Origin of the sequence: Methylobacterium terrae (assembly GCF_003173755.1) — a bacterium.
Taxonomy (GTDB): domain Bacteria; phylum Pseudomonadota; class Alphaproteobacteria; order Rhizobiales; family Beijerinckiaceae; genus Methylobacterium; species Methylobacterium terrae.
Map to the genome: position 1 here is coordinate 422,934 of NZ_CP029553.1, position 227,178 is coordinate 650,111.

Genomic DNA, 227,178 nt, shown 5'->3' on the forward strand with positions numbered 1-227,178 from the left:
AGGTGGTCGACACCACTGGCGCCGGCGACCTGTTCGCGGCGGGCTTCCTCGCCGGCCTCGCCCGCGGCCTCGACCACGCCGATTGCGCCCGCCTCGGTGCCGTCGCGGCGGCCGAGGTGATCTCGCATCTCGGCGCCCGGCCGCAGGCGGATCTCAAGGCGCTCGCCGGAGAGGCCGGCCTGTAAGGCGTCGACCGGGCGGGCGGCGCTTCCGTCAGAACTTGACCGGTGCTAGGAGCGTCGCACGCCCGTCACGCCGGTGCGGCACCGAACGCAAGAAACCATCCGCCAGGGAGCGGCCCCGTTGGTCGAGAACCGCCGCTTCGGCAACCTGATCCCGCACCTCGTGCTCTGCCTCGGGGTCGGCATCGTCGTCTTCCCGGTCTACCTCGCGCTGATCGGCTCGACCCACGACGCCGCCACCATCGCCAACGGGCAGATGCCGCTCTGGCCGGGCACCCACGGGCTCGAGACCTACCGGCGGGCGCTGACCGAATCCGGCATGGCCGGCGCCCCCGTCGGGCTGATGCTCCTCAACAGCACGATCATGGCGCTCGCCATCGCGCTGGGCAAGATCTCGATCTCGCTGCTCTCGGCCTACGCGCTGATCTACTTCAAGTTCCCGTTCCGGCAGACCGCGTTCTGGGCGATCTTCGTCACCCTGATGCTGCCGGTCGAGGTCCGCATCTACCCGACCTACAAGGTCGCGGCCGACCTCCAGCTGCTCGATACCTATGCCGGCCTCGCCCTGCCGCTGATCGCCTCGGCGACCGCGACCCTGCTGTTTCGCCAGTTCTTCCTCACGGTGCCGAACGAGCTCGTCGAGGCCTCCCGCATCGACGGGGCCGGGCCGGTGCGGTTCTTCCTCGACACCCTGCTGCCGCTCTCGCGCACGACGATGGCGGCCCTGTTCGTGATCCAGTTCCTCTACGGCTGGAACCAGTATCTCTGGCCTCTCCTCGTCACCACCCGCGACGACATGCAGACGGTGGTGATCGGCCTGCGCAAGATGACCTCGATCACCGACCAGCTCACCGAGTGGCAGATCGTCATGGCGACCGCCGTGCTGGCGATGCTGCCGCCGGTCGTGGTGGTGTTCGCGATGCAGAAGCTGTTCGTGCGCGGCCTGGTGGAGACCGAGAAGTGACCTCTTTCCGTACGATCGGACGCGTCTGATGGCCGGCCTCGCCCTCGACTCCTTGCGCAAGACCTATTCCGGCGGCGTCGACGCGGTGCGCGGCGTCTCGCTCGACGTGCCCGACGGCGCCTTCTGCGTCCTCGTCGGCCCCTCGGGCTGCGGCAAGTCCACGGTTCTCCGGATGATCGCCGGCCTCGAGACCGTGACCTCGGGGGCGATCACCATCGGCGGGCGGACCGTCAACGACGTCGAGCCCGCCGACCGCGACATTGCGATGGTGTTCCAGAACTACGCGCTCTACCCGCACATGCGCGTCTACGACAACCTCGCCTACGGGTTGCGCAACCGCGGCACGCCGAAGCCCGAGATCGAGACCCGGGTGAAGGAGGCGGCGCGGCTCCTCGGCCTCGAGGGTATGCTGACGCGCTATCCGCGCCAGCTCTCCGGCGGCCAGCGCCAGCGCGTCGCCATGGGGCGGGCGATCGTGCGCAAGCCCCAGGTCTTCCTGTTCGACGAGCCGCTGTCGAACCTCGACGCCAAGCTGCGGGTGCAGATGCGGGTCGAGATCCGCCGCCTGCAGCGCCAGCTCGGCGTCACCACGGTCTACGTCACCCACGACCAGGTCGAGGCGATGACCATGGCCGACCGGCTGGTGGTGATGAACGGCGGAGAGATCGAGCAGGTCGGCACGCCGATCGAGATCTATCGCCGCCCGGCCACCCGCTACGTCGCGACCTTCATGGGCTCGCCGCCGATGAACATCCTGCCCGCGGAAAGCCTGGCGGGAGGCGTGCGGATCGACGGGACGGTGATCCCGGTCGCCGGGATCACGCCCGGCACGGCGATCGAGGCCGGCATCAGACCGGAAGACCTGCGGATCGCCGAGGACGGCCTGCCGTTCCGCATCGCCTTCGTGGAAGAACTCGGCGCCACCCGGCTGCTGCACGGGCCGCTCGCCGGTACCGACGTGGCGGTGCAGGTCCCGGCGGGCTCCGCGCCTCAGGAGGGCGACACGGTGCGGCTCGCCGTCGATCCGGGGGCGCTGCACCTGTTCGACCCCGCCTCCGGGCGGCGGCTGGCGCAGGGCTGACCGGAACCGGGCGGGCTTTTCCGCCGCCCGAGCCGCCCGTATGCGGGCGGGACGATGAGCGCCATCCCGTCGACGGGAGGCGCGTGACTGGAGCACCGTCCGATCTCGCGGCCATCGGACGATGCTCCAGGTCTTTGATTTTGGCGCATTTTCTGCGACGAACCGGCATCCACTTCGTCGGACAATGCTCTAGGGAGGCTCGGTCTTCGTGCACAAACCCCTCGCCGGCATCAAGGTGCTCGAACTCGCCCGCATCCTGGCCGGCCCCTGGATCGGCCAGCTCCTGGCGGATCTCGGCGCCGACGTGGTCAAGGTCGAGCGGCCGGGCGTCGGCGACGACACCCGCTCCTGGGGCCCGCCCTTCGTCGAGGGCGCGGACGGCGGCGCGCTCTCGGCCTCGTATTTCCACTCGACGAACCGCGGCAAGCGATCGGTCGCGGCCGATTTCGAGACCGCCGAGGGCCAGGCGGTGGTGCGCAAGCTCGCGGCCCACGCCGACGTGGTGATCGAGAACTTCAAGGTCGGCGGCTTGAGGAAGTACGGGCTCGACCACGAAGCCTTGAGCGCCCTCAATCCGCGGCTCATCACCTGCTCGGTCACCGGCTTCGGCCAGGACGGTCCCTACGCGCCGCGCGCCGGCTACGACTTCATGATCCAGGGCCTCGGCGGGATCATGTCGCTCACCGGCGAGCCCGAGGGCGAGCCGGTCAAGACCGCCGTCGCCTTCGCGGACGTGTTCACCGGGGTCTACGGCACGGTGGCGATCCTCGCCGCCCTCCAGGGCCGGCACGCGACGGGCAAGGGCTGCCACATCGACATGGCGCTCCTCGACACCCAGGTCTCGGTCCTCGGCAACCAGGCCCTGGTCTACCTCGTGTCGGGCCTGCTGCCGCCGCGGATGGGCAACGAGCATACCAGCATCGTGCCCTACCAGGTCTTCCCGACCGCCGACGGCCACATCATCGTCGCCTGCGGCAATGACGGCCAGTTCCAGAAGTTCTGTGGTGTTCTCGGCACCACGTGGCACCTCGATCCGGACTATTCCACCAATCCGGGCCGGGTCACCCGGCGCGACGTGCTGATCCCGCTCATCGTGGCCGAGACGAGCCGCCACACCAAGGCCGGCCTTCTCGAACGGCTCGGCGCCGTCAACGTGCCGGTCGGCCCGATCAACGACCTCGCCGAAGTCTTTTCCGATCCCCAGGTGGTCCATCGCGGGATGCGCCTCGACCTGGCCGACCCGCGGGCGAAGGGCGGCACGATCCCGAGCGTGCGCTCGCCGATCGTCATCGACGGCGTGCCGATGGCGGCCGAGACCGCCTCGCCGCAGGTCGGGGATCATACGCGGAGCGTGCTGGCGGATCCGGCCTGGGGTGGGTGACGGATGGTGATATCTGGCGTCGAGAATGCCCGAAGCGCTACCGCATCTTCCAGTACGGATCCGGCGTATACCGGGTCCTGGCAGCAAGATTGTCGCGAGATGGAAGCGCGCCTGACGCATCGAATCGACACGGCCAAGCGCGACATCATCCTGACGACCGCGGGTCTGGTCATCGCCCAATATCTCGCGAATGTCGCCGCGGTCACATTTTTCATATTGAGGTAGGCTGGCTGGAACAGGGACAAGATAGCGCAGGGTCCCCTCTCCCGAGTGGGAGAGGGGTAGGGGTGAGGGTGGAGACGGTTCAGAATTAAGCTCGACGGTTGAGCTGCCGGCACGACGGTCACAGCTTGACTGCGGAAGCGCGCCACCCTCACCCCCGGCCCCTCTCCCACCCGGGAGAGGGGGGATCCCGCGCCTTCCCTGCTGCCGCCAGCGGCTCTTGAGATGCAGATAGAGGACACGCCCATGACCGACGCCCCCCGCCCCCGCACCGGCGGGCAGATCCTGGTGGACCAGCTCGCCCGCCACGGCGTCGGCGACATCTTCTGCGTGCCCGGCGAGAGCTACCTCGCGGTGCTCGACGCGCTGCACGACGCCGAGATCCGCCTCACCGTCTGCCGCCAGGAGGGGGGCGCCGCCATGATGGCGGAGGCGCACGGCAAGCTGACGGGGAAACCCGGCATCTGCTTCGTCACCCGCGGCCCCGGCGCCACCAACGCCTCGCCCGGCCTGCACATCGCGAAACAGGACTCGACCCCGATGATCCTGTTCGTCGGCCAGATCGAGCGGGCGGCGCGCGAGCGCGAGGCGTTCCAGGAGCTCGACTACCGGGCGGTGTTCGGCACCATCGCCAAGTGGGTGACCGAGATCGACAGCGCCGAGCGCCTGCCGGAGCTGATCGCCCGCGCCTTCCACGTCGCCACCGCCGGCCGGCCCGGCCCGGTGGTGATCGCGCTGCCCGAGGACATGCTGGTCGAGACCGCCACGGTCGCGGATGCCCCGGCCTTCCAGCCGGTCGAGACCCATCCTGCCCTGTCCCAGATGGTCGCGCTGCAAACCATGCTGGCGCAGGCGGAGAAGCCGTTCGCGATCCTCGGCGGCAGCCGCTGGTCGGCGGAGGCCGTGCGGCGCTTCTCGCGCTTCGCCGACCTGTTCTCGCTCCCCGTCGCCTGCTCGTTCCGGCGCCAGGGCCATTTCCCGGCCGATCACCGCTGCTACGCCGGCGATCTCGGCCTCGGCGTCAACCCGAAGCTCCTCGCCCGGATCAAGGACGCCGACCTGCTGCTCGTCGTCGGCGGACGGCTGTCGGAAATCCCGTCGCAGGGCTACACGCTCATCGACATTCCAGGACCCCGCCAGCGACTCGTCCACATCCATCCGGACCCGGAAGAGCTCGGCCGCGTCTACAGCCCGGCGCTCGCCATCAATGCGAGCCCGACCGCGTTCGCAGCCGCCATCGAGACGGTGCAGCCGCCCCGCGCCCTGCCCTGGACCACCGGCACCGAGACCCTGCACGCCGATTACCTGAGCTGGAGCGACCCGACCCGGATTGCCACGCCGGGCCAGCTCCAGATGGGCGGCGTGATGGCCCACCTGCGCGAGGCCTTGCCGGCCGACGCGATCCTGTGCAACGGCGCCGGCAACTTCGCCACCTGGGTCCACCGGTTCTGGCCGTTCCGCGCCCATGACGGCCAGCTCGCCCCGACTTCGGGCTCGATGGGCTACGGCGTGCCCGCCGCCATCGGCGCGAAGCGGCTGCTGCCCGAGCGCACCGTCGTGGTGGTGTCGGGCGACGGCGATTTCCTGATGAACGGCCAGGAATTCGCCACCGCCGTGCAGTACGGCTTGGCCGTGATCGTGATCCTGGTCGATAACGGCATGTACGGCACGATCCGCATGCACCAGGAGCGCGAATACCCCGGCCGCGTCTCCGGCACGGCGCTCAAGAACCCCGACTTCGCTGCCTACGCCACGGCCTTCGGCGGCTACGGCGAGCGGGTCGAGCGGACGCAAGACTTCCCGGCGGCGCTGGCGCGGGCGATCGAGTCGGGCCTGCCGGCGATCCTGCACTGCCCGATCGACCCCGAGGCGATCACCCCGACGACGACGATCCAGGCGTTGCGGGACCGGAAGCGGTCCTGACGCTTCGGCTTCCGGAGCTTCCATCCCGCCCGCGACCTCATCCTGGGGTCGCGGACGGGATATCCTGCAAATCGCACAGGCAGGTTCCTAGACCTCACAACCTCCCTTGTCCGCCGATCGCGGCTGTGCTTAGCCAGCTTACAACAAGCGCCCCGCCGCCGTATGACGGCGCGGGCCGCGTGCCCCCGGCGTCCCTGTCGTCGGAGTGTCACGCCGGCCCCGCATGAGGGGCCGCACACGAGGAGACGACACCCCGATGGCCCCCACCACGACCCTCCGCATCGCGCTCGCCGGCCTCGGCCTGGCCGTGGCGGCAACCCCGGCGCTCGCCGTGACCGAGCTGCAATGGTGGCACGCGATGACGGGCGCCAACAACGACGCGGTCAACCGCCTCGCCGACGAGTTCAACGCCGCGCAGAGCGACTACAAGGTGGTGCCGACCTACAAGGGCAATTACGGCGAGACGCTGAATGCCGGCATCGCGGCCTTCCGCGCCGGCACCGCGCCGCACATCATGCAGGTGTTCGAGGTCGGCACCGCCACGATGATGTCGGCCAAGGGCGCGGTGAAGCCCGTCTACCAGCTGATGAAGGATGCCGGCGAGCCGTTCGACCCGAACGCCTACCTGCCGGCGATCACCGGCTACTACTCGACGACCAAGGGCGAGATGCTCTCGTTCCCGTTCAACTCGTCGTCGATGGTGATGTGGGCCAACCTCGACGCCCTGAAGGCGATCGGCCTCTCCGAGCCGCCGAAGACATGGCCGGACCTGTTCGCGGCGGCCAAGAAGCTGACGCAGAACGGCTTCCCGAATTGCGGCTTCTCGACCACCTGGGTCACCTGGCTCAACATCGAGCAGCTCTCGGCCTGGCACAACCTGCCGGTGGCCACCAAGGCCAACGGCATGGACGGCCTCGACACCACGCTCGAGATCAACGGCCCGCTGCAGGTCAGGCACATCGGCAACCTGGCCGAGGCGCAGAAGGACAAGTCCTTCGACTATTCCGGCCGCTACGACAGCGGCTTCGGCCGCTTCACCGCCGGCGAGTGCCCGATCATGTTCGGCTCGTCCGGCTCCTACGGCAACGTCAAGGGTGCGGCGAAGTTCGCCTGGGCCTCGGCGCCGATGCCCTACTATCCCGACGTGCCGGGCGCGCCGCAGAACAGCATCATCGGCGGCGCCTCCCTGTGGGTGATGGGCGGCAAGAAGCCCGACGAGTACAAGGGCGTGGCGAAGTTCTTCACCTTCCTGTCGGACACCGACCGGCAAGCGAAGCTCCACCAGACCACCGGCTACATGCCGATCACCAAGGCGGCCTACGAGAAGTCCAAGGCGGACGGCTTCTACGACAAGAACCCGGCCCTCGAGACGCCGATCAAGGAGCTGACCAACAAGCCGCCGACCGAGAATTCCCGGGGCTTGCGCCTCGGCAACCTGCCGCAGATGCGCGACCTGTGGGCCGAGGAGATCGAGGCGACGCTGGCCGGCAAGAAGACGGCGAAGCAGGCCCTCGACGAGGCGGCGACCCGCGGCAACGCGATGCTGCGCCAGTTCGAGAAGCAGGCCGGACGGTAACATCATGGGGCCCGAGCGCATCACCTTCGGAGGCCGGCTGCTGCCGGCGGCGCTGATCGCGCCGCAGCTCCTCATCGTCGGCCTGTTCTTCTACTGGCCGGCGGTGCAGGCGGTCTGGCAGTCGTTCCAGATGCAGGACGCGTTCGGGCTCTCGACCGAGTTCGTCTGGTTCGAGAATTACCGGGCCCTGTTCACGGACCCGGCCTACTACCAGGCCCTCGTCACCACGCTGGTCTTCGCGGCGGCGGTGGCGGGGCTTTCCTTGGGCTTCGCGCTGCTGCTCGCCGTGATGGCGGACCGGGAGATCCGGGGCTCCGGCATCTACCGGACCCTGCTGATCTGGCCCTACGCGGTGGCGCCGGCGGTGGCGGGCGTGCTGTTCGGCTTCCTGTTCCAGCCCGGCCTCGGCCTGATCGCCCGCGGGCTCAACCAGATCGGCATCCCGTGGAACCCGCTCCTCGACGGGAACCACGCCATGATCCTCGTGGTGATGGCGGCGGCCTGGAAGCAGGTCTCCTACAACTTCCTGTTCTTCCTCGCCGGCCTGCAGGCGATCCCGGGCAGCGTGATCGAGGCGGCGGCGATCGACGGCGCCGGCCCGGCGCGGCGGTTCTGGACCATCGTCTTCCCGCTGCTGTCGCCGACCACGTTCTTCCTGATGGTGGTCAACGTCGTCTACGCCTTCTGCGAGACGTTCGGCGTCATCGACGTGCTCACCCATGGCGGTCCGGGCCGGGCGACGCAGACCCTCGTCTACAAGGTCTACCAGGACGGCCGCATCGGCGCCGACCTCGGCGGCTCGGCGGCGCAGTCGGTGGTGCTGATGGCGATCGTGATCGGGCTGACGGCGATCCAGTTCCGCTACGTCGAGAAGCGGGTGGCGTATTGAGGCGGGAGCCCGACGAGGCAGCCGCCCTCATCGCCCTTCGGGCACGCATGGGGCCGAGGGCTCGGCGGTCCTTCGGGCACAACCGCGGGCAGGCCGCGGCCGGGCATTAGCGGTGCCCTAACCATTCTCGTTCACCAAGAAGCGGCATCTTTCCGGGCATGGCGGCATGGGCCGCCTCATGTCCCGCCGGGTACCGGGTTCATGGCCAGCCTGCTGACGAACGTCGCCGCTCTCGCGGCGCTGACGACGCTGAAGGGCGTGAACACACGGCTCGACGCGGTCAGCCATCGCGTTTCGACCGGTCGACGCGTGTCCTCGGCCGCCGACAACGCCGCCTACTGGGCGATCGCCACCGCCGTGCGCACCGACAATTCGTCGCTCTCGGCGCTGAAGGACACGCTGGGTCTCGGCGCCTCGGCGGTGGATGTCGCCTATAACGGTCTCAGCGCGGTGCTCGGCGATCTGCAGAGCCTGCGCGCCAAGCTGCAGACCGCCCTGGCTCCCGGCATCGACCGCGCCAAGATCCAGGTCGAGATCGCTGCCCTGCAGGAGCGGATGAAGGCCACCGCCAGCGCCTCGAACGCGTCGGGACAGAACTGGCTCTCGGTGGATTCGACCGATCCGCTCGGCTACCGCCCGGTGCGCGACTACGCCTCCGGCTTCTCGCGCAACGCCGCAGGCGGGATCGAGATGACCTACGCGTCGATTCCCGTCGCCGACATCGCGCTCTACAATGCCGGCGCCACCCGCACGACCGCGCCGGCGACTCCGGCGCGGGTCACCGCCGATTCCGCCTTGACCGGCGGCGTCGACTTCGGCGGCCCCCAGGACGTGCGCTTCACCGTGAGCCTCGACGGTTCGCCGGGGCGGGACCTCGTCCTGAACGGGACGACGCTGGCCGCGATCGCGGCGAACCTCGCGGGGGTCACCGCACAGGAACTGGTGCGCGCCCTCAACGTCCAGATCGCGGCCGATCCCGCGCTCGCCAGCGGCCTTCGGGCGGGTCTCGACGGTCAGGGCCTTCTGTACTTCGAGACCACGGCGACGGGTGCGGCCCGCAGTCTCGTGATCGACCGGACGAGCAGCGGGACGACCGTCGCCGGCGTGAACCTGCTCGCCAACAGCGGCTTCGAGAGCGGCCTGACGGACTGGTCGCTCACGGGCGACCTCAGCTACAGCGGCGTTCGAACGGACCGCGCCCATACCGGCAGCAACAGCATCGCCTTCGGCACGGTCAACGGAACGTCGCGCCTGGCGCAGGCCATCGCGACGGTGCCGGGACAGAGCTACCAGCTGGAGTTCTGGCTCCAGACCCCGGGCGGCGTTCCATCCAACTTCCTGGCGACGTGGGACGGAACGCCCGTGCTCGCGCTCGCCGATACGCCCTCGCAGCCTTTCACCCGCTACGCCTTCACGGTGACCGCGAGCGGATCCAGCACGACGCTCGCCTTCGAGGCGCGGCACGTCCCGAGCTACTGGTTCCTCGACGACGTCGCGGTCACTGCGACGCCGACCGGCCCCCCGCTCGGCTTCGGCAGCGCCGGGATCACTCGCGCCTCCGGTCACGGCTCGGCCGCCACGACCGCCAACGGCGGCATCCTCGACGCTGTCGACGCCCGGACCGGGACCGCGATCGCATCCCTGACCATCACCGGGCTCGGCGATCCTGCCATCGCGGCCCTGGTGGACCAGGTCGACGGCGCGATCGCCCGCGTCACGGATGCCGGCACCCGGCTCGGGGCCAGCAAGACCCTGATCGCCGGCCAGACCACCTTCCTCGACACCCTGATCAAGACCAATGCCCGGACCATCGGCATCCTGGTGGATGCCGACATCGAGCTGGAGACGACGCGGGTCAAGGCGCTCCAGACGCAGCAGCAGCTCGCGCTGCAGGCGCTCTCCATCGCCAACGCCTCGAACAGCACCGTGCTCAGCCTGTTCCGATAGCGGGCGCCGCCTCGTTTCGCGCCGCGCGTCCGGAGCGCCTCCGGGATCGCACCTCGAACGGGCTCACATCGCCCGCATCTGCCGGTCGACGAAGGCGTGCAGGCTCCCGACCTTCTCGGACATCCGCTCGTTGACGCACATCCGCACGGTGGTGCCATAATACAGCATCCCGTGGCTCTTCTGCTTGTGGCACTCGTAGACCGGCTTGGCGTAGACGCCGCCGGCGAGCAGCACCGGCACGACCAGCACCTTGGCGAGCGCGGCGAGGCCGCCGAGCCAGCGGCTGCCCGACCGCGCGGGGGCCGGCGTCCAGACGACCTCGACGATGCGCGGCTCGCGGGGTGCGACGTGGACGGGAAGCCGGGAACTCGGCGCGAGATGGTGAGGCGTCCGGTCGGGCACGGTGAGGGGCGGCAGCGTCCGTGCAACGCCACCGCGATGCCCGGCGATCATCCTGCGAAAATCGGCGTTGGTCAGGGCCATGGCTGCCATCGTCTCCACGAAGATCCCAGGGCGAGGCATCCTATGCCTCGGTCACCGGGATCTCTGCGTGCGGCGTGCCAACCGTAACAAGCCGGAAACCATGCCGAACCGGCACATTCCGCTGCGGCAAGCGGCTCTCGCCGTGAATGTCAGGTCCTGGACGCTGGAGGCGATGTCTCAGGATGGGGCAGGTCGGGCGCCCTCCCCTCCCGCGAGCGGCCTCTCGTAGCGCCAGGCGGTGGTACCGTCCTCGTAGTAGTCCGGCACGGTCTCGAAGCGGCGGTAGCCGCTGCGCTCGTAGAGGCGGATGCCGGCCCCGTTGTCCTCGCGGACCTCGAGCCGCAAGGCGTCGCAGCCATGGGCCAGGGCCTCCGCCTCGGCGGCCTCGAGCAGCACGCGGCCCAAGCCCGTGCCGGCCCGGCTCGGCGCTACCGCGATCGAGGACAGGCGGGCGCGGCGGCTGCCGCGGCGGCGCTCGATCGTGGCGGCGCCGATCAGCACCGCGCCGTCGAGGGCGACGAGGAGCGAGATCGAGGGCGAGGCGATGGCGTGGCGGATCGCCCGGCGCTCCGCCCGGTCGGTGGCGAAGGCCGCGACCTCGAGCGCCATCAGGGCGTCGAGGTCCTCTCGGAGTGCCGGCCGGATCGTGACGGCCGACGACGGGGACAGAGAACCGCTCACGCGGCCTTCCACGGATAGGTCCAGGTCTCGGTCAGGGTCTGGCCGCGGGCGCGCAGGAAGGCGCGCAGGTCCGTCGCCTGGCCGGCCTTGTCGAGCCGCACGTCGATCGCGGCGCGAAACCCCTTCACGTGGAGGTTCGGCACCAGCGAGATCGCGGTGATCTTGCCCGCCGTCGTCGAGGGCACGATCTCGACCGCCTTCGGGTCGGTGAGCCAGTAGGCGAGGTCGCCGCCCGAGAAGTCGACGAGGAAGCGGCGGGTGAGCGGATCGCTGCCGTCGGCCGTGCCGCCGCTCGCCGTGGTGCGGGCGACGTAGGTGTTCACCACCCGGCCGCCGGGATGGAGGTCGTCGGTCTCGGCGAGCGCCCGGACCTTGTAGGACAGCTCCACCGCCTCGCCCGGCTGATAGGGCTGCCTGGGCTGCCAGGAGGCCACGATGTTGTCGTGGGTCTCGTTCTGCGTCGGCAATTCGACGAGGCGCACCGTGCCCTCGCCCCACTCGCCCTGCGGCTCGACCCAGTAGCCCGGGCGGCGGTGATAGAACGCCTCAAGGTCCTGGTAGTCCTCGAACACCCGGTCGCGCTGCATCAGCCCGAACCCCTTCGGGTTGCGGTCCTCGAAGGCGGAGATCCAGCGCTCCTTCGGGTTGCGCAAGGGGCGCCAGATCCACTCGCCGCCGCCGGACTGCATCAGGAGCCCGTCGGAATCGTGCAGTTCGGGCCGGTAATCGTCCGAGTGGTGGCGGTCGTTCTCGCCGATGAAGAACATCGAGGTCAGCGGCGCGATGCCGACATTGGTCAGCTCCCGGCGCGGATGCAGCGAGCAGCGCACGTCGACCACGGTCTCGTCGCCCGGATAGACCAGGAACTGGAACGCGCCCGTGCAGGACGGCCCGTCGAGGAGCGCGTAGATCACCGCCCGGTCGGCGCCCTTCGGCGGCATCTCGATCCAGAACTCGCGGAAGACCGGGAACTCCTCCGGTCCGCCGACGCCCTCGACGTTGACGGCGAGGCCCCGTGCCGACAGCCCGTAGAGCTGGTCGCGGCCGAGGAAGCGGTAGTAGCTGGCGCCGAGGAACGAGATCAGCTCGTCGAGGAGGCCGGGCTTGTTGAGGGGGTAGTGCAACCTGAAGCCCGCGAAGCCGAGGGTGACCGGCAACGGCTTGTCGATGGTGGTGCGACCGTAATCGAACAGGCCGGGCTGGTAGGGGATCGGCGTCGGCACGCCGTCGCGCACCACGTTCACGGTCACCGGCCGGGTGTAGAGGAAGCCGAGGTGGAACAGCTGGAGCCGGAACGGCCCGTCCTGGTCCCCGAGCAGCGCCCGGTCGGGCCGGAAGCGGATGTCGCGCCACGCGTCGTAGTCGAGCGAGGCGAGCGGCGCCGGCAGCGGCGCCACGTTCGTCTCGAAGGGGGCGCCCGCGAGAGCCTTCGCCCGGCGCACCACCTCGTCGAAGCGGAAGCGCGGCGGACCGGACGGGGCCGGGCTCGGGGCCGGCGGCGGCAGGGCGCTCGGGCCGGGCTGGGTCGGCCCGACCTGGGCGGAGGCCGCCCGGGAGAGAGCGGCGGTGGAGAGCAGGCCGGCGAGGAGCGCGCGGCGCGAGGGTGCGAGGGTCATGGTGATCCAGAGAGTAAGGCGCGCGTCCTGAACGCGCGCCCCTGCGCGTCGCCGGGTTGAATGGCCCGTCCGGCGCCGGTTGAGAAGGCCCCGTCGCATGACGGTTTCTCCATGGGACGAAGCCCGGCCGTGTCTCCCGCGCCACGCCTGAAAAATCGGGCGGAAATCCGCCCGGCGGGGCTTGCGGCGAGGGGGCATGGTCCGTATCTACCGCCTTGCCCAATTTCGCACGTGCCTGTGGCCGCGTGCCGGTTGGTGGGCATCCGGACAAGAGGCCGGACAGCCGCCAGGGGTCTTAAAGGATCGATGGCCGGGAAGGGTGGATCCCTCCGGCCGGCATCCAGGTGGCGACACCGGACCCCGACAACAACCGGCAGCCGGAGGCAAAACCGGCGAACCCCGCTCTCCACGGGGGACGCAGCTTAAAGCAACGACGAACGGGCTTTTTTGGTCTCGTCGGCCCTCCAAAGGCCGACACCGAAGAGGCTTGTTTCTCCTTGCCCCGAGTGCGGATCGGGTTTCCCCGTTCCAAGCAAAGGCAGCTTCCGGGTGCTCTGCGCCCGCGTCGCACGGCGTGTCTCCACAGCACGTTCGCGCCGCGCCGCATCGCCCCCTGACGCCGGACGGCCGACGCGCGCCGTCTCGATCTCGACTTCGGGTTCCCGCGGGAGCCCTCTCGAACCTTTGGTGGGGCTGATCATGACCGATCGCATCCGCGATTTCCTGCGCGTGCGCCGCGAGCTCGGCCGGGACGAGGGTCCCGTGATGGTGCTCGACCTCGACGTCGTGCGCGACAACTACACCGCCTTCGCCCGCGCCCTGCTGGACACCCGGGTCTTCTACGCCGTCAAGGCGAACCCGGCCCCCGAGGTGCTGCGCGCGCTCGCCGAGATGGGCTCCTGCTTCGACACCGCCTCGGTGGTCGAGGTGCAGATGGCGCTGGCCGCCGGCGCCACCGCCGACCGCGTGTCGTTCGGCAACACCATCAAGAAGGAGCGCTGCATCGCCCGCGCGCTGCAGCTCGGCGTGCGGCTCTTCGCCGTCGACTGCCAGGCCGAGGTCGACAAGATCGCCCGCGCCGCCGACGCGGTCAAGGTTGCCCGCGAGGACGTGCAGGTGTTCTGCCGCATCCTGTGCGACGGCGCCGGCGCCGAGTGGCCGCTCTCGCGCAAGTTCGGCTGCGTGCCGGAGATGGCGGTGGACGTGCTCGAGCACGCCACCCGGGCGGGCCTCCACGCCTACGGCGTGTCGTTCCACGTCGGCTCGCAGCAGGGCAACACGGAAGCCTGGGACGGGGCGCTCGCCTCCGCCTCGATGATCTTCCGCGAATGCGCGACCCGCGGCATCCATCTGTCGATGGTGAACCTCGGCGGCGGCTTCCCGACCAAGTACCTCAAGGCGGTGCCGGGCGTGGAATCCTACGGCGACGCGATCTTCCGGGCGCTGACCAAGCATTTCGGCAACCAGCTCCCCGAGACGATCATCGAGCCGGGCCGCGGCATGGTCGGCAACGCCGGCGTGATCGAGGCCGAGGTGGTGCTGGTCTCGCAGAAGTCGGACGCCCCCGACGAGGTGCGGTGGGTCTACCTCGACATCGGCAAGTTCGGCGGGCTCGCCGAGACGATGGACGAGTCGATCCGCTACCGCATCGTCACCGAGCACGACGAGGACCGCACGGTCCCCTGCGTGCTCGCCGGCCCGACCTGCGACTCGGCCGACGTGCTCTACGAGAAGACCCCGTACCCGCTGCCGATCTCGCTGTCGATCGGCGACAAGGTGCTGATCGAGGGGGCTGGCGCCTACACCACCACCTATGCGGCGGTGGCGTTCAACGGCTTCCCGCCGCTCCAGTCCTACGTGATCTGATCGTTCTGCGCCTTCGGGGCGCAGAACGCCGGAACGATGCGCCGGGTCGGCCGTTCTGACGGGCCCCGGCGCGTCCGCGCCTGCATCCATCATCCCACGAGTCCCGGACGGCCTGCCGCGCGCGGCAGGTGCGAGGGCTGTCCTTTGCCCGTTTTGTCAGTCTCGGGAGGGTACGGCCGTGATCGAGATCCGCGACGAGCGCGCCGCCGATATCGCCGCCCGCGAGCACCTGCTCGATGCGTGCTTCGGCGAGGCCCGCTTCACCAAGACCTGCGAGCGCCTGCGCGAGGGCCGCCTGCCGGCGGACGGCCTCGCCCTGGTGGTCGAGATGCAGGATCGCCTGGTCGCCACATTGCGCCTGTGGCACGTCGAGGCCGGCGACCGCCCCGCCCTGATGCTCGGGCCGATCGCGGTCGATCCGGGCCTGCACGGGCTCGGGATCGGCAACCGGCTGATGCGCGAGGCGCTGGAGCGTGCGGCCTCGCTCGGCCACCGGGCGGTGATCCTGGTGGGCGATGCGCCCTACTACGCCCGCTTCGGCTTCACCCGCGAGCGGGTCGGGCGCTTGCGCCTGCCCGGCCCCTACGCGCCGGAGCGGTTCTTGGGCCTCGACCTCGTGCCCGGCGCGCTCGACGGCGCGACCGGCATGGTGCGGGCGACCGGGCGGGTGGTGCCGGGCACCCTGCCGGTGGAGGCGTTCCGCGTGGCGGCGTGAATTCCGGAAGGCGCGCGCTTCTCCTCTCCCCGCCTGGCGGGGAGAGGGGGTGTCTCAGTATGAGGCTCTTGCGGGAAATCCCCCCTCACCCTCGGCTGGCGCCTCACTCCGTCGACGACGGGGGCGCCGGGGCCCTCTCCCCGCCCGCGGGGAGAGGAGGACGCGCACGGAGGCGGCGAGAAAACTTCCGGTCTTCATCCCCCCACCGCCCGCACCTGCGCCGCCCTCTCCGCCCCGATCCCCCGCGCGCCCTCGGCGATCAGCCGCGTGACGAGGTCCGCGTAATCCGCCCGGGTCAGCCCGGCGCCGGGCTTGAACCAGAGGTAGTGCCAGTTGACCATGCCGAAGAACGACATGGTCACGGGCTTGAGGAGCGCCGTCCCGGCGAGGTGCGGCGCAACCCCGGCGATCGCCTCGGAGAACAGGCGCACCAATTCGCGCTCGCTCGCCTTCACCTCCGCCTGCCGCTCGGGCGAGAGCAGGCCCAGATGGTTGATCTGCACCTTGTGCTGGGCGTCGGCGTCCCGGTACGCCTCGAGCAGCGCCTCGCTGAGGCTGCGCAGCCGCGGCTCGGGCGGCAGCCCCGGGCGGTCGGCGGCCTCGACCGCTTCCAGCAGCTCCTCGAGGTGCCGCCGGATCACGTCGAACAGGATCTCGTCCTTGTCGCGGTAGTAATGGTAGAGGTTCGCCTTCGAGACGCCGCAGGCCTCGGCGATCCGGCTCATCGAGGCGCGGTCGTAGCCGTGGGCGGCGAACAGCTCGGCCGAGCGATCGAGGATCGCCCGGCGCTTGTCGTCGTAGTCGCTGGCGCGGGTGCGGGCCATGGGGTCTCGTCGCTGCTCGTCTGGTCGCTAGCCCCGGGGGCGCTGGTCGATGACGCGGCGGGCCTTGCCGAGGGAGCGCTCGATGCCGCCCGGCGGCAGGACTTCGACCGTCGCGGTGATCCCGATCGTGTCCTTGACCGCGTGGCAGAGCCGGTCGGCCGCGGCCTCGCGCAGGTCCGCGATGTCGGCCTCCGGCCGCGCCTCGACGCGGATCGTCATCGTGTCCATCCGGCCTTCGCGCGCCAGCACCACCTGGTAATGGGCCGAGAGGGCCGGGATCTGGAGGATCTTCTCCTCGATCTGGCTCGGGAAGACGTTGACCCCGCGCACGATCATCATGTCGTCGGAGCGGCCGGTGATCTTCTCCATCCGCCGCATCGCCCGGGCGGTGCCCGGCAGCAGCCGGGTCAGGTCGCGGGTGCGGTAGCGGATCACCGGCATCGCCTGCTTGGTGAGCGAGGTGAAGACGAGTTCCCCCTCCTCCCCGTCCGGCAGCACCTCGCCGGTGCGCGGATCGACGATCTCCGGGTAGAAGTGGTCCTCCCAGACGTGCAGCCCGTCCTTGGTCTCGACGCACTCGCTCGCCACCCCCGGCCCCATCACCTCGGACAGGCCGTAGATGTCGACGGCGTGGAGGTCGAACGCCTCCTCGATCTCGCTCCGCATCGCGTTGGTCCAGGGCTCGGCCCCGAAGATGCCGACCTTGAGCGAGGAGGCCCGCGGATCGAGCCCCTGGCGCCGGAACTCGTCGAGGATCGCCAGCATGTAGGACGGCGTCACCATGATGATGTCGGGCTTGAAGTCCTGGATCAGCTGGACCTGGCGCTCGGTCATCCCGCCCGACATCGGGATCACCGTGCAGCCGAGGCGCTCGGCGCCGTAATGGGCGCCCAAGCCTCCGGTGAACAGCCCGTAGCCGTAGGCGACGTGGATCAGCATCCCGGGCCGCCCGCCCGCAGCGCGGATCGAGCGCGCCACCACGTCGGCCCAGGTGTCGATGTCGGCCCGGGTGTAGCCGACCACCGTCGGCTTGCCGGTGGTGCCCGACGAGGCGTGGATGCGCGCCACCTCCTCGCGCGGCACCGCGAACATGCCGAAGGGGTAGTTCGCCCGGAGATCCGCCTTCGCCGTGAAGGGGAAGCGGGCGAGGTCGGGCAGGTCCCGGAAGTCGCCCGGGTGCACGCCGGCCGCGTCGAAGGCGGCGCGGTAATGGGGGACGTTGGAATAGGCGTGGTGCAGGGTCTCGCGCAGCTTCTCGCGCTGCCAGGCGGCGAGTTCGGCCCGCGAGGCGGTCTCGAACCGGTCGAGCTCGGAGGCGTCCGGCACCATGCGGGCGAGCTTGCGGGGGGCGATCTGGAGCATGGCGTCTCTCCCTGGCGTGTTTTCGACTTTCTATTCGCAGACTAACCCGATCATCCCACTTGCGAGCTCATCCTGAGGAGCGAGCCGAGCGAGCCTCGAAGGAAGGCTCCGGAAGTCTACGCTCGCCCTGGAGCCCTCCGTCGAGGTCGGTCGGTTTTCAATCGACCGACACCTCCTCAGGATGAGGTCGCAGGCGGGATCGGGGAAAGATGGCGTTCAGCCGGGCTCCACTCGGTCCGGCGACGCCGCCCCGCCCTCCCCCGCCAGCACCGTCCCCGGCACGGTGCGCGAGTGGCCGCGGAACTCCGCCACCGCCCGGCCCTCCGCATCCGTGACCGTCACGTCGTAGATCCCGGAGCGTCCCTCGCGCACCCGCTCGACGGCCCGCGCCGTCAGCACCTCGCCGCGCTTGCCCGGCCGCAGGAACGTCACCGCACAATGCTGCGCCACCGCCCGCTGGTCGTAGGCGTTGCACGCGAAGGCGAAGGCCGAGTCGGCGAGCGCGAAGAGGAAGCCGCCGTGGCAGGAGCCGTGGCCGTTCACCATGTCGTCGCGCACGCGCATCGACAAGACCGCCTCTCCCGGGCCGACATGGTCGAGGGACATCCCGAGCCCCTGGCTCGCCCGGTCCCCGGCCCACATCGCCTCGGCGCAGGCGCGGGCGAGCTCGTCGGGGCTCACCGCTTGCGCCCGGTGAAGCGGGCCGGGCGCTTCTCCAAGAAGGCCGCCACGCCCTCGCGGTAATCCGGCGAGCGCCCGGCCTCTCCTTGAAGGTCGCTCTCGACCTGGAGCTGCTGGTCGAGGTCGTTCGTCTCCGAGGCGTCCAGCGCGCGGCGGATGAGGGCGAGGCCGTAGGTCGGGGCCTGCGCGAGCTGGGCGGCCAGCCGATGGGCCTCGGCCATCAGCGCGGCGTCGTCGATCACCCGCCAGATCATGCCCCAGGCCTCCGCCTGCTCGGCGGTGATCGGCTCGGCCAAGAGCGCCATGCCGCGGGCGCGCGCCCGGCCGGCGAGGCGCGGCAAGAGCCAGGTGCCGCCGGCATCCGGGATCAGGCCGAGCTTGGCGAAGGCCTGGAGGAACTTCGCCGAGCGCGCGGCGAGGACGAGGTCGCCGTGGAAGGCGAGGCTGGCGCCGGCCCCGGCCGCGACGCCGTTGACGGCGCAGATCAGCGGCATCGGCAACTCGCGGATCTGACGCACCAGCGGGTTGTAGAATTCCTCGAGGGTGCGCGAGAGGTCCGGCTCGACGTCGGGCGCGAAGTTACGGGCCGAGAGGTCCTGGCCGGCGCAGAAGCCGCGGCCCGCCCCGGTGAGGATCAGCGCCCGGCACTCCGGATCGGCCGACGCATCGCTCAGGGCGGCCCGCAGGGCGAGGTGCAGCGGCTCGTTGAAGGCGTTGAGCCGATCGGGCCGGTTGAGCACCAGCACGCGGTAGCCCGCGTGGCTTTCCGTCAGGACCAGCGCTTCGCCCGTCCCGCTCGTTGCCTCACTCATCGGTGCGTCCTCCCCGTCGCACCGTGTCGGGTCTCCCCGCCGGCGCGATCTATTGACCAACCGGACGGTAAATTATAAATCTCGAGGTACGAAGTCAAACGCTCGACGCCGTTAGCCGAACGCCAGGGTGGACGGACGCCGCGCGGGATTGCAAAGCACGAACGGACGGGCTCAACGAGGCCCGCGATGGCGGCGACCGGACCGAACGACCGGCGCGGCCCGCATAAGGGGAGGACACCACCATGAGGCGCATCGTCTGGGCGCTCGCCCTCGCCGGCACCGTTCTGGCCGGACCCGTGCTGGCGCAGCCGATCAAGATCGGCGTCACCATCGCCAAGACCGGCCCGGCGGCCTCGCTGGGCATCCCGCAGGCCAACACCGTGACGCTGCTGCCGACCGAGATCGGCGGGCAGAAGGTCGAGTGGATCGTCCTCGACGACGCGACCGACACCACCAAGGGCGTCGCCAACGCGCGCAAGCTCGCGAGCGACGATCACGTCGACGCCATCGTCGGCTCGTCGGTGACCCCGGTCTCCCTCGCCATGGTGGAGGTCGCTGCCGAGGCCAAGGTGCCGCTGATCAGCCTCGCCGCCTCCTCCAAGATCGTCGCCCCGATGGACGACAAGCGCCGCTGGGTGTTCAAGGCGCCGCAGAACGACGCCCTGATGGCCGAGGCGATCGCCGCCCACATGGCGAAGGCCGGCGTGAAGTCGGTCGGCTTCATCGGCTTCAACGACGCCTACGGCGACGGCTGGCTCGCGGAGGTCACCCCCCGGCTCGAGGCCAAGGGCATCAAGCTCGCCGCCACCGAGCGCTACGCCCGCACCGATACCAGCGTCACCGGCCAGGTGCTGAAGGTGATGGCGGCGAAGCCCGACGCGGTACTGATCGCGGGCTCCGGCACCCCCGCCGCCCTGCCGCAGAAGACGCTCAAGGAGCGCGGCTACGCCGGCAAGTACTACCAGACCCACGGGGTCGCCAATGCCGACTTCCTGCGCGTCGGCGGCAAGGACCTGGAGGGCACGGTGCTGCCGGCCGGCCCCCTGCTGGTGGCCGAGCAGCTGCCCGAATCGAACCCGGTGCGCAAGGTCGCCCTCGACTACACCAAGGCCTACGAGGCGAAGTTCGGGGCGGGCTCGCTCGCGACCTTCGGCGGCCACGCCTACGACGCGCAGGTGCTGCTCGCGAACGCGATCCCCGTCGCGCTCAAGACCGCAAAGCCGGGTACCCCTGAGTTCCGCGCGGCCCTGCGCGACGCGATCGAGGGCCTGAAGGAGGTCGTGTACACCAACGGCGTCGTCACCATGACCCCGACCGACCATGTCGGCCAGGACGACCGCGCCCGCGTGATGGTGACGATCGAGAACGGCAAGTGGAAGCTGTTGTCGGCGACGAACTGATCGGTGGCTGCCGCGCGATCTGTTCAGAGATCTTTTGAAGCGCGGGATCCCCTCTCCAGGCGATGCCGGGCCTGCCCGGTATCGCTGCAAGGTGTGGGAGAGGGGTAGGGGTGAGGGTGACACGCTTCAGTGTAAAGCTCGAACTGTCGTGCTGGCAGCTCAACGATCTGAGCTTCGATCAGGACCGTAGCACCCTCACCCCTAACCCCTCTCCCACACGGGAGAGGGGGACGCGCTCGAATTTCCTCGGATCGATCGAGCGGAACCCACGCGAGATCGCCCGGCACCTCAGCATGAGGTCGCGCGTGGGATCGATCTAGGCAACGACACCCCTCAAAGACGCCCAGGACCCTCCTCCGTGGACGCCACGATCCTCCTTCTCCTCCTCCAGGACGGCGTCGTGAACGGCGCGATCTACGCGCTGATCGCCCTGTCGCTGGTCCTGGTCTTCACCGTCACGCGGGTGATCCTGATCCCGCAGGGCGAGTTCGTCGCCTACGGGGCGCTGACGCTGGCGAGCCTGGAGGCCGGCACCCTGCCGGGCACGGTGCCGCTGCTCTTAGGCCTCGGCGGTCTCGCGTTCCTCGCCGACTGCGCCGAGGCGCGCCACACCCTCGATCGCCGGACGCTCCTGCGCGTCGCCTCGCGCGACCTCGTCCTGCCGGCCCTCGTCGCCGTCGCGGCCTGGTTCCTGGCGCCGACGAAGCCGGGGCTCGTGGTGGAGATCCTGATCACGCTCGCCATCGTGACGCCGATGGGCGGCTTCCTGCACGCGGTGGCGTTCCGCCCGCTCGCCCACGCCTCGGTGCTGGTGCTGCTGATCGCCTCGGTCGGCGTGCACCTGGCGCTGACCGGCCTCGGCCTCGTGTTCTTCGGCGCGGAAGGCTCGCGCACCCCGCCGCTGTCGGAGGCCTCGTTCCCGGCCGGCCCCCTGCTGGTCAGCGGGCAGTCCCTGTGGATGATCGGCCTGACGCTCGCGATCATCGTGGGCCTCTGGTTGTTCTTCTCGCGCACGCTGCTCGGCAAGGCGCTGATCGCCACCGCGGTCAACCGGCTCGGCGCCCGGCTGATGGGCATCGCGCCCTCGCTCGCCGGCCGGCTCAGCTTCTCGGTCGCGGCCTTCATCGGGGCTTTGTCCGGCGTGCTGATCGCGCCGCTCACCACCGTCTACTACGACACCGGCTTCCTCATCGGCCTCAAGGGCTTCGTCGCGGCGATCATCGCGGGGCTCGCCAGCTACCCGGCGGCGGCCGCCGCCGCGATCCTCGTCGGCATCATCGAATCCGTCGCCTCGTTCGAGGCCAGCGCCTTCAAGGAGGTGATCGTGTTCATGGCGATCATCCCGGTCCTGCTCTGGCGCTCCCTGCGCTCGGCCCCGATCGAGGACGAGGAGTAAGATGCACACCCGCCTCGCTCCCACCAGTCTTCTTGCCGGCCTGACCGCCCTCGCCGTCGTCGCGCTGCCGTTCCTCCCCGGCGTGCCGCCGTTCTGGCTCACGCTCCTCACCTATGCCGGGCTTTCCGCCATCGTGGTCACGGGGCTCGTGGTGCTCACCGGCGTCGCGGGCATCACCTCCTTCGGGCAGGCGATGTTCGTCGGCATCAGCGCCTACGCCACGGCGCTCCTCACCACCCAAGGAGGGCTCTCGCCCTGGCTGTCGCTGCCGGTGGCCCTGCTGCTGTCGGCGGCGGCCGCCTGGGTCATCGGGGCGATCACGCTCCGGCTCTCGGGCCACTACCTGCCGCTCGGCACCATCGCCTGGAACATCTCGTTCTTCTACGTGCTCGGCAACACCGACGCGCTCGGCCGCTACGACGGCCTGACCGGCCTGCCGCCGATCGCGATCCTCGGTCATCCGATCCTCGGCGGCGGCGAAGCGCTGCTGCTGACCTGGGGGTTCCTGGGCGCCTGCCTGTGGCTGACCCACCGCCTGCTGCGCTCGCGCACCGGCCGGGCGATCCGGGCGCTCAAGGGCGGGGTGGTGGCGGCGGAATCCTTCGGGGTCGATACCGCCCGGGTGAAGATCGTCGCCTTCGTGTACGCGGCGATGCTGGCGGCCCTGTCGGGCTGGCTCTACGCCCACATCCAGCGCGCCATCAACCCGACGCCGTTCGGCATCAATGCGGGCATCGAGTACCTGCTGATGGCGGTGATCGGCGGCGCCGGCTCGATCGGCGGCGGCGTCCTCGGCGCCGTGCTGGTGACGGTGCTGAAGGACCAGCTCCAGAACGTGCTGCCGCTGGTCTTCGGCAGTCAGGGCAACTTCGAGGCGATCGTGTTCGGGGTGCTGCTGGTACTGATGCTCCAGCGCGCACCCGAAGGCCTGTGGCCGCTGATCGTCCGCCGCACGGTCTCGGCCCCGCCGGACCGCGGGCCGGCGACCGCCCCCCTCGCGCCGCGCCCGGCCGCCGCCCCCGGCACGGTGCTGCTCGAGGCCTCGAACCTCAGGAAGACCTTCGGCGGCCTCGTCGCGGTCAACGACATCGGCTTCCAGGTCGCGGCCGGCGAGGTGGTGGCGCTGATCGGGCCGAACGGCGCCGGCAAGAGCACCACCTTCAACCTCGTCACCGGGGTCGCGCGCCTGACCTCCGGGGCGGTGCGCCTCGGGGGCCGCGAGGTCGCCGGCCTGCCGGCCCGGCGCATCGCCCGGCTCGGCTGCGCCCGCACCTTCCAGCACGTCAAGCTCGTCGCCGGCATGTCGGTGATCGAGAACGTCGCGCTCGGCGCCCACCTGCGCGGCGCGGCCGGCCCGGTGCGCGGCGCGCTCGGGCTCGATTCCGCGGAAGAGGCGGCGCTGTTCGCCGAGGCCGACCGGCAGCTCGCCCGGGTCGGTCTGTCGGCCTGCCGCGACCTGCCGGCGGCGAGCCTGGCGCTCGGCCAGCAGCGCATCGTCGAGATCGCCCGGGCGCTGTGCCTCGGCCCGCAGCTCCTCCTCCTCGACGAGCCGGCCGCAGGGCTCCGCCACCAGGAGAAGCAGGGCTTGAGCGACCTCCTGCGCCGCCTGCGCCAGGAGGGCCTCGGCATCCTGCTCGTCGAGCACGACATGGATTTCGTGATGGGGCTCGCCGACCGGCTGGTGGTGATGAATTTCGGCGCCAAGCTGTGCGAGGGCGCCCCGGCGACCGTGCGCCGCGACCCGGCGGTGGTCGAGGCCTATCTGGGGAGCGCCGCATGACGCGTCCGATGCTCGAGGCGGAGACCGTCTCCGTCGCCTACGGCAAGGTCGAGGCGGTGCGCGGCGTCTCGCTCACGGTCGAGCCCGGCCGCCTCGTCACGGTGCTGGGCGCCAACGGCGCCGGCAAGACGACGCTCCTCAACGCCCTGATGGGCGTGCTGCCGGCAAAGGGCGCCATCCGCTTCGAAGGGGACGACCTGACGCGGCTGCCCGTCGAGGCCCGCGTCGCCAAGGGCCTGAGCCTGATCCCCGAGCGCCGCGAGCTGTTCTCGACCATGACCGTCGAGGACAACCTGAAGCTCGGCGCCTTCCGGTTCCGCGGCAAGGCGGGGGGCACGACAGGGGGCAAGGGCGGCGGCGATCTCGGCGAGATGTACCGCCTCTTCCCCCGCCTCGCCGAGCGCCGGCGCCAGCACGCCGGCACGCTCTCAGGGGGAGAGCGCCAGATGCTCGCCATGGCCCGGGCGCTCATGGGCCGTCCGCGCCTCCTGATGCTCGACGAGCCGAGCCTCGGCCTCGCGCCCCTCATCGTCGCCGAGGTGATGCGCACCGTGGCGCGCCTGCGCGACGAGGGGGTGGCGATCCTCCTCGTCGAGCAGAACGCCCGCGCGGCGCTCCGGATCGCCGATCACGGCTACGTCCTCGACGGCGGCAGCGTGGTGATCGAGGGCGACAGCCGCACCCTCCAGGGCGACGCCAGGGTGGTCGAGACCTATCTCGGCACCCTCGCGGTCGACGAGTCCCCGCCGAGCCGCGCCGCCTCCGGGCGGTGAGGCGGCGGCGCGGATCGGGGCGTCCGGGGGCTTGCCGGACGCGCCCAGCCCAGGTACCTACGGGCAGGGTTCCTGTCGCCGTTTCCGTCGTCGACGCTGCAGTCCGACTGCAGATGATGCACTGAAGACGAGAGCCCGAGGGCCTGTAGCTCAATGGTTAGAGCCGACCGCTCATAACGGTCTGGTTGCAGGTTCGAGTCCTGCCGGGCCCACCATCTGTCCCTGCCGCCAGCGGTTCCGGCAAGCTGTCAGTAGGGGTCGCGCTCCGGCATGGCGAAGATCGTCGCTCTCCATTACTTCGCGGTCGTGACCCGCTGCACGTCACTGCGCGACGCCGCCTATCAGCTCGACATCCATCCCAACGTGCTGGCGCGGCACATCTCGCAGCTCGAATACTACATGGACGCGCCGCTGCTGGAGCGCGGGCCGCTCGGCGTCCGGCTGACCGCGGCGGGGGAGCTGCTCGCCGCCAAGCTCGACCGCACGATCAACGAGCTCGACCACGTCGTCCGGCTGATCGACGACCTGAAGGGGTTGCGCGGCGGCCTCGTCGGGGTGCACGCCGCCGAGGGCGTCGCCTCGGCGATCCTGGTGCCGGTGCTGGCGGCGTTCTCGGCCCGCCACCCCCACGTCCGCGCTCGGCTGCGCACCGGGACCGCGAAGGACGCGGTGCGGGCGATCGAGGACGCCTCCTGCGACCTCGCCCTCACCTTCTTCGCCCCGGCCTCCGACGCGGTCGCGGTGGTCCGGCGGGTGCGGCTGCCGCAATTCATCATCGCGCCGCCCGGCCATCCGGTGACGCAGGCCGGCGGCGCGGCCTGCGCGGCGCTCGGGGGCTACCGCTGGGTGCTGCCGGGGCCGGAATTCGGCGTGCGCACCTTCATCGAGCGGGCAGCGACCGAGGCCGGGTGCCGCATCGTTCCGACCTTCGAGGCCGCCTCGCTCGCCCTGCAGCGGGCGCTCATCGTGCAGGCCGGCGCCCTCGCGGTCCTGCCGCGCGCCGCCTTCGCCGACGAGATCGCCGCCGGCACGATGGTGGCGGTGCCCTTCCCCGAGGCGATGCCGGTCGAGACCTCCCTCGACCTGTGCGTCCCGGCCGACCGCCAGCCGAGCTTCGCCGCCGACCGCCTGCGCCGGGAGCTGGAAGCGGTCCTGGCGCAGGTGCGGCCGTGAGCGCCCGCCACCCCTGACGCGGTGCCACGCAAAGCGGTTCACCCCTCGCACGTTTTCGTCGTAGTCAGCCCGCGCGGGCTCCCGCATCCTGCACCCGTCAGCAGCGGCAGGGATCTGCGAAGACCCGCGAGATCCCGCCTCTGCTTTCCTGACATTGGCCGGCGCCCTGGTCTTCGGCGAAACCGACTTGCACCGCGTGCGGCGGGCAGGATGGTCTGGCGATTGCATGGACGCTGCCGCGGGCGATCGCCCGCGACGCTCGGTTTTCCAAGGCCGCACGGGCGGCGACACTGCGAGGAGACAACTTGATGGCGTTTCGTCGGTCCGTTCTCGGCCTCCTCGCCGCATCGGCGGCCCTGCTCGCCCCCGGAACCGCGCCGGCGCAGACGCTCAAGGCGGTGATGCATTCGGACGTCAAGATCGTCGACCCGATCTGGACCACCGCCTACATCGTCCGCAACCACGGCTACATGATCTACGACACGCTGTTCGCGCTCGACGCCGACGGCCAGGTCAAGCCGCAGATGGTCGACACCTACACCGTCTCGCCCGACAACCTGACCTACACGTTCACCCTGCGCGACGGCCTCAAGTGGCACGACGGCAAGCCGGTGACGGCGGAGGATTGCGTCGCCTCGATCAAGCGGTGGAGCGCCCGCGACTCGCTCGGGCAGAAGCTGATGACCTTCGTCGACGGCATGAAGGCCGACGACGCGAGGAGCTTCACCGTCACGCTGAAGTCGCCGACCGGACTCCTCCTGTTCGGCCTCGGCAAGCCGTCCTCGAACGTGCCGTTCATGATGCCGAAGCGGGTGGCCGAGACCGACCCGAACCAGCAGATCTCGGACTTCACCGGCTCCGGCCCCTTCGTGATGAAGACCGACGAGTGGAAGCCCGGCGACAGAATCGTCTACACCAAGTTCAAGGACTACAAGCCGCGGCCCGAGCCGGCCTCGGGGCTCGCCGGCGGCAAGGTCGTCAAGCTCGACCGCGTCGAGTGGCTGGCGGTCTCGGACCAGCAGCAGGCGGTGAACGCGCTGCTCGCCGGAGAGATCGACCTGATCGAGCAGCCGGCCTACGACCTGATCCCGCTGCTGAAGGGCGATCCGAACGTCGCCCTCGTCGACTACAATCCGCTCGGCCTGCAATACGCGATGCGGCCGAACCACCTGATCAAGCCCTTCGACAACCCGAAGGTGCGCCAGGCCCTGACCTACGCCCTCAACCAGACCGACTTCCTCCAGGCGGTGGTGGGTGACCCCGACTACTACAAGACCTGCAAGGCCCTGTTCGTCTGCGGCTCGGCGCTCGCCACCGACAAGGGCATGGACGGCCTGCTCGAATCGAACTTCGCCAAGTCGAAGCAGCTGCTGAAGGAGGCGGGCTACGACGGCACGCCGATCGTCCTCCTGCACTCGACCGACCTGCCGACCCTGACCAATCTCGGCCCCGTCGCCAAGCAGCTGCTCGAGCGGGGCGGCTTCAAGGTCGACATGCAATCCTCGGACTGGCAGACCGTGGTGTCGCGCCGCGTGCGCAAGGATCCGGCCGACAAGGGCGGCTGGAACCTGATGAACACCTCCTGGGTCTCGGCCGACATCCTCAACCCGGTGATGTCGAGCTTCGTGAACATGAGCTGCGACAAGGCCCCGTTCGGCTGGCCCTGCGATCCCGAGATGGAGAAGCTTCGCGACGACTTCGCCCGCGAGGTCGACCCGGGCAAGCAAAAGGCGATCGCGGAAGCGGTGCAGACCCGCTGGCGCGAGGTCGTGCCGTACGTCCACCTCGGCCAGTTCTACATCCCGATCGCGGCACGAAAAAACGTCACCGGCATCCTGACCGCCGCGGCGCCGGTATTCTGGAACGTCGAGAAGAAGAAGTAGGCCGATGCTCGGCTACGTCCTGCGGCGGCTCCTCTCGGCGGTCCCGGTCCTGGCGATCGTCGCGGTCCTGGTCTTCCTGATGCTGCGGCTCACCCCCGGCGACCCGGCGGCGGTGATCGCCGGGGACAACGCCTCGAGCGAGCAGATCGCCCAGGTGCGCCACCAGCTCGGCCTCGACCAGCCGCTGCCGGCGCAGTTCGCGATCTGGATCGGCAACCTCCTCCGGGGTGATCTCGGCGAGTCGTTCTTCTTCAAGAAGAGCATCGGCGAGCTGATCCTCGGGCGGGTCGAGCCGACCCTGTCGCTCGCCGCCGCCACGATGCTGATCGCGGTCTGCGTGGCGATCCCGCTCGGCGTGGTGGCGGCCTACCGGCACGGCTCCTGGCTCGACCGGATCATGATGGGCGTGTCGGTGCTGGGCTTCTCGGTGCCGGTCTTCGTGATCGGCTACGGCATGATCTACGTCTTCTCGATCACGCTCGGCTGGTTCCCGGTCCAGGGCTACCAGCCGCTCTCCTCGGGCCTCGGCGGCTACCTGCACCGCTTGGTGCTGCCGGCGCTGACGCTCTCCGTCGTCTACATCGCGCTCATCGCCCGGATGACCCGGGCGAGCGTGCTGGAGGTCCTGAGCGAGGACTACATCCGCACCGCCCGGGCCAAGGGCCAGGTCGAGCGCAAGATCCTGTTTCGCCACGCGCTCAAGAACGCCGCGGTGCCGATCGTCACGATCGTCGGCATCGGCATCGCGCTCCTCATCGGCGGCGTGGTGGTGACCGAGAGCGTGTTCGCGATTCCCGGCCTCGGCCGGCTGACCGTCGATGCGGTGCTGGCCCGCGACTACCCGACGATCCAGGCGCTGATCCTGCTGTTCTCGGGCGTCTACGTCCTCATCAACCTCCTGATCGACCTCACCTACGGCCTGTTCGACCCGAGGATCCGCCAGTGAGTACCGAACCGGCCCTGCTCGCCCCCGCCCCGCCCTCGGCCCCCTCCGCCTCCCTGGCCTGGCGCCTGCTGCGCAACCCCGTCGCGGTCGCGAGCGCGGCCCTCCTCGTGGCGATGGCGCTCGTCGGCCTCCTCGCCCCCCTCCTCGGCACGATCGACCCGGCGGCGATCAACCCGGCCACCCGCAACCGCCCGCCGGGCTACGAGCGCACGATCCGGACTGACGACGGCTCGACCACCCCCTTCCGCCACCGGATGGGCACCGACAGCCTCGGGCGCGACGTCTACAGCCGGGTCCTCTACGGCGCCCGGGTGTCGCTCGTCATCGCCGTCGCGGTGGCGGCGCTCGCGCTGGCGATCGGGCTGCTGCTCGGGCTGACGGCCGGGTACATCCGCCCCCTCGACGGGCCGATCATGCGGCTGATGGACGGCTTGATGGCGATCCCCGGCATCCTGCTCGCCATCGCGGTGGTGTCGCTGTTCCGGGCCGGGCTCCCGGCCGTCATCGCGGCGATCGTGGTGCCGGAGATCCCCCGGGTGGTGCGGCTGGTGCGCTCGATCGTGCTCTCGGTGCGGGAAGAACCCTACGTCGAGGCCGCGATCATGGCCGGCACCCGCCTGCCGCTCCTGATGGCGCGCCACATCCTGCCGAACACGGTCGCGCCGCTGATCGTGCAGGGCACCTTCATCGCCGCCTCGGCGATCCTGGTCGAGGCGGTGCTCTCCTTCCTCGGCATCGGCATCCCGCCGGAGATCCCGAGCTGGGGCAACATCATGGCGGAGGGGCGCAACCTGTTCCGGGTCTATCCGCACACCATCCTGTATCCGGGGATCTTCCTCGGCCTGACCGTGCTCGCCGTGAACATGCTGGGCGACGGCCTGCGCGACACCCTCGATCCGAAGATGGCGGGCCGATGACCTCGGCGCCCTCCCCCGTCCTCGACGTCGAGAACCTCGCCATCGCGCTCCCCGGCGGCGGCGACCGGCTCCGCGCCGTCGACGGCGTGTCCTTCACGGTGTCTCCCGGGGAGATCGTCTGCGTCGTCGGCGAATCGGGATCGGGCAAGTCGGTCACCGCCTTCTCGGTGATGGGGCTGCTCGCCCGGGTGCTCAAGCCCGTCGCCGGGGCGGTCCGGCTCCTCGGCGAGGACGTGCTGAGCGCGAGCCCGCAGCGCCTGCGGGCGCTTCGCGGCGACCGCATGGCGATGATCTTCCAGGAGCCGATGACGGCGCTGAACCCGGTGCTGACCGTCGGCGACCAGATCGAGGAGGTCCTGCGCATCCACACCGACCTCGGCGCGAAGGAGCGCCGGGCCAAGGTGCTGGCGATGCTCGACGCCATGCACCTGCCCGAGCCCGAGCGGATGCACGCCTCCTACCCCCACCAGCTCTCCGGCGGGCAGCGCCAGCGGGTGATGATCGCCGCCGCCCTCATCCTCGATCCGGCGCTCCTCATCGCCGACGAGCCGACGACGGCGCTCGACGTCACCACCCAGGCCCAGATCCTGAAGCTGATCCGCGAGATGCAGGCGCGGCGCGGCACCGGCGTCCTGTTCATCACCCATGATTTCGGGGTGGTGGCCGAGATCGCCGACCGGGTGGTGGTGATGCAGAGCGGCCGCATCGTCGAGCAGGGACCGGCGGCGGGGGTGCTGGGCGATCCGCAGCACCCCTACACGAAGATGCTGATCGCGGCGGTGCCGACGATGACGCCCGCCCGGCGCCCGCCGGTGACCGGCGCGCTGGCGCTCGAGACCGCCGCCCTCGCCAAGACCTATCGCAGCGGCGGCCTGTTCAGGAAGGACCGCATCGTCCACGCCGCCGCCGACGTGGCTCTCCGGATCCATCGCGGCGAGACCGTCGGCATCGTCGGCGAATCCGGCTCCGGCAAGTCGACCGTCGCCCGCTGCATCGCCCGGCTGATCGCCCCGAGCGCGGGGCAGATCCTGGTCGGCGACCGGGACATCGCCCGCCTGCCCGAGCGCCGCCTGAGACCGCTGCGGCGCAAGATCCAGGTGGTGTTCCAGGATCCGTTCCGCTCCCTCAACCCGCGCCGCACCGTCGGCGCCTCGATCGTCGAGGGGCCGGTGAATTTCGGCACCGGCCCGGAGGCCGCGACCGCGCGGGCGCGCGAGCTGATGAACCTCGTCGGCCTCGACCCCGCGGCGCTCTCCCGCTACCCGCACCAGTTCTCCGGCGGCCAGCGCCAGCGCATCGCGCTCGCCCGCGCGCTCGCGATGGAGCCCGAGATCCTGATCGCCGACGAGGCGGTCTCAGCCCTCGACGTCTCGGTGCAGCGCCAGGTCCTCGCGCTCCTCGACGACGTGCAGCGCCGCTTCGACCTCGCGATCCTGTTCATCACCCACGACCTGCGGGTGGCCGCGCAGATCTGCGACCGGCTGATCGTGATGCAGCGCGGGCGCATCGTCGAGGAGGGTCCGACGGCGGAGGTCTTCGCCCGGCCGAGGGCGGCCTACACGCGCGCCCTGATCGAGGCGGCGCCGGGGCGGGAATTCGGGCGGGGGGAACACGTTCAGGAAGCGGCCTCCGCCTGATGCATCCGGATCAAGGCGAGTCGCAGGATCCCCTCTCCAGGCGATGCCGGGCTTGCCCGGTATCGCTGCAAGGTGTGGGAGAGGGGTAGGGGCGAGGGTGACACGCTTCAGTGTAAATCGCTCAGCGTTGTGCTGGCAGCGCAACGGTCGGAGTCTGACTCAGAACCGTAGCACCCTCACCCCTAACCCCTCTCCCACACGGGAGAGGGGGACGCGCTTCGTCTTGAAACGACAGTTCGACGCGTAACGAGAACAGGACGACACCGATGACCCTCGCCATGACTTGGGAGGAATGGGCGCAGCACGATGCCTGCGCGCTCGCCGCGCGGGTGCGCGCCGGGGAGGTGAGTGCGGCCGAGCTCGCCGCCCAGGCGGCGGCCGGCGTGGCGCGCGTCAACCCGCAGACCAGCGCCGTGATCGAGCTGTTCGAGGATGCGGTCGCGGATCCGGCCCGGAACGGCACCGATCCGGAGGGCGCCTTCGCGGGCGTGCCGTTCCTGATGAAGGATCTCGGGCCGACCCTGAAGGGGCGGCTGCAGGAGATGGGCTCGCTCCTGATGCGCGGCAACCGCGCCGACAGCGACAGCCACCTCACGGGCAAGATGCGCCGGGCCGGCCTCAACCTGATCGGGCGCACCACCACGCCGGAATTCGGCGTGTGCAGCTCGGCCGAGAACCCGGCGGTCTACGTCACCCGCAACCCGTGGAACCTCGACTACACCACCTGCGGCTCCTCGGCCGGCTCGGCCGCCGCGGTGGCGGCGGGCGTGGTGCCGATGGCGCATTCGACCGATGGCGGCGGCTCGATCCGCATCCCGGCCGGCGTCAACGGCAATCTCGGGCTCAAGCCCTCGCGCGGCGTGTTCTCGATCGCGCCCTACGGGTCGGACCTCACCAGCATCGTGTCGATCCAGGGCTGCCAGACCCGGACCGTGCGCGACACCGCGGCCTTCGTCGACCGGTGCCGCGGGGCTGCGCCCGGCGAGTTCATGCCGTACTGGACCGCGCCCGAGCCCTACGGGACGCTGATCGGGCGCGATCCGGGCCGGCTGCGGATCGCGCTGTCGCACGAATGGGGCGAGTACCGCGCCGTAGCGCACCACGTCGCCGAGCTGGAGCGGGTCGGGCGCTTCCTCGAGGGCCTCGGCCACCACGTCGACTGGGCGCTGCCGGCGGTCGACCTGCCGGCCGCCTTCCGGGCCCAGACCACCTGCTACATCACCAACTTCGCCCAGACCATCAACGGGCTCATCGCCGCCAAGGGCCTCGACCGGCCGCCCGAAGACCTCGTCGAGCCGATGAACGTCCGGATCTGGGAGGCCGGGCGCCACGCCTCCTACACCGAGCGGGCGGCGATGCAGGCGGCGTTCAACACCACGGCGCGGGGCTTCGGCGCCTTCTTCGAGGAATGGGACATCATCCTCACCCCGATCACAGCCCTGCCGACGCCGCGGGTCGGCACGACGGAGTACCTGACCATCAGCGACGAGCCGTCGGTGCACGCCTGGTTCGAGAACCTGTGGCGCAACTTCGCCTACACGCCGCTCGCCAACCTGTGCGGCCTGCCGGCGCTCTCGATGCCGCTCGCCTGGAACGAGCACGGCCTGCCGCTCGGCATCCAGGCCCAGGCGCGCCAGGGCCAGGACGGGCTGCTGCTGCAGCTCGCCGCGCAGGTCGAGCGGGCGATCGGGGGGAAGTGGAACGACGGGCGCCGGCCGGGGGTGCACGTGGCGGCGGGGGGATGAGCGACCGCGAACCAGCCTGATCGTCGAACGGCCGATACACCCTCCTGGCCATCCCGGGGCCGCGAAAGCGGAACCCGGGATCCATGGCCGCTGACGTTTTCGAAAAGGCGAATTGCGTTCCGGCTCGTTCGGCTCCCTCCGCGGTCACGGATCCCGGGTCCTCGCCTTCGGCGAGCCACAGGAGGACGTCCAGGGTGTGGAATACCTTGGATCGACCGTCGACTTCCCCTCCGAACGGCCCACAGAGGAGACCCCACCCGTGAAGCTCTTCATCGCCGCGCTCGGCACCGAGACCAACACCTTCTCGCCGATCCCGACCGGGCGCACCGCCTTCCTGGACGACCTCTACGTCGAGACCGAGGCCTCCCGCCGCTCGGCGCACTGGTTCGTCGGGCCGCTCAGGGTCTGGCGCGCGCTCGGCGAAGCGGCCGGCTACGCGGTGGTGGAGAGCCTGGCGGCCTTCGCCCCGCCCGGCGGGCCGACGCGCCAGGACGTCTGGGAGGACTTGCGCGACCGCGTCCTCGCCGATCTGCGCGCCGCCGGCCCGGTCGACATGGTGCTGTTCGACCTTCACGGCGCGATGATCGCCGAGGCGCAGGACGATTGCGAGGGCGAGCTCGTCGCCGCAGCCCGGGAGATCGTCGGCCCGTCGGTCACGATCGGGGTCGAGCTCGACCTGCATTGCCACCTGACCGACCGCATCGTCGGGGCCTGCGACGTCCTGCTCACCTACAAGGAATACCCCCACATCGACGTCGACGACCGGGCGCGCGACCTGTTTCGCCTCTGCGACGACGCCCGGGCCGGCCGCACCCGGCCGACCATCGCGGTCGCCGACTGCCGGATGCTGGCGGTGTGGCGCACGCCGAACCAGCCGACCCGCGGCTTCGTCGACCGCATGAGCGCCGCGGAGAAGCGGGACGGGATCCTGTCGCTGTCGCTCGCCCACGGCTTTCCCTGGGCCGACATCCCGGATGTCGGCGCCAAGGTGGTGGCGGTGACCGACGGCGATCCGGATCTCGCCCGGCGCACGGCCGAGGCGCTCGCCCGCGAATTGTGGGAGATGCGGGAGGCGACGACCGACCGCCTCCTGACCCTCGACGAGGCGGTGCGGGTGGCCCTGGCGCCCGAGGCCGGCGTGACCGTGCTCGCCGACGTCTCGGACAATGCCGGCGCCGGCTCGGCGAGCGATTCCACCTTCCTCTTGCGCGCCCTGGTGGAGGCCGGCGCGACCGCCTGCGCCATCGGCAGCTTCTGGGATCCGGTCGCGGTGCGGCTGTGCCGCGAGGCCGGTCCCGGCGCGCGGCTGAGCCTTCGCATCGGCGGCAAGACCGGCCCGATGTCGGGCGATCCCGTGGATCTCACCGTGCGGGTGCTGGGCCTGCGGTCGGATGCGGTCCAGACCTACGGCAACGGCAAGCAGCCGATGGGCGATTGCGCGCTCGTCGAGGCGGGCGGCCTGCACATCCTGCTCAACGCCCTGCGCACCCAGGTCTTCCACCCGGAAGCCTTCGAGCAGTTCGGCGTGCACCTGAACGATTACGCCACCGTCTTCGTCAAGTCGGCCCAGCACTTCAACGCCGCCTTCGCACCGCGGGCCGACCGCATCCACTACGTCGCCGTGCCGGGCAGCGCGAACCCGGATTTCGCGCGCCTGCACCTGCCCAGGGCCGCCCGCCCGCTCTGGCCGATCGTCGCCGACCCGTTCCGCGACCCCGCCTGATCGCGGGGCGCGGCCGCGCGGAGGAACGTCCCACGCCACCCGCACCCTCGTCCCGGGGGCGTCGGTGGCGTGCCTGTTGCCGAACGAAACCCCGACGAGCGTGCCCCGCGCCCTTCGGACGGCAGAACCGGGCCTGCGAGAAGAATCCTTCTGCCGCTTCGCCAAGTCCGCAACACCCGTCCCAACAAAGCCTAACATAAAAACAATCCCGTCTCGTTGACGATGAGTGTCAGCGAAGACAAGATCAAGGCCTCACGACCCGTCGAGCCTCGCGACACGTTCGCACTCAACGCATGAGGCCTGCATGACATCGCTCAACGAATACTTGGTCGAGAAGCGCGCGGCCGTGGCGGCGCGGGAGGCGCGGATCGAGGCCGGGAGCCTGGGGGCGGTGCCGCTCTCAGCCCGGGTCGCCGTCGAGGGCCGCAGCGGCGTGCGCCGGATCCGGATCCGCGACCACCAGGTCGTCACCGATTCGCCCCCCGACTTCGCCGGCTACGACCTCGGGCCCGGCTCGCCGGAATTGCAGCTCGGCATCCTCGGGAGCTGCCTTGCCCATTCCTACCTGATCCAGGCCGCCCGGCTCGGCGTCCCGGTCGAGGCGATCGACGTCGAGGTCTCGGGCCGGATCGAGGCGCGGGCCGGGCGCCCGGGCTTCGAGGCGGTGCCGGTGAGCCCGCACGACCTCGCCTACACGGTGCGGATCGTCTCGCCAGCCGCCCGGGAGGCGGTGGCACGGCTCGAGGCCGAGGTCGACCGCGCCTGCCCGATCCTCAACCTCCTGCGCGCGCCGCAGACGGTGCGCGGCACGCTCGAGCACCGCACGCCCGACGCGCCCGCGCGGGCCGCCTGACCGTCCTCCCGCCAAAGCCCCCCGCCAAAGCCCCCGACCCCGCGAAGCCCCAGGACGATGACGCTCCCCCCACTCCCCCATACCCGCCGCCGTTTCCTCGCCCGCGCCGGCACCCTCGGCCTCGCGGCGCCGCTCGGCCTCGTCGGCTCGCCCTCCTCGGCCGGGCTCCTGCCGGTGCCCGACCTCGCCGACGCGCCGATCTGCCGGGTCGCGGCCGAGGCGCCGGCCGCCGGCGGCGCGCCCCGCCCGATCAAGCTCGCCTGGAACGCCTCGGCGATCTGCACCGCCGCGGCTCCCGTCGCCAAGGAGAGCGGGGTGTTCGCCCGGCACGGGCTCGACGTCGAGTTCGTCAATTTCGGCGGCTCGACGGAGCAGCTGCTGGAGGCGATCGCGACCGGCAAGGCCGATGCCGGCATCGGCATGGCGCTGCGCTGGCTGAAGCCCCTGGAGCAGGGCTTCGACGTCAAGGTCACGGCGGGCATCCACGGCGGCTGCATGCGGCTGCTCGGCGCGAGATCCGCCGGCGCGACCAGCCTGGACTCCCTGAAGGGCAAGGTGATCGCGGTGAGCGACCAGGCCTCGCCGGCCAAGAACTTCTTCGGCCTGCTGCTCGCCAAGCGCGGCATCGATCCCGAGCGCGACGTCGAGTGGCGGGTCTATCCGATGGATCTCCTCAACCTCGCGGTCGAGAAGGGGGAGGCGCAGGCGCTCGCCGACGGCGATCCCCGCACCTTCCTGTGGGCCAAGGACGCCCGCCTGACCGAGATCGCCAACAATCTCTCGGCCGAGTACCACGACCGCACCTGCTGCATCCTGGCGCTTCGCGGCGCGCTGGTGCGCGACGAGCGGCCGGTGGCCGCGGCGCTGACCCGGGCGCTGCTCGAGGCCGGGACCAGGGTCGCGCACGATCCCGACTACGCCGCCAAGGTCTATGCCGGCTACGGCGGCAAGGGCTCGGTCGAGGACCTCGCCGCGATGCTGCGCAGCCACACCCATCACCACCACCCCCTCGGGGCCGAGCTCAAGCAGCAGATCGCGGCTTACGTCGACGAGCTGAAGGTCGTGAAGGTGATCCGCGCCCGCACCGACGCGCGGCAATTCGCCGAGCGCGTCACCGCCGACGTCCTGAGCTGAGGTGCCCGGTGAGCGACATCGCGCTTCCCCGTGCGGACGGCGCCGGCCGGCGCCCCGCCTTCCTGCCCGCCCCGGCCTCGGTCGCGGCGGCCGCCGCCTGGATCGGGCTCTCCGCCCTCGTCGCCCTGCCGCCCGACCTCGGGGATTTCGACCTCACCCGCGAGTTCGCCATCGGCCTGGCCGGGTTCGGGGCCCTCGTCCTGGCGGCGGGCTTCCTGCGCCCCGGCGAGGCCGGCCCCGTGCGGCGGGTCCAGGGCTGGTCGCCCTGGCTCGTCGTGCTCGCCGGCCTGATCGGCCTGTGGGAGTTCGCGACCGCGAAGCGCGCATGGCTGCCGATGCCGTTCTTCCCGCCGCCGCAGGCGATCCTGGAGGTCTTCGTCGAGGATTACGCGCGGCTCGCCGACAGCGTCTGGCACTCCCTGCGGCTGCTGGCCGGCGGCTACCTCCTCGGGGCGCTCGCGGGCTTCACCCTCGGGGTCGCGGTCGGCTGGTCGCGGAGCGTCGGTTACTGGGTGCACCCGGTCCTGCGCTTCGTCGGCCCGCTGCCGGCGACCGCTTGGCTGCCGCTCGCCTTCTTCGTCTTCCCGTCGAGCGGCGCGGCCTCGACCTTCCTCGTCGCGCTGGCCACCGGCTTTCCCGTCACGGTGCTGACCTGGTCGGGCATCGCCGGGGTCAACAAGGCCTATTACGACGTTGCCCGCACGCTCGGCGCCCGCGAGGGCTTCCTGATCCTCAAGGTGGCGATCCCGGCGGCCCTGCCGCACGTCTTCGTCGGCCTGTTCATGGGGCTCGGCAGCTCCTTCGCGGTGCTGGTGGTGGCCGAGATGCTCGGCGTGAAGGCCGGACTCGGCTGGTACCTGCAATGGGCGCAGGGCTGGGCGGCCTACGCCAACATGTACGCGGCGCTCGCCGTCATGGCGCTCGCCTGCTCGGGCCTGATCACCCTGCTGTTCCGGCTGCGCGACCGTCTCCTGTCCTGGCAGAAGGGCCTCGTCCAATGGTAGCCGGCCTGATCGCGCCGTCGCGGGCGCCTGACCCCGTCCCGACGGGGGTTCCCGCCCGCGGCGCCCACCTGTCGCTGCGCGACGTGCGCCACGCCTTCGCGCTCGGGAAGGCGCCGCTCCCGGTCCTCGACGGCGTCTCGTTCGACGTCGAGCCCGGCGCCTTCGTGGCCCTGCTCGGGCCGTCGGGCTGCGGGAAGTCGACGCTCCTGCGCTTCGTGGCCGGGCTCGAGCCGCCGAACGAGGGCCGGATCGACGTCGACGGCTCGGCCTTGCGCGGCCCGGACCCCTCCCGCGGCCTCGTGTTCCAGGACCCGACGCTCTATCCCTGGCGCAGCGTCCTCGGCAACGTCGCGGTCGGGCCGGAGGCCCGCGGGCGCCTGTCGCGGGAGCGCGGCCGGGTCGAGGAGGCGCTCGCCCTCGTCGGGCTCTCGGGCTTCGCCGACGCCTTCCCGCACCAGCTCTCGGGCGGCATGGCCCAGCGGGTGGCGCTCGCCCGGGCCCTCGTCAACGCGCCGCCGCTGCTGCTGCTCGACGAGCCGCTCGGCAAGCTCGACTCGCTCACCCGCCTGGCGATGCAGGCCGAGCTGGTGCGGCTGTGGCGGGACAAGGGCTTCACCGCCCTCCTGGTGACCCACGACGTCGAGGAGGCCCTGATGCTGGCCCAGCGCATCCTGGTCTTCTCCGACCGGCCGGCCCGGATCCGGGCCGACATCGCGTGCGACCGGCCCTATCCGCGCCACCGCGAGGATCCGGGCGTCGTCGCCGACCGCCGGGCCATCCTGGATCTCCTCGGCACCGCCTGAGGAGACCTATTCGGCGCCGGGGCGGACGATCGCCCCGCCGTTCCTCAGCGCCGCGACCAGCCTCTCCAGCCGCGCCCTGACATGCGACCGGATCTCCTCGGCTGTCGCATCCTGCGAGAGATCGACCATGCGCCGCGCCAGAACCGTCATCGCGTTGACCCTTCTCGATACGGAGGAAGCCTTGACGTCTACGCTACCGATACCGCACGCGGATGGGCCGATCTCATCACGACGATGCAACGCAAGTGCATCAAATAAGATCTAAATTCGAGATCACGCCGTCCCAATCTCATCCTGACAGAGATTTGTTGCGTCAGTATTACGTGCCCGATGGTCGGGGAAAGATGTCGGCGAACGGCCGCTCCACCGTCGGGACGATGGGCGAACGACGGTACCGGCGCGGGCCGCACCGCCCCGGAGGCGACGGGACGTCGGCGCACGGTCAGTCCCCTCCCCCGCTCCCCCTCCCCCGACCGGTCGTCCGGGTTTCCGGGCTGCGCGAAGGATCAGAGCCTGGCGTAGGTGAAGCGCCGCTCCGTCGGGGCTTGCCCGGCGAGCCAGTCGGCGCCGCGGGCCGCGTCCCGGGTGCCGGCCTGCCAGCGGTCGCGGATCGAGGAGGGCGAGAAGTCGAAGCTCTTCGCCGCGAGCTGGTCGGCCTCGGCCCGGTAGACGAGGTGCATGAGCGTGACCGCCGGCCCGTGCGGGTCGAGCCGCTGGCGCAGGGCGTATTCCCGCTCGAGCCCCGCGATGGCGCGCCGGCCGGCGCTGGCGAAGATCAGGTCGTTCGCCCGCTCCAGGACGGCGTCGAGCGAGGCGGGGCGCGGCGCCTGCAGGCCGAAGAGGTCGAGGGCGACGCACAGGAGATCCCGCGGCGGCTCGGTCGCGAAGACGGGGTCGAGGGGCAGGTTGCTGGTGTAGCCGGCATCGCAGAGCAGCCGACCGTCCACCTCCACCGGGGCGAAGGCCGGGATGATCGCGGTGCTGGCCAGCACGTGCTCGGGGCGGACCGTCTGGTGGGCGGTATCGATGTAGACCTCCTCGCCGGTGGTGACGTCGACGCAGCCGATCGTGACGCGGATGTCGCCCCGGTTCAGCCGCTCGAAATCGACGAGGCGCTCCAGGGTCCCGAGCAGGGGCGAGTGGTCGAACAGGGCGACGTCGTTCGGCACCCACGGCAGGGCCGACCACAGGCCGGGCAACCGGTGCCGGAAGATGTTGGGGCGGCCCCAGGCCAGGGTCAGGAGGGCGTGCAGCGCGTTGTAGTACTGGCGCGGCTTGAGGAGGTCGGTCGCGCTCGGGCCGGTGTGCTGGGTCGCCTCGCCCCAGAACTCGTGCAGTCGGGCGGTTCGTCGCTCCGGCGGGTTGCCGGCGATGATGGCGGCCGTGACCGCGCCGATCGAGGCGCCGACGATCCAGCCCGGCTCGATCCCGCGCGCCTGCAGCATCTCGTAGCCGCCCGCGTGGTAGGCCCCGAGGGCGTTGCCCCCGGCGAGCACCAGGACGGTGTCGCGGGCGGGTTCCGGGGATGGCGCGGAACGGTCGTGATCGGGCGTGTCGGTCATGGTGCTCCGGGACGGCGGCGGCCTTGCGTCGAGGCGGGACGGGCGACGCGGCGCCCGCACCCGTCACATTCCGCAAGCGCCGCCGCGGTTCCCGGCCCGCACGGCGTCGGCCGCGACGACCTGCCCGCCGGCTTGACACAGGTTAACGGCGACGCACCTTGGTACCCCCACCTTGTACTTTGCGACGCCGCCGCCTGTCTCCCCGGCGTGTGAAAGCGGGCGGCATGACCGATCTCATCACCCCGGGTCCCTGCCTCGATTCCCGCCCCAATCCTTGCCTCGACCTCTACCGGCGGGGCGAGATCTCGCCGCAGATCGCGCTCTCCCGCCCACGGCGATTATTGCGACGCGCTGCTCGCCCCCGGCACCGAGCCGGAGCGGCTGTGGCCCGCGATCCTGCGGGACGACGAGACCTTCGACGAGGCGCTGCTGCCCGACCTGCGGCCCGATTCGCCGCTCCTGAGCCCGCCGCCCGCCGGCTGGACCGTCGTCGACGAGGAGGCGGAAATCTGCCCGGTGCTGGCGCTGCCGCGACAGGGCTCGCCGCTCGCGGGCCTCACCCGCAGCCAGCGCCGCAAGGTCGTGCACGACCACCACCGCGCTGAGGCGCTCGGCGACGTCACCGAGGCCCTGGTCGACCCCGAGGCGCTCGACGGCGCGCTCGACGCGCTGTTCGCCCTCCACGGTGCCCGCTGGGCGCGGGACGGCCAGCCCGGCGTGCTCGCCGATCCCCGGATCCAGGCCTTCTACCGCGACGCGGCGCCGGTCCTGGCGCGGGCCGGGCTCCTGCGGATCTCGGTCGTGCGCCACGCGGACCGGATCGTGGCGGTACTGTACGGCCTCGCCGACCGGGCGCACTGGCACTCCTACATCGACGCCGTCGACATGGGCGTGCCGGGCCAGAGCTTCGGCACCCTCGCCTTCGCCTGCCTGATCGAGGCGGCCGCGGCCCGGGGGCACCGGGGAGTTTCACCTCCTGCGCGGCGAGGAGCCGTACAAGGACCGGTGGGGCGCCGTGCCCACCCGCACGGTCCGCCGCCGGATGCGGCGGGGGTGAGGAAGGACCTCTGTACCGCGAGCGCGATCCGTGAACGAAAAGTGTCGTCGAATTAGCGCGCTGTGGCGCTCTCGGTCTCCTGGCTCCGCTGCTTGGGGCGATCGTACTTTGCATGGAAACGCAGCTTCGCGATGGAGAGGCCACCGAGCGAGCCGACTGTCACAACGGCCAGCAACACCCAGAGGAAAGCTGTCGTGCTCATCGGCTCAGTCTTCCTTCTGCATGAACAGCGCGATTATCACGTGTCCTACCACGTGAAGCAGAACACCGATGCAAGCCCACTGGATCCGGTCGGCATCCATTTCCTGCGGAGCATCCTTACCAATATAGGCCGTCACCACGGCCGCCACAATGAGGGCGAGCGCCAACCCATTGGCGATACCCCAGAGCGCTTTGACGTGCTCGTTGAATCGCTTTGCCGCAAACTTTCGGTCGCTGCCCGTCGGCATATTTCCTGGCGGACCTGCGCCGCCCGTACCGGCATCGGTGTAGTAGCCACCGTTCGCTCGGTCGTCCGATCCAGGTAGGCCGTGTCGATCTGTACCAGCGACGATTTCGAAGGCACGCGGTGTTTGAACGGTACCCATCAGGTGTTTTGTTCATAGATAGTAAAGTTTAAAACAACAGCCTTCCCATTAGTCGATTCGACAAAATTGAACGCCAGATTCATGATATATTTTGAATTTTCAGATATAGCGATGACTACCTGGTCATTGAAGGCGAACGCATCCAGCATCTGCCAATCTACAAATATATTCATATTTATATTTCGGCCATCGATCCCGGGGGTCGCTTTTATACTGATAGAATTCCCGTTTTTGTAAACGAAATTGACAAAAACACTATAATTCTCGCCGTTTAAAATAGATTTTATTTCTATTTCGTCTGAAATATTACTTACGGACGTTCCGGAAAATATTATCGGACGATTTTTTATAAAAATAAGCTGTTCTTCTGCGCTGCATTCATCAAAAATTTTCGCCATAACGTCCTCATTTTTGAAATCTTGCGCAGAATAAATCCGAGGTGGCATGCAGAGTCATCTTGAATGTCATGCGACGCCCTTCACCCCTCCACCGCCACGAGCCGCCCCCCGTCGTCCATCCGGCAGCGAACCCACTCGCCGTTGGCGAGGTTGCGGCCGGTCACGGCCGAGATGAAGCCCCAGTGACAGACCACCAGGGTGTGGGCCCAGTCGGGATCGGCTTCCATCCCGGCCCGGAACGCCTGCGTCCGGGCCTCGAAGACGTCGTCCGCCTCGTGGTCCGCCTCGCCCTCCGCCCGCCACCAGACCTCGTCGAGATGCGCGAGGTCGAGATGCGGCCAGGCGAGGGCGAGGTCGGTCCGGCAGGTGCCGATGTCGCAGCTCGCGCCGCGCCGCTCCCGCACCGCCGGCGTGACCAGGATGGGCAGGTTCAGCCGGGCGGCGATCGGGGCGGCGGTCTCCAGGGCGCGGGTCAGGGGCGAGCAGAGGATGCGCCGCAGGCCCTCCCCCGCCAGCGCCCGGGCGGCGGCCTCCGCCTGCTCGTGGCCGAGCGGCGTGAGGGGCGCATCGACGATGCCGGGATCGACGCCCGTCGCGTGGAAGTGGAGGTTGAACTGGCTCTGGCCATGGCGAAGCAGGATCATGATCGCTCTAGGTAGGGCGGCGCGTCAGCACGGACCCGCGGCGCGGAGCCGCGAGGCGAGATGGGCGCGGTAGCGCGCGACCTCGGCCCCGAGCCGGGCCCGCTCCTCCTCGGCAGCGGAATGGCCCGCCATCGTCGCCGCGCCGAGCTGGAACGCGGCGTAGGCGATCTCCAGCCAGGCGACGAAGGCCGGATCGATCGCCTGGCCGGTCCGCCGGGCGACGACGGCGCGAAGGCGGTCCCCAGCCTCGCCCGTCAGGCCGAGCTCGACGGCGGCGCCGGCGACGTCCCAGGCGACGTCCTGGCAGCCGACGAGGTCGTGGGCGGCGTGGTGATCGACCGCGTCGGTCTTCAGGAGCGTGCCGTCGGCGCGGACGAGCCATTCCCAGGCGTGCAGGCGGTTGTCGGTCTCGACCGGCCGCATCCCGGCGGCGAAGCCCGGCAGGGCGGCGCGCCAGGGATCGAGCCCCCGCGCCGCCTCGTCGCCCAGCGCCTCCGCCGCGTTGTGCCGTGCCATCTCCCACAGCGCGTCGAGGGAGGCGCCGCGACCGGGCCCGCAGGCGAAGGCCGCGGCCCGATGCCCGAGGTAGCGGCCGACCCGCTCGGCGAGGTCGAGGGGATCGACGCGGGCGGGGTCGAGCGGCGTCGCCGCCTCGACCCAGCGCTCGACGAGGAAGCCGTGGCGGAACCCGGCCACCTCCGGGGTGAAGCCGGCCGCGTGCAGCGCCCGCGCGCGCCGGACCTTCCGCTCGCCCTCGGCGCCGAGGCCGGCGAACTTCGCGAGCCAGGTCCCGCCCGCGGTACGGGCGAGGAACTTGCGGCGCTCCTGCATCGGGTTGGCGGGCGGCCAGCCCTCCCGATCCCCGTATCGGCGGGCGCGCCAGCCCCCGCCCGAGACGTCCTCCAGCGGCGCCGCAAGGGGGCCGACGAGCGGGGCGAGCCAAGCCTCCAGGCGGTGCTCCGGCCGCGCGGCGTGCAGGATCAGGTCGTCGAAGGTCCGGACGTGGCGCCGGGGGCGCGCGAAGCGGCGGCGGGTCTCGTCCGCGGCCGCGTGCCCCGGCGCGCCCTCATGGCTGGGGAACAGGGCGACGCGCTGCGCCGGCACGCCGCTTTCCTCCAGCACGGCGAGCACCGCCCCGAAGGAGCTGCCCGAGAGGCCCGGCCCCTCGTCGGCGATCGCGACGCGGCTCGCCGGGCCGAGACCATCGCGCAGCGCCTCCGACAGGCGGAGCTCCCGCCGGAACGGGTGGCCGGTCGGCCGCAGGGTCACGAGGTCGCCGGTCCCGAGGCCCGCCGCCACCATCGCGCCGAGGCTCGTGCCGATGCTGCGAAGCCCGATCACCGTCGCGCCCGGCTCACGCCCCGAGGCGGCGGCCGCGGCGGCGTAGGCCTCGGGATAGACGGCGTAGAAGGCGAAGCCCTCGGGCAGGCGGATCTCGACCGGGACCGGCGCGAGGTCCGCGCAGGCGCGCGCGACCTCGGCCCGGGCCAAGAGCTCTCCCGCCGCGAAGCCGCTCCGCCACGACGCCCAGACTGCGCCTGCGAGCCGGACGAGGAGCGCGGTGAGCCCCGCCGCCGCGCCGTCCCGCGCGTCGCGGCCGGTCTCGCGGAACGCCGCGTCCGCGACGCCCTGGGTCAGCTCCCCCAGCGCGATCAGCGCCCCGACGAGGGCGGCGTGGCGCGGGAGGCCGGGGCCGAGACCCCGCGCGGCCTCGAGCGCGTCGAGGAGGCGGGCGGCCTCCTCGCGGGGATCGGCCCGGCGCCGGACGTCGCCGAAGACGAGCATCGGCGGAAACTCCCGATCAGGGTTGGAGGGGGATTCGAGGCGTAGTCATGATGCCGATCGAGCACGTCGCGACCGATCGGTTCGCGAGGCGATCCGGGCTCGCCGCCATCACGGCGCCACGGCGCGATCCGGCCCGTCCGGCGGCGCCCCCTCCCCGGCCCCGCCCGGGCTCATCAACCCGCGCAAGGTCGCCGCGAGATCCGCCATGCCGAGATGCCCCTTCTGCAGGATGCGGTCGGCCCGGCCGGCGAGGCGGCGGCGGTCCTCGGCCGTGATGTCCTTGGCGGTCAGCACCACGACCGGGATGTCGCGCCACTCCGGTCGGTCGCGCAGGGCTCTCAGGAAGCCGAAGCCGTCCAGCTCCGGCATCATCAGGTCGAGGAGGATCAGGCCCGGCTTGCGCACCCCGACGGCCTCGAGGCCGGCAAGCCCGTTCTCGGCGCTCGCCACGCGCCAGCCCTCGCGGGTCAGCATCGTGGCCATGCGCTCGCGCACGTCGGGATCGTCGTCGACGACCAGCACCGGTCCCTCGTGGATCGCGGGCCGGAAGCGCTCCATCGCCTCCTTCAGCGCCCCCCACTCGACCGGCTTGTGCAGGTAGTCGGTGGCGCCGAGCGAGAAGGCGAGGTTCTGCTCGTCGAGCACCGTCACCATGATCACCGGCGTGGCGCCGAATTCGGGGTCGGCGCGCAGCGCCCGCAGCACCGCCCAGCCGTCCATCCGGGGCATCGTCACGTCGAGGAGGACGACGCGGGGCCGCAGGAGCCGCGCCTGTTCGAGGCCGGCGCGGCCGTCGGCGGCGGTCGCGACCTCGAACCCGTCGCGGCGCAGGAAGCGGGCGATGAGGTCGCGGGTCGCCGGGTCGTCGTCGACGACGAGGACGAGGTTGGACCCCGCGGCCGCCGGGACGTCGGACGCGGTGCCGGGCACGACGTGGCCGTCGCCGGTCGCGGGCTCGGCCGGGTCGCGCTCCTCGTAGAGCGCCGGCAATTCGAGGGTGAAGGTCGTGCCCTCGCCGACCCGGCTCTCGACGGTGATCTCGCCGCCGAGCATGCGCGCGAAGGCGCGGGTGATGGCGAGCCCGAGCCCGGTGCCGCCGAAGCGCCGGGTGGTCGAGGCGTCGGCCTGGGTGAAGCGCTGGAACAGCCGCGACAGCTGCTCCTCGCTCATGCCGATGCCGGTATCCGCGACGGTGAAGCGGAGGCGGTCGCCGCCCTCGCGGTGCTCGCGCGCGGCCGACAGCGTGATGGTGCCGCCCTCGGTGAACTTCGCCGCGTTGCTGAGGAGATTGATCAGGCACTGCCGGAGCTTGGTCGCGTCGGTATGGGCGTGGCCGAGGTCCTTGCCGTCTCCCTCGCCGAGGCGCAGGTCGAGGGTGTTGCCCTTCTTGACCACCAGGGCGTCGACCGTGGTGGCGACCTCCCGCACGGTCTCGGCGACGTCGAGGTCCTCGGCATAGACCTCCATCCGCTCGGCCTCGATCTTCGAGAGGTCGAGGACATCGTTGATGAGGCCGAGGAGGTGGCGGGCATTCGCCTCGATCTTGCGCATGTCGCCGAGCAGGGCCTCCTCGCCGAGATCCTCCATCTCCTCCTGCAGCATCTCCGAGTAGCCGATCACCGCCGAGAGCGGCGTGCGCAGCTCGTGGCTCATGTTGGCGAGGAACTGGCTCTTTGCGCGGTTGGCCTCCTCGGCGGCCTCCTTGGCGGCGGCCAGCTCCAGCTCGGCCTCCTTGCGGGCGGTGACGTCGGCATGGGCCCCGACCCACTCGCGCACCCGCCCGTCCTCCTCCAGGATCGGGACGGAGCGCCCCTCCATGTGGCGCCAGGCGCCGTCGTGGCGGCGGAGCCGATGCTCGATCGTGTAGAGCGTGCGACCCGCGACCGCGTGCTCCCAGGCCACCCGCGTCGCCTCGCGGTCGTCGGGGTGGACGGCGTCGAGAAAGCCCGCCCCGGCGGCTTCCGCCGGCGACTGTCCGGTGAAGCGGGTCCATTCCGAGGTGACCTCTCGGAACGCCCCGTCCGGCGTGGTGGTCCAGACGATCGCCGAGGTCGCCTCGGTGAGGGAGCGGAACCGCTCCTCGCTGTCGGCCCGGCGGCGCTCGGCGAGCTTTCCGAGGGTCACGTCGTCCATGACGATGCCGACGCCGTCGGCCCGCTCGCTCTCGGGGCCGCGGCCGCGGCGGCGCAAGGGGAAGAAGCTCACCTCGAAGTAGCGGGTCCCGCCCGGCGCGCTCGGGGCCGGCACCCCGACCTCGATGTTGGCGGTGACGAGGCCGCGGTCGCGGGCGGCGGCGAGCTTGGGCGCGAGTTCGTCGCGCAACGACGGCAGGAAGGCCCAGATCGGCGCGCCGAGATCGGCGCCGAAGCCGCGCTCGCTCATGTTGCCGAGCGCCCGGTTCATGTGACGGAGGTTCAGGCCGCTGTCGAGGAAGCCGAGGCCCACGGGGGCGTTCTCGAGCACGCTCTCCAGGAGGTCGGCCATGCGCTGGCTCTCGCGGCGGCGCACCAGGGCGAGGCGCGCGAGCAGGCCCACCGCCGCGAGACCGGCGACCAGGGTGACGAGGGGCAGGAGCGGCGAGCGCAGGGCGTCGGCCTCGGCGAGGCGCTTCAGCTCGGTGGTCGCCCCGTCCTGGACCTGGGCGGTCAGCGTGCGCACCGCGTCCATGACGCGCTTGCCCTCGCCGGTCTGGATCAGGTCGGTCGCGGCCGGCATGCCTTCCGCCCGGCGCAGGGCGACGACGCGGGCGGCGTAGTCCCGCTCGGCCGCGACCGCCTGGCGGCGGCGCTCGCGGACGGTGCGGTCGAGAGTGACCGCGTCGAGGGCCGCGACCTCGCCGTCGAGCCGGGCGAGCGCCGCGTCGTAGGGCGCGAGGTAATCCTCGCGGCCGGTCAGGACGTAGCCGCGCTGGCCGGTCTCGAGATCCTTCATGCTCGACAAAACCCGCTCGCTGAGCGCCATCACCCGGCCGAGCCGGTCGGCCTCGGCCCGGCTGCGGGCGCCCTCGACGTAGTTCCAGCCGCCCGTCGCCACCGCGAGGGCGAGGAGGAGGAAGGCCAGCGGCGAACCCGGCGCGCGCCGGCCGGGGGCGAGGAAGCGCCAGCGTTGGGTGGCGGCGGTCTTGATGCTCATGTCACCTGTGCTCTGCACGCCGGCCGCTCGCGCGTCGTTCTCGACCGACAGGAGCCGGAGCTAGAGCATCTTGCGGCGAAGGGGATACCGGCGTCGGGAAAACGGCGGCGAGATCAAAAGCCTAGGGCGCGACCGGATTGCCGTGCCGGGATCCGCGGCGAGGCGATTCCGCTGCGGTCCCCTGCCGCTCCCGTCCGCGAGACGCACGCATGGTCGTGGATCGTGCGGCGGGGCGACGCCTCCGGCGCGGGGAAGGGGCAGCGCCGAACGAGCCGCCGCCGGGTGCGCGAAAGCCGCACAGGTTGCAACAACCGGCCGCTTCGCACGTCTCCCCGGCGCCACCGGTGGGCTAGAACTGGGAGGGAGTACGACGATGCGACACAAGCCGCTGCGCGAGCAGGTCATCGTGGTCACGGGCGCGTCGAGTGGGATCGGGCTCGCCACCGCCCGCATGGCCGCCGAGCGCGGCGCCCGGGTGGTGCTGGCCGCCCGCAGCGGCGACGTGCTCGACAGGCTCGCCGACGAATTCGGCGCCCGCGCGCTCGCCGTGACGGCGGATGTCGGGAACCCGGACGAGGTCCGGGCGATCGCCGACCGGGCGATCGCGACGTTCGGCGGCTTCGATACCTGGGTCAACGTCGCCGGCCTGACCGTCTACGGGCCCTTGCGCGAGATCGCCCGGGAGGACCACGAGCGCCTGATCCGCACCAACTTCTGGGGCACGGTGAACGGCTCGCTCGTCGCCGCCGAGCACCTGCGCGAGCGCGGCGGCGCGCTCGTCAACGTCGGCAGCATCGCCTCCGACCTCGCCTTCCCGTTCCAGGGCCTCTACGCCGCCTCGAAGCACGCGGTGAAGGGGTTCACCGACACGCTGCGCATGGAGCTGATCGCCGAGGGAGCGCCGGTCTCGGTGACGCTGGTGAAGCCGGCCTCCGTCGACACGCCGCTGCCGGACCGCGCCCGCAACTACATGGACCGCCAGCCGACGCTGCCGCCGCCGATCTACCCGCCGGAAGAGGTCGCCCGCGCGATCCTGCACGCCGCCGTGCACCCGCAGCGCGACATCTTCGTCGGCGGCGGCGGCAAGCTGTTCGTGATGGGCAAGGAGTTCGCGCCCGGCGCCTACGACGAGCTCGCCCCGGCGATCATCGCCCTGCAGAAGCGCTCCGAGCCGCCGCGCGATCCGGCGGGCGCCCTCCACGCCCCGGTGCGGGCCGGAGAGGAGCGGGGCGACCCGCCGGTCCCGGTGATGCGCCGGAGCGCCTACACCCGGGCGACCCTGCACCCGCTGGCGAGCGCCGGCATCGCCGCCGGGGTGGCGGCGACGGCGGCCGTGCTGCTCGGGGGCTTTGGGGGCAGGCGGCGGTTGTAGACGCCCCGTCGATCGACCCGGAGGGTCTCGGATCGGTCATACGAAATCCGCCTGATCGCTTCGCCATGCGGATTTCGGCTTCGCTCGAGCGTGTGGAGCCGCCGGCTCCACCGCGCGGGCTGATGATACGAAATCCGGAAGTGGTCTTCCGGATTTCGTGTCAGCGGATCGACCTGCTCCACCCGCCCTGTTCGACCGATCGCCGGCTCCCCTCCCCCGCGTCGGGGTCCCGCCCCCGCGTCTCCGGCAGCAGCCAGGCCGCCACCGTGCCGACGAGGCTGAAGGCGGCCAGGTACCAGGCCGGCGCCATCCGGTCGCCGGTCGCGGCGATGAGCCAGTTGACGACGTAGTTGGTGCTGCCGCCGAACACCGAGACCGAGAGCGCGTACACGATGGCGAGGCCGGAGCTGCGCACCGCGCGCGGCAGCGATTCCGGGATGCCGACGATGATCGCCGCCGCGTTGATCGACGACAGGGCCGAGAGCAGGAAGGTCACGGCGTAGACGGCGAGCGCACTGGGCTCCCGCAGCAGCCAGGCGAAGGCCGGGACGGCCAGCAGCAGGATCAGGGCGCGGGGCCAGATCATCACCGGGCGCCGGCCGTAGCGGTCGGCGAGGAGGCCGCCCAGCAGCGGGAAGGCCACCGAGGCGAGGCCGAGCGCGATCGGCACCGCGGTCGCGGCGGTCTCGCTCAGGCCCAGGGTCGCGCCGGCATAGACCGGCATGTTGGTGCCGACGGCGTTCGAGACCGTCGAGGCGGCGATGACCAGGAAGGTCAGCCCGAGCAGGCGACCGTGCTCGCCGAGCAACCGGCGGATCACCGCCCCGGCCGAGGACGCGGCGTCCGGATCCTCCCCGACGCCGCCGGTCTCCGGCAGGTGGCTGCGGATCACGAGCCCGACCGGCACCACCGCGAGGCCGACGAGGAACATCACGCGCCAGCCCCATTGCGCCATCGCGGCATCGCCCACCGCGAGGGCGAGCGCCGTCGCCAGGAGGCCGGCGAAGAGCGCGGCGCAGCCCTGGCTGGCGATCTGCCAGCTCGTGACGAAGCCGCGATGCTTCACCGGCGCCGCTTCCAGCAGGTAGGCGGTGGAGGGGCCGACCTCGCCGCCGAGGGCGAGCCCCTGGATCAGCCGGCCGGCGATGACGATGGCCTGCGCCCATCCCCCGATCTGGGCGTAGCCCGGGCAGGCGGCGAGCATCAGCATGCCGAGCGCCATCAGGGCGATCGTGACCAGCATGGCGGGCTTGCGCCCGGCCCGGTCGGCGAGCGCCCCGATCAGGGCGCCGCCGATCGGCCGCATGACGTAGCCGACGCCGAACAGGGCCAGGGAGGCGAGCAGGCTGTGGCTCGCGTCGGAGGCCGGGAAGAAGGCCTCGCCGATCGCCTTGGCGAAGAAGGCGTAGACGGTGAAGTCGTAGAATTCGAGCGCGTTGCCGAGGACCACGGCCCCGACCGCCTTGCGGTCAAGCCCGACATGGACCGCCTTGCGGTCGAGGCCGGCATGGACCGCCTCGCGGTCGAGGGCGGGATGGGTGGGGTTGCGCGCGTCCATGCCGGGGGGGTCAGCGCCCCGGTTCGCGCTTCAAGCCGCCGGTCACCGGCTCGGCCCCCGCCGCCACGGCCTCGTCGTAGCCGGACAGCCAGCGCTCCCGCGCCTCGGTCCCCTCGGCATAGGGGCAGGCCTCGCGGGCGAGGCCCTTCTCCGGGGCGGCGCGGCCCAGCGCGTGGGCGTCGAGGTTGTCGGGCGGGGATTGCATCGGGGGGCTCCGGTCGGACGTGTCGTGGCGATCTAGGGCTCCGGCGGGCGAAGGGGATGGCGCTCCGACGCGCGGCTTCGGGTCTCCGTCCGCCCCACGTGCGGACGAACGGGATAATCCTCGTCGAATGTCGCCGCCACGAGGCACGAAACTTCTCCGGCACCTCGAAAATTAAAAATATCACTTCAATTGACGCTTGGGAAATACTCTGGAAATCATCGACTATCTGAGCGCGCCAAGCATAGGGCCGCTTCGGGCGAGATCAGGAACGGCGGACCGGCCCGGCCGGACGACCTTTGGGGAACGACATGCGCAAGACGACACTCCTCCGCCCGGCCGTGGCCGGTGCCGCCCTTGCCGGCGTCGCCCTGGCGGCCCTGCTGCCCCCGGCGGCTCCCGCCCTGGCCAATGCCGGCGCGAACGCCACCCCGGTCCCGCAGCGCGACGCCGCGAAGAGCCCGCTGGTCTCGACCGAGTGGCTGGAGAAGAACATCGATTCACGTAAGCTGCGCATCGTCGAGGTCAGCGTCGATCCGGGGGTCTACGAGCGCGGCCACATTCCGGGCGCCCACAACGTCGCCTGGCACACCGACCTCGTCGAGACGGTGAGCCGCGACATCGCCGGGCCGGAGAAGTTCGCCGCGCTCGCCCGCCGCCTCGGGATCGACCGCGACACCACCGTGGTCCTCTACGGCGACAACAACAACTGGTTCGCCGCCTGGGGCGCCTGGGTCTTCGCGCAGTACGGCCTCGTCGACACCGTCAAGCTGCTCGACGGCGGGCGCAAGAAGTGGGAGGCCGAGAAGCGCCCGCTCGACACCCGCACGCCCGAGGTCGCGGCCTCGACCTTCGCCGCCGCTCCGGCCGCGACGGCGCTGCGGGCGCGCTTCACCGACGTGCTGGCGGTGGCGCGCAAGGAGCGGAACGAGACGATCCTCGACATCCGCTCGCCCGACGAGTTCTCCGGCAAGGTGATCGCGCCGGCCGGCGTGCCGGAGCTCGCCGTGCGGGCCGGCCACATCCCGGGCTCCGTCAACGTGCCGTGGGGCAAGGCGGTGAACGCGGACGGCACCCTCAAATCCGTCGAGGAGCTGCGGAGGCTCTACGCCGAGGCGGGCATCGACGGCTCGAAGCCGGTCATCACCTCCTGCCGCATCGGCGAGCGCTCGAGCCATTCCTGGTTCGTGCTGAGCCGGGTGCTCGGCTACCCGGCCCGCAACTACGACGGCTCGTGGACCGAGTACGGCAACGCCGTCGGCGTGCCGGTCGTCAACCTCGCCGGCACGGTCTGGGGCGGCAAATGACGTCGGGCGCGGCGGTCCCCGGGACCGCCCCGGCCGGCGCGGGTCTTCGCGCCGGCCTCGGCCTGACGCTCGCCGCCCTGCTGGCGGCGGGCGCCTGGCACCTCTCGGGCGAGGCCGGCGGGAGCCGCCTCGCCCTCTCGCTGGTCTTCGGGGCGCTGTTCGGCTTCGTGCTGCAGCGCTCGCGCTTCTGCTTCCTGTGCGTGTGGCGCGACCTCCTCGACCGCGGCGACCCGCGCGGGGTGCTCGGGATCCTCGCCGCCCTGGCGGCGGGGCTCGCCGGCTACACCGTGGTGTTCGGCGCCTGGCTGCCGGACCCGTCGGGCACGCGGCTGCCGCCGGGCGCCCATATCGGGCCGGTCGGGCCGGTCCTGGCGCTCGCCGGCCTCGCCTTCGGGGCCGGGATGGCGGTGTCGGGCTCGTGCCTGAGCGCCCATCTCTACCGCCTCGGCGAGGGCTCGCCGACGGCGCCCTTCGCGCTCGCCGGCGCCGCCCTCGGCTTCTGCCTCGGCTTCGCGACCTGGAACCCGCTCTACCTCTCGGGCATCGCCGAGGCGCCGGTGGCCTGGCTGCCGCGCCATCTCGGCTACGGCGGCAGCCTCGCGGCCGGGCTCGCGGTCCTCGGCGGCCTCGCCCTGTGGCTGCTGCGCCGGCCGCTGCCGGCGGACCCGCCGCGCCGGGCCGCCCCCGACCCGCTTCACGCGGTGTTCGTGGCGCGCTGGCCGACCTGGCTCGGCGGCCTCGCCGTCGGGGCGCTCGGGACGCTGGCCTACCTGCGGCTGGGCCCGCTCGGGGTGACGGCGGAACTCGGCGGGCGCAGCCGGCAGGCGGCGGCCGGCCTCGGGTGGCTGCCCGAGCGGCTGGAGGGCCTCGACGGGTTTCGCGGCTGCGCCACCGCGCTCCGCGACGGGCTCATCACCCCCAACGGACTCTTCGTCGGCGGGCTCGTGGTCGCGTCCTTCGCGGCGGCGCTCGCGGCCGGGCAGTTCCGGCCCGCCCGGCCCGGGCGCGGCCACGTCCTGCGCGGGCTCGCCGGCGGGATCCTGCTCGGGTGGGGGGCGATGACCGGGCTCGGCTGCAGCGTCGGCACGCTGCTCTCCGGCATCATGGCGGGCGCCGTCTCGGGCTGGGTGTTCGGGATCGCGATGCTGGTCGGCCTCACCGTCGGCCTGCGCCTCGGTCGCCGGTCCGGCCTGCTGGCGTGACGCCTCGCCTTGGCCTGCGGCGCGGGCCGGGCCTATAGGGCGTCACCCGCCCGAGAAGGAGCCGTTATCGTGCCGCCAGCCCCGCCCGCTTCCTCGCCCCCCTCCAAGGTGCGGCGGCGCGAGGCCTTCCTGGCCGGGTGCCGGCCTGCGACGCGCCGCATCCACGCGCCGATCCTCGACGTCGCGGCGGCGCGCGGCCACCTCAACCCGCGCGGCCTCGGGCGCGCCCGCGCGTTCTCGGATCTCGGCTCGCTCGGCCAGAGCAGCGTCGGCTTCGAGACGCTGGCCGACTACGAGGCCGCCGACGCGGCCGGGCGCGCGCCCTATGGCGGCGCCGAGTACGGCGTCGTCCAGTCGCCGGAGGCCGACGCGGTCTGCGCGAAGTTCGCCGCGCTGCACGGCGGCGCCGGCGCGATCGTCTGCGCCTCCGGCCTCGCGGCGATCGCGACGGTGCTCGACGCCTTCGCGCCGAAGCTCGTCCTGATCCCGGAAGGCCTCTACTTCCCGGCCTGGCGCTACATGGCGGAAGCGAACCTGTCCGAGACGGGGCGAGCCGCGCTCGTGACCTATCCCGCCGGCGCCTCCGGGGCGGAGGTCGGCGCGCTCCTCGACGAGGCCGGCCGGCTTTTCGCCCCCGCCGACACGATGGTCTACCTCGAGGCGCCGGTGAGCGGCACCTTCGAGATCCCGGACATCGCCGGCATCGCCGCCGCGGCCGCGCGGGCCGGCATCCGCACGGTGATGGACAACACCTGGGGGAGCCACGTGCGCTTCCGGCCCCTCGACCACGGCATCGGGATCGCGGTCCAGGCGACGACGAAGTACGAGGGCGGCTACGGCGACACGCCGAGCGGCGTCGCGGTCGCGCGCGCGGAGGCCGACATCGCCCGCCTGCGCCGGCGCCTGCGGATCGGCGGCCACGGCGCGGTCTCGCCCCAGACCTGCGCCCGCCTGTTCCACCGGGTCGACGGCGCGAAGGCCCGCCTCGACCGGCACGAGGCCACGGCGGCGGCGCTGATGGCGTGGTTCGAGGGCAAGGCCTTCACCGCCCGGATCCTGAGCCCGACCCGCGCGGACAGCCCGCATCACGCGCGCTACCAGCAGTATTTCGGCGCCGGCAACAGCCTGTTCACGGTCGCGTTCGACGAGGGGCTCCCGGGCGAGCGCGTCCACGCCTTCGTCGACGCGCTGCTCCTGTTTCGCGTCGCCGAGAGCTGGGGCGGCCACGTCTCGCTGGTGCTGCCGGTCCATCCGCGACGCGACCCCGCGACGCTGCCGAAGGGCGCGACGTTCCGCTTCAACGCCGGCCTGGAGGAGGCCGGCGACCTGATCGCCGACCTGGAGCAGGCGGCGCGGGCGGCTCCGCTGTAAGAACCCGTCGGATCGTCTCCGGCAATCACGACGCCCTTCGGGTCGTTCCGGGTCCGCGGAGCGGAGCCCGGAACGACGATGGCGGATGTCGGTTCTGCCGAACAGGCTCGACGAGCCTACGGATAGCCGAAGCGGGCCTTGGCGGCGGCCAGCAGGTGCATGGCCTCGCCGTCGCGGCCGGCCGCGCAGGCGCTCGACGCGTTGGCGAGGTCGGCCGAGAAGCGCTTGCCGACCGGCGCGTTGAGGTTGCCGGTGGCGACGTCGCTGTCGACGATGGCCTGGGTGCGGGCGATGGCCGGGCCGCAGCCGGTGCCGGCGGGCAGAGCCCCGGCGGGGAGCGCGGCGACCGGGCCGAGGCCGGCGGCGGGCGGCGGGGCGGCCGGCTTCGAATGGCAGGCGGTAAGCGCGAGGAGGGCCGCGAGGGCGAATCCGGGCTTCCAGGACGACACGGGGACAACTCCACCTTGCGATCGGGCACGTGCGGCCAAGCTTGTGGCAAGCACCGTCGGGCCGGTCAATCGCGGGCCGGCCGATCGCGGGGCGACGCAGCGTCTGCCGCGGCGTGTCATCGCGCCCTTGTCATCGATCCTTGCTCCCGTTACACAGGCGGCCCTCGCATCGGGTTCATCACCCTTCAGGAGACGCGAGCCGTGGCTCATGCCGGCTCCCCGCTGACGCTTCCGACGACCGCCCTCTCGGCGGCGCGGGCGCGCGCGCTCCTTCTCGGCGGCCTCCTTCTCCTTACCAGCCCCTGAGGGCCGTCCGGGCGCGCGCCTGGGCCCTTGGGGGATTGGACAAGTCGAGACACCAGCCAGACGCCCTCGCGCGACCCTACGTCCCGGGCGAACCAGGATTTCCAGACCATGACCGACCAGACCGCCCGCACCCCCTCCTCGTCCGAGCGCGTGCTGATCTTCGACACCACTTTGCGCGACGGCGAGCAGTGCCCCGGCGCCACGATGACGCTGGAGGAGAAGCTGGCGGTGGCCGAGATGCTCGACGCGATGGGCGTCGACGTCATCGAGGCCGGCTTCCCGATCGCCTCCAACGGCGACTTCGAGGCGGTGGCGGAGATCGCCCGCCGCTCCAAGTCGGCGGTGATCGCGGGTCTCGCCCGGGCGATCCCGGCCGACATCGCGCGGGCCGGCGAGGCGGTGCGGTTCGCGCGTCGCGGGCGCATCCACACCTTCGTGTCGACCTCGCCGATCCATCTGGCCCACCAGATGCGCAAGACCGAGGACGAGGTCTTGGAGATCGTCCTGAAGACCGTGGCCCAGGCCCGCGACCTCGTCGAGGACGTCGAGTGGTCGGCGATGGACGCGACCCGCACCCCGATCGACTACCTGTGCCGCTGCGTCGAGGCGGCGATCCGGGTCGGCGCCACCACCATCAACCTGCCCGACACGGTCGGCTACGCCACCCCCGAGGAGTACCGGGCGATGTTCCGCGCCGTGCGCGAGCGGGTGCCGAACTCGGACAAGGCGGTGTTCTCGGTCCATTGCCACAACGACCTCGGCCTGGCGGTGGCGAACTCGCTCGCCGGCATCGAGGGCGGCGCGCGCCAGATCGAGTGCACCATCAACGGCATCGGCGAGCGGGCCGGCAACGCGGCGCTGGAGGAGATCGTGATGGCGATCAAGACCCGCGGCGACGTGCTGCCCTACGAGACCGGCATCGACACGACCCAGCTCGTGCGCGCCTCGAAGCTGGTGGCCGGCGCCACCCACTTCCCGGTGCAGTACAACAAGGCGATCGTCGGCCGGAACGCCTTCGCCCACGAGAGCGGCATCCACCAGGACGGGATGCTGAAGAACCAGACCACCTACGAGATCATGACGCCGGAATCGGTCGGCGTGCACAAGACCTCGCTGGTGATGGGCAAGCATTCGGGCCGTGCCGCCTTCCGCTCGAAGCTCGACGACATGGGCTACCGGCTGTCCGACAACCAGTTCCAGGACGCCTTCGAGCGGTTCAAGGCGCTGGCCGACCGCAAGAAGCACGTCTACGACGAGGACATCGAGGCGCTGGTCGACGAGAACCTGGCCACCGCGCATGACCGCATCCGGCTGGTCTCGCTCACGGTGGTCGCCGGCACCCGCGGCCCGCAGCGCGCGACGATGAAGCTCGCCATCGAGGACCGCGTCGTCACCGAGGAGGTCGACGGCAACGGCCCGGTCGACGCGGTGTTCAACGCGATCCAGGCCCTGGTGCCGCACGAGGCGTCCCTCGAGCTCTACGACGTCCACGCCGTGACCGGCGGCAGCGACGCCCAGGCCGAGGTCTCGGTGCGCCTGCGCCAGGACGACCGCATCGTCACCGCCCGCGGCGCCGACCCGGACACCCTGGTCGCCTCGGCCAAGGCCTACCTCGCGGCGCTGAACAAGCTGATGGCCGGCGCCAGCCGCCTGCACGCCCAGCACGCCGCCGCCGAGTGAGGCGCGAGACGCGGCAGAAAATCGACGGGCAAAAAATCGACGGGCTTTCGGGATCGGGGCTGGACAGCCCCCCGCCGGCCCATTAAACGACCCTCACCGCCGGGGCGGTTTGGTGGCTTCCCCGGTGGCTCTCTTGTGAGAGCGGGCGCATAGCTCAGTTGGTAGAGCAGCTGACTCTTAATCAGCGGGTCCTAGGTTCGAGCCCTAGTGCGCCCACCAAACTCAAGTTACTCTCGTGGTAACTGTCACCGGATACCGACAGGTAGCCGGCACCGGCAGCCGACAGGCGGCCGGCACCCTAGGAACGGTTGGTGGCCGTTCCCCTTTCGCTCTCGCGAGCGACGGGCGCATAGCTCAGTTGGTAGAGCAGCTGACTCTTAATCAGCGGGTCCTAGGTTCGAGCCCTAGTGCGCCCACCACTCCCTTCCCGCGACGACGATGAGCCCTTCGGCCAAGCCTCCTGGGACGGAACCTGCCGCAGGGCCAGGCCTGGACGTGGTGCTGCTCCACGGGCTGGGGCGCACGCCGCGCAGCATGGCCGGGCTCGCGCGCCGCATCGCCGCGGCCGGCCACCGCGTCGAGAATCTCGGCTACCCCTCCCGCCGCCTCGGCATCGCCGCCTGCGCCGCGCACCTGCGGCCCGCCCTGTCGGCGATCCGGCACCGGGCCGGGAGCCCGCTCGTCCTCGTCGGTCATTCCATGGGCGGCCTCGTCGCCCGTCACCTCGCCGCGGCGGATCCCGGCCTGGCGGCCGGCCTCGTGATGCTCGGCACGCCGAACCGCGGCAGCGAGGCGGCCGACCGGGCCTCCGAGTTTCGGCTCGGGCGGGCCCTGTTCGGCCCGGCCTTGCGCGACCTGCGCACCGACGCGGCCGGCACGATCCCGGTGCCGTCCTGCCCGATGGCGGTGGTCGCCGGCACCCGGGCGCTCCTCCCGTTCTTCCGCGACCGGATCCCGACGCCGCATGACGGCCTCGTCAGCCTCGAGCGCGCGCGGCTCGGCGTCGGCGAGCGCTGGTGCGCGGTGCCGGGTCACCACACGCTCCTGATGGACCATCCCGGGACGACGGCGGCAGTGCTCGACGCCCTGTCGGCCTGGATCCCGGCCGCCGGCCGGGGCGGCTGATCCGCGGGCCGGCGGTCCCGGCCCCTGCCCCTACCGCACGGCCCGCACCGCCCGCGCCCGCAAGCCGACGATCACCGGGCGGAACGTCTCTCGGACGTGGCCGGCGACCGGATGGTCGAGGAGCAGCATGGCGACCAGCCAGGCGGCGGCGCCCCCGCAGCCGGCGAGCACGCCCTCCGGGATGGTGAGGGCGAAGCCCCGGCCCGCGAGCGCCACGACGGCGAGGGGCGGCAGTGCGGTCGCGACCGTGACGAGGGCGCTGATCCGGAGCGCGCCGACGAAGGCGGCGAGGCTGAACGGCACCCGGCGGCGGATGAACCAGAGGGCGATCCCGACCTGGAGCGGAACGGTGACGAGCTGGGTCGCCGCCACCGCGAGCGGCCCGCCGGAGGCGGCGGCGGCGGCGATGAGGGCGGCGCTCGGCGGCAGGCTGATCAAGCTCGCCGTCAGGGTGTCGCGCAGGCCCCCGCTCGCGAGCAGCACCGGGTAGGTCAGCATCGCCGGGAAGGTCAGCATCGAGGCGAGAGCCAGCACCTGGACGATCGGCACGCTGGCGAGCCACTGCGCGCCGAGCAGGACCAGCACCACCGGCTGGGCGATGAGCGCGAGCAGCAGGGCGACCGGCCAGAGCACCACCGTGATGTTGCCGATCGAGGCGATATAGGTCGGCGCCAGCGCCCGCCCGTCGCGCCGGTCGGCGGCGAACATCGGCAGGATCACCGCGCCGAGGCTGCCGAGGATCATCTTGTCGGGGAGCTGGCTCACCACCTGCGCCCGGCCGTAGAGGCCGACGAGGTCGGGGCCACTGACGCGGCCGAGGAGGAAGATCGGCAGGAGGTCGTAGGCGCGGTTGAGCAGCGTCGTCACGCTCGAGCAGCCGCCGATGGCGAGCGCCGTGCGCCAGCCCTGGAGGCTCGGGCGGAAGATCCCCGGCTCCGGCCGGACCGCGAGGCTCAAGCCGACGGCGGCGGCGGCGCTCGCCACCATCGCCCAGGCGAAGCTCATCGCCCCGAAGCCGAGGAGCGCGAGCCCGACCAGCGCCACCGCGTATGTCAGGCAGGTGCCGACATTAACCCACATCAGGGCGGCGAACTGGAAGTCCCGGCGCATCAGCGCCATCAGGGGGCCGGAGAACGGGACCAACAGGAAGCTCAGCGAGAGCACCCGCAGATAGGGGCCGAGCAGGGGCTGGCCGTAGGCTTGCGCCCACAGGCCGGCGGAGGCGTAGAGCGCGACCGCGAAGAACGCCGACAGGGCCAGCAGCACCGTGAAGGCCGTGCGGGCGGATTGCTGCGAGGTGGTCGGCTCGTGGATGATGTAGTTGGTGGTGCCGAAATCCCGCAGGCCGTCGACGACCTGCACCAGCGCGACCCCGATCATCGACAGGCCGACCTGCTCCGGGGTGAGCAGGCGCGAGACGAGGGCGGTCTGGCACAGGGTGATCGACAGGACGAGGTAGCGCTCGCCCGAGACGAGCAGGACGGCGCGCTTGACGAGGCTCATCGAGACACCTTTCGGGCGGGACGGCTTTCGGGGGGAGCGTCGGGTGGGCGTGTCACGGCGATCCGGCGAGCGCCCCCGGCGCCGGCCAGGCCCGGCCCGCGCGCCAGGTGCGGACGAGCGCCGCGAGGTAGCGCGCCGGATCGAGGCCCGGGATGCAGTCCCGCGCCAGCACCGCCCGCGCCTCGGCCGGGCGGCCGAGGCCGGCGAGCCTGCGGGCATGGTCGAGGAGCAGCCGGTTGCGGCAGCGCCGGGCGGACGCCGCGAGGTCGGCCGGCACCGCGCCCTCGTCGAGGAGCCGCGCCAGGCTGGCGGCGAGGAGCGGCGCCGCCGGTGCGCGCCGCGGCGGGGCCGCCGGCCCCAGCACGGCGGTCGGCCGGGCGACGTAGCGGAACGGACCCTGCAGGGCGAGGCGGCCCCACAGGTCGAGCTCCGGCCCGCCGCCGCGGCAGGAGAACAGCCCGGCATCGATCGCCGCCGCCCGCTCGATCAGCGCGGCGCTCGCCCGCACCGGGACCCGTCCGACCCGCAGCGCGAAGCCGAACGGGTCTGGGACGCGGCCCGAGGGCACGCTCATCGGCAGGAGCGGCCGGCCGGTCTCGGCGAGGATCGGATTGCCGAACGCCGCGACGGCGTCGCCGAAGCGGGTCGCGGCGACGAGCTCGGCGAGGTGGTCCTCCCGCCACGCATCGCCGGGATCGAGGAACGCCACCCACTCGGCCCGGGCCGCGCTCACGCCGCGATTGCGGGCGGCGGCGCGCCGGACGTCGTGGCCGTAGGAGCCTTGGTTGTAGGAGCTTTGGCCGCAGGATCCCGGATCGTGCCCGTCGCCCTCGCCGCGCAGGGCCCGGACCCGCGTGTCGGATGCCGCCGCGGCGGCCTCGGCCGCCCCCTCGCCGATCGCCAGGACCTCGTAGTCGCCGAAGGTCTGGGCGCGCAGGGAGGCGAGGGCAGGCCCGGCAGGCAGGCCTGCCGCCAGGGCGAGCACGACCGAGACGCGGGGGCCGCGCATCGCGCTCACGCCCCGGTCCGCAGGGTGCGGGCGGGGTTGCCGACCACGGTCGCCCCCGCCGGCACGTCGCGCAGGACCACCGCGCCGAGGCCGACGAGCGCCCGCTCGCCGATCGAGACGCGCTGGCGCACCGCGCTGCCGGCCCCGACGTAGCAGGACCGCCCGAGCCGCACGAAGCCGCTGACGACGCAAGCGGGCGCCAGCACCGCCCCGTCGCCGATCGCCGCGTCGTGCCCGACGACGACGCCGGGCCCGATGGTCACGTGGGCACCGACCACGACGTTGCCGGCGACGCTGGCGCCGTGATGGATGCAGGTGCCGGGACCGAGCACCGCCCGCGACGAGACCGCGGCAGCGGCATGGACCAGGGTGGCGAAGCGCTCGGGCTCGAGCCCGGTCCCGGCGACGATCGCCAGCCGCCCGCGGTGGCTGGCCTCGCTCCCGATGGCGTTGACGAAGGCGACGTCCGGGTCCTCGGCGAGCCGGCGCGCCTCGGCGAGGCGCCCGAGCACCGGCAGGCCGGCGACGCGGTCGCCCTCCGGCCGGGCGTCGTCGAGGAAGCCCGCCACCCGCCAGGGCGCCTCGGGCCGGCTCTCGACGAGGTCCAGGATATCGAGGGCGTTGCCGCCGGTGCCGAGGATGATCAGGGGGCGCTGCATGGCCGTGCCGGGTCTCGACCCAAAACCTGCCGCCGTGATGCGGCCTCGACATCCAGGCTAGCCGGCCGTGCCCGCAGGGTAAGCGTCGCAATCGTCGGCGCCGGGACCTTCGAAAGAGGTAGACCCGCCCGCAATTCTGGGCAGGGAAGCCGCCGAATTCCATCGCTCCCGCCCGCGAGGGCGGTCCCTAGGCTGGTTGCCGAACGATCGCGCGGCGCGGGACGCCCCGCGGCGCGCGGGACTGCATCCGGGAGCGTAACGGCTTATGAGACTCACCTTCACGAGATCCGCGTCCGCGAGAGCCGCGCCGGCGAAGGCCGCGCTCGATCGAGCCGGCCCGATGACGATCGCCTACCTGGTCAACACCGCCCCGGTGACGAGCTCGACCTTCATCCGGCGGGAGATGGCGGCCCTGGAGGCGCAGGGCGTCGTGGTGCGGCGCTTCGCGCTGCGGCGCTGGCACCAGCCCCTCGTCGACCCCCTCGACGTCGCCGACCAGGCGCGCACCCACTACATCCTCAGCGGCAACCTGCGCGGGCTCCTCGTCGCGGCCCTGCGCCAGGCGGCGACCGACCCGGCGGCGCTCGCCCGGGGCGCCTGGCTCGCCGCGCGGCTCGCCCGCTCCGGCGGCGGCGCGGTCCGGCACGCGGCCTACCTCCTGGAGGCGGTGTACTTCCTGCGCACCTTGCGCCGGGAGGGCATCGCCCACACCCACGTCCACTTCTCCTCGAACGCCGCCGCGGTCGCCCTGATCGCCCGCACGATGGGGGGACCCACCTACAGCTTCACCGCCCACGGCCCGGACGAGTTCCTGACCGCCGCCGAGGACGGCCTCGCCCTCAAGCTGTCGGGCGCCGCCTTCGCGGTGGCGATCTCGAACTTCTGCCGCTTGCAGCTCGTGCGCTTCGGCGGAGCCCATCACCACGACCGGATCGCGGTGGCGCGCTGCGGCCTCGACCTCGCGGAGTTCGTGCCCTCCGACCGGCCGGCGGGGGAGAGCCGGACGCTGGTCTGCGTCGGCCGGCTCTGCCCGCAGAAGGGGCAGGTCTACCTGCCGGCGGCGGTGGCGGCCTTGCGCGCGACCGAGGCGCCGTTCCGCCTGGTGCTGATCGGCGACGGCGAGAGCCGCCCGGCGATCGAGGCCGAGATCGCCCGCCACGGCGTCGGCGACCTCATCGAGCTTCGCGGCTGGCGGAGCGGCGCCGAGGTGCGCGCGGCGATCGCCGAGTCCCGCGCCCTGGTGCTGCCGAGCTTCGCCGAGGGCCTGCCGATCGTGCTGCTCGAGGCGCTGGCGCTGGAGCGGCCGGTGGTGACCACGACCGTCGCGGGCATCCCGGAGCTGGTCGACGGGGGGTGCGGCCGCATCGTGCCGCCTGGAGACGGCGCGGCCCTGGTCGGCGCCCTGCGCGACATCCTGCGGGCCGACGAGGCGACGCTCGCCCGCATGGGCCGCACGGGCCGCGCCCGCGTCGCGCGCCACCACGATCTCGGGACGCTGGCGACCACCCTGCGCGGCCTGTTCGCGGCGGCGATCGGCCGGGAGGGGCAGGCGGAGGTGCGGACGGGACGGGAGGTGCTCGGGCGGGAGGCGGCGGGGATGGAGACGTGAGGCGACGGATTTCGGCCGTCCGGCGGCGTGGCTCGACGGCCCCCGAGCCCTCCATCGCCATCCCGGGCTCCCGGCCCCGGCATGATGGGGGAATCGCCGGGGCGTGTTCGTCGGATCCGCAGCGACGGCACGCCCCTCACCGCACCCCCGTCGCCTCCTCCGACAGCACCGCCACCGGCCGCACCGCGAAGGTCCAGACCCGGTGGCCGAGGAAGTTCCAGAACACCACCGCCCCGGTCGCCAGCACCTGGGCCACGAGGTAGGGCAGGCCGAAGCCGCGGGTGAGGCCGGCCATGATCAGCCAGGTCAGCCCGAAGCCGATCGCCGCGACGATGCCGAAGCGCCAGGTCGCCTCGGCGTGGGGCCGCGCGCTGGCATAGGTCAGTCGGCGGTTGAGCCCGTAGGAGATCACCGCGCCGGCGAAGTAGCCGGCGAGCGCCGCCCGCACCGGATCGGCGCGGCCGGTCTCGACCAGGACGGCGAGCACGCCGTAATGGACGGCCAGCGCCGCGAGGCTCACCCCAAGATAGGACGCGAATTGCCGCGCGAGGGCCGCCCGCGCCCCGGTGATCCACGGTCTCGATCTCGGTTCGCTCGCCACGACGCAACTCGACCACGCGAAGGAATCGGTGGGCCGGCCGAGGCCGCCCCACCTCCTGTCTAGCGCCCGGCACTGAACCGATGATGACCCGAAAGCGGCGGAATCCGTTCATCCTTGCAGGCGGGCCGCCACCTTTCGGCTGAGCCAGCGCGGCATCAGGCGGGCGGCGAGCACCGCCGCCCGGTTGGCCGCCCCCGGGATCACCACCGCCCGGCCGGCGAGATGGCCGGCGACCGCCGCCTCCGCCACCGCCTCCGCCGTCATCACGTTGCCGGTGAAGCGCTTGGTGCCGCCGACGTCGGCCCTCGCCGAGAATTCCGTCGCGGTGGCGCCCGGGCAGACGGCCGTGACCACGACGCCGTGCGGGCGCGCCTCCTCGTAGAGCGCTTCGGAGAGCGTGAGCAGGTAGGCCTTGCTGGCGTAGTAGGCCGCCATGTTGGGGCCCGGCAGATAGCCCACCACCGAGGCGACGTTGAGGAGGCCACCGGATTTCCGCGCGATCAGCCCCGGCAGGACCAGGCGGCTGAGCACCGTCGGCGCCGCGACGTTCACCGCCACCATCTCGGCCTGGTCCCGCGCCGGCAGGGCGGCGAAGCGGCCGCGCAGGCCGAAGCCGGCATTGTTGACGAGGGTGTGGAGGACGATCCCCCGATCCTCCACCGCCGCGACCAGGGCCTCGGGCCCGTCCGGCCGCGCCAGGTCCGCCGGCATCACGACCGTCGGCACCGGCAGCTCCGCCGCCAGCGCCTCCAGGCGGTCGGCCCGCCGGGCGCTCAGCACCAGCGGCCGCCCGCGCGCCGCGAAGGCCCGGGCGATCGCGACGCCGATCCCGCTCGACGCGCCGGTGACCAGCGTCCAGCGCGCATCTCCCCTTATGTCCACCTGCCCGGCCACGCCCTTCCCCTGATCTGTTCGCCTATGCTAAGGGCGCCCAACGCAATCCCCGCCGCTTCCGCACGTTCCGCTCCCGCCTCGACGAAGCCCCGACAGGGCCGAGGCCGGATCCGAGGAACGAGGCAGCGCGCCGCACGAGTCTGAAGCGTCCGATGCCCAAGCGCACCGATCTCTCCTCCATCCTCATCATCGGCGCGGGCCCGATCGTCATCGGCCAGGCATGCGAGTTCGACTATTCCGGCACGCAGGCCTGCAAGGCCCTGCGCGAGGAAGGCTACCGGATCATCCTGGTCAACTCGAATCCGGCGACGATCATGACCGATCCGGATCTCGCCGACGCCACCTACGTCGAGCCGATCACGCCCGAGATCGTCGCCCGCATCATCGAGAAGGAGCGGCCCGACGCCCTCCTGCCGACCATGGGCGGCCAGACCGCGCTGAACTGCGCCCTCTCGCTCAAGCGGATGGGCGTGCTGGAAAAATTCGGCGTGCAGATGATCGGCGCCACCGCCGAGGCGATCGACAAGGCGGAGGACCGCAGCCTCTTCCGCGACGCGATGACCAAGATCGGGCTCGAGACCCCGAAATCGGCGCTCGCCAACGCCTCGGCCGCCAAGAAGGCGGATCGTGAGAGGTACCTCGCCGAGGTCGCCCGCATCGAGGCCACCGAGAGCGACCCGGAGGCCCGGAAGGGCGCGCTCGCCGCCTTCGAGAAGAAGTGGGCGAGCGGAGAGAACGACCGGCGCAAGCGCTACGGCGAGCACGCGCTCGGCCAGGCGCTCGTCGCGCTCGCCGAGGTCGGCCTGCCGGCGATCATCCGGCCGTCCTTCACCATGGGCGGCACCGGCGGCGGCATCGCCTACAACCGCGAGGAGTTCCTCGACATCGTCGAGCGCGGCATCGACGCCTCGCCGACCAACGAGGTCTTGATCGAGGAATCGGTGCTCGGCTGGAAGGAGTACGAGATGGAGGTCGTCCGCGATCGTGCGGACAACTGCATCATCGTCTGCTCGATCGAGAACCTCGACCCGATGGGCGTCCATACCGGCGACTCCATCACCGTGGCGCCTGCGCTGACGCTGACCGACAAGGAATACCAGCGCATGCGCGACGCCTCGCTGGCGGTCCTGCGCGAGATCGGCGTCGAGACCGGCGGCTCGAACGTGCAGTTCGCCGTCGACCCGGCCACCGGCCGGATGATCGTGATCGAGATGAACCCGCGCGTCTCGCGCTCCTCGGCGCTCGCCTCGAAGGCGACCGGCTTCCCGATCGCCAAGGTCGCGGCCAAGCTCGCCATCGGCTACACCCTCGACGAGATCGCCAACGACATCACGGGCGGCGCGACGCCCGCCTCGTTCGAGCCGACGATCGACTACGTCGTCACCAAGATCCCGCGCTTCGCCTTCGAGAAGTTCCCGGGCGCCGAGCCGACGCTGACCACCGCCATGAAGTCGGTCGGCGAGGCGATGGCGATCGGGCGCACCTTCGCCGAGTCGCTCCAGAAGGCCCTGCGCTCGCTCGAGACGGGGCTCACCGGCCTCGACGACATCGAGATCGAGGGGTTGGGCAAGGGCGACGACCGCAACGCCATCAAGGCGGCGATCGGCACCCCGACCCCGGATCGCCTCCTCAAGGTGGCGCAGGCGCTGCGCCTCGGCGTCAGCCACGAGGAGGTCCACGCCTCCTGCAAGATCGACCCGTGGTTCCTGGAGCAGCTCCAGGCCATCATCGACCTCGAGACCAAGGTGAAGCGCTTCGGCCTGCCGAAGACCGAGGGCGCCTTCCGCCAGCTCAAGGCGGCGGGTTTCTCGGACCAGCGCCTCGCCGTGCTCGCCGGCATGGACGAGGGGGCGGTGCGGAGCGCCCGCCGGGCGCTCGCGGTGCGGCCGGTCTTCAAGCGGATCGACACCTGCGCGGCCGAGTTCAAGTCGCCGACCGCCTACATGTACTCGACCTACGTCGCCCCCTTCGCCGGCAGCGTGGTCGACGAGGCCGAGCCCTCCGACAAGAAGAAGGTGATCATCCTCGGCGGCGGCCCGAACCGGATCGGCCAGGGCATCGAGTTCGACTATTGCTGCTGCCACGCCTGCTTCGCGCTCACCGACGCGGGCTACGAGACGATCATGGTCAACTGCAACCCGGAGACGGTGTCGACCGACTACGACACCTCGGACCGGCTCTACTTCGAGCCGCTGACCGCCGAGGACGTGCTGGAGATCATCGAGACCGAGCGCCAGGCCGGCAAGCTGCACGGCGTGATCGTGCAGTTCGGCGGCCAGACCCCGCTGAAGCTCGCCCGCGCCCTGGAAGAGGCCGGCGTGCCGATCCTCGGCACCTCGCCGGACGCGATCGACCTCGCCGAGGACCGCGACCGGTTCAAGCGCCTGCTCGACAAGCTGCACCTCAAGCAGCCGAAGAACGGCATCGCCTACTCGGTGGAGCAGAGCCGGCTGATCGCCGCCGATCTCGGCCTGCCCTTCGTGGTGCGGCCGTCCTACGTGCTCGGCGGGCGCGCGATGGCGATCATCCGCGACGAGACCCAGTTCGCCGACTACCTGCTCGACACCCTGCCGAGCCTGATCCCGTCGGACGTCAAGGCGCGCTACCCCAACGACAAGACCGGCCAGATCAACACGGTTCTGGGCAAGAACCCGCTCCTGTTCGACCGCTACCTGTCGGACGCGATCGAGGTCGACGTCGATGCGGTCTCGGACGGGCGTGACGTGTTCATCGCCGGCATCATGGAGCACATCGAGGAGGCGGGCATCCACTCGGGCGATTCCGCCTGCTCGCTGCCGCCGCGCTCGCTCTCGCCCGAGACCATCGCCGAGCTGGAGCGCCAGACCCGCGGTCTCGCCCTCGCCCTCGAGGTCGGCGGCCTGATGAACGTGCAGTACGCGATCAAGGACGGCGAGATCTACGTGCTGGAGGTGAACCCGCGGGCCTCGCGCACCGTGCCGTTCGTCGCCAAGGTGATCGGCGAGCCGATCGCCAAGATCGCCGCCCGGGTGATGGCCGGCGAGAAGCTCGCCACCTTCGGCCTCAAGCCCAAGACCCTGCCCCATATCGCGGTGAAGGAGGCGGTGTTCCCCTTCGCCCGCTTCCCCGGGGTCGACGTGCTGCTCGGGCCGGAGATGCGCTCGACCGGCGAGGTGATCGGCCTCGACCGCGGCTTCGGCGTCGCCTTCGCCAAGAGCCAGCTCGGGTCCGGCACCCAGGTGCCGAAGGCCGGCACGGTCTTCGTCTCGGTGCGCGACGACGACAAGGCGCGCATCCTGCCGGCGATCCAGCTGCTCGCCGACCTCGGCTTCACGGTGCTCGCCACCGCCGGCACCCAGCGCTACCTCGCCGAGAACGGCGTGGCCTGCACCCGCATCAACAAGGTGCTGGAGGGCCGCCCGCACGTGGTCGACGCGATCAAGAACGGCGACATCCACCTGGTGTTCAACACCACGGAGGGCGCCGGCGCGCTGTCCGACTCCCGGTCCTTACGCCGGGCCGCCCTCTTGCATAAAGTGCCGTACTACACCACTCTCGCGGGAGCGATGGCGGCCGCCGAGGGAATCAAGGCCTATCTCGGGGGTGATCTCGAGGTGCGGGCCCTGCAGGAATATTTCGCGGCTTAAGTCGTAAAGCCGCGGACGAGACCTATCTCATCCCCTCGCGCCCGCGCGAGACAATCGGAAACAGGCCCGGTCGGGAGGCTCACCCTCTCGCCGGGCCGATTATTTGTGACGCGAGACGACGACGATGGACAAGGTTCCGATCACGGTACGGGGATTCGCGGCTCTGGAGGCGGAGCTGAAGCGCCGCCAGCAGGAGGAGCGTCCGCGGATCATCCAGGCGATCGCGGAGGCCCGCGCGCTCGGCGACCTGTCGGAGAACGCCGAGTACCACGCCGCCAAGGAGGCCCAGTCCCACAACGAGGGCCGGGTGCTGGAGCTGGAGAGCCTGATCTCCCGCGCCGAGGTCATCGACGTCGCGAAGCTCTCGGGCACGAAGGTCAAGTTCGGCGCCACCGTCAAGCTGATCGACGAGGATACCGAGGAGGAGAAGACCTACCAGATCGTCGGCGAGCCCGAGGCCGACGTGCATGCCGGCCGGGTCTCGATCACCTCGCCGATCGCCCGCGCGCTGATCGGCAAGGGCGTCGGCGACACCGTCGAGGTCGTCACCCCGGGCGGCGGCAAGTCCTACGAGATCACCGGCATCCAGTTCGGCGCCTGACGCACCGAATGTCGTTCGGCGCCTGACGCGCCGTAGGCCGTTCGGCATCTGAGCGAAGCGTTGCCGGAGCGGCGTCCGGGGGTTATCTCGGCCCGCACGAGGTGCCCCCGTCGGGCGCCGTGGAGACGACGCCGATGCTGCGCTGGTGCAAATCCCTGATCGGCCGATCCCTGATCGCGGCTTCCCTGATGGTGGCGGCCGTGCCGGTGTACGCGCAGGACGCGACCCTGCCGTCGGCGACGCGCTTCTCCGCCATCCGGGTCGATGTCGGCCCCCTCCTCGCCCGCGGCCTCGGCCCCTACGCCGAGACCGTGCGGGCCGAGTTGCAGGCGGCGCTCGCCAGGAACTTCGCCGACCGGGTCGGCGGCCCGGGCCCGGCCCTGGTGGTGCGGGTCACCGGCGTCTCGCTCAACCCCTATGCCGGCAGCGAGACCCGCTTCGGCGGCGGCAACGCCACCAACAGCGATTACCTCGAGGGCGAGGCCCTGGTGGTCGACCGGGCCGGCACCGTGCTGCTGCGCCATCCCCAGCTCTCCGCCACCAACGCCAGCGCCGGCGGCGCCTGGTACGACCCGGCCTCGGAGCGCCGTCGGGTGACCTACATCGCCGGGCATTACGCGGCGTGGCTGCGGCGAGGGCTGGGGCTCGACTAGGCACAGCACCGGCTCTCGCGCCGCCCGGAGGGCAATCCGCGCGCCCGACCGTCAGCGACCCAGCAACCCGGCCAGTTCCTCCGACAGCCCGACGCTCTCGACCGCCGGCGCCGCCGGACGCCCCGCGGCGAGGCCGGCAGCGGCGATCACGGCCCGCGCGCCGGCCTCGACCGAGCAGATCACCGGCACCGGCACCTGCGGTTGCACCCGCTCGGCCAAGCCCGCGAGCGCGGCGCCGCCGAGCACCACCACGTCGGCGCCGTCGATCTCGGCGCAATCGCGGCAGGCCTTGCCGAGGCGGTCGAGGGCGGCGTCGGGGTCGCGGGCGATCTCGCCGCCCGTGGGGGCCACGGTGCGGATGCCGGCCAGACGCTCGGTGAGGCCGAGCATCGCCACGAACTCGGTGAGCATCGGCTTCCACAGGACGCCGCCGGTGACGATGCCGATGCGCCGGCCCCGGGTGCAGGCGAGGTGCAGCGCACCCTCCGCCATGCCGACGACCGGCACCGGCGAGACTTCCTTGAGGGCCAGCAGCCCCGGATCGCCGAAGCAGGCGAGGTAGACCGCGTCGCAGCCCGCGACGTGGGCGGCGAGCGCGTCGAGGGCGGCGTGGCCGGCGATCGCCGCGGCGGCGCGGCTCGCGATGTAGCGGGCGCCGAACCGGCCGGTGGCCGGCACGATCTCGGCCGGGATCAGCCGGCGGACATGGGCGGCCGCCGTCTCGGTGACGGAGGCCGTGGTGTTGGGATTGATGAGCAGGATGCGCAAAGGACAGGTCTCCCGGCGCATCCCGCGTAGCACGAGGCTACTTCTCGACGAAGGCCTTCTCGATGACGTAGTGGCCGGCCTCGCCGTGGTTGCCCTCGACGTAGTCGGCGCCCGCGAGCAGGTCGCGGGTGTCGCGGATCATGTCGGGGCTGCCGCAGAGCATGAAGCGGTCGGCCTCCCTCGTCATCATCGGCAGGCCGATATCGGCGAAGAGCTTGCCGGAGGTCATCAGGTCGGTGATGCGGCCGCGGTTGCGGAACGGCTCGCGGGTCACGGTCGGGTAGTAGACCAGCTGGTCGCGGACCATCTCGCCGATCAGCTCGTGGTTCGGCAGCGTCTCGGTGATCGTCTCGCCGTAGGCGAGTTCCTGGACGTGGCGGCAGCCGTGGACGAGCACGACCTTCTCGAAGCGCTCGTAGGTCTCCGGGTCCTTGATGATCGCCAGGAACGGCGCGAGGCCGGTGCCGGTGCCGAGCAGGTAGAGGTTGCGGCCGGGCATCAGGTTGTCGAGCACCAGGGTGCCGGTCGCCTTGCGGCTGACCACGATCGGGTCGCCGACCTTGAGGTGCTGCAGCTTCGAGGTGAGCGGGCCGTTGGCCACCTTGATGGAGAAGAACTCCAGCTCCTCCTCGTAGTTGGCGCTGACCACGCTGTAGGCGCGCAGGAGCGGCTTGGCTCCCTCGCCCTTGAGGCCGATCATGGTGAACTCGCCGTTGCGGAAGCGGAACGACGGGTCGCGGGTGGTGCGGAAGCTGAAGAGCGAGTCGGTCCAGTGATGGACGGACAGGACGCGCTCCTCGTTGAAGTTGCTCATCGTGCCAGGAATCCTGAGGGCGTTCGACGGGTCGACGGTTCTCGGTTTGGGAGTGGTCATCTCGCAGGTGCGGCATCGCCGTCAAGGCGTCGCCGCACAAGCGGGGTCTGCGTGGCCGTCACGCCGCAGGGACGACCGGCTGTTCTTCGGAATGCTTCCAGGATGCCTTCCAACGGAGTGGAGCATGGCTTGCCGCAGAAAACACGGCAAATTCAATGACCTAGAGCAACACGCAGCCGCGCTGGGATCGGGTATCGGTTGACCAGACACGGGTCAGCCCTGCCGGGGGGCCGCATCCGTGCCGATCATGACAGTCACGTCACACCGGACCCGTGGCGGCGGGTCGATGGCGGAGGATGAGGGCCCGGCCGACCAGCGTCACGGCCAGCGTGACCGAAAAGGTCACAAGCCAGGCCTGAACCGCATTTGCGAGGGGCAGGGTACGAACGACGAGTTCGGTCGCCGCCGCAGCCATCAGCCCGACATAGGACCACGAGATCCAGTAATAATGCTTCTCACGCCAGTCCGGGCGCCGAGACGAGCGCAGCACCGGCCACATGCCTGCGGCCATGCAGGCAAGGCTCGTCAGCGCCCCGCAATGCAGGATGTTGAACCCACCCGTGAACTGGAACACGAGCAAGGCCGCGCAGTCGGCGATCAGCAAGGCATAGATGAACGCGTAGCCTATGGCCCGGTGCCGGCTGCCATGCTTGCGGGTGAGGAACTGGACCATTCCGAGCACGATCCCGGCCGCAGCCAGCCCGGTATGAATGGCTCCCGGCAGGGTGAAACCGGACATGTCATCTGCTCCTTCCCTAGCATCATGCTGCAATAACGCCTTGCATGCCGATCAACAACATCGATTAATCGGTCGCATCGGTTCGTTTATATTTTTAAAAACTCGAATATTATCGCTGATGACGGAAATTCAACGGGCTCGAACTTCAGGAAAGCCGTCGATAGCGGCGAGTGGGCTTTGCCATGGTGTCCCCAAACCGGACCTACAGGCCGGCAGTGACTTGTTCGAGCCGAGTAATCTCGCAGCCGGCCGGCGCAAGCAGCCGGCAAGATCAGCCGACATCGTCTCCGTCAAGGATGGCGCGCAGCGCCGCGACGTGCGCCCGGTAGGCCGCGCGGCCCGCCTTCGTCACGGCGATCCGCGTTCGCGGACGCTTCCCCTCGAAATCCTTGGTCACCGCGACGTAGCCCGCGCCTTCGAGCGTGGCGATGTGGGCACCGAGGTTGCCGTCCGTCAGGCCGAGCAGAGCACGCAGCCGCTTGAACTCCAGCAAGCTTCCCTCGGGACTCGCAGCGAGGGCAGCCATGATCCGCAGCCGTGCCGGCGCATGAATGATCGCATCGAGATCGCCGGGCATCTGTCCAGCCATCAGGTCGGGTCACGCCGAGCCAACAGCAGGCCGGCAGCGATGAGGCCGCCGCCGCCGAGCAGGCCGGCATAGAGCAGGAACCCCGTGGGCGGCATCGCGAACCCGGCCAGGAACGAGACCGTCAAGCTGCCGCCGAGGACCGCCAGTGACGGCCCGCGCCACAGGCCGGCGATGAGGTAGGCGAAGCCGGTGACGGTGCCTGCGTAGATGCCGAGGGCATTCGCATGCCCCGAGAGCAGGATGAAAGCCCAGAGCGCGGCATAGGCGCTCATGAGCATCGCCGAGCAACTGTAGCGAATTCCGACCCCGAAGCGCGGCTCCCGGCTGATGCGGCGCCGTACGAGAACGAGAAGAATCGTCGTTGCCCAACCCAGGACTGTAATGGCCGACCAGATGGTGCCCGTGCGCTCCGGCACGAGAAAGGTGCCGACGAACCCCGCCATCCAGGCGATACCCCAGATGATGAGGTAGGGGCTGGCCCGGCCGTAGAGCAGAGCGTCGAGCAGACGGGTCTCGCCATCCTGAGCAGCGGCGAGAGCGAGACGTGCGTCGTCGCGCCCACGGACCGGATCTGAAGTCGTCATCCCAGACTCTCTCCTCACAGATAACTCTGTATCACAGAGCAATCTGACGATCAAGAGGCTCGCGTACGCCGTGGCTCGCGCTGGGGCTGCAACGCCTGCGAGGTCGTCCTGCGGGAGCCGTCCGGACGGGCGCTGCGAAGCGGCCATCGCGATGGTCCGCTCGGCGTCGGAGACAGCCCCTCACACGATCGATACGATCGGGTTTGACCCGGCTCACGCCATCCCGGTCGCATCCGCCACGAGGTGCAGGGTGGCGCGCAGGCCCGTCATCAGGCCGGTCTCGTCCACGCGGAAGCGCGGCGAGTGGTTGGGCGCGGCCTTGGCCGGATCGGTGCCCGGCGCCGTGATGCCGACGAAGTAGAAGAAGCCGGGCGCCTCGCGGGCGAAGTAGGGGAAATCCTCGCTCGCCATGGCGGGATCGACGAGCCGGGCGTGCTCGCCGAAGAGGCGCGTCAGCGTCGGGGCGGCGCGCGCGGTGAGCTTGGCGTCGTTCTGGAGCGGGGGATAGCCGTTCTCGTCCCAGATCACCTCGGCCTTGCCGTTCATGCCGGTGGCGATCGACTGGGCGATCTCGGTCACCCGGCGCTTGGCGGTGGCGCGTTGCGCCTCGCCGAAGGTCCTGAGCGTGCCCTCGAGCTCGGCGGTCTCCGGGATGATGTTGTTGCGTAACCCCCCCTTGAAGATGCCGACGCTGAGCACCGCGGGGCTGCGCGCGACGTCGGTCTCGCGGCTGACCACGGTCTGGAGCGTCGTCACGATGGTCGAGCCGATCACGATCGGGTCGACGCCGTTCCACGGCATCGCGCCGTGGGTCTGGCGTCCCGTCACCTTGATCTGGAACCGGTCCGAGCCGGCCATGGCGTTGCCGGGGCGGTAGCCGACGCTGCCGACCGGCAGCGCGCTCGAGACGTGCAGGCCGAACACCATGTCGGGCTTCGGGTCGCGCATCGCGCCCTCCTCCACCATCAGGCGGGCGCCGCTGACCCCCTGCCCCACCGTGCCCTCCTCGGCGGGCTGGAACAGGAGCTTGATCGTGCCGGGCAGGCGGTCGCGCCGGGCCGCGAGCACCTGGGCCGCCGCCATCAGGATCGCCACGTGGCAATCGTGGCCGCAGGCATGCATCACGCCGACCTCCTGGCCGCCCCACTCGGCCCGGGCCTTCGAGGCGAAGGGCAGGTCGACCTCCTCGCGCACCGGCAGCGCGTCCATGTCGGCCCGGAGCGCCACGACGGGGCCCGGACCGCCGCCGCCCTTCAGCACCGCGACGACGCCGGTGCGGCCGACGCCTTCCTGCACCTCGTAGCCGAGGCCGCGCAGGTGACGGGCCACCAGGGCGGCGGTGCGGTGCTCGCGGTTGCCGAGTTCCGGGTTGGCGTGGATGTCGCGCCGCCAAGCGATCATCGCCGCCTCGACCTCGCGGGCCGCGGCGTCGAGGTCGCCGTGGACCGACCGGGCGGGGGCGGCCGCGTCCCCGGCCTGGGCCGCGGCGGCCCGCGGCAGGAAGGCCAGGGCCGCGCAGGTGCAGGCGCCCTTGATGAGCGCCCGCCGCGCCGGTGCGACGCCGTCCTCGGCGACGCCCTCCGCCCGAAACCCCCTCGCCGTGCGCAGCCCGATGCGAAGCATGACGGTCCTCCCGGTACCGGCCCGCTGGCCGCGGGACCGTTGATCTCACGTAACGATAGCTCCGCTCCGGGGCCCGGGCCAGGGCCCCGCGCGCGGGGCGGACGGCTTGCGCCGCGCCCGCCCGGCGGCCATGACGGGCCACCATACCCCCAGCCTGTTTAGAGCCCGAGGCCCGCATGATCGAAGCGGCGATGATCTGGAACGAGCCCAACAACAAGTCGCACTGGGATCCCGAGATCGATCCGGGCTGGTCCATGTTCGCCGACACGCTGGACTGCGCGGCGCGCGCCGTGAAGGCGGAGGCGCCGCACCTGCCGACGGTGCTGGGGGGCATCTCGCCGATCGATCCGTCCTTCATCCGCCTGCTCGACGAGCGGCGCGCCCTCGACCACGTCGACGTGGTGGCGGTGCACGGCTTCCCGCTCGACTGGAACCTTTGGCAGATCGGCGAGTGGCCGGCGAAGCTCGCCGAGATCCGGGCGGTGACGGCGAAACCGATCTGGGTCACCGAGGTCGGCGTCTCGACCTTCGGCGCCGAGGAGGTGCAGGTCTTCGGGCTCGACCGCACCGCCGAACTGCTGGTCGGCCGCGCGCCGCGCATCCACTGGTACAGCCTCTACGACCTGCCGCAGGCCTGGGGCGCCACCACCCGGCACCGGGAGGCGGAGGGCTCGTCCTACTACCGGCACTTCTACATGGGGCTGCTGCGCGAGGACGGTACGCCGAAGCCGGCGCTCGAGCACTTCGCCCGCCACACCCCGGCGCTCGGCCTGTGCCAGTGGTTCCACTACCAGGATCACCGCCTCGACGAGGCGGTGGACTGGATGCGGCGGCTCGGTGTGACGTATCTCCGCACCGGCCTGTCCTGGGCCGATTCGTTCCGGCCGGACGCCCTCGACTGGTTCGACCGGCAGATGGAGGCCCTGGCGGAGTTCGACGTGACCGTGACCTTCTGCTTCACCCCCGAGCACCGGGGCATCGCCCCCCACCACACCAGCCCGCCGCAGGTGAAGGAGGAATTCGCCGAGTTCTGCGCCGCGATGGTCCGGCGCTACGCCGGGATGATCCGGCCGGGCCCGGCCCTCGGGCCGCAGCCGGCGATCTGAGCCGCGATGACCCGCATCGCCCCGACCTCGCCGGCCGCGGACGCCTTCCTGGCGGCCCTCGCCGACCCGGCCTGCGGGCCGGTTCCGGCGCACTCCGCCGCGCTCGTCGTCGCCCACCCGGACGACGAGAGCATCGGCTGCGGCGCGCAGCTGCCGCGTCTCTCCGGCCTCACGGTGATCCACGCCACCGACGGCGCGCCCCGCGACGGGCGCGACGCCGGGCGCCGCGGCTTCCCGAACCCTTCCGCCTACGCGGCGGCCCGCGCCCGGGAGCTCGACGCGGCGCTGACCCTGGCGGGGATCGCCCCCGAGCGGCGCCTCGCCCTCGGCTACCCCGACCAGGGCGTGGCGGAGGCGATCGCCCCGCTCGCCCGGCGCCTCGCCGACCTCTTCGCCGCGCGCGGGATCACCGTCGCCCTGACGCACGCCTGCGAGGGCGGCCATCCGGACCACGACGCCGTGGCGCTCGGCCTCCAGGGCGCCCGCCGGCTCCTCGGGCCGGAGACCCTCGCGGTGATCGAGATGCCGTTCTACCATGCCGGCCCGGACGGGTTGGACGCCGGCAGCTTCCTGCCGGCGGAGCCGCCGCGGCGGGCGATCGCGCTCCACCTCGACCCCGAGGATTGCGCCTTCAAGGCCGAGCTGTTCGCCGCCCATGCAAGCCAGGCCGAGACCCTTAACCAGTTTCCGATCGCCCTCGAGCGCTTCCGCGAGGCGCCGGACTACGCGTTCGGCGCCCTGCCGAATGGCGGGCGGCTGCTCTACGAGGCGTGGGGGCTGGGGCTCGACGGGGCGCGGTTCCGGGCCCTGGCGGAGGCGGCGGGGCGGGAGATCGGCGGTGAAGCACCGGCCGCGACCTGATGTGCTTCGACGAGGCAGGATGAAGCGCTGCCTCACCCCCTGCGAGGGATCGAGAGGCGGCTCCAACGCCGAGGTGCGAGCATGGGTTTCTCCTCTCCCCGCCCGCGGGGAGAGGAGAAGAACCTGCGTTCTTCTCGTTCAACGCATGGCTTGCTCTCGCGGGGCAAAGGCTACGCCCGACTGACAACGCCGAGCGACGAGGTCAATGCCCCGCCCCGACGGGCAGCGCGCGGTAATACGCGATCACGTCGCGGTAATCCTGGTCGACCGGGGTGACCGGCACGGCGAGGCGCAGGGACAGGCCCGCGAGGCCGGTGAGCAGGGCGAGGACGAGGCAGGCGCGCAGCGACATCAGGGGCCGGTGCCAGAAACGCCGGTCCGCGTAAAGCGGCGGGGCGAAAACGGGTACGGCCGGGCCGATCGACGAGCCTTGGCGGAGCGAGGGGGCGGAGCTCAACCGAGGATCGCGGCCGGCCCGGCCGCATGTCCATCAACCTATCGGACGAGTGATGAATGTCAACATTCGTCACTCGCCAGGGCTGCCCCGCCCGCGACCGGTGTGCGCCAGCGCACGAAGTCGCCACAAGCCTCGAATCCGCCCGAGATCTCGGGCTTTGGTGGCCACCGCGCGGGAGGAGCCGGTCTTGGGGATGATCGTCGGAGTTGCCGCAGGGGCCGCGTCGCCGACGCCCCGGCGCGGGGCTGTCGTGCCGCTCCTGCTGGTCCTCGCCGGCGGGCCGGCCGCTGCCGCGGAGGCCGACCTCGGGGATCTCGAAGGCCGCTGGCACGCCTGCCTGCGCCAGGCCTTCACCGCCCAGCCCCTGGGGCTGGAGCGGCGGGCGGCGCAACGCGCGGCGCTCGCCGCCTGCAAGGCGCAGGAGGATGCCTACGTCCACGCGATGCTGGCGGCGCAGGAGGCCGACGTGCGGGCGCGTGCCACCCGCGGCGTCGTCGCCCGGGCGAAGGACTGGGCGCTGGCCGCGGCGGGCTCGGCACGCGCGACCGTCACCGGAATGATCGACCGGCTGCGCTGGTGAACCGCGGCCCTCCGGCCCCGTTGAGAGCCTGAAGCCCTGCCGCCGATGTCCCCGGAGACCCGAATCATGCGTGCTCCCCCGCGCGCCACCATGCGCACCACGCTCGCCCTCGCCGCCCTGCTGGCCGCACTGCCGGCCCTCGCCCAGCAGCCGGCCCCGGCCTCCGATCCGGCCGCAGGCTTCCTGACCCGGCCCGAGCCCGGCAGCCTGCGGGCTTCGAAGCTCGTCGGCGTCAAGGTGATAGGCATGGACCACGTCCGGGTCGGCGAGATCGAGGACGTGCTGCTCACCGAGGACGGGCGGGTGCGGGCGGTGGTGATCGGCGTCGGCGGCTTCCTCGGCATCGGCCAGAAATCCGTGGCGGTGCCGTTCGACGCGCTCGCCTGGAACACCGGCGCCGGCGCGGCCGCGGCGCCGCCCTCCCACACCACGCCGGAGCGGGCGCCTGGCGAGGCCGCGGCAAAGAGCGCCGGCCCGCAGACCATGCCGGGCGCGAACGTGACCGACCAGGCGCTGGCCGCCGTGCCGGCGAAGCGCAGCGGCACCGTCGACGATGCCACCGGCTCGGTCGCGGCACCCGAGCCGCGGGGCCGCGCGACGGTGCTGGCGACCGGGGACGGCACGGTGGCGGAGGCCGAGGTGCGCCTGACCAAGGCGCAGCTCCAGGCCGCGCCGGCCTTCAAGGCCGAGGCCGCCCGCTGAGCGGGCGCGCCCTCCGCTGGCGCCCGATGCGGGCGCCGGACCTTCCCGCGGCCGCGCGCCTCGCCGCCCGCATCCACCCGGATTACCCGGAGGACGACGCGGTGATGGCCGAGCGCCTGCGCCTGTGCCCGGAGGGGTGCCTCGTCCTCGCGGCCGGGGACGACCTCGCCGGCTACGCCGTCGGCCATCCCTGGCGGGCGCGGTCGGTGCCGGATCTCGACACCCTGATCGGGGACACCCTGATCGGGAACTTGCGGGAACCGGCGCAGGCCTGGTGCATCCACGACGTCGCGCTCGACCCGCTCGCCCGCGGCCGCGGCGCCGCGGGCGAGGTCGTCGGGCTGATGCTGGCCGAGGCGGCGCGTCGCCGCCTGCCCGAGGCGGTCCTGGTCGCGGTCGGCGACGCCGCCGGCTTCTGGCGCCGCCACGGCTTCCGGCCGATTCCGGAGGCCGCGCCCGCCGGCTACGGCGCGGGCGCGACCCTCATGGCGCGGGCCGTTTCCGCCGCCGCGTGAGGTCCGCACGTTCCTGCCGCGGAGTCCAGGCCCAGGCCACGCTGTCGCACCCGGCTTTTCCTGCCCCTGGGGCATCTGGCCGTGGGCGAACGCTGCGCCACCTAGCTTGGCATCATTCCGAACGGAGCGGCGGCGGCATGACGAGGACGGCGTGCAGAGCGTGATGGTCGTCAAGGGCGCGGCAGGCCCGGCGCCCCTCCAAAGCAGGGCCTGACGCGGTGCGCCAGCTCTTCGCGCCGGGCGCCGACGCCCTCCTGCGCCTGGCGCTCCTCACCGGCGCCGCCTGCCTGGCGGCCCTGCCGGTGGTGGGGGCCGGGCTCGTGCGCTCCTCCTACGTCACCGGCGTCGGGGTGGCGCCGGCCCAGCCGGTGCCGTTCAGCCACAAGCACCATGCGGGCGAGCTGAAGATCGACTGCCGCTACTGCCACACCACGGTCGAGACCCAGGCCACCGCCGGCATCCCGCCGACCCATACCTGCATGACCTGCCACAAGCAGATCTGGTCCGGCTCGGACATGCTGGAACCGGTGCGGGCGAGCTACGCCAAGGACCAGCCCCTGCTCTGGACCCGCCTCAACAAGCTGCCCGGCTACGTCTACTACAACCACTCGGTCCACGTGACCAACGGCATCGGCTGCTCGACCTGTCACGGCAGCGTCACCGACATGCAGCTCACCTACCGCGCCAACGCCTTCGAGATGAGCTTCTGCCTCGATTGCCACCGCAACCCCGAGAAATACGTGCGGCCGAAGGACCAGATCCTCAACATGACGTGGAGCCCGCCGGCGAACCAGGCCACGCTCGGGCCGGAATTGGTGCGCCAGTACCATATCCGCGGCGGCGAGCGGCTGACCGAGTGCGGGATCTGTCACCGATGAGCGAATGCGGGATCTCTCGTCCGATGAGCGAATGCGGGATCTGCCGTCCATGAGCGACGATCTCGGCGCGCTGCGCGCCCGCCTCGCTGCCGGGGACGGCCCGGCCTTCTGGCGCAGCCTCGACGCGGTGGCGGATTCGCCCGAGTTCCGGGCCTTCCTCGACACCGAGTACCCCGCCGCCGCGCGGCTGGCCGCCGCGCCCGACCGGCGCGGCTTCCTCAAGCTGATGGCTGCCTCCTTCGCGATGAGCGGGCTTGCCGCCTGCGGCCAGCCGGACGGGCGCGCCCAGGAGGTTCCCTACGTCCGCCAGCCCGAGCGGATCATCCCGGGGGCGCCGCTCAGCTACGCCTCGGCGGCGCTGACCGACGGCTTCGCCAACGGCATCACGGTCACCACCCGCAACGGCCGCCCGCTCAAGATCGAGGGCAATGCCGAGCACCCCTGGAGCCGCGGCGGCACCGACGTGTTCGGGCAAGCCTCGGTGCTCGGGCTCTACGACCCGTTCCGGCTCCAGACGCCCCAATCTCTCGGCCGGCCGAGCTCGTGGCAGGCGTTTCGCGCCGCCATGACCGGGCGCTTCGCGGCGCTGAAGGCCGCCGACGGCGGGCGGGGCCTCCACCTCCTCACCGGCCCGGTGACCTCGCCCTCGCTCGCAGCCCAGATCGCCGCGATGCGCCGCGACTTTCCCGGAATGCGCTGGCACGTCTCGGCCCCGACCGGGCGGGAGGCGCTCTACGAGGGCGCCCGCCGCGCCTACGGCCGGCCGCTCGAGACCCGCTGGCGCTTCGACCAGGCCCGGGTCGTCGTCTCGCTCGACGGCGACCTACTCGATCCCGGGCCCGGCCAGGTCGGGCAGGCGCGGGACTGGGTCGAGGCCCGCCGCCGGGCCGCGGCGGACACGCGCCTGCTCGCCCTCCACCATGCCGGCCCGAGCCCGAACCTGACCTCCGCCAAGGCCGACGCGCCCCTCGCCCTCGGCAGCGAGGGCCTGGACCGGCTGGTGCGCGACCTCCTGGCCCAGGCCGGGGGCGGCGCGCCCGAGACCCGCGACGGCCCGGCCGCCGCCTGGCGCGACCGGGCCTTCGCAGGCCTGAACGGCGCGCGCGGCAGCGGCATCGTGCTCGCCGGGGCCCAGGCCGGGCCGGAGCTGCTGGCCCAGGTCCACCGCCTCAACGCGGCCCTCGGCAATACCGGCCGCACCGTCTTCCACACCGCCCCGGTGCCGGTCCTCGACGCGGAGCCCCTGTCGGCCCTCGCCGAGGCCATGCGCCGGGGCGAGGTGCAGACCCTGGTGATGCTCGACGTCAACCCGGTCTACGACGCGCCGGGCGACCTCGGCTTCCTGGAGGCCCTGGGGCGGGTGCCGCTCAAGATCCATGCCGGCCCCTACCAGGACGAGACCGCGTTCCACTGCGACTGGAACCTGCCGCTCGCCCACCCGCTCGAAGCCTGGGGCGATGCCCGCTCCCTCGACGGGACGGTGACGCTGATCCAGCCGACGATCCGCCCGCTCTACGACGGCCGCTCGGGTCCGGAGATCCTGTCGATCCTCACCGATGCCGAGGCGAAGGACGGGAGCGCCCTCCTCGACGCGCATTGGCGCCGTCCGGACGAGACCGATGCCGCCTGGACGAGCCGGCGCGAGGCCTTCCTGCAGGCGGGTTTCCTGGCGGACACCGCGCTCCCGCCCGAGACCGTCGGCGCGCCCCTGGTGGCCCCGGCGCTGCCCGCCCGCCCCGCCCCCTCCCCGGCCGGCCCGGCCCGGCGGGTCGAGGTCCTGTTCCGGCCCGACGCGACCGTGTGGGACGGGAGCCTCGCCAACCTCGCCTGGCTGCAGGAGCTGCCGAAGCCCCTCACCAAGGTGGTGTGGAGCAACGTGATCGCGGTGAGCCCGGCGCTGGCCGAGCGCGAGGACCTTCGCCAAGGCGACGTCGTGACGCTCGAAGCGGAGGGGCGGCGGATCGAGGGGCCGGTCTGGATCCAGCCGGGCCAGGCCGACGACGCCGTCACGGTCGGCCTCGGCTACGGCCGCCGGATCCCGGAGCAACTGGCCGACGGGATCGGCTACGATGCCTACCCGCTACGCTCCAGCGCCACCCCCTGGCGCATCCCCGAGGCGACGCTCGCCGCGACGGGCCGCAAGGCGCCGGCGGTGACGACGCAGGACCACGGCACCATGGAGGGGCACGACTTCATCCGCGTGCAGGCGGTCGGCGCCACGAATCCGGTCGCCTCCCGCGCGGCCCTGCCCTCGCTCTATCCCCCGGCCCCGACCTCGCCCGGCGGGCGCTACGCCGACGAGCGCGCCTGGGGCATGGTGATCGACCTCGATGCCTGCATCGGCTGCAACGCCTGCGTCACCGCCTGCCAGTCCGAGAACAACATCCCGGTCGTCGGCAAGGAGGAGGTGGCCCTCGGCCGCTGGCTGCACTGGCTGCGGATCGACCGCTACTACGAGGGCGGGCTCGACGCTCCGAAGACCCATTTCATGCCGGTGCCGTGCATGCATTGCGAGCAGGCGCCCTGCGAGGTCGGTTGCCCGGTGGAGGCGACCGTCCACGACCGCGAGGGCCTGAACCTCATGGTCTACAACCGCTGCGTCGGCACCCGCGCCTGTTCGAGCTACTGCCCGTACAAGGTCCGGCGCTTCAACTACCTCGACTATTCCGGCGACATGGCGCCGGTGCAGCAGCAGCAGCGCAACCCGGAGGTGACGGTCCGGGCCCGCGGCGTGATGGAGAAGTGCACCTACTGCGTCCAGCGCATCGCCGCGGCGCGGATCGACGCGACGAAGGGCGACCACGCGCCGATCCCCGACGGCGCGGTCGAGACCGCCTGCCAGGGCGCCTGCCCGACCCGGGCGATCACCTTCGGGAACCTGCGCGATTCCGGGAGCAAGGTCGCGGCCGCCGCCGCCGATCCGCGCAATTACGGCCTGCTCACCGAACTCAACACCAAGCCGCGCACCACCTATCTCGCCCGGCTGGTCGAGGGCGCGTCCGTCAAGCCCGGGAGCCCCTTGTGAGCGGCGCCCTGAACTCCCCCGCGGGCCTGCCCCGCGCCGGGCTGCTCGGCGCCGGCGAGGACTTCGCCTCGATCGGCTGCGCCGTCACCGGCGCGTCCTCCCGCACCCGCTCGCGGGCGTGGTGGATCGCCTTCGCGGGGGCCTGCGGGCTGCTCGGCGTCTTCGCCTCGGCGCTGACCTGGCTGCTCCTCAACGGCGTCGGGGTCTGGCACAACAACAACCCGGTCGTCTGGGCGCTCGACATCGTCGCCTACGACTGGTGGATCGGCATCGCCTGCGGGGCGCTGCTCACCTCCGCGACCCTGCGGCTCACCGGCGCGGCCTGGCGCTCGGGCATCGACCGCATCGCCGAGACGACGGCGATCCTGGCGGCGGCGGCCGCCGCCCTCTACCCGATCATCCATCTCGGGCGCCCCTGGGTGTTCTACTGGACCCTGCCCTACCCCAACACCCTGGCGCTGTGGCCGCAATTCCGCTCGCCGCTGGTCTGGGACGCGGTCGACATCATCAGCTTCCTCGGGGTCTGCCTGAGCCTGTGGTATGTCGGCCTCGTGCCCGACTTCGCGTCCTTGCGCGACCGGGCCTTCGAGGCGGTGCAGGGCGAGATCCGGGCCGCCGACGAGGGGCGCGGCCGGCGCCGGCGGCTGACGCTCCTGAAGGCGCAGGCCTACGGCATCCTGGCGCTCGGCTGGCGCGGGGCCTCGACGCATTGGGAGCGCTGGCTCCTCGCCGTCCGCACCCTCTCGATGCTCGCCCTCGTCCTCGTCGTCTCGCTCCAGACCGGCGCCTCGGTGATGCTCTCCGGCTCGGTGCTGCCGGGCTGGCACGACACGCTCCTGCCGGTGACCTTCCTCGCCGGCTCGCTGCTCTCGGGCGTCGGGGTCACGGCGGCGCTCACGGTGCTGGTGCGCCGGGCGCTCGGGCTCGAGGCGCTGATCACCGGGCGGCACATCGCCCTGATGGCCCGCCTGATGCTCGCCCTCGGGCTGGCCTCGACCTACTGCTACGCCACCGAGATCTTCTCGAGCCTGCTCCACGGCGACGCCTACGACCGGGCGGTGCTGGTGCGCCGCCTGTCGGGCTCGCATGCCTGGGCGTTCTGGCTCATCGTGGTCTTCGCGCTCCTGCCGGTGCAGCTGTTCTGGTCGTCCCGCCTTCGCGATTCCGGCCTCGTCGTCGCCCTCGTCGGCATCGCCGCCGCGATCGGCAGCTTCGGCGATCACTTCATGCTGCTGATCGTGACGCTCAGCCACGACTTCCTGCCCTCCTCGGCGCATCCCTACACGATGGGCGTGTGGGGTCTCGCCACGCTCGCCGGCTCGATCGGGCTGTTCCTGGCCCTGCTGCTCCTGGGGTTGCGCACCCTGCCGATGGTGTCGATCACCGAGACCAAGCGCTTCGCGGAAGCCCACCCGGACGGGCGGCCGAGCGGCGAGGCGACCCCGACCCTCGCGGAGACCGCGCAGGCGCCGCTCTGGGGCGTCAGCGCCGAGTTCGACGAGGCCGGCGACCTCGCCGCCGCCGTGAAGGCCTTGCAGGCCCGCGACTTCGGCGCCCGGATCGAGGCCTACGGCCCGGTGCCGATGGGGCGCGCCGCGGCGCTCCTCGGGCGCCCGGCCGGGATCCTGCCGCTGCTCGCCCTCGGGGCGGCGCTCGCCGGCTTCGTCGCCTTCATGGGGCTGTGCCTCTACGCGACCGGCTTCGACTACGTGTTCGATGTCGGCGGGCGGCCGCGCTTCTCCTGGCAGGCCTTCCTGGTGCCGAGCGTGTCGTTCGGTACGCTGTGCGGCGGGCTCATGACCGTGCTGGCGCTGCTGTTCCAGAACCGCCTGCCGCGGCTCAACCACCCGGCCTTCGCGATTCCGGGCTTCCATCGGGCGAGCGAGGACCGCTTCTTCCTCGCCCTCGAGGCGGCCGGCCCCCGCTTCGATCCGGCCCGGATCGAGCAGGCCCTGGCGCGGCTGCCCGAGGGGCGGCCCCTGATGGTCCGGAGGGTGCCGCTGTGAGGCGCCTCGCCCTCCTCATCCCGCTCGCCCTCTCGTTGGCCGCCTGCGACCGGGCCGACATGGTGAGCCAGCCCAAGGCGAAGACCTGGGACGGCAACCCGTTCTTCCCGCAGGGCCAGACGATGCGCCTGCCCGCGCCCGGCACCGTGCCGCGCGCGAGCCCGGACCGGCCGGTGCCGCAACCGGCCTCCGCCAGCCCCGCCCTGCTGGCGCGGGGCCAGGAGCGCTACGACGTGTTCTGCACGCCCTGCCACGGCGCCGCCGGGCTCGGCGACGGCATGATCGTGCAGCGCGGCTACCCGCGCCCGCCCTCGTTCGACGAGGCCCGCCTGCGCGCGGCACCGGCGCACCATCTCTACGACGTGATCAGCAACGGCCGGGGCAACATGCTCTCCTACGGCGCCCAGGTGCCGCCCGCCGACCGCTGGGCCATCGTCGCGTATATCCGCGCGCTGCAACTGAGCCAGGGCGCGACGCTCGCGAGCCTGCCGGCGGAGGACCAGGCGAAGGTCGCGGCCGCGGGCCGCACACCGGCTCCGGGAGGGACGCGATGAGCCGCCGCCCGATCTCCCTCGTCCTCGGCGTGGCGGCGCTGGCTCTCTGCGCCTTCGCGGGGGCCTCCGGCACACCGGTGATGCCGTCCTACCTCGCCGCCTGGCTGGTGCTGGTGGCGCTGCCGGCGGGCGCCCTGCCGCTGCTGATGGGGCTCGAACTCGCGGGCTTCTCCGCCGGGCCCATGGCGGCCTCGTTGCGCCGCCTGCTCGGGCTGCTGCCGATCGCCGGGCTGCTGCTGCTGCCGGTGCTCTTGAGCCTCGACGGCCTCTATCCGTGGGACCGGGGGGCGCCCCCGCGCACGGCGTTCGCGGCCGCGTGGTTCACGCCCGCCTTCTTCATCCTGCGCAGCCTCGCCTACCTCGCCATCTGGCTCTGGCTCGCGAACACCTTCCGGCGCCCGGCGGCCGAGCCCGGCAGCCAGGCGGCGGCGCGGCGCCGGGGCCGGGCCGTCCTCGGCCTGATCCTCACCGCGGTCACCGGCACGCTGGCGGCGGAGGACTGGGTGCAGTCGGCCGATCCGGGCCTCGCCTCCACGGCCTTCGGCCTCCTGGTGATGACGATCCAGGCCGGCCTCGCCGTCTCGGCCGCGGCCCTGATCGCGGCACGCGATTCCTCCGGCCGGCCGGGGCGCGACCAGCGCACCGCCGCCGCCTTCGCCGACCCGATCCTGGTGCTGCTCGCGATCTGGGGCTTCGTCCACGCCGCGCAGTACCTCACCGTGTGGTCGGCCAACCTCCCCGAGGAGGCGCGCTGGTACCTCGCCCGCGACGGGGCGCTCGGCCGCCTCGGCGTCTGGGCCGGGATCGGCGTGATGGTGCTCGCCGCCCTCGTCCTGGTGCCGCGCCGCAATGCCGGCCGGCCGGCGCTCCTCGCCGGCATCGCCCTCCTGATCCTCCTGCTCCACGGGGCCGAGATGTTCTGGCTCGTCACGCCGGGCTTCCGCGGCGCCTTCCGCTTCACCTGGGCCGACGCGCTGGCGCTGGTCGGGGTCGTGGGCGTCGCCGGCGGTCTCTACGGCCCGGTGGATCGCCGCCTGCGGGGACGCGCGTCGTGAGCGACAACATCACCGGTTCCTCGGGCAAGCCCGGCCCCCTGGCGCTGCTCCCGGCGATCGCGGCGGCGGGCCTGCTGCGTCTCTCGGGGTTCCGGCGCCCGGCCCCGCCCGCGCCGCCCGACGACGGCCCGCACAACCCGGAAGGGTTCGAGGAGGAGGACGTCGACGTCCGCCGCACGGCCTACGTGGTCGCGGGCCTCGCCGCCTTCGTCGCCGCCGCGATCACGGCGGTGGGGCTGATGATGCACCTGTTCGGCGCCTGGCACGTCGCCGACACCCCGCGCCTCACGCCGCAGCAGACGGCGAAGGTCCAGCCGCCGCCGCCCAACCTCCAGGGCGCGCCCTACGAGGATCTCGCCCGCCTGGAGGCGCAGGAGACGGCGCAGACCACCACCTACGCCCCCCTGCCCGGCGGGCGCGCCCGCATCCCGGTCGAGCGCGCGATGCGCCTGATCGCCGGCAAGTCCCTCGAACCCTCTGCCTTCGAATCCCCTGCCCTCGAACCCTCTGCCTTCGAATCCCCGCCGGCGGCAGCCGGAGCCCCCGTTCGATGAACCCGACCGACCTCGCGCTCCAGCTCTGGCCGCCGGCCGCCTCCTCGACCGCGGTCGAGACCGACTGGCTGATCCTCGCCTTCACGGTCCTGACGCTGCTCCTCACGGTTCCGGTCTTCGTCGCCATCACCTGGTTCGCGATCCGCTACCGCCAGGGCGAGCCGGCCGACCGCAGCCATACCGGCACCCGCAGCGTCCTCATCGAGATCAGCTGGATGCTGATCCCGTTCCTGCTCACCCTGATCTTCTTCGTCTGGGGCGCCCGGCTGTTCTTCATCTCGAAGCAGGTGCCCGGCGACGCGATGGTGATCGAGGCGATCGGCCGGCAGTGGATGTGGAAGTTCCAGCACCCGACCGGACAATCCGAGATCAATGACCTGCACCTGCCGATCGGCCAGCCGGTCAAGATCCGGATGATCAGCCAGGACGTGATCCACAACCTCTACCTGCCGGCCCTGCGGATGCAGATGGCGACGCTGCCCGACCGCTACACAGAGCTGTGGTTCAAGGCCGACCGCACCGGCACCTACCGGCTCTACTGCTCGGAATATTGCGGCACCGACCACTCGAAGATGGACGGGACGCTCACCCTGATGACCCAGGCCGACTACGCCGCCTGGCTGCAGAATGCCGGCGCCCAGCAGGGGGGCCAGGCCGGGGCCGGCCGCGTCGTCTACGAATCCTATGCTTGCGGCTCCTGCCACGATCCGGGCGCCAAGGTGCGGGCGCCCTCGCTCGCCGGCCTCTACGGGCGCGACGTCAAGCTCGCCGACGGCCGCACGGTGACGGCCGACGAGACGTATCTTCGCGACAAGATCCTGAACCCGAACCGGCAGAAGCTCGCCGCCGACTACAAGCAGGTCATGCCGGCCTTCCGCAACGTGATCCCGCCCGACGACCTCGACCGTCTCGTCGCGTACCTGAAGAGCTCGGGCGCGACGGCGCGGCAGGAAGCGACCCCAGGAGGTCCGGTCCAATGACGAGTGGCACGATCACCGACGGGCCGGCCCTGCGCGACCCCCACACCCCGGATTCCCGCATCGGCCACGGGGCCGACTACCTGCACGCCGAGCACACGCTGCGCTCGTGGTTCTTCACCACCGACCACAAGCGCATCGCGCTCCTGTACCTGGCCAGCATCACCGCCTTCTTCGTCATCGGCGCGGTGACGGCGGGGCTGGTGCGCCTGGCGCTGGTGGTGCCCGACGGGCAGGTCTTCACCAACGACACCTACAACAAGCTTTTCACGATCCACGGGGTCGTGATGGTGTGGTTCTTCCTGATCCCGAGCATCCCCGCCACCTTCGGCAACTTCCTGATCCCGCTGATGATCGGGGCGCGGGACCTCGCCTTCCCGAAGCTCAACCTCGCCTCCTGGTACGTGTTCATGACCGGCGCGCTGTTCACGCTGGCGAGCGTGGTCCTGGGCGGCGTCGATACCGGCTGGACCTTCTACACGCCGCTCTCCACCGCCTTCTCGAACACCTGGGTGGTGCCGGCGCTGATCGGAGTCACCATCGTCGGCTTCTCGTCGATCCTGACCGGCCTCAACTTCGTGGTGACGATCCACACCATGCGGGCGCCGGGCATGACCTGGTTCCGGCTCCCCATCTTCGTCTGGACCCACTACGCCACCAGCCTGATCTTCCTCCTCGCCACCCCGGTCATCACCGTGGCGCTGGTGCTGCTGATCGCCGAGCGCGCCTTCCACATCGGGGTGTTCGATCCGGCCTATGGCGGCGACCCCGTGCTGTTCCAGCACCTGTTCTGGTTCTACTCGCACCCGGCGGTCTACATCATGGTGCTGCCGGGCATGGGGGTGATCTCCGAGATCGTCCCGGCCTTCGCCCAGAAGAAGCTGTTCGGCTACAAGTTCGTCGCCTACGCGGCGATCGGCCTTGCCTCGGTGACCTTCTTCGTCTGGGGCCACCACATGTTCGTCAACGGGCAGAGCGACTTCGCCAGCGTGGCGTTCTCGGTGCTCAGCTTCGCGGTGGCGGTGCCGTCGGCGGTCAAGGTCTACAACTGGACCGCGACGATCCACAAGGGCTCGCTCAAGCTCGACACGCCGATGCTCTACGCCATGGGCTATATCGGGCTGTTCGTGCTCGGCGGCCTCACCGGGCTCTACCTCGCGACGCTCGCGATCAACCAGCACGTCCACGCCACCTACTTCGTCGTGGCCCATTTCCACTACATCATGGTCGGCGGCACGGTGCTGGCCTTCCTCGGCGGCCTGCATTTCTGGTGGCCGAAGATCACCGGGCGGATGTACATCGAAGCCTGGGGCCGGATCTCCGCCTTCCTGATCTTCATCGGCTTCAACGTCACCTTCTTCCCGCAATTCATCCTCGGCTATCTCGGGATGCCGCGGCGCTACCACGTCTATCCACCGGAATTCCAGTTCCTCAACATCCTGTCCTCGGCGGGCTCGACCATCCTGGCGGTCGGCTACATCTTCCCGATGGTCTACCTCGTCTACTCGATCTGGTTCGGGAAGCGGGCGCCAGCGAACCCCTGGGACGCCCGCGGCTTCGAATGGACCGTGGCCTCGCCGCCGCCGGCCCACAACTTCGTCACCGAGCCGGTGGCGCCGAAAGTGCCGTACGACTACCCGATCCAGGCCAAGGAGACCGGGAGGCAGCACTCGTGAGCGCGGGGGCGACCGACGCGGCCGTTGCGGGCGAAGGCCGGGACGCCGTGGGCGTCAAGCTCGTCTCGCACTTCGCCACGGTGGAGCAGCAGAAGCACGCCGCGGTGCTCGGGATGTGGGCCTGGCTGCTCACCGAGCTCCTGCTGTTCGCCGGCCTGTTCCTCACGGCGCTGGTCCTGCGGATCATCCACCCGGAGGCGGTGCAGGCGGCGGCGCGGCACCTCAAGTTCTGGATCGGCGCCACCAACACCGTGGTGCTGATCGGCTCGAGCCTGACCATGTCGGGGGCGATCCAGCTCTCGCGGCTCGGCTGGCCGCGCGGCATGGTCCGGTTCATGCTCGCGACCGCGGCCTTGGGTACCTTGTTCCTGCTGCTCAAGGGCTACGAATACTACGCCGACTACCAGGAACACATGATGCCGTTCCTGTCCGACCGGCCCTACGAGCTGAAGGATTCCCCGCCCTCGCGACTGTTCGTGAACCTGTACTACGTCGCGACGAGCCTGCACGGGCTGCACCTGATGACCGGCATCACCATCCTGCTGGTGATGACCTGGCAGGCGAGCCGGCCGGGCTTCCTGAGCCTGCACCAGAACCGGATCGAGATCTTCGGGCTCTACTGGCACTTCATCGACCTGATCTGGATCCTCGCCTTCCCGACCCTCTACGTGCTCAACCGGTAGGAGGAACCCCCGTGTTCGGCACCAGCGACGAGCGCCGCATCCTCTGGCGTTACATGCGCGAGCCGGTCCTGACGGCGTGCGCGCTCCTCGTCATGCTCGGGATCAACGTAGGTTTGGGCGCCACCCTCCCCTTCCCGCATGTCTGGATCGTCGAGCTGATCGTGGCGAGCGCCATGGTGGTGACGATCCTGCTGTTCTCGATGGAGGTCCGCCACGAGCCGCCGCTGGTGAAGCTCTTCGCCGGCATCGGCTTCTTCTGGGTCGGGATCCTGTTCACGATGACGCTGGTGGATTACCTGTCGCGCGGGTGACCCCGCCGCCTCGCCGCGGCGGCGCAAGCCTGCTACCACCGGTCGAGCGTCGCGGAGGATCGGCCCGAGGCCGCCATGCCACCCGAGAAGAAATCCCCCGGCAAGCCTTCGCCCGAGACGAGCGACTTCCAGCTCCGCCGCCCCTCGGAGCGCGCCCGCAAGTCGCTGCCGGTCGCCAATGCCGAGGACAAGATCCTCGACGCGGCCGAGTTCATCTTCGGGCATTTCGGCCTGCGCGGCGCTACCACGGCGCTGATCGCCAAGAAGGCCGGCATCGCCAAGGCACACATCTACTATTACTTCAACGACAAGGAAGACCTCTACTGCGCCATCCTGGAGCGCGCGATGAAGCAATGGGCGCGCGACCTCGCCGCGCTCGACATGGAGTCCGACCTCGCGACGCTGCTGCGCGGCTACATCCACAAGAAGGTCGATTTCTCCCGCGACCATCCCTTCCTGTCGAAGATCTACGCGATGGAGATCATCAGCGGCGCGCCCTTCATCGGCGAATTCATCGAGACGGTCTCGACGCCGCTCCTGATCGAGAAATGCGCGCGGGTGAGCGAGTGGGCGGCGCTCGGCCGGATCGCGCCGATCAGCCCGGCCGACCTGTTCTTCTGCATCTGGGCGATGACCCAGGCCTACGCCGATTTCTCGGGCCAGATGGCGATCATGAAGCAGAAGCGCCAGCTGGAGGAGGCCGACTACGACACCGCCAAGGCGACGATCGTGCAGCTGGTGTTCGGGGGGCTGGGATTGACGGTCGAGGGCGGCTCCGGCCCGAGCGCTTGAAAGGTTCGCCCGTCGGGCCGGGCGCATCCCCCTCTCCCCGCGGGCGGGGAGAGGGCTGTTTCCCCCTTGTCGGGGAAACAGCAAGGCGGCAGCCGAGGGTGAGGGGGAGGTGCCGAATGAGGCTACTCCGGAAACACCCCCTCACCCTCGCGGCGAACCTTCGGTTCGCAGCTTGCCGCGCCCTCTGAACGAGGGCTCGGCCCTCTCCCCGCCCGCGGGGAGAGGAGAAACCCGAGGCTTGCCCGGCAACGTGGTGAGTGCGGGCGCCCCTGGGGCAGGCCTCACCGGTCTTCACACCGCCTGCGTCACCAGCCGCGGCTGGCGCTTCATCAGCAGGCTGTAGGTGACGTAGCCGAGCCCGCAGCCGATGAACCAGGTGAAGTTGGCCAGGCCCTCCAGCCCCGGCACCACCGCGCACAGCACCGGCACCAGCGCCGAGGGCACCACCGCCGTCACCGCCGCCATGTTGTAGCCGTTCTCGTACCAGTAGGCACCCGTCGGTCCCATCACGTAGAGGTCGTCGACGATGACGGTCTGCTTCTTCACCGCATAGAAATCGGCGATCAGGATGCCGAAGAGCGGGCCGATGAACGCGCCGAGCACGTCGAGCGTGTAGTGGATCACCGCCGGATTGTTGTAGAGGTTCCACGGCGTGATGAAGATCGAGCCGACGGCCGCGATCATCCCGCCCATCCGCCAGCTGATCGTCTTCGGGGCGACGTTCGAGAAGTCGAAGGCCGGCGAGACGAAGTTCGCCACGATGTTGATGCCGATGGTCGCCGTCATGAAGGTGAAGGCGCCGAGCACCACCGCGAAGGTGCTGTCGAGCCGGCTCACCGTCTCGACCGGGTCGGTGATCATGTGGCCGAAGACCGGCAGGGTGCAGGAGGTCGTGACGACGGTCAGGATCGAGAAGCCGAGGAAGTTGACCGGCAGGCCCCAGAAGTTGCCGCGCTTGACCGCCGCGAAGGACTGGCCGTACCGCGAGAAGTCGCCGAAGTTCAGCATCGGGCCCGAGAAGTAGGACACGACGAGGGCGATCGCGTTGATCATCACCGGTACGGCGGCCCAGCCGGTGTACTTCACCTCGCCGAGGGTCAGGCTGACGTTGTCGAGGCCGGCGCGGGCGACGAGGTAGACGGCCAGCGCGATCATCACGACGTAGACGGCCGGGCCGGCCCAGTCGATGAAGACCCGGATCGCCTCCATGCCGCGCCAGAACACCAGCGCCTGCAGCACCCAGAGCAGCATGAACGAGGCCCAGCCGAGCGTCGAGAGGCCGACGAAGCCGTGCTTCGTGACATCCGCGTAGGGCGCGAGCTCGGGGTAGAAGCGGAGCGCCACGATCATCAGGGCGCTCGACGCCAGGTAGGTCTGGATGCCGTACCACGCCACCGCGATCAGCCCGCGGATGATCGCCGGGATGTTCGCGCCCTTCACGCCGAACGAGGCGCGGCAGATCACCGGATAGGGCGTGCCCGAGACCTGGCTCGGCTTGGCGACGAGGTTGCAGAACACCTGCACGATCACGATGCCGATCAGCAGCGCGAGCAGGACCTGCCAGCTGACGAGGCCGAGCGAGAACAGGCTGCCGGCGGTGACGTAGCCGCCGACGCTGTGCACGTCGGACATCCAGAAGGCGAAGATGTTGTAGGCGCCCCACGTCTGCTTGCGCAGGGGCGCGAGATCGGGGTTGACGAGGTTCTCGTCGTAGCCCGGCTTGATGATCACGTCGGCGTGATCTGCCGCGCCGGCCCCATTCGGAGCCCCCGCCGGGATGGTCGCCATGGGTCGTCTCCTCCGCTGCCTGTTGGACGCTGCGTGAGGCCTGGCCCGACCGTGCCGCGTCGCAGTCAGAATGCCGGATTTGAACGATTGGTCAAACTTTTTGAACGGCGGGCCGCGGGCAAGCCCGCCTCGTTCACTCCCCGCTCACCGAGCCGGCCCTATAACGGTCGCCATGTGCGAATTGCTCGGCATGAGCGCCAACGTCCCGACCGACATCCGCTTCAGCTTCGCGGGCCTGGCGCGCCGCGGGGGTGAGACCGGCCCGCATCAGGACGGTTGGGGCATCTCGTTCTACGAAGGCCGCGGCTGCCGCAGCTTCCACGACCCGGAGCCGAGCGCCCGCTCGGAGATCGCCCGGCTCCTGCGGCAATACCCGATCAAGAGCCGGATCGTGATCGCCCACGTGCGCCGGGCCAATCGCGGCCGGGTGACCCTGGAGAACACCCACCCGTTCAGCCGCGAATTGTGGGGCCGCACCTTCACCTTCGCGCATAACGGCCAGCTGAAGGGGGTGAAGCGCCTCAAGCTCGGCCGCTTCCGGCCGGTCGGCACCACCGACAGCGAGCACGCCTTCTGCTGGATGCTGGGCAAGCTCGAGGAGCGCTGGGGCAGCCTGCCGAAGCCCACCCGCCTCGACGGGGCAGTGCGGGAGCTCTGTGCCGAGTTGCACGGGCTCGGCGTGTTCAACATGCTGCTCTCCGACAGCCGCACGCTCTACGCCCATTGCGGCAAGCGCCTGTGCACCCTGACCCGCCGGGCGCCGTTCGGCACCGCGACGCTGATCGACGAGGATTGGCGGGTGGATTTCGCGCAGGAGACGACGCCCGACGACATCGTGACCGTGGTGGCGACGCGCCCCCTGACCCGCGACGAGCGCTGGACCGACCTCGCTCCCGGCGAGGTCATCGCCTTCCGCCTCGGCGTGCCGGACGGGGACGAGGCGGGGGCCGGCGCCGGCGGCTGAATCCGCGCCGTGGCGTCGCGGCCCTATCCGCCGCGGTCTCTTTCTCGCTAAGCTCGCCCTTTCCGGTCGCGGCCCAAGGGCCCATCTTCCTCCTCAGGCAGGCAGACGCGAGAGCCATGACGCGAGACACCGCCCCGAATCCGTCGGCCGAGGATCGCCCCGGCCTCTCGGCCAGCATCCGGTCGCATCTCGGCACCCAGCTCCGGGCGACCTACGAGGCGCTGGGCGATGCGGATCCCGACAACCGGTTCGCCGATCTGGTCGCGCGCCTGGAGGCGGCGCTCAAGGCGCAGGGCGAGGTCGTCCGGCCGGAATTCCGCGACGGGCTCCTCCAGGCGGTGCCGTCCCTGCGCGCCTTCGCGCTCTCGCTCACCAGCAACCCGGCCCGGGCCGACGACCTCGTGCAGGACACGCTGCTCAAGGGCTGGCAGCACCGGGCCCGGTTCCAGGCCGGCACCAACCTGAACGCCTGGCTGTTCACCATCCTGCGCAACATCTTCTACTCCGACCACCGCAAGCGGGTGCGCGAGGTCGAGGACCAGGACGGGTCCTACGCGGCCCGCCTCGCCACCGCGCCCCACCAGGGCGACCGGCTCGACGTCGAGGACCTGCAGAGCGCCCTCGCCAAGCTGCCGCCCGACCAGCGCGAGGCCCTGGTGCTCGTCGGCGCCGAGGGTGTCTCCTACGAGGAGGCGGCGGCGATCATGGGCTGCAAGGTCGGCACGGTGAAGAGCCGCGTCAGCCGCGCCCGCGGCCGGCTGGCGGAACTCTTGGGGTACGACGAGGAAGATCTCGGCACCGACCGGCTGATCCAGTCGGCGATGCCGAAAGACGCCTGAGGCGGCCCCGGCACCCCGGGGAGTACTCCCGCGGGGTTGCGCGACTTTCTTCTCGCATCGATTGAACCGTTTCGCCGGCCGCGACGTTACCACCCCCGAGAGCTGCCCCGCTCGACCGGGGCGGACTGACGAAACGGAGATCGATCTGATGAAGAAGACCTTCCTGGCCGCCGCCGCCCTCGCCCTTTCCCTGCCGATGGCCGCCCACGCCCAGGGCCTGATCGGCGGCGCCCAGCGCGGCGCCGAGGACGGTGCGGACGCCGCCGGCCCGGTCGGTGCGATCGTCGGCGGTGCCGTGGGCGCCGCGACCGGTGCGGTCGGCGGCCTGCTCGGCGTCGACGACCGTCCGCGCTTCCGCTCCTACGCCGTGCGCCAGCACCGCTCGTACGACTGGGACGGCGACGTCCGCGTCGGCACCGTGCTGCCCTCCTCGGGCGTGAGCTACTACGAGGTCCCGTCCGATTACGGCATCCGCGGCCGCCGCTACACCGTGGTCAACGACCGCGTCGTGCTGGTCGATCCGGGCAGCCGCCGCATCGTGCAGGTCATCGACTAAGCGCCATCGACTCGCGCGAATCCGCGCCGCCCTCGGGCGGCGCGACCGAGTTTCGGGAAGCCCCGGCCCTGGTGCCGGGGCTTCCTGCGTTCTGCGCCGCGAAACCTGTCATTTTGCTGCACGAGATCTTGCAACGAAACCGGCTCGATCGCCGTTCTGCTTCGAGACAGGCGCCTGCGGCCCGTCCGCTGCGCCACGACACTGAACCGATACGGATCCCGATGCCCTCCGACCCGTACGAGAACCACGATGCCGGGCTGCCGGAGCCGGTGCGCGAGCACCTCGGGCAGCAGCTCCGCTCGGCCTACAACGTCCAGGCCGAGAAGCCGGACTATCTCGGCGATCCGGGCCTGCCGCCCGAATTCACCCCGCAGCTGCGCCGCCTCGAGGGCCGTCTGAAGGCCCACGACACCGGCCGCGAGGCGGTGGAGGACGCGCTGAAGGACATGCTGGGCGAGCTGCCGGCGAGGCGCTGAGGCCGGATCTCGCCCCGCGAGCCCGAGGCTCAGACCGTCAGGCCGGAGAGCGGCAGGCTGATCGTCACGACGGCGCCGCCGTAGCTGCGGTTGCGGGCCTCGACCGTGCCGCCGAGCTTGCGCACGACGTTGACGACCAGGAACAGCCCGAGCCCGCCGCCGAGGCGGCCCTTGCTCGACGTGTAGGGCTGGCCGAGCCGCGCCAGCATCTCGGGCGCGAAGCCCGGCCCGCGATCGGTGACCGAGAGGCGCAGCGTGTCGCCGTCGCGCCGGACATGCAGCTCGACGAAGCTCGGCGACATGTCGAGGGCGTTGTCGAGGACGTTGAACAGCACCTGCTTGAGGGCGGTGTCGGAGACGATCTCCTCGTCCTCGCCGAACTCGTCGCGGACCTGCAGGCAGAAGCAGGAGCGCATCCGCCGCCAGTCGCCGACGAGCTCGTCGACGAAGGTGCGCACGCTCGTGAGGTGGGGCGCCTCGCCCCGTGCGGCGCCGGCGGCGAGCAGGATGCCGGTGACGATCGCCTTGCAGCGCCCGACCGCCTCCTGCATCTCCTCGATCTCGCGGGCGATCTCGGGCGAGGCGGTGAGGTCCGGCATCCGGCGCCAGTCGCCGAGGATCACCGAGAGCGAGGAGAGCGGGGTGCCGAGCTCGTGCGCCGCCCCCGAGGCGAGGAGCCCCATCCGGACGATGTGGTCCTCCTCGGCCGCGCGCTGGCGCAGGTCGGCGAGCCGCGCATCCTGCCGGCGCAGGTTGCGCGAGATGCGGGTGACGAACACCGCGATCAGGGCCGCGTCGATCACGAACCCGACCAGCATGCCGACGAGGTAGAGCCGGAAGAGCTCGTCCTCGCCGCCGGGCAGGACCAGCGGCCGGTAGGCCAGCAGCAGCAGGCCGAGCGACGCGGTGGTGAGCGCGACGAGGGCGATCGTCGCCCGGCTGCTCAGGAGTACCGCCGCCAGGGTGAGCTGGAGCAGGAACAGCGAGGTGAACGGGTTGGTGGCGCCGCCGCTCAGGTAGAGCTGCACCGTGAGCGCGACCACGTCGAGGAGGAGCGCCACGAACAGCACGCCCTCGGTGACGCCGCCGCCGCGGGCGAGCCGGCCGACGCTGGCGACGTTGAGGAGGACGAGCCCGATCAGCACCATCGCCATGGGCCAGAGCGGCAGCGCGATGCCCAGGCCCGCTTGCGCCACCGCGATGGTCATGACCTGGCCCGCGACCGCGATCCAGCGCAGCTGCACCAGGAGCAGCAGGTTCTGGCGCCCGCCGTCGTGGTCGTCGGCCTCGCCGAAGCCCACGGGCTTGGCGGCGCCGAGGCAGCGGGCGGCGTCGATGAGAGTCGCGCGGGCGGTGCGGCGCAAGGCGGCCCAGTCGGTCATCGGGAGGCCGTCCGAGCGCACCCCGACCCTCCCCCCTGTGCGGGGGAGGGTGGCCTGCGGAGCAGGCCGGGAGAGGGGAACCACGCTTCCGGAGCGGTCGCGACCATGGCGACGGGCGCCATGTCCGGCAGCGTCGCGCTGCCCCTCTCGGCGGGACTGAGTCCCGCTGCCCCGGCTCCGCCGGGCACCCTCCCCCGCAGAGGGGGGAGGGTTATTCGCGCGCCATATCCGGAACCCATGTCCCCGCTCACCGCTCCCGCCACGCCCGATAGGCCGCGTACCCCGCCATCCCCGCCAGCCCGAACCACGTCAGCGCGTAGATCAGGTGATGGTTGCGGAACGCCACCACGGTGAGCCCGCCGACCGGCCCGCCCGGCCCGCCCGGCCGGTTGCCCGAGGCATCGGCATCGATGAAGTAGGGTGCGGTCGGTCCGAGCCCCTTGGCCGCGGCGATCGCCGCGACGTCGCGGGAGTACCAGCGGTCCTGGGAGGGATCGTTGCTGCGCAGGAAGCCGCCGCCGGGCTCGGTCATCCGCAGGAGGCCCGTCACCGTCGCGAGCCCCTCCCCGCTCCCGGGCGGCGCCGGCCAGTCCGGGGGCACGAAGCCGCGATTGATCAGGATCGTGTCGCCGGTCCCGGTCACGAGGGGCTCGAGCAGCCAGGAGCCGGCGCCCTTCTCGGTCACCGCCATCACCCGGACGGCGCGGCCGGGGAGGAAGCGGCCGCTCGTCGTCACGCGGCGGTACTCGTCGGCGTCGCGCGAGTTCGTCGGCCAATCGGTCCGGCCGGGGGCCGGGACCGGGGCGGCGGACAGCCTCGCCTCGACCCGGGCGATGAGGTCGAGCTTCCAGGCACGGCGCTCGACCTGCCAGATGCCGAGGGCGAGGAACAGGACGGTCGCGAGGAGCGAGAGTGCCACCAGGAGGAGGCGCTTGGGCCCCGGGGGGGACCGGGGCGCAGCCGCCCCGGCCGATGACGAGCGATCGTCGCGGGGCGTCACGGCATGTTGCGCATGTCGCCCGGCGACATCGGCATCATGTTGGTGTTGAGGTGGTACATCACCCACAGCGATCCCGAGAGCGCGATCACGACCAGCACGATCGTGAAGATCAGCGCCATCATGGTCCAGCCGCCTTCCGAGCGCGCGTTCATGTGCAGGAAGTAGACCATGTGGACCACGATCTGCGCCACCGCGAAGGCCATGATGACGAGCGACGTCACCCGGGGGTCGGTGAAGACCCCGGCCATCACCAGCCAGAACGGGATCGCCGTCAGGATCGCCGAGAGGACGAAGCCGGTGATGTAGCCCCGGCGCGAGCCGTGGCCGGCCTCGTGGTGGTCATGGACGACCTCGACGTGGACGTCGTCGGAGACGGGAGCGCGCGCGCTCATGACAGGGACCCCATCAGGTAGACGAAGGTGAAGACGCCGATCCAGATCACGTCGAGGAAGTGCCAGAACATGCTCAGGCACATCAGGCGGCGGCGGTTGGCCGTGATCAGGCCGCGCTGGTGCACCTGCACCATCAGGGTCGTCAGCCAGATCAGCCCGAAGGTGACGTGCAGGCCGTGCGTCCCCACCAGGGTGAAGAACGACGACAGGAAGGCGCTGCGCTGGGGCGTCGCGCCCTCGTGGATCAGGTGGTGGAACTCGTAGAGCTCGAGGCCGATGAAGCAGAGGCCGAACACGCCCGTGATCGCGAGCCACCGCTGCGTCATCCGCTGGTCGCCCTTCTCCATCTCCAGCATGGCGAAGCCGTAGGTGATGGAGGAGAACAGCAGCATGGCGGTGTTCACCGCCACGAGCTTCAAGTCGAACAGGTCCGCGCCGGACGGGCCCGCCGCGTAGTTCCGCCCGAGCACGCCGTACGTCGCGAACAGGATCGCGAAGATCAGGCAATCGCTCATCAGGTAGAGCCAGAACCCGAGCATGGTGCCGCCCTCGGCGTGGCCGTGCTCGTCGTCCGTGACGTAGAAGTGCAGCTCGGCGTCGTCCGCCGCGGCGATGTGTGACTGTGCCATGGCGGGGTCCTCAGGCCTTCGCGAGGGCGAGCGTCCGGGTGCGCTCGGCCTCGGTCCGCGCGACCTCGTCGGCGGGGATGTAGAAGTCGCGGTCGTAGTTGAAGGTGTGGATGATGGTCGCCGCGATCACGCCGACGAAGGCGAGCGCTGCCAGCCACCAGACGTACCACACCATGGCGACGCCGAAGACGGTGGCGATGGCGGAGATGATGACGCCCGCGCCGGTGTTCCTCGGCATGTGGATCGCCTTGTAGCCGTCCAGCGGACGCTGGTGGCCGCGCGCCTTCATGTCCCACCAGGCGTCGCCGTCATGCACCATCGGCGTGAAGGCGAAGTTGTAGTCCGGCGGCGGCGACGAGGTCGCCCATTCGAGGGTGCGGCCGCCCCAGGGATCGCCGGTGAGGTCGCGCAACTGCTCGCGCCGCAGGATGCTGACGGCGAACTGGACGATCATCGCGGCGATGCCGCAGGCGACGAGGAGCGCCCCGAAGGCCGCGATGACGAAGAGCGGCTGGTACTCGGTGCCCGAGAACGAGCTCATGCGCCGGGTCACGCCCATCAGGCCGAGGATGTAGAGCGGCGTGAAGGCGACCCAGAACCCGCTGACCCAGCACCAGAACGAGACCTTGCCCCAGAACGGGTCGAGCCGGAAGCCGAAGGCCTTCGGCCACCAGTAGTAGATGCCGGCGAACAGGCCGAACAGCACGCCGCCGATGATCACGTTGTGGAAGTGCGCGACCAGGAACAGCGAGTTGTGCAGCACGAAGTCGGCCGGGGGCACGGCGAGCAGCACGCCGGTCATGCCGCCGATGACGAAGGTCAGCATGAAGGCGACGGTCCACATCATCGGCAGGTCGAAGCGGATCCGGCCGCGGTACATCGTGAACAGCCAGTTGAAGATCTTCGCGCCGGTGGGGATCGAGATGATCATCGTGGTGATGCCGAAGAACGAGTTGACGCTCGCCCCCGACCCCATGGTGAAGAAGTGGTGCAGCCAGACCAGGTAGGACAGGATGGTGATGACGACCGTGGCGTAGACCATCGAGGCGTAGCCGAACAGGCGCTTGCCGGAGAAGGTCGAGGTCACCTCGGAGAAGATGCCGAAGGCCGGCAGCACCAGGATGTAGACCTCGGGGTGACCCCAGATCCAGATCAGGTTCACGTACATCATCGGGTTGCCGCCGAGATCGTTCGTGAAGAAGTTGGTGCCGACGTAGCGGTCGAGGGTGAGCAGCGCCAGCACGACGCCGAGCACCGGGAACGAGGCGACGATCAGGATGTTGGTGCAGAGCGAGGTCCAGGTGAAGACCGGCATCTTCATCATCGACATCCCGGGCGCCCGCATCTTGACGATGGTGGCGATCAGGTTGACACCCGACAGGGTCGTGCCGACGCCGGCGATCTGGAGCGCCCAGATGTAGTAATCGACCCCGGTGCTCGGCGAGTAGGCGATGTTCGACAGGGGCGGATAGGCGAGCCAGCCGGTCGCCGCGAATTCGCCGACGAACAGCGACATCATCGTCAGCACGACGCCGCCGGTGGTCATCCAGAAGCTGAAGTTGTTGAGGAACGGGAAGGCGACGTCGCGGGCGCCGATCTGCAGCGGCACGACGTAGTTCATCAGCCCGGTGACCAGCGGCATCGCCACGAAGAAGATCATGATCACGCCGTGGGCGGTGAAGATCTGGTCGTAGTGGTGCGGCGGCAGGAAACCTTCGGCGCCGCCGTGCGCGATCGCCTGCTGCGAGCGCATCAGCACCGCGTCGGCAAAGCCGCGCAGCAGCATGACCAGACCGAGGACCATGTACATGATCCCGATCTTCTTGTGGTCGACGCTGGTGAACCAGTCGCGCCAGAGCACGCCCCAGAGCTTGTAGCGGGTCAGCGCGCCGAGGACCGCGAGGCCGCCGAGGGCGACCACGAGGAACGTCACCACCACGATCGGCTCGTGGAGCGGCAGGGATTCGATGGTGAAGCGGCCGAACAGGAGCCGCCACCAATGCGGGTAGGCTTCGATCGGATTATGTTCGGAGTTCATGGCTCAGCCTGGAGTGCAGGTAGCTTCGTCGGAGTCCGGGCCGGGCGGAACCGCACAGGGCGAGACCGCTCGGTTCTTCGTTCCCGCATCGATGTCGCGGCCGGACCGGCAGCCGGTCCGGCCGGGGATGAGGCTCAGTTCAGGCGCGGCGTCGCGGCGGCGGACACCGTCGAGGCATTGCCGAGGCCGTAGGCGTCGGCCGGCGTGCAGAGCGCGGTGACGAAGGTCGCCTGCTGGGTCTTGCCGGTACCGCGGCGCACCGCCTTGTCGTAGGTGAGGCTCATCACGGTGTTGATGCCCTCGCGGCCGCCGCCGCCGCGGGCGTCGATCGCCGCCATGTCGTGCATGCACATCTTGGCGCGGTCGACGCACATGTTCAGGATCGCGTCGTAGAGGCCGGCATCGACGGCGTTGTAGTAGCGCACCGGCTCCTTCTCGCTCGGGCGCTCGAGCTTCAGGTAGTCGGCCCGGGACAGCCCGCCGCCCTCCTTCTTGACCTTGTCGACCCAGGCGCTGAAATCGCCCTCGTCGACGCCCTTGAAGGTGAAGCGCATGTGCGAGAACCCGGCGCCGCTGTAGTTGGCGGAGAAGCCCTCGTAGTCGCCGGCCTTGTTGATCACGGCGTTGAGGCGGGTCTGCATGCCCGGCATGGCGTAGATCTGGCCGGCGAGCGCCGGGATGAACAGCGAGTTCATCACCGAGGAGGAGGTGATGCGGAACTCGATCGGCCGGTCGACGGGCGCGGCGACCTCGTTGAGCGAGGCGATGCCCTGCTCGGGGTAGAGAAAGAGCCACTTCCAGTCGAGGGCGACGACCTGGACCACCAGGGGCTTGCCCGAGACCATCGGGTCGCCGACACTCGACACGATCGGCTTCGAGGCGCTGATGCGGCTGACCGAGCGGTAGGGATCGAGCAGGTGGGTGCCGAGCCAGGTGAGCGCGCCGAGCGCCACGATGATCAGCAGCGGCGCCGACCAGATCACCACCTCGAGACCGATCGAGTGATGGAAATCGGGGTCGTAGACGGCCTTCTTGTTGCCCTCGCGATAGTGCCACGCGAAGGCGATCGTGAGTGCCATCACGGGGATGATGATCAGGAGCATCAGCACCGTGGAGGCGATCAGCAGGTTACGCTGCTGCAGCGCCACGTCGCCCGCGGGCGACAGGAGCACGAGATTGCACCCTCCGGTGAGGAGGATGAGCGGGAGGACGAGGAGGAGGCGCAAATGTCTCACGGGCAGCCCGGACGATCAGCTTTCGGCTCCTGTCCTGTACGCCCGCCGGAGCGCCCGCGGGATTGGACGTTTTGTCCAGGCCCCCAGAGGGCCGGTTCTCCTCTAAGGAAGGGGTCTTCGTAGAGTGACGAAGCAGGATTCCGATATGGCCACGATCACGGCGGACGACGCCGCCGCCAACTCCTCCAAGCCGGAACGGGATGCCCGCCTGGCCTCGTCGGAGCCGGGGCACGTCGCGCCCGGCGAGATCGCGCTCGGCGTCATCATCGGCCGCACCTCCGAGTTCTTCGACTTCTTCGTGTTCGGCCTCGCCTGCGTGCTGGTCTTCCCGCGGCTCGTCTTCCCGTGGGCCGAGCCGGTGACCGGCACGCTGTACGCGTTCGGGCTGTTCGCCCTCGCCTTCGTGGCGCGGCCGGTCGGATCGGTGCTGTTCATGGCGATCGACCGGCGCTACGGCCGGGCGACGAAGCTCACCATCGCGCTGTTCCTGCTCGGCACCTCGACCTGCCTCATCGCCTTCCTGCCGGGCTACGAGACGATCGGGCACTGGTCGGCGGTTCTGCTGGCGGCGTGCCGGATCGGCCAGGGCCTGGCGCTCGGCGGCGCCTGGGACGGGCTGGCCTCGCTGCTCGCCCTCAACGCGCCGGAGAACCGCCGCGGCTGGTACGCGATGCTGCCGCAGCTCGGCGCGCCGGTCGGCTTCATGCTGGCGAGCGGGCTGTTCGCGTTCTTCGAGCTCCAGCTCTCGGACGCCGACTTCATGGGCTTCGGCTGGCGCTATCCCTTCTTCGTCGCCTTCACGATCAACGTCGTGGCGCTCTTCGCGCGCCTGCGCCTCGTCGCGACGGAGGAGTTCCGCCGCCTGCTCGAGGCCGACGAGCTCGAGCCGGAGCCGGTCCTCCAGACGGTGCGGGCGAGCGGCCGCAACATCCTGGTCGGCGCCTTCGTGCCGCTCGCCTGCTACGCGCTGTTCCACCTCGTCACGGTGTTCCCGGTCAGCTGGATCAACCTGTTCACCGGGCGCTCGGTCGGCGAGTTCCTGATGGTGCAGTTCGCCGGCGCCACCATCGCCACGATGACGATCGTGATGTCGGGCCTGATCGCCGACCAGATCGGCCGGCGCTCGACCATCGCGCTCGCCGCCGCGCTGATCGGCCTGTTTGCCCTCGGCAGCATCGTCGCCCCGCTGCTCTTCGGCGACAGCATGGCCGGCCAGACGATCTTCGTGGTGGTCGGCTTCGCGCTGCTCGGCCTCGCCTACGGCCAGAGCTCGGGCGCCATCGCGGAGAACTTCGGGACCAAGTACCGCTACACCGGCTCGGCGCTGACCTCCGACCTCGCCTGGCTCGTCGGCGCCGGCTTCGCCCCGCTCGTCGCGCTCTACGCCTCGAGCCATCTCGGCCTGCCGTGGGTCGGGGTGTACCTTTTGTCGGGTGCGGTCTGTACCCTGGGGGCGCTCGGGCTCAACCGGCGCCTCGGGGTGTCGGCCTGACGCGCGACGAGAAGCGAGCGCGTGATGCCCTCTCCCGCACGGGAGAGGGCATCACGCGCTTTTCTCGAGAGGTCGATTCAAGATCCGAGCTTGATCTACGCAGCCCCCACCCGGAAGCGCGCCGCGTGGCTGCCGATCTCCTCGAAGGGCCCGGGCGTCACGCCCGCTTCCGCAAGCGCCGCCCGCGCCTCGTCCGGGCCGACGCTCCCGGGTAGCGCCAGGAGTTGGCTCAGGCCCCCGCTGAGGCCGGCGCTCGCCACCACCTCGCCGCCCAAGCCAGCCACCGCCTCGGCCGCCTCGTCGCGCCAGCGCTCGAACCGGGCGGCGTAGAGCACCCAGTCGCGCTGGGCCGCAGCCGGGTCGTCGAGGGGCTTGGCGATGCAGAAGACCGGGGTGCCCGCCGGGTGGCCGGGCCGCTCGATGAAGGGAAGGCGAGCGATCACCTTGGGGCGGCCCGGGCCGGCGAGCTGGCGCCACCAGGCGCCGGCGGTCACGCCCTGGTCGAGGCGGAACACCCCGAGATCGCCGCGGGAGGCGGCGACCGCCGCGATCACGGCCGCCGCGCTCGGATGCGGCCGGTACGGCACCGTGAAGCCGAAATGGAACCGGGCCGAGTCGCGCATCGGCGCGTCGCCGCCCGAGACGTCGGCATGGACCGCGAACGGTGCCTGCACGTAGGTGAAGGTCGCGATGATGACGCGCCAGATCCCCTCCACGGTGTCGAGGGGGAGAAGGCCCGTGTGGCGCTCGGCGATCATCCGCATCATCGAGGCCTCGCGGCCGGGCCGGAAGGCGGAGCCGGAGGCCGAGGTCTTCTTGACGGCGATCAGCCGGTCGATGATCCGGCCGCGCTCCATCAGGAGGTCGTGCATCGCCGAATCGATGCGATCGATGTCGGCCCGGAGGGCGGCGAGGTCGGCGGGCGGGGTCGACGTCATGGCCATATGGAGAGAAGCGGCGGGAAGATCCGTCTTACGACTGCCTGCGCCCGCGGGCCAGGGCCGCCGTCGCGCGCTCCTCCCGGAGAATACCCTTCCGTCGATTGACGGCGGGACAGCGAAGCCCTACCTCTTTCGTCCGTCGAAGCGGAATTTTTGGACGCTTTAACGGCCGGTCCGGTTTGGAGAACGAATCGCCTCCGGTTTTTCCCGCCAAAGCCTCGTCAAGCCCGCCGCCCGGCGACAGCCCCGTGAGAAGCATGGCCACACCGCTCCTGAAGTCCGGCCAGGATCCTGCCTCCCAGGCGGACGAGCCGACGAGCCCCGTCGCCCGCTTCGGGCCGGACGCAGCCCTGGCGATGGATGCGGGCGTGGACCTGGCGCCGTGGCAGATCGCCTACCAGACCGCCGGAACCCTCAACGCCGCGCGCAGCAACGCGGTGCTGGTCTGCCACGCGCTCACCGGCGACCAGCATTTCGCCAGCACCCATCCGGTCACCGGCAAGGGCGGCTGGTGGGATCGCCTGGTCGGGCCCGGCAAGCCGGTCGACACCGACCGCTACTTCGTGATCTGCGCCAACGTGGTCGGCTCCTGCATGGGGACGACCGGGCCGGCCTCGCTCAATCCGGGCACGGGCCGGGCCTACGGCCTCGACTTCCCGCTGGTGACGATCCGCGACATGGTGCGCGGCCAGGCGATGCTGCTCGACCGGCTGGGCATCAAGGACCTGTTCCTGTGCATCGGCGGCTCGATGGGCGGGATGCAGGTGCTGCAATGGGCGGCGAGCTACCCCGAACGGGTCTTCGCCGCGATGCCGATCGCCACCGGCGCGCGCCACTCGGCCCAGAACATCGCCTTCCACGAGGTCGGCCGGCAGGCGATCCTGGCCGATCCGAACTGGCACGGCGGGCGCTACCTCGACGTCGGCACCCGGCCGGCCAAGGGGCTCGGCGTCGCCCGGATGGGCGCCCACATCACCTACCTGTCCGAGCCGGCCCTCCACCGCAAGTTCGGCCGCCGCCTGCAGGACCGGGACGCCCCGACCTTCTCGTTCGACGCCGACTTCCAGATCGAGAGCTACCTGCGCCACCAGGGCATCACCTTCGTCGAGCGGTTCGACGCCAACGCCTACCTCTACCTGACCCGGGCGATGGACTATTTCGACCTCGCCGCCGACCATGGCGGCGTGCTCGCCAACGCCTTCCGGGGTACCAGGACCCGGTTCTGCATCGTGTCCTTCACCTCCGACTGGCTGTTTCCGACCGCCGATTCGCGGGCGATCGTCCACGCGCTCAACGCGGCGGCGGCGCCGGTCGCCTTCGTCGAGGTCGAGAGCGACAAGGGCCACGACGCCTTCCTGCTCGACGAGCCGGCGATGATCTCGGCCGCCAAGGGCTTCATCGCGGCCGCGGCCCGGGAGCGCGGCCTGTGAGCGCCGTGACCGCCTCCCTCGCCCCGGCAGGCCTGCCGCGGGACGCCACCGGCTCGTCGCGCACCGACCATCTGGTGATGCTCAACCTCGTCGAGCCCGGCTCCCGGGTGCTCGACGTCGGCTGCGGCGACGGCTCGCTGCTGGCGCTCCTGCGCGACCGGCGCGGCGTCGACGGCCGCGGCATCGAGCTCTCGCGCGAGGGCGTCAATGCCTGCCTCGCCCACGGCCTGCCGGTGATCCAGGGCGACGCCGACACCGACCTCGCGGCCTACCCCGACGACGCCTTCGACTACGTGATCCTGTCGCAGACGATCCAGGCGACGCGCCAGCCCAAGGAGGTGCTGGAGCACCTCCTGCGCATCGGCCGCCACGCGATCGTGTCGTTCCCGAATTTCGGCCATTGGCGGGTGCGCAGCGAGTTGCTGCTGCGCGGCCGGATGCCGGTGACCGACACCCTGCCCGATCCCTGGTACGCGACCCCGAACATCCACCACTGCACGATCCGCGACTTCGTCGTCCTGTGCCGCCTCGTCGGCGCCCGGATCGAGCGCGCCTCGGCGCTCGACGCCTCGGGCCACCCGATGCGCTTCGCCCTGCCGTGGTGGGTGTGGAACCTCGTCGGCACGCAAGGGGTGTTCCTGCTGCGGCGGGAGTGAGGGCTCATCGTGACTGCGCCGGCTTCGCGTCGTCCCGTGTCCGGGACGATCGGGATGGCATAGCGCGCGCCCACGCGACCCCATTCACGACCTCATCCCGAGGTGCGACTGGAAGGAGCCTCGAAGGAGGGCTCCGGAAACCACTGCGATTTCTGGAACTCTCCTTCGAGGTCAGTCCATCCCCGATGAACTGATACGAGATCCGGAAGATTACTTCCGGATCTCGTATCACCAGCCCGCGCGGCGCTTGAGCGAAGCCGATTTCCGCCTCGCGAAGCGATCAGCCGGAAATCGTACGACACCTCAGGATGATGTCGAGGGCAGGATGAAGCTACCGCTTCCTGCATGCCGCCGACGGCGAGCCGGGCTCACGGCTCCCCCGGCTTGAACGGCGGCTCCTTGCCCGGCGGCACCCCGGCCTCGGCAGTCGCCAGGATCATCGCCACGGTCACGTAGGTGCCGCTGATCCCCACGAGGTCGACGACCTGCTGCTCGCCGAGCACGCGCTTGGCCCGGTCGAACACCGCGTCCGAGACCGCGTGCGTCGTCGTGAGCTCCATGCAGAAATCGTAGACGGCCTCCTCCTCGGGGGTCATGCCGGCCGGGCGCCGGTTCGCCTTGAGGTCGGCCGCGACGCTCTCCGGCAGCCCGGCCTTCAGGGCGAGGGGATGGTGGGCGTACCACTCGACCTGCGAGCGCCATTGCCGGGCCTGGATCAGGATCGCGAACTCGCTCAGGCGCGGCGGCAGCGAGCTGTTCCAGCGCAGGTACTCCAGCAGGTCGTACATCCGAGACGCCAGCACCGGGCTGCGCAGGAGCGGGTTGTAGGGCCCGCCGATGCCGACGCTCGAGATCTTCATGATCTTCTCGCCGAGCGGGCGCTGCTGCTCGTTCAAGCTGTCGAGCGTGAGCTGGGGAAAGCGGGGCTCCTTTCCGATCGCCGTCGACGGGCTCCCGCCCGCCGCGAGCCACCCGCATCCGGCCGCCACGACGACCGATGCCAGCCACAACCGTTGTCCGGGCATCGCGTGCTCCTCCCTGTCGCATCTCCGCCGGGGCGGACGCCGCCTCTCCGGGCGGTCCTTCCGTCGTAGAGGCATGGAGCGCCGCGTGCCACCCGGGATTGCAATGGAACGGCCCCAAGGCCCCGCGCTTTGGTCCGGCCCGGCCGATGGCCGGATCGAGGTCGAGAAGGAGCGCGGGCATGGCGAATCATCCTGGCCACCGAGACGCCCCGGTGCCCGGCGGCGGGGTCTCGCCCGAGACGGGAGCGGCGGGCACGGCCCGCGGGGAGGTGCTGACGCCCGAGGAGCGGCGCGAGCTGGACCGTCGCCGCGCCCGGGCCGACGCACCGCGCGAGGATGCGGGCCGGGCGCCCGATCCCGGCGACCTGCCCGGCGAGGCGGACGACCTGCGGGCGGCCTTCGGCACCGCCGGTGAGGACGCGGGACGCGGCGGGCCCCGGGGTTATGGCGGCACGGGCTATGGCGGCATGGGCGGCGACGGGACCACGCAATCCGGGATCCAGTCGGCGCCGGACGGCAGCGAGGGGGCGGCGACGCGGATCGACGACGTGCCGGCCTCCGAGCGCGGCGACCCGGACGAGCTCGCCGGCCGCGACGCCGCCCGCCGCAACCCGCCCCGCCGCCGGGATACCGGTCCGGGCGGGCAGACGGTGTTCTCGAACGATCGGAGCGGCTCGTAGAAGCCGGGCCTACGTCGTCCGGCCGGCCTCCTGCCTGCCAACTCGTTGCCCACCCGCCTCCGGGCGGCCGATCCCCGCCCGCCGCAGCGTCCCGGCCAGGAGCTCGACCTGGGCGGCGATGCGCTCGAAGGCCGCCGAATCCGCGCCCTCGGGCTTGGCCGGCAGCCTGTCGCCGGCGGCGGTCGCGGCGAGGGCCCGGGCCAGCCAGTCGCGCCAGGCCCGCCAGGTCGCGGCGTCGGAACCCCTCGGCTCCGGCTCGTGGCGCAGGATCGCGAGCCGGCCGGCCATGCGCCGCAGGGTGGCGTCGGCGATCATCGCGGCCTCGATGCGGGAGCGGCCGCGGCGCATCGGCTCCTGCAGGGCGCGGGAGAGCGCGGCCTCCAGGTTGTTGCTGGCGAGCCCGGCCGCGCGGGCGGCGGCCTCGGCGGCGGCGGTCGGCTCCTCGCCGAGGCGCTCGGCCACCACGGCCTCGGCGTAGCGGGCGTGGGTCTGCAGTGCGGCGCGCAGCGCGTCGCGGACGCGGCCGGGCTCCCAGAGCGGCCAGAGCAGCAGGCCCGCCAGCACCGCGACCGCCCCGCCCAGCACCGTGAACAGGGCCCGCATCCCGACGATCTCCCAGGACGAGTGCCCGGGCTCGACCAGTTCCACCAGCACGACCACGAGCGGCGTCAGGCAGGCGATGAAGGTGCCGTAGCTCACGCCCCTGGCGGCGAAGCCGACGACGCTGAGCGGCACCATCATGGCGGCGAGGATCGCCGGCGAGGTGGCGTAGTAGGCCAGCACCGCGCCGATCACCCCGCCCAGCACCGTGCCGCCGATGCGCTCCAGCGCCCGCTGCCAGGTGGCGGCGTAGAAGGGCTGCATCGTCAGCACCACCGTGATGGTGAGCCAGTGGGTGAAGGGGCCGGGCCACCAGACGGTGACGGCGAGCGCCGGCAACGCCACCACGCTCGCCCGCACGGCGTGGCGCAGGTTCGCCGAGGACCAGGTCAGGTTGGCGCGCAGCGGGACGAGCACGGTCTCGCGCCAGGGCGGGGCCGGGGCGCCGGCGAGCCCGCCGCCCCCGGCCAGGTCCTCCGGCCCCGACAGCTTGGCGCCGATCCGGACCCGGTCGAGGATGCGCTCGGCCATCCGGCGCAGGGCCGGGTCGGCGTCGGGGGCGGGCTTCGCCCGGGCGAGCGCCCGCTCGATGCGCGCCAAGTCCACCGGCCGGTCGCGGCGGATCGCGCGGGCCAAGACCTTCAGCATCGGCGGCAGCAGCCGCAGGAGCCCGACGGCTTGCGCCCGCTGCGCCGGCGTCGCCCGCTCGAGGTAGTCCGACAGGGCGATCATCACGCCGAACAGCTGCTCGGCCGCCTCGAGCCGGATCAGCGCCCGGGCGTTGCGCTCCGAGAGCCGGGCGCGGCTGCGGGCGAGCTCCAGCACCAGGGTGCGGGCGGCCTCGATCGCGTCGCGCACGGCCCGGCGATGGCCGCGCGCATGCTCCTCCCAGACGGCAGGATCGGCGCCACCGGGATCGGCGCCATGGGGATCGGCGCCACCGGGATCGGCCGAGAGCCGGCGCAGGTCGCGGGCGAGGCGCGACAGGCCGCGCCAGACGCCCCCGATCGCCGCGTGCGCCGGCCGGTAGGGGTGGAGGCGCCACACCACCAGGGTCAGGAAGGCGGCCCAGAGCCCGCCGGCCCAGAACATGCCCGCGACGACGACCCCCTGCTCGACGCTCAAGGCCCGGTCGAGGGCGAGGCAGAGCACCACCACCAGCACGTTGCCGACGGTCTGTGCCGGCACGCCCCAGATCCGCGCGAAGGTGCAGCAGAAGATGACCGCGAGCGCCACCGGCAGCACCACGCCCAAGCCGTACCCCTCCATCACCCCGAAGGCGCCCCAGACGAGGCCGCCGAGGCCCGCGAAGGCGAGGAGCGCGGAGAGGCGCGGCCGGATCGGCCCGCCGATGTCGCAGAAGCAGGTCAGGTTGGCGGCGAGCGCCATGGTGAGGAGCGGCGGCCAGTGCAGCCACGACTCGAGCAGGATGATGCTCGCGAAGGCGACCGCCGCCCGCAGGCCCTCGATCACGTTGATGCCGGTGAGGTCCGGCGCCACGGGCAGCCGGGCGAGGTCGGGGCCCGGCTCGCGCTGGGTTCCACGGCGGATCGAGGACTTCATCGGGCGGGAGGGGTCACGGGCGCTCGGGTCCTTCGGGAGCGCGGCGAGCGTGGCAAGTCACGGGCCCCCGGGCCCGTTATAGGACGGGCGGCCGCCCCGTGTACCGCTCACGCGGGCGGGCGCGCCGGATAGACCGGCCGGCCCGCGACCGGCGTCGCGGCGCGACGGCAGAGATAGACCTCCTCCTCCGGGTGGGCCTCGATGCGGAAGCCCGAGGCCCGCAGCATCGCCTCGGTGCAGGCGCGGTTGGGCGCCCACCAGTTGGTGGGATCGCCGGAATAGTCCTTCTCGATGAAGTGCAGCTTCGGGTAGCCCGGCTCGTCGAAATGGGCGGTCTCGAAGAAATCGTAATCGGCGGCGACCGGCGCGACCGTATTCGCGCCCCGCTGCATCGACTGGAACACCATCAGGTCGCCGGCGACGTGGGCGTGGATCAGGTCGAGGGCGAGCAGCGGGTGGCGCAGGTGGTAGAGCACGCCCATGAACAGCACCACGTCGAAGCGCTCGCCCAGCGCCCCGACGTCGTAGACCGACAGGTTGCGGAACTCGATCTCGGCCCCCAGCGCCTCGGCGACGAAGCGGCCTTGCGCCAGGTAGCGCTCATCCTCGTCGATCCCGAGCACCCGGGCCGCGCCCCGCCGCTTCATCTCGACGGCGTAGAAGCCGGCATTGCAGCCGATGTCGAGGACCGTCTTCCCGGCGAGGTCCGCCGGCACGGCGTCGCAGAAGGAGCGCCACTTCACCATCGGGTAGTCGCCGAGGAAGTGGTCGGGGGCCGTGAACACGCCCGGGGCGATCTCGATGTTGTGGAACCAGGGCCCCAGGGCCTCGGCCCGGCCGCGCAGGGAGTCGCCGCGCGAGGTCTCGTCGGTCATGCGTCCATCCCCAGAAACGCCCGCTCGTTCAGGCTCTCGACCTTGGCGCCCCACTCCCCCAGCACCAGCACGCTCACCGAGGCCGGGCCGACCTCGAAGCGCGCCATCGCCTCCGGTCCGAGTCCGAGGGCGTGGACGATCGCGAGCTTGATCACGTCGGCGTGGCTGACGAGGGCGAGGCGGGCCTCGCCGTGGCGGTGCCGCAGCTCCTCGAGGCCGCGCAGGAGGCGTCCTTGGGCCTCGAGCGCCGTCTCGCCCCCCGGCGGCCGGGTGACGTGGCGGGCCCGGTTCCAGCCGGTCCAGGCGGGATCGCCGTGCAGCGCGTCGAAGTCCCGCCCGGCCCAGGCGCCGAAATCGATCTCGTTCAGGGCCGGCAGGGTCCCGACCGCCAGGCCCGTCCGGGCCGCGACCGGGGCGGCGGTCTCCTGCGCCCGCTCGAGGGGCGAGGCGTAGACCGCCGCCAGCCCCTCGCCGGCGAGGCGGCCGGCCAGGGCCTCGGCCTGCGCCCTGCCCTCGCGCCCGAGCGTCACCCCGGGCATCCGCCCGCACAGGACGCGGCCGAGCCGGTCGTGGGCCGCGTGCCGCACCAGGAAGAAGGTCGTGGTCATGCGCCCTCGTCGTGCAGGTTCCGCCCGCGTCGTCCGGGGCCAGATAGGGGTGGGGGCGGGGGCGGCCATGGGTCGCCAGGATACTGGAGGGTAGTTTTTTGCAGGCCGGTGCGGCACGCGGAACGAGCGGCCTTCCCGAACTCCGTCGCCGCCCCTCCCGCCCTGGCCCCTGCGGCAGGCCGCGCTATCTCGCGGATCACGCCCAAGCCCGGCCGCGGACCGTTCACAGACCGGGCGGCGCCCTCCGGAGGTTCCCCGTCATGCGCCCGACCCTGCTCCTCGCCGCCGCCCTCGCCCTCGCCTGCGGGCCGGCCGCCGCGCAGGGCATCCGCAACGCCCCGCCGCCGCGGGCGCTGGAGACGGCGGCCTACGTGTTCGCGGCGGCCAATGTCTGCGGCTACCGGATCGGCACGGCGCCGTTCGAGGCGCTGCTGGCGCGCTATCAGGTGACGATCGAGGACGTGCGGCCCCCCCGCGGCCCGTTCGGCGCCAAGGTGCAGACGATCTTCACCCTGATGTCGAACCAGATGATGCAGAACCGCGACGCGGCCTGCCGGGCGGTGGCGGGCGAGTACGGCCCGGAGGGCACGGTCGTCCCGGGCATCCTGCTGCCGGCCGACGCGGCCCCGCCCGCGAAGCAGTGAGGGTGCACCGATGAGCGACGAGACCCGCCCGCACGGGCGCTACGCCTACAGCCCCCTGCCGCTGCGTCCGCCTTACGACTGGCCCGGAGGCAAGCGCCTCGCGGTCTACGTCGCCCTCAACGTCGAGTGCTTCGATTTCGGCGGCGGGCTCGGGGCCGAGCTGGCGCCGGGCGGGCCGCAGCCGGACGTGCTGAACTACGCCTGGCGCGACTGGGGCAACCGCGTCGGCGTGTTCCGCCTCGCCGAGGCGTTCGACGAACTCGCCCTGCCGGCCTCGGTGCTGGTCAACAGCCGCATCTACGCCGAGTGCCCGGGCCTGATGGACGCGTTTCGCGCCCGCGGCGACGAGGTGGTGGGCCACGGCCGCACCAACGCCGAGCGCCAGGGCACCTTGGCCGAGGACGAGGAGCGGGCGCTGATCGCCGAGGCCACCGCGGTCCTGACCCGCGAGGAGGGGCGCGCACCGGCGGGCTGGCTCGGCCCCTGGATCTCGCAGAGCCGCACGACCCCGGACCTGCTGGCGGAGGCCGGCTACCGCTACCTCCTCGACTGGTGCCACGACGACCAGCCGACCTGGTTTTCCACCCGCGGCGGCGGGCGCATCCTCTCGCTGCCCTACCCGCAGGAACTGAACGACATCCCCTCCATCGTCGGGCGCAAGGATTCGGGCGCCCAGTTCGCCGAGATGATCGTCGACACCTTCGAGGAGATGCGGAGGGCGTCCTGCGCCGCGCCGCTGGTGATAGGCATCGCGCTCCACCCCTACCTCGTCGGCCAGCCGCACCGCTTGGCGCCCCTGCGCCGGGCCCTGGCGCATATCGCGAGCGCCCGGGACGAGGTGTGGATCACCCGCGCCGGGACGATCGCGGATCACGCGATCGGGCTGCCGGAGGGCCTGGTGCCGGGCTGAAAGCCCGCGGGCACCCTGGCCCGCCCCGCCCCTTGCCGTACTATGACGCGGGGGGAAACGCGGGATCGGGGCCACCGGCGGACGTGCCTCGGCCCCGCCCGCACGGACGGGCACGATGGAACTCAAGTGGATCGAGGACTTCCTGAGCCTCGCCGAGACCCGCAGCTTCTCGCGCTCGGCGGAAAGCCGCGCGGTCACGCAATCGGCCTTCAGCCGGCGCATCCGCTCGCTGGAGGTCTGGCTCGGCACCGCGCTCCTCGACCGCAGCACCTACCCGATCACCCTCACCGCCGACGGCCGCCAGTTCCTCGAGACCGCCGAGGAGGTGGTGCGGCTCCTCACCGTGAGCCGGGCCGATTTCCGCGCCCGCAGCGACGGCGCCGGGCTGCCGGTGGTGACGATCACGGCGCTCCACTCGCTCTGCCTCTCGTTCCTCCCGCGCTGGCTCGGGCGGATCCGCGACGCGCTCGGGCCCGTGGCGAGCCGGGTGCTGCCGGACAACTTCAACATCTGCGTCCAGGCCCTCGTCGAGGGCGGCTACGACCTGCTCCTGACCTACCACCACCCCGGCATCCCGATCCCGCTCGATCCCGAGCGCTATCCCTGCCGGGTGGTCGGGCGGGACAGCCTGGCGGCGGTGGCCTCCCCCCGCGGGCTGGTGCCCGATGCCAAGGGCCGCCTGCCGCTGCTGCAATATTCCCGCGGCTCGTTCCTCGGGCGGCTCGCCGGCATCGCGCAATCGGCCGAGGACGCGCCGGCGACCTACCCGGTCCACACCAACGAGAACTCGATGGCCGAGGCCCTGCGCTCGATGGCGCTCGGCGGCCACGGCGTCGCCTGGCTGCCGCGCAGCCTGGTGGCGCCCGAGATCCGCGCCGGCGCCCTCACGGTGCTCGGCCGCGAGATGCCGATGGACATCCGGCTCTACCGCAGCGCCGAGCGCCACCGCTCCTTCCTCGACGAGGTCTGGGCGGTCGCGGCGGAGGACCCGCCAAACTATTCGGATGCGGAATAGTTCATGGCAAACATAGCATTGGCGGTGCGCAGGCGGCGGGATTATTCCGCCGCCATCCGGTGACGGCACCGCGGTTCCCCTGAACCGGCGGGCCCGATCCCGACCCACACTTCGTCCCCCGACGCGGCCTCGGCCCCTGCCCGCCACCCGGCGAGCCGGATCGCGCCCGCACGCCAGGAGCCTCCCTTGTCCGACGTTTCGACCCGCATCGAGCACGATCTGCTCGGCGACCGCGCGGTGCCGGCCGCCGCCTATTACGGCATCCACACCCTGCGCGCCGTCGAGAATTTCTCGATCACCGGCACGACGCTCGCGACCTGCCCCGACCTGATCCGGGCGCTCGCCGCGATCAAGCAGGCGGCGGCCCTCGCCAACCGCGAGCTCGGCCTGCTCGACGCGGAGCGCTGCGACGCCATCGTGGCGGCTTGCCTCGAGATCCGGGGCGGGGCCCTGCACGACCAGTTCGTCGTCGACCAGATCCAGGGCGGCGCCGGCACCTCGACCAACATGAACGCCAACGAGGTGATCGCCAACCGGGCGCTCGAGCTGCTGGGCGCCGCGCGCGGCGACTACGCCCGGCTCCATCCCAACGAGCACGTCAACATGGGCCAGAGCACCAACGACGTGTACCCGACGGCGCTCAAGATCGCCGGGATCGGGGCGATCCGCCGCCTCGTCGCCGCCATGGCGTCCCTGCGCGCGAGCTTCACGGCCAAGTCGGAGGAATTCCGCGACGTCCTCAAGATGGGCCGCACCCAGCTCCAGGACGCGGTGCCGATGACCTTGGGCCAGGAATTCGGCACCTACGCGCGGATGCTCGCCGAGGACGAGGCGCGGCTTTGCGAGGCGGAACTCCTGATCCGCGAGATCAACATGGGGGCGACCGCGATCGGCACCGGCATCACCGCCCACCCGCTCTACGCCGAGCTGGTGCGCGAGCGGCTCTCCGCCATCACCGCGATCCCGCTGGTGACGGCGGAGGATCTGGTGGAGGCGACGCAGGATTGCGGCGCCTTCGTGCAGGTGTCGGGGGTGCTCAAGCGCGTCGCCGTCAAGCTGTCGAAGACCTGCAACGACCTGCGCCTGCTCTCCAGCGGCCCGCGGGCGGGCTTCAACGAGATCAACCTGCCGGCGCGCCAGGCCGGCTCCTCGATCATGCCCGGCAAGGTCAACCCGGTGATCCCGGAAGTCGTCAACCAAGTCGCCTTCGAGGTGATCGGCAACGACGTGACGATCTCGTTCGCGGCGGAGGCCGGCCAGCTCCAGCTCAACGCCTTCGAGCCGGTGATCGCCTACAGCCTGTTCCGCAGCCTCGCCCACCTGGAGGCGGCCTGCCGCACGCTCGACGTCCATTGCGTGCGCGGCATCACGGCGAACCGGGAGCGGCTGCGGGCCAGCGTCGAGCAATCCATCGGCATCGTGACGGCGCTCAACCCCTATATCGGCTATCGCAACGCCACGGCCGTCGCTATGGAGGCGCACGCCACGGGCCGGGGCGTCTACGACCTCGTGCTCGAGAAGCAGTTGATGGCCCGCGACCAGCTCGACAGGGTGCTGCAACCCGACCGGCTGACGCGCCCGCAGGTCCTCGCGGCGATCTGAACATTCGCCACACCATCACGGACGGAAACGCCGGACATCCGCGGGAAACCTCGGGCGCGCGAACTCGCGCCCGGGGCCTTGCCGCACATCCGTTCACCTTTCGGGAGGAACACGAACAATGGCACAGCACGATCTGTCACAGGGTGGATCGACCGGACGCTCGGGCCGGCTGACGCTCTATACCGGGATCGGCCTCGCCCTCGGCGTCGCCGTCGGCGCAGGTCTGCACGGCATGGCGGGAAGCCCGGCGGAAGCCAAGGAGATCGCCGGCTACTTCACCATCGGCACCGACATCTTCCTGCGGCTGATCAAGATGATCATCGCGCCGCTCGTCTTCGCCACCATCGTGTCGGGCATCGCGAGCTTCGGCGACACCAAGGCGGTCGGCCGCGTCGCGGGCCTCGCCATGGGCTGGTTCCTCACCGCCTCGATCGTCTCGCTGTCGCTGGGCTTCCTCGTCGCCAACATCTTCCAGCCCGGCGCCAGCCTCGGCCTGCCGCTGCCGGATGCGGCCGCGCAGACCGGCCTCAAGGCCGCCTCGATCAACCTGCGCGAGTTCATCACCCACGTCTTCCCGACCAGCATCGTCTCGGCGATGGCGACGAACGAGGTGCTGCAGATCCTGGTCTTCTCGGTGTTCTTCGGCTTCGGCCTCAGCGCGATCGACCGCCGTTACGCCGACCCGATGGTGCACATGCTGAACGGGCTGGCCCAGGTGATGTTCAAGGTCACCGACGCGGTGATGCAGGTGGCCCCGCTGGCGGTCTTCGCCGCGATGGCCTCGGTCGTCACCATCCAGGGCCTCGGCGTGCTGATCGATTACGGCAAGTTCATCGCCGTGTTCTATCTCGGCCTCGCGGTTTTGTGGGCGCTCCTCATCGGCGCCGGCTGGCTCGTGCTCGGCACCAGCGTCGTGCGGCTGCTGCGCCTCCTGCGCACCCCGATGATCGTCGCCTTCTCGACCGCGAGCAGCGAGGCCGCCTTCCCGCGCACCGTCGAGGTGCTGGAGCGGTTCGGCGTGCGCCCCCGCGTCACCGGCTTCGTGCTGCCGCTCGGCTACTCGTTCAACCTCGACGGCTCGATGATGTACCAGGCGCTGGCCTCGCTGTTCATCGCCCAGGCCTTCGGCATCCATCTCGGCATCACCGAGCAGCTGACCATGCTGCTGGTCATGATGGTGACGAGCAAGGGCATCGCCGGCGTGCCGCGCGCCTCGCTCGTCGTCGTGGCCGCCACCGTGCCGATGTTCGGCCTGCCCGCCGCCGGCATCCTGCTGATCATGGGCGTCGACCAGATCCTCGACATGGGCCGCACCGTCACCAACGTGCTCGGCAACGGGCTCGCCACCGCGGCGGTGGCCCGCTGGCAGGGCGAGATGCAGGAGGGCGGGGACGAGGTCGTCGAGGCCCCCGCCGCCGTGACCCTGCCGACCGGCAAGGCGGCGTGACGTCCCCGGCCGGCGATCGTCGATGACGGCCGCCGGCCACTGCGACCTGCCAGACACGACACCCTCCTAGTCGTCCCGGGGCCGCGAAGCGGAGCCCGGAGCGCCGGAGGCACGCCCAGAACCGCGGATGATTCAAGAACGAGCGGATCGCGGTCAGCTTCCTCCTGCTCGTCCTGAGTGTCTGGCTTCCGGGCTCCGCTGACGCGGCCCCGGAATGACGCGGTGGATTGCATCAGCGCGGCCGCAGGCAGCCCAGGTTCGGGTCCACGCACGCCCTCTGCATTCCGCACCCGGGCACCGCCCTACCCCGCCCCCGCCAGCACCTCGACGACCTTCTCGGGGTTCGGCACCTCGACGTCGTGCGGCACCGCGAGTTCGCGGTACTCCCAGCCGGCCTTGGCCTTCGCGCGCTGCCGGCTCGGCTCGATCGAGGCGAGCGCCGGGGCGGTGTAGGCGACGTAGGTCACGGCCAAGCCGGCGCCGGCGGGCTTCGTCAGCCGCACCGGGCTCTCGTAGGTGCCGATCGGGTGCGGTCGTAGGCGCTGCATGAACCAGTCCTTGGCCGGGCCCGCCGGGATCGGGAAGGCCTCCGGGCCGGGCACCGGCAGGGCGACGCCCGCGCCCTGCTCGACCGCCGCCTTGCGCCGGGCATCCGCCATGCCGGCGGGCAGGATCGTGAAGGCGGTGTCGCCGTTCTCGGGGATCAGGGCGTCGAGGTAGACGATGCGGCGGATCCGGTCGGTCATGCGGTCGGCGACGCCGGTCACCGCCATGCCGCCGTAGGAATGCCCGACCAGCACGACGTCGCGCAGGTCCTCGAAGGCGATCACGCTCGCCACGTCCTCGATATGGGTGTCGACGGTGATCTGGCGCGACAGCAGGTGGCCGCGCTCGCCGAGCCCGGTCTGGGTCGGCGTGAAGACCCGGTGTCCCTGCCGGCGCAGGCCCGCGGCGACGTCGCGCCAGATCCAGCCGCCGCCATAGGCGCCGTGGACGAGGACGTAGGTCTTCGGGGCCGCGCCCTGCGCCTGCGCCGTCCCCGTCGCGAGGGCGGCGGCGCCGAGGGCGGAGACGCCCGCCAGGGCGGTTCTGCGATTGACCGTCACGCTCTGCTTCCTCCGGCTGTTCGTTCTTGAAGCCGTTGTAGCGGGGAAACCGCCGAGGTCCATGGCTCCGCGGGCCCGGCCGCCGCGCGCCGTCGCGACCCATGCGCCGGTCGCGGCTCGCGCACCGCGCCGCGGGTGCTATGGAGGGGATCGCCGACACGCTCGCCCTTGGCCGGGCACGACACGAGGGCACGAGCCGCCGATGTTCCACGCGGAGACCCCCACACCGGACCTCGCCGCCGGACTCTCGCCGCGCATGCAGGGCATCGGCACGAGCCAGATCGGCCTCGTCGCCGATCGCGGCCGGGACGACCCCGAGGTGGTCAAGCTGTGGATCGGCGAGGGCGACCTGCCGACGCCGCCCTTCATCGTCGAGGCGGCCCACCGGGCGATGCTGGCCGGGCACACCCGCTACGCCACCTCGCTCGGCATCCCCCGCCTGCGCGAGGCCCTGAGCGCCTACCACGCCCGGCACTGGGGCGTGACGGTCTCGGCCGATCGCTTCGCCGTCACCGCCGGCGGCATGAACGCCATCATGCAGGCGGCCCAGGCCCTGCTCGAGCCCGGCGACGAGATCGTCATCCCCTCCCCGGCCTGGCCGAACCTGGCGGAGGCGGTGCGCATCACCGGCGGCGTGCCCGTGACGGTGCCCTACCGGGTGCAGGGCGACGGGCGCTTCGCCCTGCCGCTCGCCGACATCGCGGCGGCGATCACCCCGCGCACCCGCGTGATCGTGGTGAACTCGCCCTCGAACCCGACCGGCTGGACCATGCCGCTGCCCGAGATGACGGCGCTTCGCGACCTCGCCCGGGCGCGGGGCCTGTGGATCCTGTCGGACGAGGTCTACGCCCACTTCACCTACGGCAACGCCATCGCGCCGTCCTTCCTGCAGATCTGCACCGAGGACGACCGGCTGATCGTCACCAACACCTTCTCGAAGAACTGGGCGATGACCGGCTGGCGCGCCGGCTGGCTGATCGCCCCGCGGGGCCTCGCCGCCACCTTCGCCAAGCTCGGCCAGTACAACACCACCTCGATCCCGACCTTCATCCAGCACGCCGCCGTGACGGCGCTGGAGGAAGGCGACGGCTTCATCCGCCAGATGGTCGGCCGCTGCGCGGAGAGCCGCGAGATCCTGGTCGAGGGCCTGTCGCGCCTGCCCGGCGTCACCGTGTCGGTGCCCGAGGGCGCCTTCTACCTCATGGCCCGGGTCACCGGGCCGGGCACCCCCCGCACCGAGACCAGCCTCGAGATCGCCTTCCGGCTGCTCGAGGAGGCGAAGGTCGGCGTCGCGCCGGGCACCGCCTTCGGGCCGGAGGGCGAGGGCTTCGTCCGCCTGTGCTTCGCCGTCAGCCCGAGCCTCGCCCGCGAGGCGGTGGCGCGGCTCACCCCCGTCCTCGGCGGCTGAAGCGAGAGATCGATGCCCGAACCGATCGCGTTCCTCGGCAACCTCGACGCCGAGGAGGAAGCCGACTTCCTGGCGGCGCTGGCCCACGCCATGCCCGAGGAGACCGTCCGGCCGTTCCGGACCCTGAGCGAGGCGGAGCGGACCGGCATCCGCGTCGCGATCGTCGCCAATCCCGACCCGGCCGAGGTGGCGCTGCTGCCGAACCTCGCCTGGATCCAGAGCCTGTGGGCCGGGGTCGAGCGCCTGGTGCGCGACCTCGGGGACGACGGCGTGCCGATCGTGCGCCTGATCGACCCCGAGCTCGCCCGCACGATGGCCGAGGCGGTGCTGGCCTGGACCTACTACTTGCAGCGCGACATGCCGGCCTATCGCCGCCAGCAGGAGGCCGCGACCTGGCGCCAGATCGCCTACCGCCCGCCGGGGGAGGTGACGGTCGGGCTCCTCGGCCTCGGCGCCCTGGGAAGCGCGGCGGCGGATCGCCTGGTCCAGGCGGGCTTCCGGGTCGCCGCCTGGAGCCGCTCGCCGAAGCAGATGCCGGCCGCCGTGGCGGGCTTCTCCGGCCCCGAGGGCCTCGCCGGCCTGCTCGGCGTCAGCGACATCGTGGTCTGCCTGCTGCCGCTCACCGGCGAGACCCGCGGCCTCCTCGAGGCCGGACGCCTCTGCGCGATGAAATCGGGGGCCGGCCTGATCAATTTCGGCCGCGGGCCGATCGTCGCGACCGACGCGCTCCTCGCCGCCCTCGACGCGGGACGGCTCTCGCACGCGGTGCTGGACGTGTTCGAGGTCGAGCCGCTGCCGGAGGATTCGCCCCTGTGGCGCCATCCCGGTGTGACCGTCCTGCCGCACATCTCCGGCCCGACCACGCCGGCGAGCGCCGCCGCGGTCGTCGCCGGCAACCTGCGGGCCTACCGCGCCTCGGGGCGGATCCCGGCGGCGGTGGACGTGGCGCGGGGGTACTGACGGGGCGGCGCGCTCAACCGGCGCGCCGGAGGATCCGCGCCGCCGGCACGACGGCGCACGCCTCCGGCGGGCCTGCGCGAAGCAGCGCGGCCTCGGCGGCGCGGGCCGCCGCCTCGGCCCGCCGGGCGCGCAGCTCGGCCGCCGCGATCAACGCCTCCGCCCGCGCCTCGGCCGCGCGCGCCCGCGCCTCGGCCGCGTCGAGCCGGGCATGGGCGCCGTCGAGCAGGTCCCGGACCTGCCGCTCATGCCGCTCCTCGCCCTCCCCGGCCGCCCGCGCGGCGTCCCGCACATGGGCGATCAGCCGGTCCCAGTCGCGGGACGGCGAACGACCGTCGACCGGCGCCAGGCCGTGACGGGCGTTCATGACGCCGACCGACCGGATCACCTCGCCGAGATTCGCGACGAAGCTCTCCTCGAACCAGTCGCTCTCGTCGCCCGGCCGGCTCGCGCGAAGTCTCTCGAAAAAGTCGAAGTTCATGACAGGAAGCCTGCCCATTCAGCGAATATATCTCGCGTTTGGCAGAAGACTTGATCTCATACGGATGGTTAATTTTTCGTTAAGCGACCTGATCCGTCGAGACGTTCCATCGACGAGAGTCGATCCTCACCCACTATACATGTGCCCAGCATCGCGGACGCCGTCGGACCGACGCGATCATCGGGCAACGATCCGAATCATCACGCAGGGTCAAGCACAGCATTAGGATGGAAGCCTCCCCGACTCAAGCCGGCGCGCGCGCCTTCGGGCCGGGGCGGCCCGGGCGGCATGAGGTCGTGCCGGCGTGCGGGCACATCCGGGCGGCGACGATCGTCGGGAATCCGCGCGCACGGCCGTCCGGGGGCGTTGACGCCCCCGGCCCGTCCAGCCTACCCAGAGCCATGCGCGCGAGCCCGCCGAGACGGTCGATCGGACGCGCGACCATCGCGGTGGTCGCGCTCTACGCGCTGTGCCTCCAGGTGCTGCTCGGCGCCCTCGCGCCCGTACCGGCCAACGCCGCTCCCGGCGCGGTGATCTGCCACGTCGACGGGGCGGACGGTCCGTCGGGGCCGGACGCGCATTGCGCCCTGCCCTGCTGCGTCGCGGCCCATCACCTCCCCCTCGTCGCGCCGGCGCTCCTCGCCTTCACCCGCCTGTCCTTCGACGGTCCGAGCCCGGCCGACCGCTTCCCGCCCGCCGCCGACGAGGGCCCGGCGCGGGCGCCGCCCGACACCAACACCAGCCCACGGGGTCCGCCGCAGGCCTGATCGAGCCGTCCTCGCCATCGATCAGCCGCCTCCCGGATCCCTCCCATGCCCGCCCCGTCTCACGCCCCCGCCGAGGGGGCCGCCCGCTTGCGCGATGCCCTCCATCGCGCGGTGTGGCGCTGGCACTTCTATGCCGGCCTTCTCTGCCTGCCCTTCCTGATCCTCCTGTCGGTCACCGGCTCGCTCTACCTGTTCAAGGACGAGATCGACCGCACCTTGTTCTCCTACCGCACGGTCGTCGCGGTGCGGGCGGCGGCGCCGCTCTCGCCGGAGCGGCTGGTCTTCATCGCCGCCGACGCCGTGCCGGACGCGACCCCGACGACCTATGCCAGCCCCGAGGCACCCGACCGCGCCGCGGTCGTCACCATGGCGGGTCCCTCGGGCAAGACGCTGGTCTACCTCGACCCCTATGACGGCGCGGTCCTCGACCGCGTCGGGCGCGACGCGGAGGCGATGCGGGTGGTGCGCCGGCTGCACAGCCTGTCGTTCTTCGGACCGGTGGCGAACGGCCTGATCGAGGTCGTGGCCGGCTTCACGGTGATCCTGGTGCTGAGCGGGATCTACCTGTGGTGGCCGCGCCGGCCGAAGGGCGGCCGGGGTGGCGGCCAATGCGGCGGCATCCTGTCGGTGCGGGGCGATCCGGCCAAGCGGGTCTGGTGGCGCGACCTGCACGCGGTCACGGGCTTCGTCGCCGGCGCCGGCCTGTTCTTCCTCGCCGCCACCGGCCTGCCGTGGTCGATCGTCTGGGGCGACCAGCTCCGGGCCCTGTCGAACCGCGCCGGGCTCGGCCTTCCGACCGAATTGTGGGCCGGGGTGCCGGTCTCGCGCGTGCCGATGGGCGAGGTGCTCGACACCACCGGGTGGGCCCTCGAGACGGCGCCGCTGCCGCGCTCGGAGGCTCGCGAGGGGGTGCCGATCGGCATCGACCGGGCGGCCGAGATCCTGACCGGGCTCGGCATGCCGGCGGGCTACGAGCTGGCGCTGCCGGAGGGGCCGGCCGGCGTCTACGCGGCCGCCGCCTACCCGCGCGACGTCACGCGCCAGCGGATGATCTCCCTCGACCAGTATAGCGGGCGGCCGCTCGTCAACGTGACGTTCGGCGACATCGGCCTCGTCGGGCGCGGGATCCAGTACGGGATCGGGCTGCACAAGGGCGAGTATGCCGGGCGCATCAACCAGCTCCTGATGCTGGCCTTCTGCCTCGCCACGATCCTGCTCGCCGTCACCGCCGCGGTGATGTGGTGGAAGCGCCGGCCGAAGGGCCGCCTCGGCGTGCCGGCCTGGCCGGACGACCGCCGGGCGGTCGCCGGGGTCACCGGCCTCGTCGTCGCCATGGGGCTCGTCTTTCCCCTCACCGGGCTGGCGATCCTGGCGATGATCGCGGTCGATGCGGGCCTCGCGGGCCTGCGGCGCGGCATCCGGCGGCCGGCAACGGCCTGACGTCGGTCGCCTTCGGGCGGCCGACGGCCGCCCGGCGTCATCCTGTTGGCGGCTTTTCGCGCCGCGCCCCTCTTCGACGAGACTTCCCGATGCCGACCCTCCCCGGTTCCGGCGTGCGACCCCGCGCGCTCGCCCTCCTCCTCGCGTTCGGCCCGGGCGCCGCCCTCGCGCAGGGCGCCCCCGACACCATCGCCCTCGACGAGATCTCCGTCGCGGGAGCCGGGGGCCCTCCCAAGGCCGCCTTCGGCGTCGCGGCGCCGCCGGGCTCGGGCCCGAGCGTGATCGAGCGCCCGGTCGGCGAGATCGTCACGGCGATCGGCCGCCGGGACGTGATCGCGAACCGCCCGGCGACCACGATCGGCCAGGTGCTCGTCAACAGCCCCGGCGTCACCGTGCGCCAGGGCAACGGGCCCCGCGACGTGGTGGTGTCGATCCGCGGCAACAACGCCCGCTCGACCGGCGTCGTCAAGAACATGGTGGTGCTGGAGGACGGCTTCCCGCTCACCCAGCCCGACGGCGCCTCGCGCTTCGACCTCACCGACCCGCGGGCCTATTCCCGCATCGACGTCTTCCGCGGGCCGCAATCGCCCCTGTTCGGCAACTACGCCAGCGGCGGCGCCCTCGCCTTCCGCACCCGCACCGGCCGGGAGATCGACGGTTACGAAGTGGGCGTCGATGCCGGCAGCTTCGGATACCTGAACCATTACTTCACCGTCGGCGGGGTGAGCGGTCCCTACGAGGTCAGCCTGTTCGCCAGCGATTTCCGCCTGAACGGCTTCCAGGACCACGCCAGCGCCAACACCCAGACGGTCAACCTTCTGGCGAGCTACACACCCGGTCCGGACAACCGCTTTACCCTGAAGGTCATCAACAACACCCTCGACGTCGACCTCGCCGCCCGCTCGTCGCTCGCGCAGTACCGGATCAACCCCTACCAGCGCGGCTGCGCCACCGCGGCCAACGCCGCCGCGGGCTGCACCACCTTCAACCTGTTCCGCAACGGCGCCTTCGGGGCCACCGTGCCGGTGACGGCGTCCGAGGGCGCCTTCGGCCGCAACGACCGGCGCACGATCGTCGCCGGGCGCTGGGAGCACGACATCGACGCCGACACGACCTGGCGCGCGCAAGTCGGCTTCGACGAGCGCAACTTCGACCAGCCGTTCTACACCTCGTCGTCGCGCGGCAGCTATCCGTCCTACAACGTCCTCACCGACCTCACCCGGCGCGGCGAGGTGTTCGGCCTGCCGGCGATCGGCTACGTCGCGCTCTCCTACAACGCCATCGACAACCACATCGCGCTCTACAACCGAGCGCCCTATGGCGGCCCGCGCCTCGGCGCGCTCACGAGCAACCAGGAGGCGGTGCAGTCGAATCTCGGCGGCCGGGCCCGGGGCGAGATCGCGCTGTCGGACAGGTGGACCGGCGTCATCGGCGTCTCGGCCGAGAACACCTGGCTCAAGGGGCGCACCCTCACCTACGCCTACTCTGCCAACGGCGTGACGCCGGCGCGCGCCGACATCGACCGCAGCTTCCTCAACGTCGCGCCGGAACTGGCGCTGGTCTACCGGCCCGACGAGGCCCTCGCCGTCCGCGGCCGCGTCGCCACCGGCTACGCCACGCCGGCGGCGAGCACGTTGTTCGTCACCCCGGCCGGCGTACCGGGCAACAACACCGACCTGCGCACCCAGACCAATCTCGGCGTCGATCTCGGCGTCGACTGGTCGCCCCTGCCGGATCTCCGCCTGAGCCTCACCGGATTCTACGAGTTCTTCCGCAACGAGTTCGTCACCCAGTCGCCGGGGGCGGGCCTGCTCAGCTACACCTTCAACGCCCCGGCCTCGGAGCATCGCGGCATCGAGGCGGGCGCCGAGTGGGCGTTCTCGCCGGGCTGGCGCGCCACCGCGGCCTACGGCCTCAACGACCAGTTCTACACCCGCTACGTCGAGCAGTTGAGCGCCGGCAGCCTCACCGCGCGGTTCGACCGGGCCGGGCGCCTGATCCCCGGCGTGCCGGCCCACCAGCTCCTCGCCCGGATCGGCTACGACCAGCCGTCGGGACCGTTCAAGGGCGTCGGCGCCTTCGTCGAGGCGGTCTACCAGGACGGATTCTTCCTCGACAACGCCAACCTGCTGAAAGCCCCGGGCTACACGATCCTCAACGCCAACATCCACTACGACACCGACCTGATCGCGTCTTACGCCAAGCGCCTCAGCCTCTACGTCGAGGTGCGCAACGTCTTGAACACGACGTACATCGCCTCGGCCCAGCCGCTGGCGAACTCGATCAGCGCCGTGACCGGGCTGCAGAACGGCGCGAGCGTGCTCGCCACCACCACCGGCTCGATCTTCGCCGGTGCGCCGCGGAGTTTCGTCGGGGGGATGAAGCTGGCGTTCTGAGACCGCCCCGCCGCGCGTTTTGCGCACATCACGCAACGAGCAGGTTGACTTCCTCACCCTCTCGCGCCCATCAGGCGCTAACAGCCGGTCAATCGCGCATTCCTTGCGCGATCCGTGCATAGGAGGAACGCATGGGCATGGGCGAGGTTCGGATCAAGCGCGCGATCGAGAGCGTGCCGGGCGGGATGATGGTGGTGCCGCTGCTCGTCGGCGCGGTGATCGCCACCCTGTTCCCGGCGACCCCGAAGGTGTTCGGCTCGTTCACCGGGGCCCTGTTCACCGGGGCGCTGCCGATCCTGGCGGTGTTCTACGTCTGCATGGGGGCGAGCATCGACTTTCGCGCCACGCCCTACATCGTCAAGAAGGGCGGCACGCTGCTCGTCGTGAAGGTCGGCGTCGCGATGATCCTCGGCGTGGTCTTCGGCCGCCTGATCGGCGAGGCGCCGATCGGGGCCGGGCTGTTCGCCGGGCTCTCGACGCTGGCGATCGTGGCCGCCATGAACGACACCAACGGCGGCCTCTACATGGCGCTGATGGGCCAGTACGGCCGTCCGCGGGACGTCGGCGCCTACACGATCATGTGCCTCGAATCCGGGCCCTTCCTCACCATGGTGACGCTCGGCGTCGCCGGCCTGTCGGCCTTCCCCTGGCAGACGATGGTCGGCAGCATCCTGCCGCTCCTCGTCGGCATGCTGCTCGGCAACCTCGACCGCGAGATGCGCGCCTTCCTCGGCCGCGCCGTGCCGGTGATGATCCCGTTCTTCGCCTTCGCGCTCGGCACCGGGCTCGACCTGACCAAGATCTGGCAGGCGGGTCTGCTCGGCCTCGGGCTCGGCGTCGCGGTGGTGGTGGTCACCGGCATCCCGCTGTTCTTCGCCGACCGGCTCACCGGCGGCACCGGGGTGGCGGGCGTCGCCGCCTGCTCGACCGCGGGCAACGCCGCGGCCGTGCCGGCGATCATCGCCGCCGCCAACCCGGCCTATGCCGAAGCCGCAGCCCCCGCGACGGTGCTGGTCGCCGCGACCGTGGTCGTCACCGCGATCCTGACGCCGCTCGCCACCGCCTGGACCGCCCGGCATTTCGGCGAGCCGGTCGAGGCCGCGGCCGACGCCGAGGCGACGGACGCCGAGCCCGTGCCGGAGCGGGCCTGAGCCATGGCGCGCCGCTGGCTCATCCTCGCCGACGACCTCACGGGTGCGGCCGACTGCGCCATCGCCTTCGCCCGGCGCGGCCGCTCGGCGGTCGTGCAGTGGGGCGAGGCGGGCCGCGAGGCGCAGGAGGACGTCGTCTCCCACGACGCCGATAGCCGCCAGCTCGGGCCCGAGGCCGCCGCTTCGCGCCACGCCGCCCTGACTGAGCGCCTGCACCGGCCGGGCGCCGGGATGTTCAAGAAGATCGACTCGACCTTGCGCGGGCAGCCGGCGGCGGAACTCGCCGCGACGCTCGACGGGGTGCGCCGGCGGACCGGCCGGGCGTTCGGGGTCCTGGCGCCGGCCTTCCCGGCGACCGGACGCACCACGAAGGGCGGGCGGATCCTGGTCGCGGGCCGGCCGCTGGAGGAGACCGAGCTCTGGCGGCGCGACCACACCTACCCGACCGGCGCGCTCCCCGCGATGCTGGACGGGGCCGGCCTCGCGAGCACGGTGATCGACCTCGCGACCGTGCGGGCCGGCGGCGACGCCCTGCGCGACGCCCTCGCGGCCGCCGCGCGGGACCAATCGGTCGCGGTGCTCGACGCGGACGAGGACGACGACCTCGCGCGCGTCGCCGCCGCCGGCCTCGCGGCGGCGGCGCGGGAGGGCCTGGACGAGAGCCTGGTCTGGATCGGCAGCGCCGGCCTCGCCCACGCCCTGGCGGCGGCCGAGGACGCGCCGCCCGCCCCGGCCCGCACGGTCGCGAGCGGCCCGGGCGGCACGCTCGTGGTGGTGGGGAGCCTCGCGGCGGTCTCCCGCGCCGCATCCCGCAGGCTGGCGGCCGAGGCGCGGATGCGCCACGTCCCGGTGGCACCCGAGTGGCTGCTCGCGGCGAGCGAGGAGGAGCGGACGCGCTGGCGCGACGCCGTCACCGCGCGCCTCGCCGTCGGGGACGACGTCCTGGTCGAGGTCTCCATGGGCAACGTCTCCACGGGCAACATCTCCGGGGGCGAGGCGCCGGACCTGCGCCTCGGATCGCGCCTCGCGGACGCCCTCGGCGCGCTGCTTTGCCCCACCGCCCGCCATCTCGGCGGGCTGGTGGCGACCGGCGGCGAGACCGCGGCGGCTCTGCTCGCCCATTTCGGGGTCGACGGCCTGGCGCTGATCGACGAGATCGAGCCGGGCGTGTCGCTCGGCCTCACGCGGGGCCGCATCGCCGTGCCGATCGTCACCAAGGCCGGCGCCTTCGGCACCGAGGATACGCTCTCGCGCGCCGTGCACCATCTCCGGGCCATCAGACACGAAGGGTCTCCGACATGAGCCGACCGACCGTCGCGATCACCATGGGCGATGCCTCCGGCATCGGGCCCGAGATCATCATGAAGGCGCTCGCCCGGCCCGACATCGCGGCGCTCTGCCGGCCCGTGGTCGTCGGCGACGCGGAGCGCCTGCGCGAGGCGGGCCGCATCGTCGGGACGGACCTGACCGTGCGGGCGGTTGCCTCGCCCGGCGAGGCGGGCGACGCCCCGGGCGCGATCGCGTGCGTCGATCTCGGGCTGATCCCGCCGGGGCACCCGTTCGGCCGGGTCTCGCCGGTCTCCGGCGAGGCGGCGTTCCGCTACATCGAGCGCGCCGTGAGGATCGTCCAGGCCGGCGAGGCCGCCGCGATCTGCACCGCACCCTTGAGCAAGGAGGCGCTCCACGCCGCCGGCCACAAGTATCCGGGCCATACCGAGCTGCTCGCCGCGCTCACCGGCACGCCGGAGGTCTCGATGATGCTGGTCTCGCCCAAGCTCCGGGTGATCCACGTCACGACGCATGTCGGGCTGATCGACGCCATCGCGCGGATCGAGCCGGGCCTGGTCGAGCGGGTGATCGCGCGCGGGCACGACACCCTGGTCAAGGCCGGGATCGCGAACCCGCGGATCGGCGTCTGCGCGATCAACCCGCATGCCGGCGAGAACGGCCTGTTCGGCCGCGGCGAGGAGGCCGAGAAGATCACGCCGGCGGTCGAGGCCTGCCGCGCCAGGGGCTGGCGGGTCGAGGGACCGCTTCCCGCCGACACGCTGTTCTTCCTGGCGGGCCGGGGCGACTACGACATCGTGGTGGCGATGTACCACGACCAGGGCCACGGCCCGATCAAGGTGCTGGGGCTGGAGGCGGGCGTGAACATCACCGTCGGCCTGCCGGTGATCCGCACCTCGGTCGATCACGGCACCGCCTTCGACATCGCCGGCACGGGCATCGCCGACGAGGGCTCGCTGGTCGAGGCCCTGCGCCAGGCCGTCGACCTCGCTCCGCGCCGGGCGGTCTGAGCCCCGTGACGCGGGGTCGGCACCGTCACCCGCTGCTCCTGGAAGCGCTCCGGGCCGGCGAGGTCGTGGTCGAGGAACTGGCGGAGCGCTTCGGCGTCTCCGCCTCGACGATCCGGCGCGACCTGCAGCACCTGGCGGGGGAGAAGACGATCCGGCGCACCTATGGCGGCGCGGTGATCGCCCATCCCTTGGCCCATTCCTTGGCCCATCCCTTGCCCGAGACGAGCCTGAAGGAGCGCGAGGCGCAGGCCCGGCCCGAGAAGGCCGCCATCGCCCGGGCCGCCTTGAGCCTCCTCGCCGAGGACGACATCCTGGTCCTCGACGGCGGCTCGACGGTGGCGGCCTTCGGGGCCGGGCTGATGGGGCGCCGCCACGCGATCATCACCAACAACCTGCCGCTGGTCGGCGTGCTCGCCGGCGCGGCCGGCCTCACGCTCACGGTGCTCGGCGGCGCGGTGCGCGCCGGCAGCATGAGCACGCTCGGCCCGCTGGCCGAGGCCGCCCTGCGCCGGCTCACCGCCGACAAGGCGGTGGTGAGCGGCGACGGCTTCGTCGCCGGCCGCGGCCTGTGCGAGGCGGCGATCGAGCAGGTCTCCCTCAAGTCGCTGATGATGGAGCAGGCGGGCGAGGTGGTGGTGCTGATGGATTCGTCCAAGCTCGGCCGCGCGACGCAAGGGGCCTGGGCGCCGCTGCCGCGGCGCTGGACCCTGGTGACCGATGCCGGCGCGACGCAGGCGCAATGCGCGGAGGCCGAGGAGGCCGGGGCGCGGGTGGTGCGGGCGGGGTCCTGATCCCGGTCGCCGTCGCAGGCGCGGACACGACGGGCCCGGGGCGCCGCCCGCCCGCGCGCGCGATGCCCGGCCAAGATTACCTACGTATGTCATGATCTAACATGCCAAGTCTTTGCTGCGCATGTCGTTCTCATGTTTCTATTATTTTCTGATTGTAACGGTATTGGAGTATATCTGGACAGTCCTTAGGTCATCAAACATTCTTTAAATACGGCAGTCACGTGAGATCTGCCGCCACACAGAGAACGGCATCATGAAGAAGCTCGACGCCAAGTCCCTCGGCTCCGTCGCCGGCGGCTGCTGCAAGCCGGCCTGCCCGCCGCCCTGCCCGCCGCCGGCCCCGGCCTGCCCGCCCCCGGCCCATACCTGCGGCAGCGTCAAGTCCGGCTGCTGCTGATCCGGCCGGACGTGCCGGCGACGGGACCGCACGCGGCCATCGCCGGATGACCCTCCGGTGCCTCCTCTCCCCGGTGGATTTCGAGTGTGCCCGGAATCCGCGAGCGCTGGACGAAGCCGGGCAAGCCCGGCTTCTTTCGGGGGAGAGGAGGCATCCCGCGCGCCGGCCCGTCCCCGGCCGGCCTGCCGGCAGGGCGCTGCCAGGACGCGCGACAGGTCAGGCCGCCAGCTCGTCCTTGACGAAGCGCCCGTCGATCATGATCGCCCGCATGTGCCGGCCCTGGCCGGTCAGCAGCGAGAGGTCGGAGAGCGGATCGCCGTCGACGACGATCAGGTCGGCGAAGGCGCCCGGCGCCACCACGCCGGCCTTGCCCTCCAGGCGCACGACCTTGGCGGCGTTGACCGTGGCCGAGCGGATCACCTCGATCGCCGGCAGGCAGCGGCCGCGGATCACGAACTCCTCCGACTGGTGGCGGTGCATCTCGCCGAGGAGGTCGGTGCCATAGGCCATCATCACGCCCGCGTCGCGCAGGGTCTCGAGGGCGGAGAGCCCCGCCTCGCGCACGTCCTCGATCTTGGCGACAGAGGCCGGCGGCAGGCCCAGGGAGGCCCCCTCGCGCGCGAGCGCGTCGAAGGTGACGTTGGTCGGCACCACGTAGGCGCCCTTGTCGCGGATCAGCCGCGCGGTCTCGGGCCGCACCAGGTTGCCGTGCTCGACCGAGATCACCCCGTTCTCCACCGCCCGGCGGATCGCCTCGTCGGTGTAGAGGTGGGCGGCGACGTAGGTCTGGGCGTTGTTCGCCTCCTCGACGATCGCCCGCAATTCGTCCACCGAGTAGCCGAGGAACGCGATCGGGTCGGTCGGCGAGGACACGCCGCCGTTGGCCATGATCTTGATGAAGTCGGCCCCGGCCTTGATCTCCTCGCGCGCCACGCGGCGCACGGCGTCGATCCCGTCGCAGACCCGCCCCATCGCCCCGAGCTTCGTGCCGTAATGGCTCACGTCGCGGGAATGATAGCGGCCGCGATAGTCGGTGTGGCCGCCGGTCTGCGACAGGGCCTTGCCGCAGATCACGAGGCGCGGGCCGTCGATCAGCCCTTCCTTCACCGCCATCACCAGGCCGTGGTCGGCGCCGCCGAGGTCGCGCACGGTGGTGAAGCCGCGCATCAGCATCCCGCGCATGATCTTTGCGGTGCGCAGGGCCACCAGGGAATCCGGCAGGTCGGCGTTGGCGCCGAGGTCGGGGATCGTCGCGATGACGTGGACGTGGCAGTCGATCAGGCCCGGCATCAGCGTGCGCCCGGCGAGGTCGATGACGCGGGCCGACGAGGCGGTCAGCGGCCGGTCCGACACCTCCCGGATCGTGCCGCCCTCGACCAGCACGTCGCGGCCCTCGAGCGCGGCGTCGTGGGTTCCGTCGAGGATCGTGGCGTTGCGGAACAGGACGAGGTTGGCGCTCATGCGGGCGGTCCCTTCTTCGTGCGGTGCGGCCCGGGGGATGAGGGCGCGCGGGAGCGGACGGCACACTGGACAGAGCGAAAAAAACAGGCAAGCTTGTTTTTTTATCGGGCGCTCGCGATCGGGAGGAGCGGTGACTCAGACCGGACGGCAGCCGCAGGCTGGACGGCAGCCGCAGGCTGGACGGCAGCCGCAGGCGCGCAGCCTCGCGACGCGCGAGCGGGTGGTGCGCGCGACGATCGACGAGATCTACGCGGTGGGCTACCACGCGGCCACGACGCAGGCGATCGCCGAGCGTGCGCAGGTCTCGCGCGGGGCGCTGCTGCACCATTTCCCGACCCGGGCCGACCTGGTGCGCGCGGCACTCGAGACCCTGCTCGACGACGGCACCGCCGAGATCCGGTCGGTGTCGCGGAACGTGCGGACGGGGGCGCTGCCGCTCGCCGACTTCGTCGAGTTCCTGTGGCCGCTGTTCTCGGGCCGGTTCTTCCACCTCTCGATGGAGCTGATCAACGAGGCCCGCACCGATGCGGAGCTGCGAGAGTCCCTGATCCCGGTGGTGCAGCGCTTCCACGCCGCCCTCGACGCGATCTGGGCCGAGTTCTGCGATGCCGACGCACGGCCGCCCCGGGAAGCGAGGATCATCCTCAACCTCACCGTCAACCTGATGCGCGGCATGGGCGTGCAGACCGTGCTGCGTCCCGACCCGGATTACTACCGCGACCTGATCGAGGCCTGGAAGACGGTGCTGCCGCAATTGATCGCCGGCCCTGCGGGCGACGCCGCCTTCGCAGGATCCCGCTTCCGCGAGGTGCGGGCGTGAGCGTCGCCCGGCCCTGGCATCCGTCTTGCCATCACGGCAACACCTGTCTTGCCAGCAAGCCCGGTACCTGTCTTACAAACAGGTCAGCTGTCCTGCAGCCGTCCGAGCCGAATCCGTGAACCGCATGAGCGCCGCCTCCCTCTCCCCCGCCTCGGCGGCCCCGGCCGCGGCCGGTCCCGGCCCGTCGGTCCGGCTCGGTCGCCTCGCCGTCCTGGCGGCCGTCATCCTCGCCTACGCGATCGTGTTCGCGCCGATCGTGATGGTGATCGTGACCTCGGTCTTCGACCAGGAGATCGTCAGCTTCCCGCCGGACGGGCTGACGCTGCGCTGGTACGTCAATGCCTGGGCGCAGCGCGACTTCGCCCGCGGCTTCCTCACCTCGCTCCAGATCGCGCTCGCGGCGACCGCGATCGGCGTGCCGCTCGGCACCGCCGCGGCTTTGGCGCTGGTGCGGGCGAACATCCCGGGCCGCGGGGCGATCAGCACCTTCCTGCTGGCGCCGCTGGCGGTGCCGGCGATCGTCGCGGGCTCGGCCCTCTACATGTTCTATCTCCGGGCCGAGGACTGGCTCGACATGGACATCAAGGCGACTCTGGGCGGCCTCGTCGCCGCCAACGTGCTGATCACGATCCCCTGGACCGTGCGCCTCGTCACCGCGAGCCTCGCCGGGCTCGACCGCTCGGCGGAGGAGGCGGCGGCCAATCTCGGCGCGCGGCCGTTCACGGTGTTCACCCGCATCACCCTGCCGATGCTGCGGCCCGGCATCGTCGCGGCGGCCCTGTTCTCCTTCGTGGCGAGCTTCGAGAACCTCGAGCTCAACCTCCTCCTCGTCGGCCCGGGGCGCACCACGCTGCCCGTCGCCATGCTGAGCTACCTGGAATTCCGAATGGACCCGACCCTGGCCGCCGTCGCGACCGCGCAGATCCTGATGGTGACGATCCTGATGCTGGTCACCGACCGCTTCGTGAAGCTGTCGCGGATCGTCTGATGGGCACGCTCCTCCTCGACGGCGTCACCAAGCGCTACGGCGAGGCGACCGCGGTCGCCGGCGTCGACCTCGACATCCGCCAGGGCGAGCTGGTCGCCCTGCTCGGCCCCTCCGGCTGCGGCAAGACCACGACGCTGCGCATGGTCGCGGGCTTCATCGAGCCGACCGCCGGCCGCGTCGTCATCGGCGGGCGCGACGTGACGCGGCTGCCACCGCACGCCCGCGACACCGGGATGGTGTTCCAGTCCTACGCGCTGTTTCCCCACATGAGCGTCGCCGACAATGTCGGCTTCGGTCTCGAGATGCGGAAGGTGGGGCGCGCCGAGCGCGACCGGCGCATCGCCGAGGCCCTGCGGCTGGTGCGCCTCGACGCGCTCGCCGACCGGCTGCCGCGCCAGCTCTCGGGCGGGCAGCAGCAGCGCGTCGCGCTCGCCCGGGCGCTGGTGGTGAGCCCGGCGGTGTTCCTCCTCGACGAGCCGCTGTCGAACCTCGACGCGAAGCTGCGCTCCGAGGTGGGCCTGGAGATCCGCGAGCTGCAGAAGCGGCTCGGCCTCACGACCCTGATGGTCACCCACGACCAGGACGAGGCGCTCGCCATGGCCGACCGGCTGGTGGTGATGGAGCACGGCCGCGTGCTGCAGGTCGGCAGCGCCGAGGACCTCTACGAGCGCCCGGCCAACACCTTCGTCGCCGGCTTCGTCGGGCGCTGCAACCTCCTCGACGGCGCGCGCGAGGGGCCCAATGTGTTCCGGCTCGCGAGCGGCGCCGCCGTGCCCTGCGCCCCCGACGCGGGCGCGGCGAGCGGCCTGCTGGCGATCCGGCCCGAACGGGTCGAGGTCGCGCCCGATCCCGCCGGCACCGGCCGGCTCAGGGCCGTGACCTATCTCGGCGCGCGCACGGAATACCACCTGGAGCTGGCCGGCGAGGCGATCGTCGCGGTGAGCCCGACGCCGCTCCCCGACGATCCCCGCCGCCGCCTGACCGCCGGCGATCCCGTCCGCATCACCTGGACCCCCGACGCGGCCCGCGTCATCCCCGCACCCGACGCGGCCCGCGTCACCTCCGCAGCAGAGAGCCCCGCCCGATGATCGTCACCCGTCGCACCCTGATGGCCGGCAGCGCCGCCCTCGGCCTCGCCGGCACGCTTCCCGCCCGCGCCCAGTCCGCCTCGATCGTCGTCGGCACCTGGGGCGGCGATTACGGCGCGCTCTTGCAGCAGAACATCGACGTCCCGCTGATGAAGCCGCAGGGCATCGAGGTGTCGCAGGACATCGCCAACCAGGACCCGCGCCGCACCAAGCTGATCGCCGAGCGCACCAGCCGCCGCGCCAGCATGGACGTCGCCTGCATCAACGACATCGACAGCTACATGCTGAGCCAGCTCGGCGTGCTGGAGACCGTGCCGGGCGCCGAGGTGCCGCGGCTGTCGCAGGTGATCGACGTCTTCAAGAAGCCGCACTCGATCCCGCACATCTACTCGGCGCTGGTCGTGCTCTACAACCCGAGCAAGGTCACGACCCCGCCGACCCGCTACAGTGACATCTTCGACCCCAAGTACAAGGGCCGGGTCGGCTTCTCGGACATCCTCTGGAACTTCAACATGGCCGGCGCCAATATCGGGGCAGGCGGCACGTCGACCGACTTCACCAAGGGCAAGGCCGCCCTGATGGACCTGAAGAAGCTCCAGCCGAAGGTCTATCCCTCGAACGAGACGCTCGCCGCGGCGCTGAAGTCAGAGGAGGTGTGGATCTCGATGATGTGGCTCGCCCGCGGCTTCATGTGGAAGCAGGCCGGCATCCCGGTCGAGATGGCGATCCCCGAGGAGGGTGCGCTGCCGATCCTGTTCGAGGCCGGCGTGCCGAAGAACTCGCGCGCCAAGGACGGCGCCTTCAAGTACCTCAACGCCATGCTCGACCCGCAGGCGCAGGTCGCCTTCGCGCAGAAGATGGGCTACGTGCCGACGGTCAAGGACGCCAAGCTGCCGGCTGATCTGGCCAAGCAGATCAGCCTGACGGAAGCCCAGCAGGCCAAGCTCCGCCCGCTCGACTACGCGACGATGCAGGAGCAGCAGGCGGCGTTCAACGACTTCTGGAACAAGGAATTCAAGGGATAGGCGGTCGGATCGGCCGCGTGACGTCGCGGGCACTGCGCGTCATCCCATCCGCGACCTCATCCTGAGGTGTCGGTCGATCAGGGATCGACTGACCTCGAAGGCGGGCTCCAGTGATCTCGGCGACGTCTGGAGCCCTCCTTCGAGGCTCGCTTCGCTCGCACCTCAGGATGAGGTCGCGAGGGGGCTGAGCCGAAGACTCAGCCGAGCAGCTTCCAAGATCGAGACCTCCGCCCGTGTTCGCCCTCTTCCTGCCGGCCTTCCTCGTCGTCGCCGCGCTGCTGGTCGGCCCGATGGTGCTGCTCGCGCGCATCTCGCTCAACCAGTACAGCGCGACGCAGCTGATGATCGAGGCGACGACGGCGCAGAACTACCTCAACGCCGTCGCCGACCCGTATTACCGCGGCGTGATGGGCACGACGCTCCTCATGGCCTTCATCTGCACGGCGCTGACCCTGGCGCTCGGGTTCCCGGCGGCCTACCGGCTCGCCCGGATGGAGAGCCGCTGGAAGAGCCTCGTCACCGTCCTGACCCTGATCCCGCTCCTCGTCGGCAACGTCGTGCGGGCGGCGGGGTGGCTCGGGCTCCTCGGCAATGACGGGCTGATCAACGCCTCCTTGCGGGGCCTCGGCGTGATCGCGCAGCCGCTGCCGCTGATCTACACGCCCGGCGCGGTCGCGGTCGGCACGATCGCGGTGGTGCTGCCCTACATGATCCTGACCCTGTCCTCGGTGATCGAGAGCATCCCGCGGGCGGTGGAGGAAGCGGCGGCCAATCTCGGTGCTGGCGCCTTCACGGTGTTCCGCCGGGTGGTGTGGCCGCTCGCCCTGCCCGGCACGGTGGCGGGCTGCGTCCTCGTCTTCATCCTGTGCATGAACACCTACGCGACCGCGGTGCTGCTCGGCGGCTCGCAGTTCAAGATGATGGCGCCCGCCGTCTACGACCAGTTCTCGAAGAGCACGAACTGGCCGTTCGGCGCGGCTTTGGCCTTCATCCTGCTCGGCGCGACCCTGGTGCTGACGGTGCTCGGCACCGCGCTTCTCGGTCGCCGCTACGCCCGCTAGAGCTAACAAGAACACGGGAGGACACCATGAGCGACGCCACGAGCACTGGGACGATCCCGGCCGGCAACGAGCTCGCCGCCGAGCGGGCCAAGGCCGGTCAGCCGCCCCTGGTCCCCTCGACCTCCCGCGACCGCGGGATCGGGCCGCACAAGCGCCTGGTGCTGCGAGCCGCCACCGTCATCGACGGCACCGGCGCGCCGCCGATCGGCCCGACCGACATCGTGGTCGAGAACGGCCGCATCGTGCAGTTGAAGAAGGTCGCGGGCAACCTCGCGACCAACGCCAACCGGCCGGCGCCGGGCGACCACGAGATCGACTGCCGCGGCAAGTGGGTGACCCCCGGCTTCGTCGATTGCCACGCCCATGCCGGCGTCGCGTACCACGCCGCCAACGGCTGGGTGCCGCCGGTCGAGTACGTCTACAAGCTCTGGCTCGCCCACGGCGTGACGACGGTGCGCGAGATGGGCTCGTTCAACGGGCTCGACTGGATGCTCGACCAGAAGCGGCGCTCCGAGGCCAACGAGATCGCGGCGCCGCGGCTCCTGGCCTACAGCTACTTCCCGGCCGTCAACGACATGCTGAAGCTGATCCACACGCCGGACGAAGGGCGGGCGTGGTTGCGCAAACTGAAGGAGCGCGGCGCCGACGGGGTGAAGTTCTTCGGCGCGCCGCCCGCCATCATGGAGGCGGCCCTCGACGAGTGCGCGAAGCTCGGGCTGAAGTCGGGTTGCCACCACGCCCAGATGGCGGTGACGCGGATGAACGCGCTCACCACCGCCGGCTGGGGCCTGACCAGCGCCGAGCACTATTACGGCCTGCCCGAGGCTTTGTTCGAGGACCGGGTGGTGCAGAACTTCCCGCTCGATTACGACTACAACGACGAGTATTTCCGCTTCTCGGTCTCCGGCCAGATGTTCCGCCAGGGTGCCGAGCCCGGCTCCGCCAAGTGGAACGAGACCCTGGAGCGGTTCCTGGCGCTCGGCTTCACCTTCGTGCCGACCTTCACGATCTACGACGCCAACCGCGACCTGATGCGGGCGCGCCAGGCCGACTGGCACAAGGAATACACCTGGAAGTCGATGTGGGACTACTTCACGCCGCAGCGCGGCGGCCACGGCTCGTACTGGTATCGCTGGTCGACCCAGAACGAGATCGAGTGGAAGGAGAACTACCGGCTCTGGATGGCGTTCATCAACGAGTACAAGAACCGCGGCGGCCGGGTCTGCGCCGGATCGGATTCGGGCTTCATCTACCAGATCTTCGGGTTCGGCTACATCCGCGAGCTGGAACTGTTGCAGGAGGCCGGCTTCCACCCGCTCGAAGTCGTGCGCGCCGCGACCTCGCAGGGTGCGGCCCTGTGCGGGCTCGAGGACGAGATCGGCACGGTCGAGGTCGGCAAGCGCGCCGACCTGCTCGTCCACGACCACAACCCGCTCACCGACTTCAAGCTGCTCTACGGCACGGGCGCCTTGCGCCTCGACGAGGCGACGAACGGCGCCACCTGGCACCGGGGCCTGAAGTACACGATCAAGGACGGGGTGATCTACGACACCGCCGAACTGCTCGCCGACGTGCGCGAACTCGTGAAAGCGACCTGGGACGAGGCGGTACCGGCGAAATACGCCGCGCCTGATCAGGCGGCGCCGTGACCGACATCCTCGACTTCGTCGTCCTCACCGGCTTCCTCGGCTCGGGGAAGACGACGCTCCTGCGCGACTACCTCGGCCGCCCGGAGGCCGCCGACACCGCGGTCATCGTCAACGAGGCCGGCGAGATCGGCCTCGACGGGCTGATCCTGCGCGAGACCGCGGGTGACGTCCCGATGACGATGCTGGCGAATGGCTGCGTCTGTTGCCAGATGACGAGCGACCTCGCCCGCACCGTCGAGGCGCTGCTCGCCGCCGAGCGGCCGGAGGCCTCGGGCCCGCTGCGACGGATCGTGCTGGAGACGAGCGGCCTGTCGAAGCCCGGCCCGGTCCTGCGCCAGCTCGCGAGCCTCGCCGGCTTGCCCATGCGGGTCTCGGTCGTCGCCACCTACGACGCGCTGCGCGGACCGGAGGCGACCGCCTTCGAGGAGGCCGCGGCGCAATGGGCCGCGGCGCATCGCATCGTCCTGACCAAGCTCGACGCCGGCCCGCCGGAGCGCCGCGACGCGGCCCGGGCCGAGATCGCGGGGCTGAACCCGCTCGCCGGGATCGTCGCCGATCCCGACCGCGGGGCCGCCGTGGCGGCGGCCTTCGCGCCGCTCGCCGGGGCCGGTCCCGATCCGGCGCTGCTGGTACCGGAGACCGGCGGCGCGCATCCCCGCGTCGCGGTCTGGCTCGCGCGGCCGGTCGTTCCGCTGGCCTACGACGACCTCGCCGCCTGGCTCGACAACCTCGCCGGCCGCCTCGGCGAGCGGCTCCTGCGCCTCAAGGGGCTGGTGCGGGTCGCCGAGGCGGAGCGCCCGCTCCTGGTCGAGAGCGTCGGCACGCTGTTCTCGCGCCCGCGGCCCTTCGGCCGGCCCGGCGAGGATGGAGCGGCGTTCGTGGTGGTGATCGCCCGCGACCTGGCGCCGGGGGAGCTGGAGGGCGTCGCGCCCGCCGGCCTGTTCCGGCTCGCGCCCCGGGTCGCGGCCGACCCGTTCGCCCGGCCCGCGCCCGCCGGGGTGCCGCGGGCGGAGGCCGTGGGCCCTTAAGGGCCCGCTCGGCCCAGCCTCAGCCGCCCGACTTGGCGCTCGCCGTCACGTCGATATCCACCCCGACCTGCAGGGCGACCATCGAGTCGTTGGCCCAGGAGCCCTGGCCGACGCCGTAATCGGTGCGCACGAGGTCGAGATGCCCCACCGCGTGGGCGGTGCCGCTCGAGACCGTGAGCGTGAACGGCAGGGTCACGTCCTTGCGCATGCCGCGGATCGTCAGCGTGCCGACCGCGTCGTAGGCATCGCCCCCCTTCGCGACGAAGCGGGTCGCCTCGAAGCGGGCCTGCTTGTCCTTGCTGGTGTTGAACCAGTCGGATTGCGGCAGGGCCTCGTCGCGCTGCTTGTCGCCGGTCTCGGCGCTGGTGAGGTCGATCAGTACCACCGCCTTGCCGGCCTCGGGCTTGGCCGGGTCGAAGCTGATCTGCGCGTCGTAGCGGGTGAAGCGGCCCTTGAACGGCGCGCCGACCTGGGTGCCCGAGAAGCCGATGCGGCTCTTCGTCGGATCGACCGTCCAGTCGGCGGCCTGCGCGGCGAGCGGGGCGGCGAACAGGCCCAGGGCGGGCGCGAGGACGAGGGCGAGGCGAAAGGGTGTCATCGCGAGGGAACCTCGGGTTTCGAGCCGGGACGCGGCACCAGGGGGAGCATCCGCCACAGGGTGTCGTCGCGCAGCACGAGGTGGTGGCGCAGGGCCGCGCCGACATGCAGGAGGAGAAGGGCGATCAGGAGCCAGGCGCCGTAGCTGTGGACGAGCTTCAGCACGCCCTCGACCGCCGCCTTGTTCGGCAATTCGGGCAGGACCGGCAGGTGCGGCCACGGGATCACCCCGTAGAGCACCGTCGGAATGTTGTAGGGCGAGGCCGAGACCATCGCCCAGCCGACGAGCGGCATGGCGACGAGCAGGCCGTAGAGCGCGAGATGCGCCGCGCCCGCCGCCCGCCGCTCGGCCCTCGGCATCGCCTCGGGCAGCGGCGGGGGCGTGTGGAACAGGCGCCAGAGGACGCGAAGGCCCATCAGCACCAGCACCGTGAGGCCGACGGATTTGTGCCACTGGTAGAACGCGAAGCGGTCCATCGGCGGGAGCGAGCCCCGCGTCATCGCGAGGCCCAGGGCCAGCAGGACCAGGATACCGAGGGCGATCAGCCAGTGCAGCACGATCGCGACGAGGGTGTAGCGACGGGGCGTCGCGACCGTGCGCATGAGGATCGACCCTTCGGCTTTCGACTTACTGGTCCTTGCGCTCGAAGGCGCCGTTGAGGGTCAGGTGGACCTCGTCGCTGATCGCCGGCACGAAGGTCTTCACGCCGAAGTCGGAACGCTTGATCGTGCCCTTGGCCTCGAAGCCGACCGTGACCTTCTTGTTCATCGGGTTGGCGCCGGCGCCGACCAGGGTCACGTCGAGGGTCACGGGCTTCGTCACGCCGTGCAGGGTCAGGTCGCCGGTGACCTTGGCCTTGTCCTTGCCCTCGGGCGTCACCTTCGTGGAGGTGAAGGTCATCTCCGGAAACTGGGCGGCGTCGAGCCACTTGTCGCTCTTCAGCGAGTCGACGAGGTGCTGGCTCGGCGCGTAGAGCGACTTGATCGGCACGGTGACCTTCAGGCGGCTCTCGGCGGGCTTGGCCGGCTGCAGTTCCAGGGTGCCGGACACGTCTGAGAAGATGCCCGTATACGGCGAGAAGCCGAAGTGGTTGACCGTGAACACCGCCTGGGTGTGGTTCGGGTCGACCACGTAGGTGCCCGCCTGGATCTGGGCGGGGTCGCGGGTCGCGGCCCCTTGAGCCCCGGCGGGGGCGGCGAGGGCGAGACCGGCGGCGAGGCCGAGGGCGAGGACGGACAGCTTCACGAGAACACTCCGTGTCGTCGGGGCCGGGCGGGCCTGCATCCAGGTCTTCCGCACCGCGCCGATCGTGCGGCGCTCGGATTAAGCCGGTTCCGTCCCGGGCGTAAGACAGCTAAACCGGGACACATGGTTGCTGGTTCGGAAACCTTCCGGGGTGCCCTCTCCGACGTGAGGGCCTTTTGTGCCGTCGTCGATCACGGAACCGTGACCCAGGCGGCGGAAGTTCTCGGGGAAACCAAGGGCAGCATCAGCCGCCGCGTCTCGCGGCTGGAGCAGGAACTCGGCGTCACCCTGCTCGCCCGCACGCCGCGGGCGGTCTCCCCGACGGTCGAGGGCCTGGCCTTCCACGCCAAGGCGCAGGAGAGCCTCGCCCTCCTCGACGGCGCGCTGGAGACGGCGCGGGACGCCCGCACCCTGCCGCGGGGCCACCTGCGGGTCACCACCTCGATCGATTTCGGCATCGAGGTGATGCCCGACCTCGTCGCGGGGTTCCGGGCGCGCTACCCGCAGGTCACGATCGATCTTCTGATCACCGACACGCGGCTCGACCTGGCCGCCAACCGCATCGACCTGGCGCTGCGCCTCGGCAGCGGCGAGGGGCAGGACGGCGGCTACCGGGCGCCGGTGCTGGCGAGCCTGGTGATCGGCCTCTACGCCGCGCCGTCCTACCTCGCGGGACGCGGGCCGCCCGCGACCCTCGACGACCTCGCGAGCCACGACCTGATCCTGTCGCGGGAGCGCCTGGGCGCCGCGCCGGTGCGGCTCTCGGACGGCGAGGGCCGCGAGGGCCACGTCGCCGCCCGGCCGGCGATCCGCGCCACCGACTACGCCACGGTGCTGCGGCTGACCCGGGCCGGTGCCGGCATCGGCCACATCCCGAGCCTGGTGGCGGCCCGCGCCCTGAAGGAGGGCGCGCTCGTGCCGGTGCTGCCGGACTGGGCGAGCCGCGGCGGCGTCCTGCGGGCGGTCAGCCTCGCGGGCCGCGAGCTGCCGGCCCGGGTGCGGCTGTTTCGCGACCACGTCCGCCTCGGCCTCGCGGCGATGCGCGAGGAGGCGGGCCGGGACACGGGCACCGGGTGAAGGTTCATACGATTTTCGACCGGTTACACGTAGCGCAGCGCGCAGGTTGGTCGCAGGGCGGCCCGTGGCCGGGCGCGGCCTCCGCTGGCGGCGCGAGGGAACCGCGATAGGTCTCGTCGGATGAGCGCGAGGCCCCCAGTCCGGGCGGGCGGGGAGCGGATGCCGGCGCGCCCGATCGCGAACCGCCCGAGGAGGACCCCGATGATCCTGGTCTGCGGCGAGGCCCTGATCGACCTGTTCGTGGAGACCGGCTTCGCGGAGACGGGGCGCCCGGCCTCCGAGCGCGGCGGGCTGCCGGCGCTCGCGGTGGCGGGGGGCTCGCCGTTCAACCTCGCGGTCGGGCTGTCACGGCTCGGGGCGGGGAGCGGCTTCCTCGGCGGCCTGTCCGGCGACGCCTTCGGCCGGATGCTGGCCGACCGGCTGGCGGCGGAGGGCGTCGACCTCGCCTACGCCCGGACGAGCGCCCGGCCGACCCCGCTCGCGATCGTCGCGACGGGGCCCGACGGCCACCCCGCCTACACCTTCCACGCGGAATCCTGCGCCCATGCCGATCTCGGTGTCGGCGACCTGCCGGCGAGCCTGCCCGACGCGGTGCGGGGGATCGCCCTCGGCTCGGTCTCGCTGGTGGCGGAGCCGGTCGGCACGGCCTACGCGGCGCTCGCCGCCCGCGAGGCGCGGCGGCGGGTGATCAGCCTCGATCCCAACCTGCGCCTCGGCCTGATCCCCGATCTCGGGCGCTGGCACGCGCGGTTCGACGGGCTCGTCGCCTGCGCCGACATCGTCAAGCTCTCCGACGAGGACCTGCGGGCGGCCTACGGGGCGGGGGCCGGCGAGGCCGCGCTCGCCGCCCGCTGGCTCTCGGCCGGGGCGGCGCTGGTCGTCGTCACCGCCGGTCCGGACGGGGCGCGGGCCCACCATGCCGGCGGGACGGTCGCGGTCCCGGGCCGCGCGGTCGCGGTGATCGACACGGTCGGGGCCGGCGACAGCTTCCACGCCGCGCTGCTGGCGCGCCTCGACCGGGACGGCCGGCTCGCGCGCGAGACCCTGCTGCGCCTCGATGCCGAGGCCATCGGCGACGTCCTGTCCGAGGCGGTCGCCGCCGCGAGCCTCACCTGCACCCGCCGCGGCGCCGACCTGCCGACCCGCGACGCCCTGCGGTCGGCCTTGCGCTGAGGGCGCGACGCCGCCGAACGGATCCGTCCGGCGGCGCGGTATCGTGCCGTCCGGACGCCACCGTCCGGACGGCTCCCCACTCCGCCGGCGCGGCCTCTCACTCCGCCGGCGCCGCCTTGGCGGCCGCCGCGCTCTCCAGGTCCCGGCTGACCTTCAGGGTCATCGCCACGATGCCGCCCGCCAGCGTGGTGGCGCCGAGGACCAGGAGGCCGGCCGTGAAGGTGCCGGTCATGTCCTTGAGGTAGCCCATGACGTAGGGACCGGCGAAGCCCGACAGGTTGCCGATCGAGTTGATCGCCGCGATGCCGGCGGCGGCCGAGCTGCCGGTCAGGAAGGCGCTCGGGATCGGCCACAGGAGCGGCGGCGTCGCCGACACGCCGATCTGGCTCAGGCAGAGCAGCCCGAGCACCAGCACCGGGCTCTCGACCAGGCCCGCGCCCGCGACGCCGACCGCCGCGATGATCATGGCGAAGCAGACGTGCTCCCGGCGCTTGAGCGTGCGGTCGGAGCTGCGGCCCAGCAGCACCATCCCGACCGCGCCGAACACGAAGGGCAGCGCGGAGAGCAGGCCGGTCTGGAAGTTGCTGACCCCGAAGCCCTTGACGATGGTCGGCAGGAAGAACGCGACGCCGTAGCTCGCGGCGTTCAGGCAGAAATACACGAAGGCGCAGGCCAGCACCCGCGGGTCGGACAGCGCCTTGCCGATGCTCAGGTGCTCGACCGCGACCTTCTGCTTGCGCTCGGTCTCGAGGCGCGTCTCCAGCCACGACTTCTCGTCGGCGCCGAGCCACTTCGCCTGGCCCGGCCGGTCGGTGAGATAGAAGACGACGACGAACGCCATCACGATCGACGGGATGGCCTCGAGGATGAACAGCCACTGCCAGCCGTCATGGCCGGCCCCGGTGATGTTCAGGAGGGCACCCGAGACCGGCGCGCCGACGATCGACGAGAACGGGATCGCCAGCATGAACATGGCGACGACCCGGGCACGGTAGACCGACGGGAACCAGAGCGTGAGATAGAAGATGATGCCCGGGAAGAAACCCGCCTCGGCGATGCCGAGCAGGAAGCGCAAGGCGAAGAACACGTACTCGTTCGAGATCCCGGTCGCGCGCGAGATCGGCTGGATGTAGGCGAACAGGGCCGAGATCAGGCCCCAGCTGAACATGATGCGGGCGATCCACAGCCGCGCGCCGAACTTGTCGAGGGCGAGGTTCGACGGCACCTCGAGCAGGAAGTAGGCGATGAAGAACAGGCCGGCGCCGAACCCGTAGGCGGCCTCCGACAGCCCCAGGGCCGCGTTCATCTGCAGCTTGGCGAAGCCGACATTGACCCGGTCGAGGTAAGCAACAAAGTAGCAAAGGACCAGAAACGGCATCAGCCGCCACATGACCTTGCGAATCGTCCTGGTTTCGATCTCTTCCACGGCGAATGTCCTGCCCTAGGGTTATGCTTGTCAGAGCCGCGCTCTGGCGCCTCTCTAGCAGAGACCCGGGCGTCGAGGGGAGTCCGAAGCGGATCCCGGTCGCCCCCTTCCACCTGCGGGCCTTCGCCACGCGGGGCGGGAGAACCGCGGGCGCGTCCGCGGGTTGCCCATCCATGAGCGCGCAGACCCCAACCGACCCGACGATCCAGGCCCGCCGGCGCGAGATCGTCGCCGAGCACCTGCTGTTTGCCACCATCCAGTTCGTCGCCGGGCGGCATCCGGAACTGCTCGACGCCCTCGAGGCCAGCGTCGACCACCTCGGTGACCCGGCCGGTGACGCGACCCGGGACGACGAAGCGGTGCGCGCGATCGCCCGCCGGTTCGTCGCGAGCCTGCGCGCCGAAGCGCGGTCGTGACCTCCGACGCCCCTCCCGGCCTCCGCGAGACCCTGGCGCGGTTCGGACCGGGCACGCCCGTGATCCTGTGCCACGACGATGCCGACGGGCTGTCGGCCGGCGCGATCCTCGCCCGCGCCTTCGCGGGCACGTCGCACGGCCCGGCGCGGGTGCGGGTGATCGGCCGGGGCGAGGGCGCCTGGTCCGACGCGATCCGGGCCGAGCTCGCCGCCGGACCTCCCGTGGCGGGCCTCGTCGTCGCCGATCTCGGGGTGCAGGCCGAGCCGATCCTGCCCGGGCTGCCGACCCTTCTCGTCGATCACCACGTCCCCCGCGGCCGGCCCGCGCCCGAGGTCGCCACGGTGATCTCCGGCGCCGACGAGGCGCCGATCCCGACCTCGAGCCTCCTGGCGCATCGCTGCGCCGCCGCCCTCCTCGGCGAGGCGGGCGCCGATGCGCTCGTCTGGCTCGCGGCGCTCGGGGCGGTCGGCGATCTCGGCGAGCGCGGGGCCGCGGCGCAGTTCCCCGACGCGATGACGCGCGCGCGGCGATTCGGTACCCTGAAGGCGCTGCGCGAGGCCGTGAGCCTCGTCAACGCCCCGCGCCGCGCCAGCCGCGGCGATGCCGCGCCGGCCCTGCGCCTGCTCCTGCGCGCCGACGGCCCGGACGCGGTCCTGTCCGACGCCTCGCCCGACGGCGAGGCGCTGCGCTCCGCCCGCGCCGAGGTGGCGACGGCGCTCGACGCCGCCCGAAAGGGGCCCCCGCTCTTCTCCGGTCCGGTCGCGCTGATCCGCTGCGACTCGCCCTGCCAGATCCACCCCCTCGTTGCCCAGTCCTGGACCCACCGCCTGCGCCGGCAGGTGGTGATCGGCGCCAATGCGGGCTTTCGCGAGGGCTTCGTCCACTTCGCCGTCCGCAGCGCCGCCGTGCCGGACCTGATCGCCTTCCTCGGGGAACGCGCCCCGCCGCTCGGCCCCGACGACCAGTTCGCGCAAGGCCACCGGCGCGCGACGGGCGGGCAGGTGACGCGCGAGACCTGGAACCGCTTCGCCGCCGGGCTCGGCTTCGGGCCCGAGGCAGCTTTGTGAGACCGCCGCGCCTTCGAACGGATCCGTTCGGAGGCGCTGGCTTAAGCCGAACGGGCGTCGGCGCCGATGCGCCGGACGCCTTGGCATCGACACGGAGATACCAAGGCGCGAGGGTATGAGACCGGCATTCGGGTTGCTGCAACCCGGACGCGCAACCACCGGGCCGACCAACCGTTCTGCCCGGACGCGCAGCGCCGCGGATGGCGCCGCCGGACCGGATCGATCGCCGCGCCCATGCCGTCCTTCGTCGTCCAGAAGCACGCCGCCCGCCGGCTCCACTACGACTTCCGGCTCGAGGTCGGCGGCGTGCTGAAGAGCTGGGCTCTGCCCCGCGGCCCGAGCCTGATCGCCGGCGAGAGGCGGCTCGCCATCGAGGTCGAGGACCACCGCCTGGACTACGGCGGCTTCGAGGGCGTGATCCCGTCGGGATCCTACGGCGCGGGCGCCGTGCTCCTGTGGGACCGCGGCACCTGGGAGCCGGACGGAGACCCGGTCGCGGGTCTCGCCTCGGGGTCGCTCCGCTTCCGCCTCCACGGCGCGAAGCTGACCGGCGGCTGGCGCCTCGCGCGCATGCCGCCCCGCGGCCGGCAGATATCCTGGCTCCTCGTCAAGGCGGCCGATGCGGCGGCCCGCCCGCGCGGCGCACCCGACATCCTGGAGGAATGCCCGCTCTCCGTCGCCTCCGGCCGCTCGATCGAGGCGCTGTCGGCGGACACGCCCGGGTCAGGGGGCGCCCCGTGAGGACGAGCGTCGCGAGGGGCGCTCAGGATCGCGTGACGCGGCCCGGTCCCGCGCGGCCTCGGTCCCGGTCGACGGCCGGACCTCGCCGGGCAGGGCTGGCGCTCGGGACCGCGATCGGCCATGCCTCGAACGACCCAAGCGACGGTCACCTTGGACGATCAGGAGCACGCCCATGCCGCTGACGATCTCCGTGTTCTCCGACGTGATCTGCCCGTGGTGCTACGTCGGCAAGCGCCGGCTCGAACGCGCCCTGGACCAGCTCGGCCTGCGCGAGAGCACCGCGATCGCGTGGCTGCCCTTCGAGCTGAACCCCGGCATGCCGGCCGACGGCATGGAGCGCGCGCTCTACCGGGCCCGCAAGTTCGGGCCCGGGCGCGCCGCAGAGCTCGACGCGCAGATGGCCGAGCTCGGGCGGCAGGAAGGCATCGGCTTCGCCTTCGAGACGATGACGCGCACCCCGAGCACGCGGCGCGCCCACATGCTGATCGCGGCGGCGGGGCAGCGGGGACGGGCCGATCCGGTCGTGGACGCCCTGTTCCGCGCCTATTTCGAGGAGGGCCGGGACCTCGGCGATCCCGAAATCCTGCGCCAGGTCGGCATCGCGGCCGGGCTCGAGCGCGACGTCGTCGACGATGCGCTCGGCAACGCGCAGTTGCGGGCTCTCGTCGAGTCCCTGGAGCAGCAGGCCGCCGGCATGCAGGTCACGGGCGTGCCGTTCTTCATCGTCGACCGCGCGTGGGCGGTCTCCGGCGCGCAACCGACCGAGCAGTGGGTGGGGCTGCTTCAAGAACGGCGCGCCGAATGACGGGAGACGGCGTGGCGGCCCGGACGTCGCCCCCGGGATGCTGCTCATGCGACCTGTCCCCTGAAGAATGGGAGGGCGATCATGGTCGGCGAGGACCCGGAACGCGATCGTCGCTCAGAATGGAACCGTCCGGCACAGGATCCGGCCGTCCTCGCGCAGGCCATCCAGTGCGGCCGGGAGATCCTCACGGCCCTTCGACCGAACCGCTCCGGGTTCTTCGGAGACTGTTTGTCTTGGGTCAGGCGGCCAGGGCTTGGTCGCCGACGTGGGCATGATAGCGCCCCCGGCGCGAAGGCCTCCTGGCGCAGCAGCAGCCCGGCCCGGTCGTAGGCGTAGGCGATCCGCGCCCCGTCGGGATGGCGCGTCTCGCTCACCCGGTCGGCCCGGTCGTAGGCGTAGGCCAGGGTCATCCCGTCGAAGTCGGTCTCCTCGATCACCCGCCCGGCGGCGTCGCGCGCGAAGCTCCAGTGCCGGCCGAGCTGGTTCTCGACCCGCACCAGGCGCTCTTCCGCGTCGTAGGAAAAGCGCAAGGATCCGCCCTTGGGATCCTCGATCGCCTCCAGCAGGTCGAACGGGCCGTAGCGGTAGACGGTGCGCCGGCCCTCGCCATCGGTGACGGCGAGGGTGGCCTGGCGAGGCTCGGCCTCGCGCCGGACGGTGACGCCGTCGGGGCGGGTCAGCGCCGTGGGGGTCCAGAAGTCGGCGCCGGGCTGCGCGTCGTAGGCGAAGCGGGTGACGTGGCCGAGGGGATCGGTGCGGGCGACGAGCCGGCCGAAGGCGTCGCGGTCGAACAGGGTGGTGCCGCCGCGATAGTCGACGAGGCGCAAGAGGTTGTTGTGCGCGTCGTAGTCGCGCCGCTCGATCAGGCCGTCGTGGCGCATGATCGCGGTGGCCAGGCCGGCCGCGTCGGTGACGTAGTCGGTGCGGATGCCGAGCGGATCGACCGCCGAGACGAGGTTGCCGCGCCCGTCATAGGTCCAAGTCCAGGTCTGGCCGGCGGGGTCGATCAGGCGTTCGAGGCGGCCGTCCTCGTCGTGCTGGTAGGCGGTGCGACGGCCCTCCGGATCGGTCACAGCGCTCAGGGTGCCGAAGGCGTCGTAGTCGTAAGCCGTGCGGTGGCCCTTAGCGTCGGTCTCGGCCACCACGGCGCCGAACGCGTCCCGCTCGTAGGTGCGGGTCTGACCGAGCCCGTCGGTGTGCGCGACGAAGTTCCCGTCCGCGTCGAACACGGTGCGGGCCGCGCCGGTGAGGCGCGCATAGGCCAGCGTCGTCGCCCGGGCCTCGGGCTCGTAGGCGAGGGTGTGGTCGAACGCACCGCCCGGGGTGGTGACGGCGATCACGCGGTCCTGTCCGTCATAGGCGTAGGCGACCCGGGTCGCGACGCCGCCGTCGTAGGCGGCGAATCGGCCTGCCGCGTCGTAGGCGTAGCGGAACGAGCGGGCGTAGGTGTTGCGAACCTCGACCAGGTTGCCGTGCGCGTCGTAGGCGTAGCGGCTGATCGGCCGGGTCTCGCCCCCGGGCGCGCGCAGGGTCACGCCGGTGCGCCGCCCGGCCTCGTCGTTCTCGAACAGCAGCGCGAACCCGTCCGACCGGTCGAGACGATGGAGCAGGCCGGTCTCGTCGCGCACGAGGCGCGCGGCATTGTCGTTGAGGTCGCGGATCTCGGCGAGGCGCCACACACCGTCCGGATAACGGCGGAAGAGGCGGGTCACGCCGTGCTCGCGCGCCGTGAAGGTCGCGTCCGGGCCGGCCGCGAGGGTGATCGCGGGATGGTGGGTGTTGACGCTGACCTCGCCGATGGTGGGTGCGGGGCGGGCATAGTCGGCGGTGACGCCGGACGCCATGACGAAGAGCAGGCTGCCGTCCGGCTGCGCCGACAGGGTCTCGTCGAAGCTGCCGATGCGGTTGCGCCCGAGCGGCCCGTCGTGGTCGAGGTCCGAGGCGTAAGCGCGCGACAGGTCGAGCGGAAGGGCGCCGTGCAGCAGGAAATCGACGTCGAAGGTGACCTTGGTCCCGTCGCTCAGCACCACCGGGCGGCGGCTGCACGCCTTGCACGCCTTCCGGCCCCGTCCGAGCCGCCGCAGGATCCGCTCGCCGCCCTTCAGGAGCCGCGCCCCGCGCTCGTAGGGCAGGTTCTCGGCCAAGACCTCGCCGCCGGTCTGCGCGGTCGGCCGGTCCTCGGCATCGACCTGATTGACGGCCTCGTTCACCTCCTGGTTGAAGCGGTACCGCTCCGCGATGGAGTCGCCCTCGCCCTTGCCGAGGAGGGCGTCAGCTCCGGCGGATAACTTGTCGGCATAGCCGAAGGTGGCGGTGTTCGCGGCACTGCGCATGAAGGCGTCGGCGTGGCCGAGCCACCCCATGCCGGTCCGGTTCTTGCGCACCTCGCTCAGGATGCGCTCGCGCCTCTGCTCGTTCGTCTCGGACGGCGCCGACGGCGCGGCCGAGGCGCCGACGACCATTCTGCCGCCGGCATTGGCGGGCTGGGTGGACTCGTTCGGCTGGCCGCCCTCGCGGCCGCGGGTGGTGTTCGGGCCGCTCACGCGTCTGTCTCTGCGAGCGCTGTTGGACGCGGACGATGGAACGCCATCGGCTTACGCCCCCGCATCCGAGCCAGGCTTCGAGACCCAGGCCGACGGGATCTCGACGGAGCGCATCGTGCGCTGCGGCTCGGTCGGGCCGAGGTCGGGATGGTTGATCCAGCACGGGTCTCCGTCCCGCACCACCGCATGGCCGTGCGAGAACACGGTCGAACTCGCCGTCCTGACGTGCGAGTACTTCTTGTAACCCGGCACCACGACACCCTTGCCGGTCCCCGGCTCGTGGCCGGTGATGCGCACGGCGCGCGTGTTGAGCTGGAAGTCCTTGAGCGCGTTGTTGCGTACGTCCGGGGAGACGCGTTCCGACCCGTCGAGATCGACGACACAGGAATAGGCCACCGGCACCATGCCGCCGCCCATCGGCGTCCAGCACACGTCCGGGCCGGTCGTGACCATCAGGTTGCTGCCCTCGCGGCGGCCGGAAACCGGCTTGCTCATCTCAGCTCCTCTTCTCCGTTTCGGTCGACGGCGGCGCCATGAGTTCCGCGAGGTCGGCGAGCAGGAAGGTCAAGCCTTCGACCTCCCGATGATCGAAGATCGTCCGCCAGCTCAGGTGCGCGCGGTGCCGACGAGGATCAGGGTCGGCGACATCGAGGTAGAGGGTGTCGAGTTCGATCGGCGCCGCGTGTGCCCGTCCTCCGGCCCGCGTGACCTCGAGGACGATCGCGTGACCCGGCAGCCGGATCACCCGCTCCCCGTCCTCTCCGCCGAACCCGAACAACCGTACGGTCTCGTCCCCGATCAGCAGGTCGGGATAGACGAGGTCCGGATGCGCGCTGTTGTGGTAGGCGAAGTCGTAGTCGGCCGGCCAGTTCGGCCAGACATGCGCCCGCCAGTGCGCGTCGTAGGTGCCCCCGAGCGGCCGGCGCGGCAGCCAGGCCGGCGGGATCGGCCCGAACCCGGCCGGGGCATAAAGGTGGTGCGGCTCCCGGATCGGCGCGTCCGCCGCCTCGATCCGCGGCGCGGACACGGGCGCTTCGATCGGCGTCAGCGCGGGGTCGATCCAGCCGCAGCCGAGCGGGTTGCGCTCGTCGGCCTCCAGAAAGGCTTCGTCCGACCCCTCCTGCGGGCGCGCCAGCAGCCCGCCAGAGGCGAGCTCGTAGCGGATCGGCACCTCGCTCGCCGGCTCCGGCTCGCTCAAGCGCCAGCCGCCGAACACCCGCCGCCGCTCGGCCGCGCTCATCGTGGCGCGTGCCCGCTCCGACACGCCCCAGACCGGCTCCCACACCCGCGGGCCGGTCACCCGCAGGCGGCGCTCCAGCACGTGCTCGCCCTCGACCCGCACGCCGCAGGTCCAGGACGGCCGGGCGAGGCCGCCGGGCACGCGCGCCACCGCGTTCAGGATGACGTCGGCCCGCGGCTTCTTCGGCACGATGTCGGAGGGCACGCGCAGGGACGAGGTGTTGAGGGCGCCGTGATAGGTGTCGGTGAGCACCAGCGGCTCCTGCTCGTCGGCGACGACGAGGCGGCCGTCCGCGGTGATGTCGTAGGTGCCCTTGACCAGAAGCACCCCGAACTCCCGGCCCTCGTTGTCGGTGTTGAAGAAGCGCAGGTTCGGGAACGGGCTGAGGTTCAGCATCTCCATCGTCCGGCCCTCAATTGTGGTCGACGACCTTGCCGGTGAGCTGGACCTGCTCGGAACCATCGACGTAGACGGTCACGCCCTTGAGCAGGATGGTGCCGTCCTTCTTCATCAGCAGCGAGGCCTGGCCGACCTGGACCAGCAACTCCTCCCCGACCACGACCTTCTTGGCCTTGCCGACGTTCTCGATCGCGGTCTGGCCGACATTGACCACCTTCGACTGACCGACCTGCTCGGTCGACGCGATCCCGGTGCTGTCGTGGCGCATGTTCGAGACCATCGTGTTCATCACGCCGCCCAAGCCCCCCATCATCTGCTGCACCATCCCGGCGACCTGCGAGCCGCCCCCCGCCATCCCCGCCCCGCCGCCGGTGCGCAGGCTCTGCACGCTCGCGTCGTTCACCGCGCCCCGCGCCGCATCGACGCCCGCGCCGAGAAGGCCCCCGACCCCGCCGCCGCCGATCAGCCCGGCAAGGCTCGCCGCCGTCCCGGCCAGGGCCGCCGCATCGACGCCCGGCGGCAGCGCCCCACCGGCCTCAGCCCCCGCCGGCGCCGGGTCGCCCCCGCCGCCCGAGCCCGCCGTGCTCGCCGCCTGCATGGCGACCTGCATCGCCTGGCCCAGCAGACCCGCCGTCTGCCCCGACAGACCCGCCATCGCAGCGCCCAGCGCCGCCGTCGCCACGCCCCCCACCGCCCCCACGGTGAGCGAGCGCGACCCACCGATCGCCTGGTTCTGGTTGTTCCCGACCTCGAACGAGTGGTTCGCCCCCACGCTCCCGACCTGGTTGGCGTCCACCCGCGCCGTCGCGTCGTTCAGAACCTTCGTCGTCATGTCCTTCTGGGCGTGGGTGAACAGGTTCTCGGACCCCGCCACGTCCTCCATCGAGATCTCGTTGTAGCCCCGCCCCTTGTAGGTGTTGGACCGGACCACGAGCTTGGTCTTGTGCGCCGGCAGCGCGTAGGGCACCGGGTTGTTCGGGTTGGGCGCGATCCCGACCACGATCGGCCGGTCCGGATCGCCCTCCTGGTAGGCCACCAGCGCCTCCATCCCGACCCTGGGGATGATCTGCTGGCCCCAGCTCGTCCCGCCCCAGGACTGCGTCACCCGAACCCAACCGGTATCCGTCCCGTCGCCCCGGGCGCGCCGGTCCCACAGATGCGTGAGCTTGACCCGTCCGAACGCGTCGGTGTGGATCTCCTCGCCCGGCGGTCCCGCGATCCGGGCGATCTGCAAGCCGTCGATGCGCGGGCGCGGCACCGCGCGGTGCGGCGTCGCCGGGCGGTCGGCCGGCAGGGTGGTGAACGCGTTCTCGTAGTGCGGCGTGCCCGCCCCGCTCTCGTAGGTCGGGTCCTCGGCCCGGTGCAGGATCTGCGTCACTACCTGCGCCGGGTAGACGTGGCGCGGGTGGGCCACCTCGTAGGGGGTGAAGCGCGAGCCCGCCGCGAGCGTGCGCACGCTGGAGCGGCCCTCGATGCGGTCGAAGCCGGTCTCGGTCGCCTGGATGCGCAGGCGCGTGGCGCGCTCGCCGGCCTCGCGGGTCAGCGCCCTTGCCGGATACTCGTAGAGTTCGTAAGCCGTGTTCTCGGGAACGCGGTTGATCGACGGTGTATCGGCAACCAGATCGAGATTTGGCGTTAGAAACTCGTAATCCTTACCGGCTCGTCTTCCTGGGGTGAACGAGAGCTGCCGGCGCCAGTCGTGGATGTGCTCGGCATCCGACGAGCCGAAGGCGAGACGGACCCGGGTCTCGGTCCCGCCGTCATAGGCCGAGGGATGGTCGCCGACGACGAGCGTGTGCTTGCCGCGCTCATGCCGGAACCACAGGAACAGGCCCTCGTCTTCGAGGCGGCGCAGCAGATAGGCGAGATCGGTCTCGTTCCACTGCACGACATAGTCCCGCTTCTGCGGCGGGCGGGTGACGCCGGCAAGGTTGTAGTCGCGGATGCGGTGCTCGGCACACAGCGTCTCCAGCACCTCGAGCGTCGATTGGGTCAGGAAGATGCGGCAGTCGCTGCGCTGGCTCATCAGCCACAGCCGCGGGCGCAAGGTCAGCGCGTACTGGCGCGCGCCTCTCGTGACGATCGGCCCCTCGTGCAGCTCGGTGACGAGCCCGTTCCAGACCCGCTGCGAGCCGTCGGCCAGCGTGAGGGAGAGGTCGGCGGCGGTGCCGACGATCTCGTCGGGGCGGACCTCGTCGCGTTGCGCGCGGACGCGGGCCTGGATGGTGAAGAGGCGGTTGAGGCCCTCCTCGACCTCGAGGCGTTCGAGGAGCAGGGCGTCGGGTCCGAGCACGGTGTCGATCGCCATCAGGCGCCCGGCCTGGGTGTAGCGCACGTGCTCGCTCATCGCCTGCCCTGCCGTAGAAGTCCATGGAGTATTCCATAGTCTATGGCGCGACACTCGAACGATCAACCCGGCGAAGCGCGGTGAGTGCAGGCACGATCCATCCGGCATGACGCTGAAGTGTCAGGATGTCGGATCGTATAGCCGGCGCATGTCAAGCGCGAACACAGCACGTGTCGGGCGGATGGCACCCCGTCAGGCGTCGTCTGCCCGGACCGCCAGTGCCGAAGCGCATGATGAGGAGGAGGCGGGCCCGGCTGCATATGTCCGGCAACTGAGGGTGACGAGCCGCCAAGTTGCTTGCCGCGCTTCGTCCTGCTCCGATGTGCCGGGTTCCATACGCCCCCCTTATGCGAGGCAAGGAGGATCCGGAGAGGCGGCGCAGACGCCCTCCGGGGCGTCGAAGCCGCCGGCAACCCAGCGCCAGGCGGCCGGGCCGGGGTCAAGGCCCTTTGCGGCCTTGAGACCGGTTCGGGCGACTGGCCCGCCAAGTGACCTCGGCCGCCGATCACCGCACAATGCGTCAGCGACCGTAACCTGAAAGGCCGAAACCGCACAGCAGGTTCGGGAGCCGCCGCAGGCGGCGAGCAGGGCGCGGCCCGTAGGGGACGCTCTGCAAAATTGAACGTACTAAAAATATCTCTCGCATCTTATATTTTGTCTTAATTTTATTGAGAGGAATCGTTGATTAAAAATCACGCTCGGGCCAAGCATCACGGTGAAGACGTCGCGGCTACCCTGCACGCCGTGCTGACGCAGACCGCCTATCGAGGCAGGGTCGAGGGCCTCGCCGGACGCGCCTTGTCCGATCAAGACGTCGAGCGATTGTGCGTACTCGCCTTTCTGCACAATCTTGGCAAAGCCAATAGCGGCTTCTGGCGGCACCAATTTCCTAAGATGCCGTGTATTGGGCAGACCGAGGTCTTCGGCGCCCCATTTCACCACAGCGTACCGCTCCGTAACCAAGCCGTGGTGCGGGAGCTGAGCGCTCTTATGGCGGCTTGGGGAGCAGCCGAACATCTCACGGCCGTCATGGCTCATCACGGCCGTCCGCTCACGAGTTTCAACACAGCAGGCGCCATGAGCGGATCCAGCACCAGAGAGACACGGCGTGATGCCAGTTGGTGGCGCCCGATCGACGGCTACGATCCGCTCGCCGAGTTGGCACGGCTCCTCTCCGCCGCCCGCCTGCGCTTCCCGCTCGCTTTCGTGGAGGGCCCGCCGCTGCCCGATGCCCGCGTTTCGTGGCATTGCTCGCCGGCCTCACGACCTTGGCCGACTGGCTCGGTTCGGACACGGCGAACTTTCCCCTCGTGACGCCGTCCGGGCTGTCGCGATCGCAGTTTGCGGCGCAGCAAGCAGCTCTGGGCGTCACTGTGCGGGGCCTCCGCCCGTTGTCACGCACAGCGCCCGACTCCTTCGCAGCGGCGTTCGGCTTTCCGTCCTACGAGGCCCAGGAGCAGGCCGCCGCCGCATGGCTCGGTGCCATCGCTGCCCTTGAGACCGAAACCGGTTCGGGCAAGACCGAGGCGGCCCTGTGGCGCCCTCGGGCTGATCGCCCGCGGCGAGGTCGACGGGCTGTACTTCGCTGTGCCGACCCGCGCCGCAGCGACGCAGCTGCACGGGCGGATCAACCGCCACCTCGCCCGCATCTTCGGCGCCGATGCCCCTCGGGCGGTGCTCGCGGTGCCGGGCTACCTGCGCGCCGGCGACGAGGACGGGCAGCGGCTCGCGCCCTTCACGGTGCTGCGGCCCGACGAAGAGGACAACGACGCTAGGTGGGCGGCGGAGGCACCCAAGCACTACCTCGCCGCCCCCATCGCCGTCGGAACCATCGATCAAGCGCTGATGGCGGGTCTGCAGGTCAAGCACCCTCACCTGCGCGCCGCCGCTCTTTCGCGTTCGCTGCTCGTGGTGGATGAGGTCCATGCGTCGGACACGTTCCAGACCGAAATCCTGAAGACCGTCATCGGGAACCATGTTGCGGCCGGCGGTCGGGTGATGCTCCTCTCAGCCACCCTCGGCAGCGCGGCGCGCGCGGCCCTCCTCGGCCAGGAGGCGCCGAGTCTCGCGCTCGCCCTCGAGACGCCCTACCCGGCGCTCTCGGGCGCCGAGGCGGCTCCGGCGGAGGTCAAGACCGGCGGGCGGCGCAAGGAGATCGCGGTCAGGACCGCGCCACTGATCGCCCATCCGCGGGTAGATCGCCGTCCGGGCCCTCGCCGCCGCCCGCGCGGGCGCTGCGGTGTCGGTTATCCGCAACACGGTCGCCGACGCGGTGGCGGTGCAGCAGGCGCTCGAAGCCGAGGACGCCGGCAACCTGCCGTTCCGGGTCGGGGACGTCACGACCCTGCATCACGGTCGCTTCGCCGCCGAGGATCGGCGTCTCCTCGACACAGAGATCGAAGCGGTGTTCGGCAAGGTGGACGACGATCAGGCCCCGAGGAGCGTCGCGGCCGCGAGCGCCGGCCGATCGTCGCGTTCGGGACGACGACGCTCGAGATGAGCCTGGATCTGGATGCGGACCTCCTGATCACCGATCTCGCGCCGATGGATGTGCTGCTCCAGCGCTTCGGCCGCCTGCATCGGCACCGGCGCGACCGACCGGCCGGCTTCGAGACGTCGCGGGCCATCGCGCTGGTCCCGGAGGCACGCGATCCTCCGCCCCGGCTTGAACGCGCCCGGCACGGGCTGGGGCTGCGCAGCTGCGCTTCGCCACGATGCCGAACTACCCGGTCACCAACCGGAAGGCGGTCTATCCGGACGCCCTCAAGCGCCGCGTCACGCCCTGGCAGCAGGCCCACTTCCCGCCCTACGAGGAGATCGCCAAGGTCCGCTCGTGCTGGGTCGACCGCTGGAACCGCGAGATCCGGGGCTGAGATGGCGACGACGGCGGCACCACGGCCGGTCCTGACCGGACGCCCCTCCCATCGGTCAGCCTTTCCTGGCCCTGCCGGCGGTGCTGTTCCTGATCGCCTTCTTCGTGCTGCCGCTCCTCGACAACGGCCTGCGCAGCGTCGTGCCGGCGGAGGGCCAGAGCCTGACGGCGGCGCGCTACGTCCCAGGCCCTGACCGACCCGTTCCACCTCGACAGCATCCTCCAGACCGTCCTGCTCTCCGGCATCGTGACGCTGATCTGCGTGCTCATCGGCTACCCGGTCGCCTACTACCTCGTGTGCCTGATCCTGCAACTGCGCCTCGTGCGCCGGAGCGGCGCATGGTGCAGGCCCGGCTCGGACGTTTCCTGCTCGGCGGCTTCGTCGTCCTGTTCTTCGCCTTCCTGATCCTGCCGATCGCGGTCGTGGTCGTCGGCTCGTTCACGCAGGCGAGCTTCATCACCTTCCCGATCCCGGGCTGGTCGCTGCGCTGGTTCCAGCGCATCCTCGACTACCCGCCCTACCTCGCCGCGATCCGGGTGAGCCTCGCCGTCGCGGTGGGCGCGACGCTCCTGTCGTGCCTTGTCGGCATCCCGGCGGCGCTCGCGCTCGCCCGCTCGTCCTCGGCGCTCGCGGGCGCCACGATGGTCTACTTGCTCTCGCCTCTCTCGATGCCGATGATCAGGATCGGCTTCTCCGCCCTGTTCTTCCTGTCGCGGATCGGGGTCGGGGTCTCGTTCACGGCCCTGCTCATCGCCCATACGGTCGTCTGCCTTCCCGACGTCCTGCGCACGGTGGCGGCGACCTGTCGCGGCACCGGCCGCAGCCTCGAGGAGGCAGCGGCGCTCCTCGGTGCCAACCCGTTCCAGGTTTTCTGGCACGTGGTCCTGCCGCTGATCAGGCCGGGCATCGCGGCGGGCCCACTGTTCTCGTTCCTGGTGTCGTTCGACAACCTGCCGATCTCCTACTTCTTCGGCAGCCCGGAGACGCTCACCCTGCCGGTGGTGATGCTGAGCTACATGGAGCACCAGTTCGACCCCTCGATCGCGGCCCTGAGCACGCTCCAGCTCGTCCTGGCGGTCGTCGGCCTCCTCACCGTCGACCGCCTCTACGGGACCGACCGGATGACTGTCGCGGCCTGACGCCACGATCGGTGCTCGGACCGGCGCGCCGAAGCGCATCTGGGGCGCGGCACACCAGCGGCACGCGGCGTCGACCGCACCGCACGCCGTCCGCATCCGAAGCGCGATCCCGGCGTCCCAACGGCCCGGCCTTGCCTCCCCCGGCGCACCCGACACGATTCGCCCCGGTGACCTTTGCCGCAGGAGCCTTCCCGGGTCCCCTTGAGCGGATTGGCGTGCCGTTCCCTGTTGCGCTCCGGGCCGAGCCGGGCTACAGAGGCTTCGCGGTCAGCACCCGTAGCTCAGCTGGATAGAGCGTTGCCCTCCGAAGGCAAAGGTCACACGTTCGAATCGTGTCGGGTGCGCCAACAATTTATCTCGTGACACACAATCTGAAACTGATGCCACCAAGGTGGAATATGTTTCAAAATATGTGGCGCGAAGGTGTAACACAAACGCATTATTGGCGGCGCAAGACGCCGATGAATAATCGGGCGGCTATTGCCCTTCGATCGCGTGTTATATCGGTGTAATTGTGCATTAAATCTGCACTTTTGCTAACCAGATCCCTCTATATCCAGGCGCGTAGATAGCCGCTGTTCATCCATGAGGGTGTAACGGCGACCAAGAGATTTTGACTCATTCCGCCAGCAGGCGAGTGCGTCGCCTGGGTTGCTGTCCGCCGGACGCTGACGGCACTTTATAATCTTGGCGTGGCACGTCCGCGCAACGCCCCCGCCTCTCCTGAAAAATCACTGGTCGACACAATGCGCAGTTCGGCGACCCGCAGTCATACCTGACGGGCCCATCGGCGTCCTCCTGCGCGAAGGCGGTGGCGATGAAGACCGAGACGACGCGCCGGCCCGAGCGGCCGGCATGGGCCGGGACGTTGCGCATGACATACCCCCAGCGCCGCGGCCAGAAGACGGCCATGACCTTGGCGACTGAGGGCTTGCGCCCCTCATGAGCGTCTGTGACCGCCAGCTTCACCCCGCATAGGCCTCATCAGACAGCTTACCCGGGATCGCGGTCCAGAAGGTCTCGGCCTCGGACCGATATCGAGCCCCGGCAGTTCACGCCGGCCATCCGTATTAATGCCCACCGCCACGGTCGGCGAGGGCGCGCCAGGATGCCCGACGCGCCTACATTAGGGATCAGGTTACCGACACTGCTCACGAAGGCCTCGCTGGAATGCAAGACATTTTGTCCTCAAGCGCAAATGTGAGGCCGATTTTTCGATAGAGCATCTCACTCCTGAATAAATAGGCGACCTACTCACGCTGCCTGCATGCTCGTTGATCCGGACACGCCTTGCGGCTCTACTCAAAAGCCGACCTGCGGCTCTTTCTAGAGTATGTGTGACAGCGTTCGCGACCAGCGACTGCCACGATCTGGCAGACAAACCCAGCGATCACCAATCAGTGCCTCCCAGCGTTTCGAGCCGCTTGCTCCGTACCGTTCGTGCGGGACATTGCCGCAACAGTGTAAAATTTTTCCACTGCGCTACCGAATCGTAGCTTAAACATTCGCTAGAGAGGCAGGCTCTCGCATGACGGGGGCACGTGTGAACGTTCAAGACGGTGTCTCGCTCGAGCACCTTCGCGAGTTCTGGCAGGAGGCCACGGATGGTGGATCGCTCGACAAGCACGATCCCAGAACGATCGTCGCCGCTTGCCGCCGTCTCGATCCGACAGTGGACGGCCGCCTTCGCGAACAGCTGCTCAACCATCTTTGCGCGACGGCCCAGCGGATCCTCCGGCCACAGGTCAGCGCACGGCACGAGAACGGTGGTGAAGACGCTGTGCTCGAGGTGGTCGGAGCGATGGTGGTGTCTATCCTCGACCCCGACTCTGCGGACGGGATCGGTGACCTGCTCCCCTGATTTCCTGCCATCCGTAAGTTGGGTCCATCGGGATGGAGATGGACCATGCGCAAGAGCCGGTTTTGCGAGGAGCAAATCATCGCGGTGCTCCGCGAGCATGACGCGGGCGTGAAGACCGCCGATCTGTGCCGGAAGCACGGGATCAGCGATGCGACACTGTACAACTGGAAAGCCAAGTACGGCGGTCTGAAGGTGTCCGAGGCAGCGCGACTGCGCACCCTGGAGGATGAGAACCGGCGGCTGAAGAAGCTGCTGGCCGAGGCCGTGCTCGACAACGCGGCCCTGAAGGATTTGCTGGCAAAAAACTGACCACGCCCGCCGCACGGTTTGCTGCTGTCGAAGCCGTGATCAAACATCACGGCTTCTCGGAACGGCGTGCGTGCGGGCTTCTCGGGGTAGACCGCTCGGCTTTCCAATATGAGCGCAGGCCCGGCACCGATGACGCGCTACGAGCTCGGCTGCGCCACCATGCGGGCGAGCGCCGCCGGTTCGGCTACCGGCGGCTGGCGATGTTGCTCAAACGGGAGGGGGCGTGCGTGAACCTGAAGAAGGTCTACCGGCTCTATCGAGAGGAGAAGCTCACCGTGCGCCGTCGCGGCGGACGCAAGCGAGCACTTGGGACCAGAGCACCGATGGTGATCCCACAGGAGGCCAACCAGCGCTGGTCATTGGACTTCGTCAGCGACGCGCTCGCCGACGGGCGGCGCTTCCGCGTCCTGAACGTCGTCGACGACCACACCCGCGAGGCGCTGGCGACGGTGGTGGACACCTCGCTCTCGGGCCTGCGCGTCGTGCGCGAGTTGGACCGGCTCGTTGCCGAGCGTCGTTTGCCTGCCATGGTGGTGAGCGACAACGGCACCGAACTCACCTCGACCGCTGTCCTGCGCTGGGCTCAGGAACGAGGCGTTGAATGGCACTACATCGCGCCGGGCAAGCCGATGCAGAACGCCTTCGTGGAGTCGTTCAATGGGCGATTGCGCGACGAATGCCTGAACGAACATGTCTTCGGCACGTTGTTCGAGGCGCGTCGCATCATTGATGCTTGGCGGATCGACTACAATACCGCCCGACCACACACGAGCCTCGCCGGGCTGACCCCGATGGAGTTCGCCGCCAAGGCCAGTGCCCTCGCGATGCAACAGACTGGGGGCACTGCGCCGCGTGGGGGCTCCATGCCCCCAGCCTGTTGCTCACCCGCCCCGCAAGGGGCAGAACAGGAACAGACCTAACCTACGCGTGGCGGGAAAGCGGGGAGCAGGTCATGACGCCACCAAGGTGGAACATGTTTCGAATTGTGTGTCGCGAAGGAATAACACAAATTCATTCTTGGCGTCGTAGGACGCCTATAAGTAATGCAGTAAACCTTTTACATTGAGCGCGTGCAACATCCGTGCGATTGTGCGTTGATTCTGCACTTTTCGTCGAACAACCCCATATTCAAGCCCGTAGATAGATGCTGTTCATCCATGAGAGTGCAACGGCGACCAAGAGATTTGGACCCCCTCTGCCAGCGGGCGTGTGCGTCGCTTGGGTTGCTATCCGCTGGATGCTGACGGCACTTTGTAATCTTGGGATGGCATGTCCGCGCAACGCCCCCTGCCTTTCTTGAAAAATTATCGGTCGATACAATGCGCAGTTCGGCGACCTGCAGCCACTCCTGACGGGCCTCTTGGGGTCGTCCTGCGCGAAGGCGTTGGCGATGAAGACCGAGACGACGCGCCGGCCCGAGTAGCCGATATGGGCTGGGACGTTGCGCATGACATGCACCCAGCGCCGCGCGGGCGTTAATACAGTTTCCGTATCGCGAAGCGATCAATCGGAAACCATATGACCTGCGGAACTAAAGCGTAGGCGGCTCGAACCATAGCGCGGTCGCTCAGCGTGCATTTGTCAATCAGCACAACGCCAGCGCCAGGACAATCGCTTCAGCCTTGATGCGGGTTTGGGCTGCGCGGCGAGGAGGATCGTGGTTCAGGAGGGGCTTGGCGCTCTGCGAGGCTCCCATGCCGTCATCGCTGTCGATCCTCGACCACTTCTCGGCTCTGGAAGACCCGCGCCAGCATTGGCGGGTGATCTACCCGCTGCCCGAGATCCTGCGGCTGGTGTTGTGCGCCACGCTCTGCGGCATGGACGACTTCGTCGAGATCCGGCCGTGGGGCGAGCAGCGCCTGGACTTCCTGCGCCGCTTCCTGCCCTACGCGCGGGGCCTGCCCGCCCACGATACCCTCAACGACGTCATCGACGCGCTCGACGCCGACCTCTTCCAGACCTGCTTCACCACCTGGGTCGAGAGCCTGCGCGCGGCCGAGCCCGACCTCATCGCGGTGGACGGCAAGACCTCCCGGCGCTGCCACGGCAAGACCAAGGGCCGGGCCGCCCTGCACACCGTCTCGGCCTGGGCCGCCCGTCAGCGCCTCGTGCTCGGCCAGGAGGCGGTGGCCGACAAGAGCAACGAGATCACCGCCATCCCGTGCCTTCTCGACCGGCTCGAACTCCGGGGCGCCCTCGTCACCAGCGACGCGATGGGCACCCAGTCCGCCATCGCCGAGACCATCGTGGCCCGAGGGGGCGACTACCTGCTGGCGCGCAAGGCCAACCGTCCCGCCACCCACGATGACGTCGTGCGCGTCTTCGCCGATCCCGGCGACCTGATCGTGGAGACACACGAGACGCTCGACAACGACCATGGCCGCCTCGAACGCCGCCGCGCCAGCGTATGCCATGACGTGAGTTGGCTGACCTCGGATCGCCGCTACCCCGATGAACCGCACATGCCTCATCTGGCGATGATTGGCATGATCGAGACGCAGGTCGAACGCGCCGCTCGGATCGAACACGAACGCCGCTACTCTCTCTTCAGCGAGGCTCGACGCCAAGACCTTCGCGGCCGCCGTGCGGGCGCACTGGCAGATCGAGAACCGCCTGCACTGGGTGCTCGACGTCGTCTTCCACGACGATCTCGTGCGGCTGCGGACCGGATCAGGCCCGCAGAACATGGCGGTGGTGCGCCATATGGCCATCAACCTCGTGCGCGCACCGCACGATCGACACAGCTTCAAGGCCCGCAGAAAGCTCGCCAATCTCAATCCCGACTACCTCGAAGCCCTTCTCCGACACACCCCCGCACTCCCTTGAAAAAGCTGAAGCGATTCCCCTGGGATGTTTCAGTATCGAATAACTTGCCCAGAAGCTTCAAATTTTGCAACCGCCTCACGTTCCGCTGACCAGGGATGTCCATCCCATCCGCTGAAACCAAATCCGATCAAGCCAATTTTATAGTTTGAAAATCGCTCACACGTTAAAATGTACATGAGCGTCAAAAAACCTGTACTCGGCATCGAAAACGGATTGTCACATAGACACGACAGAAGCAAAAAAGAAAACTCATTAACCTCTTTTGGTAAGCAAATAATTTCTGCAGAAATTTTATTTCCCGCTATTATGTGATTTTTATAATCATTTATCGGACCCGGCGGGGCTTGATCGATGATCTTATTCGTATATATATCTCTATATTTAATATAAATATCTCTATCGCGTGGAAACCAGATCTCTGAAATTTCTCGCCAAAAAGGGAAACTTGAAAGCTTGTTGTCTTTACTCCAATCTAACGAGTGGGCACCTAGATTTCCAAGAACCAATATATCCGTTTTTGTTCCGGTGTTTTTTCCGTAATTTTCGCATTTATTGAATCTAACAACACAATCCGCAGTGTCTACTAAGCTTTCATGGTTATTTTCAACGGGGGCGTTCCCTACCACTATGAGTGATGTCATGTTTTTCAGGTTCGCGTTTAGCAAGCCGGTGGTCATCGCGCTGTAGAATCCTCAAATAAACCCTGGCTTTTTATAATTTGCTCACGGCGAACTTGTCAAGCTATGTCCTTCTTTGAAGTGTCAAGACTTGGTTCGATATTGGAAATTGTCGATGACGAGGGCTGATTTTTGATTATATTATGTGATAATCTGGCAAACAACGGGACTAGCGATCGTGATGGTGGTGGCCACATCGCGAACAATCTCCTGTGCATTTGCAATTGATTACAGCAGAGACAATCTCTCCCAGTTCGAATTCGCACCTGATGGTAATTTTTCCAAATTCCACACGTCACGCATGGTTCCTATGATTTCAAGGGCCCCAACGAGTCATGATAGGCTTGGAGCGTGCCGACTCGCCCTCAGAGGGCCGCAGGTTGCGACATAACGGCTCGATACATGACGCAATCACCTACCTCGCCCCAACCCCACCCTGGTCCTATCCTGTGTCTGGGGTGTAGCGGCATGGTCGAGGCGGGCGGCGAGGCGGCTGGATAGAGGGGCGAGACAGTGCGCGGCGCCTACCGCGCCGCCGACACGCTCGGCACCTCGTTCAAACGCGTCGTGAACCGCAGCGGGCACATCTCGAACTCGGCCGACGAAGTCCGCTTCTCGAACCGCCCAACCCAGCCCAGGCTGGCACCAGAGAGGTGACGTAGGCCCCGAGCAGCTGCATGTCCCGGGCGCGAAATGATTTGCGTGCCGCGGCTCCCGCCGGCACATCCCAGCGAGCGCGTGCCCACCGCCGAACGGGGAACCGAGCTTGTACAAGGTAACAGCAACCGATCCGACTGGCCGCGTGCTGACATTCGCCTGCGGCACCGACTTGCAGGCGCTCGACAAGGTCCGGGAGCTGATGGCGCGAGGCTTCCGCGACATCTCGGTTGCTGACCCTAAGGGGCGGCAGACGAACGGGACTGCGTTCGAGCATTCCGTTGGGCTCGAGTACGACTGAAGACCCACCTTGCAGCGCCAAAGGGCCAGCGCGCGTGCGCTTCACGCGTCCTCCGGCCAGCAATGCAAGACCTTGGTGGTGATGCTGTCGCGCAGGATCGTCGTCAGTTGGACGAACCCTCCGACGCTCGAGCCCGCCATCTGCCGCTGCGCGTCGATGATGGCGACCGCATCCGAGTTCGCGACGAAGGACACGACCGGGCCGGTGAAGTCCCGGCCGAGGCGCTCGGCGAGGCTGCCGTCGTTCGGGCCGAGCACGTCGCCACGCTGCAGGGCTCGCTGCCCCGCCCGTCGTGCGAAACCGCGGTGGCCCGGTGCGGGCGGCTCCACCCCTCTCCATGACGTTGCGGCGCCACGCTCGTCCCGGGGGGAGGAGATCGATCGCGTCGTGCGAGCAGCGCGACGGGGTGTCGTGGGGGCGAGAGGGGTCGGGTGCGAGGTCGGAACCGTCGTCTTCTTCAGGGACATCGTCGTGCCCGGTCTCGGTCGGATCACGTCGCCCGAATCGCTCGCGGGACCTTCAGGGCCGCGGCTCGCGCGGCTCGGCTTGCGTCTCGCAGTGCGGCGGTCATAGGCCGGCTGCCGCAGGCCGATCGCGTCGCCGCACCGCCGGAAGCGGGGCGCCTCCATGGCGGCGGCCGAGACGATGGCCGCCGGGGCCGGGGTCGCGAGGACCCTCGGAAAGCCCGAAACCATGCCCCGGATCGTGCGCCGCATCGTGTGCGCCGGTCCGGCCCGGGGATGGAAGCGTAGTGCCGCGCAGCCGCCGCGCCGCCTCCTCTCCTGGTTCGGCCCGGCGGCCCGCGCCCCTTCGAGCGGCGTCGCCGCGACGCCGTCGCGGATCCCCCCTCACCCCCCGCACCGCAAAGCCACCACCGCCCCGGCGAAGCGTCCGGCGAGGGCGCCGGCGGTGAGCGGCGGGGTCTCGCCCGCCTGCGCCGTCGGGCCGTCCGCGCCGAGGAAGGCCCTGAGCGCGTCCGGGCCGACGAGGGGGTGGGTGAGCGGCGGCACCACGCCGGCGACGAGGCGGGGTTGGGCCGGCAGCCGGGCGACGAGGCCGAGAAGGCGGCCGGCGCGGTCGAGGACCGGAGCGCCGGCGGCGCCGGGCTGGAGGGGGGCGAGGACGCCGCCCGCCGCCCACTCGCCGGGCGTCGCGCTCGGTCCGTCCGCGCCCGCCGCGAGCACGAGGACCGCCTCGCCGGGCGCGGGCGCCGGCGCGAGGGCCGGCAACGCCTTGGGCGCGGCGGCGGCCTCGAGGAGCGCGAGGCCGCTCCCCTCGTCGCGCCGCAGCATACGGGCCGGCGCGCCGCCGGCCTGCGGCGCCGGGCAGGGCACCGGCAGCACCGCGACGATCCGGCGGGGACCGACGGCGAGGCCCGTCGCGGCCGGGGGCCGGAGGCGGGCGAGTTCGCGGCGGGCGGGCTCGCGGCGGGGGGAGCGGAGACGGGCAGGCTCGGGGCGGGCGTCGCGGCGACCGGGCGCGGCGGGGCCGCCGCGGGAGCCTCGCCCGGGAAGGGCACGAAGCTGTTGGCGATCGCGATCACCAGCCGGTCCACCTCCCGGGCCGAGGCCTTGTCGTAGGACAGGCTGAAGCCGCGCAGGCCCGCCGGCCCGGCGGCGTCGCGGATGTAGAATTTGCCGGCCGGGGTCTCGCCGGTGACGACCGTGAAGTCGGGGCGCTTGAGGGTGTAGGTCACCTTGCGCTCCGGGCCCGCCGCGGCGCTCTGCGTGAACAGCGCGTCGAGGTCGGTGGTGCCGGGGGCGAAGGCCCGCGTGTCGAGGGTGATGCGCCCGTCCGGGCTCTGCCAGCGGCTGCCGGCGGGAAGGCGGCTTCGCTTCGGCAGCAGCCGCTCCGGCACCCCGAGGACGAGGCCGGTGGCGGGATCCGTCGCGACCGTGAACCGGGCCGCCCGGCGCGCCGCCTCGCCGGCCGCCAGCAGGGCGGCGCGGGCGGGCTCGTCGAGGATCCCGCTCGCCGCTCCCCCCGCCCGGCCGCCGTCCTTCGCCTGCCAGGCGACGATCGCCTCGTAGGTGCGTCGGCCGAAGGCGCCGGTGACGACGCTGTTGTAGCTCCCGGCCCAGACCAGCGCGTCCTGTACCGCCCGGCGCTCCGCCTCCGGCCGCGCCTCGAAGGCGGCCCGCGCCGCCTCGAAGGCCGGATCGGGCGCGGCGGCCGGGCGCGGCGCCGGTGCCTTCGGGCCGGGTGCCGCGGGAGCGGGCGCTTGTGTCGAGGCCGCGGGCGCTTGCGCCGAGGCCGCGGGCGCTTGTGTCGAGGCCGCGGGCGCTTGCGCCGAGGCAGCCGGCGCGAGGCCGCCGCAGGCGAGGAGCGGCAGGAGGCCGGCGGCGAGCAGGCGGGCAGGACGCGGCATCGGGCTCTCCGAAGCGGGACGGCGGACCTTGGCAGAGGTGCCGCCCGAGTTCCAGGGTCGCCTTGCCGGGGATTTCCTTGCCGGGGATTCCCTTGCCATGTCGTCCCGCGTCGTGCCGACATGCAACTGGATCGGCGCCAAGATGGATCGACGCCAAGACCTCGCGCCGCGAGCGGGCGGCGGCGAAGATCAGGCGAATTCGAATGCGCCGGAGCGGCGCCGGATTGCACCGCGATCAAGCGCTGCTTAGGCTCCGACCGGGCAGGGAATCGCCGCGAGGCCGGACATGTCGCTCATCATACGGGCCGGGCGCGCCGCCGCCGGGATGGCCGCGTTCCTGACGCTGCTCGCCGGCGTCCCGGCCGCGGCGCAGCAGCCCGGCTCAGGCCCCCGCCGCGCCGCCCCGGTGCAGCCGGCGCCCCGTCCCAAGAGCTTCGTGCGCCCGGCCCTCGCCAGCGAGGCGGTGCGCCTCGAGGCACGGCTGCAGGCGGAGGGCGGGGCGGGCAGCAAGTCCGCCGCCGGCAAGCCCGCCGCCCAGTGGCGCCGGGAGGCCGAGGCCCTGCGGGCGAAGGACGACATCGACGGGGCGCTCGCCGCCTTCCGCCGCGCCGCCGCGGCCGATCCGGCGGAGTGGCGCGGCTGGTACGCCCTGGCGCAGGCCGCGGGCGAGGCCGAGAACGACGATTACGAGACCAGCCAGAGGCTCAAGGCCGAGGCCCGGGCCGGCGCCTACCTCGCCTACCAACGAGCGCCCGCGCCCGCCGACGAGGCGCGGGCGCTGGCACTCCTCGGCGGGACCCTCGCCAAGCAGGAGAGCTGGCGCCCGGCGCTCGAGGCCTACGCGGCGAGCCTCGCGCTGGCGGGCGACGCGGAAACCGCCAAGACCTACGAGGCCTTGCGCGAGGCGCACGGCTTCCGGGTGCTCGACTACAAGGTCGATTCCGACGCCGCCCCGCGGGCCTGCTTCACCCTCTCCGAGACGATCGACCCGAAGGCCGATATCGCGCCCTTCGTGGCGGTGTCGGGCGCGAGCGACGCCGCGGTGACCGCGCAGGGCCAGCAGGTCTGCGTCGACGGGCTTCGCCACGGCGAGCGCTACGGCGTGGTGCTGCGCCAGGGCCTGCCCTCGACCGTCGGCGAATCCCTACGCAAGGCGGCCGACTACGACATCTACGTCCGCGACCGCAGCCCGCAGGTGCGCTTCACCGGGCGCAACTACGTGCTGCCCCGCACCGGCCAGGCCGGGGTGCCGCTGGTCTCGGTCAATGCCGGCAAGCTCGACGTCGAGGTGGTGCGCATCGGCGACCGCGGGCTGCTGCCGGCCCTGCGCTCCGACGCGTTCCTGTCGCAGCTCTCGGGGTCGGGCCTGCGCGGCATCGCCCGCGAGCGCGGCGTCCAGGTCTGGAAGGGCACCCTCGACACCGCGCCCGCGGAGATCAACCGCGAGGCGGTGACCGCCTTCCCGGTGCTCCAGGCCATCGGCAAGGTCGAGCCCGGTCTCTACGTGATGACGGCGCGCCCGAGCGGCGGCGCTTCCCTCGCCGACGGCGAGGAGGGCGGCTACGAGAGCGAGGCGACGCAGTGGTTCGTGGTCTCGGATCTCGGGCTCACCGCCTTCAAGGGACGGGACGGGATCCACGTGCTCGCCCGCTCGCTCGCCTCGGCGGCGGTCGTGAAGGACGCGGAGATCCGCCTGGTCGCCCGCAACAACGAGGTGCTGGCGACCCGCAGCACCGACGGGCAGGGTCACGCCGCCTTCGATCCTGGCCTCGCCCGCGGCGAGGGCGGGGCGGCCCCGAGCCTCGTGGTGGCGCGCCTCGGCGACGATTACGGCTTCCTCGACCTGTCCTTGAGCGCCTTCGACCTCGCCGATCGCGGCGTGAAGGGCCGGCCGAGCCCGAGCGCGGCGGAGGCCTACCTGTTTCCCGAGCGCGGGGTCTACCGCTCCGGCGAGACGGTGCAGCTGACCGCGCTCCTGCGCGACGCCAAGGGCGCGGCGATTCCCGGGCTTCCCCTCACCCTGGTGGCGAAGCGCCCGGACGGGGTCGAGTACCGCCGGGTCCAGGTGCCGGATGGCGGGCTCGGCGGCCGCGCCCTGTCGCTGCCGCTGCTGCCCGGCGCGCAAGGCGGCACCTGGCGGGTGTCGGCCTACACCGACCCGAAGGCGCCCGCGATCGGCGAGGCGAGCTTCCTCGTCGAGGATTACGTGCCCGAGCGCCTCGACGTGACCCTGATTCCGGCCGAGGCCGCCTTGCGTCCCGGCGAGCCCGCGACGGTGACGGTCGCGGCGCGCTACCTCTACGGGGCGCCAGGCGCCGCGCTGAGCGTCGGCGGCGCGGTCGCGGTGCAGCCGGCCTCCCGCAGCGGCATCAAGGGGTTCGAGGAGTTCTCGACCGGCCTCGACGACGAGGGCGTGGCCCCGGTGACGGCGGAGCTCGACGCCCCCGTCGCCACCGACGCGCAGGGGCGCGCGACCGTGCGGGCGCCGGTGCCGGACTCGCGCGGGCCGCGGCCGTTCGAGGCCAAGGTCACGCTCCAGGTCGGCGAGCCCGGCGGCCGGGCGGTGCAGCGCAGCCTGACCCTGCCGATCCTGCCCGCCGGGCCGGTGCTGGGGATCCGCAAGACCTTCGGCGCGCTGCGCGAGGGCGCGACCGCGAGCTTCGAGGTGGCGGCCGCGCGGCCCGACGGCACGCGGCTCGCCACCGAGGCGACCTGGACCCTGCTGCGGGTCGACCGGCGCTACCAGTGGTACCGGGCCGACGGGCGCTGGAGCTTCGAGCCGGTCAAGACCACCGCCAAGGTCGCGAACGGCCGCGTCGCGCTCGAGGCCGGCGCGCCGGCCCGGCTGGCGATGCCGGTCGATCTCGGCCAGTACCGCCTGGAGGTGCGCGGACCGGGCGTCGAGGCGGCGAGCCTGTCGTTCGATGTCGGCTGGAGCGGCACCGAGAGCGCCGATGCGCCCGACCTCCTCGACCTCACCCTCGACCGGGAGGCCTACGCCTCCGGCGACACCGTTCGGGCGCGCCTGCGCCCGCGCTTTGCCGGCACCGCCACGATCGCGGTGGTGAGCGACCGGGTGCACGAGATCCGCACCCTCGACCTGCCGGCCGGCGGCACCACCGTCGAGATCCCGGTGAAGCCGGATTGGGGCGCGGGCGCCTACCTCGTCGCCACCGCCTACCGGCCCCTCGACCAGGCGGCCCGGCGCCTGCCCGGCCGGGCCATGGGCCTGGCCTGGTTCGGGATCGACCGGGAGGCCCGCGCCCTCGGCGTCGCGATCGAGGCGCCCCTCAAGGTCCGGCCCCGGGGCGAGCTGCGCCTGCCGATCCGCCTCGCCGGGCTGAAGGCCGGCGAGGAGGCCCGGGTGACCGTGGCGGCGGTCGATGTCGGCATCCTCAGCCTCACCCGCTACGCCGCTCCCGACCCGTTCGGGTTCTTCTTCGGCCAGAAGGCGCTCTCCTCCGAGATCCGCGACCTCTACGGCTACCTGATCGACGGCATGCAGGGCACGCTGGGCGCGATCCGCTCCGGCGGCGACGCCGGCGGGGCGGAACTGGAGGGCGCACCGCCGACGCAGGAGCCGCTGGCGCGCTATTCCGGAATCGTCACGGTCGGGCCGGACGGCCGGGCCGAGGTGAGCTTCCCCCTGCCGGCCTTCAACGGCACCGCCCGGGTGATGGTGACGGCCTGGAGCGCGGCCAGGGTCGGCGCGGCCTCGGCCGACGTGGTGATCCGCGACGCGATCGTGGCGAGCGGCACCCTGCCGCGCTTCCTCGCGGTCGGCGACCGCTCGCGCCTGCACGTCGCCCTCGACAACGTCGAGGGTCCGGGCGGCGACTACGCGGTCGACGTCGACCTCGCTGGCCCCGTGGTGGTGCCGACGGGCGCGCTCGCCCGCTCGCTCCACCTCGCCCCCGGCGGGCGGGGCACGATCGAGATCCCGCTCACCGCCGCCGGCCCCGGCCTCGCCCGGGTCGACCTGCGGCTGACCGGGCCGGGCTTGCCTGAGCCCGCCGGCCAGAGCTTCAGCTTGGGCCTCCAGCCCGGTACCGGGACGCTGCTGCGCCGCGAGGTCCGCACGCTGGAGCCCGGTGGAAGCCTGACCCTGTCGGGCGACCTCCTCGCCGAGGTGATCCCGGGCACCGGCGCGGTGACGCTCGCGGCCTCGCCCTTTGGCGGCATCGACGTGCCGGCCCTGCTCCAGGCGCTCGACCGCTACCCCTACGGGTGCACTGAGCAGGTGGTGAGCCGGGCGCTGCCGCTCCTCGCGGTCAACCGCCTGGCGGCCCTATCGCAGCTCGGCCTCGACGGCAGCGCCGACGAGCGGGTGCGGGGCGCCATCGACCGGGTGCTGTCGCGCCAGGATGCGAGCGGCGCCTTCGGGCTGTGGTCGGCGGGCAACGCCGAGGACCTGTGGCTCACCGCCTACGCCACCGACTTCCTGACCCGGGCGCGCGAGCGCGGATTCGCCGTGCCGCCGACCGCCCTGTCGCTCGCCCTCGACCGGCTGCGCAACACGGTGGCCAACGCCACCGAGGTCACCGAGGGCGGGCTCGACCTCGCCTACGCGGCCTACGTGCTCGCCCGCAACGGCCGCCCGGTGATGGGCGACCTGCGCTACCTCGCCGACACCAAGCTCGCCTCGTTCGCGACGCCGCTCGCCCGCGGCCAGATCGCCGCGGCGCTCGCGCTGCTCGGCGACCGGACCCGGGCCCGCACCGCCTTCGAGGCGGCGCTCGGGGCGCTGCGCGCCGAGCGCGACGGCGGGACCTACCGGGCCGATTACGGCTCGCGCCTGCGCGACGGCGCCGGGCTGATCGCGCTCGCCGCCGAGACCGGGATCGCCCGGGACTCGCTCGGTGCGCTCGGCGCGGTGGTGGGCGAGGAGCGCGGCTCCGGCCGCCCGACCAGCACCCAGGAACAGGCCTGGCTGGTGCTGGCGGCGTCCGAACTGGCCAAGGAGGCGGGCAAGGACGCGGGCAAGGAGGCGCCCTCGCTCACGCTCGACGGCGCGCCGGTCCAGGGCGCGCTCTACCGCACGTTTCCCGGCACCGCCCTGGCGGCGCGGCCCGTGACGGTGACCAACCGCGGCAGCGCCCCGGTGCAGCTCGCCCTCGGCATCTCCGGCAACCCGGCGGTGCCGGAGCCGGCGGAGGCGAAGGGCTACGCGATCGAGCGCAGCTACCACCGCCTCGACGGCAGCCCGGCCGACCTCGCGGCCCTGCGCCAGAACGACCGCCTGGTGGTGGTGCTGAAGGTGACGGAGGCCAAGGCCAGCGCCGGGCGCCTGCTCCTCGTCGACCGCCTGCCGGCCGGCCTCGAGATCGACAACCCCAAGCTCCTCGACGCCGACGCGACCGCCGGCCTCGCCTGGGCGAAATCCGACGTGACGCCGACCCATACCGAGTTCCGCGACGACCGCTTCGTGGCGGCCTACGACCGGAGCCCGAGCCAGTCGGCCTTCTTCAGCGTCGCCTACACGGTGCGGGCGGTGACGCCGGGCCGCTACGTCCACCCGGCGGCGACGATCGAGGACATGTACCGGCCCGAGCGCTACGGGCGCACCGCCTTCGGGACCCTGGAGGTGGGCGCGGCACGGTAGGGAGCGGCGCGCTCGGCCCGGTTCAGGCCCGGCGGAGCGGCAGGGCGCGGCCGTAGGCGAGGACCCGCCACAGCCACTCCAGCGGGCCGTGGCGGAACCGCCGGAGCCAGAGGCGGCTCCCGACGACCTGGACGGCGTAGAGGGCGAGCACGATCCCGAGGCCGGCGGTGAGGCCGAGCCTGCCGAAGAGGCCGAGCCCGTAGCCGTAGAAGACGACGCCGAGCACCAGCGACTGCACGATGTAGTTGGTGAAGGCCATGCGCCCGACCGGCTCCGCCCAGGCAAGCCCGCGCCGGCCCGTCCTCGTCGTCCCGGCGGCGAGGATCGCGGCGGCGTAGCCGAGGGCGAGGAGGATCGTCCCGACGGACGCACCCACGGCCTCGAACCGGCCGAGGGACGGCCAGCCGGAATAGGAGCGCGCCGCGGTCGCCAGCGTCAGGACCACGCCGGTGCCGGCCGCGAGGGCCGCGAACCCCCACAGGCCCGCGGCGAACCGGGCCGCCCGGCGGACGAGGCCGGCCCGCCAGGCGAGCGCCCCGAGCAGGAACAGCCCCAGCGTGCGCGGCAGGACGAAGGCGTGCAGGGGCAGGAAGCCGGCGATCTCCCGGATCCGGAAGTCCAGGATCTCGAAAAATCCGCCGGTCGCGTAGACCCGGTCCGCGTCCGCGACCTGCCGGACCAGCCAGGCGCGGTCGGGAAAGGCCACGATGGGCGGCAAGAGAGGTGGCAAGAGAGATTGCAGGGCGAAGACGGCGAGGCACGCCGCGCACGCGGCCCCCATCAGCCAGGTCGGCCCGAACAGGAGCGGCAGGACGGCCAGCCCCGCGACCGCGTACGCGGTGAGGATGTCGCCGTTCCAGATCAGGACGAGGTGGACGAGCCCGAACCCGAGCAGGACGAGGAGGCGACGCAGGAGGAGGACGGTCCGGCGCGGCCGGCCCGCCCCTCGCTCGACCTGGATCGCCAGCCCGACGCCGAAGAGCAGGGGGAACAGCGCGAAGGCCTTCATGTCGACGAAGGTCAGGAGGACGGCGTCGATCCAGCGATCGAGGCCGGCCTCCGGCGGACCGGGCAGGAACTGCCGGAAGATCGAGACGCGGAACTCGCCCTCCAGGTTGATCGCGAGAACGCCCAGGAGCGCGAGGCCGCGCAGGGCGTCGAGGGCGGGCAGGCGCTCCGAGAGGTCGGCCGGGCGGGCGGGGTCGGCAGCGCCTCGACCGTCCACGATGCCAGGATCATCGATGCCAGGATCATCGACGTTCGTCTCGGCCGCGAGCATGACTCGACCTCCGGCGCGGAGCGGACCGCTCTGCCCACGGTCCGGCTATGCCTCGATGACCCGCGGTCCGGCAACGCGCGCCGTCAGGATCCCGGACGCCCCTCGCCGCCGAACTCGACGACCGGCGGCTCCGCGCCGCCGAAATGCGGATCCCGGGCGGGATCGGGCGTCGCGGCAGTTCCCCGGCCGAAGGTCTGGGCCCAGGTGAGGACGATGATCTCGGCGCCCTCGCCCCGCGCGTCGCGGCCCTCCCGCGAGGCGCGGCGGCGCCGGGCGCCGATCCAGCGCCGGACGAGGGGACCGTTCCCGATCCCCGGCGTACCGGCGGATCTCCGCCGCCGCCCGGCCCAGCCGTCTCGCCCGTTCCCGCGCCGCACCGTGAGAGCCTCCCATCCGACAGGACGACGACATCTCGGGCGCGCACCGGTCCGGGGCGAGCGCCGTGCGTCTCATTCGCTTGCGCGGACGTCCCAATTCGGGGGCAGGGTCCGCGGCCTCAGGCGTCGAGCAGCAGGACCCACTCGTAGAAATCGTCCCAGCCGCCGTCCGGCAGGCCGGCGGGCGGGCGCCGGACGGCCGGCGCACCCGCGAGTCCCGTCTTCGCCCGCACGTCGGCGGGGCTCGCGCCGAACTCGGCGCGGAAGGCGGTCGTGAAGCTCGCCGGGCTGCCGTAGCCGTACCGGTAGGCGACCTCGGAGACCCGCGCGGTGCGTTCCCCGCCCTCGGCGAGGTCGCGGTAGGCGCGGGCGAGCCGCCGGCGGCGGATGTACTCCGCCACCCCGCCCATGGGCGCGAAGAGGCGGTAGAGCCCGCTGCGCGAGACGCCGAAGCGGCGGCAGAGCCGCTCCACGCCGAGATCCGACGACGCGATCTCGGCGTCGATGTACCCGCGGATCGCCAGGAAGACCGGTGCGCGCTGCATCGGCCGCTCCAGGGCGTCGCCCTCGGCCGCCGCCCCGGCCATCAGGATCGCCGTCGCCTGCGCGGCCGCCCGCGCCTCCGCGGGGCTGAAGCGGGGGACGTTCGCGGCGAGCGAGCGCAGGTGGTCGTTGACCAGGGTGCCGAACGGCGTCGCCCCGCGCAGGACCGTGCCGTGCGCCGCGCCGAGCCGGGTCCCGCCGTCCGGGAACAGGGCGCGCGGGATGATGACCGTCATCGCGCGATAGTCGGTCGAGCGCATGGAGAGGGGCTGGGCGAGGTCGAGCAGGGAGACGTCCCCGGGCGCGATTGCCACCTCGCGGCCGCCGATCGCGAGCGTCGCCCGCCCCTCCAGCCGGACCTGCGCGGCGACGTGATCGACGCCCATGCGGGCGACGAGGCCGGGCGAGCGCTCGTTGCGCAGCGCCGAGGCCGCGGTGAGGCCGATGATCGCGTTGCCGAGGTGATAGACGTCCGACCGGCCGCGGAAATCCCGGGTGTCCTCCCGGCGGATCTCGACGTCCCAGAACGGCGCCACGGCCTCGCGCCAGGCCGTGATCGTCCGGGGACCGAACGTCGAGCCTTCCAGGCGCAAATTGGGACCGCGCACGGTCATGTCGGGCTCGAAGCTGCTGCGGCACGCCGCCCTGCGACGAGTGCTGACACGCCGGCCGAGCTTTCGCAATTCAAACCGTCATCGACCCCGGATCATCTCGACCTTTCCGGCAAGGGGAGCCGCCGTCGGGTCCTCAGCGCGGGGAGCGCTGCGGCGGGGCGCCGGGGCGCGGGGCCGTCCCGTCCGTCCTCTCGCCGATCCAGACCACGTGCCGCCCGCCGCTGCCGGCCGAGCGCACCTTGTGCTCCTCGACCGCGAAGCCGCCGCGCTGGAGCCGCGACTTGAACTTGCGGTCGGGGCTCTCCGACCACACCGCGAGCACGCCGCCCGGCCGCAGCGCCCGATGGGCCCGGCCCAGACCCGCGACGTCGTAGAGGCGGTCGTTCGTCTGCTGCACCAGCCCCTCGGGGCCGTTGTCGACGTCGAGCAGGATGGCGTCGTAGGCGCCCGGGCTCGTCGCGATGAGGTGGTGGACGTCGGTCTCGTGCAGGGCGACCCGGGGATCGTCGAGGCTGCCGGCGAAGAGATGCGCGAGCGGGCCCCGCGCCCAGGCGGCGACCGCCGGGATCAGCTCGGCGACCTCGACCTTGGCGCCGGGCCCGAGCTCGGCCAGCGCCGCCCGCAGGGTGAAGCCCATGCCGAGCCCGCCGATCAGCATCCGGGGCCGCGGCCGGTCGCGCAGGCGCGCGCAGGTCAGGGTGGCGAGCGCCCGCTCCGAGCCGCTGCGGCGGCTGTTCATCAGCTCGATCGAGTCGACCACGATCGCGAACTCGTCGCCGCGCCGCATCAGGCGCAGGGAGGCGGTCTCGCCGGGGATGGCGCTGGTGTCGAGGTGAACCCAGGGGATCAAGGATCGCGCTCCGTCGGGCTGGAATTGCGGGCAAGGGCCGCGGGCAAGGGCTGTGACAGGGACTGGACCAGCGTCCGTCGGCATCGCGTCGCGCCCGGGAGAGCGGCCGTCGCCGGCGATTTCGAGGGATCGACGGCGCGGGACGCGACGAGGCGGGAGGCGGTTCCGCGGCGGCGGGACACAGCGACGAGGGAGGTCGGCAATGAGCGTCGACGAGGGACGCCGGCTATCGCACGCGCCGGGCCGCCCCGTCGAGCCGCCGATCCCGGCGCCGTGCCCGCTCGGACATTCGGCCCGGTCGGGCATTTGTCCCCCGGGGGGCTTCCGTGCCATAAACCCGCGGATGAGCGACAACGAATTCTACCCCTTCTCGATCGAGGTGGCCCCGCTGAACAGCCCGAAGGGCAAATTCGGCTGGGCGATCCGCAAGCACGGCAAGCTGCTCGAGCGGTCGGACCGGCCGCACGACAGCGAGGAGCGGGCCTATGCCAGCGCGACCCAGGCCGTGGAGCGCGCCTTCCGCCCGGCCGACCCGCGCCGCCGCTGAGGACCAGGATCGCATCGAAGGCTCCTTGCGGCCCGCGCCGCCCGCCATCCGGCCGGGTTGCGCGGGGAAGCGCCCCGCCGCCGCCGATCGTGCGATCCTCGAGCGAGCGCGTCGCAGTTTTTCGTGACCGCCCGCGCGTCGTTCTGCCGAACATTTCCCCGCGACCATCATATGTGAACGAAGTTATTCCTTGCCGGCAGGACGAAAATCGTCGATAATCGAACTGTCGATATGTGGCTGGCTTTTTTGGATCTTGTAGCCTGAAGCATCGGGCGCCGGCTCTGACACTTCCTCCCAACATGATCGCCAGGTCTGCCCGGCGACGGATGTCGCGCGTTCGGGCGGGCCTGCCATCCGGCATGGTGAAGGAACAGCCGTGGCCAAGAATTTCATCACCGGCTCAGCCCGCAGCCCCTCGACCGAGGAGTTCAAGGCCCGCATCGCCCGGCTCTCAGAGATGCCGACCCACGCGACGCCGGCCGCGAATGCGCGCAAGAACAGGCCCGCGAAACAGTCATTCAGCCAGCAGCCGCTCCGGCGCGAACCGGACGGCGCGACGGAGGAGAACGCGACGGACGAAGCCGAGAAGGACGACGTCGAGAAGGACGGGGGCGAGACGGAATAGGCCCGGTCCCGCCCCGCGCCGCCGCCACGATGTGTTAGATCCTGCTCGCCGGCGCGATCGCCGGCGTCCTGCGGCAGGAGAGGCCCGATGAGCTTCGTGACCACCGGCGACGGCGTGGAGATCTACTACAAGGATTGGGGTCCGCGGGACGCGCAGGCGATCGTGTTCCATCACGGCTGGCCGCTGTCGTCCGACGACTGGGACGCCCAGATGCTGTTCTTCGTGGCGGCCGGCTACCGGGTCGTGGCCCACGACCGGCGCGGCCACGGCCGCTCGTCGCAAGTCGCGGACGGCCACGACATGGACACCTACGCGGCGGACGCGGCGGCCGTGGTGCACCGGCTCGGCCTGACGAACGCGATCCATGTCGGGCACTCGACCGGCGGCGGCGAGGTGGCCCGCTACGTCGCGCGCCACGGCGAGCCGCAGGGCCGGGTCGCCAAGGCGGTCCTCGTCAGCGCCGTGCCGCCCCTGATGCTCAAGACCGGGGCCAATCCCGGCGGGTTGCCGATCGCGGTCTTCGACGGCTTTCGCGAGGCGCTCGCCGCCAACCGGGCGCAGTTCTTCCTCGACGTCCCGACCGGGCCGTTCTACGGCTTCAACCGGCCGGGCGCGCAGGTCTCCGAGGGCGTGATCCGCAACTGGTGGCGCCAGGGCATGATGGGCGGCGCCAAGGCGCATTACGACGGCATCAAGGCCTTCTCCGAGACCGACCAGACCGAGGACCTGCGGGCGATCTCGGTGCCGACCCTGGTGCTCCACGGCGAGGACGACCAGATCGTCCCGATCGATGCCAGCGGTCGGATGTCGGCCAAGCTCCTGCGCAACGGCACCCTCAAGACCTATCCGGGCTACAGCCACGGCATGCTCACGGTGAACGCCGAGGTGCTGAACGCCGACCTCCTCGCCTTCGTGAAGGCGTGAGTCCCGCGAGCGGAAGGGGCAATCCCATGCAGGATACCGTCGCTGCCCCGGTGGCGGGCGAGCCCGACTACGACCGCCTGCTGCGGGCGAACCTCGCCGACGTCTTCAGCGAGCGCGATGCCGTCAAGCGGGCCGTCGCGCTCGACGCGCTGTTCGTCGCCGAGCCGGTGCTGGTCGAGCCGACCGGCATCGTCCGGGGTCGGGCGGCCATCTCCGAGGTGGCGGGCCGGCTCCTGGAGCAGTTCGGGCCGACCTTCCGGTTCGTCCCGGAGGGCACCGCCGTCGGTCATCACGGCCTCGGCCTCCTGCGCTGGACGGCGGGCCCGGAGGGCGGCCCCGTCGCGGTGACCGGCACGGACGCGGCCGAGGTCGTCGAGGGGCGCATCGCGCGGCTCTGGGTGCTGCTGGACCCGCCGCGGTCGTAGTCTTTCGGAAAGGAAAACCTTCGCGTCATCCCGGACCCGCCCGGCGGAACTCGGGATGACGCGGGGGATGGCCGGGCCGCCGAGACGACCGACCGCTCTCGCCTAACCCTTCCAGTTCTTCAACGCCGCGAACGGGCTGTCGGCCGCGGCGCTCTTTTGCGGGTTCAGCACCGGCTCGACCTGGGCGACGGCGTCGGCGAGCGAGAAGGCGGTGCCGGTCGGGAGCTTGCCGCCGGCGGCGTCCTGGTGGCCGCCGCCGCGGAACAGCCGGGCGCCGTCGAGGGCTGTGCCGTCGATCGAGCGGAACGACAGGGTGCCGGTGCGCTGCACGTTGACGAGGCGCTTGGCCCGTCCGCTCGCCATCACCAGGTCCGAGACCCGCTGGAAGGTGCCGGCATCGAGGGCGAAGGACAGGAGCGTGCCGTCGGGCAGCGCGTGGAACAGCGCGTCCGAGCGGGCGAGCGCCCGGGCCATCCGCTGGCGCGTGGTGAGGGCCGGGTCGTCGTCGGGCGCCTCGCGCATCAGGTCGTCGACGATGGCGCCGCGGATCGCCGGGACGGCGCGCTCCAGCTCCGCCGGGGTGGCGCCGGCGCGCAACGTGGCGGTCGCCTGGCGCAGCAGGCGGGCGACGAACGGATCGTGGCTCGGATGCCCGACCGGCACCAGGGTGCCGACGTTGTCCCAGAAGATCTCGTCGAGGGCGAAGCCGCCGGGGAAGTGGGGATCGTCCTTGCGCCAGAGGTCGAGGGCGTCGACGCAGGCGACGAGCCGCGCCAGATCCTCGACCTGGGCGGGGTCGGGCTCGCGGGTCGCGAACAGGGCGCGGTGGGCCTCGACCATCTTCGTCGCGCTCGAGCCTTCGTCGACCAGCACGGTGACCGACGGATCGCCGAGGTCGAACCGCGACAGGCGCGGGTTCTCCGCGTCGGCCTTCGGCTCCAGCCCCTGGCGGCGCATCTGGTCGATCGAGGAGGTGTGGTGGTCGAGGACGATCAGCCGGTGCGGCGCGTCCGCGTCGCGCTTGCGGTTCATCGCCGCGAAGCGGCGCAGGAAGGCGATCGTCGGCTCCTCGATGCCGAGATCGGTGATCAGCACCATCTCGGCCGCCTTGGTCTTCGCCAGACGCTTCAATTCGTCGTCGACCACGGGACCGACGTCGCCGTAGCGCGGCACGTGCACGATCCGGGCGGGCTCGGCATAGGCCGAGACGAGGGTCGCGGCGCCGTAGCCGTCGAGGTCGTGGTGGGTGATCTGGGTCAGGCGCACGGGATAAGGGTCCAGGGTCGGTTCGGATCGGCGGTGAATCCTGCGAGCATAGCGGCTTCCGGGCGGCACCGGCAGGCCCGGCGCCCAGGAAAAGGCCGGCGCCTCGCCGAAGTATCAGGAAGAAGCCGGCGCCTCGCCGAAAAATCAGGAAGAAGCCGGCGCCTCGCCGAAGAGTCAGGAAGAAGCCGGCGCCTCGCCGAAGAGTCAGGAAGAAGCCGGCGCCTCGCCGAAGAGTCAGGAAGAAGCCGGCGCCTCGCCGAAGAGTCAGGAAGAAGCCGGCGCCTCGCCGAAGAGTCAGGAAGAAGCCGGCGCCTCGCCGAAGAGTCAGGAAGAAGCCGGCGCCTCGCCGGCCAGGCGCCGCAGCAGGTCGCGCAGCCAGCGGTGGGCCGGGTCGTCGTCGTAGGAGGCGTGCCAGAGCATCGTCACCGCCACGTCGTCGAGGGCCACCGGGGCGGGGCTCACCGTCAGTCCGAGGGTCTCGGCGAAGAGGTGGGCGAGGCGGGCATGCATGGTGGTGAGCACCGGCGCGCTGCGCACCAGGAACGGCACCGCCAGGAAGCGCGGCGAGGTGACCGCGAGGGTGCGGCGGCGGCCGAGCTTGGCCAGCGCGTCGTCGACCACCCCGTGGGCGGTCTCGCGCAGGCTCGTCAGCACGTGGGGAAAGCGCAGGTAATCGTCGAGCGAGATCGGCGGCGCGAGGCCCAGCAGGGCGGCGTTGAACAGGCAGACGTAGCTGTCGCGGTAGAGCAGGCGCTGCTTGTGGTGCGTCTGGCCGCGGAACGACAGGCCGATGGCGAGGTCGACCTGGTCGGCGTCGATCTCCTGCAGGATGTGGTCGCGGTCGACCGAGCGCAGCAGCAGGCTGATCCCCGGCGCCTCCCGGCGGAGATAGGCCAGCAGCCGGGGCCCGAGCAGCACCTCGGTGCTGTCGGGCAGGCTGATCGTGAAGGTCCGCACCACCGTGCGGGGATCGAAGGTCTCGTCGCGGCGCACCAGCACCTGGACCTGCCGCAGGAGCGCCCGCACCGGCTCGGCGAGCGCCAGGGCGCGGGGCGTCGGCCGCATCCCCTCGGGACTGCGGGTCATGAGCTCGTCGCCGAACAGCACCCGCAGCCGCGCGAGCGCGGAGCTCATCGCCGACTGGCCGATGCCGATGCGGGATGCCGCCCGGGTCACGCTGCGCTCGGCGAGCAGCGCGTCGAGGGCCACCAGGAGGTTGAGGTCGACCCGGGCGAGATCGATATGATCAATAGTCATTATCGATGCGATCTGTTTGATCCATGCTGCACCGCAGCGCATATCACGTCCATGGATGCGGGGCGGTCGGGCCCCGCCACGGACGGGACGACGATGATGACGACCTTTCGCACGCTACTCCTGCACACGACCCTCTTGGCGGCCGCCGCGACGGCCGCCGCCACCGCCAGCGCCGGCGAGCTTCGCCCGTCCGGGGCGGCGAGCCTCGATCTCGGAACGCTCGCCGGCGTGGCCTACTACGCGCCCGAGCCCGCCGGCTACCGCGTGGTCGTGACCCTCGCCCCCCGGGCCGCCGCGCCCGCCTCCCGGTTCGAGGCGGTGCTGGCACCCGGCCAGAGCGTCGCGGTCTCGACCCCGCGCGAGGCCGGGGCCGCGCCCCGGGCGATCACGATCACCCGCACCGGCGACACGGTCACGGTGACGCCGGTCCGGGTGCGGGAGACCGTCGAGGCGACCGCCTCGATCGTCGAATGAGGCCGGGCGGCCGCCTCGATCGATGGGTGAGGCCGGGCGGCCGTCAGGCCGCGCTCGAGGCGGCCGCCTCGATCGATGGATGAGGCTGGGCGGCCGTCAGGCCGCCCGGGACAGGTCGCCGTCGAGCCCGGCGATCGCGCGTTCGAGCGCCGCGAAGCAATCCGGGTCGAAGGCGGTGCCGACATCGCCGCGCATGATGCCGAGCGCCTTGGCGACCGGCATCGCCGTGCGGTAGGGCCGGTCGGCGGTGAGCGCGTCGAACACGTCCGCGACCGAGACGATCCGGGTCTCGGGCGCGATGGCGTCGGCCGAGAGGCCGCGGGGATAGCCCTTGCCGTCGAGGCGCTCGTGATGGGCGCCGCCGATGCGGGCGATGGCGTGGAAGGCGGCGACGCGGGCGAGGATCGTCTCCGACAGGAGGGCGTGGTTGCGCATGTCGCGCCACTCGGCGTCGTCGAGCTTGGCCGGCTTGTCGAGGATCGCGTTCGAGACCCCGAGCTTGCCGACGTCGTGCAAGAGCGCCGCCCGGCGCAGCCAGCGCCGGCGCGCGGGCGCGTAGCCGAGTTCCGCCGCGATCAGGTCGGCATAGACCGCGACCCGCTCGGAATGGCCCGACGTGAACGGGCTCTTGGCGTCGATCACCTGGGCGAAGGCGGTGGCGATGTCGTCGAGGTAGTCCTCGTCGACGACGAGGCCGGCGCGGACCGGCTCCAGGCCCGCGACCGCGTCGGTCACCGCCTCGGAGGCCAGGGTTTCCCAGAAGCCGGGGCGCGCGGCCGCGCGCTCGAGGGCCGCCACCGCGTCGGGATCGAACCAGCTCCCGGCCCGGGCCCGGGCCTCGGCGAGCGCCGCCGCCGGGCCGGCGCTGGTGTGGAACACGTCCACCACCTGGGCGAGCAGCGCGATGCGGGCGTAGAGGGGGATGTCGGCTCCGGCGCGGCGGTCGGGCCGGCCCTTGCCGTTCCAGTGCTCGTCGAGGGCGTGGATCGCCCGGCAGACGCTGGGCGGGAAGCGTAAGCGCGCGGCGATCTCGGCCCCGCGCTGGCAGCGGGTCTGGATCAGGTCGTCGACGATCTCGCCGCCGTTCTGCAGGATGTTGAGGACCGCCCTGAAGCGCTCGGCGAGGCCCGCCTTGAGCCCGGTATGCGCGAAGACGAAGCCCAGCACCTGGGGCAGGCTGTCGCTCACCGTCTTGAAGTCGCGCTTGAAGCCGATGTCGTCGGACAGGTACAGCTCGCAGATCCGCGCCGCGTTGCTGGAGCAGCCGAGGTCCTTCAGCATCACCGTGTAGTAGAGTTCCCACAACCGGTCGGGATCGAGGCCTAGCTCGCGGCCGACATGCACCCCGATCCAGGTCGCGCGGACGCAATGGCCCGGGGGCTGGCCCTCGGTGAGGTCGAGGGCGTGGCTGAGCGCCCCCAGCAGCTCGGACAGCGGGATGCCCCCCGCCGGCGCCGCCCCGACGGCGTGCACGCTCGGCCTCATCGTGAGCCCCCTCCCCTCTTCATCCGGGCAGGATGGCGCGATGGCACTAACATTTGCTGAGCGCGCGAGGGATTGGCGCGCCAGCGCATCACGCAATCGAGGGCCGATCCCTCGCGGGTCCGGCTCAGGCGCCGCGCCCGGCGGCGACCTCGTCGATCAGGCGCAGGTGCGCCGGCAGGCAGACCCGTTTGAGGTCGTAGGCGAGCGCGCTCCGCCGCGCCGCCTCCCGCAACGGGGCGACGGCCCCCGGATCGGCCAGAACCGAGACCACCGCCTCGGCGATCGCGGCGGCCGAGAAGAAATCGACCAGGAGCCCGTTCTCGCGGTGGCGGATCACCTCCTCCACCGGCGGGGTCGCCGAGCCGACGATGCAGGCGCCGAGCGCCATCGCCTCCAGCATCGACCAGGACAGGACGAACGGGTAGGTCAGGTAGACGTGGACCGCCGAGACCCGCATGAGGTCGACGTAGTCGCCGTAGGGAATCTTGCCGACGAAGTGGACGCGCGACAGGTCGAGATCCGCCTTGACCTCGTCGAGGAAGATGTCGCGCCAAGTTTTGGCAGGGCAAGTTTCGGCAGCGGATGTCCGGCCGGCGGGGGCCTGGCGCCGTAGCTGGTGTCGCTGCCGCCGACGATCACCGCCCGGGCCCGCGGCCGCCGGCGCAGGATCTCGGGCAGCGCCCGCATGAAGCTGTGATAGCCGCGATAGGGCTCGAGGTTGCGGTTGACGAAGGTGACGACCTCGTCGCCGACGCCGAGCGACAGGCGGTCGCGGCCGAGCGCGATGCGCGCGCCGCGGTCGGGCCGCAGCCGGTCGGTGTCGATGCCGTCGTGGATGACCTCGAGCCGGTCGCGGAAGATCGCCGGGATCCGGCTCGCCTGCCAGGCGGTCGGGCTGACGAGCCGGTCGGAGGCCTCGAAGGCCACGAGCTGCCCGGCGTTGCGGGCGCGGGTGCGCAAGGCGTCGTCCTCAGGCACCGGAAATTCCGGGTCGAAGCCGGAATCGGCGCCGGACGCGCTGTAGAAGAACTCCGCGAAGGTCAGGAGCCGGGCCTGCGGCCAGACGTCCTTGAGGAAGAGGGTCTCGCCCCAGCCCGAATGGCCGCAGATCACGTCCGGGGTAAAGCCCTCCGCCTTGAGCATCGAGGCCGCCCGCGCCGCCGCCTCGCCCCGCAGGGTCGCGGTCTCGAAGCTCGCCGCGAGGGGGTGGATCCCGGGGGTGGAGCGGCCGGACACCGCGTAGCGCAGGTGGCGCACCCCCGGCAGGGCGGGCGCGGCATTGATGCCGAGCGCCACCACCTCGGTGCCGGGCCGGGCCGCGAGGGCCGGGGCGACGTGGCGGTATTGCCCGGGGAAGTTCTGGTGGACGAAGAGGACGCGCATCGGGAATCGGACCGAACCTCGGGGGCGGGCTTTCGCGCGAGGCACCCTCACGCGAAAGCGGGCCCGATGTCCACCGCCCGCCGCGGCGACCCCGGGCCGAGCCTCGATGCACCTCCCTCAAGGCGCCTCTCGCCCGCACGTCGCCGCCTCGGCCTCCGGCGAGGAGCGCGCGCGGGGGAGACCGTCGGGTGGATCGCCCAAGGCGCGCCGATCGTCGTTCCGGGGCCCGACCGCCCGGCGAGGGCAAGCTGGTCCGAGGATGTCGGCACGCCCCGGGAAGGCGCCGCGGCCTTCCCGGCGACGCCGGAGATCGGCCAGAATCCCGCGGCCGGGCGCCGGATGCCGTGGCCGGCCGCCCGATCTGTCCTTGCGTCACTTCGTTAATCTTTTCCAAGCATCATTCATCCAAGCCCACGCTATCAAATTTCCATCGCAACTTCGAAGACTTCGCCCTCAATTTTTCGGCGAAGACACTCAGCGTCTGCATCGCACAATATATTCCAAAAAGGATGCACCGAGGATGAAATCCTTGCCTCTCAAATCCAAGCTGATCGCCATTCTGGCGACCTTCTCGTGCATCACGCTCGGGATGTTCGGGCTAGATCTTCTGCGGTCTCGACAGGCCTGGACGGTATCGGAGGACATCGCACGCCTGGCGAAGATCGACGAAATTCTTCTCAACACCATGAACTCGCTGCGCTACGAGCTGAGCTACGCAGCCGGAATCCTGAGGTTCGACGGGCAGGCGGCCGCCACGACCGCCGCCCAGCTGGCGACGCGGCGCGACGAGGTCGATCAAGGGATCGATGGGGTTCTCGGGGGCCTCCGCCGGCTCGGCCCGGAACGGGCCGGCCTCGGCGAGGCGACGACGGCGGCCCACGGCAGGCTGCGCGAGTTGCGCGGCGAGGTCGATCGCCAGGCGATGCGTCCCCGTGCCGAGCGTGATCCCAAGCTGACCGCGGACCTCTCCACCCACATCCCGGCGATGCTGGCCACGATGGACGCCCTCGCGAGTGCCCTCGAGCGGCCGATCCGGGCCGGCGACCGCGCGCTGGTCGATCTGATGGAGATCCGGCGCATCGGCTGGACCGTCCGCGCCACGGCCGGCGACGCCGCCAGTGCGCTCGCCCGGGCCCTGGCCGCACAAAGCCCGCTGACGCGGCCGGAGGCGACCGCCATCCACGTTCGACGCGGACAGGCGGAGGCGCTGTTCCAGCAGATCGACCATGCCGTTCGCCAGCTGCCGGACGGCACGGAGCTCACTGCCGCCCTGGCGGCGGCCCGATCGACCTATTTCGGCGGCACGTTCGGCGAGATGGTGCCACCCCTGCTGGAGGCGATCACCGGCCGGTACGCGACGACCGTGACCAGTGAAGGCTACACCCAGGTGGTGGTGCCGGCCCTCGACACGCTGCAGGCCATCCCGAGCCGGGCGGTGATGCAACTCGCCCGGCTCGCCGAGGCGGCGGAGGCGGAAGCGATGCGCGCCTTCGCGGTCAACGCGTCCCTGCTGGCGGGGATCGTCCTCATGACCGGGCTGGGCGCCGTGGTGGTCGTGCGGGGCGTCACCCGGCCCCTCGACCGGATGACCGCCACGATCAACCGCCTGGCGGACGGCGACGCCGCCGTCACGGTTCCGGATCTCGGCCGCCGCGACGAGATCGGGGCCGTCGCCCGGGGCGTCGAGGTCTTTCGCCACAACCTCATCCGCAGCCGGGCCCTGGAGGCCGAGACCGCCGAGGCCCGCGCCGATGCCGAGACGCAGCGGCGGGCGACGATGCGGGCGATGGCCGAGGATTTCGAGGCGGCCGTGGGCGGCGTCGTGACCCTGGTGACGGGCGCGGCGACGGAGCTGCAGGCGACGGCCCGGTCCATGTCCGGCACCGCCGGCGCGACGGCGACCCGCTCGCTCGCGGTCGCGACGGCCGCCGAGGAGGCGGCGTGCAACGTCGGCACCGTGGCGGTCGCCGCCGAGGAGCTCGGCCAGTCGGTGCAGGAGATCGGCCGGCAGGTCCGGGGCGCGGCCGGCCTCGCCCGCGCCGCGGTGGGCGAGGTGGAGCGGACCACCGTCCTGGTCCGGGATCTGAGCGCGGCCAACGCGCGCATCGGCGACGTGGTCGGGCTGATCTCCTCGATCGCCGGCCAGACCAACCTGCTCGCGCTCAACGCCACCATCGAGGCGGCGCGGGCCGGCGAGGCCGGCCGCGGCTTCTCGGTGGTCGCCGCCGAGGTCAAGGCCCTGGCCAGCCAGACGGCGCGGGCCACGGAAGAGATCACCCAGCAGATCGGCCGGATCCAGGCCTCCACCGACCAGGCGGTGTCCGCCATCGCGGCGATCGCCGGGCGCATCGAGGAGATCGACGCGGTGGCGGTCGCCCTGACCGGCGCCGTGGAGCAGCAGGGCGCGGCGACGCAGGAAATCGTGCGCAACGTCGCCCAGGCCGCCGGCGGCACCGGCGAGGTGACGACGAACATCGCCGGCGTGGCCGGCGCCGCGGAGCAGACGGGAGAGGCCGCGACCCGCGTCCTCGCCTCGGCCTCGGCGCTGCAGCAGGAGGCGGCGCGCCTCGGCGCCGAGGTCGAGCATTTCCTCGGCACCGTGCGGGCCGCCTGAGGCCCGGCCGCCGGGCGGCAGGAGGTCAGGGCGCTGCGGTCAATGCGCTTCGGTCAACGCACGCTCTCAATGCGCCTCCTGCCAGTTCGTCGCCGCCTTGGCCTCGACGGCGAGCGGCACCCGCAAGGACACCGCCGGGTGGGGCGCCTCCTCCATCACCCGGGCGATGATCGGCAGCGCCCGCTCGACCTCGTCGTCGGGTGCCTCGAAGACCAGCTCGTCGTGGACCTGGAGCAGCATCCGGGTCGTGAGGCCGGCCTCCGACAGCGCGCCTTCCATCCGGGCCATCGCCCGGCGGATGATGTCGGCGGCCGTGCCCTGGATCGGCGCGTTGATCGCCTGGCGCTCGACCGAGGCGCGCTCCTGCGGGTTGTTGGAGCGGATCTGCGGGTAGTGGCAGACCCGGCCGAACAGGGTCGTGACGTAGCCCTTGTCGCGGCAGATCTTCTTGGTGTCGTCGATATAGGCGCGGATGCCGGGGAAGCGCTCGAAATACTGCTTGATGAAGGCCGAGGCCTCGCCCTGCGGGATGCCGAGCCGGTCGGCGAGACCGAAGGCCGAGATGCCGTAGATGATGCCGAAATTGATCGTCTTGGCCTTGCGGCGCAGGTCCGAGGTCATCTGGTCGAGGGGCACGCCGAACATCGCCGAGGCGGTGGCGGCGTGGATGTCGATGCCGTCCTCGAAGGCCTGGCGCAGCTGCGGGATGTCGGCGATGTGAGCGAGCAGCCGCAGCTCGATCTGGCTGTAATCGGCCGAGATCAGCTTGTGGCCGGCATCGGCCACGAAGGCCTGGCGGATCCGCCGCCCCTCCTCGGTGCGGACCGGGATGTTCTGCAGGTTCGGGTCCGACGACGACAGCCGCCCCGTCGTCGTCGCGGCGAGCGCGAACGAGGTATGGACGCGGTCGGTGCCGCGGTCGGCATGCTCCTGCAGGCTGTCGGTGTAGGTCGATTTCAGCTTCGAGAGCTGGCGCCATTCGAGGATCCGGCGCGGCAGGTCGTGGCCCTGGCCGGCGAGTTCCTCCAGCAGCGTCGCGGGCGTCGCCCACTGGCCGGACGGCGTCTTCTTGGCGCCGGGCAGGCCCATCTTGCCGAACAGGATGTCGCCGATCTGCTTGGGCGACGAGACGGAGAACTTCTCCCCCGCCATCTCCTGGATCTCGTCCTCGAGCCGTGCCAGCGACTGGGCGAAATCGCCCGAGAGCCGGCTCAGCATCCCGCGGTCGACCTTGATGCCCTCCCGCTCCATGCGGGCGAGCACCGGCACCAGCGGCCGCTCCAGGGTCTCGTACACGGAGGCGCGGCGCTCGGCGGCGAGCCGCGGCTTCATCAGCCGCCACAGCCGGAGCGTCACGTCGGCGTCCTCCGCCGCGTAGGCGGTCGCCTTGTCGAGGGCGACGCGGTCGAAGGTGACCTTCTGGCGCCCGGTCCCGGCGACATCCGCGAAGGTGATCGGCTGATGGCCGAGATGGCGGCGGGCGAGCTCGTCCATGCCGTGCGAGCCCTTGCCGGCATCGAGCACGTAGGAGATCAGCATCGTGTCGTCGAACGGCCGGACCTCGATCCCGTGGCGGGCGAGCACCAGCCAGTCGTACTTGATGTTCTGGCCGACCTTCAGCACCGCTGGGTTTTCCAGCAGCGGCTTCAGGCGCGACTGCACCGCCTCCCACGACAGCTGCCCCGGCAGCAGGCCGCCGCCGAACAGGTCCTCGCCGCCGCGGTGGCTGAGGGGGATGTAGCAGGCGCGGCCCGGCGCGGTGGCGAGCGAGACGCCGACGAGGTCGGCCGTGTTGGCGTCGAGCGCGGTCGTCTCGGTATCGACCGCGACGACCCCGGCCTCGATGGCCTCGGCGATCCAGGCATCCAGGCTCTCGACCGTGGTGACGGTCTCGTAGGCCGCCGTGTCGAAGGGCTTGACCGCTTCCGCGGCGCGCGCCGCCACCAGCGTCGTCGGCGTCGCCTCGGCGGGCGCCCTCGGCTTCGGGGGGGCGTCCGGCAGGTCGAGATCGGCGAAGGGGTCGACCTCGGCCGCGGCTGAAGCGGGCGCGCCATCCGGCGCGTCGCCGAAGAACGGCGTCACGTCGCTGCCGCCCTTCTCGTTGGTGAAGCCGGTATCGGCGCCCTCCGGCAGCAGGGCGGGATCGGGGCGCACCGCTTCCGGGTCGACGTGGAGCATCTGGGCGATGCGGCGCGTCAGGGTGTTGAACTCCATCGCCTTCAGGAAGCCGACCAGGCGCTCGGGGTCGGGCTTCGGCAGGGCGAGGTCGTCGAGGGGCACCGGCACCGGCACCGCTTCGTCGAGGGCGACGAGGCGGCGCGACAGCCGGGCCTGGTCGATGTTGGCGAGAAGCGTCTCGCGGCGCTTGGGCTGCTTGATCGTCGCGGCCTTCTCCAGCAGCGCCTCCAGGCTGCCGAACTCCTTGATGAGGGCCGCGGCGGTCTTGAGGCCGATGCCCGGCACGCCCGGCACGTTGTCGGAGGTGTCGCCGATGAGCGCCAGCGCGTCGCCGATCTGCTCCGGCCCCAGGCCCTCCCAGCGCTCCAGGATGGCGGCGCGGTCGAGGTTGCGCTCGGGCCGGTAGCCCGGCTTGCCCTTCTGGCCCGACTCGAAGTCGTAGAACCGCACGAGGTCGCCGACGAGCTGCATCAGGTCCTTGTCGGACGAGACGATGATGACACCCGCCCCCCGGCCTTCCGCTTGGCGGGAATAGGTCGCGATCAGGTCGTCGGCCTCGTAGCGCTGCAATTCGATCGGGTGCAGGCCGAAGGCGCGGACCGCGTCGCGCATCAGCGGCATCTGGCGCTTGAGGTCGTCGGGCGCGTCGGGCCGGTGGCCCTTGTAGTCCGGGAAGATCTCCTTCCGGAACGAGCCCTCGGACTTGTCGAACACGATGCCGAGATGGGTCGGCACCACCCCGGCCGCGCCCTCCTGCACGAACTGGGCGAGCTTGGCGCAGAACAGCCGCACCGCCCCGGTCGGCAGGCCGTCGGAGGGCCGGAAATTGTAGCGCTCGGGCTGGTTGATCGACTGGAAATAGGCCCGGAAGATGAACGACGAGCCGTCGACCAGGAGCACCTGATCGCCGGGGCCGACGGGCTTCGTCTCGGGGGCGGTCTCGGTGCTCATGCGGGCTGACATCTTTTCGGCGGGCTGACGAGACCCGTCTTAGTGCGTCGCCGGGGCGAGGCAAACCGCGGCGCGGGCGCGCTCCCCGGGAATGGGTGTGCCCCCCGCACGGATGCAGGGTTCGGGTGTGCCCCCCACACACCAGGCGCCCGCGAAAGCGCCGCCGGACTAGCCCGAAAGCTTGACTTGGCGCGGGCGGAAGCCTGGTGTCAGGCTCGAGAGAGCAACCGTCATTCGCCCGGGGACCAGGGTGCCGCCTTCGCGGGCCGGCGCCGCCCGGGCCCAGGGACCGGCCCATGCGCAAGACCCGCCTTCGCAAGACACCCCTTCTCGCCGCCCTCCTCGCGGGGCTCACCGCCGCCGGCCTGTCGCAGGCGGACGCCCGCTCGGCCCGCCAGGAGATCGCCCCGGCCGAGGAGCGCGAGTTCCCGTTCGACGCCCAGATCCCCGGCTGCCAGGATGCCGGCGTGCTGGAGAAGATCACCTACCAGTTCGCCGAGAAGGAGGCGAAGTTCTGGAACTCGACGCTGACGATCGCGGCCTACGACAGCATCGAGCGCACCGCCTGGCGCCCCTGGGGCATCGACTTCTATCCCCGCCGCTTCTGCACCGCGGTCGCCACCACCTCGGATGGGGTGCGCCGGCGGGTCGACTACTCGGTGCGCGAGAGCCTCGGCATCATCGGCTCGACCTACGGCGTCGAGTTCTGCGTCCACGGCCTCGACCGCAACCTCGCCTTCGCCTACGCCTCGGCCTCGTCCTGCCGCGAGGCCCGGCCGTAATGATCCGCCTCGCCGCCGCCCTCCTGACCCTCGCGGCGGCCCTTGCCGCCGGTCCGGCCGCCGCGCAGGGGCGCGGGGGCGAGCCCGGCTCGTTCGACTTCTACGTCCTGGCGCTGTCCTGGTCGCCGACCTACTGCGCGCTCACCGGCGAGCGACGCAACGACCGGCAATGCGACACCGGCCGCAACCCGGGCTTCGTCGTCCACGGCCTGTGGCCGCAATACGACCGCGGCTTCCCGAGCCAGTGCGGCGCGTCTCCGCGCAGCCCGAGCCGCCCGGCGATGGAAGAGGCCGAGGGCGTCTTCCCGAGCGAGGGCCTGGCCCGGCACGAGTGGCGCCAGCACGGCACCTGCTCGGGCCTCGACCCCGCCGCCTACTTCCGTGCCACCCGCCGTGCCCGCGACGCGGTGACGATCCCGTCCGCGCTGGCAAAGCCCGCGGAGGGCTTGCGCGCCGCTCCCATCGACATCGCCCGCCAGTTCGTCGCCGCCAATCCGGGGCTTCGCCCGGACATGATGGCGGTCACCTGCAAGGCGGACCAGCTCGAGGAGGTGCGGATCTGCTTCACCAAGGACCTGCGCGGCTTCACCGCCTGTCCGGAGGTGGCGCGCCAGAATTGCCGCGCCGGGGAGATGGCGGTGGGGGCGGGGCGCTGAGCGCGTCGCCGATCTAATTCATCACCTCATCCTGAGGCGCCCACGGCAGTGGGCCTCGAAGGACGGCTCCAGACAGCTCTGCGATATCTGGAGCCCTCCTTCGAGGTCAGTCGATCTTCGATCGACCAACACCTCAGGATGAGGTCGAGGGTAGGGTGTCCGCTGTCTGTTGCAGCGGGCGACGCTCCTCAAAACACCCTGACCGCATCCCGCTCGATCCGCGGGCGCAAGCCCGGATGCAGGCCGCTGCGGGTGCCGTAATCCACCCGTCCTCCCACCGCGGCCTCGATCGCCTCGTAGGCCGCCATGAACGGCAGGAATCCGAAGGTGACGCCGGGCTCCGGATCGACGAACACGTCGATATCCGAATCCTCCCGCGCCTCGTCCCGGGCATGGGAGCCGAACAGGTACAACGCGGCGACCCCGGCCGCCCGCAGGGCAGGTTCGGTCGATTTCAGTCGGGCAAGGACCTCGTCGCGGCGCATGCGATGATGATAGGGCATCGTGCGCCGATTCTCACGCGGGAACGGCGAGACGAGGACGTTGAGACCCGTGAATTACCGCCACGCCTTCCACGCCGGCAACCACGCCGACGTGCTCAAGCACTGGGTGCTGACCCGGGTGCTGGCGCATCTCCAGCGCAAGGCGACGCCGTTCCGGGCGATCGACACCCATGCGGGCCTCGGCTTCTACGACCTCGCCGCCGACGAGGCCGGGCGCACCGGCGAGTGGCACGACGGCATCGGCCGGCTCGACGCGCCCTTCCCCGACACGGTCGAGGCGCTGCTCGCCCCCTACCGCGAGGCGGTGGCCTCGGTCCGGGCGCGCCACGGCGCGACGGTCTATCCGGGCTCGCCGGCCCTGATCCGCGAGTTCCTGCGCCCCGGCGACCAGGGCGTGTTCGTGGAATTGCACCCGGCCGACGGCGCCGTGCTGCACGCCCGCTACAACCAGGATGCCCGCACCAAGGTGCTGGCCCTCGACGGCTGGACGGCGCTCCCCGCCCTGATCCCCCCGAAGGAGCGCCGCGGCCTGGTGCTCATCGACCCGCCCTACGAGGTGCCGGGCGAGATCGAGCGGCTGGGCCGCGAGCTCCTCAAGGCGGTGGGCAAGTGGGCGACCGGCACCTACCTCGCCTGGTACCCGATCAAGGATATTGCGGCGGTCGACCGGCTCGCCGCGGCTCTCGACGCCGCCCTGCCCCGCCCCGCCCTGCGCCTCGACCTCCTGATCCACCGCCCCGACCCGGCGCGGTTGAGCGGCAGCGGGCTCATCGTCGTCAACCCGCCCTGGACCCTGCGCGAGGAAGCCGACACCGTCCTGCCGGCGCTGGCCGAGCGCCTGGCGCAAGGGGGCTACGGCGCCTTCCGCTGCGCAGCCCTCGGCCCGCCGGCCTGAACGTCAGCGCAACGCCAACAGCCGCGGCTTGAGCGAGTGGCGCCGCTTGTGCTCGGTGATCAGCGCCTCGATCCGCGCGGTCCATTCCGTTTGCTTGCCCTGCGCCAGGTAGGCCTTCCGAGCGTGGGCGAGCCAGGCGGCGGCCTTCTCGTAGGCGCGCCCCGAGCCGGCGGTCAGGGGCGGCACGGCCCGCTCTTCCGCGAAGCGGACGAGCCAGGCTGGATCCCGCGTCAGCGCCGCTTCGGCCAATCGGTGCAGCACCGCCTCGTCGACATAGTCCTCGCGGCTGAACTCGGCTGCCCTCATGGCATCTCCGATCAGTCCCTCCTCGATCAGGATCGCGATCCGGTCATGGGCGAAATCGGCTCCGGCGAGGATCGTCAGGAGGTCGTCGCGGACGGGCTCCCAGCCCTTGCCCGCGATCCTTCGGGCGGCCAGGTAGTCGTCCAGGGCGCAGCTCTCCGCGAAGGCGGCGCGGGCCGCCTCGAGGGCGGGGCCAGGGCGCTTGAGCGCGGCGGCCTCGTCGCGCAACCAGCGCGCCAGGGCAGCGACCGACCGGCTCTCCTCCGGGTCGCTTCGTCGAAGGCCGGACTGCGCGAGATCGAGCGCCTGGTCGGGATGCCCAGCCTCGCGCAGGCGCCGGGCGAGGGCGAGGATCCGGTCCGGTTCGGCGACGTGCTCGGCCGCGTAGGCGACGGCCTCGTCGGCGCGGCCGAGCTGCGCCAGCATGCCGGCGAAGGCCGCTCCATCCCCGACGGCGCGGGCGAGGTTCAAGTATTCCTCGTGGCGGCCGGTCGCCGCGAGCACCCGCAGGCGCACGGCCGCGAGCCCCGTCGCCCGCTCGATCTCCGGCAGGGCGGCCTTCTTGCCGGCGAGCACGGCCTGGAGCGCCGGCGCGTCCCAGCCGGCGGTGAGCGCTGCCATGACGACCGAGAACCCCTCGGGCCCGTACTCGCCGAGCTCGGACTGCCAGCCCTCGACCGTCTCGAACAGGTCGTCGCGCTCGTCCTCCGAGAGGTCGCTCATCAGCACCGCCTCGGCCATCATCCGCCCGAGATCCTCGAACAGGAGGTACATGTCCTCGTCGGTCTCGACCATCTCGCCGAGCCACTGCTCGATGAAGGGCTCGGCCACCGCCGCGAGGACGCTGAGTGCGTTGCGCCCGTCTCCGGCCTCCAGGAACGGCACCGCCTTCTCGACCAGGGCGTGCAACTCGTCGGAGGGGCCGGTGGATTCGTAGTCGTCCCAGTAGGTCCGGCCCTTGCGGGCGAGGACGATCCTGGCCTGGGCGGCCAACGGTGCCGGATCGACGGGGCCGCGACCGGGTGCGGTGGCCAGCTCGACCTCGATCCAGCCGGGAAGGTCGGGGTCGGACCTGGCCCGGCGCAGCAGCAGGTCCGCCAGGGCCTCGCGCGGCAGGTCGGCGAGGAGCTGGCGCAGGGTCGGCCGCTCGGCCACCGCCCCGGGCTCCGCCGCGGCGAGCAGGGTCGCGACGACGTGCTTGCAGGCCCCTTCCCACTCGTAGGGGCAGGTGCAGCGGAAGTCCGCCACGTCGCCGTCCTTCAGCCGGAGCGTGACCCGGTAGGGCTCGTCCTCGCTGCCGGCGACCGCGGCGGCGAGCTTGTCGCCGCGGCGCACGACATCGGACACGGCGCCCGAACGCGCCACCTCGCGGCCGCGCTCGACCACCTTCGGGTCGGCGAGCGCCCTGACCGCCCCCTCGTCCGGCAAGCCCGTGGCGCGGCCTCGTTTCCGGTTCACGCGGCGATCCGCCCCTCCAGCGGAAAGACCTTGGCCGGGTTCATCAGCCAGGCCGGGTCGAACACCGCCCGCACCCGCATCTGCTGGTGCAGATCCTCCGGGTTGTACTGATACGTCATCAGGTCGCGCTTCTCGATGCCGACGCCGTGCTCGCCGGTGAGGCAGCCGCCGACCTCGACGCAGAGCTTCAGCATCTCCTCGCCGGCGGCCTCGGCCTTCTCCATCTCGCCGGGCGTGTTGATGTCGAACAGGATCAGGGGGTGCAGGTTGCCGTCGCCGGCATGGAAGACGTTCGCGCAGCGAAGACCGTAGGACTTGGTGATCTCGCCGATGCGCTCCAGCACCCGCGGCAGCTGCCCGGTCGGGATGGTGCCGTCCATGCAGATGTAGTCGGAGATGCGCCCCGTCGCGCCGAAGGCCGACTTGCGGCCCTTCCAGATCGCGGCGCTCTCGGCCTCCGATTGCGAGACCTTCAGGCTCGTCGGGTTGAAGGGCTTGGCGATCTCGACGATGCGGGCGAGCATCGCGTCGCATTCCTCCTTGCAGCCCTCGACCTCGATGATCAGCATCGCCTCGGCGTCGAGCGGGTAGCCCGCATGCGCGAAGGCCTCGCAGATCGTGATCGCCTCGCGGTCCATGTACTCGATCGCCACCGGGATGATGCCGGCACCGATGATCGCCGCCGTGCAGGCGCCCGCCTCCTCGACCGTGCCGAAGCCCATCAGCGCGGGCCGCGCCCCCTCCGCGGCGCGCAGGATCCGCACGGTCGCCTCGGTGACGATGCCGAGCTGGCCTTCCGAGCCGCAGACGAGGCCGAGGAGGTCGTAGCCGGCGGAATCGAGGTGGTCGCCGCCGATCTCCACCACGGTGCCGTCGACCATCACCAGGGTCACGCCCATCAGGTTGTTGGTGGTGACGCCGTATTTGAGGCAGTGCGCCCCGCCCGAATTCATCGCGATGTTGCCGGCGATGGTGCAGGCGAGCTGGCTCGACGGGTCGGGGGCGTAGAAGAAGCCCTCGTGGCTCACCGCCGCGCTGATGGCGAGATTGGTGATGCCGGCCTGGACCCGGGCGACGCGGTTCGAGAAATCGACGTCGAGCACGCGGTTCATCTTGGCGACGCCGAGGATCACCGCGTCCTCCTGGGCGATGGCGCCGCCGGCCAGCGACGTGCCGGCGCCGCGCGGCACCACCTTGACCCCGGCCTCGTGGCAGTAGCGCATCACCGCGGACACCTCGGCGGTGGTCGAGGGCAGCACCACGGCGAGGGGCATCCGGCGGTAGGCGGTGAGCCCGTCGGTCTCGAAGGCGCGGCGCTCGTCCTCGCTGGTCACCAGGGCCTCCGGCGCGACGAGGCCGCGCAAGCCCTCCACGATCGCGTCGCGGCGGGCGAGGATCGCGGGGTCCGGGGTCGGGAAGGCGATCGTCATGGCGTGTCCTCGGATGTCTCTGGAATCTTGTCCGACCAGTCGGGCGGTCGCTCGTGCCCCATCATAAAGGAGGCGAGTCACCGCGCCCATCCCGAGGCGCGCCCCGCACCTTCGTCCGATTGCGCGCTGACCCGGCACAGCTTCTTTTCGCCGCACGGGACCCGTCGCGAGCCGTCGGCGTTTTTAACTGTACCAATCTGCAGGCTGGGCCATATCCCGGAGGCCCGTCGCGAACGACGTCCGTTGGAGGGAACCTCATGCGTCAGCTCATCCTCGGTGCCGCCCTGGCGGCCCTTCTCCCCTTCGCCGCCCAGGCCCAGGACGCCGCCGCCGGCGAGAAGGTGTTTGCCGTGTGCAAGGCCTGCCACGCCTTCGGCAAGAACGGCGTCGGCCCGGACCTCAAGGGCGTCATCGGCCGCAAGGCCGGTACCCACGAGGGCTACAACTACTCGGCGGCGATGAAGAATTCCGGCCTGACCTGGGACTCGGCCACCTTCAAGGAATACATCAAGGACCCGAAGGCCAAGGTGCCCGGCAACAAGATGATCTATGCCGGCCTCAAGGACGACAAGAAGATCGCCGACCTCGAGGCCTATCTCGAGACCCAGAAGTAAGCCTGTGTCCGGCCCCGGCGGCGTCCGCCGGGGTCCCTTCCTCAATCGCCGACGCCGTCCCGCCCCTGCACCGCCATCAGGGTGGCGGTGAGCAGCGCGACGAGCTTCTCGCGCCCCTCCGTCTCCGCGACGACCTCGGCCTGCGCCAGCGTCAGGGTCCGCCCGGCCTTCACCACCCGACCCCGGGCCAGGATGCGGTCCCCGGCCGCCGGGGCCAGCAGGTTGATCTTGAACTCCGCCGTCAGCACCCCGGCGCCGGGCGGCATCAGGGTCAGGGCCGCGTAGCCCGCCGCGCTGTCGGCGACGGCGCTCACCGCCCCCGCATGGACGAACCCGTGCTGCTGCGACACCGCAGGGCCCGGAACGAGCGCGATCTCGACCGCGCCGGGCGACACGGCGTGGAGCGTCGCCCCGAGGGTCCGCATCAGACCTTGCTTGTCGAAGCTGGCGCGCACGCGCGCCTCTTGTGTCGGGTCCGTCACGGCTGCGGGGCCTCCCTGGCGATTTTCTTGGTATGGACCGTTGAGGCACGGCCACGGCCGCGCTGTCCAGTGCCATCGATCCCGAGCGCCCCCATGACCTCCCCCGATTCCGACCCGACCGGTTGGCGTGCCTTCGACGACGAAGGCTTCCTCTCCCTCGTCGGCCCGGTCCTGCTGCGCGAGGCGGGCGAGGCGGTGAGCTTCGCGTTCCGGGCCGAGCCCAAGCACGCCAACCTGATCGGCGTGGTGCAGGGCGGCATGATGATGACCTTCGCCGACCGGGCGCTGGGCTTCGCCGCCATGCGGGCGGCCGGCGGGGCGAATTGCGTCACGGTGCAGTTCGAGATGCAGTTCGTCTCGGCCGGGCGGATCGGCGAGACGGTCACGATGACGCCCGAGGTGGTGCAGCGTACCAGCAGCCTGGTCTTCCTGCGCGGCGACGCGCGCTGCGACGGGCGCATCGTCGCCACCGCCACCGGCGTGTGGAAGATCCTGCGGCGGCGGCCGGAGGGCGCCTGACGTCCGGATTCCTCGCGGAAGACCGGCCCGTACACAAGCCGCTCCACTCCGCTATGTAGTGCGGGATGACGCACGATCCGAACGGCGCCCCGCCCGGCGGGGTCCTCGAACGCCTCACCGCCGCCCTCGGCGCGGAGGGCTCGCGACGCGGGCCGCCGCCGGTCGAGCGCTGGAACCCCGACTATTGCGGCGAGATCCCGATGCGGATCGCCGCCGACGGGACCTGGCACTACAACGGCAGCCCGGTCTCCCGGCCGGCCCTGGTCAAGCTCTTCTCCACCATCCTGCGCCGCGACCCCGACGGGCGCACGGTGCTGGTGACGCCGGTCGAGCGGGTCGGGATCGAGGTCGAGGACGCGGCCTTCCTGGCGGTCGAGATGGCGGTGGAGGGCGAGGGCGAGGCCCGCGCCGTCGCGTTCCGCACCAACCTCGACGACGTCGTGCCCCTCGACGACGCCCACCCCTTACGCTTCGAGCGCGACCCGGAGGGCGGCTTCAAGCCCTACATCGCCGTGCGCCACGGCCTCTGGGCCCGGGTCACCCGGGCGCTCACCTACGACCTCGTGGACCTCTGCGAGGAGCGCGAGGAGGGGGGCGAGCGCTGGTTCGGGCTGGCCGCCGGCGGGCGCTTCCACCGCATCGCCAAATCATCCGAATTGTCGTGACCGGCCGAGCTGTCGTGACCGATCTCGCCGCGCCGCAAGTCCTGGACCCGTCTGCCCTCGACGCCTTCCTGGAGCGCGCCCGGGCGCGCCTGCGGCCCGAGCCGCCGGGTCCGCACGACGATACCTCCAACCCGAGGGGCGACCACGACCTCGAGCCCGACGTGCTGGAGGCCGCCCTGGCGCGCCCGCCCCGGCTCGCCGCCGTGCTGGTGCCGGTGGTGCCGCGCGACGACGGCGTCTCGGTGCTGTTCACCCTCCGGTCGGCGCACCTGCGCGACCATTCCGGCCAGATCGCCTTCCCGGGCGGCAAGATCGATCCGGGCGATCCCTCCCCCCTCGCGGCGGCCCTGCGGGAGGCGCAGGAGGAGATCGGCCTCGATCCCGCGGCGGTGACGCCGCTCGGCTACCTCGATCCCTACCTGTCGGGCACCGGCTTCCTGGTGACGCCGGTGGTCGGGCTGGTGGCGCCGGACGCCTCCCTCGCCCTCAACCCGCACGAGGTCGCGGAGGCGTTCGAGGTGCCGCTCGACTTCCTGATGGATGTCGCCAACCACGCCCTGCACAGCCGGGAATGGCGCGGGCGCCAGCGGCGCTACTACGCGATTCCCTTCGGCGAGCGCTACATCTGGGGCGTCACGGCCGGTATCGTGCGCAACCTGTACGACCGGCTCCGCGACGTGGACGAGTGATCCGGAATGGCCCGCGCGCTGATCGACGACATGCTGCTGTTCCTGCTGCCCTTCGCGGCCTTCGGCCTCTGGCTGGTGCTGAGCCGGCGCAACCCCTTGCGCTGGGCGGCCTGGAGCGACCAGGCCGTGCGGCTCGCCATCGCGGGCGCCGCCCTCGTCATCGCCTCCTTCGTGGTGGTGGCGCTCACCGCCGAGCGGCACCAGGACGGCTTCGTGCCGACCCATATCGAGAACGGCCGGGTGGTGCCCGGGCAGTTCCGGTGAACCTCTCCGTCGAGCACCCCGCCCTCGACGAGGCCGCCTTGCGGGCGGTGCTGGCGCGGCCGCGCCTCGCCCGGGTGCTCGCGGCCCTCGAAGACCCGGGCGAGGAGACCCGCCTCGTCGGCGGCGCGGTGCGCGACGCGCTGCTCGGCCGCCCGGTCGCCGACATCGACCTCGCCACGACGCTCCTCCCCGACGAGGTGGTGCGGCGGGCCGGCGCCGCCGGCCTCAAGCCCGTGCCGACCGGCATCGCCCACGGCACCGTGACGGTGGTGGCCGAGGGCGAGCCGTTCGAGGTCACGACCCTGCGCGAGGACATCGAGACCGACGGGCGCCACGCCGTGGTGCGCTTCGGCCGCGACTTCGCCCGCGACGCCGCACGGCGCGACTTCACCGTCAACGCCCTGTCGGCCGATCCGGCGGGCCGCGTGCACGACACGGTCGGGGGCCTGCCCGACCTCGCCGCGTCCCGGGTGCGCTTCATCGGCGAGGCGCGCCAGCGCATCCGCGAGGATTACCTGCGGGTCCTGCGCTTCTTCCGCTTCCATGCCCGCTTCGGCACCGGCGCCCCCGATCCGGAGGGCCTCGCCGCCGCGATCGAGGCCCGGGACGGGCTGGCGCTCCTCTCCCGCGAGCGGGTGCGGGGGGAACTCCTGAAGCTGCTGGCCGCGCCCGGAGCGCCCGCCGTCACGGCGGTGATGCAGGGCACGGGCCTGCTGCCGCGCCTGATCGACGGGATCGGCGACCTCGGCCGGCTCGCGCGGCTGGCCGCCGCCGAGACCGAGCCGGACCCGGTGCGCCGCCTCGCGGCGCTCGCGGTGCGCTCGAGCCCCGATGCCGAGCGCCTGCGCGAATCCTTGCGCCTGTCGAAGGCCGAGCACGCGCGGCTCGCGGCGTATGCCGGCGCCGAGGCCGCCCTGCACGGGGCGCCCGATCCCCTCGGGCCGGCGGAGATTCGGCGGCTGGTCGCCCTCCACGGGGCGGGTGCGGTCGCCGATGCCGCCCTGGTCCTGTCGGGCGAGCCACGGCCGGTCGTCACGGCCGAGGCCGCCGCCCTGCTGGCGCGCTTCGGCGACGGCCGCGATCCCGTGCCGGTCTTTCCGGTCACCGGGGCCGCCCTGGTGGCGGCGGGCGCGCCGCCCGGCCGCGGCCTCGGCCGGGGTCTCGCCGCCGCGCGCCGGGCCTGGCTCGACGCGGGCTGCCCGGGCGACGCGGCCGCGAAGGCGCGGCTGCGCGGGATCGCCCTCGCGGCGGCTCTCGGAACCGGCGAAGATGCCGCCCGTTCGCCCCGTCTCAAGGACTAACATTACCGGGTTCGGCCGGAGAGAGTGGGGCGGAATGGCGCGGATCGCGGTGGCACTCGGGGCGGTGGCCGTGGCCGTCGCCGGATCGGTGGCGCTGTCCTACCTGGCGGAAGGCGCCCGCCGGACGCGCCAGGGCCAGCAGGCGCGTCCCACCTGAGGGCGGAAGGGATGAGGGCGATCGGGAGCGGTTTGGCGCCGGATGCGTTATGATGCCTTGCCGCCGCGGGCCCGCGGCGCGCCTCGCATCCGCCCGCACGGGGCGCCCCCGGCGCCGGCCCGAGGAGTTCGACCGTCGATGCAGCCCCCGCTCCGCACCGTCCTGGCCGCCGGCCTCGTCCTCGCGACAGCGGGGCCCGGCCGCGCGCAGGAGCTGTGGCTGACCCTCAGCACCGTCGAGTCCGTGCCCCAGGTCCGGGTCAATTACGGCCACCCCTCGAAGCGCGAGGCGCCGGCCCCGGCCCAGCTCATCGACCTCCTCGCCCTGACGCAGGACGGGGCTGCGAGCCTGCGCGGCGCCCTCAAGCCCGCCCCGCCGGAGGTGCCCCCCGCCCTGCTGGCGCCGCTCGGCACGAAGCCCGGCCGCACCCTGGTCGCGGCGACCTTCGACGCCGGCTACTGGACGACCCTGCGCGACGGCACCCAGCTGAATGCCAGCCGGCGCCTGGTGCCGCAGGCCCGCTCGAGCCTGTGGTCGGTGAAGTACGCCAAGGCCGCCTTCGGCCCCGCCGCCCCCTGGCTGCGGGTGGTCGGCCACACGCTCGAGATCGTGCCGGTCGAGGTCCCGGGCCCGACCGCGGGGGCGATCCGGGTGCGGGTGCTGTTCCGCGGCGCGCCGCTGCCGGGGGCCGACCTCTATTACGGCGACAGCGGCATGGAGCCGGAGCGGGCCGGCGCGCCGGCCTACACCACCGATCCGGAGGGCATCGCCACGGTGCCGATCCGCAAGGCCGGCAGCCAGGTGCTCACGGTGAGCCAGACGGTGAGCCCGTCCGCCACCCCGACGCTCGCCGACGAGGACGTCTACACGGCGACCTTCGCGTTCCGGCTCGACGAGCCGTCGGTGAATTGAGGGGCGGCGTCACGCCTCCGGGGTGACCGGGGATATCGGCGCGAACACGCAATCCTCAGGGCTGCCGTCCTCGTGCACCAGCATCGCGAAGGTGCCCGGCGCCGCCATCGTGGTCATGTGCGCGTGCCAGGCGCCGCGGCGATAGACGATTCCCGTCCCGGCCGGCACCCGGAAGGCGCGCAGGGCCGCCTCGTCCGGACGTCCTCCGGTATCGGGCGCCACGACCACCAAGTAATCGCCGGCGGCGAGCGGCAGGAAGGCTTGCGCCGAGTGCGGGTGTCGCTCGAGCCGGCGCAGGGGCATCGTGGCGGCGAAGGGCTCGCTCCGGACGAGGGCGAGGTTGAGGGCCACGCCCGGGCGCCCGTTGTCGATCTCGGCCGCCCGATCCTGCCGCGGGCCGGCGGAGGGACCGACGAGCAGCGTACCGTAGGGCGCGAACGCCTCCGCGGTGATCGGCGCGATCGGAAGGGTGCGCATCGGTCAAGCTCCTGTCGGGATCGCGGTCGCTGCCGGGCGTCAGCGCCGGTCGGCTCTCACCAGGTCCGCGCCCTTCTCGGCGATCATCATCACGGCGGCCTGGGTGTTGGCCGAGACCTCGGTCGGCATCACGGCGGCGTCGATCACCCGCAATCCGTCGAGGCCGTGCACCCGCAGGCGCTCGTCCACCACCGCCTCCGGACCCCGGCCCATGCTGCAGGTGCCGACCGGGTGGTAGATGGTCTGGCCGTTACGGCGGGCGAAGTCGAGCCACTCGTCGTCCGTCCGCACGCCGTCGCCGGGATTGAGCTCGTGGGCGCGGTAGGGGTCCATGGCGGGTTGCGCGATCACCCGGCGGGCGATGCGCATCCCCTCGATCAGGGCCTCCTGGTCGGTGCGGGCGCTCAGGAAATTCGGCCGGATCGCCGGAGGGCGCATCGGGTCGGCCGAGACCGCGTGGATCGTGCCGCGGGAGTCCGGCCGCAACTGCGTCACGCCGATCGTCATGCCGGGCTCGCGGTCGAGGGTCCGGTCGGCGGCGTTGGCGTAGCTCGCGTGCATGAAGAAGTACTGCACGTCGGGACCGGCGAGCTCGGCCCTCGTGCGCACGAAGCCGTGGGCGAGGCCGGTGCCGAGGGTGAGGATGCCGCGCCGGGTCAGAAAGTACTGGCCGACCGCGAGGCCGAGGCGCCAGCCGCGGGTCGCCTCGTTGAGGGTCACCGGCAGCTTCACGCGCCAGTTCATCCGGGTCGCGTAGTGGTCGCGGTAGTTCTCGCCGACCCCCGGCAGGGCGTGGCGCACGGGGATCCCCGCCCGCGCCAGCACCTCCGGCCGGCCGATGCCGGAGAGTTCGAGGAGGTGGGGCGACTGCACGGCGCCGGCGGCCAGGATCACCTCGGCCCGCGCCGTCACCCGCTCCTCGCGCCCGTCACGGCGATAGGTGACGCCGGTCACGCGGGCGCCGTCGAGGTCGAGGCGCAGGACGTGGGCGTTCGTGCGCACCGTCAGGTTCGGGCGCGAGCGGGCCGGCTGCAGGTAGGCGTCCCGGGCGCTCCAGCGCCGGCCGTTGCGCTGGTTGGCCTGGTAGTAGCCGAAGCCCTCCTGCGAGGCGCCGTTATAATCGGGGTTCTCGGGGTAGCCCGCCTCGGTCCCGGCGCGGATGAAGGCGTCGGCGAGCGGGTTCCTCACACCGACCCGGGTGACGTGGAGCGGGCCGCCGCGGCCGCGCAAGGCAGGGTCGCCGCCCTCGAAATGCTCGAGCTTGCGGAAGTAGGGCAGCACCTCGTCCCAGGACCAGCCGCGGTTGCCGCTCTGGGCCCAGGTGTCGAAATCCTGCTTCTGGCCGCGCACGAAGATCATGCCGTTGATCAGCGTCGAGCCGCCGAGCCCCTTGCCGCGGGGCACCACGATGGCGCGCTCGTGGGTGTTGGGCTCGGGCTCGGTGGCGAAGCGCCAGTTGAACGCCGCCCCGGTGAGGAGCTTGGGGAATCCCGCCGGGATGCCGACCCAGAACCCCCTCCCCTCCCCGCCCGCCTCGAGCAGCAGCACGCGGGTGCGTCCGTCGTCGCTCAGGCGGTTCGCCAGGACGCAGCCCGCGGTGCCACCGCCGACGATGACGAAGTCGAACGCGTCCATGATCCTCCCCCGGGGTCGATTCTTCGTTGTGCGCGCCGGCCTTAGCCCTCCCCCGCAGAGGGGGGGGAGGGTTCACCCGCGCGCCTCCCTCCTATCCTCGCGCCAAGACCTTCCCGGGATTCAGCAGCCCCTCCGGGTCGAGCGCGGCCTTGATCCGCCGCGCCAGCGCCATCTCGTCCGGGTGGCGGTGGCGGGCGAGCTCGGAGACGCGGTACTGGCCGATGCCGTGCTCGGCCGAGATGCTGCCGCCGTAGCGGTCGACCACCCCGTGGACGAGGGCGTTGATCGCTTCGGACGAATGGTCCGGCCCGATCAGCACGTTGTAGTGGATGTTGCCGTCGCCCATGTGGCCGAAGGCGTTGACGCGGGTGCCGGGCGCGCCGGCGGCCAGCACCCGGCCGGCCTCGTCGAGGAAGGCGGGGATCGCGGTGATCGGCACCGAGACGTCGTGCTTGACGCTCCTGCCGGCGCGGGCCTCGCACTCGGTGACGTGCTCGCGCAGGGCCCAGAGCTCGGCGGCCTGGCGGCCGGATTCCGCCAGCACCCCGTCGGTGGCGTCCTCGCGCTCGAGCGCGGTGCCGAGCACGCCCTCCATCGCCTCGCGAAGCCCCGAGAGCGAGGAGGCCGCCTCGATCAGCACGGTCCAGCCCGCGGCGCCCACCGGGCTCCTGAGGCCCGCATGCTCCTCGACGAGGCCGAGCGAGGTGCCGGAGATCAGCTCGAAGGCCTGGATGCTGTCGCCGATCTCCTCCTGCGCCAGGGTGAACAAGCGGAGCGCCGCCGCCGGATCCGGCACCGCGAGCAGGGCCGTCGCGCTGTGGCGCGGACGGGCGACGAGGCGCAGCACCGCCGCCGTCACGATGCCGAGCGTGCCCTCCGTGCCGATGAAGAGCTGCTTCCAGTCGTAGCCGGCATTGTCCTTGCGCAGCGCCCGGAGGCCGTCGACGGTGCTGCCGTCGGCGAGCACCACCTCGAGGCCCAGCACGAGGCCGCGGGTCATGCCGTAGCGCACCACGTTGATCCCGCCCGCATTGGTGGCGATCACGCCGCCGACGAGCGCCGAGCCCTCCGCCGCGAAGCTCACCGGCAGGAGCCGCCCGGCGGCCTCGGCGGCGTCCTGCGCCACCTTCAGCACGCAGCCGGCCTCGGCGGTCAGGGTCAGGCCGACCGGGTCGATCCCCCGGATCGCGGTCATGCGCGCGAGCGACAGCACCACCTCCCGGCCCGAGCCGTCCGGCACGGCGCCGCCGGCAAGCCCGGTATTGCCGCCCTGGGGCACGAGGGCGGCCCCGGCCTCGGCGCACAGCCGCACCACGTCGGCGACCTCGGCGGTGCTCGAAGGGCGCACCACGCAGGCCGGCCGGCCCGGGAACAGGCGCCGCCAGTCGATCGCGAAGGGGGCCATGTCGGCCTCGTCGGTGAGGAGGCCGGCGGGGCCGAGGCACTGCCCGAGGCGGTCGATCAGGGTCTCTCGCGGGACCGGCTGGGCCTGAAAGGTCATCGGCGTCCTCCGACGGGTCGGGCGGCGTTGGTCATGATGGTGCCGGCCTCGCCCGGATGAATGACGGGGTCAAGCCCGGTCAGGCGTCGCGGCCTGGGCGCGGAGGTTCCAGGTCGTCTGCGGTCGCGGCGTCAGATGTGCGCAGAATGGTCTCCTTGATCGCCTCCGTATCGGGGACGGAAACAGCCTCGCCGACCGTTCTCCCGGCCATCGAGATCCTGCGACAACTGATCGCCATGCAAGCAGTAGTCGTGAATACCACGATCCGGATTTTTCCCCATAAATCGCTTGTGTTAACAAAATTTTTACCTAATAAACCTAGTTGATACTCCTTGGAGACAGTGATGTCCGAACGGCGCGTAATCCTGGTATTGCCGGCGCGAGAGGAACTGCGCAATCCTGCCATGATGCGGATAAGCGGCAACGACGGCAGGATCAGAACGCGGGTATCCGGGATCCCCGCTCGTGCCGAGCTCGACACGGACTTTTCGCCGGTTCCCCTCGGGCAGATCGGCCACACCGCCAGGCTCGAACTCTCGTCCGCTGCCGCAGCGCCGTACTTCGCGGTCCGTGCGACCATCGACGACGCCAACGACGTGCCGTCGACGACGACGGACGGCGCCGCGATCTTCTCGGACCCGCAGATCGCCGCCTTCGCCACCCCGCCGGGCTGCTCGACCGCCCCGATCGGGACGCGCGCGGACGTCGAGCGTCGCCTCGACGTGGCGGGCCTCGCGGCCAAGCAGCTCGACGGGTCGGGCGTGGGGATCGCCGTGATGGACGACGGCATCAACCTGGCGCACCTCGCCGGCAAAGGCATCGCGGCGGCGCTCGACGCGTCGGTCACCTGGCCGTCGCTCACCTGCCCTCCGGGCCAGCATCCAGTCGGTCACGGAACGATGTGCGCCTACGGTGCGCTTATCGCCGCCCCGAAGGCGACCCTGCTCGACTTTCCGATCCTGCGGTCGACGGCCATCGGCGGCAATCCATCGGCCGGGTTCCTGAGCGATGCCCTCCAGGCCTACGCGAGTCTCATCCCCCTGGTGAGCGGGCGGAAGCGGCGCTTCAGATCTCTCGTCGTGACGAATTCCTGGGGCCTCTATCACGAGAGCTGGGACTTCCCGGGCGGCCATACGGGACGATACGTCGACAACCCGGACCATCCGTTCAACGTGATCGTGGGGGCCCTCAGTCGGTACGGCGTGGACATTCTCTTCGCGGCCGGCAATTGCGGCGCCGGCTGTCCCGATCCGCGCTGCCAGGGCGTCGTCAAGCACACGATCATGGGCGCGAACGCTCATCCGGACGTGATCACCGTGGCAGGCGTCACCACGGGCGGCCGGCGGGCGGGATATTCGTCACAGGGGCCGGGAATACCCGGCATGGTCTATGCCAAACCCGACCTGTCGAGCTACACGCACTTCCTCGGATCGGAGGCCTGTGGGCCCGGCACGGCGGATGACGGAACCTCGGCCGCCTGCCCGGTGGCGGCCGGCTGCGTCGCCGCGATCCGGACCAGAGTGCCGCCTACGATACTCGGGCCTCGCGATCTCGCGCGCGAATTGAAGTCCGATACCAGCAGCCGCAGCGCTGCGGGCTGGAACCGCAACTTAGGATATGGGATTCTCGAGCCGCTTCGAACCGCCACGCGTCTCGGGCTATGACCTCAAGGAGGTCGTTCTTGGATACTGACGAAGGCGACACAGTTCTCATGACCGTCCGGGCGACGCGCCGTCCGCCCTCGCTCCAGCAGGCTGCCCGCTCGCTCGGCGTGCGGCAATCCGACATGGACCGAGCCTTCGGCGTCGTACCGATCGATCCCGATCGCGGCCTCTTCGCGGTCAAGGTGCGAAGCGCCAGCGTGGCGGTTCAGGGGGAGGCGGGTGGCAACCGCTTCTCCAACCCCCGTATCGCTCCGTTCGGACGGAAATAGCGTCTCCGCTCAGGGCCGCATCCGCAGGAAATCCGCCATCAGGGCGAGCTGGCCCTCCAGCATCGGCAGGCCCGGATGGGTGCGGCAGCCCCGGTCCGCGGCGGCGGCGAGCAGCGGGGTCTCGGCCGGCTGCATGATGATCTCGGCCACGAGCTGCTCCGGGCTCAGCCCGGCGGGGTCGAGCGGCAGGGCATCGTCGGGCCTCAGGCCGAGCGAGGTGGCGTTGACCACGAGGTCGTGCCCGGCCGGGTCGGGGCCGCCCTGTGCCAGCGGCAGGTCGGGATGGAGGCGGCGCAGGCGCGCGAACAGGTCCTCGACCCGCGCCGCCGTGCGGTTGTGGACGGTGAGGCGCGTCACTCCCGCCTCGGCGAGCGCGAAGGCGATGGCGTTCGCCGCCCCGCCGGCCCCGGCGAGGTAGGCGCTGCGGCCGCGGGGCTCGTGGCCCGCCGCCCTCAGGCCCGCGACGAAGCCGGCCCCGTCCAGGATCTCGCCGACGAGGCGGCCGTCGGGCTCGCGCCGCACCGCGTTGACGGCGCCGACGAGCCGCGCCGCGTCGCTGACCGCGTCGAGGAGCGGCACGATCGCGGTCTTGTGCGGCACGGTGACGATCGCGCCGCCGAAGCTCCGCACCGCCCGCAGGCCGGCGAGCACCGTGGCGAGGTCGGCCGCCGCGACGTGGAGCGGCACCATCACCCCGTCGACCCCGCGCTCGGCCATGAGGCGGTTGAGGCCCTGCGGCGCCTTCACCTGGCCGATCGGGTCGGCGAGGATCGCGAAGACGCGGGTGCGGCCGGTGATCTCGGGCATGTCGCTCATCCTCCGAAGCGCTCGGTGCGGATCGTGCGGGCGGGCAATCCGGCCTCCACCAGGAGGTCGGAGACCGCCGAGACGAAGGGGTTGGCTCCGCACACGAAGGTGTGGGCCGGGGTCCCGAGGGCGGCGAGCGCCTCGGCGATCCGGGCGGCGTCGATCCGTCGCCCGTCCAGGCTCCGGGTGAGGGTCAGCATCAGCCGGAAGCCCGGCTCCTCGGCGTCGCGGCGGGTCAGCTCCTCGCGGGCGATGACCTCCTCGGCCGTGCGGGCCGAGTAGAGCAGCAGCGCCGGCACGCCGGGCGCCGCCTCCGCCCGGTGGCGCAGCATGCCGAGCAGCGGCACCACCCCGGAGCCGCCGCCGACGAGGAGCAGCGGCCCGCCCATCTCCGGATCCCACACGAAGGACCCGCCGATCGGCCCGCGCAGCTCGATCGCGTCGCCGGGCTCGGCCACGTCGGAGAAGAACCCCGAGACCTCGCCGTCGTCGAGCCGCTCGATCAGGAGGTCGATCGTCGGAAGGACCGTCGGCGAGGAGGCGATGGAATAGCTGCGCTGGGCCTGGTAGCCGTCGGGAGCGGTCAGCCGCACGTCGACATGCTGTCCGGCCCGGAACGGCCGCGACCAGCCGACCGCCAGGGTGAGGCGGCGCACCCGCGTCGTCTCGGGCGCCGCGGCGGTGATGACAGCGTCCTGCCAGGTCAGGGCCGTCGTCACGTCGACCGGGCTCTCAATCGCCGGTGAAGCGCTGCTCGCGCCAGGGATCGCCGACCATATGATAGCCGCGCAGCTCCCAGAACCCGGCCTCGTCTTTCTGCGTGAACCGCAGGCCCTTCACCCACTTGGCGCTCTTCCAGAAGTAGAGGTGCGGCACCAGGAGGCGGGCGGGACCGCCGTGGTCGGGCGGGATCGGCTCGCCGGCGTAGCGGGTCGCCACCATGCCCTTGCCCCCGACGAGGTCGGCCACCGGCACGTTGGTGGTGTAGTCGTCGTAGCCCTCGGCGAGCAGGTAGGCGGTCGGCGCCGCGATCCCGGCCGCCGCCAGGAGGTCGTCGAAGGTCACGCCCTCCCAGGCGGTGTCGAACTTCGACCACTTGGTGACGCAGTGGATGTCGCCCTTCCAGCGGGTGCGCGGCAGGGCCTCGAACTCCGCCCAGGTCCAGCTCTTCAGGGGCTTCGCGCCGTCCCGCAGGGTGAAGCGCCAGCGCGCGGTGTCGAGGCGCGGGGTCGGCCCGAGCTGCAGCACCGGGAAATCCTCGGTGAGGTACTGGCCCGGCGGCAGGCGCTCGGCCTCCGGCCGGGCCGGGCGGCGCCCCGTGAACCCTCGCGTCACCATCGAAGCCTCCTCGACTACGCCTCACCATCGATGATCCGCGCGATGGCGTCGAGGAGGGAGGTATCCTCCCCGGCCATCCTGTCCATCCCGGCCATGCGGGCGATCACGGTCGCGGCGACCCGCTCCTCGACGGTGCCCTCCGCGTAGGCGAACAGGATCGCGGCGCGCTCGCCGTCGCGGTGGCAGCGGCCCTCGATCTGGCTGAGCTGGATCGCGCTGTGGCGCATGTCGTGGACGATCAGGCTGCGCGGGCGCTCGCCGCCGGGCAGCTCGTTGCGATGGAGCGAGATCGATTCGGTGACGGTGAACACCACCGCGTCGAGCTCGCCGCGCTGGAAGGCGGTTCGTACCGCCTCGTTCGCCTCCGGGTCTCGCGTGCCGTCGATGGTGCCGGCGCGCCAGCCGCGGCCGGTGAAGCCTTGCGCCAGGGCCGCGCCGGTCTCCAGGAAGGCCACCGAGACCGCGACCTGCTCGCCGGCCTCGAGCAGGTCCTCGGCGAGGTCGAGCGTGCCGGCGACGCGGATCAGGCTCGCCTTCTGGCGGAAGCGCAGGTCCGCAGCCCAGCCGGCGGCGCGCCGGTTCGAGCCCCCGGTCAGGCCCCATTCGCGGCGGAACTCGCGCCAGGTCGCGTCGTAGAGGCGCTTCGACGGCGCATCGAGGGCGGTGGGCGCCAGGTCCCGCTGCACCTCGGGCCAGCCGGCGATGTCGGCGGGCCGCCGCCGCAGCCCGATCGCGTTCGGCCCGCGATAGAGCAGGCGCGCCATCGTCTCCTCGTCGCGGGCGTTCGGCTCCCACGACCAGTTCTGCCACCGCCCCTTGGCGCGGCCGATCTTGAGGTGCTGCATCAGGGCGCGGAAATCGGCGGTCGTCTCGACCGGGCGGCCGACGGCGTGGCCGAGCAGTGCGCCGAGATAGGACAATTCGTGCGGCGCCTGGCCGGCGGTGGCGCTGGCATAGAGCGTGAACGCCGCGGCCTCGGCCATCCGCCGGCAGGCCTGGCCCTGTTGCGAGTTCGGGTTGCGCAAGCGGTGGGCCTCGTCGAAGACTACGATCGGCCAGACGCGCTTCGGCTGGCCGAGCTTGGCGAGCTCGTTGTTCTTCGCCCGCACCGAGCGGCGGCCGCTCGCCGCCGGCAGGGCGAGGAGGGACTTGGTCCGCTCGTAGTTGATCAGCGTCACGTCCTTCGCGCCCAGATCCGAGTCGCGGATCGTGCGCCGCCATTGCGGCATCGCCCCCTTGGGACAGACGATCAGCACCGCGCGCTCGGGCATCGCCGCGACGGCGCCCCAGACCGACAGCGTCTTGCCGAGCCCGGTCATGTCGCCGAGGAGGAAGCCCGGCCGGCCCGCCTCCCGCGCCGCCAGGATGGCGCGGATCGCCTCGGCCTGGTGCGGGCGGGGGATCAGGCGGGGCGGGGCGGGGAGCGAGGAGGGAGCGGGGGCGGGCATGGCGAGGGTGGACATGGCGACGGCGGATATGGCGCCCCTATGCCCGCGGGGCGGGGTGGGGCTCAAGCCCGCGCTCCGGGCCGAAGCCCGGGAACGCGCCGCCGCGTCCGCGACCGGCAGCGTTCCTCTCCGTCCGGCTCCACCCCTAGCTCAGGCCGGTCGTCGGCGCCTGCCACGCGACGCCGGGGTGCTCGCGGACGTCGCCCGCCGTCGTGCCGGTATCGGACGTGCTGACCCAATCACCGGGCTCGGCGACCTCGACCACGTCGTCGTCCGGGTAGGCCGCTTCGAGGAACAGCTTCGCCTCGCCTTCGGCTGCCGCGCGCACCGTCACGAGCGGCCGGTCTCCCGACGGGCCGCGCACGCGTGCGATGAAGAGCTTCGTCATCGTCGTCCTCGTGAGATGTCGAGCCGGCCGCGTCGCGGCCGGCCCAGGCGCGGAGGATCCGGACGGCGCCGGAGCGCGCCGCTAACCCGTCCCCGGATCGGCCTCGACCGTCTGCCGGTCCCCCGCATTGGCGCCGGACGTGTTCGCCTCGCCGTCGCCGTCCTGCGGCACCGCCGCGACGCCCTTCAGGTCGTCGGCGGTGATCGTGTCGTCGCGGGCGGGCTTGCCGTCCCGGCCGTTCTTGCTCTGCTCCGCCATCGTGATCTCCTCACCAATCGACCTTGCCGCCGGTCTTCTCGGTCCGGTACTCGCCGTCCGCGACCTTCTTGCCCGCATCGGGCCCCTGGGCTGCGACCTGGTCGGAATGGCCGCCGGAGCTGCCGCCGACGGAGACCGGCGGCCGGCCGGGCGTCCCGGCCGAGGACCATTCGCGCTTCAGCTCGGCCTCGTCGCGGCCGCCGCCCTCCTGCCGGGTGATCGCCTCCTGCTCGGGCGTCTGGTGGCCGCCGCCGGCGGCCGGCCCGCCCCGGCTGCCCACCACGTCGTCGGGTTTGCGCGTCATCGCCTCACTCCCCCTCGTCCTTGCCGACCGCGGCGGTCGCCCGGTCGATCGCCTCCTTGGTGGCGGGGCTCTGGGTGGCCGGACCGCCGGTCGAAGGATCGCTGATCCGGCGAAGGTTCTCCGGCGGCGTCTCGTCCTCGGTGGCCTGGCTGCCGTCGGTGGCGCCGATCGAATCGAGCCGGTTGAAGTCCGAGGCGACGCGGGCGTCGCGGGCCTGGCCCATCGGGTCGTGGGCCATGTCGGCTTGCGTCCGCGGCGGCACGCCGACGTCGAGGGGCGAATCCTGGCCCATGTCCTGACCGTTGCGGTCGGTATAGGGGTCGAAGTCGCGCAGCGAGGGCCGCGCCTGATCCGTCTTCGCCATCGGGGTCTCTCCTGTCGCGGCCATTTCGCGCGTGCGGAGGACAACACCGGCGGCGGTATGAGGTTTCCGCGGGTCAGCTCCGCCCAAGGACCCGTATCCCCGCCCCGTGACAACCGCCGCGCTTGCTGGCAGGACGGCGCCAAATCCACGGAGATCGTTCACCCGTGACAACATCCGCCAATTCCCGCACCGCCGACCATCCGATCGACGCACTGTTCCTCGAGCGCTGGTCGCCCCGCGCCTTCACCGGCGAGGCGGTGCCGCTGCCCGCGCTGATGACGATGATCGAGGCGGCGCGCTGGGCGCCCTCGGGCTACAACTCGCAGCCCTGGCGCTTCCTCTACGCCCTTCGCGACACGCCGGCCTGGGAGACGCTGTTCGGGCTGCTCGTGCCGTTCAACCAGGGCTGGGTGAAGAGCGCCGGGGCGCTGGTGTTCATCGCCTCGAACGGGATGATGAACACCAAGGACGGCCTGAAACCCTCCTACAGCGCGTCCTTCGATGCCGGCACGGCCTCGGCCCTGTTCCAGCTCCAGGCGGTCAAGTCGGGCTGGCATGCCCACGGCATGACCGGCTTCGACCACGAGGGCGCGCCCGCCGCGCTGAACCTGCCGCCGCACCATCGGATCGAGGCCGCTTTCGCGGTCGGCCGCAAGGCGGATCCCGCGACCCTGCCGGAGGAGACCCGCGCCCGCGAGACCCCGAACGGCCGCCACCCCCTGCCCGATTTCACGTTCGAGGGCGGTTTCCCGCCGCGCGAGGCGTGATCCCGACCTCCTACGACGCTTGGCGCTCCGGATTCCAATGGCGGATCCCGGAGCGCTACAACATCGCGGTCGACGTCTGCGACCGCTGGGCCGCGGCCGACCCGGACCGCACCGCGATCCTCGACGTGAGCCCGGGCGGCCGGGTGGAGACCTGGAGCTTCGCCGCCTTGCGCGAGGCGTCGAACCGCTTTGCCAACGCCCTGCGGGCCCACGGTGTGCAGGCCGGCGACCGGGTGGCGGTGCTCCTGCCGCAATCCCCCGCCGTGGTGGTGGCCCACCTCGCGATCTACAAGCTCGGGGCCGTGGCGCTGCCGCTCGCGGTGGTGTTCGGGCCCGAGGGCCTGCTCCACCGCCTCTCCGATGCCGGCGCGAGGGCCGTCGTGACCCATGCCGGCGGCGTCGCCAAGCTCGCCCCCTTGCGCGACGCGCTGCCGGACCTCGCCCTCGTGGTCTCGACCGACGGGGCGGGCGACGGGGCGCTCGGCTACGCCGATCTCCTGGCCGCGGCCTCGCCCGACCTCGTCCCGGTCGACACGCGGGCCGACGACCCGGCCCTGATGATCTACACCTCCGGCACCACAGGCCCGCCGAAGGGGGCGCTGCACGGCCACCGGGTGCTGCTCGGCCACCTGCCGGGCTTTTCCATGATGCACGAGTTCATGCCGAAGGCCGGCGACCGGATGTGGACCCCGGCCGACTGGGCCTGGGCCGGCGGCCTCCTCAACGCGCTCCTGCCGAGCCTGCATCACGGCGTCGCCGTGGTGGCGCGCAAGGCGGAGAAATTCGAGCCCGAGGAGGCGTTCCGGCTGATGGCCGACCTCTCCGTCGCCAACGCCTTCGTGCCGCCGACCGCGCTCAGGATGCTGCGCACCGTCGAGGACCCGCGCCGGCGCTTCGACCTGCGGCGCTTGCGCACCCTGGCCTCGGCCGGGGAGATGCTGGGGCCGGAGACGTTCCACTGGGCGACGGGAGCGCTCGGGCTCACCATCAACGAGGCCTACGGCCAGACCGAGTGCAATCTGGTTCTGGCCTCCTGCGCTGCCTTGGGCGTGGCGCGGGCGGGGTCCACCGGCCGGCCGGTGCCCGGCCACCGGGTCGCGGTGATCCGCCCGGACGGCAGCCCGGCGGCCCCCGACGAGACCGGCCAGATCGCCGTCGCCCGGCCCGACCCGGTGATGTTCCTGCGCTACTGGAACGACCCCGAGGCGACGACGAGGAAGTTCCTCGGCGACTGGATGACCACCGGCGACCAGGGCCGGGTCGATGCCGACGGCTACGTCCACTTCGTCGGGCGCGACGACGACGTCATCACCTCCGCGGGTTACCGGATCGGCCCCGGCGAGATCGAGGATTGCCTCTTGCGCCATCCGGCGGTGGCCCTGGCCGCCGCGGTGGGCAAGCCCGATCCCGTCCGCACCGAGATCGTCAAGGCCTTCGTGGTCCTGCGCCCGGGGCACAGCCCCTCCGAGACCCTCGCCGCCGAGATCCAGGCCTTCGTGCGCACCCGCCTCTCGGCCCACGAATACCCACGCGAGATCGCGTTCCGGTCGAGCCTGCCGCTCACCACCACCGGCAAGATCATCCGCCGGGTTCTGCGCGACGAGGCGTGAGGATCGGGGCGGGATCCTCGCCGCGATCTCGAAATATCGTCGTGCACCACTCGTTTGATGGCGAGATAGTCGCAAGTCCGTGAGAATTCCGGACGGTTTCGCCCGGACAGGCCTCAGTTAGACCTGGGAGACGAGATTTTCCGCAGATATGCATTAAGGGAATGACGGCTAAGAAGCCGACATGCCCCTTGGTCATATCTTCGCTTGCACCGCCGCAGCACTGCGTCAAGTCCGGTCTCGCGCTTCGATAGCCGTGCCGGACCGGCCGAGCCTGCTCCTCCTCGTCGGCGGCCTCGTGCTGCCGAACGCCCTCGCGCTCGTCGCCGGCACCGTCGCGGGCGTGCCGGCGCGCACGAGCACCATCGCGCTCTACGCCGCGCTCGCGCTGCTCGCCGGGCGGCTGCCGGGCTGGGGCCTCGCCCTCCTCGGTCTAGTGGTGGTGGCGCTCGACCTCCTGCTCGTCGTGGGCCGCCTGTTCTTCCTCGATCTCGGCGCATTGCTGCGCCTGATCGACGTCGGCGTGCTGGTGCCGCTCCTGACGACGCCCGCCTACGCCGCCTGCGCCCTCGCGGTCGCCGCCGCCACGGTCGCCTACCTGGCCTTCCTGGTGCGCGCGGGCCCGGCGATGCGCCGGGGCAGCCGCCCGGTCTTCACGGCCGCCGCCGCCGCGCTGTTGGCCGGCGACCTCCTGGTCAACGGCTCCGCCGCCCACGATTTCGGCCTCCTGGCCAGTGCCGGCCAGGCGTTCGAGTCGGGCGGCACCGGATCGGGGTTCGAAGCCGTGCCGGGCCGGCGGCAGCCGCCTCCCCGCGCCCTCCTGGTGATGGTCGAGAGCCTGGGCGTCCTGCGCGATCCGGTCGAGCGCGCGGTCCTGACCGCGCCGTTCGACGATCCGGCCCTGCGCCGCCTCTACGCGGTCGCGACCGGCACGAGCCCCTTCTTCGGCAGCACCGCCGCCGGCGAGATGCGCGAATTGTGCGGCACCTACCGCCCGTACTGGCGCTTCTTCGCCGAGGAGGATCCGGTCTGCCTGCCCGACCGCTTCGCCGCCCGCGGCTACCGGACCGTCGCGGTGCACGGCTTCCACGCCGGCTTCTACGACCGCGACCAGTGGTACCCCCTGGCCGGCTTCCAGCGCAGCCTGTTCGGCGAGACCCTGGGGCCCCGGTTCGACCGCCGCTGCGACGGGCCGTTCCCGGGGCCCTGCGACACCGACCTGGCGCAGGTGGTCGAGGCCGAGATGGCGGCGGACGGGCCCTCGTTCGTCTACTGGCTCACCCTGAACTCGCACGTCCCGGTCGCGGCGGGCCGCGGGACGCCGCGGCAGGATTGCGGACGCCCGGGCAGTCGCTTCGCCGACCCGGAGGTCTGCGCCATGGTGGAGGTGTGGCAGGACGTGTTCGCGGCGGTCGCGCGAATCGCGCTGGCCCATCCGGGAACCGAGATCCTGCTCGTCGGCGACCACGCCCCGCCGCTGTGGCGCCGCGCGGCCCGCGACGCGTTCGAGCCGGGCCGGGTGCCGTGGATCCGGCTCTCGCCGCTCCCGGTCGCCGCCGCCGCCCTGCCGTGAACGCGAAGGGGGCGGCGGAGCCCTTCGGTCCCGCCGCCCCCTTCGAGAACGTTCGTCGCCGGGCGAACGGCGATCAGAAGCTCAGCGCCACCTTGGCCTCGCGCAGCTGCGCGATCTGGCCTTCGAGCTCGAGCTTGCGGTCGTAATCGTCGGTGGCGTCGTAGAGGAGTTCCGCCGCCGCGATGTCGGCGTCGATGATCGCCGGGGTCAGCTCCTCGAGCGGGGTCGCGCGCTCGGCGATCACGGTCAGCGAGGTGGCGTTGATCTCGGCGAAGCCGCCGCGCACCAGCACACGCTTGCCGTGCTGCGGGCTCTCGGTGATGACCAGCATGCCGGTCTTGAGGGTGGTGAGCACGGGCGCGTGCCCGGGCAGCACCGTCATCTCGCCCTCGGAGCCCGGAAGCTGCACGGCATCGACCGCGCCCGAATACAGGATCCGCTCGGGGCCGACGAGGTCGAACTGGAAGGTGGCCATGGGGTAGGATCGTTTCCGGTTTCGTCAGACGCGCGAAAAGGCCCGGCCTTGCGGCCGGGCCCGTTGTTGACGCTGCCGATCAGGCCGCGGCGGCGAGGCGCTGGGCCTTCTCCTTGGCCTCCTCGATCGAGCCGACCATGTAGAAGGCGGCCTCCGGGAGGTTGTCGTACTCGCCGTCCACCAGGCCCTTGAAGCCCTTGATGGTGTCCTCGAGCGCCACGAGCTTGCCCGGCGAGCCGGTGAAGATCTCGGCGACGTGGAACGGCTGGCTCAGGAAGCGCTCGATCTTGCGGGCGCGGGCCACCGACAGCTTGTCCTCCTCGGACAGCTCGTCCATGCCCAGGATCGCGATGATGTCCTGGAGCGCCTTGTAGCGCTGCAGCACCTGCTGGACGCGGCGGGCGACGTTGTAGTGCTCCTCGCCGAGGATCGCCGGCGACAGCATGCGCGAGGTCGAGTCGAGCGGGTCCACCGCCGGGTAGATGCCCTTCTCGGCGATCGAGCGCGACAGCACGGTCGTGGCGTCGAGGTGGGCGAACGAGGCGGCGGGCGCCGGGTCGGTCAGGTCGTCCGCCGGCACGTAGATCGCCTGCACCGAGGTGATCGAGCCCTTGGTGGTGGTGGTGATGCGCTCCTGCAGGGCGCCCATGTCGGTGGCGAGCGTCGGCTGATAGCCCACCGCCGAGGGGATGCGGCCGAGCAGCGCCGACACTTCCGAGCCGGCCTGCGTGAAGCGGAAGATGTTGTCGACGAAGAACAGCACGTCCTGGCCCTCGTCGCGGAAGTGCTCCGCCACGGTGAGGCCGGTGAGCGCGACGCGGGCGCGGGCGCCCGGGGGCTCGTTCATCTGGCCGTAGACCAGGGCGCACTTGGAGCCTTCCGCGGAGCCGTGCTCCTTGGGATCCATGTTCACCTTGGACTCGATCATCTCGTGGTAGAGATCGTTGCCCTCGCGGGTCCGCTCGCCGACGCCGGCGAACACCGAGTAGCCCGAGTGGGCCTTCGCGATGTTGTTGATGAGCTCCATGATCAGCACGGTCTTGCCGACGCCGGCGCCGCCGAACAGGCCGATCTTGCCGCCCTTGGCGTAGGGAGCGAGCAGGTCCACCACCTTGATGCCGGTGACGAGGATCTGCGCCTCGGTCGACTGCTCGGCGTAGGACGGGGCCGGCTGGTGGATGGCGCGGAGCGACTCGGACTTGATCTCGCCGGCTTCGTCGATCGGCTCGCCGATGACGTTCATGATGCGGCCGAGCGTGTTGGCGCCGACGGGCACGCGGATCGGCGAGCCGGTGTCGGTGACCTCCTGGCCGCGGACCAGGCCCTCCGAGGTGTCCATGGCGATGCAGCGCACGGTGTTCTCGCCGAGCTGCATGGCGACCTCGAGGACGAGGCGGTTGCCGTTGTTCTTGGTCTCGAGGGCGTTCAGGATCTCGGGCAGGTGGCCCTCGAACTGCACGTCGACGACCGCGCCGATGACCTGGGTGATGTGACCGGTCTTGTTCGAGCCGGCGACGGGGGTGGCAGTGTTCGCCATGATGCTAATCCCTGATTGCGTGCGGTCAGAGCGCCTCGGCGCCCGAGATGATCTCGATCAGCTCCTTGGTGATCATCGCCTGGCGCGTCCGGTTGTAGATCAAGGTCTGCTTCTTGATCATCTCGCCGGCGTTGCGCGTGGCGCTGTCCATGGCGCCCATGCGCGCGCCCTGCTCGGAGGCCGCGTTCTCCAGGAGCGCCCGGAGGATCTGAACGGTGAGGTTCTTCGGGAGAAGGGCGGCGAGGATCTCGCCCTCGCCCGGCTCGTACTCGTAGACCGCATCGGCCGAGGTGCCGGCGGCGGCGGTCTCGGACGGGGCGATCTCCGCCGGGATGATCTGCTGCGCCGTCGGGATCTGGGCGATCACCGAGCGGAAGCGCGAGTAGAACAGGGTCGCGACGTCGAACTCGCCCGCGTCGTAGCGGCCGAGCAGGTTGCGGGCGATCCCTTCCGCGTTCTCGAAGCCGAGCTGGCGCACGCCGCGCAGCTCGATCAACTCGACGATCTGGTCGCGGAACTCGCGACGCAGGACGTCGTAGCCCTTCTTGCCGACGCAGATGATCTTGACCGTCTTGCCCTGCGCCATGAGGCGCCGGGCATGATCACGGGCAAGCCGCGAGATCGAGGAGTTGAACGCGCCGCACAATCCCCGCTCCGCCGTGCAGACGAGGAGCAGGTGGGTGCGGTCCTGGCCGGTGCCGGAGAGCAGCCGGGGCGTCTCCGCCCCGGGGGTCAGGTTGGCGGCGAGGTTGCCGAGCACCTGCGCCATGCGCTCGGCGTAGGGCCGGGCGCTCTCCGCCGCCGTCTGCGCCCGGCGCAGCTTGGCGGCGGCGACCATCTGCATCGCCTTGGTGATCTTCTGGGTCGCCTTCACCGAGGTGATGCGATTGCGCAGGTCCTTCAGACTCGCCATCGGAGGGTCCTTTGGTGTCGAGCCGGGGGCTTACTGGAAGGACTTGGCGAAGGACTCGACCACGCCCTTCAGCTTGGCGCCGCTGTCGGCCGACAGCTCCTTCGAGGAGCGGATCGTGTCGAGCAGGTCGGCGTGGCGGGTGCGCAGGGTCGAGAGCAGGCCGTCCTCGAAGGCGCGGACCCGGTTGACCGGGATCGTGTCGAGGTAGCCGTTCACGCCGGCGTAGATCACCGCGACCTGCTCTTCCATCTTCAGCGGCGAGAATTGCGGCTGCTTCAGGAGCTCGGTCAGGCGGGCGCCGCGGTTGAGCAGCTTCTGGGTCGAGGCGTCGAGGTCGGAGCCGAACTGCGCGAAGGCCGCCATCTCGCGGTACTGCGCCAGCTCGCCCTTGATCTTGCCGGCGACCGACTTCATCGCCTTGGTCTGGGCGGCGGAGCCGACGCGCGACACCGAGAGGCCGACGTTCACCGCCGGGCGCACGCCCTGGTAGAACAGGTCGGTCTCGAGGAAGATCTGGCCGTCGGTGATCGAGATCACGTTGGTCGGGATGTAGGCCGAGACGTCGTTGGCCTGGGTCTCGATGACCGGGAGCGCGGTCAGCGAGCCGTTGCCGGCGGCGTCGCCCATCTTGGCGGCGCGCTCGAGCAGGCGGGAGTGCAGGTAGAACACGTCGCCCGGATAGGCCTCGCGGCCCGGCGGGCGGCGCAGCAGCAGCGACATCTGGCGGTAGGCCACGGCCTGCTTCGACAGGTCGTCGTACACGATCACGGCGTGCATGCCGTTGTCGCGGAAGTACTCGCCCATGGCGCAGCCGGCGAAGGGCGCCAGGAACTGCATCGGGGCGGCGTCCGAGGCGGTGGCGGCGATGACGATGGAGTATTCCATCGCGCCGTTATCCTCGAGCACCTTCACGAACTGGGCGACGGTGGAGCGCTTCTGGCCGACCGCGACGTAGACGCAGTACAGCTTGGCCTTCTCGTCGGTGCCGGCATGGGCCGGCTTCTGGTTCAGGATGGTGTCGAGCGCGACGGCGGTCTTGCCGGTCTGGCGGTCGCCGATGATCAGCTCGCGCTGGCCGCGGCCGATCGGGATCAGGGCGTCGATCGCCTTGAGGCCGGTCGCCATCGGCTCGTGCACCGACTTGCGCGGGATGATGCCCGGGGCCTTCACGTCGACCCGGCGGCGCTCGTCGGACACGATCGGGCCCTTGCCGTCGATCGGGTTGCCGAGCGCGTCGACGACGCGGCCGAGCAGGCCCTTGCCGACCGGCACGTCCACGATGGCGCCGGTGCGCTTGACGGTCTGGCCTTCCTTGATCTCGCGGTCGGAGCCGAAGATCACGACGCCGACGTTGTCCTGCTCGAGGTTCAGGGCCATGCCGCGCACGCCCGACTCGAACTCGACCATCTCGCCGGCCTGGACGTTGTCGAGGCCGTAGACGCGGGCGATGCCGTCGCCGACCGACAGCACCTGACCGACCTCGGTGACCTCGGCCTCCTGGCCGAAGTTCTTGATCTGCTCCTTGAGGATGGCGGAGATCTCGGCGGCACGGATGTCCATCTGGACCTTCCCTCGTTCGTTCTGTCGGGCGTTGTTCTGGGTCGGCGGGTGCGTCGGGGCCCTTAGCGGGCGCCCTGCATCGCCAGGCGGATGCTGTTGAGCTTGGTGCGCAAGGAGGCGTCGACCATGCGCGAGCCGAGCTTGACGACGATGCCGCCGATCAGGCTCGGGTCGATGCGCAGGTCGAGGTCGACCTCCGCCTTCGCGACGTCCTTCAGGGACGCCTTGATGTCCTGGAGCACCGCGTCGGAGGGCTTCTCGGCGAGCCGCACCTCGGCGCGCACGATGCCCTTCGATTCGCGCACCAGCTCGCGGTAGGCGCGGATCATGTCCGGCAGGGCGAAGAGGCGGCGGTTGGCGGCCGACAGCCGGATGAAGTTGGCGGCGAGCCCCCCGATGCCGGACTTGGCGAGCACCGCCTCGATCGCCTTGACCTGGTCCTCGGCCGAGAAGGCCGGGCTGCGCACGAGGCGCCGCAGGTCGGCGCTCTCGGTCAGCAGGGCGTCGAACCGGTCGAGCCCCTCGGCCACCGCGTCGACGGCCCGCTCGTCGCGGGCGAGCTCGAACAACGCCGAGGCGTACCGCCCGGCGACGCCCGCCAGGGGAGAACCCGATTCCGATGCGTTCTGAGCCACCAGCGCTCTCTCTTCATGTCCTGGCCCGACGGGTCCGGCCGATCGCGCCGGTCTGGAGTTGAGCGGCGGTGGCGCGCGGCCCGTCGATGATGGGAAAGGCTCCGGCGCGAGAAGACAGCCCCCTCCCCCGGCGCGGCGCCGGCCTAGCATGGGTTTTTAAGGGGCGCAAGGCGAGCGCGGGCGCGCCAATCGCGAGGCGGGCCCTGAGTTTAATCCGTTCGGGCGGCGTCCGGCGCCACCCCTTCGACGATGGTCGGATCGCGCCGGATGCGGCCCCCGCCCCCGGCTTCGGGCCGGGCGCGACGAAAGCGCGAAAATTTCGCCGCGGTTTCCGGACGATGTCCGGGCGGTGACGGCAGGGGTGACTTCCCGTCAGCTGGCGCAGGCGATCTCGTCGCACTCGGCGACGCTGGAGAGCACCCGGGCGAGGCTCTTGGGCCCCGGATAGCCCAGCAGCGCCGAGGTGCCGACGACGTAGGAGGGCGTGGCGTGCAGGCCGAGATTGGCGGCGAGCCGCATCTGCGCCGTCAGGGCCTCGCGCACCTCGTCGGAATCCGCCGCCTGCTCGATCCCCGCCCGGTCGTGGCCGAGCCGCGCCGCGGCCTCCAGCGCCCGGGGCCCGTCGATCCGCCCCGACGTGCCGGGTCCGAGAAGCGCGGCGTAGAACCTGGCGGTCGCCGCCGAGCCGCCGGCGCGCTGCACGGCGAGCGCCACCTTGGCGGCCTGGGCCGATTGCACCGACAGGATCGGGTTGTTGACGAGGCCGATGCGCAGGTCCGGATTGGCCTTGACCAGGTCGTCGAGGTCGCGCGCCGCCGCCCGGCACCACGGGCAATTGTAGTCGAAGAATTCGTAGAGCGTGACCGAGGCCTCCCGCGGCCCGAGCCAGGTCACGCCGCGCAGGCGCCCGATCTCGGAGGCGAGCTCGCCCGGCAGGCGGGTGTTGGGGATCGGCTGGCCGTTGTCGCCGGTCACCGCGCGCCACTGGCCGTCCGCTTGCGCCTGGGCCGCGCTGGCGAGGGCGGGGAGTGCCGCCAGGGAGGCGGCGAGAAGGGTGCGGCGGGAGAGCGACATCGGCGGACTTCCAGGGCGACGGGACCTCGTCGTCGCTCAGGTCTAGCTCGGCCATTTTGGCCGGATGATGGCCTCACGCCGTCTCCGTCAGCGCCGTCACCACCGCTTTCTCCAGCCCCTCCGGCGTCACTCGCGGCGCGAAGCGCGCGATCACCCGGCCGTCGCGGCCGACCAGGAACTTGGTGAAGTTCCACTTGATCGCCCGGGTGCCGAGCAGTCCCGGCTTTTCCTGCTTCAGATGGGAGAACAGCGGCTCGGCCTTGGCTCCGTTCACCTCGACCTTGGCCAGCAGCGGGAAGGTGACGTCGTATTTCAGCGTGCAGAACCGGGCGATCTCGGCGGCGTCGCCGGGCTCCTGGGCGCCGAACTGGTTGCAGGGGAATCCCAGCACCACGAGGCCGGCGTCGCGGTGACGGCGCCACAGCGCCTCAAGCCCGGCATAGTGCGGGGTGAAGCCGCAGGCCGAGGCGGTGTTGACGACGAGCAGCACTTTTCCGCGATACTGCGCCAGCGGGTGGGGCGCGCCGTCCGGCGCGGCGGGGACGAAATCGTGGACCGTGCTCATGGCCGCCTTATGCCCGAGCCGGTCCCGCGCGTCTCCTGCCGGGCGCCTCAGAACCGGGCCGCGACCCCGCCCATGATCGTGCGCGGCTGGCCCGGCGTCGCGTAGCGGTTCTGGAACGAGCGGTCGAAGTAGCGCTCGTCGAACAGGTTGTCGACGTTCAGGTACACCCGCACGTCGGGCGTGATCCGGTAGTACGAGATCAGGTTGGCGAGCGTGTAGGCCGGCATCGTGAAGGTCGAGAGGGCCGTCCCGGCGACGCGGGAACCGACGTAGGTCACGCCGCCGCCGAGGCCGAGGCCGCGCAGGGGCCCGCCCTGGAACTCGTAGACGCTCTGGAGCGCGACGCTGTTCTGCGGGATGTTGGCGAGACGGGTCCCAATCGGGAGCGTGGTATCCCGCGTGATCGCCGCATCGACGAAGGCGTAGGTGCCGATCACCCGCCAGCCCGGAGCCAGGACGCCCGCCACCGTGAGGTCGAAGCCGCGGCTGCGCGCCACGCCGGTCGCGACCTGGAAGTTCTGGTCGACCGGATCGGTGGCGAGCTGGTTGGTGCGCCGGATGTCGAAGAAGGCGGCGGTGGCGTCGAGCCGTCCGTCGAGCAGGCTGAGCTTGACGCCGGTCTCGACGCTCTCGGCCTGCTGGAACGGGAAGGCCCGGCCGGAGCGGTCGGCGCCGATGTTCGGCCGGAACGATTGGGCGTAGCTGCCGTAGATCGAGGCGATCTCGGTCACGTCGTAGACCAGGCCGAAGCGCGGCGTCGCCGCCGTGCCCTGCGGCTTCGTGGTCACGCCGTTGATGTAGGAAATCGAATCGACGGCGATGTCCTCGACGCGCACGCCCAGGAGGGCGTGGAGCTTCGGCGTGATGTCGATCTGATCCTGGACGTAGCCGGCATGGCTCGTCGTATGCTGCAAGAGGTTGCTGCTCGGCACCGTGAGGGCGGGGAGCGGCTGGCCGTAGCGCGGCGCGAACAGGTCGAGGACGAAGGGATTGGTGTTGAAGTTCGAGCGGGTGATGTCCTCGCGGTAGCGCAGGCGGTCGTATTCGAGGCCGAGGAGGAGGGTGTGGCGGAATGCACCGGTCTCGAACTTGCCCGCGAGGTTGATCTGCAGGTCGAGGTCGGACCAGGTCAGCTCGCGCCGGTCGAGGGTGCGCCGCAGCAGGCGGCCGTCGCCGAGGGTGCCGACGGTCTGGACCGCCTCGCCGGCGATGGTGCCGGCGAGCCCCTGCACGCCCGCATTCAGCACCCAGTCCGCGTCGAACCGGTGCTCGACGCGCAATTGGCCGAGCGCGTTGTCGTTGCGGAACGGGGGAAGCCCCGGCTCGCCGATGTAGCGGCTGCGCGGCACCGCCCGCAGGTCGCCGCGGAACGGCACGATGCCGCGATCGAAGACCTGGCCGGCGCTGATGAACTCGCCCTCCAGGGTCACCGTGGTGTCGGCGTTCGGCTTCCAGGCGACGACGGGCGCGAGGTAGTAGCGGTCGCCGTGCACGAAATCGCGAAAGCTGCCGTTGTCCTCGACCGCGCCGGTGAGGCGGGCGAGCACCGTGCCGCCCTCGTCGAGGGCGCCGGTTGCGTCGAAGGTGCTGCGCTTGGTGTTGTAGCTGCCGATCTGCGTCCCGACCGCGAGGGAGCGCTCGGGCGTCGGCTGCTTCGTCACGATGTTGAAGGTGCCGCCCGGGTCGCCGCGCCCGTACAGGAAGGCCGAGGGGCCCTTCAGCACCTCGATCCGCTCGATCGACACGATGTCGGGCGAGTTCGGATAGCCGCGGTTGATCGGGAAGCCGTTGCGGTAATACTCGCCGGTGGCGAAGCCCCGGATGGTGAACTCGGTGAGGCCGAGGCCCGCGAAGTTGTTCGAGCGACCCACGCCCGCGAGGTCGAGGGCGGTGTCGATCCGCGTCGCCGCCGCGTCGTCGAGGACCTGCCGCGGCACCGGCACGATCGCCTGCGGCACCTCGCGCAGGGGCGTGTCGGTGCGGGTCGCGCTCACGGTGTTGCGGGCGAGATAGCCCTCCGTCTTCGGCGGGTTGCCGCCATTCCCGGCGACCGAGATCTCGTCGAGCTGGATCTCCGGGGAGACGTCGGCGGCGGCTTGCGCCGATGCGACCTGCGGCTTCAGGCCGACGCCCGGAAGCGCACAAGTCATCGACAGGGCGGTCGCAACGGCGGCGGCGCCCCGAAAGGTTTTCACGGTCACGATCGAGGATCTACACTAACGGCTACGCTTGGCCTCGCCCTACGGCAACGGACACCGAGCGTCAACATGCAGACACGACGGAACTCAAGCAGCCATCGCGAAGAAACAACTCTTCATTTGAATAAATACAAACAAATCCGGCGACCGCGGCGCGGCCACTGGTGAGGGCGGGACGACCGCTCAGGCCAGTGCCCGCTCCGCCGCGTCCGCCAGCACCCGCAGGCCGAGCACCAGGTCCTCCTCCTTCGTGTCCTCGGCCCAGTGATGGCTGATGCCGCCGATCGAGGGCACGAACAGCATCGCGGCGGGCATCATCTTGGCGACGTTCTGGGCGTCGTGGCCCGCACCCGAGGGCATCGCCTGCCAGCCGCCCGGGCACAGGGCCTCGGCGGCGGCCGAGAGGGCGCCCATCAGGCCGGGATCGCACAGGGCCGG

Annotated in this window: 208 protein-coding genes, 4 tRNA genes and 3 pseudogenes (2 of these 215 running past the window's edge); 124 read left to right on the plus strand and 91 right to left on the minus strand. The window is 71.5% G+C overall.

What is annotated here, in order from left to right:
* The 9 genes from DK419_RS01865 to DK419_RS01900 form a co-directional block, all read left to right on the plus strand.
* Positions 1-185, plus strand: partial view of an adenosine kinase gene (locus DK419_RS01865; protein ID WP_109957593.1) — the final stretch only. 811 nt of this gene lie to the left of the window's left edge; 185 of the gene's 996 nt are visible here — the last part of the coding sequence; its start codon lies off the left edge, out of view; it ends in the stop codon at positions 183-185.
* Between the two features lie 118 nt (positions 186-303).
* Positions 304-1,146: a sn-glycerol-3-phosphate ABC transporter permease UgpE gene (gene ugpE / locus DK419_RS01870; protein WP_109957594.1), complete on the plus strand. Its 843-nt coding sequence runs from the start codon at positions 304-306 to the stop codon at positions 1,144-1,146.
* A 28-nt stretch (positions 1,147-1,174) separates the two neighbouring features.
* Complete coding sequence (locus DK419_RS01875; RefSeq protein WP_109957595.1) at positions 1,175-2,227, plus strand: ABC transporter ATP-binding protein; 1,053 nt, start codon at positions 1,175-1,177, stop codon at positions 2,225-2,227.
* A gap of 208 nt (positions 2,228-2,435) precedes the next feature.
* Positions 2,436-3,608, plus strand: coding sequence for a CaiB/BaiF CoA transferase family protein (locus tag DK419_RS01880; protein WP_109957596.1), 1,173 nt, complete (start codon positions 2,436-2,438; stop codon positions 3,606-3,608).
* Positions 3,609-3,707: 99 nt separating this feature from the next.
* Positions 3,708-3,833, plus strand: a complete 126-nt coding sequence (locus DK419_RS29750; protein WP_280953922.1) for a hypothetical protein — start codon at positions 3,708-3,710, stop codon at positions 3,831-3,833.
* A gap of 243 nt (positions 3,834-4,076) precedes the next feature.
* Positions 4,077-5,753: a thiamine pyrophosphate-binding protein gene (locus DK419_RS01885; RefSeq protein WP_109957597.1), complete on the plus strand. Its 1,677-nt coding sequence runs from the start codon at positions 4,077-4,079 to the stop codon at positions 5,751-5,753.
* A gap of 256 nt (positions 5,754-6,009) precedes the next feature.
* Positions 6,010-7,329, plus strand: a complete 1,320-nt coding sequence (ugpB, locus tag DK419_RS01890) for a sn-glycerol-3-phosphate ABC transporter substrate-binding protein UgpB (protein ID WP_109957598.1) — start codon at positions 6,010-6,012, stop codon at positions 7,327-7,329.
* Positions 7,330-7,333: 4 nt separating this feature from the next.
* Positions 7,334-8,218 carry a sn-glycerol-3-phosphate ABC transporter permease UgpA gene (gene ugpA, locus DK419_RS01895; protein WP_109957599.1) on the plus strand — a complete coding sequence of 295 codons (885 nt, stop codon included), beginning with the start codon at positions 7,334-7,336 and terminating at the stop codon, positions 8,216-8,218.
* 201 nt (positions 8,219-8,419) lie between these two features.
* The gene (locus DK419_RS01900) at positions 8,420-10,165 is read left to right on the plus strand and encodes a flagellin N-terminal helical domain-containing protein (RefSeq protein WP_109957600.1); all 1,746 of its coding nucleotides are present in this window, start codon (positions 8,420-8,422) and stop codon (positions 10,163-10,165) included.
* A 63-nt stretch (positions 10,166-10,228) separates the two neighbouring features.
* Here DK419_RS01900 and DK419_RS01905 read toward each other — a convergent pair whose 3' ends face one another.
* The 3 genes from DK419_RS01905 to DK419_RS01915 form a co-directional block, all read right to left on the minus strand.
* Complete coding sequence (locus DK419_RS01905; protein ID WP_109957601.1) at positions 10,229-10,648, minus strand: hypothetical protein; 420 nt, start codon at positions 10,646-10,648, stop codon at positions 10,229-10,231.
* Between the two features lie 177 nt (positions 10,649-10,825).
* Complete coding sequence (locus DK419_RS01910) at positions 10,826-11,329, minus strand: GNAT family N-acetyltransferase (RefSeq protein ID WP_245442794.1); 504 nt, start codon at positions 11,327-11,329, stop codon at positions 10,826-10,828.
* Entirely contained in the window at positions 11,326-12,945 is a 1,620-nt protein-coding gene (locus DK419_RS01915) for an OpgD/OpgG family glucan biosynthesis protein (protein WP_109957603.1), read from the minus strand. The genes DK419_RS01910 and DK419_RS01915 overlap by 4 nt, the downstream gene beginning before the upstream one ends.
* 699 nt (positions 12,946-13,644) lie before the next feature.
* Between DK419_RS01915 and DK419_RS01920 the strand changes: the two genes are divergently transcribed.
* Complete coding sequence (locus tag DK419_RS01920) at positions 13,645-14,811, plus strand: type III PLP-dependent enzyme (RefSeq protein WP_109962065.1); 1,167 nt, start codon at positions 13,645-13,647, stop codon at positions 14,809-14,811.
* 178 nt (positions 14,812-14,989) lie between these two features.
* Positions 14,990-15,526 carry a GNAT family N-acetyltransferase gene (locus tag DK419_RS01925; RefSeq protein WP_109957604.1) on the plus strand — a complete coding sequence of 179 codons (537 nt, stop codon included), beginning with the start codon at positions 14,990-14,992 and terminating at the stop codon, positions 15,524-15,526.
* 194 nt (positions 15,527-15,720) lie between these two features.
* Here the strand turns inward: DK419_RS01925 and DK419_RS01930 are convergent, their stop codons facing one another.
* The 4 genes from DK419_RS01930 to paaG all read right to left on the minus strand — a co-directional run bounded on the left by DK419_RS01930 (position 15,721) and on the right by paaG (position 19,205).
* Positions 15,721-16,350 carry a TetR/AcrR family transcriptional regulator gene (locus DK419_RS01930; protein WP_109957605.1) on the minus strand — a complete coding sequence of 210 codons (630 nt, stop codon included), beginning with the start codon at positions 16,348-16,350 and terminating at the stop codon, positions 15,721-15,723.
* A gap of 27 nt (positions 16,351-16,377) precedes the next feature.
* A complete protein-coding gene (gene paaK, locus DK419_RS01935; RefSeq protein WP_109957606.1) occupies positions 16,378-17,712 on the minus strand; it encodes a phenylacetate--CoA ligase PaaK in 1,335 nt (444 codons plus the stop codon).
* A gap of 216 nt (positions 17,713-17,928) precedes the next feature.
* A complete protein-coding gene (gene paaI, locus DK419_RS01940) occupies positions 17,929-18,354 on the minus strand; it encodes a hydroxyphenylacetyl-CoA thioesterase PaaI (protein WP_109962066.1) in 426 nt (141 codons plus the stop codon).
* A 35-nt stretch (positions 18,355-18,389) separates the two neighbouring features.
* The gene (gene paaG / locus DK419_RS01945; RefSeq protein WP_109957607.1) at positions 18,390-19,205 is read right to left on the minus strand and encodes a 2-(1,2-epoxy-1,2-dihydrophenyl)acetyl-CoA isomerase PaaG; all 816 of its coding nucleotides are present in this window, start codon (positions 19,203-19,205) and stop codon (positions 18,390-18,392) included.
* Positions 19,206-19,447: 242 nt separating this feature from the next.
* Here paaG and DK419_RS01950 point away from each other — a divergent pair, with 242 nt between their 5' ends.
* The 16 genes from DK419_RS01950 (at position 19,448) to DK419_RS02025 (ending at position 38,372) form a co-directional block, all read left to right on the plus strand.
* Positions 19,448-20,605, plus strand: coding sequence for an ABC transporter substrate-binding protein (locus tag DK419_RS01950; RefSeq protein ID WP_109957608.1), 1,158 nt, complete (start codon positions 19,448-19,450; stop codon positions 20,603-20,605).
* A gap of 358 nt (positions 20,606-20,963) precedes the next feature.
* Positions 20,964-22,001, plus strand: a complete 1,038-nt coding sequence (locus DK419_RS01955) for a branched-chain amino acid ABC transporter permease (RefSeq protein WP_109957609.1) — start codon at positions 20,964-20,966, stop codon at positions 21,999-22,001.
* A 1-nt stretch (position 22,002) separates the two neighbouring features.
* Positions 22,003-23,781, plus strand: a complete 1,779-nt coding sequence (locus DK419_RS01960) for a branched-chain amino acid ABC transporter ATP-binding protein/permease (RefSeq protein ID WP_109957610.1) — start codon at positions 22,003-22,005, stop codon at positions 23,779-23,781.
* The gene (locus DK419_RS01965) at positions 23,778-24,554 is read left to right on the plus strand and encodes an ABC transporter ATP-binding protein (protein ID WP_109957611.1); all 777 of its coding nucleotides are present in this window, start codon (positions 23,778-23,780) and stop codon (positions 24,552-24,554) included. Before DK419_RS01960 ends, DK419_RS01965 begins: the two co-directional genes overlap by 4 nt.
* A 139-nt stretch (positions 24,555-24,693) precedes the next feature.
* Positions 24,694-24,769: transfer RNA gene (locus DK419_RS01970), tRNA-Ile, on the plus strand.
* A 55-nt stretch (positions 24,770-24,824) separates the two neighbouring features.
* On the plus strand, positions 24,825-25,727 hold the full coding sequence (locus tag DK419_RS01975) for a LysR family transcriptional regulator (protein ID WP_109957612.1): 903 nt from the start codon (positions 24,825-24,827) through the stop codon (positions 25,725-25,727).
* A 308-nt stretch (positions 25,728-26,035) separates the two neighbouring features.
* Positions 26,036-27,610, plus strand: coding sequence for an ABC transporter substrate-binding protein (locus DK419_RS01980; protein WP_109957613.1), 1,575 nt, complete (start codon positions 26,036-26,038; stop codon positions 27,608-27,610).
* Between the two features lie 4 nt (positions 27,611-27,614).
* Entirely contained in the window at positions 27,615-28,556 is a 942-nt protein-coding gene (locus DK419_RS01985) for an ABC transporter permease (RefSeq protein ID WP_109957614.1), read from the plus strand.
* Positions 28,553-29,473: an ABC transporter permease gene (locus DK419_RS01990; RefSeq protein WP_109957615.1), complete on the plus strand. Its 921-nt coding sequence runs from the start codon at positions 28,553-28,555 to the stop codon at positions 29,471-29,473. Before DK419_RS01985 ends, DK419_RS01990 begins: the two co-directional genes overlap by 4 nt.
* The gene (locus DK419_RS01995) at positions 29,470-31,110 is read left to right on the plus strand and encodes an ABC transporter ATP-binding protein (protein WP_109957616.1); all 1,641 of its coding nucleotides are present in this window, start codon (positions 29,470-29,472) and stop codon (positions 31,108-31,110) included. Before DK419_RS01990 ends, DK419_RS01995 begins: the two co-directional genes overlap by 4 nt.
* A 266-nt stretch (positions 31,111-31,376) precedes the next feature.
* The gene (locus DK419_RS02000; protein WP_109957617.1) at positions 31,377-32,855 is read left to right on the plus strand and encodes an amidase; all 1,479 of its coding nucleotides are present in this window, start codon (positions 31,377-31,379) and stop codon (positions 32,853-32,855) included.
* A gap of 259 nt (positions 32,856-33,114) precedes the next feature.
* Positions 33,115-34,578 (plus strand): M81 family metallopeptidase, encoded by a 1,464-nt coding sequence (locus tag DK419_RS02005; RefSeq protein WP_109957618.1) that lies wholly within the window; start codon positions 33,115-33,117, stop codon positions 34,576-34,578.
* Positions 34,579-34,882: 304 nt separating this feature from the next.
* Entirely contained in the window at positions 34,883-35,431 is a 549-nt protein-coding gene (locus tag DK419_RS02010; RefSeq protein WP_109957619.1) for an OsmC family protein, read from the plus strand.
* A 57-nt stretch (positions 35,432-35,488) separates the two neighbouring features.
* The gene (locus DK419_RS02015; RefSeq protein WP_109957620.1) at positions 35,489-36,565 is read left to right on the plus strand and encodes an ABC transporter substrate-binding protein; all 1,077 of its coding nucleotides are present in this window, start codon (positions 35,489-35,491) and stop codon (positions 36,563-36,565) included.
* A gap of 8 nt (positions 36,566-36,573) precedes the next feature.
* Positions 36,574-37,569: an ABC transporter permease gene (locus DK419_RS02020; RefSeq protein WP_109957621.1), complete on the plus strand. Its 996-nt coding sequence runs from the start codon at positions 36,574-36,576 to the stop codon at positions 37,567-37,569.
* On the plus strand, positions 37,563-38,372 hold the full coding sequence (locus DK419_RS02025) for an ABC transporter ATP-binding protein (RefSeq protein ID WP_109957622.1): 810 nt from the start codon (positions 37,563-37,565) through the stop codon (positions 38,370-38,372). Before DK419_RS02020 ends, DK419_RS02025 begins: the two co-directional genes overlap by 7 nt.
* A gap of 6 nt (positions 38,373-38,378) precedes the next feature.
* Here DK419_RS02025 and DK419_RS28450 read toward each other — a convergent pair whose 3' ends face one another.
* Both DK419_RS28450 and DK419_RS02030 read right to left on the minus strand, forming a co-directional pair.
* Complete coding sequence (locus tag DK419_RS28450) at positions 38,379-38,522, minus strand: hypothetical protein (protein WP_162561115.1); 144 nt, start codon at positions 38,520-38,522, stop codon at positions 38,379-38,381.
* 356 nt (positions 38,523-38,878) lie between these two features.
* Positions 38,879-39,934: a patatin-like phospholipase family protein gene (locus DK419_RS02030; protein WP_109957623.1), complete on the minus strand. Its 1,056-nt coding sequence runs from the start codon at positions 39,932-39,934 to the stop codon at positions 38,879-38,881.
* Positions 39,935-40,450: 516 nt separating this feature from the next.
* Here DK419_RS02030 and DK419_RS02035 point away from each other — a divergent pair.
* Positions 40,451-41,047 (plus strand): GNAT family N-acetyltransferase, encoded by a 597-nt coding sequence (locus DK419_RS02035; RefSeq protein ID WP_162561116.1) that lies wholly within the window; start codon positions 40,451-40,453, stop codon positions 41,045-41,047.
* 150 nt (positions 41,048-41,197) lie between these two features.
* Here DK419_RS02035 and DK419_RS28455 read toward each other — a convergent pair whose 3' ends face one another.
* From DK419_RS28455 to DK419_RS02055, 5 genes are all read right to left on the minus strand, one after another.
* Positions 41,198-41,578: a hypothetical protein gene (locus DK419_RS28455; protein WP_162561117.1), complete on the minus strand. Its 381-nt coding sequence runs from the start codon at positions 41,576-41,578 to the stop codon at positions 41,198-41,200.
* Positions 41,578-42,024 (minus strand): hypothetical protein, encoded by a 447-nt coding sequence (locus DK419_RS28460; protein WP_162561118.1) that lies wholly within the window; start codon positions 42,022-42,024, stop codon positions 41,578-41,580. Before DK419_RS28460 ends, DK419_RS28455 begins: the two co-directional genes overlap by 1 nt.
* A 32-nt stretch (positions 42,025-42,056) precedes the next feature.
* Positions 42,057-42,620 (minus strand): histidine phosphatase family protein, encoded by a 564-nt coding sequence (locus DK419_RS02045; protein WP_109957626.1) that lies wholly within the window; start codon positions 42,618-42,620, stop codon positions 42,057-42,059.
* Positions 42,621-42,644: 24 nt separating this feature from the next.
* On the minus strand, positions 42,645-44,405 hold the full coding sequence (locus tag DK419_RS02050; RefSeq protein ID WP_109957627.1) for a hypothetical protein: 1,761 nt from the start codon (positions 44,403-44,405) through the stop codon (positions 42,645-42,647).
* A 108-nt stretch (positions 44,406-44,513) separates the two neighbouring features.
* Positions 44,514-47,537, minus strand: coding sequence for a response regulator (locus DK419_RS02055; protein WP_109957628.1), 3,024 nt, complete (start codon positions 47,535-47,537; stop codon positions 44,514-44,516).
* A gap of 373 nt (positions 47,538-47,910) precedes the next feature.
* Here DK419_RS02055 and DK419_RS02060 point away from each other — a divergent pair, with 373 nt between their 5' ends.
* Positions 47,911-48,909: an SDR family oxidoreductase gene (locus DK419_RS02060; protein ID WP_109957629.1), complete on the plus strand. Its 999-nt coding sequence runs from the start codon at positions 47,911-47,913 to the stop codon at positions 48,907-48,909.
* A gap of 160 nt (positions 48,910-49,069) precedes the next feature.
* Here the strand turns inward: DK419_RS02060 and DK419_RS02065 are convergent, their stop codons facing one another.
* Entirely contained in the window at positions 49,070-50,467 is a 1,398-nt protein-coding gene (locus tag DK419_RS02065; RefSeq protein WP_109957630.1) for an MFS transporter, read from the minus strand.
* Between the two features lie 10 nt (positions 50,468-50,477).
* On the minus strand, positions 50,478-50,672 hold the full coding sequence (locus DK419_RS02070) for a ribosome modulation factor (RefSeq protein WP_109957631.1): 195 nt from the start codon (positions 50,670-50,672) through the stop codon (positions 50,478-50,480).
* 308 nt (positions 50,673-50,980) lie between these two features.
* Between DK419_RS02070 and DK419_RS02075 the strand changes: the two genes are divergently transcribed.
* From DK419_RS02075 to DK419_RS02085, 3 genes are all read left to right on the plus strand, one after another.
* On the plus strand, positions 50,981-51,976 hold the full coding sequence (locus DK419_RS02075) for a sulfurtransferase (RefSeq protein ID WP_109957632.1): 996 nt from the start codon (positions 50,981-50,983) through the stop codon (positions 51,974-51,976).
* Positions 51,973-53,178 (plus strand): YeeE/YedE family protein, encoded by a 1,206-nt coding sequence (locus tag DK419_RS02080; protein WP_109957633.1) that lies wholly within the window; start codon positions 51,973-51,975, stop codon positions 53,176-53,178. The genes DK419_RS02075 and DK419_RS02080 overlap by 4 nt, the downstream gene beginning before the upstream one ends.
* Before the next feature lie 69 nt (positions 53,179-53,247).
* Complete coding sequence (locus tag DK419_RS02085) at positions 53,248-54,549, plus strand: PLP-dependent transferase (protein ID WP_208642266.1); 1,302 nt, start codon at positions 53,248-53,250, stop codon at positions 54,547-54,549.
* A gap of 116 nt (positions 54,550-54,665) precedes the next feature.
* Here DK419_RS02085 and DK419_RS02090 read toward each other — a convergent pair whose 3' ends face one another.
* Entirely contained in the window at positions 54,666-54,998 is a 333-nt protein-coding gene (locus DK419_RS02090; RefSeq protein WP_109957634.1) for a hypothetical protein, read from the minus strand.
* A gap of 414 nt (positions 54,999-55,412) precedes the next feature.
* Between DK419_RS02090 and DK419_RS02095 the strand changes: the two genes are divergently transcribed.
* The 4 genes from DK419_RS02095 to DK419_RS02110 all read left to right on the plus strand — a co-directional run bounded on the left by DK419_RS02095 (position 55,413) and on the right by DK419_RS02110 (position 58,109).
* The gene (locus tag DK419_RS02095) at positions 55,413-56,984 is read left to right on the plus strand and encodes a 2-isopropylmalate synthase (RefSeq protein ID WP_109957635.1); all 1,572 of its coding nucleotides are present in this window, start codon (positions 55,413-55,415) and stop codon (positions 56,982-56,984) included.
* Between the two features lie 143 nt (positions 56,985-57,127).
* Positions 57,128-57,203 (plus strand) — tRNA-Lys (locus DK419_RS02100).
* A gap of 124 nt (positions 57,204-57,327) precedes the next feature.
* Positions 57,328-57,403: transfer RNA gene (locus tag DK419_RS02105), tRNA-Lys, on the plus strand.
* 76 nt (positions 57,404-57,479) lie between these two features.
* Positions 57,480-58,109 carry an alpha/beta fold hydrolase gene (locus tag DK419_RS02110; RefSeq protein WP_162561119.1) on the plus strand — a complete coding sequence of 210 codons (630 nt, stop codon included), beginning with the start codon at positions 57,480-57,482 and terminating at the stop codon, positions 58,107-58,109.
* Positions 58,110-58,139: 30 nt separating this feature from the next.
* Here DK419_RS02110 and DK419_RS02115 read toward each other — a convergent pair whose 3' ends face one another.
* The 3 genes from DK419_RS02115 to DK419_RS02125 are packed head-to-tail and all read right to left on the minus strand — an operon-like array spanning position 58,140 to position 61,280.
* Positions 58,140-59,612: an oligosaccharide flippase family protein gene (locus tag DK419_RS02115; RefSeq protein WP_162561120.1), complete on the minus strand. Its 1,473-nt coding sequence runs from the start codon at positions 59,610-59,612 to the stop codon at positions 58,140-58,142.
* Between the two features lie 52 nt (positions 59,613-59,664).
* Positions 59,665-60,621 carry a glycosyltransferase family 2 protein gene (locus tag DK419_RS02120; RefSeq protein ID WP_245442976.1) on the minus strand — a complete coding sequence of 319 codons (957 nt, stop codon included), beginning with the start codon at positions 60,619-60,621 and terminating at the stop codon, positions 59,665-59,667.
* A 5-nt stretch (positions 60,622-60,626) separates the two neighbouring features.
* A complete protein-coding gene (locus DK419_RS02125) occupies positions 60,627-61,280 on the minus strand; it encodes a NeuD/PglB/VioB family sugar acetyltransferase (protein ID WP_109957639.1) in 654 nt (217 codons plus the stop codon).
* 340 nt (positions 61,281-61,620) lie between these two features.
* Here DK419_RS02125 and DK419_RS02130 point away from each other — a divergent pair, with 340 nt between their 5' ends.
* Positions 61,621-62,889, plus strand: coding sequence for a glycosyltransferase family 4 protein (locus tag DK419_RS02130; protein ID WP_109957640.1), 1,269 nt, complete (start codon positions 61,621-61,623; stop codon positions 62,887-62,889).
* Between the two features lie 136 nt (positions 62,890-63,025).
* On the opposite strand, the gene DK419_RS02135 is transcribed toward DK419_RS02130, so the two are convergent.
* Together DK419_RS02135 and DK419_RS02140 are read right to left on the minus strand one after the other, a co-directional pair.
* The gene (locus tag DK419_RS02135; protein ID WP_245442795.1) at positions 63,026-63,490 is read right to left on the minus strand and encodes a GtrA family protein; all 465 of its coding nucleotides are present in this window, start codon (positions 63,488-63,490) and stop codon (positions 63,026-63,028) included.
* Between the two features lie 108 nt (positions 63,491-63,598).
* Entirely contained in the window at positions 63,599-64,384 is a 786-nt protein-coding gene (locus DK419_RS02140) for an SDR family NAD(P)-dependent oxidoreductase (RefSeq protein ID WP_245442796.1), read from the minus strand.
* 152 nt (positions 64,385-64,536) lie between these two features.
* Between DK419_RS02140 and carB the strand changes: the two genes are divergently transcribed.
* The 3 genes from carB to DK419_RS02155 all read left to right on the plus strand — a co-directional run bounded on the left by carB (position 64,537) and on the right by DK419_RS02155 (position 69,264).
* A complete protein-coding gene (gene carB / locus DK419_RS02145) occupies positions 64,537-68,010 on the plus strand; it encodes a carbamoyl-phosphate synthase large subunit (RefSeq protein ID WP_109957641.1) in 3,474 nt (1,157 codons plus the stop codon).
* A 124-nt stretch (positions 68,011-68,134) separates the two neighbouring features.
* The gene (gene greA / locus DK419_RS02150) at positions 68,135-68,611 is read left to right on the plus strand and encodes a transcription elongation factor GreA (protein ID WP_109957642.1); all 477 of its coding nucleotides are present in this window, start codon (positions 68,135-68,137) and stop codon (positions 68,609-68,611) included.
* A 134-nt stretch (positions 68,612-68,745) separates the two neighbouring features.
* Positions 68,746-69,264, plus strand: a complete 519-nt coding sequence (locus DK419_RS02155; protein ID WP_167450819.1) for a hypothetical protein — start codon at positions 68,746-68,748, stop codon at positions 69,262-69,264.
* 51 nt (positions 69,265-69,315) lie between these two features.
* Here the strand turns inward: DK419_RS02155 and DK419_RS02160 are convergent, their stop codons facing one another.
* From DK419_RS02160 to DK419_RS02185, 6 genes are all read right to left on the minus strand, one after another.
* Entirely contained in the window at positions 69,316-70,032 is a 717-nt protein-coding gene (locus DK419_RS02160; RefSeq protein WP_109957643.1) for an aspartate/glutamate racemase family protein, read from the minus strand.
* A 37-nt stretch (positions 70,033-70,069) separates the two neighbouring features.
* Positions 70,070-70,846, minus strand: coding sequence for a ferredoxin--NADP reductase (locus DK419_RS02165; protein ID WP_109957644.1), 777 nt, complete (start codon positions 70,844-70,846; stop codon positions 70,070-70,072).
* 319 nt (positions 70,847-71,165) lie between these two features.
* On the minus strand, positions 71,166-71,645 hold the full coding sequence (locus tag DK419_RS02170; RefSeq protein ID WP_109957645.1) for a DUF2306 domain-containing protein: 480 nt from the start codon (positions 71,643-71,645) through the stop codon (positions 71,166-71,168).
* 271 nt (positions 71,646-71,916) lie between these two features.
* Positions 71,917-72,222: a winged helix-turn-helix domain-containing protein gene (locus DK419_RS02175; protein ID WP_109957646.1), complete on the minus strand. Its 306-nt coding sequence runs from the start codon at positions 72,220-72,222 to the stop codon at positions 71,917-71,919.
* Positions 72,223-72,233: 11 nt separating this feature from the next.
* The gene (locus tag DK419_RS02180; protein ID WP_109957647.1) at positions 72,234-72,818 is read right to left on the minus strand and encodes a hypothetical protein; all 585 of its coding nucleotides are present in this window, start codon (positions 72,816-72,818) and stop codon (positions 72,234-72,236) included.
* A gap of 213 nt (positions 72,819-73,031) precedes the next feature.
* Positions 73,032-74,441, minus strand: coding sequence for an amidohydrolase (locus DK419_RS02185; protein ID WP_109957648.1), 1,410 nt, complete (start codon positions 74,439-74,441; stop codon positions 73,032-73,034).
* A gap of 176 nt (positions 74,442-74,617) precedes the next feature.
* On the opposite strand from DK419_RS02185, the gene DK419_RS02190 reads away from it, so the two are divergent.
* Positions 74,618-75,547 (plus strand): glycoside hydrolase 5 family protein, encoded by a 930-nt coding sequence (locus DK419_RS02190; protein ID WP_109957649.1) that lies wholly within the window; start codon positions 74,618-74,620, stop codon positions 75,545-75,547.
* A 6-nt stretch (positions 75,548-75,553) separates the two neighbouring features.
* Positions 75,554-76,408, plus strand: a complete 855-nt coding sequence (locus tag DK419_RS02195; protein ID WP_109957650.1) for a PIG-L deacetylase family protein — start codon at positions 75,554-75,556, stop codon at positions 76,406-76,408.
* Between the two features lie 202 nt (positions 76,409-76,610).
* On the opposite strand, the gene DK419_RS28995 is transcribed toward DK419_RS02195, so the two are convergent.
* Entirely contained in the window at positions 76,611-76,760 is a 150-nt protein-coding gene (locus DK419_RS28995; RefSeq protein WP_167450820.1) for a hypothetical protein, read from the minus strand.
* 298 nt (positions 76,761-77,058) lie between these two features.
* Here DK419_RS28995 and DK419_RS02200 point away from each other — a divergent pair, with 298 nt between their 5' ends.
* The 14 genes from DK419_RS02200 to DK419_RS02265 all read left to right on the plus strand — a co-directional run bounded on the left by DK419_RS02200 (position 77,059) and on the right by DK419_RS02265 (position 91,173).
* Complete coding sequence (locus tag DK419_RS02200; protein ID WP_162561121.1) at positions 77,059-77,445, plus strand: hypothetical protein; 387 nt, start codon at positions 77,059-77,061, stop codon at positions 77,443-77,445.
* Between the two features lie 66 nt (positions 77,446-77,511).
* Positions 77,512-78,147 carry a PRC-barrel domain-containing protein gene (locus DK419_RS02205; RefSeq protein ID WP_109957652.1) on the plus strand — a complete coding sequence of 212 codons (636 nt, stop codon included), beginning with the start codon at positions 77,512-77,514 and terminating at the stop codon, positions 78,145-78,147.
* Positions 78,148-78,173: 26 nt separating this feature from the next.
* On the plus strand, positions 78,174-78,662 hold the full coding sequence (locus DK419_RS02210) for a GNAT family N-acetyltransferase (protein ID WP_109957653.1): 489 nt from the start codon (positions 78,174-78,176) through the stop codon (positions 78,660-78,662).
* Between the two features lie 218 nt (positions 78,663-78,880).
* Positions 78,881-79,540 (plus strand): cytochrome c3 family protein, encoded by a 660-nt coding sequence (locus DK419_RS02215; RefSeq protein ID WP_109957654.1) that lies wholly within the window; start codon positions 78,881-78,883, stop codon positions 79,538-79,540.
* 49 nt (positions 79,541-79,589) lie between these two features.
* Complete coding sequence (locus DK419_RS02220; RefSeq protein WP_245442797.1) at positions 79,590-82,565, plus strand: TAT-variant-translocated molybdopterin oxidoreductase; 2,976 nt, start codon at positions 79,590-79,592, stop codon at positions 82,563-82,565.
* Entirely contained in the window at positions 82,562-84,571 is a 2,010-nt protein-coding gene (locus tag DK419_RS02225; RefSeq protein ID WP_109957656.1) for a quinol:electron acceptor oxidoreductase subunit ActD, read from the plus strand. The genes DK419_RS02220 and DK419_RS02225 overlap by 4 nt, the downstream gene beginning before the upstream one ends.
* 59 nt (positions 84,572-84,630) lie before the next feature.
* A complete protein-coding gene (locus DK419_RS02230; protein ID WP_109962071.1) occupies positions 84,631-85,125 on the plus strand; it encodes a c-type cytochrome in 495 nt (164 codons plus the stop codon).
* The gene (locus DK419_RS02235) at positions 85,122-86,180 is read left to right on the plus strand and encodes a hypothetical protein (RefSeq protein WP_109957657.1); all 1,059 of its coding nucleotides are present in this window, start codon (positions 85,122-85,124) and stop codon (positions 86,178-86,180) included. The genes DK419_RS02230 and DK419_RS02235 overlap by 4 nt, the downstream gene beginning before the upstream one ends.
* Positions 86,177-86,734 (plus strand): hypothetical protein, encoded by a 558-nt coding sequence (locus DK419_RS02240; RefSeq protein WP_208642267.1) that lies wholly within the window; start codon positions 86,177-86,179, stop codon positions 86,732-86,734. Before DK419_RS02235 ends, DK419_RS02240 begins: the two co-directional genes overlap by 4 nt.
* Positions 86,731-87,714, plus strand: coding sequence for a cytochrome c oxidase subunit II (gene coxB / locus DK419_RS02245; protein WP_109957658.1), 984 nt, complete (start codon positions 86,731-86,733; stop codon positions 87,712-87,714). Before DK419_RS02240 ends, coxB begins: the two co-directional genes overlap by 4 nt.
* Positions 87,711-89,387 (plus strand): cytochrome c oxidase subunit I, encoded by a 1,677-nt coding sequence (locus DK419_RS02250; protein ID WP_109957659.1) that lies wholly within the window; start codon positions 87,711-87,713, stop codon positions 89,385-89,387. Before coxB ends, DK419_RS02250 begins: the two co-directional genes overlap by 4 nt.
* Positions 89,384-90,070 carry a cytochrome c oxidase subunit 3 gene (locus DK419_RS02255; protein ID WP_245442798.1) on the plus strand — a complete coding sequence of 229 codons (687 nt, stop codon included), beginning with the start codon at positions 89,384-89,386 and terminating at the stop codon, positions 90,068-90,070. The genes DK419_RS02250 and DK419_RS02255 overlap by 4 nt, the downstream gene beginning before the upstream one ends.
* Before the next feature lie 11 nt (positions 90,071-90,081).
* Positions 90,082-90,381 carry a cytochrome C oxidase subunit IV family protein gene (locus DK419_RS02260; protein ID WP_245442799.1) on the plus strand — a complete coding sequence of 100 codons (300 nt, stop codon included), beginning with the start codon at positions 90,082-90,084 and terminating at the stop codon, positions 90,379-90,381.
* A gap of 75 nt (positions 90,382-90,456) precedes the next feature.
* Positions 90,457-91,173: a TetR/AcrR family transcriptional regulator gene (locus DK419_RS02265; protein WP_109957660.1), complete on the plus strand. Its 717-nt coding sequence runs from the start codon at positions 90,457-90,459 to the stop codon at positions 91,171-91,173.
* A 291-nt stretch (positions 91,174-91,464) separates the two neighbouring features.
* On the opposite strand, the gene DK419_RS02275 is transcribed toward DK419_RS02265, so the two are convergent.
* A complete protein-coding gene (locus tag DK419_RS02275; RefSeq protein WP_109957662.1) occupies positions 91,465-92,961 on the minus strand; it encodes an NCS1 family nucleobase:cation symporter-1 in 1,497 nt (498 codons plus the stop codon).
* A 172-nt stretch (positions 92,962-93,133) separates the two neighbouring features.
* Between DK419_RS02275 and DK419_RS02280 the strand changes: the two genes are divergently transcribed.
* The 4 genes from DK419_RS02280 (at position 93,134) to DK419_RS02295 (ending at position 95,796) form a co-directional block, all read left to right on the plus strand.
* Entirely contained in the window at positions 93,134-93,925 is a 792-nt protein-coding gene (locus tag DK419_RS02280) for a class II glutamine amidotransferase (RefSeq protein WP_109957663.1), read from the plus strand.
* A gap of 116 nt (positions 93,926-94,041) precedes the next feature.
* On the plus strand, positions 94,042-94,764 hold the full coding sequence (locus DK419_RS02285) for a sigma-70 family RNA polymerase sigma factor (protein WP_109957664.1): 723 nt from the start codon (positions 94,042-94,044) through the stop codon (positions 94,762-94,764).
* 148 nt (positions 94,765-94,912) lie between these two features.
* The gene (locus DK419_RS02290; protein WP_109957665.1) at positions 94,913-95,320 is read left to right on the plus strand and encodes a DUF1236 domain-containing protein; all 408 of its coding nucleotides are present in this window, start codon (positions 94,913-94,915) and stop codon (positions 95,318-95,320) included.
* Between the two features lie 221 nt (positions 95,321-95,541).
* Positions 95,542-95,796, plus strand: coding sequence for a hypothetical protein (locus tag DK419_RS02295; RefSeq protein WP_109957666.1), 255 nt, complete (start codon positions 95,542-95,544; stop codon positions 95,794-95,796).
* Positions 95,797-95,825: 29 nt separating this feature from the next.
* On the opposite strand, the gene DK419_RS02300 is transcribed toward DK419_RS02295, so the two are convergent.
* The 6 genes from DK419_RS02300 to cyoA form a co-directional block, all read right to left on the minus strand.
* Positions 95,826-97,178: an ATP-binding protein gene (locus tag DK419_RS02300; RefSeq protein WP_109962074.1), complete on the minus strand. Its 1,353-nt coding sequence runs from the start codon at positions 97,176-97,178 to the stop codon at positions 95,826-95,828.
* 247 nt (positions 97,179-97,425) lie between these two features.
* On the minus strand, positions 97,426-98,097 hold the full coding sequence (locus DK419_RS02305) for an SURF1 family protein (RefSeq protein WP_342587211.1): 672 nt from the start codon (positions 98,095-98,097) through the stop codon (positions 97,426-97,428).
* 77 nt (positions 98,098-98,174) lie between these two features.
* Positions 98,175-98,570, minus strand: a complete 396-nt coding sequence (gene cyoD, locus DK419_RS02310; protein WP_109957668.1) for a cytochrome o ubiquinol oxidase subunit IV — start codon at positions 98,568-98,570, stop codon at positions 98,175-98,177.
* Positions 98,567-99,199, minus strand: coding sequence for a cytochrome o ubiquinol oxidase subunit III (gene cyoC, locus DK419_RS02315; RefSeq protein ID WP_109957669.1), 633 nt, complete (start codon positions 99,197-99,199; stop codon positions 98,567-98,569). The genes cyoD and cyoC overlap by 4 nt, the downstream gene beginning before the upstream one ends.
* Positions 99,200-99,209: 10 nt before the next feature.
* Positions 99,210-101,237 carry a cytochrome o ubiquinol oxidase subunit I gene (cyoB, locus tag DK419_RS02320; RefSeq protein WP_109957670.1) on the minus strand — a complete coding sequence of 676 codons (2,028 nt, stop codon included), beginning with the start codon at positions 101,235-101,237 and terminating at the stop codon, positions 99,210-99,212.
* 134 nt (positions 101,238-101,371) lie between these two features.
* Entirely contained in the window at positions 101,372-102,472 is a 1,101-nt protein-coding gene (gene cyoA / locus DK419_RS02325; protein ID WP_109957671.1) for a ubiquinol oxidase subunit II, read from the minus strand.
* A gap of 145 nt (positions 102,473-102,617) precedes the next feature.
* Between cyoA and DK419_RS02330 the strand changes: the two genes are divergently transcribed.
* On the plus strand, positions 102,618-103,964 hold the full coding sequence (locus DK419_RS02330; RefSeq protein ID WP_109957672.1) for an MFS transporter: 1,347 nt from the start codon (positions 102,618-102,620) through the stop codon (positions 103,962-103,964).
* Between the two features lie 95 nt (positions 103,965-104,059).
* Here DK419_RS02330 and DK419_RS02335 read toward each other — a convergent pair whose 3' ends face one another.
* Complete coding sequence (locus DK419_RS02335; protein WP_109962075.1) at positions 104,060-104,902, minus strand: chorismate mutase; 843 nt, start codon at positions 104,900-104,902, stop codon at positions 104,060-104,062.
* A 260-nt stretch (positions 104,903-105,162) separates the two neighbouring features.
* Between DK419_RS02335 and metX the strand changes: the two genes are divergently transcribed.
* Both metX and metW read left to right on the plus strand, forming a co-directional pair.
* On the plus strand, positions 105,163-106,335 hold the full coding sequence (gene metX / locus DK419_RS02340) for a homoserine O-acetyltransferase MetX (protein WP_109957673.1): 1,173 nt from the start codon (positions 105,163-105,165) through the stop codon (positions 106,333-106,335).
* The gene (gene metW, locus DK419_RS02345; RefSeq protein ID WP_109957674.1) at positions 106,332-106,991 is read left to right on the plus strand and encodes a methionine biosynthesis protein MetW; all 660 of its coding nucleotides are present in this window, start codon (positions 106,332-106,334) and stop codon (positions 106,989-106,991) included. Before metX ends, metW begins: the two co-directional genes overlap by 4 nt.
* Before the next feature lie 368 nt (positions 106,992-107,359).
* Here metW and DK419_RS02350 read toward each other — a convergent pair whose 3' ends face one another.
* Positions 107,360-108,016, minus strand: a complete 657-nt coding sequence (locus tag DK419_RS02350) for a carboxymuconolactone decarboxylase family protein (RefSeq protein ID WP_109957675.1) — start codon at positions 108,014-108,016, stop codon at positions 107,360-107,362.
* Positions 108,017-108,195: 179 nt separating this feature from the next.
* Here DK419_RS02350 and DK419_RS02355 point away from each other — a divergent pair, with 179 nt between their 5' ends.
* A complete protein-coding gene (locus DK419_RS02355; protein ID WP_109957676.1) occupies positions 108,196-108,696 on the plus strand; it encodes a SclB protein in 501 nt (166 codons plus the stop codon).
* A gap of 9 nt (positions 108,697-108,705) precedes the next feature.
* Here the strand turns inward: DK419_RS02355 and DK419_RS02360 are convergent, their stop codons facing one another.
* The 3 genes from DK419_RS02360 to DK419_RS02370 form a co-directional block, all read right to left on the minus strand.
* Complete coding sequence (locus tag DK419_RS02360; RefSeq protein ID WP_109957677.1) at positions 108,706-110,859, minus strand: FUSC family protein; 2,154 nt, start codon at positions 110,857-110,859, stop codon at positions 108,706-108,708.
* A gap of 107 nt (positions 110,860-110,966) precedes the next feature.
* A complete protein-coding gene (locus DK419_RS02365; protein WP_109957678.1) occupies positions 110,967-111,734 on the minus strand; it encodes a TIGR04290 family methyltransferase in 768 nt (255 codons plus the stop codon).
* Positions 111,731-112,342 (minus strand): histidine phosphatase family protein, encoded by a 612-nt coding sequence (locus DK419_RS02370; protein WP_109957679.1) that lies wholly within the window; start codon positions 112,340-112,342, stop codon positions 111,731-111,733. Before DK419_RS02370 ends, DK419_RS02365 begins: the two co-directional genes overlap by 4 nt.
* 260 nt (positions 112,343-112,602) lie before the next feature.
* Between DK419_RS02370 and DK419_RS02375 the strand changes: the two genes are divergently transcribed.
* The 5 genes from DK419_RS02375 to DK419_RS02395 all read left to right on the plus strand — a co-directional run bounded on the left by DK419_RS02375 (position 112,603) and on the right by DK419_RS02395 (position 117,960).
* On the plus strand, positions 112,603-112,986 hold the full coding sequence (locus tag DK419_RS02375) for a hypothetical protein (RefSeq protein WP_109957680.1): 384 nt from the start codon (positions 112,603-112,605) through the stop codon (positions 112,984-112,986).
* Positions 112,987-112,996: 10 nt separating this feature from the next.
* Entirely contained in the window at positions 112,997-113,896 is a 900-nt protein-coding gene (locus DK419_RS02380; RefSeq protein WP_109957681.1) for a polysaccharide deacetylase family protein, read from the plus strand.
* A gap of 115 nt (positions 113,897-114,011) precedes the next feature.
* Positions 114,012-114,911, plus strand: a complete 900-nt coding sequence (locus tag DK419_RS02385) for a LysR family transcriptional regulator (RefSeq protein ID WP_109957682.1) — start codon at positions 114,012-114,014, stop codon at positions 114,909-114,911.
* Positions 114,912-115,097: 186 nt separating this feature from the next.
* Positions 115,098-116,513 (plus strand): aspartate ammonia-lyase, encoded by a 1,416-nt coding sequence (gene aspA / locus DK419_RS02390; protein ID WP_109957683.1) that lies wholly within the window; start codon positions 115,098-115,100, stop codon positions 116,511-116,513.
* A 118-nt stretch (positions 116,514-116,631) separates the two neighbouring features.
* Positions 116,632-117,960, plus strand: coding sequence for a dicarboxylate/amino acid:cation symporter (locus tag DK419_RS02395; protein WP_208642268.1), 1,329 nt, complete (start codon positions 116,632-116,634; stop codon positions 117,958-117,960).
* 302 nt (positions 117,961-118,262) lie between these two features.
* Here the strand turns inward: DK419_RS02395 and DK419_RS02400 are convergent, their stop codons facing one another.
* On the minus strand, positions 118,263-119,066 hold the full coding sequence (locus DK419_RS02400; protein WP_245442800.1) for an alpha/beta hydrolase: 804 nt from the start codon (positions 119,064-119,066) through the stop codon (positions 118,263-118,265).
* A gap of 202 nt (positions 119,067-119,268) precedes the next feature.
* On the opposite strand from DK419_RS02400, the gene DK419_RS02405 reads away from it, so the two are divergent.
* A complete protein-coding gene (locus DK419_RS02405; protein WP_109957685.1) occupies positions 119,269-120,474 on the plus strand; it encodes a pyridoxal phosphate-dependent aminotransferase in 1,206 nt (401 codons plus the stop codon).
* A 12-nt stretch (positions 120,475-120,486) separates the two neighbouring features.
* Positions 120,487-121,434 (plus strand): 2-hydroxyacid dehydrogenase, encoded by a 948-nt coding sequence (locus tag DK419_RS02410; protein WP_109957686.1) that lies wholly within the window; start codon positions 120,487-120,489, stop codon positions 121,432-121,434.
* 13 nt (positions 121,435-121,447) lie between these two features.
* Here the strand turns inward: DK419_RS02410 and DK419_RS02415 are convergent, their stop codons facing one another.
* Positions 121,448-121,912, minus strand: a complete 465-nt coding sequence (locus DK419_RS02415; protein ID WP_109957687.1) for a hypothetical protein — start codon at positions 121,910-121,912, stop codon at positions 121,448-121,450.
* Between the two features lie 401 nt (positions 121,913-122,313).
* Between DK419_RS02415 and DK419_RS02420 the strand changes: the two genes are divergently transcribed.
* The 8 genes from DK419_RS02420 (at position 122,314) to DK419_RS29000 (ending at position 131,151) form a co-directional block, all read left to right on the plus strand.
* Complete coding sequence (locus tag DK419_RS02420) at positions 122,314-122,679, plus strand: hypothetical protein (protein ID WP_245442801.1); 366 nt, start codon at positions 122,314-122,316, stop codon at positions 122,677-122,679.
* A gap of 45 nt (positions 122,680-122,724) precedes the next feature.
* Positions 122,725-124,119, plus strand: coding sequence for a PepSY-associated TM helix domain-containing protein (locus DK419_RS02425; protein ID WP_109957688.1), 1,395 nt, complete (start codon positions 122,725-122,727; stop codon positions 124,117-124,119).
* A gap of 89 nt (positions 124,120-124,208) precedes the next feature.
* The gene (locus DK419_RS02430) at positions 124,209-126,515 is read left to right on the plus strand and encodes a TonB-dependent receptor family protein (protein ID WP_109957689.1); all 2,307 of its coding nucleotides are present in this window, start codon (positions 124,209-124,211) and stop codon (positions 126,513-126,515) included.
* Positions 126,516-126,652: 137 nt separating this feature from the next.
* Positions 126,653-127,666: a 2-keto-3-deoxygluconate permease gene (locus DK419_RS02435; protein ID WP_109962078.1), complete on the plus strand. Its 1,014-nt coding sequence runs from the start codon at positions 126,653-126,655 to the stop codon at positions 127,664-127,666.
* A gap of 3 nt (positions 127,667-127,669) precedes the next feature.
* A complete protein-coding gene (locus DK419_RS02440; RefSeq protein WP_109957690.1) occupies positions 127,670-128,968 on the plus strand; it encodes a four-carbon acid sugar kinase family protein in 1,299 nt (432 codons plus the stop codon).
* Positions 128,965-129,963 carry a 4-hydroxythreonine-4-phosphate dehydrogenase PdxA gene (gene pdxA, locus DK419_RS02445; RefSeq protein ID WP_109957691.1) on the plus strand — a complete coding sequence of 333 codons (999 nt, stop codon included), beginning with the start codon at positions 128,965-128,967 and terminating at the stop codon, positions 129,961-129,963. Before DK419_RS02440 ends, pdxA begins: the two co-directional genes overlap by 4 nt.
* A 5-nt stretch (positions 129,964-129,968) precedes the next feature.
* On the plus strand, positions 129,969-130,754 hold the full coding sequence (locus tag DK419_RS02450; protein ID WP_109957692.1) for a DeoR/GlpR family DNA-binding transcription regulator: 786 nt from the start codon (positions 129,969-129,971) through the stop codon (positions 130,752-130,754).
* Positions 130,755-131,007: 253 nt separating this feature from the next.
* Complete coding sequence (locus DK419_RS29000) at positions 131,008-131,151, plus strand: hypothetical protein (protein ID WP_167450821.1); 144 nt, start codon at positions 131,008-131,010, stop codon at positions 131,149-131,151.
* 216 nt (positions 131,152-131,367) lie between these two features.
* On the opposite strand, the gene DK419_RS02455 is transcribed toward DK419_RS29000, so the two are convergent.
* A complete protein-coding gene (locus DK419_RS02455) occupies positions 131,368-132,612 on the minus strand; it encodes a metal-dependent hydrolase family protein (RefSeq protein WP_109957693.1) in 1,245 nt (414 codons plus the stop codon).
* A 130-nt stretch (positions 132,613-132,742) separates the two neighbouring features.
* Here DK419_RS02455 and DK419_RS02460 point away from each other — a divergent pair, with 130 nt between their 5' ends.
* The 7 genes from DK419_RS02460 (at position 132,743) to DK419_RS02490 (ending at position 140,271) form a co-directional block, all read left to right on the plus strand.
* On the plus strand, positions 132,743-133,432 hold the full coding sequence (locus DK419_RS02460) for a TetR/AcrR family transcriptional regulator (RefSeq protein WP_245442802.1): 690 nt from the start codon (positions 132,743-132,745) through the stop codon (positions 133,430-133,432).
* Positions 133,433-133,556: 124 nt separating this feature from the next.
* The gene (locus DK419_RS02465) at positions 133,557-134,420 is read left to right on the plus strand and encodes an ABC transporter permease (protein WP_109962080.1); all 864 of its coding nucleotides are present in this window, start codon (positions 133,557-133,559) and stop codon (positions 134,418-134,420) included.
* Positions 134,420-135,508, plus strand: coding sequence for an ABC transporter ATP-binding protein (locus DK419_RS02470; RefSeq protein WP_109957694.1), 1,089 nt, complete (start codon positions 134,420-134,422; stop codon positions 135,506-135,508). The genes DK419_RS02465 and DK419_RS02470 overlap by 1 nt, the downstream gene beginning before the upstream one ends.
* Entirely contained in the window at positions 135,505-136,533 is a 1,029-nt protein-coding gene (locus DK419_RS02475; protein WP_208642269.1) for an extracellular solute-binding protein, read from the plus strand. Before DK419_RS02470 ends, DK419_RS02475 begins: the two co-directional genes overlap by 4 nt.
* A 233-nt stretch (positions 136,534-136,766) precedes the next feature.
* Positions 136,767-137,594, plus strand: a complete 828-nt coding sequence (locus tag DK419_RS02480; RefSeq protein ID WP_109957695.1) for an ABC transporter permease — start codon at positions 136,767-136,769, stop codon at positions 137,592-137,594.
* Between the two features lie 26 nt (positions 137,595-137,620).
* Positions 137,621-139,243, plus strand: a complete 1,623-nt coding sequence (locus DK419_RS02485; protein ID WP_109957696.1) for an amidohydrolase family protein — start codon at positions 137,621-137,623, stop codon at positions 139,241-139,243.
* Entirely contained in the window at positions 139,240-140,271 is a 1,032-nt protein-coding gene (locus DK419_RS02490; RefSeq protein WP_109957697.1) for a CobW family GTP-binding protein, read from the plus strand. The genes DK419_RS02485 and DK419_RS02490 overlap by 4 nt, the downstream gene beginning before the upstream one ends.
* Before the next feature lie 19 nt (positions 140,272-140,290).
* Here the strand turns inward: DK419_RS02490 and DK419_RS02495 are convergent, their stop codons facing one another.
* The 3 genes from DK419_RS02495 to DK419_RS02505 are packed head-to-tail and all read right to left on the minus strand — an operon-like array spanning position 140,291 to position 142,153.
* The gene (locus DK419_RS02495) at positions 140,291-140,869 is read right to left on the minus strand and encodes a YceI family protein (protein WP_109957698.1); all 579 of its coding nucleotides are present in this window, start codon (positions 140,867-140,869) and stop codon (positions 140,291-140,293) included.
* Positions 140,866-141,471, minus strand: a complete 606-nt coding sequence (locus DK419_RS02500; RefSeq protein WP_109957699.1) for a cytochrome b — start codon at positions 141,469-141,471, stop codon at positions 140,866-140,868. The genes DK419_RS02495 and DK419_RS02500 overlap by 4 nt, the downstream gene beginning before the upstream one ends.
* Before the next feature lie 25 nt (positions 141,472-141,496).
* Entirely contained in the window at positions 141,497-142,153 is a 657-nt protein-coding gene (locus DK419_RS02505; RefSeq protein ID WP_109962082.1) for a YceI family protein, read from the minus strand.
* A gap of 84 nt (positions 142,154-142,237) precedes the next feature.
* On the opposite strand from DK419_RS02505, the gene DK419_RS02510 reads away from it, so the two are divergent.
* Both DK419_RS02510 and DK419_RS02515 read left to right on the plus strand, forming a co-directional pair.
* Positions 142,238-143,191, plus strand: a complete 954-nt coding sequence (locus tag DK419_RS02510) for a LysR family transcriptional regulator (protein ID WP_109957700.1) — start codon at positions 142,238-142,240, stop codon at positions 143,189-143,191.
* A 201-nt stretch (positions 143,192-143,392) separates the two neighbouring features.
* A complete protein-coding gene (locus DK419_RS02515) occupies positions 143,393-144,364 on the plus strand; it encodes a PfkB family carbohydrate kinase (protein WP_109957701.1) in 972 nt (323 codons plus the stop codon).
* Between the two features lie 97 nt (positions 144,365-144,461).
* Here the strand turns inward: DK419_RS02515 and DK419_RS02520 are convergent, their stop codons facing one another.
* On the minus strand, positions 144,462-145,742 hold the full coding sequence (locus DK419_RS02520; protein WP_245442804.1) for an MFS transporter: 1,281 nt from the start codon (positions 145,740-145,742) through the stop codon (positions 144,462-144,464).
* Positions 145,743-145,963: 221 nt separating this feature from the next.
* Between DK419_RS02520 and DK419_RS02525 the strand changes: the two genes are divergently transcribed.
* From DK419_RS02525 to DK419_RS02540, 4 genes are all read left to right on the plus strand, one after another.
* Complete coding sequence (locus DK419_RS02525) at positions 145,964-146,206, plus strand: hypothetical protein (RefSeq protein ID WP_208642270.1); 243 nt, start codon at positions 145,964-145,966, stop codon at positions 146,204-146,206.
* Positions 146,203-147,273, plus strand: coding sequence for a single-stranded-DNA-specific exonuclease RecJ family protein (locus DK419_RS02530; RefSeq protein WP_109957703.1), 1,071 nt, complete (start codon positions 146,203-146,205; stop codon positions 147,271-147,273). The genes DK419_RS02525 and DK419_RS02530 overlap by 4 nt, the downstream gene beginning before the upstream one ends.
* A gap of 234 nt (positions 147,274-147,507) precedes the next feature.
* The gene (locus DK419_RS02535) at positions 147,508-148,014 is read left to right on the plus strand and encodes a DNA polymerase ligase N-terminal domain-containing protein (protein WP_109957704.1); all 507 of its coding nucleotides are present in this window, start codon (positions 147,508-147,510) and stop codon (positions 148,012-148,014) included.
* 172 nt (positions 148,015-148,186) lie between these two features.
* Positions 148,187-148,819, plus strand: coding sequence for a DsbA family oxidoreductase (locus DK419_RS02540; protein WP_109957705.1), 633 nt, complete (start codon positions 148,187-148,189; stop codon positions 148,817-148,819).
* Positions 148,820-148,863: 44 nt separating this feature from the next.
* On the opposite strand, the gene DK419_RS02545 is transcribed toward DK419_RS02540, so the two are convergent.
* The 4 genes from DK419_RS02545 to DK419_RS02560 are packed head-to-tail and all read right to left on the minus strand — an operon-like array spanning position 148,864 to position 155,348.
* Positions 148,864-151,362 (minus strand): DUF6531 domain-containing protein, encoded by a 2,499-nt coding sequence (locus DK419_RS02545; protein WP_109957706.1) that lies wholly within the window; start codon positions 151,360-151,362, stop codon positions 148,864-148,866.
* Positions 151,363-151,413: 51 nt separating this feature from the next.
* Complete coding sequence (locus DK419_RS02550) at positions 151,414-151,857, minus strand: PAAR-like domain-containing protein (RefSeq protein ID WP_109957707.1); 444 nt, start codon at positions 151,855-151,857, stop codon at positions 151,414-151,416.
* A 1-nt stretch (position 151,858) separates the two neighbouring features.
* Positions 151,859-152,998 carry a DUF2169 family type VI secretion system accessory protein gene (locus DK419_RS02555; RefSeq protein WP_162561122.1) on the minus strand — a complete coding sequence of 380 codons (1,140 nt, stop codon included), beginning with the start codon at positions 152,996-152,998 and terminating at the stop codon, positions 151,859-151,861.
* A 16-nt stretch (positions 152,999-153,014) separates the two neighbouring features.
* Entirely contained in the window at positions 153,015-155,348 is a 2,334-nt protein-coding gene (locus DK419_RS02560; RefSeq protein ID WP_109957709.1) for a type VI secretion system Vgr family protein, read from the minus strand.
* 744 nt (positions 155,349-156,092) lie between these two features.
* Here DK419_RS02560 and DK419_RS29940 point away from each other — a divergent pair.
* The 5 genes from DK419_RS29940 (at position 156,093) to DK419_RS02575 (ending at position 159,707) form a co-directional block, all read left to right on the plus strand.
* Entirely contained in the window at positions 156,093-156,662 is a 570-nt protein-coding gene (locus DK419_RS29940; protein ID WP_425352656.1) for an HD domain-containing protein, read from the plus strand.
* 964 nt (positions 156,663-157,626) lie between these two features.
* Complete coding sequence (locus tag DK419_RS29945) at positions 157,627-157,848, plus strand: hypothetical protein (protein WP_425352626.1); 222 nt, start codon at positions 157,627-157,629, stop codon at positions 157,846-157,848.
* Positions 157,849-158,062: 214 nt separating this feature from the next.
* Entirely contained in the window at positions 158,063-158,221 is a 159-nt protein-coding gene (locus DK419_RS28475) for a hypothetical protein (RefSeq protein ID WP_162561125.1), read from the plus strand.
* Between the two features lie 338 nt (positions 158,222-158,559).
* Positions 158,560-159,360, plus strand: coding sequence for an ABC transporter permease (locus DK419_RS02570; protein WP_109957711.1), 801 nt, complete (start codon positions 158,560-158,562; stop codon positions 159,358-159,360).
* 270 nt (positions 159,361-159,630) lie between these two features.
* A tRNA-Arg gene (locus tag DK419_RS02575) sits at positions 159,631-159,707 on the plus strand.
* Positions 159,708-160,146: 439 nt separating this feature from the next.
* Here the strand turns inward: DK419_RS02575 and DK419_RS29300 are convergent.
* A pseudogene (locus DK419_RS29300) lies at positions 160,147-160,483 on the minus strand (transposase); the annotation flags it as partial.
* A gap of 420 nt (positions 160,484-160,903) precedes the next feature.
* Here DK419_RS29300 and DK419_RS02580 point away from each other — a divergent pair.
* From DK419_RS02580 to DK419_RS02595, 3 genes and pseudogenes are all read left to right on the plus strand, one after another.
* Positions 160,904-161,221 (plus strand): hypothetical protein, encoded by a 318-nt coding sequence (locus DK419_RS02580; protein WP_109957712.1) that lies wholly within the window; start codon positions 160,904-160,906, stop codon positions 161,219-161,221.
* A gap of 45 nt (positions 161,222-161,266) precedes the next feature.
* A protein-coding gene (locus tag DK419_RS02585; RefSeq protein ID WP_425352611.1) for an IS3 family transposase occupies positions 161,267-162,450 on the plus strand; the annotation gives its coding sequence in 2 pieces (ribosomal slippage) (positions 161,267-161,519 and positions 161,519-162,450; 1,185 coding nt in all).
* A 774-nt stretch (positions 162,451-163,224) separates the two neighbouring features.
* A pseudogene (locus tag DK419_RS02595) lies at positions 163,225-164,356 on the plus strand (ISAs1 family transposase).
* Between the two features lie 29 nt (positions 164,357-164,385).
* On the opposite strand, the gene DK419_RS28480 reads toward DK419_RS02595, so the two are convergent.
* Positions 164,386-165,033: a glycosyltransferase family 29 protein gene (locus DK419_RS28480; protein ID WP_162561126.1), complete on the minus strand. Its 648-nt coding sequence runs from the start codon at positions 165,031-165,033 to the stop codon at positions 164,386-164,388.
* Between the two features lie 766 nt (positions 165,034-165,799).
* On the opposite strand from DK419_RS28480, the gene DK419_RS02600 reads away from it, so the two are divergent.
* Positions 165,800-165,991 (plus strand): hypothetical protein, encoded by a 192-nt coding sequence (locus DK419_RS02600; protein ID WP_109957714.1) that lies wholly within the window; start codon positions 165,800-165,802, stop codon positions 165,989-165,991.
* A 41-nt stretch (positions 165,992-166,032) separates the two neighbouring features.
* Here the strand turns inward: DK419_RS02600 and DK419_RS02605 are convergent, their stop codons facing one another.
* Entirely contained in the window at positions 166,033-166,248 is a 216-nt protein-coding gene (locus DK419_RS02605) for a hypothetical protein (protein WP_109957715.1), read from the minus strand.
* 591 nt (positions 166,249-166,839) lie between these two features.
* A complete protein-coding gene (locus tag DK419_RS29305; protein ID WP_245442806.1) occupies positions 166,840-167,334 on the minus strand; it encodes a hypothetical protein in 495 nt (164 codons plus the stop codon).
* A 531-nt stretch (positions 167,335-167,865) separates the two neighbouring features.
* Here DK419_RS29305 and DK419_RS29310 point away from each other — a divergent pair.
* Complete coding sequence (locus DK419_RS29310; protein WP_245442807.1) at positions 167,866-168,021, plus strand: hypothetical protein; 156 nt, start codon at positions 167,866-167,868, stop codon at positions 168,019-168,021.
* 20 nt (positions 168,022-168,041) lie between these two features.
* On the opposite strand, the pseudogene DK419_RS29895 reads toward DK419_RS29310, so the two are convergent.
* Positions 168,042-168,458 (minus strand): annotated as a pseudogene (locus DK419_RS29895) (hypothetical protein); the annotation flags it as partial.
* A gap of 187 nt (positions 168,459-168,645) precedes the next feature.
* On the opposite strand from DK419_RS29895, the gene DK419_RS02615 reads away from it, so the two are divergent.
* Positions 168,646-173,961, plus strand: a complete 5,316-nt coding sequence (locus DK419_RS02615) for an alpha-2-macroglobulin family protein (RefSeq protein WP_109957716.1) — start codon at positions 168,646-168,648, stop codon at positions 173,959-173,961.
* A gap of 22 nt (positions 173,962-173,983) precedes the next feature.
* Here the strand turns inward: DK419_RS02615 and DK419_RS02620 are convergent, their stop codons facing one another.
* From DK419_RS02620 to DK419_RS02635, 4 genes are all read right to left on the minus strand, one after another.
* A complete protein-coding gene (locus DK419_RS02620; RefSeq protein ID WP_245442808.1) occupies positions 173,984-175,186 on the minus strand; it encodes a DUF418 domain-containing protein in 1,203 nt (400 codons plus the stop codon).
* A gap of 137 nt (positions 175,187-175,323) precedes the next feature.
* Positions 175,324-175,617 carry a hypothetical protein gene (locus tag DK419_RS02625; protein ID WP_109957718.1) on the minus strand — a complete coding sequence of 98 codons (294 nt, stop codon included), beginning with the start codon at positions 175,615-175,617 and terminating at the stop codon, positions 175,324-175,326.
* A 119-nt stretch (positions 175,618-175,736) separates the two neighbouring features.
* A complete protein-coding gene (locus DK419_RS02630; protein WP_245442809.1) occupies positions 175,737-176,774 on the minus strand; it encodes an AraC-like ligand-binding domain-containing protein in 1,038 nt (345 codons plus the stop codon).
* A gap of 133 nt (positions 176,775-176,907) precedes the next feature.
* Entirely contained in the window at positions 176,908-177,624 is a 717-nt protein-coding gene (locus DK419_RS02635) for a spermidine synthase (protein WP_109957719.1), read from the minus strand.
* A gap of 343 nt (positions 177,625-177,967) precedes the next feature.
* Between DK419_RS02635 and DK419_RS02640 the strand changes: the two genes are divergently transcribed.
* The 4 genes from DK419_RS02640 (at position 177,968) to DK419_RS02655 (ending at position 180,145) form a co-directional block, all read left to right on the plus strand.
* Entirely contained in the window at positions 177,968-178,171 is a 204-nt protein-coding gene (locus tag DK419_RS02640) for a hypothetical protein (RefSeq protein ID WP_048432688.1), read from the plus strand.
* Positions 178,172-178,547: 376 nt separating this feature from the next.
* Entirely contained in the window at positions 178,548-178,796 is a 249-nt protein-coding gene (locus DK419_RS02645) for a hypothetical protein (RefSeq protein WP_109957720.1), read from the plus strand.
* An 87-nt stretch (positions 178,797-178,883) separates the two neighbouring features.
* Positions 178,884-179,720 carry an alpha/beta fold hydrolase gene (locus DK419_RS02650; RefSeq protein WP_109957721.1) on the plus strand — a complete coding sequence of 279 codons (837 nt, stop codon included), beginning with the start codon at positions 178,884-178,886 and terminating at the stop codon, positions 179,718-179,720.
* Between the two features lie 26 nt (positions 179,721-179,746).
* Complete coding sequence (locus DK419_RS02655; protein WP_109957722.1) at positions 179,747-180,145, plus strand: nuclear transport factor 2 family protein; 399 nt, start codon at positions 179,747-179,749, stop codon at positions 180,143-180,145.
* A 102-nt stretch (positions 180,146-180,247) separates the two neighbouring features.
* On the opposite strand, the gene DK419_RS02660 is transcribed toward DK419_RS02655, so the two are convergent.
* Positions 180,248-181,411 (minus strand): dimethylmenaquinone methyltransferase, encoded by a 1,164-nt coding sequence (locus DK419_RS02660; RefSeq protein WP_109957723.1) that lies wholly within the window; start codon positions 181,409-181,411, stop codon positions 180,248-180,250.
* Positions 181,412-181,735: 324 nt separating this feature from the next.
* On the minus strand, positions 181,736-182,668 hold the full coding sequence (locus DK419_RS02665; RefSeq protein WP_109957724.1) for a LysR family transcriptional regulator: 933 nt from the start codon (positions 182,666-182,668) through the stop codon (positions 181,736-181,738).
* Positions 182,669-182,761: 93 nt separating this feature from the next.
* Between DK419_RS02665 and DK419_RS02670 the strand changes: the two genes are divergently transcribed.
* Complete coding sequence (locus DK419_RS02670; RefSeq protein WP_245442810.1) at positions 182,762-183,142, plus strand: hypothetical protein; 381 nt, start codon at positions 182,762-182,764, stop codon at positions 183,140-183,142.
* A 96-nt stretch (positions 183,143-183,238) separates the two neighbouring features.
* Here the strand turns inward: DK419_RS02670 and DK419_RS02675 are convergent, their stop codons facing one another.
* The 3 genes from DK419_RS02675 to DK419_RS02680 all read right to left on the minus strand — a co-directional run bounded on the left by DK419_RS02675 (position 183,239) and on the right by DK419_RS02680 (position 186,010).
* Complete coding sequence (locus DK419_RS02675) at positions 183,239-184,627, minus strand: HD-GYP domain-containing protein (RefSeq protein WP_109957725.1); 1,389 nt, start codon at positions 184,625-184,627, stop codon at positions 183,239-183,241.
* Between the two features lie 124 nt (positions 184,628-184,751).
* Positions 184,752-185,171, minus strand: coding sequence for a glycosyltransferase (locus DK419_RS29315; protein WP_342587222.1), 420 nt, complete (start codon positions 185,169-185,171; stop codon positions 184,752-184,754).
* Positions 185,054-186,010 carry a glycosyltransferase family protein gene (locus tag DK419_RS02680; RefSeq protein ID WP_245442812.1) on the minus strand — a complete coding sequence of 319 codons (957 nt, stop codon included), beginning with the start codon at positions 186,008-186,010 and terminating at the stop codon, positions 185,054-185,056. Before DK419_RS02680 ends, DK419_RS29315 begins: the two co-directional genes overlap by 118 nt.
* 520 nt (positions 186,011-186,530) lie before the next feature.
* Between DK419_RS02680 and DK419_RS02685 the strand changes: the two genes are divergently transcribed.
* The gene (locus tag DK419_RS02685; protein WP_245442813.1) at positions 186,531-188,624 is read left to right on the plus strand and encodes a methyl-accepting chemotaxis protein; all 2,094 of its coding nucleotides are present in this window, start codon (positions 186,531-186,533) and stop codon (positions 188,622-188,624) included.
* Positions 188,625-188,690: 66 nt separating this feature from the next.
* On the opposite strand, the gene polA is transcribed toward DK419_RS02685, so the two are convergent.
* Entirely contained in the window at positions 188,691-191,753 is a 3,063-nt protein-coding gene (polA, locus tag DK419_RS02690; protein WP_109957726.1) for a DNA polymerase I, read from the minus strand.
* A gap of 296 nt (positions 191,754-192,049) precedes the next feature.
* On the opposite strand from polA, the gene DK419_RS02695 reads away from it, so the two are divergent.
* Positions 192,050-192,535, plus strand: coding sequence for a hypothetical protein (locus tag DK419_RS02695; RefSeq protein ID WP_109957727.1), 486 nt, complete (start codon positions 192,050-192,052; stop codon positions 192,533-192,535).
* On the plus strand, positions 192,535-193,191 hold the full coding sequence (locus DK419_RS02700; RefSeq protein WP_109957728.1) for a ribonuclease T2 family protein: 657 nt from the start codon (positions 192,535-192,537) through the stop codon (positions 193,189-193,191). Before DK419_RS02695 ends, DK419_RS02700 begins: the two co-directional genes overlap by 1 nt.
* Before the next feature lie 188 nt (positions 193,192-193,379).
* Here the strand turns inward: DK419_RS02700 and DK419_RS02705 are convergent, their stop codons facing one another.
* Positions 193,380-193,694 (minus strand): nucleotidyltransferase family protein, encoded by a 315-nt coding sequence (locus DK419_RS02705; RefSeq protein WP_245442814.1) that lies wholly within the window; start codon positions 193,692-193,694, stop codon positions 193,380-193,382.
* A gap of 49 nt (positions 193,695-193,743) precedes the next feature.
* Between DK419_RS02705 and DK419_RS02710 the strand changes: the two genes are divergently transcribed.
* A complete protein-coding gene (locus DK419_RS02710) occupies positions 193,744-194,589 on the plus strand; it encodes a 23S rRNA (adenine(2030)-N(6))-methyltransferase RlmJ (protein WP_109957730.1) in 846 nt (281 codons plus the stop codon).
* Between the two features lie 3 nt (positions 194,590-194,592).
* Here the strand turns inward: DK419_RS02710 and DK419_RS02715 are convergent, their stop codons facing one another.
* On the minus strand, positions 194,593-196,350 hold the full coding sequence (locus DK419_RS02715) for an SWIM zinc finger family protein (RefSeq protein WP_162561127.1): 1,758 nt from the start codon (positions 196,348-196,350) through the stop codon (positions 194,593-194,595).
* Entirely contained in the window at positions 196,347-197,780 is a 1,434-nt protein-coding gene (locus DK419_RS02720) for an FAD-linked oxidase C-terminal domain-containing protein (protein WP_109957732.1), read from the minus strand. The genes DK419_RS02715 and DK419_RS02720 overlap by 4 nt, the downstream gene beginning before the upstream one ends.
* Positions 197,781-198,037: 257 nt before the next feature.
* On the opposite strand from DK419_RS02720, the gene DK419_RS02725 reads away from it, so the two are divergent.
* Entirely contained in the window at positions 198,038-198,394 is a 357-nt protein-coding gene (locus DK419_RS02725; protein ID WP_109957733.1) for a c-type cytochrome, read from the plus strand.
* 41 nt (positions 198,395-198,435) lie between these two features.
* Here the strand turns inward: DK419_RS02725 and DK419_RS02730 are convergent, their stop codons facing one another.
* Positions 198,436-198,849, minus strand: a complete 414-nt coding sequence (locus tag DK419_RS02730; protein WP_425352627.1) for a PaaI family thioesterase — start codon at positions 198,847-198,849, stop codon at positions 198,436-198,438.
* 120 nt (positions 198,850-198,969) lie between these two features.
* Between DK419_RS02730 and DK419_RS02735 the strand changes: the two genes are divergently transcribed.
* The 6 genes from DK419_RS02735 (at position 198,970) to DK419_RS02760 (ending at position 203,383) form a co-directional block, all read left to right on the plus strand.
* Complete coding sequence (locus DK419_RS02735; RefSeq protein ID WP_109957734.1) at positions 198,970-199,395, plus strand: PaaI family thioesterase; 426 nt, start codon at positions 198,970-198,972, stop codon at positions 199,393-199,395.
* A gap of 65 nt (positions 199,396-199,460) precedes the next feature.
* Entirely contained in the window at positions 199,461-200,060 is a 600-nt protein-coding gene (locus DK419_RS02740) for a DUF1285 domain-containing protein (RefSeq protein WP_109957735.1), read from the plus strand.
* Positions 200,061-200,074: 14 nt separating this feature from the next.
* A complete protein-coding gene (locus DK419_RS02745) occupies positions 200,075-200,749 on the plus strand; it encodes a CoA pyrophosphatase (RefSeq protein ID WP_109957736.1) in 675 nt (224 codons plus the stop codon).
* A gap of 6 nt (positions 200,750-200,755) precedes the next feature.
* Complete coding sequence (locus tag DK419_RS02750; RefSeq protein WP_109957737.1) at positions 200,756-201,013, plus strand: DUF6111 family protein; 258 nt, start codon at positions 200,756-200,758, stop codon at positions 201,011-201,013.
* The gene (locus tag DK419_RS02755) at positions 201,010-202,314 is read left to right on the plus strand and encodes a CCA tRNA nucleotidyltransferase (RefSeq protein WP_167450822.1); all 1,305 of its coding nucleotides are present in this window, start codon (positions 201,010-201,012) and stop codon (positions 202,312-202,314) included. Before DK419_RS02750 ends, DK419_RS02755 begins: the two co-directional genes overlap by 4 nt.
* A 295-nt stretch (positions 202,315-202,609) precedes the next feature.
* Positions 202,610-203,383, plus strand: coding sequence for a DUF4198 domain-containing protein (locus DK419_RS02760; protein ID WP_109957738.1), 774 nt, complete (start codon positions 202,610-202,612; stop codon positions 203,381-203,383).
* 9 nt (positions 203,384-203,392) lie between these two features.
* Here the strand turns inward: DK419_RS02760 and DK419_RS02765 are convergent, their stop codons facing one another.
* The 3 genes from DK419_RS02765 to DK419_RS02775 form a co-directional block, all read right to left on the minus strand.
* Complete coding sequence (locus DK419_RS02765; protein ID WP_109957739.1) at positions 203,393-203,860, minus strand: ureidoglycolate lyase; 468 nt, start codon at positions 203,858-203,860, stop codon at positions 203,393-203,395.
* A gap of 39 nt (positions 203,861-203,899) precedes the next feature.
* On the minus strand, positions 203,900-205,495 hold the full coding sequence (locus DK419_RS02770; protein ID WP_109957740.1) for a GMC family oxidoreductase: 1,596 nt from the start codon (positions 205,493-205,495) through the stop codon (positions 203,900-203,902).
* Between the two features lie 91 nt (positions 205,496-205,586).
* Complete coding sequence (locus DK419_RS02775) at positions 205,587-206,996, minus strand: FAD-binding oxidoreductase (RefSeq protein WP_109957741.1); 1,410 nt, start codon at positions 206,994-206,996, stop codon at positions 205,587-205,589.
* A gap of 344 nt (positions 206,997-207,340) precedes the next feature.
* Between DK419_RS02775 and DK419_RS02780 the strand changes: the two genes are divergently transcribed.
* A complete protein-coding gene (locus DK419_RS02780; protein ID WP_109957742.1) occupies positions 207,341-208,660 on the plus strand; it encodes a S8/S53 family peptidase in 1,320 nt (439 codons plus the stop codon).
* Between the two features lie 17 nt (positions 208,661-208,677).
* A complete protein-coding gene (locus DK419_RS02785) occupies positions 208,678-208,929 on the plus strand; it encodes a hypothetical protein (protein WP_162561128.1) in 252 nt (83 codons plus the stop codon).
* Between the two features lie 9 nt (positions 208,930-208,938).
* On the opposite strand, the gene DK419_RS02790 is transcribed toward DK419_RS02785, so the two are convergent.
* The 8 genes from DK419_RS02790 to DK419_RS02820 all read right to left on the minus strand — a co-directional run bounded on the left by DK419_RS02790 (position 208,939) and on the right by DK419_RS02820 (position 213,836).
* On the minus strand, positions 208,939-209,736 hold the full coding sequence (locus DK419_RS02790) for a shikimate dehydrogenase family protein (protein WP_109957744.1): 798 nt from the start codon (positions 209,734-209,736) through the stop codon (positions 208,939-208,941).
* A 5-nt stretch (positions 209,737-209,741) separates the two neighbouring features.
* Positions 209,742-210,455, minus strand: coding sequence for an FAD-binding oxidoreductase (locus tag DK419_RS02795; protein ID WP_208642271.1), 714 nt, complete (start codon positions 210,453-210,455; stop codon positions 209,742-209,744).
* A gap of 13 nt (positions 210,456-210,468) precedes the next feature.
* Positions 210,469-211,074, minus strand: coding sequence for a sulfite oxidase-like oxidoreductase (locus DK419_RS02800; RefSeq protein WP_109957745.1), 606 nt, complete (start codon positions 211,072-211,074; stop codon positions 210,469-210,471).
* Between the two features lie 14 nt (positions 211,075-211,088).
* On the minus strand, positions 211,089-212,537 hold the full coding sequence (locus tag DK419_RS02805; protein WP_280953923.1) for an SNF2-related protein: 1,449 nt from the start codon (positions 212,535-212,537) through the stop codon (positions 211,089-211,091).
* Between the two features lie 130 nt (positions 212,538-212,667).
* On the minus strand, positions 212,668-212,910 hold the full coding sequence (locus DK419_RS02810; protein ID WP_109957746.1) for a hypothetical protein: 243 nt from the start codon (positions 212,908-212,910) through the stop codon (positions 212,668-212,670).
* A gap of 81 nt (positions 212,911-212,991) precedes the next feature.
* Entirely contained in the window at positions 212,992-213,168 is a 177-nt protein-coding gene (locus DK419_RS29005) for a hypothetical protein (RefSeq protein WP_167450823.1), read from the minus strand.
* Positions 213,169-213,178: 10 nt separating this feature from the next.
* The gene (locus DK419_RS02815) at positions 213,179-213,472 is read right to left on the minus strand and encodes a hypothetical protein (RefSeq protein WP_109957747.1); all 294 of its coding nucleotides are present in this window, start codon (positions 213,470-213,472) and stop codon (positions 213,179-213,181) included.
* Positions 213,473-213,476: 4 nt separating this feature from the next.
* The gene (locus tag DK419_RS02820) at positions 213,477-213,836 is read right to left on the minus strand and encodes a hypothetical protein (protein WP_109957748.1); all 360 of its coding nucleotides are present in this window, start codon (positions 213,834-213,836) and stop codon (positions 213,477-213,479) included.
* Positions 213,837-214,000: 164 nt separating this feature from the next.
* On the opposite strand from DK419_RS02820, the gene DK419_RS02825 reads away from it, so the two are divergent.
* The 3 genes from DK419_RS02825 (at position 214,001) to DK419_RS29755 (ending at position 217,783) form a co-directional block, all read left to right on the plus strand.
* Positions 214,001-214,603 carry a nitroreductase family protein gene (locus DK419_RS02825; RefSeq protein ID WP_109957749.1) on the plus strand — a complete coding sequence of 201 codons (603 nt, stop codon included), beginning with the start codon at positions 214,001-214,003 and terminating at the stop codon, positions 214,601-214,603.
* Positions 214,600-216,213 (plus strand): AMP-binding protein, encoded by a 1,614-nt coding sequence (locus DK419_RS02830; RefSeq protein WP_109957750.1) that lies wholly within the window; start codon positions 214,600-214,602, stop codon positions 216,211-216,213. The genes DK419_RS02825 and DK419_RS02830 overlap by 4 nt, the downstream gene beginning before the upstream one ends.
* 253 nt (positions 216,214-216,466) lie before the next feature.
* On the plus strand, positions 216,467-217,783 hold the full coding sequence (locus DK419_RS29755; protein ID WP_109957751.1) for a sulfatase-like hydrolase/transferase: 1,317 nt from the start codon (positions 216,467-216,469) through the stop codon (positions 217,781-217,783).
* A gap of 73 nt (positions 217,784-217,856) precedes the next feature.
* On the opposite strand, the gene atpC is transcribed toward DK419_RS29755, so the two are convergent.
* From atpC to DK419_RS02880, 9 genes are all read right to left on the minus strand, one after another.
* A complete protein-coding gene (gene atpC / locus DK419_RS02840) occupies positions 217,857-218,258 on the minus strand; it encodes an ATP synthase F1 subunit epsilon (RefSeq protein ID WP_109957752.1) in 402 nt (133 codons plus the stop codon).
* 79 nt (positions 218,259-218,337) lie between these two features.
* Complete coding sequence (gene atpD / locus DK419_RS02845; RefSeq protein ID WP_109957753.1) at positions 218,338-219,795, minus strand: F0F1 ATP synthase subunit beta; 1,458 nt, start codon at positions 219,793-219,795, stop codon at positions 218,338-218,340.
* A 25-nt stretch (positions 219,796-219,820) separates the two neighbouring features.
* Positions 219,821-220,708: a F0F1 ATP synthase subunit gamma gene (locus DK419_RS02850; protein ID WP_109957754.1), complete on the minus strand. Its 888-nt coding sequence runs from the start codon at positions 220,706-220,708 to the stop codon at positions 219,821-219,823.
* A 30-nt stretch (positions 220,709-220,738) separates the two neighbouring features.
* Positions 220,739-222,268 (minus strand): F0F1 ATP synthase subunit alpha, encoded by a 1,530-nt coding sequence (gene atpA, locus DK419_RS02855; protein ID WP_109957755.1) that lies wholly within the window; start codon positions 222,266-222,268, stop codon positions 220,739-220,741.
* A gap of 62 nt (positions 222,269-222,330) precedes the next feature.
* Positions 222,331-222,903 carry a F0F1 ATP synthase subunit delta gene (locus tag DK419_RS02860; protein WP_109957756.1) on the minus strand — a complete coding sequence of 191 codons (573 nt, stop codon included), beginning with the start codon at positions 222,901-222,903 and terminating at the stop codon, positions 222,331-222,333.
* Between the two features lie 372 nt (positions 222,904-223,275).
* Positions 223,276-223,977: a DsbA family protein gene (locus DK419_RS02865; RefSeq protein ID WP_109957757.1), complete on the minus strand. Its 702-nt coding sequence runs from the start codon at positions 223,975-223,977 to the stop codon at positions 223,276-223,278.
* A gap of 73 nt (positions 223,978-224,050) precedes the next feature.
* The gene (locus DK419_RS02870; protein ID WP_109957758.1) at positions 224,051-224,542 is read right to left on the minus strand and encodes a glutathione peroxidase; all 492 of its coding nucleotides are present in this window, start codon (positions 224,540-224,542) and stop codon (positions 224,051-224,053) included.
* A gap of 47 nt (positions 224,543-224,589) precedes the next feature.
* A complete protein-coding gene (locus tag DK419_RS02875; RefSeq protein WP_245442979.1) occupies positions 224,590-226,692 on the minus strand; it encodes a TonB-dependent siderophore receptor in 2,103 nt (700 codons plus the stop codon).
* Between the two features lie 231 nt (positions 226,693-226,923).
* Positions 226,924-227,178, minus strand: partial view of a Zn-dependent hydrolase gene (locus DK419_RS02880; RefSeq protein ID WP_109957759.1) — the 3' end only. 945 nt of this gene lie beyond the right edge of the window; 255 of the gene's 1,200 nt are visible here — the last part of the coding sequence; its start codon lies off the right edge, out of view; its stop codon occupies positions 226,924-226,926.

Excerpts from the sequence above, each read along its gene's own strand:
- DK419_RS01875 (WP_109957595.1), top strand. The coding sequence starts at position 1,175 with ATGGCCGGCCTCGCCCTCGACTCCTTGCGCAAGACCTATTCCGGCGGC.
- DK419_RS29750 (WP_280953922.1), top strand. The coding sequence starts at position 3,708 with ATGGAAGCGCGCCTGACGCATCGAATCGACACGGCCAAGCGCGACATC.
- DK419_RS01885 (WP_109957597.1), top strand. The coding sequence starts at position 4,077 with ATGACCGACGCCCCCCGCCCCCGCACCGGCGGGCAGATCCTGGTGGAC.
- ugpB (WP_109957598.1), top strand. The coding sequence starts at position 6,010 with ATGGCCCCCACCACGACCCTCCGCATCGCGCTCGCCGGCCTCGGCCTG.
- ugpA (WP_109957599.1), top strand. The coding sequence starts at position 7,334 with ATGGGGCCCGAGCGCATCACCTTCGGAGGCCGGCTGCTGCCGGCGGCG.
- DK419_RS01900 (WP_109957600.1), top strand. The coding sequence starts at position 8,420 with ATGGCCAGCCTGCTGACGAACGTCGCCGCTCTCGCGGCGCTGACGACG.
- DK419_RS01905 (WP_109957601.1), bottom strand. The coding sequence starts at position 10,648 with ATGGCCCTGACCAACGCCGATTTTCGCAGGATGATCGCCGGGCATCGC.
- DK419_RS01915 (WP_109957603.1), bottom strand. The coding sequence starts at position 12,945 with ATGACCCTCGCACCCTCGCGCCGCGCGCTCCTCGCCGGCCTGCTCTCC.
- DK419_RS01920 (WP_109962065.1), top strand. The coding sequence starts at position 13,645 with ATGACCGATCGCATCCGCGATTTCCTGCGCGTGCGCCGCGAGCTCGGC.
- DK419_RS01930 (WP_109957605.1), bottom strand. The coding sequence starts at position 16,350 with ATGGCCCGCACCCGCGCCAGCGACTACGACGACAAGCGCCGGGCGATC.
- paaK (WP_109957606.1), bottom strand. The coding sequence starts at position 17,712 with ATGCTCCAGATCGCCCCCCGCAAGCTCGCCCGCATGGTGCCGGACGCC.
- paaI (WP_109962066.1), bottom strand. The coding sequence starts at position 18,354 with ATGTGGGCCGGGGACCGGGCGAGCCAGGGGCTCGGGATGTCCCTCGAC.
- paaG (WP_109957607.1), bottom strand. The coding sequence starts at position 19,205 with ATGAGTGAGGCAACGAGCGGGACGGGCGAAGCGCTGGTCCTGACGGAA.
- DK419_RS01950 (WP_109957608.1), top strand. The coding sequence starts at position 19,448 with ATGAGGCGCATCGTCTGGGCGCTCGCCCTCGCCGGCACCGTTCTGGCC.
- DK419_RS01960 (WP_109957610.1), top strand. The coding sequence starts at position 22,003 with ATGCACACCCGCCTCGCTCCCACCAGTCTTCTTGCCGGCCTGACCGCC.
- DK419_RS01965 (WP_109957611.1), top strand. The coding sequence starts at position 23,778 with ATGACGCGTCCGATGCTCGAGGCGGAGACCGTCTCCGTCGCCTACGGC.
- DK419_RS01975 (WP_109957612.1), top strand. The coding sequence starts at position 24,825 with ATGGCGAAGATCGTCGCTCTCCATTACTTCGCGGTCGTGACCCGCTGC.
- DK419_RS01980 (WP_109957613.1), top strand. The coding sequence starts at position 26,036 with ATGGCGTTTCGTCGGTCCGTTCTCGGCCTCCTCGCCGCATCGGCGGCC.
- DK419_RS01985 (WP_109957614.1), top strand. The coding sequence starts at position 27,615 with ATGCTCGGCTACGTCCTGCGGCGGCTCCTCTCGGCGGTCCCGGTCCTG.
- DK419_RS01995 (WP_109957616.1), top strand. The coding sequence starts at position 29,470 with ATGACCTCGGCGCCCTCCCCCGTCCTCGACGTCGAGAACCTCGCCATC.
- DK419_RS02000 (WP_109957617.1), top strand. The coding sequence starts at position 31,377 with ATGACCCTCGCCATGACTTGGGAGGAATGGGCGCAGCACGATGCCTGC.
- DK419_RS02010 (WP_109957619.1), top strand. The coding sequence starts at position 34,883 with ATGACATCGCTCAACGAATACTTGGTCGAGAAGCGCGCGGCCGTGGCG.
- DK419_RS02015 (WP_109957620.1), top strand. The coding sequence starts at position 35,489 with ATGACGCTCCCCCCACTCCCCCATACCCGCCGCCGTTTCCTCGCCCGC.
- DK419_RS02025 (WP_109957622.1), top strand. The coding sequence starts at position 37,563 with ATGGTAGCCGGCCTGATCGCGCCGTCGCGGGCGCCTGACCCCGTCCCG.
- DK419_RS28450 (WP_162561115.1), bottom strand. The coding sequence starts at position 38,522 with ATGACGGTTCTGGCGCGGCGCATGGTCGATCTCTCGCAGGATGCGACA.
- DK419_RS02030 (WP_109957623.1), bottom strand. The coding sequence starts at position 39,934 with ATGACCGACACGCCCGATCACGACCGTTCCGCGCCATCCCCGGAACCC.
- DK419_RS28455 (WP_162561117.1), bottom strand. The coding sequence starts at position 41,578 with ATGGGTACCGTTCAAACACCGCGTGCCTTCGAAATCGTCGCTGGTACA.
- DK419_RS28460 (WP_162561118.1), bottom strand. The coding sequence starts at position 42,024 with ATGCCACCTCGGATTTATTCTGCGCAAGATTTCAAAAATGAGGACGTT.
- DK419_RS02045 (WP_109957626.1), bottom strand. The coding sequence starts at position 42,620 with ATGATCCTGCTTCGCCATGGCCAGAGCCAGTTCAACCTCCACTTCCAC.
- DK419_RS02050 (WP_109957627.1), bottom strand. The coding sequence starts at position 44,405 with ATGCTCGTCTTCGGCGACGTCCGGCGCCGGGCCGATCCCCGCGAGGAG.
- DK419_RS02055 (WP_109957628.1), bottom strand. The coding sequence starts at position 47,537 with ATGAGCATCAAGACCGCCGCCACCCAACGCTGGCGCTTCCTCGCCCCC.
- DK419_RS02060 (WP_109957629.1), top strand. The coding sequence starts at position 47,911 with ATGCGACACAAGCCGCTGCGCGAGCAGGTCATCGTGGTCACGGGCGCG.
- DK419_RS02065 (WP_109957630.1), bottom strand. The coding sequence starts at position 50,467 with ATGGACGCGCGCAACCCCACCCATCCCGCCCTCGACCGCGAGGCGGTC.
- DK419_RS02070 (WP_109957631.1), bottom strand. The coding sequence starts at position 50,672 with ATGCAATCCCCGCCCGACAACCTCGACGCCCACGCGCTGGGCCGCGCC.
- DK419_RS02075 (WP_109957632.1), top strand. The coding sequence starts at position 50,981 with ATGCGCAAGACGACACTCCTCCGCCCGGCCGTGGCCGGTGCCGCCCTT.
- DK419_RS02080 (WP_109957633.1), top strand. The coding sequence starts at position 51,973 with ATGACGTCGGGCGCGGCGGTCCCCGGGACCGCCCCGGCCGGCGCGGGT.
- DK419_RS02095 (WP_109957635.1), top strand. The coding sequence starts at position 55,413 with ATGACCGACCAGACCGCCCGCACCCCCTCCTCGTCCGAGCGCGTGCTG.
- DK419_RS02115 (WP_162561120.1), bottom strand. The coding sequence starts at position 59,612 with ATGAGCCTCGTCAAGCGCGCCGTCCTGCTCGTCTCGGGCGAGCGCTAC.
- DK419_RS02120 (WP_245442976.1), bottom strand. The coding sequence starts at position 60,621 with ATGCGCGGCCCCCGCGTCTCGGTCGTGCTCGCCCTGGCGGCAGGCCTG.
- DK419_RS02125 (WP_109957639.1), bottom strand. The coding sequence starts at position 61,280 with ATGCAGCGCCCCCTGATCATCCTCGGCACCGGCGGCAACGCCCTCGAT.
- DK419_RS02130 (WP_109957640.1), top strand. The coding sequence starts at position 61,621 with ATGACGATCGCCTACCTGGTCAACACCGCCCCGGTGACGAGCTCGACC.
- carB (WP_109957641.1), top strand. The coding sequence starts at position 64,537 with ATGCCCAAGCGCACCGATCTCTCCTCCATCCTCATCATCGGCGCGGGC.
- greA (WP_109957642.1), top strand. The coding sequence starts at position 68,135 with ATGGACAAGGTTCCGATCACGGTACGGGGATTCGCGGCTCTGGAGGCG.
- DK419_RS02155 (WP_167450819.1), top strand. The coding sequence starts at position 68,746 with ATGCTGCGCTGGTGCAAATCCCTGATCGGCCGATCCCTGATCGCGGCT.
- DK419_RS02165 (WP_109957644.1), bottom strand. The coding sequence starts at position 70,846 with ATGAGCAACTTCAACGAGGAGCGCGTCCTGTCCGTCCATCACTGGACC.
- DK419_RS02170 (WP_109957645.1), bottom strand. The coding sequence starts at position 71,645 with ATGTCCGGTTTCACCCTGCCGGGAGCCATTCATACCGGGCTGGCTGCG.
- DK419_RS02175 (WP_109957646.1), bottom strand. The coding sequence starts at position 72,222 with ATGCCCGGCGATCTCGATGCGATCATTCATGCGCCGGCACGGCTGCGG.
- DK419_RS02180 (WP_109957647.1), bottom strand. The coding sequence starts at position 72,818 with ATGACGACTTCAGATCCGGTCCGTGGGCGCGACGACGCACGTCTCGCT.
- DK419_RS02185 (WP_109957648.1), bottom strand. The coding sequence starts at position 74,441 with ATGCTTCGCATCGGGCTGCGCACGGCGAGGGGGTTTCGGGCGGAGGGC.
- DK419_RS02190 (WP_109957649.1), top strand. The coding sequence starts at position 74,618 with ATGATCGAAGCGGCGATGATCTGGAACGAGCCCAACAACAAGTCGCAC.
- DK419_RS02195 (WP_109957650.1), top strand. The coding sequence starts at position 75,554 with ATGACCCGCATCGCCCCGACCTCGCCGGCCGCGGACGCCTTCCTGGCG.
- DK419_RS28995 (WP_167450820.1), bottom strand. The coding sequence starts at position 76,760 with ATGTCGCTGCGCGCCTGCCTCGTCCTCGCCCTGCTCACCGGCCTCGCG.
- DK419_RS02200 (WP_162561121.1), top strand. The coding sequence starts at position 77,059 with ATGATCGTCGGAGTTGCCGCAGGGGCCGCGTCGCCGACGCCCCGGCGC.
- DK419_RS02205 (WP_109957652.1), top strand. The coding sequence starts at position 77,512 with ATGCGTGCTCCCCCGCGCGCCACCATGCGCACCACGCTCGCCCTCGCC.
- DK419_RS02210 (WP_109957653.1), top strand. The coding sequence starts at position 78,174 with ATGCGGGCGCCGGACCTTCCCGCGGCCGCGCGCCTCGCCGCCCGCATC.
- DK419_RS02220 (WP_245442797.1), top strand. The coding sequence starts at position 79,590 with ATGAGCGACGATCTCGGCGCGCTGCGCGCCCGCCTCGCTGCCGGGGAC.
- DK419_RS02230 (WP_109962071.1), top strand. The coding sequence starts at position 84,631 with ATGGTGAGCCAGCCCAAGGCGAAGACCTGGGACGGCAACCCGTTCTTC.
- DK419_RS02235 (WP_109957657.1), top strand. The coding sequence starts at position 85,122 with ATGAGCCGCCGCCCGATCTCCCTCGTCCTCGGCGTGGCGGCGCTGGCT.
- coxB (WP_109957658.1), top strand. The coding sequence starts at position 86,731 with ATGAACCCGACCGACCTCGCGCTCCAGCTCTGGCCGCCGGCCGCCTCC.
- DK419_RS02250 (WP_109957659.1), top strand. The coding sequence starts at position 87,711 with ATGACGAGTGGCACGATCACCGACGGGCCGGCCCTGCGCGACCCCCAC.
- DK419_RS02265 (WP_109957660.1), top strand. The coding sequence starts at position 90,457 with ATGCCACCCGAGAAGAAATCCCCCGGCAAGCCTTCGCCCGAGACGAGC.
- DK419_RS02275 (WP_109957662.1), bottom strand. The coding sequence starts at position 92,961 with ATGGCGACCATCCCGGCGGGGGCTCCGAATGGGGCCGGCGCGGCAGAT.
- DK419_RS02280 (WP_109957663.1), top strand. The coding sequence starts at position 93,134 with ATGTGCGAATTGCTCGGCATGAGCGCCAACGTCCCGACCGACATCCGC.
- DK419_RS02285 (WP_109957664.1), top strand. The coding sequence starts at position 94,042 with ATGACGCGAGACACCGCCCCGAATCCGTCGGCCGAGGATCGCCCCGGC.
- DK419_RS02290 (WP_109957665.1), top strand. The coding sequence starts at position 94,913 with ATGAAGAAGACCTTCCTGGCCGCCGCCGCCCTCGCCCTTTCCCTGCCG.
- DK419_RS02295 (WP_109957666.1), top strand. The coding sequence starts at position 95,542 with ATGCCCTCCGACCCGTACGAGAACCACGATGCCGGGCTGCCGGAGCCG.
- DK419_RS02300 (WP_109962074.1), bottom strand. The coding sequence starts at position 97,178 with ATGACCGACTGGGCCGCCTTGCGCCGCACCGCCCGCGCGACTCTCATC.
- cyoD (WP_109957668.1), bottom strand. The coding sequence starts at position 98,570 with ATGAGCGCGCGCGCTCCCGTCTCCGACGACGTCCACGTCGAGGTCGTC.
- cyoC (WP_109957669.1), bottom strand. The coding sequence starts at position 99,199 with ATGGCACAGTCACACATCGCCGCGGCGGACGACGCCGAGCTGCACTTC.
- cyoB (WP_109957670.1), bottom strand. The coding sequence starts at position 101,237 with ATGAACTCCGAACATAATCCGATCGAAGCCTACCCGCATTGGTGGCGG.
- DK419_RS02330 (WP_109957672.1), top strand. The coding sequence starts at position 102,618 with ATGGCCACGATCACGGCGGACGACGCCGCCGCCAACTCCTCCAAGCCG.
- DK419_RS02335 (WP_109962075.1), bottom strand. The coding sequence starts at position 104,902 with ATGACGTCGACCCCGCCCGCCGACCTCGCCGCCCTCCGGGCCGACATC.
- metX (WP_109957673.1), top strand. The coding sequence starts at position 105,163 with ATGGCCACACCGCTCCTGAAGTCCGGCCAGGATCCTGCCTCCCAGGCG.
- DK419_RS02350 (WP_109957675.1), bottom strand. The coding sequence starts at position 108,016 with ATGCCCGGACAACGGTTGTGGCTGGCATCGGTCGTCGTGGCGGCCGGA.
- DK419_RS02355 (WP_109957676.1), top strand. The coding sequence starts at position 108,196 with ATGGCGAATCATCCTGGCCACCGAGACGCCCCGGTGCCCGGCGGCGGG.
- DK419_RS02360 (WP_109957677.1), bottom strand. The coding sequence starts at position 110,859 with ATGAAGTCCTCGATCCGCCGTGGAACCCAGCGCGAGCCGGGCCCCGAC.
- DK419_RS02365 (WP_109957678.1), bottom strand. The coding sequence starts at position 111,734 with ATGACCGACGAGACCTCGCGCGGCGACTCCCTGCGCGGCCGGGCCGAG.
- DK419_RS02370 (WP_109957679.1), bottom strand. The coding sequence starts at position 112,342 with ATGACCACGACCTTCTTCCTGGTGCGGCACGCGGCCCACGACCGGCTC.
- DK419_RS02375 (WP_109957680.1), top strand. The coding sequence starts at position 112,603 with ATGCGCCCGACCCTGCTCCTCGCCGCCGCCCTCGCCCTCGCCTGCGGG.
- DK419_RS02380 (WP_109957681.1), top strand. The coding sequence starts at position 112,997 with ATGAGCGACGAGACCCGCCCGCACGGGCGCTACGCCTACAGCCCCCTG.
- DK419_RS02385 (WP_109957682.1), top strand. The coding sequence starts at position 114,012 with ATGGAACTCAAGTGGATCGAGGACTTCCTGAGCCTCGCCGAGACCCGC.
- DK419_RS02395 (WP_208642268.1), top strand. The coding sequence starts at position 116,632 with ATGGCACAGCACGATCTGTCACAGGGTGGATCGACCGGACGCTCGGGC.
- DK419_RS02405 (WP_109957685.1), top strand. The coding sequence starts at position 119,269 with ATGTTCCACGCGGAGACCCCCACACCGGACCTCGCCGCCGGACTCTCG.
- DK419_RS02410 (WP_109957686.1), top strand. The coding sequence starts at position 120,487 with ATGCCCGAACCGATCGCGTTCCTCGGCAACCTCGACGCCGAGGAGGAA.
- DK419_RS02415 (WP_109957687.1), bottom strand. The coding sequence starts at position 121,912 with ATGAACTTCGACTTTTTCGAGAGACTTCGCGCGAGCCGGCCGGGCGAC.
- DK419_RS02420 (WP_245442801.1), top strand. The coding sequence starts at position 122,314 with ATGCGCGCGAGCCCGCCGAGACGGTCGATCGGACGCGCGACCATCGCG.
- DK419_RS02425 (WP_109957688.1), top strand. The coding sequence starts at position 122,725 with ATGCCCGCCCCGTCTCACGCCCCCGCCGAGGGGGCCGCCCGCTTGCGC.
- DK419_RS02430 (WP_109957689.1), top strand. The coding sequence starts at position 124,209 with ATGCCGACCCTCCCCGGTTCCGGCGTGCGACCCCGCGCGCTCGCCCTC.
- DK419_RS02435 (WP_109962078.1), top strand. The coding sequence starts at position 126,653 with ATGGGCGAGGTTCGGATCAAGCGCGCGATCGAGAGCGTGCCGGGCGGG.
- DK419_RS02440 (WP_109957690.1), top strand. The coding sequence starts at position 127,670 with ATGGCGCGCCGCTGGCTCATCCTCGCCGACGACCTCACGGGTGCGGCC.
- pdxA (WP_109957691.1), top strand. The coding sequence starts at position 128,965 with ATGAGCCGACCGACCGTCGCGATCACCATGGGCGATGCCTCCGGCATC.
- DK419_RS29000 (WP_167450821.1), top strand. The coding sequence starts at position 131,008 with ATGAAGAAGCTCGACGCCAAGTCCCTCGGCTCCGTCGCCGGCGGCTGC.
- DK419_RS02455 (WP_109957693.1), bottom strand. The coding sequence starts at position 132,612 with ATGAGCGCCAACCTCGTCCTGTTCCGCAACGCCACGATCCTCGACGGA.
- DK419_RS02465 (WP_109962080.1), top strand. The coding sequence starts at position 133,557 with ATGAGCGCCGCCTCCCTCTCCCCCGCCTCGGCGGCCCCGGCCGCGGCC.
- DK419_RS02470 (WP_109957694.1), top strand. The coding sequence starts at position 134,420 with ATGGGCACGCTCCTCCTCGACGGCGTCACCAAGCGCTACGGCGAGGCG.
- DK419_RS02475 (WP_208642269.1), top strand. The coding sequence starts at position 135,505 with ATGATCGTCACCCGTCGCACCCTGATGGCCGGCAGCGCCGCCCTCGGC.
- DK419_RS02485 (WP_109957696.1), top strand. The coding sequence starts at position 137,621 with ATGAGCGACGCCACGAGCACTGGGACGATCCCGGCCGGCAACGAGCTC.
- DK419_RS02495 (WP_109957698.1), bottom strand. The coding sequence starts at position 140,869 with ATGACACCCTTTCGCCTCGCCCTCGTCCTCGCGCCCGCCCTGGGCCTG.
- DK419_RS02500 (WP_109957699.1), bottom strand. The coding sequence starts at position 141,471 with ATGCGCACGGTCGCGACGCCCCGTCGCTACACCCTCGTCGCGATCGTG.
- DK419_RS02505 (WP_109962082.1), bottom strand. The coding sequence starts at position 142,153 with ATGCAGGCCCGCCCGGCCCCGACGACACGGAGTGTTCTCGTGAAGCTG.
- DK419_RS02510 (WP_109957700.1), top strand. The coding sequence starts at position 142,238 with ATGGTTGCTGGTTCGGAAACCTTCCGGGGTGCCCTCTCCGACGTGAGG.
- DK419_RS02515 (WP_109957701.1), top strand. The coding sequence starts at position 143,393 with ATGATCCTGGTCTGCGGCGAGGCCCTGATCGACCTGTTCGTGGAGACC.
- DK419_RS02520 (WP_245442804.1), bottom strand. The coding sequence starts at position 145,742 with ATGCCGTTTCTGGTCCTTTGCTACTTTGTTGCTTACCTCGACCGGGTC.
- DK419_RS02525 (WP_208642270.1), top strand. The coding sequence starts at position 145,964 with ATGAGCGCGCAGACCCCAACCGACCCGACGATCCAGGCCCGCCGGCGC.
- DK419_RS02535 (WP_109957704.1), top strand. The coding sequence starts at position 147,508 with ATGCCGTCCTTCGTCGTCCAGAAGCACGCCGCCCGCCGGCTCCACTAC.
- DK419_RS02540 (WP_109957705.1), top strand. The coding sequence starts at position 148,187 with ATGCCGCTGACGATCTCCGTGTTCTCCGACGTGATCTGCCCGTGGTGC.
- DK419_RS02550 (WP_109957707.1), bottom strand. The coding sequence starts at position 151,857 with ATGAGCAAGCCGGTTTCCGGCCGCCGCGAGGGCAGCAACCTGATGGTC.
- DK419_RS02555 (WP_162561122.1), bottom strand. The coding sequence starts at position 152,998 with ATGCTGAACCTCAGCCCGTTCCCGAACCTGCGCTTCTTCAACACCGAC.
- DK419_RS02560 (WP_109957709.1), bottom strand. The coding sequence starts at position 155,348 with ATGAGCGAGCACGTGCGCTACACCCAGGCCGGGCGCCTGATGGCGATC.
- DK419_RS28475 (WP_162561125.1), top strand. The coding sequence starts at position 158,063 with ATGCCGAACTACCCGGTCACCAACCGGAAGGCGGTCTATCCGGACGCC.
- DK419_RS02570 (WP_109957711.1), top strand. The coding sequence starts at position 158,560 with ATGGTGCAGGCCCGGCTCGGACGTTTCCTGCTCGGCGGCTTCGTCGTC.
- DK419_RS28480 (WP_162561126.1), bottom strand. The coding sequence starts at position 165,033 with ATGACCACCGGCTTGCTAAACGCGAACCTGAAAAACATGACATCACTC.
- DK419_RS02615 (WP_109957716.1), top strand. The coding sequence starts at position 168,646 with ATGTCGCTCATCATACGGGCCGGGCGCGCCGCCGCCGGGATGGCCGCG.
- DK419_RS02630 (WP_245442809.1), bottom strand. The coding sequence starts at position 176,774 with ATGACCGTGCGCGGTCCCAATTTGCGCCTGGAAGGCTCGACGTTCGGT.
- DK419_RS02640 (WP_048432688.1), top strand. The coding sequence starts at position 177,968 with ATGAGCGACAACGAATTCTACCCCTTCTCGATCGAGGTGGCCCCGCTG.
- DK419_RS02650 (WP_109957721.1), top strand. The coding sequence starts at position 178,884 with ATGAGCTTCGTGACCACCGGCGACGGCGTGGAGATCTACTACAAGGAT.
- DK419_RS02655 (WP_109957722.1), top strand. The coding sequence starts at position 179,747 with ATGCAGGATACCGTCGCTGCCCCGGTGGCGGGCGAGCCCGACTACGAC.
- DK419_RS02665 (WP_109957724.1), bottom strand. The coding sequence starts at position 182,668 with ATGACTATTGATCATATCGATCTCGCCCGGGTCGACCTCAACCTCCTG.
- DK419_RS02670 (WP_245442810.1), top strand. The coding sequence starts at position 182,762 with ATGATGACGACCTTTCGCACGCTACTCCTGCACACGACCCTCTTGGCG.
- DK419_RS02675 (WP_109957725.1), bottom strand. The coding sequence starts at position 184,627 with ATGAGGCCGAGCGTGCACGCCGTCGGGGCGGCGCCGGCGGGGGGCATC.
- DK419_RS02680 (WP_245442812.1), bottom strand. The coding sequence starts at position 186,010 with ATGCGCGTCCTCTTCGTCCACCAGAACTTCCCCGGGCAATACCGCCAC.
- DK419_RS02685 (WP_245442813.1), top strand. The coding sequence starts at position 186,531 with ATGAAATCCTTGCCTCTCAAATCCAAGCTGATCGCCATTCTGGCGACC.
- polA (WP_109957726.1), bottom strand. The coding sequence starts at position 191,753 with ATGAGCACCGAGACCGCCCCCGAGACGAAGCCCGTCGGCCCCGGCGAT.
- DK419_RS02695 (WP_109957727.1), top strand. The coding sequence starts at position 192,050 with ATGCGCAAGACCCGCCTTCGCAAGACACCCCTTCTCGCCGCCCTCCTC.
- DK419_RS02700 (WP_109957728.1), top strand. The coding sequence starts at position 192,535 with ATGATCCGCCTCGCCGCCGCCCTCCTGACCCTCGCGGCGGCCCTTGCC.
- DK419_RS02705 (WP_245442814.1), bottom strand. The coding sequence starts at position 193,694 with ATGCCCTATCATCATCGCATGCGCCGCGACGAGGTCCTTGCCCGACTG.
- DK419_RS02720 (WP_109957732.1), bottom strand. The coding sequence starts at position 197,780 with ATGACGATCGCCTTCCCGACCCCGGACCCCGCGATCCTCGCCCGCCGC.
- DK419_RS02725 (WP_109957733.1), top strand. The coding sequence starts at position 198,038 with ATGCGTCAGCTCATCCTCGGTGCCGCCCTGGCGGCCCTTCTCCCCTTC.
- DK419_RS02735 (WP_109957734.1), top strand. The coding sequence starts at position 198,970 with ATGACCTCCCCCGATTCCGACCCGACCGGTTGGCGTGCCTTCGACGAC.
- DK419_RS02740 (WP_109957735.1), top strand. The coding sequence starts at position 199,461 with ATGACGCACGATCCGAACGGCGCCCCGCCCGGCGGGGTCCTCGAACGC.
- DK419_RS02750 (WP_109957737.1), top strand. The coding sequence starts at position 200,756 with ATGGCCCGCGCGCTGATCGACGACATGCTGCTGTTCCTGCTGCCCTTC.
- DK419_RS02760 (WP_109957738.1), top strand. The coding sequence starts at position 202,610 with ATGCAGCCCCCGCTCCGCACCGTCCTGGCCGCCGGCCTCGTCCTCGCG.
- DK419_RS02765 (WP_109957739.1), bottom strand. The coding sequence starts at position 203,860 with ATGCGCACCCTTCCGATCGCGCCGATCACCGCGGAGGCGTTCGCGCCC.
- DK419_RS02770 (WP_109957740.1), bottom strand. The coding sequence starts at position 205,495 with ATGGACGCGTTCGACTTCGTCATCGTCGGCGGTGGCACCGCGGGCTGC.
- DK419_RS02775 (WP_109957741.1), bottom strand. The coding sequence starts at position 206,996 with ATGACCTTTCAGGCCCAGCCGGTCCCGCGAGAGACCCTGATCGACCGC.
- DK419_RS02780 (WP_109957742.1), top strand. The coding sequence starts at position 207,341 with ATGTCCGAACGGCGCGTAATCCTGGTATTGCCGGCGCGAGAGGAACTG.
- DK419_RS02790 (WP_109957744.1), bottom strand. The coding sequence starts at position 209,736 with ATGCCCGAGATCACCGGCCGCACCCGCGTCTTCGCGATCCTCGCCGAC.
- DK419_RS02800 (WP_109957745.1), bottom strand. The coding sequence starts at position 211,074 with ATGGTGACGCGAGGGTTCACGGGGCGCCGCCCGGCCCGGCCGGAGGCC.
- DK419_RS02805 (WP_280953923.1), bottom strand. The coding sequence starts at position 212,537 with ATGTCCACCCTCGCCATGCCCGCCCCCGCTCCCTCCTCGCTCCCCGCC.
- DK419_RS02810 (WP_109957746.1), bottom strand. The coding sequence starts at position 212,910 with ATGACGAAGCTCTTCATCGCACGCGTGCGCGGCCCGTCGGGAGACCGG.
- DK419_RS29005 (WP_167450823.1), bottom strand. The coding sequence starts at position 213,168 with ATGGCGGAGCAGAGCAAGAACGGCCGGGACGGCAAGCCCGCCCGCGAC.
- DK419_RS02815 (WP_109957747.1), bottom strand. The coding sequence starts at position 213,472 with ATGACGCGCAAACCCGACGACGTGGTGGGCAGCCGGGGCGGGCCGGCC.
- DK419_RS02820 (WP_109957748.1), bottom strand. The coding sequence starts at position 213,836 with ATGGCGAAGACGGATCAGGCGCGGCCCTCGCTGCGCGACTTCGACCCC.
- atpC (WP_109957752.1), bottom strand. The coding sequence starts at position 218,258 with ATGGCCACCTTCCAGTTCGACCTCGTCGGCCCCGAGCGGATCCTGTAT.
- atpD (WP_109957753.1), bottom strand. The coding sequence starts at position 219,795 with ATGGCGAACACTGCCACCCCCGTCGCCGGCTCGAACAAGACCGGTCAC.
- DK419_RS02850 (WP_109957754.1), bottom strand. The coding sequence starts at position 220,708 with ATGGCGAGTCTGAAGGACCTGCGCAATCGCATCACCTCGGTGAAGGCG.
- atpA (WP_109957755.1), bottom strand. The coding sequence starts at position 222,268 with ATGGACATCCGTGCCGCCGAGATCTCCGCCATCCTCAAGGAGCAGATC.
- DK419_RS02865 (WP_109957757.1), bottom strand. The coding sequence starts at position 223,977 with ATGTCGCTCTCCCGCCGCACCCTTCTCGCCGCCTCCCTGGCGGCACTC.
- DK419_RS02870 (WP_109957758.1), bottom strand. The coding sequence starts at position 224,542 with ATGAGCACGGTCCACGATTTCGTCCCCGCCGCGCCGGACGGCGCGCCC.
- DK419_RS02875 (WP_245442979.1), bottom strand. The coding sequence starts at position 226,692 with ATGACTTGTGCGCTTCCGGGCGTCGGCCTGAAGCCGCAGGTCGCATCG.